At 70.4% G+C, this 228,017-nt stretch carries 200 protein-coding genes, 2 tRNA genes, 4 pseudogenes and 1 riboswitch (1 of these 207 running past the window's edge); of the genes and pseudogenes, 84 read left to right on the forward strand and 122 right to left on the reverse strand.

Annotation, left to right across the window (positions count from 1 at the left end):
• Positions 1-198, reverse strand: a 198-nt coding sequence (locus tag AB0I69_RS34835) for a hypothetical protein (RefSeq protein WP_363099939.1), incomplete at its 3' end; no start/stop codon positions are given.
• Here AB0I69_RS34835 and AB0I69_RS34840 point away from each other — a divergent pair.
• Positions 146-437: pseudogene (locus AB0I69_RS34840) on the forward strand (barstar family protein); the annotation flags it as partial. The gene AB0I69_RS34835 and the pseudogene AB0I69_RS34840 sit on opposite strands and share 53 nt — an antisense overlap.
• 77 nt (positions 438-514) lie before the next feature.
• Here AB0I69_RS34840 and AB0I69_RS34845 read toward each other — a convergent pair.
• The gene (locus AB0I69_RS34845) at positions 515-667 is read right to left on the reverse strand and encodes a DUF397 domain-containing protein (protein WP_363099728.1); all 153 of its coding nucleotides are present in this window, start codon (positions 665-667) and stop codon (positions 515-517) included.
• Complete coding sequence (locus AB0I69_RS34850) at positions 636-1,487, reverse strand: helix-turn-helix transcriptional regulator (RefSeq protein WP_363099729.1); 852 nt, start codon at positions 1,485-1,487, stop codon at positions 636-638. Before AB0I69_RS34850 ends, AB0I69_RS34845 begins: the two co-directional genes overlap by 32 nt.
• Before the next feature lie 109 nt (positions 1,488-1,596).
• On the opposite strand from AB0I69_RS34850, the gene AB0I69_RS34855 reads away from it, so the two are divergent.
• Together AB0I69_RS34855 and AB0I69_RS34860 are read left to right on the forward strand one after the other, a co-directional pair.
• Positions 1,597-1,806, forward strand: coding sequence for a hypothetical protein (locus tag AB0I69_RS34855; protein WP_363099730.1), 210 nt, complete (start codon positions 1,597-1,599; stop codon positions 1,804-1,806).
• Positions 1,803-2,231, forward strand: a complete 429-nt coding sequence (locus tag AB0I69_RS34860; protein ID WP_363099731.1) for an ATP-binding protein — start codon at positions 1,803-1,805, stop codon at positions 2,229-2,231. Before AB0I69_RS34855 ends, AB0I69_RS34860 begins: the two co-directional genes overlap by 4 nt.
• On the opposite strand, the gene purH is transcribed toward AB0I69_RS34860, so the two are convergent.
• Both purH and purN read right to left on the reverse strand, forming a co-directional pair.
• Positions 2,203-3,777, reverse strand: coding sequence for a bifunctional phosphoribosylaminoimidazolecarboxamide formyltransferase/IMP cyclohydrolase (gene purH, locus AB0I69_RS34865; protein ID WP_363099732.1), 1,575 nt, complete (start codon positions 3,775-3,777; stop codon positions 2,203-2,205). The genes AB0I69_RS34860 and purH overlap by 29 nt on opposite strands.
• Positions 3,774-4,403 (reverse strand): phosphoribosylglycinamide formyltransferase, encoded by a 630-nt coding sequence (purN, locus tag AB0I69_RS34870; RefSeq protein WP_363099922.1) that lies wholly within the window; start codon positions 4,401-4,403, stop codon positions 3,774-3,776. The genes purH and purN overlap by 4 nt, the downstream gene beginning before the upstream one ends.
• Before the next feature lie 317 nt (positions 4,404-4,720).
• On the opposite strand from purN, the gene AB0I69_RS34875 reads away from it, so the two are divergent.
• Positions 4,721-5,527 carry a hypothetical protein gene (locus AB0I69_RS34875; RefSeq protein ID WP_363099733.1) on the forward strand — a complete coding sequence of 269 codons (807 nt, stop codon included), beginning with the start codon at positions 4,721-4,723 and terminating at the stop codon, positions 5,525-5,527.
• A 13-nt stretch (positions 5,528-5,540) separates the two neighbouring features.
• Here AB0I69_RS34875 and AB0I69_RS34880 read toward each other — a convergent pair whose 3' ends face one another.
• A complete protein-coding gene (locus AB0I69_RS34880; protein WP_363099734.1) occupies positions 5,541-7,331 on the reverse strand; it encodes a DUF6350 family protein in 1,791 nt (596 codons plus the stop codon).
• A gap of 96 nt (positions 7,332-7,427) precedes the next feature.
• Here AB0I69_RS34880 and AB0I69_RS34885 point away from each other — a divergent pair, with 96 nt between their 5' ends.
• Positions 7,428-8,525, forward strand: coding sequence for a sigma factor-like helix-turn-helix DNA-binding protein (locus AB0I69_RS34885; protein ID WP_363099735.1), 1,098 nt, complete (start codon positions 7,428-7,430; stop codon positions 8,523-8,525).
• Positions 8,526-8,788: 263 nt separating this feature from the next.
• On the opposite strand, the gene sucD is transcribed toward AB0I69_RS34885, so the two are convergent.
• The 4 genes from sucD to AB0I69_RS34905 all read right to left on the reverse strand — a co-directional run bounded on the left by sucD (position 8,789) and on the right by AB0I69_RS34905 (position 12,012).
• Positions 8,789-9,673, reverse strand: a complete 885-nt coding sequence (gene sucD / locus AB0I69_RS34890; RefSeq protein WP_019055633.1) for a succinate--CoA ligase subunit alpha — start codon at positions 9,671-9,673, stop codon at positions 8,789-8,791.
• Positions 9,674-9,695: 22 nt separating this feature from the next.
• Complete coding sequence (gene sucC, locus AB0I69_RS34895; protein ID WP_328679935.1) at positions 9,696-10,874, reverse strand: ADP-forming succinate--CoA ligase subunit beta; 1,179 nt, start codon at positions 10,872-10,874, stop codon at positions 9,696-9,698.
• 431 nt (positions 10,875-11,305) lie between these two features.
• Positions 11,306-11,473: a hypothetical protein gene (locus AB0I69_RS34900; protein ID WP_363099736.1), complete on the reverse strand. Its 168-nt coding sequence runs from the start codon at positions 11,471-11,473 to the stop codon at positions 11,306-11,308.
• A gap of 140 nt (positions 11,474-11,613) precedes the next feature.
• The gene (locus AB0I69_RS34905) at positions 11,614-12,012 is read right to left on the reverse strand and encodes a hypothetical protein (RefSeq protein ID WP_363099737.1); all 399 of its coding nucleotides are present in this window, start codon (positions 12,010-12,012) and stop codon (positions 11,614-11,616) included.
• A gap of 480 nt (positions 12,013-12,492) precedes the next feature.
• On the opposite strand from AB0I69_RS34905, the gene AB0I69_RS34910 reads away from it, so the two are divergent.
• On the forward strand, positions 12,493-12,630 hold the full coding sequence (locus AB0I69_RS34910; protein WP_363099738.1) for a hypothetical protein: 138 nt from the start codon (positions 12,493-12,495) through the stop codon (positions 12,628-12,630).
• A 74-nt stretch (positions 12,631-12,704) separates the two neighbouring features.
• Here AB0I69_RS34910 and AB0I69_RS34915 read toward each other — a convergent pair whose 3' ends face one another.
• The 3 genes from AB0I69_RS34915 to AB0I69_RS34925 form a co-directional block, all read right to left on the reverse strand.
• Positions 12,705-13,895, reverse strand: a complete 1,191-nt coding sequence (locus tag AB0I69_RS34915; protein WP_363099739.1) for a VWA domain-containing protein — start codon at positions 13,893-13,895, stop codon at positions 12,705-12,707.
• 142 nt (positions 13,896-14,037) lie between these two features.
• Complete coding sequence (locus AB0I69_RS34920) at positions 14,038-16,422, reverse strand: DUF5682 family protein (protein WP_363099740.1); 2,385 nt, start codon at positions 16,420-16,422, stop codon at positions 14,038-14,040.
• A gap of 93 nt (positions 16,423-16,515) precedes the next feature.
• Complete coding sequence (locus AB0I69_RS34925) at positions 16,516-17,655, reverse strand: AAA family ATPase (RefSeq protein ID WP_363099741.1); 1,140 nt, start codon at positions 17,653-17,655, stop codon at positions 16,516-16,518.
• Positions 17,656-17,811: 156 nt separating this feature from the next.
• Between AB0I69_RS34925 and AB0I69_RS34930 the strand changes: the two genes are divergently transcribed.
• Together AB0I69_RS34930 and AB0I69_RS34935 are read left to right on the forward strand one after the other, a co-directional pair.
• Entirely contained in the window at positions 17,812-19,164 is a 1,353-nt protein-coding gene (locus AB0I69_RS34930; protein WP_363099742.1) for an SWIM zinc finger family protein, read from the forward strand.
• A gap of 257 nt (positions 19,165-19,421) precedes the next feature.
• Positions 19,422-21,038 (forward strand): DUF5691 domain-containing protein, encoded by a 1,617-nt coding sequence (locus AB0I69_RS34935; protein WP_363099743.1) that lies wholly within the window; start codon positions 19,422-19,424, stop codon positions 21,036-21,038.
• Between the two features lie 144 nt (positions 21,039-21,182).
• Here the strand turns inward: AB0I69_RS34935 and AB0I69_RS34940 are convergent, their stop codons facing one another.
• A complete protein-coding gene (locus AB0I69_RS34940) occupies positions 21,183-21,599 on the reverse strand; it encodes a cobalamin B12-binding domain-containing protein (RefSeq protein WP_363099744.1) in 417 nt (138 codons plus the stop codon).
• A gap of 377 nt (positions 21,600-21,976) precedes the next feature.
• Here AB0I69_RS34940 and AB0I69_RS34945 point away from each other — a divergent pair, with 377 nt between their 5' ends.
• Both AB0I69_RS34945 and AB0I69_RS34950 read left to right on the forward strand, forming a co-directional pair.
• A complete protein-coding gene (locus tag AB0I69_RS34945; RefSeq protein ID WP_363099745.1) occupies positions 21,977-22,843 on the forward strand; it encodes an alpha/beta fold hydrolase in 867 nt (288 codons plus the stop codon).
• A gap of 238 nt (positions 22,844-23,081) precedes the next feature.
• Complete coding sequence (locus AB0I69_RS34950; protein ID WP_363099923.1) at positions 23,082-24,629, forward strand: M23 family metallopeptidase; 1,548 nt, start codon at positions 23,082-23,084, stop codon at positions 24,627-24,629.
• 12 nt (positions 24,630-24,641) lie between these two features.
• On the opposite strand, the gene pcrA is transcribed toward AB0I69_RS34950, so the two are convergent.
• Positions 24,642-27,143, reverse strand: coding sequence for a DNA helicase PcrA (gene pcrA / locus AB0I69_RS34955; RefSeq protein WP_363099746.1), 2,502 nt, complete (start codon positions 27,141-27,143; stop codon positions 24,642-24,644).
• 285 nt (positions 27,144-27,428) lie between these two features.
• On the opposite strand from pcrA, the gene AB0I69_RS34960 reads away from it, so the two are divergent.
• Both AB0I69_RS34960 and AB0I69_RS34965 read left to right on the forward strand, forming a co-directional pair.
• Positions 27,429-28,298, forward strand: coding sequence for a C40 family peptidase (locus AB0I69_RS34960; RefSeq protein ID WP_363099747.1), 870 nt, complete (start codon positions 27,429-27,431; stop codon positions 28,296-28,298).
• Positions 28,299-28,395: 97 nt separating this feature from the next.
• Positions 28,396-29,385, forward strand: a complete 990-nt coding sequence (locus AB0I69_RS34965; RefSeq protein WP_363099748.1) for a tellurite resistance/C4-dicarboxylate transporter family protein — start codon at positions 28,396-28,398, stop codon at positions 29,383-29,385.
• Here AB0I69_RS34965 and AB0I69_RS34970 read toward each other — a convergent pair.
• Positions 29,363-29,716, reverse strand: coding sequence for a hypothetical protein (locus AB0I69_RS34970; RefSeq protein WP_363099749.1), 354 nt, complete (start codon positions 29,714-29,716; stop codon positions 29,363-29,365). The two genes, AB0I69_RS34965 and AB0I69_RS34970, sit on opposite strands and share 23 nt — an antisense overlap.
• A gap of 414 nt (positions 29,717-30,130) precedes the next feature.
• Between AB0I69_RS34970 and AB0I69_RS34975 the strand changes: the two genes are divergently transcribed.
• Entirely contained in the window at positions 30,131-31,210 is a 1,080-nt protein-coding gene (locus tag AB0I69_RS34975; protein ID WP_363099750.1) for a C40 family peptidase, read from the forward strand.
• 20 nt (positions 31,211-31,230) lie between these two features.
• Here the strand turns inward: AB0I69_RS34975 and AB0I69_RS34980 are convergent, their stop codons facing one another.
• Together AB0I69_RS34980 and AB0I69_RS34985 are read right to left on the reverse strand one after the other, a co-directional pair.
• On the reverse strand, positions 31,231-31,950 hold the full coding sequence (locus AB0I69_RS34980; RefSeq protein WP_363099751.1) for a response regulator transcription factor: 720 nt from the start codon (positions 31,948-31,950) through the stop codon (positions 31,231-31,233).
• Positions 31,947-33,275 carry a PspC domain-containing protein gene (locus tag AB0I69_RS34985; protein ID WP_363099752.1) on the reverse strand — a complete coding sequence of 443 codons (1,329 nt, stop codon included), beginning with the start codon at positions 33,273-33,275 and terminating at the stop codon, positions 31,947-31,949. Before AB0I69_RS34985 ends, AB0I69_RS34980 begins: the two co-directional genes overlap by 4 nt.
• Positions 33,276-33,448: 173 nt before the next feature.
• Between AB0I69_RS34985 and AB0I69_RS34990 the strand changes: the two genes are divergently transcribed.
• Both AB0I69_RS34990 and AB0I69_RS34995 read left to right on the forward strand, forming a co-directional pair.
• Complete coding sequence (locus tag AB0I69_RS34990) at positions 33,449-34,870, forward strand: PspC domain-containing protein (RefSeq protein WP_363099753.1); 1,422 nt, start codon at positions 33,449-33,451, stop codon at positions 34,868-34,870.
• A complete protein-coding gene (locus AB0I69_RS34995) occupies positions 34,857-35,099 on the forward strand; it encodes a hypothetical protein (RefSeq protein WP_363099754.1) in 243 nt (80 codons plus the stop codon). Before AB0I69_RS34990 ends, AB0I69_RS34995 begins: the two co-directional genes overlap by 14 nt.
• A gap of 80 nt (positions 35,100-35,179) precedes the next feature.
• Here AB0I69_RS34995 and AB0I69_RS35000 read toward each other — a convergent pair whose 3' ends face one another.
• Together AB0I69_RS35000 and AB0I69_RS35005 are read right to left on the reverse strand one after the other, a co-directional pair.
• Positions 35,180-35,710 carry a DoxX family protein gene (locus AB0I69_RS35000; RefSeq protein WP_363099755.1) on the reverse strand — a complete coding sequence of 177 codons (531 nt, stop codon included), beginning with the start codon at positions 35,708-35,710 and terminating at the stop codon, positions 35,180-35,182.
• 170 nt (positions 35,711-35,880) lie between these two features.
• Complete coding sequence (locus AB0I69_RS35005) at positions 35,881-37,161, reverse strand: hypothetical protein (RefSeq protein WP_363099756.1); 1,281 nt, start codon at positions 37,159-37,161, stop codon at positions 35,881-35,883.
• A 209-nt stretch (positions 37,162-37,370) separates the two neighbouring features.
• Here AB0I69_RS35005 and AB0I69_RS35010 point away from each other — a divergent pair, with 209 nt between their 5' ends.
• The gene (locus tag AB0I69_RS35010) at positions 37,371-38,258 is read left to right on the forward strand and encodes a DUF4429 domain-containing protein (RefSeq protein ID WP_363099757.1); all 888 of its coding nucleotides are present in this window, start codon (positions 37,371-37,373) and stop codon (positions 38,256-38,258) included.
• 40 nt (positions 38,259-38,298) lie between these two features.
• Here AB0I69_RS35010 and AB0I69_RS35015 read toward each other — a convergent pair whose 3' ends face one another.
• A complete protein-coding gene (locus AB0I69_RS35015) occupies positions 38,299-39,093 on the reverse strand; it encodes a class II aldolase/adducin family protein (protein ID WP_363099758.1) in 795 nt (264 codons plus the stop codon).
• 144 nt (positions 39,094-39,237) lie between these two features.
• On the opposite strand from AB0I69_RS35015, the gene AB0I69_RS35020 reads away from it, so the two are divergent.
• On the forward strand, positions 39,238-39,708 hold the full coding sequence (locus AB0I69_RS35020; RefSeq protein WP_363099759.1) for a pyridoxamine 5'-phosphate oxidase family protein: 471 nt from the start codon (positions 39,238-39,240) through the stop codon (positions 39,706-39,708).
• A 14-nt stretch (positions 39,709-39,722) separates the two neighbouring features.
• Here AB0I69_RS35020 and guaA read toward each other — a convergent pair whose 3' ends face one another.
• Positions 39,723-41,294: a glutamine-hydrolyzing GMP synthase gene (gene guaA, locus AB0I69_RS35025; RefSeq protein WP_363099760.1), complete on the reverse strand. Its 1,572-nt coding sequence runs from the start codon at positions 41,292-41,294 to the stop codon at positions 39,723-39,725.
• 368 nt (positions 41,295-41,662) lie between these two features.
• On the opposite strand from guaA, the gene AB0I69_RS35030 reads away from it, so the two are divergent.
• On the forward strand, positions 41,663-41,920 hold the full coding sequence (locus tag AB0I69_RS35030) for a chorismate mutase (RefSeq protein WP_363099761.1): 258 nt from the start codon (positions 41,663-41,665) through the stop codon (positions 41,918-41,920).
• A 559-nt stretch (positions 41,921-42,479) separates the two neighbouring features.
• Here AB0I69_RS35030 and AB0I69_RS35035 read toward each other — a convergent pair.
• The gene (locus AB0I69_RS35035; RefSeq protein WP_363099762.1) at positions 42,480-43,595 is read right to left on the reverse strand and encodes a hypothetical protein; all 1,116 of its coding nucleotides are present in this window, start codon (positions 43,593-43,595) and stop codon (positions 42,480-42,482) included.
• A 210-nt stretch (positions 43,596-43,805) separates the two neighbouring features.
• Between AB0I69_RS35035 and AB0I69_RS35040 the strand changes: the two genes are divergently transcribed.
• A complete protein-coding gene (locus AB0I69_RS35040) occupies positions 43,806-44,870 on the forward strand; it encodes a hypothetical protein (protein ID WP_363099763.1) in 1,065 nt (354 codons plus the stop codon).
• Between the two features lie 94 nt (positions 44,871-44,964).
• Here the strand turns inward: AB0I69_RS35040 and AB0I69_RS35045 are convergent, their stop codons facing one another.
• The 8 genes from AB0I69_RS35045 to AB0I69_RS35080 all read right to left on the reverse strand — a co-directional run bounded on the left by AB0I69_RS35045 (position 44,965) and on the right by AB0I69_RS35080 (position 59,557).
• Positions 44,965-46,743: a GMC family oxidoreductase gene (locus tag AB0I69_RS35045; protein ID WP_363099764.1), complete on the reverse strand. Its 1,779-nt coding sequence runs from the start codon at positions 46,741-46,743 to the stop codon at positions 44,965-44,967.
• 61 nt (positions 46,744-46,804) lie between these two features.
• Positions 46,805-48,436, reverse strand: a complete 1,632-nt coding sequence (locus AB0I69_RS35050) for a succinic semialdehyde dehydrogenase (protein WP_363099765.1) — start codon at positions 48,434-48,436, stop codon at positions 46,805-46,807.
• A gap of 137 nt (positions 48,437-48,573) precedes the next feature.
• A complete protein-coding gene (locus tag AB0I69_RS35055; RefSeq protein WP_363099766.1) occupies positions 48,574-50,070 on the reverse strand; it encodes a serine/threonine-protein kinase in 1,497 nt (498 codons plus the stop codon).
• 71 nt (positions 50,071-50,141) lie between these two features.
• Positions 50,142-50,489, reverse strand: coding sequence for a hypothetical protein (locus tag AB0I69_RS35060; RefSeq protein ID WP_363099767.1), 348 nt, complete (start codon positions 50,487-50,489; stop codon positions 50,142-50,144).
• Between the two features lie 240 nt (positions 50,490-50,729).
• The gene (locus AB0I69_RS35065) at positions 50,730-52,394 is read right to left on the reverse strand and encodes a serine/threonine-protein kinase (protein ID WP_363099768.1); all 1,665 of its coding nucleotides are present in this window, start codon (positions 52,392-52,394) and stop codon (positions 50,730-50,732) included.
• A gap of 29 nt (positions 52,395-52,423) precedes the next feature.
• A complete protein-coding gene (locus AB0I69_RS35070) occupies positions 52,424-54,082 on the reverse strand; it encodes a serine/threonine-protein kinase (RefSeq protein ID WP_363099924.1) in 1,659 nt (552 codons plus the stop codon).
• A gap of 157 nt (positions 54,083-54,239) precedes the next feature.
• Complete coding sequence (locus tag AB0I69_RS35075; RefSeq protein WP_363099769.1) at positions 54,240-57,020, reverse strand: protein kinase; 2,781 nt, start codon at positions 57,018-57,020, stop codon at positions 54,240-54,242.
• A gap of 134 nt (positions 57,021-57,154) precedes the next feature.
• A complete protein-coding gene (locus AB0I69_RS35080) occupies positions 57,155-59,557 on the reverse strand; it encodes a serine/threonine-protein kinase (protein WP_363099925.1) in 2,403 nt (800 codons plus the stop codon).
• Positions 59,558-59,727: 170 nt separating this feature from the next.
• Here AB0I69_RS35080 and AB0I69_RS35085 point away from each other — a divergent pair, with 170 nt between their 5' ends.
• Entirely contained in the window at positions 59,728-60,834 is a 1,107-nt protein-coding gene (locus AB0I69_RS35085) for a serine hydrolase domain-containing protein (protein ID WP_363099770.1), read from the forward strand.
• Positions 60,835-60,921: 87 nt separating this feature from the next.
• Here the strand turns inward: AB0I69_RS35085 and AB0I69_RS35090 are convergent, their stop codons facing one another.
• Positions 60,922-62,628, reverse strand: coding sequence for a glycerol-3-phosphate dehydrogenase/oxidase (locus tag AB0I69_RS35090; protein WP_363099771.1), 1,707 nt, complete (start codon positions 62,626-62,628; stop codon positions 60,922-60,924).
• 271 nt (positions 62,629-62,899) lie between these two features.
• Between AB0I69_RS35090 and AB0I69_RS35095 the strand changes: the two genes are divergently transcribed.
• Positions 62,900-64,108 carry a nucleotide sugar dehydrogenase gene (locus AB0I69_RS35095; RefSeq protein WP_363099772.1) on the forward strand — a complete coding sequence of 403 codons (1,209 nt, stop codon included), beginning with the start codon at positions 62,900-62,902 and terminating at the stop codon, positions 64,106-64,108.
• Positions 64,109-64,244: 136 nt separating this feature from the next.
• Positions 64,245-64,775, forward strand: a complete 531-nt coding sequence (locus AB0I69_RS35100) for a hypothetical protein (protein ID WP_363099773.1) — start codon at positions 64,245-64,247, stop codon at positions 64,773-64,775.
• 680 nt (positions 64,776-65,455) lie between these two features.
• On the opposite strand, the gene AB0I69_RS35105 is transcribed toward AB0I69_RS35100, so the two are convergent.
• From AB0I69_RS35105 to AB0I69_RS35120, 4 genes are all read right to left on the reverse strand, one after another.
• The gene (locus AB0I69_RS35105) at positions 65,456-66,580 is read right to left on the reverse strand and encodes a GuaB3 family IMP dehydrogenase-related protein (RefSeq protein ID WP_363099774.1); all 1,125 of its coding nucleotides are present in this window, start codon (positions 66,578-66,580) and stop codon (positions 65,456-65,458) included.
• A 115-nt stretch (positions 66,581-66,695) separates the two neighbouring features.
• The gene (gene guaB / locus AB0I69_RS35110; protein ID WP_363099775.1) at positions 66,696-68,201 is read right to left on the reverse strand and encodes an IMP dehydrogenase; all 1,506 of its coding nucleotides are present in this window, start codon (positions 68,199-68,201) and stop codon (positions 66,696-66,698) included.
• A 162-nt stretch (positions 68,202-68,363) separates the two neighbouring features.
• Complete coding sequence (locus AB0I69_RS35115; RefSeq protein WP_328680015.1) at positions 68,364-68,951, reverse strand: sigma-70 family RNA polymerase sigma factor; 588 nt, start codon at positions 68,949-68,951, stop codon at positions 68,364-68,366.
• Positions 68,952-69,217: 266 nt separating this feature from the next.
• On the reverse strand, positions 69,218-69,829 hold the full coding sequence (locus AB0I69_RS35120) for a response regulator transcription factor (protein ID WP_003948568.1): 612 nt from the start codon (positions 69,827-69,829) through the stop codon (positions 69,218-69,220).
• A 380-nt stretch (positions 69,830-70,209) separates the two neighbouring features.
• Between AB0I69_RS35120 and AB0I69_RS35125 the strand changes: the two genes are divergently transcribed.
• On the forward strand, positions 70,210-70,536 hold the full coding sequence (locus AB0I69_RS35125) for a WhiB family transcriptional regulator (protein ID WP_019066760.1): 327 nt from the start codon (positions 70,210-70,212) through the stop codon (positions 70,534-70,536).
• 80 nt (positions 70,537-70,616) lie between these two features.
• Here AB0I69_RS35125 and AB0I69_RS35130 read toward each other — a convergent pair whose 3' ends face one another.
• Positions 70,617-71,516 carry a LysR family transcriptional regulator gene (locus tag AB0I69_RS35130; RefSeq protein WP_363099776.1) on the reverse strand — a complete coding sequence of 300 codons (900 nt, stop codon included), beginning with the start codon at positions 71,514-71,516 and terminating at the stop codon, positions 70,617-70,619.
• An 80-nt stretch (positions 71,517-71,596) separates the two neighbouring features.
• On the opposite strand from AB0I69_RS35130, the gene AB0I69_RS35135 reads away from it, so the two are divergent.
• Together AB0I69_RS35135 and AB0I69_RS35140 are read left to right on the forward strand one after the other, a co-directional pair.
• Entirely contained in the window at positions 71,597-72,265 is a 669-nt protein-coding gene (locus AB0I69_RS35135) for an MOSC domain-containing protein (RefSeq protein ID WP_363099777.1), read from the forward strand.
• A gap of 108 nt (positions 72,266-72,373) precedes the next feature.
• Positions 72,374-73,147, forward strand: coding sequence for an SDR family oxidoreductase (locus tag AB0I69_RS35140; protein ID WP_363099778.1), 774 nt, complete (start codon positions 72,374-72,376; stop codon positions 73,145-73,147).
• A 122-nt stretch (positions 73,148-73,269) separates the two neighbouring features.
• Here the strand turns inward: AB0I69_RS35140 and groL are convergent, their stop codons facing one another.
• The 6 genes from groL to AB0I69_RS35170 all read right to left on the reverse strand — a co-directional run bounded on the left by groL (position 73,270) and on the right by AB0I69_RS35170 (position 77,839).
• Positions 73,270-74,895 (reverse strand): chaperonin GroEL, encoded by a 1,626-nt coding sequence (groL, locus tag AB0I69_RS35145; RefSeq protein ID WP_363099779.1) that lies wholly within the window; start codon positions 74,893-74,895, stop codon positions 73,270-73,272.
• Positions 74,896-75,007: 112 nt separating this feature from the next.
• Positions 75,008-75,316 carry a co-chaperone GroES gene (gene groES, locus AB0I69_RS35150; RefSeq protein WP_019066754.1) on the reverse strand — a complete coding sequence of 103 codons (309 nt, stop codon included), beginning with the start codon at positions 75,314-75,316 and terminating at the stop codon, positions 75,008-75,010.
• A gap of 343 nt (positions 75,317-75,659) precedes the next feature.
• On the reverse strand, positions 75,660-75,824 hold the full coding sequence (locus AB0I69_RS35155) for a hypothetical protein (RefSeq protein ID WP_363099780.1): 165 nt from the start codon (positions 75,822-75,824) through the stop codon (positions 75,660-75,662).
• Positions 75,825-76,082 (reverse strand): hypothetical protein, encoded by a 258-nt coding sequence (locus AB0I69_RS35160; protein WP_363099781.1) that lies wholly within the window; start codon positions 76,080-76,082, stop codon positions 75,825-75,827.
• 78 nt (positions 76,083-76,160) lie between these two features.
• A complete protein-coding gene (locus AB0I69_RS35165; protein WP_363099782.1) occupies positions 76,161-76,859 on the reverse strand; it encodes a hypothetical protein in 699 nt (232 codons plus the stop codon).
• Positions 76,856-77,839, reverse strand: coding sequence for a polysaccharide deacetylase family protein (locus tag AB0I69_RS35170; RefSeq protein WP_363099783.1), 984 nt, complete (start codon positions 77,837-77,839; stop codon positions 76,856-76,858). The genes AB0I69_RS35165 and AB0I69_RS35170 overlap by 4 nt, the downstream gene beginning before the upstream one ends.
• Before the next feature lie 101 nt (positions 77,840-77,940).
• On the opposite strand from AB0I69_RS35170, the gene AB0I69_RS35175 reads away from it, so the two are divergent.
• Positions 77,941-79,122, forward strand: a complete 1,182-nt coding sequence (locus AB0I69_RS35175; protein WP_363099784.1) for a methyltransferase domain-containing protein — start codon at positions 77,941-77,943, stop codon at positions 79,120-79,122.
• Here AB0I69_RS35175 and AB0I69_RS35180 read toward each other — a convergent pair.
• The 5 genes from AB0I69_RS35180 to AB0I69_RS35200 all read right to left on the reverse strand — a co-directional run bounded on the left by AB0I69_RS35180 (position 79,119) and on the right by AB0I69_RS35200 (position 84,582).
• On the reverse strand, positions 79,119-80,363 hold the full coding sequence (locus tag AB0I69_RS35180) for a sigma-70 family RNA polymerase sigma factor (protein ID WP_363099785.1): 1,245 nt from the start codon (positions 80,361-80,363) through the stop codon (positions 79,119-79,121). The two genes, AB0I69_RS35175 and AB0I69_RS35180, sit on opposite strands and share 4 nt — an antisense overlap.
• A 77-nt stretch (positions 80,364-80,440) precedes the next feature.
• Positions 80,441-80,797: a YciI family protein gene (locus AB0I69_RS35185; RefSeq protein ID WP_019055574.1), complete on the reverse strand. Its 357-nt coding sequence runs from the start codon at positions 80,795-80,797 to the stop codon at positions 80,441-80,443.
• A gap of 131 nt (positions 80,798-80,928) precedes the next feature.
• The gene (locus AB0I69_RS35190) at positions 80,929-81,945 is read right to left on the reverse strand and encodes an LCP family protein (RefSeq protein WP_363099926.1); all 1,017 of its coding nucleotides are present in this window, start codon (positions 81,943-81,945) and stop codon (positions 80,929-80,931) included.
• Between the two features lie 148 nt (positions 81,946-82,093).
• Positions 82,094-83,428: an endo-1,4-beta-xylanase gene (locus tag AB0I69_RS35195; RefSeq protein WP_363099786.1), complete on the reverse strand. Its 1,335-nt coding sequence runs from the start codon at positions 83,426-83,428 to the stop codon at positions 82,094-82,096.
• 101 nt (positions 83,429-83,529) lie between these two features.
• Positions 83,530-84,582, reverse strand: a complete 1,053-nt coding sequence (locus AB0I69_RS35200; RefSeq protein ID WP_363099787.1) for a LacI family DNA-binding transcriptional regulator — start codon at positions 84,580-84,582, stop codon at positions 83,530-83,532.
• 108 nt (positions 84,583-84,690) lie between these two features.
• Here AB0I69_RS35200 and AB0I69_RS35205 point away from each other — a divergent pair, with 108 nt between their 5' ends.
• Genes AB0I69_RS35205 through AB0I69_RS35225 form a run of 5 tightly spaced genes read left to right on the forward strand, consistent with a single transcriptional unit; the run spans position 84,691 to position 90,743 of the window.
• Positions 84,691-86,019: an extracellular solute-binding protein gene (locus AB0I69_RS35205; RefSeq protein WP_363099788.1), complete on the forward strand. Its 1,329-nt coding sequence runs from the start codon at positions 84,691-84,693 to the stop codon at positions 86,017-86,019.
• 50 nt (positions 86,020-86,069) lie between these two features.
• The gene (locus AB0I69_RS35210; protein ID WP_363099789.1) at positions 86,070-86,942 is read left to right on the forward strand and encodes a sugar ABC transporter permease; all 873 of its coding nucleotides are present in this window, start codon (positions 86,070-86,072) and stop codon (positions 86,940-86,942) included.
• Positions 86,943-86,994: 52 nt separating this feature from the next.
• Positions 86,995-87,846 (forward strand): carbohydrate ABC transporter permease, encoded by an 852-nt coding sequence (locus AB0I69_RS35215; RefSeq protein ID WP_363099927.1) that lies wholly within the window; start codon positions 86,995-86,997, stop codon positions 87,844-87,846.
• A gap of 37 nt (positions 87,847-87,883) precedes the next feature.
• Complete coding sequence (locus AB0I69_RS35220) at positions 87,884-90,190, forward strand: glycoside hydrolase family 3 N-terminal domain-containing protein (RefSeq protein WP_363099790.1); 2,307 nt, start codon at positions 87,884-87,886, stop codon at positions 90,188-90,190.
• Positions 90,191-90,221: 31 nt separating this feature from the next.
• Positions 90,222-90,743, forward strand: coding sequence for a hypothetical protein (locus AB0I69_RS35225; RefSeq protein WP_363099791.1), 522 nt, complete (start codon positions 90,222-90,224; stop codon positions 90,741-90,743).
• Here the strand turns inward: AB0I69_RS35225 and AB0I69_RS35230 are convergent.
• From AB0I69_RS35230 to tsaB, 4 genes are read right to left on the reverse strand one after another with little or no spacing between them, the layout of a single operon-like run.
• Positions 90,694-90,951, reverse strand: coding sequence for a hypothetical protein (locus AB0I69_RS35230; protein ID WP_363099792.1), 258 nt, complete (start codon positions 90,949-90,951; stop codon positions 90,694-90,696). The genes AB0I69_RS35225 and AB0I69_RS35230 overlap by 50 nt on opposite strands.
• Positions 90,948-92,051 carry a tRNA (adenosine(37)-N6)-threonylcarbamoyltransferase complex transferase subunit TsaD gene (tsaD, locus tag AB0I69_RS35235; protein ID WP_363099793.1) on the reverse strand — a complete coding sequence of 368 codons (1,104 nt, stop codon included), beginning with the start codon at positions 92,049-92,051 and terminating at the stop codon, positions 90,948-90,950. The genes AB0I69_RS35230 and tsaD overlap by 4 nt, the downstream gene beginning before the upstream one ends.
• Positions 92,044-92,598, reverse strand: a complete 555-nt coding sequence (gene rimI / locus AB0I69_RS35240) for a ribosomal protein S18-alanine N-acetyltransferase (RefSeq protein WP_363099794.1) — start codon at positions 92,596-92,598, stop codon at positions 92,044-92,046. The genes tsaD and rimI overlap by 8 nt, the downstream gene beginning before the upstream one ends.
• A complete protein-coding gene (gene tsaB / locus AB0I69_RS35245; protein WP_363099795.1) occupies positions 92,595-93,248 on the reverse strand; it encodes a tRNA (adenosine(37)-N6)-threonylcarbamoyltransferase complex dimerization subunit type 1 TsaB in 654 nt (217 codons plus the stop codon). Before tsaB ends, rimI begins: the two co-directional genes overlap by 4 nt.
• Before the next feature lie 120 nt (positions 93,249-93,368).
• On the opposite strand from tsaB, the gene AB0I69_RS35250 reads away from it, so the two are divergent.
• Entirely contained in the window at positions 93,369-93,926 is a 558-nt protein-coding gene (locus AB0I69_RS35250) for a hypothetical protein (RefSeq protein ID WP_363099796.1), read from the forward strand.
• A 395-nt stretch (positions 93,927-94,321) separates the two neighbouring features.
• On the opposite strand, the gene tsaE is transcribed toward AB0I69_RS35250, so the two are convergent.
• The 6 genes from tsaE to AB0I69_RS35280 all read right to left on the reverse strand — a co-directional run bounded on the left by tsaE (position 94,322) and on the right by AB0I69_RS35280 (position 100,248).
• Positions 94,322-94,843 (reverse strand): tRNA (adenosine(37)-N6)-threonylcarbamoyltransferase complex ATPase subunit type 1 TsaE, encoded by a 522-nt coding sequence (gene tsaE, locus AB0I69_RS35255; protein ID WP_363099797.1) that lies wholly within the window; start codon positions 94,841-94,843, stop codon positions 94,322-94,324.
• Positions 94,809-96,047: an alpha/beta hydrolase gene (locus AB0I69_RS35260; protein ID WP_363099798.1), complete on the reverse strand. Its 1,239-nt coding sequence runs from the start codon at positions 96,045-96,047 to the stop codon at positions 94,809-94,811. The genes tsaE and AB0I69_RS35260 overlap by 35 nt, the downstream gene beginning before the upstream one ends.
• Positions 96,044-97,309 (reverse strand): alanine racemase, encoded by a 1,266-nt coding sequence (gene alr, locus AB0I69_RS35265; protein WP_363099799.1) that lies wholly within the window; start codon positions 97,307-97,309, stop codon positions 96,044-96,046. Before alr ends, AB0I69_RS35260 begins: the two co-directional genes overlap by 4 nt.
• Positions 97,310-97,355: 46 nt before the next feature.
• A complete protein-coding gene (locus AB0I69_RS35270; protein ID WP_363099800.1) occupies positions 97,356-98,252 on the reverse strand; it encodes a L,D-transpeptidase family protein in 897 nt (298 codons plus the stop codon).
• A 96-nt stretch (positions 98,253-98,348) separates the two neighbouring features.
• Positions 98,349-99,794 (reverse strand): NAD(P)H-hydrate dehydratase, encoded by a 1,446-nt coding sequence (locus AB0I69_RS35275; RefSeq protein WP_363099801.1) that lies wholly within the window; start codon positions 99,792-99,794, stop codon positions 98,349-98,351.
• Between the two features lie 82 nt (positions 99,795-99,876).
• Complete coding sequence (locus tag AB0I69_RS35280; protein ID WP_363099802.1) at positions 99,877-100,248, reverse strand: holo-ACP synthase; 372 nt, start codon at positions 100,246-100,248, stop codon at positions 99,877-99,879.
• A 193-nt stretch (positions 100,249-100,441) separates the two neighbouring features.
• Between AB0I69_RS35280 and AB0I69_RS35285 the strand changes: the two genes are divergently transcribed.
• Positions 100,442-100,636 (forward strand): hypothetical protein, encoded by a 195-nt coding sequence (locus AB0I69_RS35285; protein WP_363099803.1) that lies wholly within the window; start codon positions 100,442-100,444, stop codon positions 100,634-100,636.
• On the opposite strand, the gene AB0I69_RS35290 is transcribed toward AB0I69_RS35285, so the two are convergent.
• The 6 genes from AB0I69_RS35290 to hutU all read right to left on the reverse strand — a co-directional run bounded on the left by AB0I69_RS35290 (position 100,611) and on the right by hutU (position 106,991).
• On the reverse strand, positions 100,611-101,018 hold the full coding sequence (locus AB0I69_RS35290; RefSeq protein WP_363099804.1) for a hypothetical protein: 408 nt from the start codon (positions 101,016-101,018) through the stop codon (positions 100,611-100,613). The two genes, AB0I69_RS35285 and AB0I69_RS35290, sit on opposite strands and share 26 nt — an antisense overlap.
• Positions 101,019-101,106: 88 nt before the next feature.
• The gene (locus tag AB0I69_RS35295; RefSeq protein ID WP_363099805.1) at positions 101,107-101,586 is read right to left on the reverse strand and encodes a hypothetical protein; all 480 of its coding nucleotides are present in this window, start codon (positions 101,584-101,586) and stop codon (positions 101,107-101,109) included.
• The gene (gene hutI / locus AB0I69_RS35300; protein ID WP_363099806.1) at positions 101,559-102,734 is read right to left on the reverse strand and encodes an imidazolonepropionase; all 1,176 of its coding nucleotides are present in this window, start codon (positions 102,732-102,734) and stop codon (positions 101,559-101,561) included. The genes AB0I69_RS35295 and hutI overlap by 28 nt, the downstream gene beginning before the upstream one ends.
• A gap of 35 nt (positions 102,735-102,769) precedes the next feature.
• On the reverse strand, positions 102,770-104,116 hold the full coding sequence (locus AB0I69_RS35305) for a formimidoylglutamate deiminase (RefSeq protein WP_363099807.1): 1,347 nt from the start codon (positions 104,114-104,116) through the stop codon (positions 102,770-102,772).
• On the reverse strand, positions 104,113-105,330 hold the full coding sequence (locus AB0I69_RS35310) for an allantoate amidohydrolase (RefSeq protein WP_363099808.1): 1,218 nt from the start codon (positions 105,328-105,330) through the stop codon (positions 104,113-104,115). Before AB0I69_RS35310 ends, AB0I69_RS35305 begins: the two co-directional genes overlap by 4 nt.
• On the reverse strand, positions 105,327-106,991 hold the full coding sequence (gene hutU / locus AB0I69_RS35315) for a urocanate hydratase (RefSeq protein WP_363099809.1): 1,665 nt from the start codon (positions 106,989-106,991) through the stop codon (positions 105,327-105,329). The genes AB0I69_RS35310 and hutU overlap by 4 nt, the downstream gene beginning before the upstream one ends.
• 164 nt (positions 106,992-107,155) lie before the next feature.
• On the opposite strand from hutU, the gene AB0I69_RS35320 reads away from it, so the two are divergent.
• From AB0I69_RS35320 to AB0I69_RS35340, 5 genes are all read left to right on the forward strand, one after another.
• The gene (locus AB0I69_RS35320; protein WP_363099810.1) at positions 107,156-108,559 is read left to right on the forward strand and encodes a diaminopimelate decarboxylase; all 1,404 of its coding nucleotides are present in this window, start codon (positions 107,156-107,158) and stop codon (positions 108,557-108,559) included.
• A 169-nt stretch (positions 108,560-108,728) separates the two neighbouring features.
• On the forward strand, positions 108,729-109,127 hold the full coding sequence (locus AB0I69_RS35325) for a hypothetical protein (protein WP_363099811.1): 399 nt from the start codon (positions 108,729-108,731) through the stop codon (positions 109,125-109,127).
• Entirely contained in the window at positions 109,124-109,942 is an 819-nt protein-coding gene (locus AB0I69_RS35330) for a transcriptional regulator (RefSeq protein ID WP_363099812.1), read from the forward strand. The genes AB0I69_RS35325 and AB0I69_RS35330 overlap by 4 nt, the downstream gene beginning before the upstream one ends.
• Before the next feature lie 34 nt (positions 109,943-109,976).
• Positions 109,977-110,501 (forward strand): roadblock/LC7 domain-containing protein, encoded by a 525-nt coding sequence (locus tag AB0I69_RS35335; protein ID WP_363099813.1) that lies wholly within the window; start codon positions 109,977-109,979, stop codon positions 110,499-110,501.
• Between the two features lie 22 nt (positions 110,502-110,523).
• A complete protein-coding gene (locus tag AB0I69_RS35340; protein WP_363099814.1) occupies positions 110,524-110,898 on the forward strand; it encodes a hypothetical protein in 375 nt (124 codons plus the stop codon).
• 8 nt (positions 110,899-110,906) lie between these two features.
• Here the strand turns inward: AB0I69_RS35340 and AB0I69_RS35345 are convergent, their stop codons facing one another.
• A complete protein-coding gene (locus AB0I69_RS35345) occupies positions 110,907-111,500 on the reverse strand; it encodes a hypothetical protein (RefSeq protein ID WP_363099815.1) in 594 nt (197 codons plus the stop codon).
• Between the two features lie 116 nt (positions 111,501-111,616).
• Positions 111,617-112,150 carry a PadR family transcriptional regulator gene (locus AB0I69_RS35350; RefSeq protein ID WP_363099816.1) on the reverse strand — a complete coding sequence of 178 codons (534 nt, stop codon included), beginning with the start codon at positions 112,148-112,150 and terminating at the stop codon, positions 111,617-111,619.
• Between the two features lie 126 nt (positions 112,151-112,276).
• On the opposite strand from AB0I69_RS35350, the gene AB0I69_RS35355 reads away from it, so the two are divergent.
• Positions 112,277-112,828 (forward strand): hypothetical protein, encoded by a 552-nt coding sequence (locus tag AB0I69_RS35355; protein WP_363099817.1) that lies wholly within the window; start codon positions 112,277-112,279, stop codon positions 112,826-112,828.
• Positions 112,825-113,466, forward strand: a complete 642-nt coding sequence (locus tag AB0I69_RS35360) for a TMEM175 family protein (protein ID WP_363099818.1) — start codon at positions 112,825-112,827, stop codon at positions 113,464-113,466. Before AB0I69_RS35355 ends, AB0I69_RS35360 begins: the two co-directional genes overlap by 4 nt.
• Before the next feature lie 81 nt (positions 113,467-113,547).
• On the opposite strand, the gene AB0I69_RS35365 is transcribed toward AB0I69_RS35360, so the two are convergent.
• Positions 113,548-114,390 carry a MurR/RpiR family transcriptional regulator gene (locus AB0I69_RS35365; protein WP_363099928.1) on the reverse strand — a complete coding sequence of 281 codons (843 nt, stop codon included), beginning with the start codon at positions 114,388-114,390 and terminating at the stop codon, positions 113,548-113,550.
• 38 nt (positions 114,391-114,428) lie between these two features.
• Positions 114,429-116,363, reverse strand: a complete 1,935-nt coding sequence (locus tag AB0I69_RS35370) for an aromatic amino acid lyase (protein WP_363099819.1) — start codon at positions 116,361-116,363, stop codon at positions 114,429-114,431.
• A 157-nt stretch (positions 116,364-116,520) separates the two neighbouring features.
• Between AB0I69_RS35370 and AB0I69_RS35375 the strand changes: the two genes are divergently transcribed.
• From AB0I69_RS35375 to AB0I69_RS35405, 7 genes are all read left to right on the forward strand, one after another.
• The gene (locus tag AB0I69_RS35375; RefSeq protein ID WP_363099820.1) at positions 116,521-117,564 is read left to right on the forward strand and encodes an ATP-binding cassette domain-containing protein; all 1,044 of its coding nucleotides are present in this window, start codon (positions 116,521-116,523) and stop codon (positions 117,562-117,564) included.
• Complete coding sequence (locus tag AB0I69_RS35380) at positions 117,561-118,202, forward strand: ABC transporter permease (protein WP_317885650.1); 642 nt, start codon at positions 117,561-117,563, stop codon at positions 118,200-118,202. Before AB0I69_RS35375 ends, AB0I69_RS35380 begins: the two co-directional genes overlap by 4 nt.
• The gene (locus tag AB0I69_RS35385; protein ID WP_363099929.1) at positions 118,202-118,864 is read left to right on the forward strand and encodes an ABC transporter permease; all 663 of its coding nucleotides are present in this window, start codon (positions 118,202-118,204) and stop codon (positions 118,862-118,864) included. Before AB0I69_RS35380 ends, AB0I69_RS35385 begins: the two co-directional genes overlap by 1 nt.
• 19 nt (positions 118,865-118,883) lie before the next feature.
• Positions 118,884-119,819, forward strand: coding sequence for an ABC transporter substrate-binding protein (locus tag AB0I69_RS35390; protein WP_363099821.1), 936 nt, complete (start codon positions 118,884-118,886; stop codon positions 119,817-119,819).
• A 109-nt stretch (positions 119,820-119,928) separates the two neighbouring features.
• On the forward strand, positions 119,929-120,597 hold the full coding sequence (locus tag AB0I69_RS35395) for a carbonic anhydrase (protein ID WP_363099822.1): 669 nt from the start codon (positions 119,929-119,931) through the stop codon (positions 120,595-120,597).
• Between the two features lie 68 nt (positions 120,598-120,665).
• Entirely contained in the window at positions 120,666-122,267 is a 1,602-nt protein-coding gene (locus tag AB0I69_RS35400) for a SulP family inorganic anion transporter (RefSeq protein WP_363099823.1), read from the forward strand.
• A 19-nt stretch (positions 122,268-122,286) separates the two neighbouring features.
• Positions 122,287-122,715 (forward strand): hypothetical protein, encoded by a 429-nt coding sequence (locus AB0I69_RS35405; RefSeq protein WP_363099930.1) that lies wholly within the window; start codon positions 122,287-122,289, stop codon positions 122,713-122,715.
• A gap of 9 nt (positions 122,716-122,724) precedes the next feature.
• On the opposite strand, the pseudogene AB0I69_RS35410 reads toward AB0I69_RS35405, so the two are convergent.
• Positions 122,725-122,832: pseudogene (locus AB0I69_RS35410) on the reverse strand (short-chain dehydrogenase); the annotation flags it as partial.
• On the opposite strand from AB0I69_RS35410, the pseudogene AB0I69_RS35415 reads away from it, so the two are divergent.
• Positions 122,833-123,170, forward strand: a pseudogene (locus AB0I69_RS35415) (transcriptional regulator); the annotation flags it as partial.
• Positions 123,171-123,513: 343 nt separating this feature from the next.
• Here the strand turns inward: AB0I69_RS35415 and AB0I69_RS35420 are convergent.
• The gene (locus tag AB0I69_RS35420; RefSeq protein ID WP_363099824.1) at positions 123,514-124,905 is read right to left on the reverse strand and encodes a cystathionine beta-synthase; all 1,392 of its coding nucleotides are present in this window, start codon (positions 124,903-124,905) and stop codon (positions 123,514-123,516) included.
• A gap of 148 nt (positions 124,906-125,053) precedes the next feature.
• Here AB0I69_RS35420 and AB0I69_RS35425 point away from each other — a divergent pair, with 148 nt between their 5' ends.
• The 3 genes from AB0I69_RS35425 (at position 125,054) to AB0I69_RS35435 (ending at position 128,577) form a co-directional block, all read left to right on the forward strand.
• Positions 125,054-126,124, forward strand: coding sequence for an SGNH/GDSL hydrolase family protein (locus AB0I69_RS35425; RefSeq protein WP_363099825.1), 1,071 nt, complete (start codon positions 125,054-125,056; stop codon positions 126,122-126,124).
• 169 nt (positions 126,125-126,293) lie between these two features.
• Entirely contained in the window at positions 126,294-127,514 is a 1,221-nt protein-coding gene (locus tag AB0I69_RS35430) for an acetyl-CoA C-acetyltransferase (protein ID WP_363099826.1), read from the forward strand.
• A 283-nt stretch (positions 127,515-127,797) separates the two neighbouring features.
• Positions 127,798-128,577, forward strand: a complete 780-nt coding sequence (locus tag AB0I69_RS35435) for a hypothetical protein (protein WP_363099931.1) — start codon at positions 127,798-127,800, stop codon at positions 128,575-128,577.
• Between the two features lie 256 nt (positions 128,578-128,833).
• On the opposite strand, the gene AB0I69_RS35440 is transcribed toward AB0I69_RS35435, so the two are convergent.
• Positions 128,834-129,145: a hypothetical protein gene (locus AB0I69_RS35440; protein WP_363099827.1), complete on the reverse strand. Its 312-nt coding sequence runs from the start codon at positions 129,143-129,145 to the stop codon at positions 128,834-128,836.
• A gap of 102 nt (positions 129,146-129,247) precedes the next feature.
• Here AB0I69_RS35440 and AB0I69_RS35445 point away from each other — a divergent pair, with 102 nt between their 5' ends.
• Positions 129,248-129,478 (forward strand): DUF4287 domain-containing protein, encoded by a 231-nt coding sequence (locus tag AB0I69_RS35445; protein ID WP_026151524.1) that lies wholly within the window; start codon positions 129,248-129,250, stop codon positions 129,476-129,478.
• A 95-nt stretch (positions 129,479-129,573) separates the two neighbouring features.
• Here AB0I69_RS35445 and AB0I69_RS35450 read toward each other — a convergent pair whose 3' ends face one another.
• The 3 genes from AB0I69_RS35450 to AB0I69_RS35460 all read right to left on the reverse strand — a co-directional run bounded on the left by AB0I69_RS35450 (position 129,574) and on the right by AB0I69_RS35460 (position 132,116).
• Positions 129,574-130,461, reverse strand: coding sequence for a Bax inhibitor-1/YccA family protein (locus tag AB0I69_RS35450; protein ID WP_363099828.1), 888 nt, complete (start codon positions 130,459-130,461; stop codon positions 129,574-129,576).
• 171 nt (positions 130,462-130,632) lie between these two features.
• Entirely contained in the window at positions 130,633-131,814 is a 1,182-nt protein-coding gene (locus AB0I69_RS35455; protein WP_363099829.1) for a 4-hydroxybenzoate 3-monooxygenase, read from the reverse strand.
• A gap of 218 nt (positions 131,815-132,032) precedes the next feature.
• Positions 132,033-132,116: transfer RNA gene (locus AB0I69_RS35460), tRNA-Leu, on the reverse strand.
• Between the two features lie 391 nt (positions 132,117-132,507).
• Between AB0I69_RS35460 and AB0I69_RS35465 the strand changes: the two genes are divergently transcribed.
• Together AB0I69_RS35465 and AB0I69_RS35470 are read left to right on the forward strand one after the other, a co-directional pair.
• Positions 132,508-133,278, forward strand: a complete 771-nt coding sequence (locus AB0I69_RS35465; RefSeq protein ID WP_363099830.1) for an ABC transporter ATP-binding protein — start codon at positions 132,508-132,510, stop codon at positions 133,276-133,278.
• Positions 133,279-133,338: 60 nt separating this feature from the next.
• Positions 133,339-135,867 (forward strand): FtsX-like permease family protein, encoded by a 2,529-nt coding sequence (locus AB0I69_RS35470; protein ID WP_363099831.1) that lies wholly within the window; start codon positions 133,339-133,341, stop codon positions 135,865-135,867.
• A 61-nt stretch (positions 135,868-135,928) separates the two neighbouring features.
• Here the strand turns inward: AB0I69_RS35470 and AB0I69_RS35475 are convergent, their stop codons facing one another.
• Together AB0I69_RS35475 and AB0I69_RS35480 are read right to left on the reverse strand one after the other, a co-directional pair.
• A complete protein-coding gene (locus AB0I69_RS35475; protein ID WP_363099832.1) occupies positions 135,929-137,221 on the reverse strand; it encodes a class I SAM-dependent methyltransferase in 1,293 nt (430 codons plus the stop codon).
• Positions 137,222-137,430: 209 nt separating this feature from the next.
• Entirely contained in the window at positions 137,431-138,816 is a 1,386-nt protein-coding gene (locus AB0I69_RS35480) for an NAD(P)/FAD-dependent oxidoreductase (RefSeq protein ID WP_327403499.1), read from the reverse strand.
• Positions 138,817-139,358: 542 nt separating this feature from the next.
• Between AB0I69_RS35480 and AB0I69_RS35485 the strand changes: the two genes are divergently transcribed.
• The 3 genes from AB0I69_RS35485 to AB0I69_RS35495 all read left to right on the forward strand — a co-directional run bounded on the left by AB0I69_RS35485 (position 139,359) and on the right by AB0I69_RS35495 (position 140,967).
• Entirely contained in the window at positions 139,359-140,360 is a 1,002-nt protein-coding gene (locus AB0I69_RS35485) for a zinc-binding dehydrogenase (RefSeq protein ID WP_363099833.1), read from the forward strand.
• A 68-nt stretch (positions 140,361-140,428) separates the two neighbouring features.
• A complete protein-coding gene (locus tag AB0I69_RS35490; protein WP_363099834.1) occupies positions 140,429-140,701 on the forward strand; it encodes a type II toxin-antitoxin system Phd/YefM family antitoxin in 273 nt (90 codons plus the stop codon).
• Positions 140,698-140,967 carry a type II toxin-antitoxin system RelE/ParE family toxin gene (locus AB0I69_RS35495; protein WP_363099835.1) on the forward strand — a complete coding sequence of 90 codons (270 nt, stop codon included), beginning with the start codon at positions 140,698-140,700 and terminating at the stop codon, positions 140,965-140,967. Before AB0I69_RS35490 ends, AB0I69_RS35495 begins: the two co-directional genes overlap by 4 nt.
• A 38-nt stretch (positions 140,968-141,005) precedes the next feature.
• Here AB0I69_RS35495 and AB0I69_RS35500 read toward each other — a convergent pair whose 3' ends face one another.
• The 7 genes and pseudogenes from AB0I69_RS35500 to AB0I69_RS35530 all read right to left on the reverse strand — a co-directional run bounded on the left by AB0I69_RS35500 (position 141,006) and on the right by AB0I69_RS35530 (position 148,926).
• A complete protein-coding gene (locus AB0I69_RS35500; RefSeq protein WP_363099932.1) occupies positions 141,006-141,968 on the reverse strand; it encodes a Ppx/GppA phosphatase family protein in 963 nt (320 codons plus the stop codon).
• A 150-nt stretch (positions 141,969-142,118) separates the two neighbouring features.
• Positions 142,119-142,568 (reverse strand): annotated as a pseudogene (locus AB0I69_RS35505) (DUF501 domain-containing protein); the annotation flags it as partial.
• Between the two features lie 41 nt (positions 142,569-142,609).
• The gene (locus AB0I69_RS35510; protein ID WP_019064035.1) at positions 142,610-143,086 is read right to left on the reverse strand and encodes a septum formation initiator family protein; all 477 of its coding nucleotides are present in this window, start codon (positions 143,084-143,086) and stop codon (positions 142,610-142,612) included.
• Between the two features lie 99 nt (positions 143,087-143,185).
• A complete protein-coding gene (gene eno, locus AB0I69_RS35515; protein ID WP_363099836.1) occupies positions 143,186-144,472 on the reverse strand; it encodes a phosphopyruvate hydratase in 1,287 nt (428 codons plus the stop codon).
• A gap of 320 nt (positions 144,473-144,792) precedes the next feature.
• Positions 144,793-145,479 carry a transglycosylase family protein gene (locus AB0I69_RS35520; RefSeq protein WP_363099837.1) on the reverse strand — a complete coding sequence of 229 codons (687 nt, stop codon included), beginning with the start codon at positions 145,477-145,479 and terminating at the stop codon, positions 144,793-144,795.
• A gap of 9 nt (positions 145,480-145,488) precedes the next feature.
• Positions 145,489-145,670, reverse strand: a riboswitch (cyclic di-AMP (ydaO/yuaA leader).
• A 193-nt stretch (positions 145,671-145,863) separates the two neighbouring features.
• Positions 145,864-146,811: a transglycosylase family protein gene (locus AB0I69_RS35525; RefSeq protein ID WP_363099838.1), complete on the reverse strand. Its 948-nt coding sequence runs from the start codon at positions 146,809-146,811 to the stop codon at positions 145,864-145,866.
• Between the two features lie 126 nt (positions 146,812-146,937).
• The gene (locus tag AB0I69_RS35530; protein ID WP_363099839.1) at positions 146,938-148,926 is read right to left on the reverse strand and encodes a recombinase family protein; all 1,989 of its coding nucleotides are present in this window, start codon (positions 148,924-148,926) and stop codon (positions 146,938-146,940) included.
• A 197-nt stretch (positions 148,927-149,123) separates the two neighbouring features.
• Here AB0I69_RS35530 and AB0I69_RS35535 point away from each other — a divergent pair, with 197 nt between their 5' ends.
• Positions 149,124-150,380: a cytochrome P450 gene (locus tag AB0I69_RS35535; RefSeq protein ID WP_363099840.1), complete on the forward strand. Its 1,257-nt coding sequence runs from the start codon at positions 149,124-149,126 to the stop codon at positions 150,378-150,380.
• A 58-nt stretch (positions 150,381-150,438) separates the two neighbouring features.
• Here the strand turns inward: AB0I69_RS35535 and AB0I69_RS35540 are convergent, their stop codons facing one another.
• The 6 genes from AB0I69_RS35540 to AB0I69_RS35565 all read right to left on the reverse strand — a co-directional run bounded on the left by AB0I69_RS35540 (position 150,439) and on the right by AB0I69_RS35565 (position 157,720).
• The gene (locus tag AB0I69_RS35540; RefSeq protein WP_363099841.1) at positions 150,439-151,467 is read right to left on the reverse strand and encodes a nucleoside triphosphate pyrophosphohydrolase; all 1,029 of its coding nucleotides are present in this window, start codon (positions 151,465-151,467) and stop codon (positions 150,439-150,441) included.
• Between the two features lie 94 nt (positions 151,468-151,561).
• On the reverse strand, positions 151,562-152,209 hold the full coding sequence (locus tag AB0I69_RS35545) for a SurA N-terminal domain-containing protein (protein WP_363099842.1): 648 nt from the start codon (positions 152,207-152,209) through the stop codon (positions 151,562-151,564).
• 141 nt (positions 152,210-152,350) lie between these two features.
• A complete protein-coding gene (locus AB0I69_RS35550) occupies positions 152,351-153,175 on the reverse strand; it encodes a glycoside hydrolase domain-containing protein (protein ID WP_363099843.1) in 825 nt (274 codons plus the stop codon).
• 82 nt (positions 153,176-153,257) lie between these two features.
• Positions 153,258-154,745 (reverse strand): protein kinase, encoded by a 1,488-nt coding sequence (locus AB0I69_RS35555; protein ID WP_363099933.1) that lies wholly within the window; start codon positions 154,743-154,745, stop codon positions 153,258-153,260.
• Between the two features lie 38 nt (positions 154,746-154,783).
• Positions 154,784-155,383: a hypothetical protein gene (locus tag AB0I69_RS35560; protein WP_363099844.1), complete on the reverse strand. Its 600-nt coding sequence runs from the start codon at positions 155,381-155,383 to the stop codon at positions 154,784-154,786.
• Between the two features lie 99 nt (positions 155,384-155,482).
• On the reverse strand, positions 155,483-157,720 hold the full coding sequence (locus tag AB0I69_RS35565) for an N-6 DNA methylase (protein ID WP_363099845.1): 2,238 nt from the start codon (positions 157,718-157,720) through the stop codon (positions 155,483-155,485).
• A gap of 202 nt (positions 157,721-157,922) precedes the next feature.
• Between AB0I69_RS35565 and AB0I69_RS35570 the strand changes: the two genes are divergently transcribed.
• Both AB0I69_RS35570 and AB0I69_RS35575 read left to right on the forward strand, forming a co-directional pair.
• Positions 157,923-158,615 carry a hypothetical protein gene (locus AB0I69_RS35570; RefSeq protein WP_363099846.1) on the forward strand — a complete coding sequence of 231 codons (693 nt, stop codon included), beginning with the start codon at positions 157,923-157,925 and terminating at the stop codon, positions 158,613-158,615.
• 147 nt (positions 158,616-158,762) lie between these two features.
• Entirely contained in the window at positions 158,763-159,512 is a 750-nt protein-coding gene (locus AB0I69_RS35575) for a hypothetical protein (RefSeq protein ID WP_363099847.1), read from the forward strand.
• A 32-nt stretch (positions 159,513-159,544) separates the two neighbouring features.
• Here the strand turns inward: AB0I69_RS35575 and AB0I69_RS35580 are convergent, their stop codons facing one another.
• From AB0I69_RS35580 to AB0I69_RS35590, 3 genes are all read right to left on the reverse strand, one after another.
• The gene (locus AB0I69_RS35580) at positions 159,545-160,288 is read right to left on the reverse strand and encodes an N-acetyltransferase (RefSeq protein ID WP_363099848.1); all 744 of its coding nucleotides are present in this window, start codon (positions 160,286-160,288) and stop codon (positions 159,545-159,547) included.
• 98 nt (positions 160,289-160,386) lie between these two features.
• Complete coding sequence (locus AB0I69_RS35585; protein WP_363099934.1) at positions 160,387-161,112, reverse strand: HNH endonuclease family protein; 726 nt, start codon at positions 161,110-161,112, stop codon at positions 160,387-160,389.
• 218 nt (positions 161,113-161,330) lie between these two features.
• On the reverse strand, positions 161,331-162,251 hold the full coding sequence (locus tag AB0I69_RS35590; protein ID WP_363099849.1) for a hypothetical protein: 921 nt from the start codon (positions 162,249-162,251) through the stop codon (positions 161,331-161,333).
• Positions 162,252-162,357: 106 nt separating this feature from the next.
• On the opposite strand from AB0I69_RS35590, the gene AB0I69_RS35595 reads away from it, so the two are divergent.
• On the forward strand, positions 162,358-162,951 hold the full coding sequence (locus AB0I69_RS35595) for a TetR/AcrR family transcriptional regulator (RefSeq protein ID WP_363099850.1): 594 nt from the start codon (positions 162,358-162,360) through the stop codon (positions 162,949-162,951).
• 112 nt (positions 162,952-163,063) lie between these two features.
• Here AB0I69_RS35595 and mfd read toward each other — a convergent pair whose 3' ends face one another.
• The 3 genes from mfd to AB0I69_RS35610 form a co-directional block, all read right to left on the reverse strand.
• On the reverse strand, positions 163,064-166,618 hold the full coding sequence (gene mfd, locus AB0I69_RS35600; RefSeq protein WP_363099851.1) for a transcription-repair coupling factor: 3,555 nt from the start codon (positions 166,616-166,618) through the stop codon (positions 163,064-163,066).
• A gap of 304 nt (positions 166,619-166,922) precedes the next feature.
• Positions 166,923-169,496, reverse strand: a complete 2,574-nt coding sequence (locus tag AB0I69_RS35605; protein WP_363099852.1) for an FtsX-like permease family protein — start codon at positions 169,494-169,496, stop codon at positions 166,923-166,925.
• On the reverse strand, positions 169,493-170,281 hold the full coding sequence (locus AB0I69_RS35610) for an ABC transporter ATP-binding protein (protein WP_363099853.1): 789 nt from the start codon (positions 170,279-170,281) through the stop codon (positions 169,493-169,495). The genes AB0I69_RS35605 and AB0I69_RS35610 overlap by 4 nt, the downstream gene beginning before the upstream one ends.
• A 401-nt stretch (positions 170,282-170,682) precedes the next feature.
• Here AB0I69_RS35610 and AB0I69_RS35615 point away from each other — a divergent pair, with 401 nt between their 5' ends.
• Positions 170,683-172,212: an MFS transporter gene (locus AB0I69_RS35615; RefSeq protein WP_363099854.1), complete on the forward strand. Its 1,530-nt coding sequence runs from the start codon at positions 170,683-170,685 to the stop codon at positions 172,210-172,212.
• Between the two features lie 12 nt (positions 172,213-172,224).
• On the opposite strand, the gene AB0I69_RS35620 is transcribed toward AB0I69_RS35615, so the two are convergent.
• From AB0I69_RS35620 to AB0I69_RS35650, 7 genes are all read right to left on the reverse strand, one after another.
• Entirely contained in the window at positions 172,225-173,385 is a 1,161-nt protein-coding gene (locus AB0I69_RS35620) for an oxygenase MpaB family protein (RefSeq protein ID WP_363099855.1), read from the reverse strand.
• 31 nt (positions 173,386-173,416) lie between these two features.
• Complete coding sequence (locus tag AB0I69_RS35625) at positions 173,417-174,472, reverse strand: polyprenyl synthetase family protein (protein WP_363099856.1); 1,056 nt, start codon at positions 174,470-174,472, stop codon at positions 173,417-173,419.
• Complete coding sequence (locus tag AB0I69_RS35630; protein ID WP_363099857.1) at positions 174,462-174,764, reverse strand: polyprenyl synthetase; 303 nt, start codon at positions 174,762-174,764, stop codon at positions 174,462-174,464. The genes AB0I69_RS35625 and AB0I69_RS35630 overlap by 11 nt, the downstream gene beginning before the upstream one ends.
• Before the next feature lie 152 nt (positions 174,765-174,916).
• Positions 174,917-178,696, reverse strand: coding sequence for a TIR-like protein FxsC (locus AB0I69_RS35635; protein ID WP_363099858.1), 3,780 nt, complete (start codon positions 178,694-178,696; stop codon positions 174,917-174,919).
• 7 nt (positions 178,697-178,703) lie between these two features.
• Positions 178,704-179,738 (reverse strand): MoxR family ATPase, encoded by a 1,035-nt coding sequence (locus AB0I69_RS35640; RefSeq protein WP_363099859.1) that lies wholly within the window; start codon positions 179,736-179,738, stop codon positions 178,704-178,706.
• Complete coding sequence (locus AB0I69_RS35645; RefSeq protein WP_363099860.1) at positions 179,735-181,348, reverse strand: hypothetical protein; 1,614 nt, start codon at positions 181,346-181,348, stop codon at positions 179,735-179,737. Before AB0I69_RS35645 ends, AB0I69_RS35640 begins: the two co-directional genes overlap by 4 nt.
• Before the next feature lie 93 nt (positions 181,349-181,441).
• A complete protein-coding gene (locus tag AB0I69_RS35650; protein ID WP_363099861.1) occupies positions 181,442-182,389 on the reverse strand; it encodes a TIR domain-containing protein in 948 nt (315 codons plus the stop codon).
• 297 nt (positions 182,390-182,686) lie between these two features.
• On the opposite strand from AB0I69_RS35650, the gene AB0I69_RS35655 reads away from it, so the two are divergent.
• The 4 genes from AB0I69_RS35655 (at position 182,687) to AB0I69_RS35670 (ending at position 187,330) form a co-directional block, all read left to right on the forward strand.
• Complete coding sequence (locus AB0I69_RS35655; RefSeq protein ID WP_363099862.1) at positions 182,687-183,163, forward strand: DUF485 domain-containing protein; 477 nt, start codon at positions 182,687-182,689, stop codon at positions 183,161-183,163.
• Between the two features lie 32 nt (positions 183,164-183,195).
• Positions 183,196-184,854 (forward strand): cation acetate symporter, encoded by a 1,659-nt coding sequence (locus AB0I69_RS35660; RefSeq protein ID WP_363099935.1) that lies wholly within the window; start codon positions 183,196-183,198, stop codon positions 184,852-184,854.
• 170 nt (positions 184,855-185,024) lie between these two features.
• On the forward strand, positions 185,025-186,740 hold the full coding sequence (locus AB0I69_RS35665; RefSeq protein WP_363099863.1) for a PHP domain-containing protein: 1,716 nt from the start codon (positions 185,025-185,027) through the stop codon (positions 186,738-186,740).
• The gene (locus tag AB0I69_RS35670; RefSeq protein ID WP_363099864.1) at positions 186,737-187,330 is read left to right on the forward strand and encodes a hypothetical protein; all 594 of its coding nucleotides are present in this window, start codon (positions 186,737-186,739) and stop codon (positions 187,328-187,330) included. The genes AB0I69_RS35665 and AB0I69_RS35670 overlap by 4 nt, the downstream gene beginning before the upstream one ends.
• A gap of 96 nt (positions 187,331-187,426) precedes the next feature.
• On the opposite strand, the gene AB0I69_RS35675 is transcribed toward AB0I69_RS35670, so the two are convergent.
• The 3 genes from AB0I69_RS35675 to AB0I69_RS35685 form a co-directional block, all read right to left on the reverse strand.
• The gene (locus AB0I69_RS35675; protein ID WP_363099865.1) at positions 187,427-188,314 is read right to left on the reverse strand and encodes a cellulose-binding protein; all 888 of its coding nucleotides are present in this window, start codon (positions 188,312-188,314) and stop codon (positions 187,427-187,429) included.
• 197 nt (positions 188,315-188,511) lie between these two features.
• Positions 188,512-191,391 carry an SUKH-4 family immunity protein gene (locus tag AB0I69_RS35680; protein WP_363099936.1) on the reverse strand — a complete coding sequence of 960 codons (2,880 nt, stop codon included), beginning with the start codon at positions 191,389-191,391 and terminating at the stop codon, positions 188,512-188,514.
• Between the two features lie 8 nt (positions 191,392-191,399).
• On the reverse strand, positions 191,400-192,398 hold the full coding sequence (locus AB0I69_RS35685) for an SMI1/KNR4 family protein (protein ID WP_363099866.1): 999 nt from the start codon (positions 192,396-192,398) through the stop codon (positions 191,400-191,402).
• A gap of 299 nt (positions 192,399-192,697) precedes the next feature.
• Between AB0I69_RS35685 and AB0I69_RS35690 the strand changes: the two genes are divergently transcribed.
• Positions 192,698-193,237: a YwqJ-related putative deaminase gene (locus AB0I69_RS35690; protein WP_363099867.1), complete on the forward strand. Its 540-nt coding sequence runs from the start codon at positions 192,698-192,700 to the stop codon at positions 193,235-193,237.
• Between the two features lie 81 nt (positions 193,238-193,318).
• Positions 193,319-193,813 (forward strand): SUKH-3 domain-containing protein, encoded by a 495-nt coding sequence (locus AB0I69_RS35695; RefSeq protein ID WP_363099868.1) that lies wholly within the window; start codon positions 193,319-193,321, stop codon positions 193,811-193,813.
• Between the two features lie 224 nt (positions 193,814-194,037).
• Here the strand turns inward: AB0I69_RS35695 and AB0I69_RS35700 are convergent, their stop codons facing one another.
• Complete coding sequence (locus AB0I69_RS35700; protein WP_363099869.1) at positions 194,038-195,357, reverse strand: histidine kinase; 1,320 nt, start codon at positions 195,355-195,357, stop codon at positions 194,038-194,040.
• A 194-nt stretch (positions 195,358-195,551) separates the two neighbouring features.
• Here AB0I69_RS35700 and AB0I69_RS35705 point away from each other — a divergent pair.
• From AB0I69_RS35705 to AB0I69_RS35730, 6 genes are all read left to right on the forward strand, one after another.
• A tRNA-Gln gene (locus tag AB0I69_RS35705) sits at positions 195,552-195,623 on the forward strand.
• A gap of 131 nt (positions 195,624-195,754) precedes the next feature.
• Positions 195,755-197,200 carry a bifunctional UDP-N-acetylglucosamine diphosphorylase/glucosamine-1-phosphate N-acetyltransferase GlmU gene (glmU, locus tag AB0I69_RS35710; protein WP_363099870.1) on the forward strand — a complete coding sequence of 482 codons (1,446 nt, stop codon included), beginning with the start codon at positions 195,755-195,757 and terminating at the stop codon, positions 197,198-197,200.
• A 77-nt stretch (positions 197,201-197,277) separates the two neighbouring features.
• On the forward strand, positions 197,278-198,258 hold the full coding sequence (locus tag AB0I69_RS35715) for a ribose-phosphate diphosphokinase (protein ID WP_363099871.1): 981 nt from the start codon (positions 197,278-197,280) through the stop codon (positions 198,256-198,258).
• 199 nt (positions 198,259-198,457) lie between these two features.
• The gene (locus AB0I69_RS35720) at positions 198,458-199,042 is read left to right on the forward strand and encodes a 50S ribosomal protein L25/general stress protein Ctc (protein ID WP_363099872.1); all 585 of its coding nucleotides are present in this window, start codon (positions 198,458-198,460) and stop codon (positions 199,040-199,042) included.
• Between the two features lie 101 nt (positions 199,043-199,143).
• Complete coding sequence (pth, locus tag AB0I69_RS35725) at positions 199,144-199,746, forward strand: aminoacyl-tRNA hydrolase (protein ID WP_200714917.1); 603 nt, start codon at positions 199,144-199,146, stop codon at positions 199,744-199,746.
• 51 nt (positions 199,747-199,797) lie between these two features.
• Positions 199,798-200,298, forward strand: a complete 501-nt coding sequence (locus AB0I69_RS35730) for a hypothetical protein (RefSeq protein WP_363099873.1) — start codon at positions 199,798-199,800, stop codon at positions 200,296-200,298.
• A gap of 62 nt (positions 200,299-200,360) precedes the next feature.
• Here the strand turns inward: AB0I69_RS35730 and ppc are convergent, their stop codons facing one another.
• On the reverse strand, positions 200,361-203,093 hold the full coding sequence (gene ppc, locus AB0I69_RS35735; RefSeq protein ID WP_363099874.1) for a phosphoenolpyruvate carboxylase: 2,733 nt from the start codon (positions 203,091-203,093) through the stop codon (positions 200,361-200,363).
• A 307-nt stretch (positions 203,094-203,400) separates the two neighbouring features.
• Between ppc and AB0I69_RS35740 the strand changes: the two genes are divergently transcribed.
• Positions 203,401-204,417, forward strand: a complete 1,017-nt coding sequence (locus AB0I69_RS35740; RefSeq protein ID WP_363099875.1) for a fatty acid desaturase — start codon at positions 203,401-203,403, stop codon at positions 204,415-204,417.
• Complete coding sequence (locus AB0I69_RS35745) at positions 204,414-205,091, forward strand: TetR/AcrR family transcriptional regulator (RefSeq protein ID WP_363099876.1); 678 nt, start codon at positions 204,414-204,416, stop codon at positions 205,089-205,091. The genes AB0I69_RS35740 and AB0I69_RS35745 overlap by 4 nt, the downstream gene beginning before the upstream one ends.
• Positions 205,092-205,245: 154 nt before the next feature.
• Here AB0I69_RS35745 and AB0I69_RS35750 read toward each other — a convergent pair whose 3' ends face one another.
• Positions 205,246-205,629: a VOC family protein gene (locus AB0I69_RS35750; protein ID WP_363099877.1), complete on the reverse strand. Its 384-nt coding sequence runs from the start codon at positions 205,627-205,629 to the stop codon at positions 205,246-205,248.
• 3 nt (positions 205,630-205,632) lie between these two features.
• Entirely contained in the window at positions 205,633-206,436 is an 804-nt protein-coding gene (locus AB0I69_RS35755) for a trans-aconitate 2-methyltransferase (protein WP_363099878.1), read from the reverse strand.
• A 103-nt stretch (positions 206,437-206,539) separates the two neighbouring features.
• On the opposite strand from AB0I69_RS35755, the gene AB0I69_RS35760 reads away from it, so the two are divergent.
• On the forward strand, positions 206,540-207,037 hold the full coding sequence (locus tag AB0I69_RS35760) for a MarR family transcriptional regulator (RefSeq protein WP_019064646.1): 498 nt from the start codon (positions 206,540-206,542) through the stop codon (positions 207,035-207,037).
• A gap of 174 nt (positions 207,038-207,211) precedes the next feature.
• Here AB0I69_RS35760 and AB0I69_RS35765 read toward each other — a convergent pair whose 3' ends face one another.
• Positions 207,212-207,985 (reverse strand): response regulator transcription factor, encoded by a 774-nt coding sequence (locus AB0I69_RS35765; RefSeq protein WP_363099879.1) that lies wholly within the window; start codon positions 207,983-207,985, stop codon positions 207,212-207,214.
• 261 nt (positions 207,986-208,246) lie between these two features.
• Between AB0I69_RS35765 and AB0I69_RS35770 the strand changes: the two genes are divergently transcribed.
• The 3 genes from AB0I69_RS35770 to AB0I69_RS35780 are packed head-to-tail and all read left to right on the forward strand — an operon-like array spanning position 208,247 to position 210,356.
• Positions 208,247-208,702 (forward strand): GNAT family N-acetyltransferase, encoded by a 456-nt coding sequence (locus AB0I69_RS35770; protein WP_363099880.1) that lies wholly within the window; start codon positions 208,247-208,249, stop codon positions 208,700-208,702.
• A 19-nt stretch (positions 208,703-208,721) separates the two neighbouring features.
• Complete coding sequence (locus tag AB0I69_RS35775; protein ID WP_363099881.1) at positions 208,722-209,975, forward strand: MFS transporter; 1,254 nt, start codon at positions 208,722-208,724, stop codon at positions 209,973-209,975.
• 24 nt (positions 209,976-209,999) lie between these two features.
• Positions 210,000-210,356 carry a hypothetical protein gene (locus tag AB0I69_RS35780; RefSeq protein ID WP_363099882.1) on the forward strand — a complete coding sequence of 119 codons (357 nt, stop codon included), beginning with the start codon at positions 210,000-210,002 and terminating at the stop codon, positions 210,354-210,356.
• A 43-nt stretch (positions 210,357-210,399) separates the two neighbouring features.
• Here the strand turns inward: AB0I69_RS35780 and galK are convergent, their stop codons facing one another.
• The 3 genes from galK to galT are packed head-to-tail and all read right to left on the reverse strand — an operon-like array spanning position 210,400 to position 213,593.
• Positions 210,400-211,551 carry a galactokinase gene (gene galK / locus AB0I69_RS35785; RefSeq protein WP_363099883.1) on the reverse strand — a complete coding sequence of 384 codons (1,152 nt, stop codon included), beginning with the start codon at positions 211,549-211,551 and terminating at the stop codon, positions 210,400-210,402.
• Positions 211,552-211,572: 21 nt separating this feature from the next.
• On the reverse strand, positions 211,573-212,535 hold the full coding sequence (gene galE, locus AB0I69_RS35790) for a UDP-glucose 4-epimerase GalE (protein ID WP_363099884.1): 963 nt from the start codon (positions 212,533-212,535) through the stop codon (positions 211,573-211,575).
• Positions 212,535-213,593, reverse strand: coding sequence for a galactose-1-phosphate uridylyltransferase (gene galT / locus AB0I69_RS35795; protein ID WP_363099885.1), 1,059 nt, complete (start codon positions 213,591-213,593; stop codon positions 212,535-212,537). Before galT ends, galE begins: the two co-directional genes overlap by 1 nt.
• Before the next feature lie 118 nt (positions 213,594-213,711).
• On the opposite strand from galT, the gene AB0I69_RS35800 reads away from it, so the two are divergent.
• Positions 213,712-215,391, forward strand: coding sequence for a sodium:solute symporter family protein (locus AB0I69_RS35800; protein ID WP_363099886.1), 1,680 nt, complete (start codon positions 213,712-213,714; stop codon positions 215,389-215,391).
• Positions 215,392-215,412: 21 nt separating this feature from the next.
• Positions 215,413-215,733 carry a hypothetical protein gene (locus AB0I69_RS35805; protein WP_363099887.1) on the forward strand — a complete coding sequence of 107 codons (321 nt, stop codon included), beginning with the start codon at positions 215,413-215,415 and terminating at the stop codon, positions 215,731-215,733.
• A 189-nt stretch (positions 215,734-215,922) separates the two neighbouring features.
• On the opposite strand, the gene AB0I69_RS35810 is transcribed toward AB0I69_RS35805, so the two are convergent.
• Together AB0I69_RS35810 and AB0I69_RS35815 are read right to left on the reverse strand one after the other, a co-directional pair.
• On the reverse strand, positions 215,923-217,005 hold the full coding sequence (locus tag AB0I69_RS35810) for a MerR family transcriptional regulator (protein WP_363099937.1): 1,083 nt from the start codon (positions 217,003-217,005) through the stop codon (positions 215,923-215,925).
• A gap of 103 nt (positions 217,006-217,108) precedes the next feature.
• The gene (locus AB0I69_RS35815; RefSeq protein WP_363099888.1) at positions 217,109-217,522 is read right to left on the reverse strand and encodes an ATP-binding protein; all 414 of its coding nucleotides are present in this window, start codon (positions 217,520-217,522) and stop codon (positions 217,109-217,111) included.
• A 225-nt stretch (positions 217,523-217,747) separates the two neighbouring features.
• Between AB0I69_RS35815 and AB0I69_RS35820 the strand changes: the two genes are divergently transcribed.
• Complete coding sequence (locus tag AB0I69_RS35820) at positions 217,748-218,599, forward strand: helix-turn-helix transcriptional regulator (protein WP_363099889.1); 852 nt, start codon at positions 217,748-217,750, stop codon at positions 218,597-218,599.
• 8 nt (positions 218,600-218,607) lie between these two features.
• Complete coding sequence (locus tag AB0I69_RS35825) at positions 218,608-218,889, forward strand: DUF397 domain-containing protein (protein ID WP_363099890.1); 282 nt, start codon at positions 218,608-218,610, stop codon at positions 218,887-218,889.
• Here the strand turns inward: AB0I69_RS35825 and AB0I69_RS35830 are convergent.
• The 7 genes from AB0I69_RS35830 to AB0I69_RS35860 form a co-directional block, all read right to left on the reverse strand.
• Positions 218,880-219,236 (reverse strand): hypothetical protein, encoded by a 357-nt coding sequence (locus AB0I69_RS35830; RefSeq protein ID WP_363099891.1) that lies wholly within the window; start codon positions 219,234-219,236, stop codon positions 218,880-218,882. The two genes, AB0I69_RS35825 and AB0I69_RS35830, sit on opposite strands and share 10 nt — an antisense overlap.
• 10 nt (positions 219,237-219,246) lie before the next feature.
• Positions 219,247-219,939, reverse strand: a complete 693-nt coding sequence (locus tag AB0I69_RS35835) for a response regulator transcription factor (RefSeq protein WP_363099892.1) — start codon at positions 219,937-219,939, stop codon at positions 219,247-219,249.
• A gap of 223 nt (positions 219,940-220,162) precedes the next feature.
• Positions 220,163-221,932, reverse strand: coding sequence for a PQQ-binding-like beta-propeller repeat protein (locus tag AB0I69_RS35840; RefSeq protein WP_363099893.1), 1,770 nt, complete (start codon positions 221,930-221,932; stop codon positions 220,163-220,165).
• Positions 221,933-221,984: 52 nt separating this feature from the next.
• Complete coding sequence (locus tag AB0I69_RS35845; RefSeq protein WP_363099894.1) at positions 221,985-223,691, reverse strand: PQQ-binding-like beta-propeller repeat protein; 1,707 nt, start codon at positions 223,689-223,691, stop codon at positions 221,985-221,987.
• Between the two features lie 191 nt (positions 223,692-223,882).
• Complete coding sequence (locus AB0I69_RS35850) at positions 223,883-225,685, reverse strand: ABC-F family ATP-binding cassette domain-containing protein (RefSeq protein WP_363099895.1); 1,803 nt, start codon at positions 225,683-225,685, stop codon at positions 223,883-223,885.
• A gap of 71 nt (positions 225,686-225,756) precedes the next feature.
• The gene (locus AB0I69_RS35855) at positions 225,757-226,776 is read right to left on the reverse strand and encodes an N-acetylmuramoyl-L-alanine amidase (RefSeq protein ID WP_363099938.1); all 1,020 of its coding nucleotides are present in this window, start codon (positions 226,774-226,776) and stop codon (positions 225,757-225,759) included.
• A gap of 274 nt (positions 226,777-227,050) precedes the next feature.
• On the reverse strand, positions 227,051-228,017 hold the 3' portion of the coding sequence (locus AB0I69_RS35860) for a nitrate- and nitrite sensing domain-containing protein (RefSeq protein ID WP_363099896.1). Its footprint extends 1,031 nt past the window's final position; 967 of the gene's 1,998 nt are visible here — the last part of the coding sequence; its start codon lies beyond the right edge, outside the window — the gene reads right to left on this strand; the stop codon is at positions 227,051-227,053.

The following is a 228,017-nucleotide window of genomic DNA, read 5'->3' on the forward strand; positions in this document are numbered from 1 at the left end:
CGCGCACCTCGCGGCGACCGGCTCCCGGCCGCGGATCTTCCTGGCCGCGCTCGGCCCGGCCGCCGCGCACACCGCCCGCCTCACCTTCGCGTCGGCCCCGGGGGCGTTTCGGTCGCGGCACTTCATCGAAGTGGGGCAGTACGAGATGGTGAAGACGGAACCGGAGTTGGTGGTCGACCTGAGGGGCCGGCCGATCATGACGCTCGACGACTTCTGGGACGCCGTCACCGAACCCTGCCGGACTGCCGCAGTGGTTCGGCCGGAACACGGACGCCTGGGCGGACACGATCCAGAACCGAGGCATCTCCGAGGTCATCGACAGCTACGACATCCTGGTCATCCACGTGGACAAACAGGGAATCTTCGCCGCCCGGAACCACGACGCCCGCGCCCTGCGCCGCACGTTCGCGGGGCACCAGTCGAGACTGGTCGTACACGAGCCGACCCAGCCGACGAAGGACGCCCAGGCGGAGGCGGGGACGAGCAGCGCCGAGCCGTCGGGGTAGACGGACAGCTATGCAGTACCGGCCCAGTCGACGAACGGCGCCCACACGGAGGCCGGGATGAGGAGGGCCGAGCCGTCCGGGACCTTGGAGTCACGGACGGGGACGATGCCGGGGAGGTCGTCGCGGACGTCAGGCCCTGTGCTTGCCGTTCCGGTAGTCATCCGCCGCTTGTTCGACCATGTCCAAGGACATCTCTGGCGATAGTGCCACGGCCCGGAGCAGGTCGTACGACCTGCGGTAGTCCGTCACGAGCGTCGGGCAGTCGATCAGCTGGCCAGTGTGAAGGCCCTCCGTGTACACCACGGGCGGTGCGTCCGTGAAGGTCATCACCTTGACCATGCCCATCATGAACGGATGGGCGGCCAGCGTTTCCGGGAGGATCTGCAGAACGCCCCGCGTGGAACGGATCACGTGCGCGACGTGCTCCAACTGGACGGCCATCTCCTCCGACGGCAACAGTGGCCTGCGGATCAGGCTCTCGTGCACGATCGTCCAGATCTCCGGCCGATCTTCCGCTCGCCAGACCTTGGCCCGGTCCATGCGAGCCTTGACCTGCTTCTCGACGGCTTCGGGCCGCAACCAGGGGCTGCCGATCGTCACGACCTTCCGGGCGAACGCCTCGGTCTGCAACAGCCCTGGAAGCAGCATCGGCCCCCAGTCCTCGATCGAGGCCGCGTGCTTCTCGATCGCCGCGGCATCCGCGAAGTACTCCGCGTGCCCGGACTGCTTCGCCTTCTGTACGTCTGCACAACGCCGCTCGAAAAAACCGTCGGTCTCCAGCACCTTGTCCACGTGCCGGGCCAGATCCAGCGGCATCCGCCGCTCACCGCGCTCGACCTGGCTCAGGAGCGAGATGCCCCGGTAGCTTCCCTCCACCAACTCCTTGAGCGTGAGCCCCGCTTCTTCCCTCTTGAAGCGCAACTCGGCGCCATAGAAAGAGGGAATGTCCGCGGACGCATTGGGTTCTTTGCGTACAGGCACGAATCACCACCGTCATTTCCCAGTTCCCGTGTGCAACCCAAACCACTGTCACGGTACGAGATTCCACGTCACTCTGTGAGCAATTCGTCACAGAGAAAGGCGTACGGGCATGACCAGCCCCTTCAGCCACGAGGCCACCACCGAAGTGGCCGAACTCCAGGCCGCGTTGAAGGCACACGGGATCACCCTGCCGTCCCTCGGGCTCGACCTGCCCTCCGTCGTCCAGACCTACGGCGCCCCGCTCGTCGAACTCGGGAACTGCAACCTCGACACCGCCAGGGCCCTCACCGCCGCCCTCCGCAAGGCGGCCGGCCGGTGACTCCGCTCGTCCTCGAACTCCTCGCCGTACCCAAGGTGGTGCCGGAGGCCCGCCGTGCCGTACGCAAACACCTCGGCATCCCGTGTCCCGAAGTCCAGCTCTGCGTAAGCGAGTTACTGACCAACGTGATCCGGCACCTCGGCGAGGGCACCCCGGTGACCCTGCGGGTGGCCCACACCGACGGGCGTACCCGTGTCTCCGTCACCGACCCGGAGCCGTACGCCTGGCTCGTCGTACGCGCGGCCGGGCCCGACGACGAGAACGGGCGCGGGCTCGTGCTGCTCGACGCGCTCGCCACGCGGTGGGGCGTGGAACAGGGGCCGGAGGGCAAGACGGTGTGGTGCGAACTGCCACCGTCCGAGCCGCCTCCGGCCCCTGTTTCAGCTTCCGCTGATGTCAGTGGAAGAAGTGCCGCGTTCCCGTGAAGTACATCGTGACGCCCGCCTTCTTCGCGGCCTCGACCACCAGCTCGTCACGGACCGAACCGCCGGGCTGGACAACGGCCTTGACGCCGGCCGCGGTCAGGATCTCCAGTCCGTCCGGGAACGGGAAGAACGCGTCCGAGGCCGCGAACGAACCCCGCGCCCGCTCCTCCCCCGCCCGCTCGACGGCCAGCTTCGCCGAGTCGACACGGTTGACCTGCCCCATGCCGACGCCGACCGAGGCGCCGTCCTTGGCGAGCAGGATCGCGTTGGACTTCACCGCGCGGCACGCCTTCCAGGCGAAGGCGAGGTCGGCGAGGTCGGACGCGGAGAGCGCCTCGCCCGTCGCCAGCGTCCAGTTGGCCGGGTCGTCGCCGTCGGCCTGGAGGCGGTCGGTGACCTGGAGCAGGGCGCCACCGTCGATGGGCTTGACCTCGGCCGGGTGGGAGGGCGCGCCCGGGGTCTTCAGGACCCGGATGTTCTTCTTCTTGGCGAGGGCTTCGAGGGCGCCGTCCTCGTAGTCCGGCGCGACGATGACCTCGGTGAAGATCTCCGCGACCTGCTCCGCCAGCTCCTTGCTGACCGGCCGGTTGACGGCGATCACGCCGCCGAACGCCGACAGCGGGTCACACGCGTGCGCCTTGCGGTGCGCCTCGGCGACGTCCGAACCGACCGCGATACCGCACGGGTTGGCGTGCTTGATGATCGCGACACAGGGCTCGTCGTGGTCGTACGCGGCACGACGGGCGGCGTCCGTGTCCGTGTAGTTGTTGAACGACATCTCCTTGCCGTGCAGCTGCTCGGCCTCGGCGAGACCGGTGCCCGTGCCGTCGACGTAGAGCGCGGCGGGCTGGTGCGGGTTCTCGCCGTACCGCAGCGTGCTCTTGCGCTCCAGGGTGGCGCCCAGGAAGTCCGGGAACATCGAGTCGTCCACGGGCGCGTAGGAGCTCGCGAACCAGCCGGCGACGGCGATGTCGTACGACGCCGTGTGCTGGAACGCCTCCGCAGCGAGCCGCTTGCGGGTGTTGAGGTCGAACCCGCCGTTCTGTACGGCGTTCAGGACGTCGGCGTAGCGCGCGGGGCTGGTGACGATCGCGACCGACGGATGGTTCTTGGCGGCGGCGCGGACCATCGACGGGCCGCCGATGTCGATCTGCTCGACGCACTCGTCCTCGGACGCGCCCGAGGCGACGGTCTCCCGGAACGGGTAGAGGTTGCTGACCACCAGGTCGAAGGGGGCCACGCCCAGCTCGTCGAGCTGCTGCCGGTGGCTCTCCAGGCGCAGGTCGGCGAGGATGCCGGCGTGGATCTTGGGGTGCAGGGTCTTGACCCGGCCGTCCAGGCACTCGGGGAAGCCGGTCAGCTCCTCGACCTTGGTGACGGGGACACCGGCGGCGGCGATACGGGCGGCGGTGGAGCCCGTGGAGACGAGCTCCACGCCCGCCTCGTGCAGGCCGCGGGCCAGCTCCTCCAGGCCGGTCTTGTCGTAGACGCTGACGAGCGCGCGACGGATGGCCCGCTTGCCGCTCTCGATGTTCTCGGCGGTCACTGGATAACTACCTTTCGTCCCTCAATGCGATAGCCGTTGCGGGCGAGCCGCCCCACGACATCGACGAGCAGCGTTCGCTCGACTTCTTTGATGCGCTCGTGCAGAGCGCTCTCGTCGTCCTCGTCCCGGATCTCCACCACGCCCTGAGCGATGATCGGTCCGGTGTCGACGCCGTCGTCGACGAAGTGGACGGTGCAGCCGGTGACCCGGGCGCCGTACGCGAGTGCGTCCCGTACGCCGTGGGCCCCCGGAAAACTGGGCAGCAGGGCGGGGTGCGTGTTCACGACCCGGCCGCCGAAGAGGGCCAGGAACTCCTTGCCCACGATCTTCATGAACCCGGCGGACACGACCAGGTCGGGCTCGTAGGTCGCGGTCGCCTCGGCGAGAGCCGCGTCCCACTCCTGGCGGGTGCCGAAGTCCTTCACCTTGCGGACGAAGGTGGGCAGCCCTGCGCGCTCGGCACGGGCGAGCCCCTCGATGCCCTCCCGGTCCGCTCCGACGGCCACGATCTCGGCTCCGTACGCCTCGGTGCCGACGGCCGCGATGCCGTCGAGGAGCGCCTGCAGATTCGTACCGGATCCGGAGACCAGCACGACGAGGCGCTTGGCCACGGGCTTGGCGGCCACGGCGGGGCCCTTTCTCGGGGGAACGTCGTCTTGTACGGCCGGCTCGCGCATCCGTACGTCTCGTGCGTTCATACGAATGCTTCGCGCCCCGGGATACGGGGAAGTCTACGAAGCGGCCGACCGTCAGCAACGATACCGGCACACCGGACGGCCCCCACGGGACGGGGGCGTGGCCGGAAGGTAGCGTCTGGGGAGAGCGGGTTCGGGAACGCGGTTGTCGTGCGACGCGTTCACGAAGTGACAGCTCGTGAAGTAACAGCTCATGAAGCGACACTTCATGTCGGAGACGTATCCACCAAGGGGAAGACGCTCATTTGATGCCGGACCGCAGTCTGCGACTTCTCACGTTCCCCCCGCAGCCGGCGCTGGGAGGGGAGCGCCGCACCGTGCTGCTCCGGGAGCGGCCCGCGTCGCCGCCCGACGCGCCCTCGGAACAGGGTGGCAAGACCCCGGACGACAATCCCTTCGCGCCGCCGCCCGAGGGCACCCCCGACCGGCCGTGGCAGCCCCGGCGCCGTGAGGGCGGCAAGGGTTCCGACGACTCCTCGGGCTCGTCGGGTGACAGCGGTGGCGGCGGTGGCGGTCGTTCGCCGTGGGGCACCCAGTGGAGCGACCAGCAGCCGGGACGTTCCCAGGGCGGCTTCGGCGACCGGCCCGGTGGGCCGACCGGACAGGGCGGACCCGAGGGCCCTGGCGGCGGCGGTCCCGGTCAGGGCATGCGCTGGGACCCGACGGACCCGGCCCAGCGCCACGCCCGTTACTCCCTGCTGAGCGGCATGTGGGCCTTCTTCTTCGCCCTCTTCAGCTGGCCGTACGTGGCCCTGCTGCTCGGCGCCCTGGCCATCTACTGGGGCGGCAGCGCCCTGCGCGCCAAGTCCCGCCCCGCCGACCCGGACACCCCCGCGGTGCCCGAGGCGCAGGCCCGCCCGCAGACGACGGCGGCGGTGAGCGGCCTGGTCACCGCGTCCCTGGCCATCGCCCTGGTCGCCGCGATGTTCGTCGCGCAGCTGGCCTACAGCGACTTCTACACGTGCACCAATGACGCCCTCACGAACGAGGCCAAGCAGTCCTGCAACCAGCTCCTGCCGAAGGACCTGCGGGGGCTGCTGGGGACCGCCAACTGACCCACCCCACCGGTCACTTGACCTCTGGTGGATCCGGGGATTCCTCCGGTTCCGGCGGAGTGGACGCCTCCCTCAAGGCCGCCCAGCGGGCCTCGCGGGGGGCGTTGTCGTACCAGGGGGTGGGCGAGGGCTCCGACGGCAGGTCGACGGGCAGGAAGTCGTACGGGTCGAACGTGGGGTCGTGGTCGTAGGCGATGTACGGCTGGTCGACGGGAGCCTGGGCCGGTACGGGTACCTGGACCGGCGTCCCCTTCGGCTTGCGCGCGAACCAACTCCGGCAGGCGGCGAACGGCCTCCGGAACCAGCGCCCCGAATCACCCTCGACGGGGACGGGGACGGGGACGGGGGTGGGGGTGACCTCACTCTCCCGCGGCTTCCCGATCGTCGGCGTCGGCACCCGGCGTTCCCGCAGCCGCCACGCCCGCAACCCCAGCGCCGTAGGAACCGCCACCGCCGCGATCCACCCCAGCGCCGCACCCCCCGTCTGCCACCACACCGGCCCGAACCGGGCGAGCGCGGCACCCCCGAGCGGACCGCCGGACAACTCCGCGAGCAGAGCGAGCGCTACGGCACACAGGGCCGCGGCGAACAGTGCGGTGGCGGCGGTGCGGCGTTGCGCCCAGGGGGCCGACGTCGACTGTTGGCGGAGCCCGGCACCGGCCGCCCGCCGCTTCCTCTCCTCCGTCAACTCGCCCCCGCCGCCGTCCCGTTGGCCCGCCGCGACCCGTGCGACGAACCATCCGACCGTGAGCCCGGCGACCACGGGCAGCAGCCCGGCGAGCCAGTTCAGCGGGGTTCCGGTGCCCGCGTCCGGGACCGCGGCGAGGAGCGGGAACGGCGGGAGGAGAGGGGCCGGGGCCGAGGAGAGCGGGGCCACCGTGTGGTGCACGCCGAGCGCGAAACCGGGGCCGAGGGCGTAGGACGCGGACCACACGGCCGCGTTGGGGATCAGCGCGAGGCAGAGCAACAGGACGGCGAACCGGCCCGACAGACCCTCCGTCAACTGGAGGAAGGAGGTCCGGGCGGCGCCGCCGTGCCAGACCAGCGACGCCCCGAGCAGCAGCGCACCGCCCCCGACGAGCACCGCCGTGCCGAGGCCTGCGGCGCGTGCGGCGGTGCCGATGCGGGCCCGGGACTCGCGGGCCTCCGGGCCGAGGACGAGCCGTCGCAGCCCGGCCGGCAGCAGGATCAGCAGGCTCAACACGGGTTCGCGCGGGCGCCCGTACGCCTTCCACACCCCCGAACCGGCCGCGCCCGCCGCGAGCAGCGGCAGACACACCGCCGTCCAGCTCCAGGAGGGGGAGAGTTCGCCGCCGGACGCGTAGAGCGCGGCGGCGGTGCCGACGGCGAGGTAGCCGAGGGCGACGCCGGTCCAAGCCGTGCGCACGGCGACGAGGGGCGGGGCCTCGGCGTCGTCGGCCCCGCCCTCCGAGGCGTCTTCGCCGAGTGCCGCGTCCCGGGCCGCCCGGTGCAGCAGCCACACCGGCAGCACGAGGAGGAGCAGCGGGGTGACGCCCACGGGTGCGGGGACTCCGGAGAGCGTGTCGGCGCGGACCAGTTCGACGCCGTGCGCGAGGAGCCACAGCGCGGCGGCCATGTGCAGGGCGCCGCCGGGCCCGCTGTCGGGGTAGGGCGAGCTGATCCACAGCACCATCACGAGCACGGCGAACGAGCCGAGCCCGAGCCCCGCCGCGACCGCACCACCCAAGAGGCTGGCGGCCAGTCCGGGGGATCGGTCACGCATCCGGGTGAGCAGGGGCGACAACAGCGCTCGGCGGTGGGTCATCGGCATCACGACCGCCATGCTCCCAACGACACGCGCTTTCTCGTCGTAACAGGCGAACCTCGGAAGTGTCGCTCAATATACGTTTATGTACTTTTTCGTGCGGAGGGGCGTCCGGTGACGCAGAGCCCTGCAACCCCGCTCCCTCCGCCCAAGGAACGCCGACGCCTGCGCGAGGCGGGGTCGCTGACGCAGGCTCAGGTCGCGACAGAGGTGGGCGTCAGCCGCGAGACGGTGCGCTCGTGGGAGACCGGCCGTACGACACCACGTGGCCGGAAACGGGAGGCGTACGCGAAATTGCTCAACAGCCTGAGCGAAGAAGAGACCGTGACGGAGCCTCAGCAGCCCGAGGCGGGCGACACCGCTGTGCTCGAACCCGTCCTCGTCCCCGTACCGATCGAGGCACCACCCCGCCCACCCCTGACGCCCGCTCAGGCCTTCGACGCGCTCTACGCGTTCTGCGCACCCGCCCTCGTACGGCAGGCCTATCTGCTGACCGGGCGGCGCGAACTGGCGCGGGAGTCCGTGGAGCGGGCCTTCCAGGTCGCCTGGCAGCGCTGGCCGGAGGTGGCGGTCGACCGCGACCCGGCCGGCTGGGTGCGCTCGGCGGCGTACGAGCACGCCCTCTCCCCCTGGCACCGGTTCCGCCCCAGATACCGCCACCCGGAACCCCCGCCCCCCGACGCCTCCGACCGCGCCCTGCTGACCGCCCTCCTGAAACTCCCGCCGTCGTACCGCCGCACCCTCCTCCTCTACGACGGTGTCGGGCTCGGTCTCGCGGAGACCGCGGCGGAGACGGAGGCGAGCACGCCGGCGGCGGCGAACCGGCTGCTGCACGCGCGCGATGCGCTCGCCGCGCAGCTCCCTGACCTGTCCGACCCCACCGAGCTGCACCGGCGGATGACCGAACTGGCCTCCACGGAGCGGCTGCGCGCGGCCAAGCCACCGACGGTCCGCTTCGCCGGCGAACGGCGGACCGTGTTCTGGACCCGGGCGGCGATCGCGTTCACGGTGGCGATCATCGGGGCGACGACGTTGACGGTGAGGACCGCTCCGACGCACTACGAACCGCCGGTGCCGTTGGGGCAGCGGGTGGAGGGGGTGCCGCCGCGGGTGGTGCAGGGTTCCCTGTCCGAGGAGGAGGTGGCGCTACGGGACCGTCTGCGGAGCGGGATGACGAACGGTCCGGAGAGGCTGGCACCGCTGGGTCGGTAGTTCGTCGGCTGCGGGCCGGTGGGGGCTGGTCGCGCAGTTCCCCGCGCCCCTTAAAAACGCAGGCCGGCCCATGTTTTTAGGGGCGCGGGGAAGCGCGCGCCTAAAAACGCAGGCCGCCGCACGTCTTTTAGGGGCGCGGGGAACTGCGCGACCAGCCACGACGCACCCGCAGCCGCCGAACAACCGAACCCGGCACCCCATGACGCGTGATGGGCCCGCCCCAACCCACGGAGCGAGCCCATCAACGTTCAGCTAAATACCGTTCAGCCGGCGAGGATCTCCCGCGCCAGCTTCGCCGTCTCGGTCGGCGTCTTGCCGACCTTGACGCCGGCGGCCTCAAGGGCCTCCTTCTTCGCGGCAGCCGTACCGGAGGAACCGGAGACGATGGCACCGGCGTGGCCCATCGTCTTGCCCTCGGGCGCGGTGAAGCCCGCGACGTAACCGACGACCGGCTTCGTGACGTTCTTCGCGATGAAGTCCGCCGCACGCTCCTCCGCGTCGCCACCGATCTCACCGATCATCACGATCAGGTCGGTGTCGGGGTCGGCCTCGAAGGCGGCCAGCGCGTCGATGTGGGTGGTGCCGATGACCGGGTCGCCACCGATGCCGACGGCCGACGAGAAGCCGAGGTCACGCAGCTCGTACATCATCTGGTACGTCAGCGTGCCGGACTTCGAGACCAGGCCGATACGGCCCGGCTTCGTGATGTCGCCCGGGATGATGCCGGCGTTCGACTGACCGGGGGTGATCAGACCCGGGCAGTTCGGACCGATGATGCGCGTCTTGTTGCCCTTCGCGACCGCGTACGCGTAGAACGCGGCCGAGTCGTGGACGGCGATGCCCTCGGTGATGACGACCGCGAGCGGGATCTCGGCGTCGATCGCCTCGACGACGGCGGCCTTGGAGAAGGCCGGCGGTACGAAGAGGACGGATACGTTCGCGCCCGTCTTCTCGATCGCCTCGGCGACCGTGCCGAAGACCGGGATCTCGGTGCCGTCGACGTCGACGGACGTGCCGGCCTTACGGGGGTTGACGCCACCGACGATGTTGGTGCCGTCGGCCAGCATGAGCTTGGTGTGCTTCATGCCCGTGGAGCCGGTCATGCCCTGGACGATGACCTTGCTGTCCTTGGTGAGGAAGATAGCCATGGCTGTGTCTGTCCCTCTTCCCTTACTTCGCAGCCGCGAGCTCGGCGGCCTTGTCGGCCGCGCCGTCCATGGTGTCCACGCGCTGGACCAGCGGGTGGTTGGCGTCGGAGAGGATCTTGCGACCCAGCTCGGCGTTGTTGCCGTCGAGGCGGACGACGAGGGGCTTGGTGACTTCCTCGCCCTTGTCCGCGAGCAGCTGCAGCGCCTGCACGATGCCGTTGGCGACCTCGTCGCACGCGGTGATGCCGCCGAAGACGTTGACGAAGACCGACTTGACGTCGGGGTCGCCCAGGATGATCTCCAGGCCGTTCGCCATCACGGCCGCGGACGCGCCGCCGCCGATGTCGAGGAAGTTGGCCGGCTTCACGCCGCCGTGGTTCTCACCGGCGTACGCGACGACGTCCAGGGTGCTCATGACGAGACCCGCGCCGTTGCCGATGATGCCGACCTCGCCGTCGAGCTTGACGTAGTTGAGGTTCTTCTCCTTGGCGGCCGCCTCAAGGGGGTTCGCCGAGTCCTTGTCCTCAAGCGCCGCGTGGTCCGCCTGGCGGAACTCGGCGTTCTCGTCGAGGGAGACCTTGCCGTCGAGCGCGATGACGCGGCCGTCGGCGACCTTCGCGAGGGGGTTGACCTCGACGAGGAGGGCGTCCTCCTTGACGAAGGTGTCCCACAGCGTCACGAGGATCTCGGCGACCTGCTCCGCGACGTCGGCCGGGAACTTCGCCTGCGCGACGATCTCGCGGGCCTTCTCGATGGAGACGCCCTCGTTGGCGTTGACCGGGACCTTCGCGAGGGCCTCGGGGTTCTCCTCCGCGACGACCTCGATCTCCACGCCGCCCTGGACGGACGCCATGGCGAGGAAGGTGCGGTTGGTGCGGTCGAGGAGGTACGAGACGTAGTACTCCTCGACGATCTCGGGCGCGGTCTCGGCGATCATCACCTTGTGGACCGTGTGGCCCTTGATGTCCATGCCGAGGATGTCCGTCGCACGCGCGACGGCCTCGTCCGGGGTGGCGGCGAGCTTCACGCCACCGGCCTTGCCACGGCCGCCGACCTTCACCTGGGCCTTGACGACGGACTTGCCACCGAGCCGCTCGGTGGCTGCGCGGGCCGCCTCAGGCGTGTCGATGACTTCACCGGCCAGCACCGGTACATCGTGCTTGGCGAAGAGGTCCCTCGCCTGATACTCGAACAGGTCCACGCGCTTCCGTCCTCAGTGATATCGCGGTTCGTTGGATGCGTGGGCGTGCCGCGAAGGGCAACGTGACGTCCGCTGTCACAAGGGAGGCGCACACGGTGACCGAGCGCGCGGCATGTCCGTCTCGCAGGTTATCGCTGGTTGCAGAGGGCCTCTAAATCGAGGGTCACACCTGAGCGGTGATACCTGTCACATGATGCCGGAATTCGTGACACGGAGTGCCGCACAGAAGGCGCTCAGACAGCTTGGGGCGGGGCCCCACCGGGCTGGGGTTGACCCGATGAGGCCCCTTGAACAGCCCCTCAGGGCCGCAGGGGCGTCGATCCCCACCCCAATGGGGACCAGCTCACCCCATCCGTGAAGTTCCGCCCGGACAGACCGACGGCTTTCGGCCGTCCGGGGCTTACCACCTCACGAATTCGTACGTCCGTCGATCACGACGGAGGCAGATGGCGAGCGACGGCGATCGGCTCGACGGCCGCGGCCTTCGCGGCACAGGCGGCACGGGCCGCGCGGGCGGCCTGGATTCCCCTGATGGCCCCGGCACCCCTGACCTGGGACGCGATGGACGTGGCCGGGGATGTGGATACAGATACAGACATGGATGCGGATGCGGGCATGTTCGTGCCCTTGCTTGCGTGCATGTTTGCGTCAGGTCCTTAGGGATTCCGAGACGTGGCAAGCCCGGTGCCTCGCACCACGGGGCTTGTACGACAGGTCTGCTGCGGGGGAACGGTCTTCCCTAGCCGGGGAAGACCGGAATGTCCCGGTACCTGTCCTTCGTCTCGGTCATGTCCGTACGCACGGCGACGCCGGGTACGAGCCGCAACGGCGCCCGGGGGTCCGGGCTCACCGCGTGCACGTCGACGTGACGCGACCCACCGTTGTCCACGGCCGGCTGGTTGCCCAGGGCCCCGCCGGAGCCGGAGTCATCGCCGGGCGCCTGACGCGCGGGTGCTTGTCCTACGGCCCCGACGACGTGACCGACCGCGCCCCTCGCGGCCCCCTCACCCGTGACACCGGCGCCGACGCGCGGCCCGTAGGCGACGGCTGCCGACGCGTCCACGGTCTCCCGGGTACCCCGATCGGTCGCCGTCCCGCTGGACACGGTCCCCTGCGCGGCACCCGAAGGCTGCACCACGGGCCCACCCGACGCCGGAACCGTTGAAGGCGGCGAGGAGGGGATCGTCGGGAGCGTGGGAAGCGACGGCAGGGAGGGCAACGCGGGGAGAGAAGGGAGAACGGGGAGAGCAGGCAGCGACCCAAGCTGCGGCAACTGCGCTTCGACCTCGGCCAGCCCATCAACCAGCCCATCAGCCAGCCCGTCGACCAACCCTTTCACGGGATGACGATGCGAATGAGGATGAGGACGAAGCAGCGGTAGGGGCAGCGGATCGGAGGAGGCGGAGGCGACGGGCGGAGGCTTGGCGGGTCCCGTGTGCGACGGCCCCGCTCCCGGCGGTCGCGACGGCCCCACCGGATGTACGACGGTGTCGACCGACGAACGTACGACGGCCCTGACCCCCGCGAGCACCGAACTCCCGCTCACGGTCGGCGTCTTGCCCGGCGTGGACGGCGGTATCAGTCCGGCCACCGTCGCCGTCGGGCCGCCCTCCGCCGCATGCGCCTGCTCCCCACAGAGGAAGCCGAGCGCGAACAACCCGCCTACCAGCAGCGTCAGTTGCAGGGCCACACGCAGCGCACGCCGCCCGGCCGCCGTACGCATCACGCGCAGGGCGGCACCGAGCGGTGCGGCTGACCAGATCATGAGGCGTCGATCCTTGCACGGGCCTCCCGAGGATGCGCAAGCCCCCTATGGGCCAAGCCAGTTCGTCACGCCGTGTCCGGTATCGGCAACGGCCGCTTCTCGATCGCCGCCGCCATCACCTCCGGGAACAGGTCGGGCGTACAGGCGAAGGCCGGCGCCCCCAACGCGGCCAGCGCGGCGGCGTGTTCGCGGTCGTAGGCGGGCGCGCCCTCGTCGGACAGCGCGAGCAGTGTCACGAACTGCACCCCCGACGCCTTCATCGCCGCGACCCGCTTGAGCATCTCGTTCCGTATCCCGCCTTCGTAGAGGTCGCTGATCAGCACGACCACCGTCTCGGCGGGCCGGGTGATCTGCGACTGGCAGTACGCGAGCGCCCTGTTGATGTCCGTACCGCCGCCGAGTTGCGTCCCGAAGAGCACGTCCACCGGGTCGTCGAGCTGGTCGGTGAGGTCGACGACCGCCGTGTCGAAGACGACGAGCCGGGTGTTGATCGACCGCATGGACGCCAGCACCGCCCCGAACACGGAGGCGTAGACGACGGACGCCGCCATCGACCCGGACTGGTCGATACAGAGGATGACCTCCTTCTTCACGGACTGGGACGCACGGCCGTATCCGATCAGCCGCTCCGGCACGATCGTCCTGTACTCGGGCAGGTAGTTCTTGAGGTTGGCCGCGATCGTGCGGTTCCAGTCGATGTCGTGGTGGCGCGGCCGGTTGATGCGGGCGCTGCGGTCGAGGGCGCCGGTGAGGGTGGCCCGGGTGCGGGTGGCGAGCCGCTTCTCCAGGTCCTGGACGACCTTGCGCACCACCGCCCGCGCCGTCTCCTTCGTGGTCTCCGGCATCGCCTTGTTGAGGGAGAGCAGCGTGCCGACGAGGTGCACGTCGGCCTCGACCGCCTCCAGCATCTCCGGTTCGAGGAGCAGCGCGGACAGCCCGAGCCGGTCGATGGCGTCGCGCTGCATGACCTGCACGACGGAGGACGGGAAGTACGTCCGGATGTCCCCGAGCCAGCGCGCGACGGACGGCGCCGACGCCCCGAGCCCCGCCGAACGGTCCTTCGCCGCCTGCCCCTTGTCCCCTCTGCCGTAGAGCGCGGCGAGCGCCCCGTCCATCGCGGCGTCCTGCCCGGAGAGCTCGCACCCGGTGCCGTCGGCCGCGTCGCCGCCGAGCACCAGCCGCCAGCGCCGCAACCGCTCCTGGCCGCGCTGCCCGGGATCCGCGACCCCGCCGACCGCGACCGCCTCGGTCGTCATCCGCGCACCCCCGTACGCAGGCCTTCCCACAGCGGCACGACCCGCACGGCCGTCACCGGGCGGTCCACGCCCCCACCAGCACGCGCCAGTTGAACCCTCTCCCCTGGCCCTCTCGCGCCCTGCCTGCCGTTGCTGCTGCTCGTCATCCCGCCACCCCCACAAGCTCGTTGTCGTCCAGCCCCAACAGCAGCCGCAGCACCGGCACCACCGCGTCCGCGCGCCTCGCGTCCAACTCCGCGGCGAACCCGGGTATCCCGGCCGCCGTCGCCGCCGTGCCCACCTGCTTCCCCGGCCCGCGCCGCACCAGCTCGCCGAGTGTTCGGCGCACTCCGGGCTCGTACGACGAGAACGTTCGCCTCAGCAAAGGCAGTACGTCCGTGAACGCCTCCGCCGACACCCCGGTCAGCCATGCGTCCACCAACCCGAGCAACCGCTCGTCGTGGACCAGGAGCAGCCCGCCGCCACCGCCGACGAAGCCCTCGATCCACGCCGCCGCGTCCGCCGGCGGTGTCCCGGGCGAGAGCACCAGCCCCATCAGGCGAGCCGCCTCGTCCGGTCCCAACTCCCCCTCGTCCAGCAGGAGTCGTAGGGCACGCCCCCGAATCACACCCGGCACGGTGTCCCGCGCGGAGAGCGTCCGCAGCACAGCGCGCCAACGGTTCCTCAGGTCACCGTGCCCGGATCCTGGTCCAGTTCCCGAGGCGTCGCCCAACAGCGCCACCGCCCCCTGCACCGCGTCCACATGGCGCCGCATCTCCTCCGCGGCGTCCGTGTCGAGGGCCGTGCAGGCCGGGGGCAGGCCGACGAAGACCCGCTCGGCGAGCCCCGCCGCGACCTCCGTCAGCGCGCCGGTGTCGGTGCCGCGCACGTCGCCGTAGCGCAGCGAACGGACCAACGCGGGCAGCGCCTGGGCGAGATGGCCGACGTCCGTGTCGAGGGCCGCGCGGTCGGCGAGGACCTTCATCACCACCGGGAGCGCGTCCGGCAGTTCGGCCAGCAGGCAGCGCTCGGCGAGGGCGGTGACGTCGGCGAGGCTCTGTGCCCCTACGGCGTCCGCCTCCGCCTTGGCGGTCGCCGCGGCGAACACGGTGGTGCCCCACACCCCCGCCTCGGCGACCCGCACCGCCAACTCCGGCTCCCAGCGCAGCCGCCACGCCTCCCGGAACGTACCCGTGCTCCCCCGCGCGGCGACCGGCTCGCCCCATTCGACACGCAGCAGCCGCAGCCGGTGCAGGAGCCTGCTGCGCCCGGCGTCGGTCTCCTTGCGCAGGTCGAGCTCCAACTCCCGCTCCAGCGCCTCCGGTTTGATCCGCAGCCTGCGCTGCAGCCGGTCGAGGTCGCGCTGCAACGGCACGGCGGGCGCGCCCGGCGGCACCTCACCCAGCACATCCCCGACGACCAGCCGGTCGTGCACCAGCGACAGCGGCACGTCCGAGCCCTCGCACATCACCGCGCGCACGGCGTCGGTGGTCTCCCCGAGCCCCGGCAGCGGACGGCCGCGCATCACCGCAAGTGTCTCCGCCAGCCGTACGGCCTCGATGACATGGGCCGGGGAGACGATCCGGTCCTCCTCCCGGAACAGTCCCGCGACCTTGGTCATCCACCGCTCGACCGGCCGGTCCGGCGCGCCGAACAGATGGCCGTACCAGCCCGGCGAGTCGATACCCGCGCCGTACCCGCTGGCCCGCGACAGCCGGCGATGCGTCCACGGCACCCAGGTCAGATCGGCCTTGACCTTGGGCAGCCCCTTCAGCAGCGCGCGGTCCGCTGCGACGGCGGTCCGCTGCCGCAGCGCGGGCACATGCCAGGCCCCGCACACCACGGCCACGTCGTCCCCGAACTCCCGCTGTGCGGCCCGTACTTGGAGCCGCATGTACGCCTCCCGGACGAGGTCCCTGTCGTGCCCGCCGACCCCGTACGTCTCGCGCAGCGCCCCCATGGCCTCCTCCAGCGCGGTGAACGGCGCGAACACGTCCCGCTCCCCCACACCCCGGTGTTCGACCACGTCCTCCCACCAGCGCTCGGGGTCGTCGTACCCCGCGGCCTCGGCGAGCACGGCGAGGGGATCGACGCGGAGGTCGGGGCCGGAGGGAGTATCAGGGTCCGACGGGTCCGGCTGCTCCTCCTCACCCGTGGGCGCCTCCTCTCCCGTTGGCTCTTCCGCGCCCTCCGTGCCCCTCCCCCACGCGAGCGTGTGCGTGGCCGGGAGGTCGATGAAGCGGGCCGGGACCTCGTGCTCCAGCGCCCAGCGGATCGCGACCCATTCCGGGGAGAACTCGGCCAGCGGCCAGAAGGCCGAGCGGCCCGGCTCGTCCACGGCGTGGGCCAGGAGCGCGACCGGTGGCCGCATGTCCTCGTCGGCGGCCAGCGGGATCAACGCGTCGGCCTCGGGCGGCCCTTCGATCAGTACGACCCTCGGCCGGGCCGCCTCCAGCGCCGCCCGTACGGCCCGCGCCGAACCGGGCCCGTGATGCCGCACCCCGAGGAGCAGCAGGCCGGCGCCCCGGCCCCCCTCAGTTCCCGCCACGTCGTCCCCCTCCCTTGCGGATCCCACTCCCACCCCAACTCCCGCTCCAGCAGCCCCGACTGGAGTCCTCGTCGACCCGCCCCCTGGAGTCGCTCACGCGCTCACCTCCCGGCAGGCCCGGTAGAAGTCCTTCCAGCCGTCGCGCTCGCGGACGACCGCCTCCAGGTACTCCTGCCAGATGACCCGGTCGGCCGCCGGGTCGCGGACGACGGCGCCGAGGATGCCCGCGGCGACATCGCTGGGCCGCAGCAGTCCGTCGCCGAAGTGGGCCGCCAGGGCAAGCCCGTTGGTGACGACGGAGATCGCCTCGGCCGTCGACAGGGTGCCGCTGGGTGACTTGAGCTTCGTCCGCCCGTCGGCCGTGATCCCGTCGCGCAGCTCGCGGAAGACGGTCACCACCCGGCGGATCTCGTCGACGCCCTCGGGCACGGTCGGCAGGTCGAGGGAGCGGCCGATCTGGTCGACGCGGCGCGCGACGATCTCGACCTCGGCGTCCGCGCTCTCCGGCAGCGGCAGCACCACCGTGTTGAAACGGCGGCGCAGGGCGCTGGAGAGATCGTTGACGCCACGGTCGCGGTCGTTGGCCGTGGCGATCAGGTTGAAGCCGCGGACCGCCTGCGCCTCCTGTCCCAACTCCGGTATCGGCAGCGTCTTTTCCGACAGGATCGTGATCAGCGAGTCCTGTACGTCGGCCGGGATACGGGTCAACTCCTCGACGCGCGCCGTCATCCCCTCCGCCATGGCCCGCATGACGGGGCTGGGCACGAGGGCGTCGCGGCTCGGGCCGTTGGCGAGCAGCTGCGCGTAGTTCCAGCCGTAGCGGATCGCCTCCTCCGGTGTGCCGGCGGTGCCCTGCACGAGGAGGGTCGAGTCGCCGCTGACCGCCGCCGCCAGGTGCTCGGACACCCAGGTCTTCGCGGTGCCGGGCACGCCGAGCAGGAGCAGGGCGCGGTCGGTGGCGAGGGTGGTGACGGCGACCTCGACGATGCGGCGCGGGCCCACGTACTTCGGTGTGATCACCGTGCCGTCCGGCAGGGTGCCGCCGAGCAGATAGGTGGCGACCGCCCACGGCGACATCTTCCAGCGGACCGGGCGCGGCCGGTCGTCCTGCGCGGCCAGCGCGGCGAGTTCGTCGGCGAAGGCGTCCTCGGCGTGCGGGCGCAGTGCCTCGGTCGACGGCTCCCCGCTCGCCGCCGCGGACGTGGATCGTGTGGGTTCTGCGGACACAGTCATGGCTGAGGCCCCCTCCAGCTCGGCCGGTTCGGATCTGGTGTCCACCGTGCACCACGCCACTGACAACGCGATCTGACCTGCGGAAATGCGCTGGCGAAGCCGATAACCGAATCGCTGACGGACCGATTGTCAGTGCCGGGATCTACCTTCGATGACATGACTCAGCAGGGGGTGCGCTGGACGGCTGATCAGGTGCTGGCACTGGCGCCTGACGCAGCGTCACGCAAAGCGGGAAGCAAGCTCGGGACGGCGGGGCCGTGGTCCGAGTCGGGCAGTTCGGACGAGGGGACGGTGTGGGGGCTGTGCAAGGGCAGTGGCAGCAAGCCGTATCAGACGGTCGTCGACATCGCGGACGCCGCGGGGCCGGCGTACAAGTGCAGTTGTCCGAGCCGTAAGTTCCCGTGCAAACACGCGCTGGGGCTGCTGCTGTTGTGGGCGGGCGAGGACGGTGCGGTGCCGTCGGGGCAGGCGCCGGACTGGGCCGAGGAGTGGCTGGCGGGGCGGCGGAAGCGGACGGAGGAGAAGCGGGCGGCGGGGGCGGCCGGTTCCCCGGCCGCCGCTGATCCGGAGGCGGCGCGGCGCCGGGCGGAGCGCCGAGCCGAGCGGATCACCGCGGGTGCGGCCGAGTTGGAGCAGCGGCTGACGGATCTGCTGCGCGCCGGCCTGGCCTCGGCGGAGCAGGCGGGGTACGGGCTGTGGGAGGAGACCGCGGCCCGCATGGTCGACGCACAGGCACCCGGACTGGCCGCGCGGGCAAGGGAGTTGGGGGCGATACCGGCCTCGGGACCCGGCTGGCCGGTGCGGCTGCTGGAGGAGTGCGCCCTGCTCCACCTCCTCGACCAGGCCTGGCTGCGCCGTGAGCGGCTGCCCGACGGTCTGGCGGCGACGGTCCGATCCCGCATCGGCCTGCCCGGCTCGGCGGACGGCCCGTCACTGCGCGACAGTTGGCTGGTCCTCGCCCAGTACGACACGACGGACACGAAACTGACGACGCGCAGAATATGGCTGTACGGCACGGAGTCGGACCGCACGAGCCTGCTCCTCTCCTACGGCGCCGCGGGCCGCGCCCCCGAACTCGCCCTGCCAGTGGGGCTGGCCCTGGAGGCGGAGGTGTCCGCGTTTCCGGGCGCCGGGCAGCTCCGGGCGGCCCTTGGCGAGCAGTTCGCACCGCCCTCTCCTACGGCGGCTCGGCCGCGAGGGGTGACGACTGCGCAGGCCGCCGCCCGCTACGGGGAAGCGCTACGGCACGACCCGTGGCTGGAGGCGGTCCCGGTGACGCTGGAGCGGGTCGTACCGGCCCCGGACGGCGACTCCTGGCAACTGGCGGACGCCGACGCGGACTCGGCGCTCCCCCTCACCCCCACCGCCCGCTCCCGTCCCGGCCTGTGGCGGCTCGTCGCCCTCTCCGGCGGCGCCCCGGTCAAGGTGTTCGGCGAGCTGGGCCACCGGGGCTTCACCCCGCTGACGGCCTGGCCGGAGGGGGCGGGAGAGCCGGTGTCCCTGTGCTGAGCCCCCTAGGCCCTGTCGTCACATTCCCGTCTGCCTCGCGACGCCATGCACGCACTCTCGCCGCACCGGGCACAGACCCACGTACAACCAGTACGAGGGCCTACGCCCGGCACGCCGAGAGCACGCACCTGACGCCGCGAGGCCGCCCTCCGGGCGACGACGGGAATGTGACGACAGGACCTAGCCGACCGACCCCGAACCCGGCCGCACCCTCGCCCTCGCCCTCGCCCTCCACGATCCCGACGGAAAGGCACCGCATGAACACCACCCCCGCACCGGCGCCCCCGGCGGCCGACTGGGAAGAGCTCGTCACCACGGCGCTCCTCGGCACCGACCGGCGTACGCCTCCGGGGTGCGCGCCGGGTCAGGACGCACCCGTGGCCCTGCTGGACGCGGCGGCCGTGGAGACCGTACGACGACGAGCGGGGCTGTGTCCGGCGCGGGCGGCGGAGCGTCCGGAGCCGGCCGCACCCGATCCGCGCCCGGCGTTGCCCGCAGCGGCGGCCCGCAGGCTGGTGATGCTGCTGGCCGACCGTCCCGGTACGGGCGGCGGGGGCCGTAGGGGCACCTCGTCGGATCTCATGGAGTTGCTGCCCCAGTGGCTCACCGCGGCGAACGCGCGTGGTTTCGGCGCGCCCGTTCAGGTGCTGCCCGCGCTGCTGGACGCGGCGCGGGGGCGGACCGATCTGCGGCCGGCGGCGCTGGAGTTCGCGGGCCCGCGCGCGTTGTGGCTGGCCCGGCTGAACCCGGGCTGGCGGTTCGCCCTGCGCGCGACCCCGGGCGGCGGCGCGGCCCTGCCGGACCTCGACGACCCCGACCGGGTCCAACAGCTGTGGCAGGAAGGGCTGTTCGCCGAGCGTGTCGCTCTGCTCGCGACGATCCGCGCGCACCGGCCCACGGCAGCACGCGAGTTGCTCGCCACGACCTGGGGGACGGAGCGGGCGGAGGACCGGCTGATGTTCCTCGACTCGCTGCGGACGGGTCTCGTGGCCGAGGACGAGCCGTTCCTGGAACAGGCGTTGGCCGACCGGAGCCGCAACGTACGGTCCACGGCGGCGGAGTTGCTGTCGGCGCTCCCGGACTCGGCGCTCGCCGGACGGATGGCGGTCCGGGCCGCGGCCTGCGTGGCTGTCGACCGTACGCGCGAGGAACCGGGCCTGGTCGTCGAGGCGCCGCACGAGTGCGACTCGGGCATGGAGCGGGACGGTGTGGTGCCCAAGGCGCCGGCGGGACGCGGTGAACGCTCGTGGTGGTTCGGCCAGTTGGTGGAGGCGACACCGCTCGCGACCTGGGAACGGCGGCTCGGCGGCCGTACGCCCCGGGAGATCGTGGCGCTTGCGGTGGCGGACGACTGGCGGAGCGAGCTGCACGCCGCGTGGTGCCGGGCGGCGGTGCGGCAGCGGAACGCCGAGTGGTCCCGGGCGCTGCTCGGGGCGCCGTCGGCCCCCGAGGCGGGCGGGCCGGGGGCGGTGTCCCTGGCCGAGCGCGCCAAGCTGCTCGGCACGCTGGGCGGGGGCGAACGGGCCGAGTGGGTGGCCGGGTTCATCGCGGCACAGGGGCTGTCCGAGGCGTTTCAGCTGCTCGGGGTGTGTGCGGTGCCGTGGGCTGCGCCGCTTGGGCGGGCTGTCGTGGACGCGCTCAACATCGCCCGGGACGCGGGGAGTTATCCGTGGAGTTTCAGTGGGGTGATGGGGCTGGCCGAGCGGTGTCTCGATCCGGGCGAGGCGAGTCGGCTGGACGGGTTGCTGGCGGTGCCGGACGAGTCGGAGGACGCGGCGCCGGGAGCGGGGGGTTATTGGGCGGAGGCGTTTCAGCGGCTGGTCACTACGTTGCGGTTGCGCGCGGCGATGGCGGAGGAGTTGGGGGCGCCGTAAGAGCGGCTGGAGTTGGAGGCGCCGTAGAAGTTTGGGGGCTGCGCCCCCAAACCCCCCTTCGGCCTGGACGGCCTCGTCCTCAAACGCCGGACGGGCTGAGAGTGCCGACCCGCGCTGAACAGCGAACCCCGATCGCCGCAGGCCCTACGCCCCAGCCGGCTGTCGTACGTTCTCCCGCACCCAGTCCACGATCGACTGCGTCGTCGCCCCGGGCGTGAAGATCTCCGCGACGCCCTTCTCCTTCAGGGGCGCGATGTCCGCCTCGGGGATGATGCCGCCGCCGAAGACGAGGATGTCCGCCGCCTCGCGCTGCCGCAGCAGGTCGATCACCGCGGCGAAGAGGGTGTTGTGGGCGCCGGAGAGGATGGAGAGGCCGATCGCGTCGGCGTCCTCCTGGATCGCGGTGTCGACGATCTGCTCGGGGGTCTGGTGGAGGCCGGTGTAGATGACCTCCATTCCGGCGTCGCGCAGCGCACGCGCGATCACCTTGGCCCCGCGATCGTGGCCGTCGAGCCCCGGCTTGGCCACCACGACGCGGATCGGACCGGCTGCCACACCCATCACTGCCTCCATGAAGCGACTGCGTTCATCCCTACCGACGGGTACCGCGGCATCCGCTCCGGCGCGGGGAGTGAACGAACGTTATCTCCAGCATCCCGCAACCGGCAGTTTCGCGGCGGATACCGAGGGGGAAATCACACGTTGGGACACGTTCACCGCGCAGCGTTCCAGCGGGAACAAGCGCAACGGGAGCCGCAACGAGGTCGCCGTACCACCGCGCCGCAGGCCGCGCGCCGTGGAGGCGCGGCGCATCGGCACTGGCATGAAGGGCACGCCCCGCGTACCCCTCGCGCACCGTCGGTGATCCTCGCCGTGGCCTCCCACGAGGGCACACGGGGGACGGAGCTGTCGTTCCGTGTGCCGACAGGAGGTCGGCCATGAAGGTCACCAGGGCTGCACTGCCCTTTCTCCCCCTCTGCCAGCGCCTCTTGCCCAGCAGGCTGGCGGGCCTCTCCCTGACCCTCCTGAAAGCGACCGCGCTGGAGATCGTGATCCTCGCGGGCCACCTTCTCCTCTATCCCTCCGGCATCACCCAGGAGCGCCGGGAACCCCTGCCCGAGCTGGCCGCACGGGAGGACGCGACGCAGTTGCCGACCGAGGCGAAACCCCCGGTCGTGCTGCTGCACGGGTTCATCGACAACCGCTCGGTCTTCGTGCTGCTGCGCCGTTCCCTGGCCCAGCACGGCCGCCGGCCGGTCGAGTCGCTCAACTACTCGCCGCTGACCTGCGACATCCGCACCGCGGCCGAGCTGCTGGGCCGGCACATCGAGGAGATCTGCGAGCGCACGGGCAGCAGGGAGGTGGACATCGTCGGGCACAGCCTCGGTGGGCTGATCGCCCGTTATTACGTGCAGCGGCTCGGCGGCGACCTGCGGGTCCGCACCCTCGTGACGCTCGGCACCCCGCACTCCGGTACCGCCGTCGTCCCGCTGGCCAACGCCCACCCGATCGTCCGCCAGATGCGGCCCGGCTCGGCGGTGATCGAGGAACTGGCCCTGCCCGCGCCCGGCTGCCGCACGCACTTCGTCAGTTTCTGGAGCGATCTCGACCACCTGATGGACCCGCTGGAGACCGCCCGCATCGACCACCCCGACCTGATCGCCCAGAACGTCCAGGTCAGCGGCATCGGCCATCTCGCCCTGCCGGTACACCCCGCCGTGGCGACGGGCATACACCAGGCTCTCGACACCCCACGGACGGAAGCCCCGGCCGCCACCCGCACCGGCGGGCTGACCGTGGCCTGACCGGGCACCGACAGCGGGCGAACAGCCCCCTGACCTCGAACGCTATTCGAACGCAAGGCCAAACCCGTGCCCGTCGTCCCCCGAAAGACGGCCGAATGCCCGTTTCCGGCTGACGCGAAACCCGACGAAGATTGTCGTGCCCGCATACTGCCGGGTACAGTCCACCGCACTGCTCTGGCAGCCCCTGTTGTCGAGGCGAATAGAGAAGTTGGTGAACGATCGTCACCCGTCGGGGACCATGACCACCCCGGCTCCGGCTTCCTCCGATGCCACTGCGGCGCACTACGCGTCGTACGGCGGACAGGACGCTCAGTACGGTGACTTCACCACGTACGGCGACCACACCGCCACGGGTTTCCACCCGAGCGCGGACGGCGCCCACGCCACCGCCAGCTTCGCCACCGACCCCCTCTTCGGCGACATGCCGGGCAACGGCTACAGCCACGACACCGGCTCGCACGCCACCGGCGCCTACGACTCCTCGGCCTGGTCCACGGGTGCCCAACAGACCCTGAACTACGACCCGTACGCGGCCCAGCACCACGCCGCGTACGACACGGGCGCCTACGAGACCACCGCCTGGTCGGCCGACTACCAGCAGCTGTCCGCCATCCCGCCGCAGACCGCCGCCCCCGACATCAGCCGTCAGTGGGACGCGAACGCCTGGCTCCAGCCCGATCCGTCGACCGGTTCCGCCGCCCCCGCCGACCAGACCCAGCAGTGGCAGTGGGGCACGCAGGGCTTCGAGACGGGCACGTACGACGCCACGCAGTGGAACGCCGACGGCACCGCCGCCGACGCGACCAGCGTCTTCCAGCAGGTGTCGCACGACGAGACCTACGGCGAGACGTACCACGAGGCGTACGACGAGCCGCATGACGAACCGGCCCCGGAACACGGCGAGTTGACCGCCACCGGCGAGATGCCCGCCCTGGACGACTCCGAGCCGGAGCCGGCCGGGTCCCAGCCTCACCCCGAACTCCTTGAGGACCAGGAGGAGTTCACCCCGGCGTCGGCCCCGGCCGGTTCGCGTGCCGCGTCCCGCAACGGGAGCCGGTCCCGCCGTCGTACGCCCCCGAAGCGGTCCGCGCTGATGACCATCGCCGTGCCGTCCGCGTGTGTGATGGGGGTCGCCGGGATCGCCGCCGCGTCCGTCGGCACGCTGACCGGCGGCAGCGACACGACGGCCTCCGCGTCCGACGCGACCTCGGTGAAGCCGTCCGTCGCGAACAACAAGCTGGACGCCCAGATCAAGAGCCTCTCGGCCGGTGCCGACGACTTCGCCGACCGGGCCAGCCGTACGCAGGAACGCATCGACCTCAAGGCCCAGCAGGAGGCCGACAAGAAGAAGGCGGCGGCGGAGGCGGCCCGCAAGGAGCGGCTGCGCCCCAAGTACGTGCTGCCGGTCACGCAGAAGGGCCTCAGCGCCTACTTCGGCCAGGCCGGCGTCAACTGGATGTCCGTGCACACGGGCATCGACTTCCCCGTCTCGTACGGCACGACGGTGATGGCCGCGACCGACGGCGTCGTCAGCACGAAGTGGAACAGCGCCTACGGCAACATGCTGATCCTCACGGAGAAGGACGGTACGCAGACCTGGTACTGCCACCTCTCCAGCTACCGTGTCGCCTCCGGTACGACGGTGAAGGCCGGCGACCCGATCGCGTACTCCGGGAACTCGGGCAACTCCACCGGTCCGCACCTCCACTTCGAGGTGCGGCCCGCGGGCGGAGCGGCGATCGACCCGCTCCCGTGGCTTCGCAGCCACGGGCTCGACCCGACGTAACTCCCCCTCGAACTACAGCTTTTCCACCGGCGCGTACCGCAGCAGCAGCCGCTTCGGCTTCGGCTCCCCGAAGTCGACCGTCGCCTCCGCGTTCGCCCCCGTGCCCTTCACGCCGACCACCGTGCCGAGTCCGAACTGGTCGTGCGTGACCCGGTCACCGACGGCCAGTGCCACGACCGGCTTCTCCGAGGTCCTGCGGGTGGCGAAGCCCGAGGCACCCGACGCCGACGAGCGCGAACGGGACGAGGACAGCGAGGCCGCGATACCCGAGGCCGGACCCGTCGACGGCGGAGCCGCCATCGCGCCGGTCCGCTTCCACTCCACGTGCGCCGCCGGGATCTCCTCCAGGAAGCGGGAGGGCGGGTTGTACGACGGCTGCCCCCAGGCGCTGCGCAGCGACGAGCGTGTCAGATACAGGCGTTCACGCGCGCGCGTGATGCCCACGTACGCGAGGCGTCGCTCCTCCTCCAGCTCCTTGGCCTGGCCGAGGGCGCGCATGTGCGGGAAGACGCCGTCCTCCATGCCGGTGAGGAAGACGACCGGGAATTCGAGGCCCTTGGCGGTGTGCAGGGTCATCAGCGTGATGACTCCGGAGCCGTCCTCGTCCTCGTCGGGGATCTGGTCGGAGTCGGCGACGAGCGCCACCCGCTCCAGGAAGGCGGCGAGCCCGACCGGAGTCTCGCTCTCGCCCTCTCCGCCACTGTTCTCCTGTTCGAACTCCAGGGCCACGGCGGCGAGTTCCTGAAGGTTCTCGATGCGGGTCTCGTCCTGCGGGTCGGTCGATGCCTGCAACTCGGCGAGATAGCCGGTGCGTTCGAGGATGGCCTCCAGGACGGTCGCCGGGCCCGCGCCGGACTCGACGATCGTACGGAGGTCCTCCATCAGCGTGTTGAACTTCCTGACCGCGTTCGTCGACCGCGCGGCCATGCCGTAGGCCTCGTCGACGCGCTTCAACGCCTGCGGGAAGCTGATCTTCTCGCGCTGCGAGAGGGCGTCGATCATCGCCTCGGCGCGCTCGCCGATGCCCCGCTTGGGGACGTTGAGGATGCGGCGCAGCGGGACCGTGTCCTCCGGGTTGGCCAGCACACGGAGGTAGGCCAGGACGTCCCGGACCTCCTTGCGCTCGTAGAAGCGGACTCCGCCGACGACCTTGTAGGGCAGGCCGACGCGGATGAAGATCTCTTCGAAGACACGGGACTGGGCGTTCGTCCGGTAGAAGACGGCGACGTCCGAGGCCTTCGCCTCGCCCGCGTCGGTGAGACGGTCTATCTCCTCGGCGACGAACTGCGCCTCGTCGTGCTCCGTGTCCGCGACATAGCCGGTGATCTGGGCGCCCGCGCCCGCATTGGTCCACAGGTTCTTGGGGCGGCGGGACTCGTTGCGCTCGATGACCGCGTTGGCGGCGGAGAGGATCGTCTGTGTGGAGCGGTAGTTCTGCTCCAGGAGGATCGTCGTCGCGTTCGGGTAGTCCTCCTCGAACTGGAGGATGTTGCGGATCGTCGCGCCGCGGAAGGCGTAGATCGACTGGTCGGCGTCACCCACGACGCACAACTCGGCGGGCGGCAGGTCGTGTTCACTGGGCGGGACGTCGACCGGGTGCTCCGAGGTGCCGACCAGCTCGCGCACCAGCGCGTACTGCGCGTGGTTGGTGTCCTGGTACTCGTCGACCATGACGTGGCGGAAGCGGCGGCGGTAGTGCTCGGCGACGTCCGGGAAGGCGCGCAGCAGATTGACCGTCGTCATGATCAGGTCGTCGAAGTCGAGGGCGTTGGCCTCGCGCAGCCGCGACTGGTACATCGCGTAGGCCTGGGCGACGGTCTTCTCGAAACCGTCGGCAGCCTGGGCGGCGAAGTCCTCCTCGTCGATCAGCTCGTTCTTCAGGTTCGAGATCTTGGCGCTGAAGGACTTCGGGGGGAAGCGCTTCGGGTCGAGGTCCAGGTCGCGGCAGACCAGAGCCATGAGGCGCTTGGAGTCGGCGGCGTCGTAGATCGAGAACGAGGACGTGAAGCCGAGCTTCTTCGACTCGCGGCGCAGGATGCGGACGCACGCGCTGTGGAAGGTCATCACCCACATCGCGTTGGCGCGCGGGCCGACGAGTTGCTCGACGCGCTCCTTCATCTCGCCCGCGGCCTTGTTGGTGAAGGTGATCGCGAGGATCTGGCCCGGGTGCACATGGCGCTCGCCGAGGAGGTAGGCGATGCGGTGGGTGAGCACGCGGGTCTTGCCGGAGCCGGCGCCGGCCACGATGAGCAGCGGGGTGTCGGAGTGGACGACGGCCGCGCGCTGGTTCTCGTTCAGCCCGTCCAGGAGCGCCGCCGGGTCGACCACCGGGCGTGGGGCGCCGTCCCGGTAGTGGGCGTCTCTGCTCGCGGGCACGTCGAATTTCCCGCCGAACAGGTCGTCCGGAATCGGCTCCGGTCCGTGCTCGTCCTCGGGCGGTGGCGGGGGCTCTCCCTCGTGGGCCCGAGGGCCCTGGAGATCCGCCAGGAAGCTGTCGTCAAAGAGGCTGCTCATCGCTCTCCGAGTTTAGGGCGCCCCACTGACAACCGACCGCCACCCCGAGAACTCGGGGAAATTCACGGTCCAGAACCGGTCGATCACGATCGGCGACGGCCGATCTCGCGTGCGATCAAGACCACGGAGACATGTCGGGCATTTCGAACATCAACCTTCACACAAGCCACACGAATTGGTTAGCGTGCGTTCAAGCCGTACGCCCCCACCGACCTGGGGTGAACCGGTCCAACTCCCTTTCGGGGCACGGACCGTAGGGCAACCATCTGGAAGGAGTCGCCTCCTTTGGCGTCGTCGCACCGCAAGCCGCGTTCCGCGGGCTCGCGCATCGCAGGCATATGGACCCCCGCCGCCGACGACGGCGATCGGAGCCTCGGAGAGGTCGAGAAGAAGGTCGACGACCTCTACCGGCGGGCGGAGTCGGCGACCGAGCAGTACAACGCGCCCAAGCTCGCGCGGAAGCTCAACTCCGCGCGGGAGCGGCTGGGTTCGTTCACCGCCGCGCAGTACCGCACCGGGGCCTCCGCACCGGACGCCTCGACGTTCCTGCTCCCGGACACCCCGCAGGACTACTTCGAGCAGGCCCAGCTGATGAGCCGGCTGACCGGCCGCCAGAAGAACGCTGTGCGTCATGAGACGACCGAGAGCCTCCAGACCCCCAACGACACGCAGGGCGACCTGAGGACGGCCAAGGCCACCGTCCAGAAGAAACTCTCCACCGCGCGCGAGCTGCTGTCACAGCCGACCACACAGAGCGCCCCTTCCGGCCCCTCGCCCGCCGCCGACTCCTCGTACGCCACCAAGGCCGCCAAGGCCATCGCCTTCGCCCGCGCCCAGGTCGGCAAGCCGTACGTCTGGGGCGCCGCCGGTCCCGGCTCGTACGACTGCTCGGGGCTCACCCAGGCCGCCTGGAAGGCCGCCGGGTTCACCCTCCCGCGCGCCACCACCGACCAGGCCGACGCCGGCACGACGGTCTCCCTGGCCGACGCGCAACCCGGTGACCTGGTCTTCTTCCACGACGACAGCAGCCACGTCGGCGTCTACATCGGCAACGGCACGATGATCCACGCCCCCAGGCCCGGCGCCTACGTCCGCGAGGAATCGATCCACCACGACGGCGCGGCAACCGTCCACCGCGTGGTGCGGCCGGCCTGAGCGGAACCTTCGGACGCACGCACGCGTGCAGGTGTTTTTGAGCTCCACGCGCGCGTGGCCCGTCGTCGGCACCGGGGCGGCTCCCTAGCATCGGACCATGTCCGGTACCGGTGTCTCCCGCTTCCGCGCCTGGTGGGCGCAGCGTCCGCCGGCGGCCGGGGCCGTCGTGATGGCGACCGCGATCGTGTCGGTCGGCCTGCACGTCACGGGCTACGAGGTGCTGTCCCGTATCGCCTTCGCGGTGGCCTGCGCCTTCTGGCTGGGGCTGGCCGCGGACTTCGTCGTACGGCTGCTGTGGGACCGGCGGCGGTGGCTCGCGGAGGCGGGGACGCCCGGCGCGCTGACCGCCTCGGCCGCGACCGCCGTACTGGGGACGCGGTTCTCGGCGGCGGGCCGGCAGACGGTGGCCGAGGCGCTGCTGGCACTGGCCGCGGTGCTGTGGCCATGGCTCCTCGTGCGGGTCGTACGGAACTGGCAGGGGCGGATGCCCGGCACCGTGTTCCTCGGCAGTGTGGCCACCCAGTCGCTGGCCGTCCTCGGGGCGACGATCGCCGGGGCCGAGTCCGTGGCCTGGCTCGCACACACGGCACTGGTGCTGTTCTGGTTCGGGCTGGTCCTCTACGGCTTCGCACTCGCCCGTTTCGAATGGCGCCAGGTGATCACCGGGGCGGGCGACCACTGGATCGTCGGCGGCGCGCTCGCCGTCTCGGCGCTGGCCGGGTCGAAACTGATCGCCGCGAACAGCGCGCGCCTGTACCTGTGGAACTCCGACGACCGGGGCGTCCTGCGGGCCGTGACCATGGCGCTGCTGGTGCTCGACGTGGCCTGGTGCGTCGTCCTGGTGGCCGCCGAGGTCGCCCGGCCGCGGCTGCGCTACGACGTGCGCCGCTGGTCGACGGTGTTCCCGCTCGGGATGACGGCGGCGACCGCGCTGTCCGTGGGCACCGCCGTGGACGTCTCGTGGCTGCGGACGCCCGGAGAGGTGATGCTGTGGATCGCGGTGGCCGCCTGGCTGGTGGTCGCCGCGGGGACGGTCCGGTTCTACCTGGCCGCCACGTCCGGGGTCACGTCCACAGGACCGCGATGAAGATGTTCACCATGGTGAGCCCGCCGACCAGCGCGAACTGGTTCTTGTCGACCGTCTCCTCGTCCCGCTTCACGTAGACGAGTCCGAGGATCACGATCAGCAGCGCGAGCTTGATGCCGATCTTGATGTTGTTGACGTGCTGATCGTCGGCCTGGTTGAGGCCGACCAGGATCGCGCCGGTGACCAGCATGGTCAGCGCGCCGTGCAGCATGCCGGGGACGAAGCGGGCCGTGCCCTGGCCCATCGCCTTCATCTGGGTGAGGAAACCGCCGAGCAGCGCCGCGATGCCGATGATGTGCAGGCCGACGAAGAGATGGATGAGTACGTCCATGGGGTCGGAGCCTAATCAGGGGCTCGGGGACCGGCCGACACCGCCCCTCTGTAGCGGCCCGCATGACCTTGCATATATGCGGCCATAGCATCGGGCCACCCCGCCCCACGCCGGAACCGCCGCATCGGTCAGCGCGCCGCGCGAAGGCGGCGACCCCGGACCGGGATCACAGTCACTCATGGTCAATTCCTGATCACCTCATGTCAGTTCCGTACATGCGTTACCGGGCCGTCACCGTCAGGTTTAGCGTCCTCCACCAGGTGACCGGCTCCCCACCGCCGCCCGGACCAGGGGCGGCAGTCGGACACCACCGCCGAAAAGGTCCGGCGGCGGCCCGCTCCCCCTGTGTGAGCCGCCGCCGGACGCGCAACCGCCCGCTCCCCCGGCGGTCGTACGAAAGGACGTGCAGTCCACGTGGCAGCGCACCGCAAGCCCCGACAGCGCTCGCTCAGCGGCAATACAGCCCGTACGGCAGCCACGATCGCCCTCGCGGGCGCGGCGACGGCGACGGGCTTCGACGGGACCTCACACGCCGAGCCACAGCTGACACCGACGCAGGTCAAGGCCAAGGTGGACAAGCTGTACCAGGAGGCGGAGGTCGCCACCGAGAAGTACGACGGCGCCAAGGAGAAGGCGGACGCGGCCGAGAAGCAGCTGAAGACCCTGCGGGACGAGGCGGCACGCAAGGCGGAGAAGCTCAACTCGGCCCGGGACTCGCTGGGTTACGTCGCCGCCGCCCAGTACCGCAGCGGCGGCATCGACCCCGCGGTGCAGCTCATGCTCTCCGACAACCCCGAACGGTATCTGGACAGCGCCGAGTTCGCCGACCGGGTGGGTCACCGCCAGACGACGGCCGTCGCCCTCGTACGGCAACAGCTGCGGGAGATCGAGCAGTTGCGCGGCGCCGCGCACATCGAACTGACCTCGCTGAAGTCCCGGCAGGCGGAGCTCGGCAGGCAGAAGAAGACGATCAACGGGAAGCTGGACCAGGCGCGCCGGCTGCTGTCCGGACTGACTCCGCAGCAGCGGGCTCAGGTCGGGGACGGCACGACCGGCGGCACGGGACGCGCGTCACGGTCCGCTACGACGGCCCGGGGCGCGCTGGACGCGCCCGGCTCCTCCGCCGCTACGGCCGACGCCCCCAACTCCCGTGCGGCGGCGGCCGTTTCCTACGCCTACCAGAAGCTCGGCAGCCCCTACGTCTGGGGCGCGACGGGCCCGAACGCCTTCGACTGCTCGGGCCTCGTCCAGGCCGCCTACAGCTCCGCCGGTGTCTCGCTGCCCCGCACGACCTACGCCCAGATCAACGCCGGCCAGCGGGTCTCCCGGTCCGAACTGCGCCCCGGCGACCTGGTGTTCTTCTACTCGGGCATCAGTCACGTCGGCATCTACGTCGGCGACGGCCAGATGATCCACGCCCCGAACCCGACGGCTCCGGTGCGGCTGGCGCCGATCGACCAGATGCCGTTCGCGGGGGCCACGCGGGTGGTGTGAGCGCCTGCGCAGGGCTCGGGTCACACCAGTCGGCGTGCCGTCGCCCACCGGGTCAGCTCGTGCCGGTTCGACAGCTGGAGCTTCCTCAGCACCGCCGAGACATGGGACTCGACCGTCTTCACCGAGATGAACAGCTGCTTGGCGATCTCCTTGTAGGCATAGCCGCGCGCGATGAGGCGGAGCACCTCGCGCTCGCGCTGGGTGAGGCGGTCGAGGTCCTCGTCGACCGGCGGGGCGTCGGTCGACGCGAAGGCGTCGAGGACGAAGCCGGCCAGGCGGGGCGAGAAGACCGCGTCGCCCTCCTGGACCCGGAAGATGGAGTTGACGAGGTCCGCGCCGGTGATCGTCTTGGTGACGTAGCCGCGCGCACCGCCGCGGATCACCCCGATCACGTCCTCCGCCGCGTCCGACACGGACAGGGCGAGGAAGCGGACGGGCTGCTCGGCGTCGCTCATCAACGGGGCGCAGCGGCGCAGGACTTCGACGCCGCCGCCGCCCGGGAGGTGGACGTCGAGGAGGACCACCTCGGGGCGGGTCGCGGTGATGACCGTGACCGCCTGGTCGACGTCGGCTGCCTCGCCGACCACCTCGACTCCGGTCTCCTCGGTGCGGCCGATCTCGGCCTGGACCCCCGTACGGAACATGCGGTGGTCGTCGACGAGGACCACGCGCACGTGACGCCCGCCCGCGCTCCCGCCGGTCGGCTCCGCCGGTTCGTTCGTCTCGGTCGCGTCGCTCATGACGTCTTCTCCGCCCTCTCCATCTCCAGCTCGACCTCGGTGCCGCCGTCCGGCACGGCGCGCAGCCGTGCCGTGCCGCCGTGGCGCTCCATACGGCCGATGATCGATTCTCTGACGCCCATGCGGTCGGTGGGTATCGAGTCGAGGTCGAAGCCCGGTCCGCGGTCACGGACGGACACGAAGACCGTCTTCCCCTCCACCTCGGCGTAGACCTGTACGGCGCCGCCCTCGCCACCGTACTTGGCCGCGTTCACCATCGCCTCGCGCGCGGCCTGCATCTGGGCGCTGATTCTGTCGTCGAGTGGGCAGTCGCCGACGACGACGACCTCGATGGGCACGCCGTGTTTGTCCTCGACCTCGGCCGCGCTGCGCCGCACCGCCTCGGCGAGGGTGTCGGGTTCGTCGGCCTCGTCTCTGCCGGTGCCCTCCGGTTTGTAGAGCCAGGCGCGCAGGTCGCGCTCCTGGGCGCGGGCCAGGCGGCGCACTTCGCTCGGGCTCTCCGCGTTGCGCTGGATCAGGGTCAGGGTGTGCAGCACGGAGTCGTGGACATGGGCGGCGACCTCGGCGCGCTCCTGGGCGCGGATGCGCATCAGGCGCTCCTCGGAGAGGTCCTGGGTCATGCGCACGAGGTACGGGCCGGCGAGCAGCGTGATGCCGACGAGGACCGCGAGGGCGGCCTGGAGGACCGAGCCGAGGTGGCTGGCGGAGCCCTGGAGGACGAAGATCGCGGTGGCACCGGCGGTGACGAGCAGGACCCCGCCGCCCGCGCGCAGCAGGCTGAGCGTGCGGCGGCGGCTGCCGACCTCGGCCCAGCGGGCCCGGCGGGCGTTGTCCGCCTGCCGCCAGACGAGGGCGACGCCCGCGCCGACGAGGACGGTCGGGAAGAGATAGGCCTTGGCGCCGTTGCCCAGATTCACATTGCCGACGAAGACCAGCGCCACGACGACCATGAGGAGCAGGGCGACGATCTGGCCCTTGTCGGGCTTGCGGGCGACGAGTCTGCGGCGGCCGTCCGGTGAGGTCTCGGTGGAGACGAGGGACGGGGGCCGCTGACCGGCGACACCGCCGACGCCGAGCGGCACGAAGAACCAGAACGAGGCGTACAGCAGCGCGCCGAGTCCGTCCGCGAGGAACAGGCCCACGAACACGAGGCGCACCCAGATCACCGGCAGGCCGAGATGCCCGGCGAGCCCCCGCGCCACACCACCGAGCCAGCGTCCGTCACTGCTGCGGTAGAGCTTGCGCGGCGGCCGCGGTTCCTCGACTGGCACTGCTGCGGCTTCCGGCATGCCACCGATGTTCACACGCCCCGCCGTCCGGAGCATCAGGGTCGACCCCCGATACTCCCCTGATCTTCGAAAACGGCGTGCCGCAGGGGCCTTTCACGGGGTCGGGGTCGTTGTCGAACACTCCCCCGGTCCGGGTCAGGGCGGATTTCAGGGTTCGGCCAGGGTCGTCCCGACTGCCATCGGCGGCCCGCGGCGGGCAGCATGGACGCATGACAGATCACGAGCGCGCCGCGACGGGTCCTGGACCCGGCTCCGGCCCACGTCCGCGAGCGGGCGGCGGGCCGCAGGACGCCGTGCCCGGCGCGGGTGCCGCCTCTTCGCCGGGTGCCGTGCCCGGCGGCAGCACCGCGTCCGCGGCTCCGCACCGGTTCCGGCGGGACCGGCGGTCCAAGGTGCTCGCGGGGGTGTGCGCGGGGCTCGGACGGCAGTGCGACATGGACCCGGTGATCTTCCGGATCACGCTCGCGGTGCTCTCGGCGACGGGCGGCATCGGCCTCATCTTCTACGGCTTCGCCTGGCTCTTCGTCCCGTACGACGACGAGGAGGAGAACGAGGTCCGCAAGCTCTTCACCGGCCGAGTCGACGGCCAGGCCCTGGCGGCCGTGCTGTTCGCTCTGGTCGGCTGCGGTGTGTTCCTGTCGATGCTGAGCAACGGCAGCGTGCTCACCTTCGCCGTCGTCCTCTCCCTCCTGCTGGCGGGCGCGGGGTACTGGTCGCAGCAGCGCGGCGCCCCGGACCCCGACCCGCTGGCCGCGCAGGCCGTCGCCGACGCCCCGCCGGAGGCCCAGGCACCGCCGGTGCCCGCCGCCTATCCCTCCTGGTGGCGCGACCCGATCGTCAAGGACGGCACCCACGTCGGGGGCACCGGCTATCTCTGGGGCCCCGGCGACTCCCGTGACCGTGACATCGCGGACGCGGTCAACATCAGCCTCGGCCCCTCCTACCCGCACTGGCGCGAGGATCAGCGGACCCCGCGCCCAGCACCTCCGAAGGCGCGCGGCCCGCGCTGGATCGGCGGCTGGGTGTTCCTGCTCGCCCTGCTCGCGGGCGGCCTCGGCACCGCGGCGAACTGGCACGACCAGGCGCTCGGCACCAGCCTGCAGACGGGCCTGGCCTGTGCGCTCGTCGTCTTCGGCCTGGGGATCGCGGTCAGCGCGTTCGCCGGTCGTACGGGGGCGGGCTCGGTGTTCCTCGCGATCGTCACGGCCGGCCTGCTCGCCGCCTCGGCCGCCCTGCCCAAGGACCTCACCACCCACTGGGAACACCTCACCTGGCAGCCCGCGGCGGTGGCCGACGTACAGCAGAAGTACGACCTCGGGAACGGCGTGGGCACGCTCGACCTGACCCGGCTGCGGCCGGCCAAGGGGCAGACGGTCACGACGGACGCCGAGGTGGGTGTCGGGCAGCTGAAGGTGATCGTGCCGTCGGACGTGACGGTGAAGCTGAGGGTGGACGTGGGCGTCGGGGACATCCAGTTGCCCGGTGACGACAAGAAGGACGTGGACGTGGAGCCGGACAAGCATCAGCAGGTCACCCTGACTCCGGCGACGGGCGTCAAGAGCACCGGCACGCTGGACCTGGACCTCAAGGTCGGCGTCGGACAGGCGGAGGTCAGCCGTGCTGCGTCATGAGTTCCAGCCCGGGAAGCTGGTCGCCGGTCTCTTCCTCGTCACCGCGGGCGTCGTCTACGCCGGGGACGCGGGCGGGCTGTGGGTGACCGAATGGTTCGCGGTGATCCCTCTGGTCACGGTCGGCCTGTTCCTGGCCGGTGTGGTGGCGGGTGTCAACGGGGCGATCCGCAGACGGCGCAGGGTCGGCCGTACGAGCACGGCCGACCCCGGTCCGGACATATCCGGCTGACGATCGTCTACGAAGGGGACTGACGGCACGCCCGGGAAGAACCCGGCGGCTCCAGCACCGGCGGCTCCCCTGATCGGGAGCTACCGGTAGCCGCCCGTCCGTTGCCTTCGCCTGGCTCGGATCGCGGCGTCGAGGGAGAACACGGAGGCGCCTGCGAGGACGAGGGGCAGCCAGGCCATCAGGTAGGCGAGGTCGTTGCCGTAGTAGTAGGGGTCATTGGCCCAGCTGATGGTCAGCCAGAGACTGAGTGAGATCAGTGCGCCACCGAGTGCGGCGAGGCGGGCCAGCAGGCCGATCAGGGTGCCGATGCCGACAGCGAGTTCACCGAAGGCGATGGCGTAGCCGAAGCCGACGGGGTTCTTCAGGGACAGGTCGACCAGGGCCGGGATCGCCGACGAGTCGCGGACCGCGCGCATCGTCTCGCCGATCGAGCCTGCGCCGGATGACTTCATGAAGGCACTGTCGGTGAGTTTGTCCAGGCCGGCATAGATGAAGGTGACGCCGAGGAAGACGCGCAAGGGGAGCAGGGCGTAACGGGTGGCGGTGTCCCGCCAACTCCGATCGCCGTCGAGATAGGGGGTTTGCGTATCCATTCGAGTGCCGTGAGTCATCGCCCTTAGCCGCCTCTCGCCCGCCGTGCCGTGACCCCTCAACAGACCATACGTACGAATAGGGGGACCCGCTCAACCATGCTTCAGCCAGTTTTTCCGACTTCGGCCGGACGCGGGCGCCTGTTGTCCGTCTTCTGTGGATATTCAGTCGAGGACGTCGTCACTCACGGTCAGTCCGTCACTTCGACCACGCAGGCGTTGGTCTCCACGCCCGCCGCGGTCACCACCTGTACCTCCACGCGTCCGGGCTCCACGTCGACCGGGACGGGCACGGTCAGGAGGGTGTCCGTCGGGTTGGAGAAGCCGCCGGCGACCGGGACCAGGGGGACGTGGACGTTGACCGGGCCGATGCGGACGACCATCCGGGAGAGGCGGTCCGCGCCCTGGGCACCCGGAGGGACGAAGCCCGCGCCGCGGATCTCGATGTCGTCGCCGGTGCGGATGGGGGCATCGAGGTCGCCCGCCTCCCTCGACCGCACCACCGACAGGATGACCGGACGGCCGCCCTCCGCGTACTTGCCGGCCAGGTATGTCGCGGCGGAGATCAACACGACCACCGCCAAGCCCCAGGGCAGGTCGGGCAGTTGGTCGGGGCGTCGGGCCAGGCGTACGGCCACGAAGACGAGGGCGACGGCGCTGATCGCGACGTACTGGATGTCGGCGAAGGTGCCGCGGCCCGCGTCGTCGGTGAGGAGGTCGGCCGCGCGGGGGCGGTCCGCGGGGAGTTTCTGGAGGCGCTGGCCCAGCACGCGCAGGCCCACGACCCGGCGGACGAGCACGGCGATCGCGCAGACCACGGCGAGGACGGTCACCACACCGGCGCCGCGGGCGAGTTCGAGGCCGGAGATGAGGGCGTCGCGTTCGGCATGGTCGGAGGCCGCGGCGAGGCGGCCGGCCAGGACCAGCACCGCGTACGCCACGAACAGCACCCAGGAGACGGCCACGGCACGGGAGGTCGACAGCCGGTTGTCCTCACCGATGACGGGGGCGAGTGCCCCGCCGCGCGCCCGGTGGAACCAGGAGGCCGCCGTCACCGCACCGGCGACCACGAGCGCGGCCAGCAGTCCGGCGGTGCGGGCCGCCGTCCACCCCGCGCCGATCGCGGTGAGCGACTGCACCAGGAGCAGCACGACGAAGGCGCCCCACACCGCGAAGGCCGTGCGGTGCCACAGGCGGGCCAGCCAGGCGCCGCCCTCGGCGCGACCGCGTTCGGCGACGACGTCGGCGGACTGGGTCAGTTCGTCCGAGACCCACTGCCGGGAGGCGGACGCCGAGTGCGCCACCGCCGCGGGCAGGCCCTCGCCGGCCGCGAAGCCGTCCCGCTTGACGAGGAACGCGGCGACCGCGCGCCGATGCCCCTCGCGTGCTCCGTGCGGGCAGTCCCCGCAGGCACAGCCGCCTCCGTGGGCACCGACGTGCTCGCCGCCCTGTCTCGCCTCCTGCACCGCCACGCCCGACGCCTGCCTTCCCCATGACCCTCGGCCCGCGACCCCGGGCCCTCACGTTCGGCGACCGGCTCCGAAGCCTTTGGCCACCGCCTTGCAACTCCCGTACGACAACAGCGGATTGTGCCCTACGGGACACGGCCCGCGTCCGGCAGGTCTGGTCAGCGCGGGTGAAGTGACGGCTGCCGTGTTGACCCGGCTGCGAGAATTTCTCTATGGCCGAGATCATCCAGCGCGACGGGACCTGGGCCTTCGACGGCACAACGGTCCGTATCACGCCGGGACTTCACCGCTCCGTGCCACTGTTCCGGCAGACGTACGGCGAGATCGCGGTGCCTCTCGAAGCCGTCGCGGGCGTCGTCTACGAACCCGAGCGCAAGCGTGGCCGACTGCGCCTGAGACTGCGCGAGGGCGCCGACCCGCTGCTGCAGGCGACCGGCGGGCGGCTGCCGGACCCGGCGGATCCGTACCGGCTGATCGTGGACATCGACCGGTCCGGGGTCGCCGAGTACGTGGCGGAGGAGATCCGGCACGCGCTGCTCCTGGACCAGATCCCCAAGGAACCCACCAAGGCCTATCTCCTCCCCGGCCCGCCGGTCCCGGTCTCCGTCCGGTCCTCCGACGGCACGGTGTCCTTCGACGGCGCCCAGGTGCGGATCGACTGGGCCGACACCTCCGAGCGCGTCAAGCGGGCCACCGGTCCGCGCATAGTCGCCGTGGGAGACCTCGTCCAGGTGGAGTGGCTGCCCAACTCCGGTTACGAGGACGGGTTCATGCGGTTCGTGACCCGCGAGACGGTGTTCTCCAAACTGCCGCCGGAGAAGGACCCGTACGCCCTGGACCTGTGGGGCAGCACCCGCCGTGATCTGCTCACCGCGCTGGTCGCGACGGCGGTGACCGCGCGGCTGCCGCATCCGTCGGCCCGGGGCGACGGCGAGTTCGAGGACCGTCCGCCGCGGACGGCCACCGTCCCGCCCCCGGCCGACCATCACGACGTACTCCTGCGCAGGCTGCGGGAGTTGGGGGAGCTGCACCGGGAGGGGGTGCTCACAGACGAGGAGTTCACGATGACCAAGAAGGCGGTGCTCAGAGGCTTCAACTGAACGGGCTTCGACCGGACAGGCCTCAGCTACCGCACAGGCCTCAACTGAGGAGGTCCGGTTCGCTGCGGCTGATGTCCTGCCACAGGGGCTGGTAGTTGATCCACGCGACCAGGTCGCCGCCGGTCTGTTCGCGGGTGGCGACGGCGAGTTTGTGGTCGATGAGGAGGGGGCGGCCGGCCGCTTTCGCGAGGAGCTGGACCTGGCAGGAGCGTTCCATGGACAGGAACCACCAGGCCGCCGCGTCCACCGAGTCGCCCACGGTGAGCAGTCCGTGGTTGCGCAGGACGAGCGCCTTGCGCGAGCCCAGTCCGGCGGCGATCCGCTTGCCCTCCTCGGCGTCGACGGAGACGCCGCTGTAGGCGTCGTAGAGCGCGTGGTCCTCGTAGAAGGCGCAGCTCTCCTGGCTGATCGGGTCGAGGAAGTCGCCGAGGGCGGAGAGCGCGCGGCCGTGCACGGAGTGGCAGTGGGCGACCGCGACGACGTCCGGGCGGGCGGCGTGGACCTGGGAGTGCACGGTGAAGGCGGCCTGGTTCACATGGTGGCCGCCCTGGAGCACCTGGCCCTCGGAGTTGGAGAGCACCAGGTCGCTGACGGTGACGTGCCGGAAGGGCATCCCGAAGGGGTTGACCCAGAAGCAGTCGCTGAACTCGGGGTCGCGGGCGGTGATGTGCCCCGAGACCCCGTCCTCGAAGCCGAGGCGGCCGAAGAGGCGCAGGGCGCCCGCGAGCCGTTCCTTGCGGTGCAGGCGTTCGTCCTCGACCGATTCGTGCATCGGCGGCATGGCGAACTGCAGCCGGTCGGTGGGCAGGGGGGAGGGCGGCGTCGGCCCGTGCATCGGTCCTCCAGCACTGGGTTCCTTGTTACCGGCGGAAGTTACCGTCAGTGAGGCGAAAAGGGCAGTGGTGTTCTGTAAAGATGCGGCACCAAGCGTGCCGGAATCACGACAGCAGGTGTCGGGTATCGGCGGGACAGTGGTCGTATGACAGCGAACTGGGCGGTATTCGTCGCCGCGGAACCCGACCTCGCCGCGACCGTGGAGAAGCGCTTCGGTGCCTTCACGCACCACATCCTCGCGACCCTGCGCAAGGACGGGTCGCCGCGTACCACCGGGATCGAAGTGCGGTTCCTGGACGGTGAGTTGTGGCTCGGGATGATGCCCGACTCGCTGAAGGCGTTGGACCTACGGCGTGATCCGCGGTTCGCGCTGCAGGCGAACCCGGGGGCGGGTACGGAGATGGGAGGGGATGTGCGGGTCGGCGGGCGGGCGGTGGAGGTGACGGATGCCGGGGTGAAGGGGGCGTACAGCAAAGAGGTGGAACCGCCGGAGCCGTTCCACCTCTTCCGCACCGAGGTGACGGAGGTCGTGCGGACCTACGTCGAGGACGAGAAGTACCTGATCGTCCAGATCTGGACGCCTGGGGCGCCGGTGCGCACCGTCAGGCGGACCTGAGCCTCAAGAAAGGCTTACTCCCACTCGATGGTGCCTGGGGGCTTCGAGGTGATGTCGAGGACGACGCGGTTGACGTCGGCGACCTCGTTCGTGATGCGGGTGGAGATCTTCGCGAGGACGTCGTACGGCAGACGCGACCAGTCGGCGGTCATGGCGTCCTCGCTCGACACCGGGCGCAGGACGATCGGGTGGCCGTAGGTGCGGCCGTCGCCCTGGACGCCGACGCTGCGGACGTCCGCGAGGAGGACCACCGGGCACTGCCAGATGTCGCGGTCGAGGCCGGCCGCGGTCAGTTCCTCGCGGGCGATGGCGTCGGCCTCGCGGAGGAGGTCGAGGCGGTCCTTGGTGACCTCGCCGACGATCCGGATGCCGAGGCCGGGGCCGGGGAAGGGCTGGCGCTGGACGATCTCGTCCGGGAGGCCGAGCTCCTGGCCGACCATGCGGACCTCGTCCTTGAACAGCTTGCGCAGCGGTTCGATGAGCTGGAATTCGAGGTCTTCGGGGAGGCCGCCCACGTTGTGGTGGGACTTGATGTTGGCCGTGCCGGTGCCGCCGCCGGACTCGACGACGTCCGGGTAGAGCGTGCCCTGCACCAGGAACGCGACCTCGGGGCCCGCGTCCGCGATGATCTCGGCCTGCGCCTGCTCGAAGACGCGGATGAACTCGCGGCCGATGATCTTCCGCTTCTGCTCGGGGTCGGAGACCCCGGCGAGCGCGGTGAGGAAGCGCTCCTCCGCGTCCACGACGACGAGCTTGACGCCGGTCGCGGCCACGAAGTCCTTCTCGACCTGCTCGGTCTCGCCCTTGCGCATCAGACCGTGGTCGACGTAGACGCAGGTCAGCTGGTCGCCGATGGCGCGGGCGACGAGCGCGGCGGCCACGGCGGAGTCGACGCCGCCGGACAGGCCGCAGATGGCGCGCTTGTCGCCGACCTGCTCGCGGATCAGGGCGACCTGTTCGTCGATGACGTTGCCGGTCGTCCAGTTCGGGGTGAGGCCCGCGCCGCGGTACAGGAAGTGCTCCAGGACCTGCTGGCCGTGCGTGGAGTGCATGACCTCGGGGTGGTACTGGACGCCGTAGAGCTTCTTCTCGTCGTTCTCGAAGGCGGCGACCGGGACGACGTCCGTGGACGCGGTGACCGTGAAGCCCTCGGGGGCGGCGGAGCAGGCGTCGCCGTGGGACATCCACACCGACTGCTCGTCCGGGGTGCCCTCGAAGAGGGTGGAGGACGACCGGGAGACATGCAGTTCCGTACGGCCGTACTCGCGGGCGCCCGTGTTGTCGACGGTGCCGCCGAGGGTCGTGGCCATCAGCTGGAAGCCGTAGCACATGCCGAAGACCGGGACGCCGGCCTCGAAGAGCTCGCGGTCCAGGCGCGGGGCGCCCTCCGCGTACACCGACGAGGGGCCGCCGGAGAGGATGATCGCCGCGGGGTTCTTGGCGAGCATCTCCGCTACCGGCATGGTGCTCGGCACGATCTCGCTGTAGACCCGGGCCTCGCGGACGCGGCGGGCGATGAGCTGGGCGTACTGCGCGCCGAAGTCGACGACCAGGACGGTGTCGGGGGCGGGGGTCGCTGCTGACACGGGGGCCTTCCGGCGGTTGGGCGGGGGTCTTGGGTACCGATTCTAACGGGGCTCGGGTGGGACACCTGGTCGTCCTGGGGGCTCCGCCCCCAGACCCCCGAGGCCTATGCCCACCCACAGCCCGTCTCGGTGGGCTCGATGGGCACCGTCAAAAAGACAAAAAGACTCTGTGGCATACTCGCCCCCATGCTCACGCACCCGACCTTCCTCTTTACCTATGGCAACCGGCCCGCCGGCTGCCATGGTCGAGCTGCTTGAGTTACTGACAAGCGACTTTCCAGGCGCCCCGGGCCGACAAGGCCCGGGGCGCCTGTCGTTCTCCGGGTCGTGTCGCTCCGGGGTGGCCGTTCCCCGACGAGGAGCCTCTTATGACCGCCATCACGCCCGAGCAGACCATCGCCGACGCCCGCGAGCGCATCGACTCTCTGGACGACCGGATCATCGGGCTGATCCAGGAACGGGTCGCCGTGTCCGCCGTGGTCCAGCAGACACGGATCGCGTCCGGCGGGCGACGGGTGAACCTGACCCGTGAGAACGAGATCCTCAGCCACTACAGCGACGCGCTGGGCAGGCCCGGCACCACCCTCGCGATGACGCTGCTCGAACTGTCCCGGGGTCGTATCTGAGTTCGGGCGCGCTCTCACCCGTACGGCGCGTGACCGCCCCGCGAACCGCTTCGTTGGGGGTGGTGTCCGTGCCAGCCAGGGGCGGGCCCGAAAGAACCACGCGTGGCTCGGCTGGGGCGATGAGACGTACGGAACGTGCCGTGCGTCGTGGGACCTCGCTCCAGGGTCGTGACCGGACGGCAGGGGACAGCAGCCCGGTCACCCAAGAGAACGGTCGGCTCCGGGGACGCCCGGGGCCGCCCGGCGGAAACTGCAAAAATGCACAAAGCCGGATCGAACGGTTGCGGACGCCGCGTCCATCCAGCACGATGCGTAGAAGGCTCCCGAGCCTCCCGAGCCCCCAAGTCCCAACGCGGACAACCGCATTGCAGTGCACCGTCCCATCGCCAAAGGTCGAGACCAAGCGTGCGCCCCGTGTGCACCGGGGCGCCGACCCAGGGCACTTGAGACAAGCGGCGCAACCCCCCGGCGCCGCTCCCAGGCACCGGCGCCGCCCTGACGTCGGTGCTGACGGAGAAGGGCCCCGCGGCTCCGTCCCGCGGGGCCCTTCGCTTGCCCGTCAGGTCCGGGTGGCCGTGCCGCAGGTGCCCTTGCCCTTGCCGAGGTCGCGGCTCCGGTCGTACGGGTCCTCCGTCGGGCCGGTGGGCGCGGCGCCCGTCGGGGACGCGGAGCCGAACTCCGGGTGCAGGTAGCCGTCGTAGACCCCGCAGGCCGAGTTGCCGAAGTCCGCGTTGTTCTGCCCGAGTGTCAGCAGGCCGGGAGTGGCCTGGTAGCGGGTGGGGTCGAGGACGTCCAGGTCGATCACGCGACGGACGATGGTGCGGGCGACCGTGGTGGAGCCGTCGGTGCGGACCAGCGGGTAGACGAAGGTGTAGTCGGCGTGCACGGTGACGCCCCCGTCGTCGCTCGCCCCGAAGGTGATCCGTCCGCGCGTCTTCACGACGTCGCCGACCAGTCGTACGTCCTTGGGGTCGAAGCGGCTGAAGAGCAGCGTGGGGTCCTGTGCCTTGGACGGGGTGGTCAGGGACGCGTTCAGCCGGTCGAAGGTCTTGGTCTGTTTCGGGTCGAGGACGGCGAGGGCGGCGGCCGGGCGGTCGCCGCGGATCGTCTTCGGGTCGAGGTTGGCGCCGACGAGCAGGATCTTCGTCTGCTGGAGGGCCAGTTCGACCTGGTCCTTCGAGAACTTTCCCACGGCCGTCGCCTTCGGCAGGACGATGCCGGCCGCGCCGTCCGCCCAGTTCAGGGCCGGGGAGCCGGCGAACGGCCGGTCCAGGGTGGGGACTTCGGGATCCGCGACGGAGGGCGGGGCGGTGGGGGCGGCGGTCTCCGGGGGGAGCGTGGAGGCCGCCGCGGGGTTCCCTTCCGCCTTGCCGCCGAAGGGGTCGCCGGGCAGCAGCGACGGTTTCATCGCGACCACGGCGACGGCGGCGGCGAGCAGCAGACCCAGGACCGGCAACAGGCGTCGGCGCCTGGGCGCCTTCGTGGTGGGTGCGGCACGCCAGCCCGCGGGCTGTTCGCCCGCTTTCAGCCGTTCGCTCACCATGCGGGCGCGGGCGGACGGTTCTTTCGCGGCGGAGGCCCGGATGTCCCGTTCCGTGTCCTGGGCGAACTTCTCCCAGACGTCATCGGGGATCTCCGGAGTCGAGGACGGCTCCTCGGACGGTTTATCTGACACCAGGTAGTTGTAGGCGCACGAAAGCGTGTTCACAAGAAGAACCCAGGTGTGACACAGCCCACATAAGAATCTGGTGAGGATGGGCACAACCGTTCACAGGTTTCCCGGGTCTCACCTGCATAACCAAGGGCCACACCCGCGCCCCACACGCGGAGCCCTCCGCCCAGTGTGCTTGCGCTGCCGCAGCACACCGGACTTCTTGAGGACTTCATGAAGCTTCGCCGTGCCATGGCCGCGGCCGCCGCGACGGCCGTCATCGCTCCGCTCGCTCTGCTGTCCGCACCGGCCGCGTTCGCGGACGACGGGTCTCCCGACACGTCGTCCAGCAGCCCGGCGGCCGAGGACAGTACCCCCGCCGCGGACGACAGCACCCCGGCGGCCGAGGACAGCACTCCGGCCGCGGACGACAGCACCCCTGCGGCGGACGAAAGCACTCCGGCCGCGGACGACAGTTCCCCGGCCGCGACGGGCACCCCGACCGGGTCCTCGTCGCCCAGCGCCTCCTCGTCGCCCACCGTCTCCGCGTCGCCGACCAAGCCCGCGGGCGACTTCGACCCGTACGCGGACTGCAAGACCTTCGACCTGGACGAGAAGCTCACCGCGTCGATCACCGGGCTGCCGAACAAGATCGTCGCCGGTTCCGGCTGGCACACCTTCAAGTTCGCGGTGAAGAACGGCTCGGACAAGGACCTCAGCAACGTCTGGATCAACGCGCTCACCGAGTACAGCGACGACGTGAACGCGGACTCCTCGCTGATGCTGGACCTTGCCGAGATCCAGCTGAAGCAGGACGGCAAGTGGACCGACTCCTACCAGCAGACGGTCGGGTCCGGCAGCGACAAGACCACGCTGTCCGGGAGCATCGTCGCGGTTCTTCCCACTCTGGAGAAGAAGTCGTCGACCACGCTCGACCTCCGCGTGAAGATCAAGCGCACGGCCCCCGCGGGCTCGTCGTTCGCGCTGAGCCAGGCGATCTACGCGGGCGACGGTGACTCCTGCTACGGCAACGGCGACTTCTACGAGTTCTCCGTCCTCGCCGCCGGCAGCAGCGACCCGGGCGACGTCGGCGACGCCAAGCCGAACGGCAAGAAGCCCACTGGGACCGACGAGGACCTGAAGCCGCAGGGCTCGGTCAACGAGGCCACCGGCAGCCTCGCCTCGACCGGCTCCAGCTCCGCCCTGCCGGTGATCGGCCTCGTCGGCGGGGCCGCGGTCGTCGCGGGTGCCGCCGCGGTGGTCATGGTGCGCCGGCGCAAGACCGGAGAGAGCGCGTAACACGTAGCTCGCTCGACGAAGAAGGACCTGCGCTCGGAGGGGGGCGCAGGTCCTTCTTGGTTGTACGGCATGTACGGCAAGTACCGCTTGTCGCCTACGACTTCGGCGGCACCGTAGGTATCCCCAGGAACGGCAGCCTCAGCGCGCCGAACGCGTCCTCGGGGACCGCCGGTCGATGCGGCTCCACCGGCTGCAGGCGTTCGTACGACGCCCCCTGGCGCGGACGCGGGTCCGGCTCGCCCTTGTTGGGCCAGTACGACATCGCGCGCTCGGCCTGCGCGGTGATGGTGAGGGACGGGTTGACGCCGAGGTTCGCCGAGACCGCCGAGCCGTCGACGACGGAGATGCCGTCGTGGCCGTAGAGGCGGTGGTACGGGTCGATCACGCCCGTCTCGCGGGAGGCGCCGATGGGGCAGCCGCCGAGGAAGTGGGCGGTGAGCGGGGTGCCCATCAACTCGCCGACGTTCGAGCCCGCGAAGCCGTTGATCTCGGCGGCGATGGCCGCCGCGCCCTCCGAAGCCGCCCTGATCTGCTTGGGGTTGGGGGCGCCGTGTCCCTGACGGGCAGTCAGCAGCCCTTTCCCCACGCCGTCCGGTTTCAGGTACGTCGTCAGGGAGTTGTCCAGCGACTGCATCACCAGGCCGATGATGGTCCGCTCCGACCAGCGACGGTTGGAGAGCGAACGCAGGACCAGGAGGGGGTGCCTGGCCGCGTTCGCCAGCCAGGCCAGCGCCCTCGACGAGCCCTCCGCGTACGGGACTTGGAGGATGGAGAGGCCGCCCATCGAGTTGGATCCCTTGCCGTAGCGGACCGGTTCGATGTGGGTGTTCTCGTCGGGGTGGATCGAGGACGTGATGGCGACTCCGCGCGTGAAGTCGACCTGCCGGGTGCCGGTCGCCTTGCGGTAGCGGCGGTTGTTCGTCTGCGCGCCGACCAGCGCCTCGGAGTTGGTGCGGGTCAGCTCGCCCAACTTCTCGGAGAGGTACGGCAGTTGGCCGCCCGCCTTCATGCGGTGCAGCAGGGTCTGGGTGCCGTAGGTGCCGGCGGCGAGGACGACTTGGCGGGCCTTGAAGGTGCGGCCCTCGGACGTGCGGCGCTCGTCGGTCGGCAGGGTGGCAATCGCGTAGCCGCCCTGCGAGTCGTCGGTGACCGACACGACCGTCGTCATCGGGTGGACCGTCGCGCCCGCCTTCTCGGCGAGGTAGAGGTAGTTCTCGTTGAGGGTGTTCTTGGCGCCGTGCCGGCAGCCCGTCATGCACTCGCCGCACTCGGTACAGGCCTTGCGGTCCGGGCCGGCGCCGCCGAAGTACGGGTCGGCGGCCTGCTCGCCGGGGCGCGCCTTCACGGTTCCCTCGGCGTCCTGGCCGTCGCCGAAGAAGACGCCGACGGGGGCCATGTGGAAGGTGTCGCCCACGCCCATCCGCTGGGCCGCCGCCTTCAGGTGGACGTCGGACGGGGTCATCGTCGGGTTGAGGCGTACGCCGAGCATGCGGCGGGCCTGGTCGTAGTACGGGCTCAACTCCTCCTCCCAGTCGGTGATTTCGCGCCACTGGGGGTCTTCGAAGAACGGCTTCGGCGGGACGTAGAGGGTGTTGGCGTAGTTGAGGGAGCCGCCGCCCACGCCTGCGCCGGCGAGGACCATGACGTTGCCGAGCAGGTGGATTCGCTGGATGCCGTACATCTTGAGCTTGGGGGCCCAGAGGTAGTTCTTGAGGTCCCAGGAGTTCTTGGGAAGCGTCGACGGGGTGAAGCGGCGGCCTGCTTCCAACACGCCGACGCGGTAGCCCTTTTCGGTCAGGCGGAGGGCGGTTACTGAACCACCGAAGCCTGAGCCGACGACGAGGACGTCATAGTCGTAGGCATCTTGCGACAACGTGTTCTCCTCATTGAGATTCGCTGCGGATCGTGTGTGGCTGGTCGCACCCCTGGGTAATTCAGCGCAGCCGGAATGCCTTCATCACCCGGAGGCTGGTGCTCATGAACTTCGCGTAGCCCTCGTCGTCCATCCCCAGCGAAGGCGCCATCGGCAACAACCGCTGCTGCGCGACCGTTTGGGCCTCCGTGTACTTGAGGATGCCCTCGGAGCCGTGGCGGCGGCCGAGGCCGGAGTCCTTCATGCCGCCCATGGGGGACTGGACGCTGCCGTAGGCGGGGGCGTAGCCCTCGTTGACGTTGACCGTGCCGGTGCGGAGGCGGGCGGCGACTGCCCGGCCGCGGCGGCCGTCCTTCGTCCAGACCGACGAATTCAGGCCGTACGACGTGGAGTTGACCTCCTCCACCGCCTCGTCCTCCGTCTTGAAGCGGTAGATGGAGACGACCGGGCCGAAGGTCTCCTCGGCACAGACGGACATGGGGGCCTCTACGCCGTCGAGGATGGTCGGCTCGAAGAAGTACGGGCCGATGTCGGGGCGGGCGACTCCGCCCGCGACGAGCTTCGCGCCCTTCGCGACGGCCTCCTCCACGTGTCGCGTCACCGTCTCCAACTGGCGCTCCCCCACCAGCGATCCCATGTCCGCGCCGTACGCGAGGGACGTGCCGAGGCGCATCGCCTTGGTGCGGGCGGCGAAGCGGTCCAGGAAGGCGTCCGCGATCGACTCGTGGACGTACAACCGCTCGATGGAGATGCAGAGTTGGCCGGCGGAGGAGAAGCAGGCGCGGACCGCGCCCGCCGCCGCCTTCTCGATGTCGGCGTCCTCCAGGACCACCATGGCGTTCTTGCCGCCGAGTTCGAGGGAGACACCGATCAGGCGGGCCGCCGCGCCTTGGGCGACCTCGCGGCCCGTGCGGGTCGAGCCGGTGAAGGAGACGTAGTCGGCGTGCTTGACGACCTCGGGGCCGACGACGGGGCCCTCGCCGAGGACGACCTGGAAGACGTCGGCGGGCAGGCCGGCCTCGATGAGGAGGTCGCGGGCCCAGAGCGCGGTCAGGCAGGTCTCCGTGTCCGGCTTCATGACGACCGCGTTGCCCGCCACGAACGCCGGGAGCGCGTCGCCGACGGAGAGTTCGAGCGGGTAGTTCCAGGGGGCGATCTGGCCGACCACCCCGCGCGCGTGGCGGAGTTCGGTGACCTTGGTGAGGGTCGGGACGGCGCCGGTGTGCCGCTTCGGCTTGAGGTAGGCGGGGGCCTTGCGGCCGTAGTGGCGGGCCGCGACGACGACGGCCTGCACCTCCTCGTGCGCGTGCAGCCGCGCCTTGCCGGTCTCCAGCTGGATCAGGTCGAGGACCTCGGCCTGGCGGGCGAGGACCAGGTCGTGGAAACGGAGCAGGACGGCCGCGCGCTGCCGTACCGGTGTCTGCGCCCAGAGGGCCTGCGCGGCGCGGGCGGCGTCGAAGGCCTTCGCCACGTCCTCGGGGGTGGACTCGGGCAGGTCGGCGAGCTTCTCACCGGTGAACGGCGTGTGGTTGGCGGTCCGGCCGGAGCCGACCACACCCTTCGTGAGCTGGGCGACCAGCTCCGGGGTGACCACATCGGCGGCGGTACGGGCGCCTGTGGGGGCCGGCGCGAGGGGGTTCGTGCCGGTCGTCGTTTCCGTACCGGTCTTTTCCGGGGCCTGCGAGTCCGTCATGTGCGGCAGGGTATGCCGGAGCGGAGGGTTTGGGTACCCGTCGGTAATCGGGATTCACCGAGTACACACACGACGCCAGTGATCACTGGCAACGAATGCGCTGATCAGGGTGTTGTGCGGCGATGATCAGTGCTGGTTCAGTTTTCCACGAGCGCGAGGCGGGCGCGGGCGCCCTTGAAGAGTGCGGTGCCCTTCTTCTCCGCCGGTGTGCCCTTGGGCATGTCCACGCGGAGCTGGTACATACGGTGGTCCGCGGTCCGGAAGATCAGGGCCATGATGCGGGTGCGGACGCCGGACTGTCCGTAGGTGGCGTCGGCCAGGATCGCGTCCTTGTTCCCGCGGAAGCTGGTGCGGATGTACCGCGGGTTCGCCATGCCCTGGCCCAGGGCGTGCGCTTCGGCGAGGGGCGAGCCGGCGGCTTCGTCCCATTCGGTGAGGCGGACGCGGAGGGCGCCGGTGCCGTAGATGACGGTACGGCTGCCGGCCTCCGCATCCGTCTGCAGAAGCTGGTACTGGGGCGGGAGGAAGAGGACCGCTTTCATACCCTCCCGTTGGCGAGCCGTCCAGGAGTCCTTGCCGAGGACGCTCCCCAGGACGGTGCCGAAGACCAGACCCGCCAGGAGGAGTACCCCGAGGCTGATGAGAAGGGCGCGGCGGGGGCGGCGGGACCCGGGCCCGGGCGTGGGGGCGGGACCAGGTTCCAACTCGGCTTGCGGTACGGCCTCGTTGACGGTGGCGGCTCCTCCGGGCTCCACGTCGGCCACCGCGTCCTGGACGGTGACCGCCGGTTCCGGTAAGGCCCTGCCCTCGGCCACCGCCTCCAGTGCCGCGCCGACCTCCGCCACCCCCGGCCGTTCCTCCGGGTCCCGCGCCAACATCCGTACGACCAGCGGCCCGAGGGGTCCCGCCCGGGTCGGCTCGGGCAGTTCGCCGGACAGGATCGCGCCGAGCGTGGACTCCATGGTCGTACGACGGAAGGGGGACGTGCCTTCGACGGCCGCGTACAGGAGGACGCCCAGGGACCACAGGTCGGAGGCGGGTCCGGCGCCGGTGCCCGACATGCGCTCGGGGGCGATGAATTCGAGCGAGCCGACGAACTCCCCGCTGACGGTGAGGGATTCCTCGCCCTGGATGTGCGCGATGCCGAAGTCCGTGAGGACGACACGAGCGTGCGGGCCGAGCAGGACGTTGGCGGGCTTCACGTCCCGGTGCACGATCCCCACGGCGTGGGCGGCGCGCAGGGCGCCGAGGACGGCGAGGCCGATGCGTGCGGCGTCGGCGGGGGCGAGGGGGCCGCGTCCGAGCAGTTCGTGCAGGGACTCTCCGCGCACCAACTCCATGACAATCCACGGGAGTTCACCCTCGATGACGACATCGTGGATGGCCACGGCGGAGGGGTGGTCGACCCGGGCGGCGGCACGGGCCTCGCGGTAGAGCCGGTGGGCGGCGCGCTGGAACTGCTCGTCCTCCGGGTCGCCGGGCAACCGCGGTTGTTTTACGGCGACTTCGCGGTCCACGAGTTCGTCGAAGGCCCGCCATACGGTGCCCATGCCGCCGGAGCCGATCCGTTCGAGCAGCCGGTAGCGACCGCCGACCAGACGTCCGTCGCGCACCCGTTCGCCGACTTCACTCATGCCCCATCAGTACCGTGCGGGGTACGGCCTTGTCGACGCGCGTCCTGCTTCCCGAGCACCAACCAGTCGCCCTAGGGCTCCGGATCGTCGTCGTACTCCTCGGCGAGCCTCAGCCCCAGGTCGGACTCCCAGTCCAAGGCCCACTGCCTCAACTCCCTGATCTCCTCGACGTCGAGTCCGTGGGCCGCGAACTCCTCGTCGCTCACCCAGACGACGTTCTCCAGCCGGTCGCGCAGATCGAAGAGGTCGAAGTCCGTCCCGGCGTCCCCGAGTGCCAACTGCTCCAGCTCGATCACGGAGTGGTGGCGGCAGGCCGCGCGCACGCCAATCACGTCCTGCGGCAGACCACGGTCACTGAGCGCGCGCACGCTCAGGAGCGCCAAGTCCGCCTGCGACGTCGCTGTTTCCTGCGAGCTCACCGCCACCTCCCCTGCTTCCGGAACCCGGTCAGACGTCCGTGCCGCCCCCGCTCAGCATCGCGAGCCTCGACTGGTCCAGGACTCCGGCGTAGGTGTGGATCTCGTCGATCCCACCGGCCAGGTAGTCCGTACCGGCGTTCGCCGTGACGCTCCGGCCGACCTGGAGTTCGCCGGTGGGCGTCCAGGTGTCCTTGCCGGTGACGCTCGCGGTGTCGGCGGCGCACAGTCACACACACCCTTTTACGCCGGTACGAACGTGTCCAGCGCGACGTCGAAGTACTCCTTCGCCTCCCGCACCTTCCCGACCGGCGCCGACACCCACACGTCGTACATCCGGCCGTTCTGCTCCCAGCACATGTCGTAGGTGTGCCGGGGTCCCTCCGCCGTGCTGAAGCCGTTCCAGCTGAACTCCCAGAGTGCGGCGGGGTGTCCGTAGTGGGTGGTGTCGGTGACCTTGCCGTCGTGGTAACCGGGGTTCGTGTCCGCCCCCTTGGCCGCCGCGCTCTTCATCACCGCGAGCGGGCCGCCCGTTTCGGGGTCGGACATCTTGATGCCGAGGCGGAACGTCTCCCCCGGCGACATGTAGAAGATCCGCTCGCCCTGCGGTACGCGCACGAAGTCGTCCGGTACGGCGAGCGAGAAGCCGTCGGGGTCGTGGGCGACGCGGTAACCGGAGGGCGCAGTGGGCGTGTTGACGGTCGCCGAAGCCGAAGCCGAGACCGTAGGTGAAGCTGAAGTCGACGGTGACCGTGACGGCGTACCGGCACTCGTGGACGTCAGCGGCGCCGAACTCACCGGCGAGGCGCCCCCCGCGCCCCCGTCCCCGTCTCCCCGCATCAGGAGCGCCGCCGCCGACACCCCCGCTCCCGCCATCGCCGCGACCAGCAGCGCGGCCACGAGCACCCCGCGCGTCGAACGGCGAGGGGCCGGCACGGCCGTGGCAGCAGGCGTGGGTGGCGGTATCGGGGCCGGCAACTCCGGCCGCGGAACGTCCCGTTGAGTCGGCGTGTACGCGGGCGTCGGCCTCCCCGTACGGCCGGACGTGTCCTTCGGCGTACGCCCGGTGTCCAGGAACGCTCGCAGCATCCGCTCGGCCTCCGCCGCCTCCAGCCGCCGTTCCGGATCGCGTTCGAGCAGTCCCAGTACGACGGGAAGCAGCGGCCGGGCCTGCTCGGGTGGCCTGATCTCGTCGAAGACGACCGCGTGCAGGATGCCGCCCAACGAGTCGCGGCGGAACGGCGATTCACCGCTCAGCACCGTGCACAGCAGCGCGCCCAACGACCACAGGTCGGACGCGGGACCGGTACGCACGCCCGACATCCGTTCCGGCGCGGTGTACTCGGGCGAGCCGACGAACGCGCCGTCCTCGGTGAGCGTCGTGGCACCCGCGACCTGCGCGATACCGAAGTCGGTCAGCACGACACGGTCGGGGTCGGCCTCGTCGGCGGCCGTCTCCAGCAGCACGTTCGCCGGTTTGATGTCACGGTGCAGGACGCCCGCCGCATGCGCCGTGCGCAACGCGCCGAGCAGGGCGACACCGATCCGGGCGGCCTCGGTGGCGTCGACCGGGCCGCGGCTGGAGATCCGGTCGGCGAGCGAGCCGCCGTCGATCAACTCCATGACGATGTACGGCCGTTCGTCCTGCTCCACGACATCGTGCACGACGATGATGTGCGGATGCCGCAACTGCGCGACCGCCCGCGCCTCGCGCAGCGTACGGTCCCGCTGCTGGCGGGCCTCCTCCTCGGAGAGCGAGTCGTCCTGGGCGATCTCCTTGACGGCGACCTGCCGCCCCAGCAGTTGGTCGGTCGCCCGCCACACGACGCCCATGCCGCCGCGCCCGAGCCGCTTCTCCAGTCGGTAACGCCCGGCGATCACCCGGACGTTGTCCCCCTCGGTCCCCATGCGCACCATCATGACGCAACCGGAAGCCGTCAGCCCGAGTTCGGACTCCAGCCCTGCAGGACCGACTTGAACTGTTTGCTCGTCGTCGCCCAGTCCGCGGCCGGTGTGGACATGTAGATCGCGTACTCGATCCCGTCACGGGACGTGTACGTCTCCTCGATGGCGCGCCGCGGCCCCGGGTAGGGCGTGTCCTTGGCCTGCGCGGTCCAGGTGTAGTCCCACAGGGAGCCCGGACGGTCGCGGTAGGTGTTCGCCTCCAGGGTCACCCGCTTGTAGTCGACCAGCCGTTGGAGCTGCACCTCCAGGTCCAGCTGGTGGGCGTACGCGGTGGGGAAGTCCGGTGAGGTGTCGATGGCTATGCGGACGAAGTGCTCCCCGTTGTCGGGCGTGTAGTCGACCTGCTTGATGTCGCCGCTGACGCCGTAGACCTTCCGCGTCCAGCCCTTGGGGAGGGAGAGGTCGAAGCCCCAGGGGTCGTGGTAGACCTTCCACGCGCTCTGCGCCGGGGGCGACGTGGTGCCGGTTCCCGTGGGGCTCTGCGAGACGGACGCGGCCGGGCTGCCGCCGTTCTCGTCGCGGTCCTGATTCCACTTCTGCAGCCCCAGCGCCGTACCGCCGCCGACGAGCGCGGCGAGGACGACCACCAGGACGACCGAACGGAACCGGCGGCGCTTCGGCGGGGCGGACGGTATCGCTGTACCGCCGACGAGCGGCGTGTGGTGGGTCGGCCCGGTCGCCGACGGGTACGGCGTCGCGCCCCCGGTCGCCGACGGGTAGGGCGTCGCGCCCGAACCCGAGCTGAAGTCGTCCGCGAACCCGCCCTGTCGCGAGCCCACTTGCTGCGTCGGCAGCCATTCCTGGGCCGCCCGCGGGCGCCGCCCCTCGGCCGCCTCCGCGAGCATCTGCTCGGTCTGATCCGCGTCGGGCCGCAGCGCGGGGTCCTTGTTCAGCAGCGCGGCGATGACGGGCGCGAGCGGACCGGCGTACCGCAGTTCACCGGCGTCCTCCTCGACGACGGCCTGCATGGTGGACAGCGGCGAGGTGCGGCGGAACGGCGAGCGGCCCTCAACTGCCGTGTAGAGCGTGGCACCCAGCGCCCACAGGTCGGAGGACGGTCCCGGGTCGGCGCCGCGGACGCGCTCGGGGGCGAGGTAGTCGACGGAGCCCACGACCTCTCCGGTGCGTGTGATGGTCGAGTCGCCCTCGATCTGCGCGATACCGAAGTCGGTGAGCAGCACCCGCCCGTCCTGCCCGAGCAGCACGTTGCCGGGCTTGACGTCACGGTGCAGGACACCGGCGGCGTGCGCGGCGCGCAGTGCGCGCACCACCCACACGCCGATGCGCGCGGCCTCGGCCGGTTCGATGCGGCCCTGCTCCTTGACCTCGTCGGCAAGGGAGTTGCCCTCGACCAGCTCCATGACGATCCACGGGCGGCCGTCGTGTTCGAGTACGTCGTGCACGGTGACGACGGCGGAGTGGTTGATCCGCGCGGCGGCGCGCGCCTCGGCGCGGGTGCGCGCCAGCAGTCTCGGCTGGTCGCTCTCGGACACGTAGAGCGCGGCCGTCAACTCCTTGATGGCGACGGCCCGGTGCAGCACCTCGTCGTGCGCACGCCACACCCGGCCCATACCGCCGCTGCCGATCGACTCGGCCAGCCGATAGCGCCCCGCGAGGAGCAGGCCCTGCATCTGATTCACGTTTCCCCGCAATGCTCTTGACAGGCTCAGCGTAAGGACAGGCCCTCGTCCAGGGAACCAGCGGGGTACCACGGAGACCGCACTGTGACGGTTGTCGCTTCTGGGCCCGAACGGGAACCATCGGGCTCCGGCGCGCCGCCTGGGCAGGTCAGCCGGTGTACTGGTAGGTCGACGACGCCTGCTCGTACAGCCGTGTCACCTCGTCCCGTTGGGCCTCCGGGCCGCGTATCTGCACGATGTGGTACCGGCCGTCGATGAGGAACGCCATGTTGCGCACGAAGAGGTCGCCGCCCTGGCTGTCCGTCCAGGTGAACTGCCCCTCGGCCATGGTCTTTCCGCCCACCGTGATGGTCCGCAGCCCGGTCGCCGTGGCCCAACTGGAGTCGCGGTACGGCTGCAACTCGCGTTCCGTGTCCCGCTGATAGACCATCGGATCGCTGCCGTACTTCGAGGCGCTGTCCCGTCCCGGCACGACGATCAGCTCGAAGTCGCCGTGCGAGTAGACGACTTGGCCACTCCCGTTCTTGGGCGTACGGGTCCACCCCTTGGCTACGGCGACCCGGAACCCGGCGGAGTCGTCGCGCAGCACGAACCCGGCGGCGACGTTCGGGTCGGTCTGCGTCTCCGTCGAACCGGCGGACTTGGAGGGGGTGTTGTGGGCGCTGGGCGAGGTCTGATCGGGCTGCGGCTGGCTGCTCGCCCCGGCCGACGACTGCGAGGGCGCGGGACTCACCTCCCCCGCCGCACCGGTGTTGTCCCCCGACCCGGTGTTCTCCCCGGACTTGGGCATGAACAGCATGGCGTACGCGACCGCGCCGGCCAGCAGAAGGAAGATGAGGATCAGCAGGGTCCGGCCCAGCCGCCGCGGCGACCCGGTGACCTCCTGCTTGGCCCGCTTGTGCCGCCCGTGCGGGCTGGTCGCGGGCAGCCCGGCCCGCCGTCTGCGCACCAACTCGCCCCGGCGCCGCACGATCGGCAGCCGCCGCGGATCGGTCGGCGGGGTGGCGACGACATACGTACCGGCCTCGGGCTCGGGCGCCGAGCGCACCAACGACCGCAGCCAGCCCCGCAGTTCCTCGAAGTCGAGCCGCTCGGTGGGGTCCTGCCGCAGCAGCGACTCCACGACCGGCCGCAGCGGCCCGCACTCCTCCGCGAAGGCGGGCGGCTCCGCGCACACGAGCTGCACCAGCTCGGCGGTCGTCTCCTCCGGGTAGGGCGCATGCCCCTGTACGGCCCTGAAGAGCAGCGCGCCGAGCGCCCACAGGTCGGTGGCGGGCCCGATCGGCGCGGCCAACTGCCAGTTCTCGTGCACCGGTACGGCCTGCTCCGGCGACCACCGCTCGGTGACCGGCCCCACCACCGTCATCCGCACCTGCCGCGCCCGCTCGGCCGCCAAGGCGGTGGCGGGGCCACGGCGCGCGGGAGCCCCGGCGGCGGCCAACTCGTCCCAACGGGCGGGAGTCTGCGCGGAGTTACCGGGAGCGGGCGGTACGGGTCCGTCGAGGCCGGGGGGACGGGGGGTGCCGGTGGGAGCCGCGCCGGGCAGATCGGCGGCCGGGAGCGCGCCGTAGCCCGCGGTGTCCGCACCGTGGGGGCGGGCGTCTCCGCCGTAGTCCGGGGTGTCCGCGCCGGGGAACGTGTCCGTCGGCGACGGTGCACCGGGACGCGGCGCGGCACCGTGCCAGGCGGTGGCGGTGTTGCGGACGCCGTAGGGGTCGGCTATCTGGCCCGGAGGCGTGGTGCCGGGCGTGTGCTCCACGCCGTTGCCGTACGGCAGTTGGGCCGAACCGTCCGCCTGCGCGGCGCCGTTCTCGCCCTCGCCGGCGGGCCGGGCACCGGGCAGCGCCGGCTGCTGGGTCTCCTGCACCCGGGCAGCGGCTCGCGCTCCCGCCCGGTACGCGGCGATGGCCCCGGCCCGCGCGGCCCGGACATCACCGCCGGTGTCCACTTCCCTTTCCCTGCGCGCCAACGCGGCGGACGTCCCGCTTCCGCCACCGCCCTCCACGCCGACTCCGGGCAGCCCTCCGGCGGCCCGCGCCTCGATGGCGGCCCGCCGAGCGGCCTCGGGGTCCACACCACCGGGGCCCACGGCAGGGGCCGCGGCACCGGCACCGGGTCCGCCACCCGCGCCCCCGAAGCCGATCGCCCCACCACCTGCCCTGCCACCTGCGCCACCGGCTCCGGTTCCGCCTCCGCCTCCGCCTCCGCGGGAGTCACCTGAAATCGCAGGGGCCGTAGAAGCCGCGGGGCGCGCTGCGGCGCCGCCGTCCTCGCCGTCCTGGACCGGCACCGGGTCGTAGCCGCACAGTGCCTCCTCCGCCGCTCCCACCGCGAGGCCGGTCAGCATCACCCGGCCGTCGTCGCAGACCAGTACCGTGCGCGCGGTGATGTTCCGGTGCACCCAGCCGTGCGCGTGCAGCACCCGCAGCGCCATCAGCACGTCGGCGGCGACCTCGGCCGCCCGGTACGGCGACAACGGCTTCTCGACGAGCAGCGTGGCCAACGTCTGGGCGGACACCAGTTCGCTCACTATCCACAGCGAACCGCCCTCGGCGAACACGTCGAAGACCTGGTCGAGCCGGGGATGGTCGGGAATCCGCGCCGCGGCCTGCGCGGCCTCGACCGCCCGCCGTACCGCCGGATCGCTCGGCCGCCGGGTGGCCGTCCGTGCCGCGGTCGGCCGGCGCGGCCCGCGGTCACGCGGGGTGAACCCGTCCGGCAGCCCGTCCTCGCCGAGCACCTCGGCCTCGACCACCTCCGGCAACGGCACCTGCCGTACCAGGACTTCCTGGCCGCTGTAGGTGTCGAAGGCGCGGGTCTCGGTGAGTTCGTACTCGTCGGAGGGCGGCAGCGGCAGGCGGTAGCGGTCGGCGAGTACCCGACCCGCATAGTCGTCCACGTTGCCTCCCCCGGCCGCCCGGTTGGTCAATTCCGTTCGCCTTGCGCCCCGTTCCGCCTACATACCTGGATGCGTACGGTCCGCAACCACTCACGATACGTGCCGGAGGCAACCTACAAAGAGGGGTTGACGTATCTGGCGCGCCAAACCCTGACCCACCCGCCTCACGACTTCGGTTCGAACGTCTTCGTCAGGGTCGTCCAGGTGTCCTTACGCAGTTCGGTACCCCAATTGGCGGCTTTCGCGGTGTACATGAGCGCATAACCGAGATGGCTGTTGACGACGAACCCGCGGTCGATGGTCCGGTACTTCGTCCCGCCGTCGTCGTAGGTGAACTCCCAGTCGGCCGTGTTCCAGCTCCGGTAGTCCACCTTCTCTATTCGGATCCGCGTGTACCCGGAGCGCGTCATGTACTGCTCCTGGTTCGTCCAGTCCGCCACCGGATTCCCCTTCGGCGTACTGGTCCAGGCGACGAGCAGCTTCTGCCCGTCCGGCCCGGTGAACCGGGCACCGGCGGAGTCGGTCGACTGGTACGACCATCCGGCGGGCAGGCCGATCGAGAACCCCTGGCTCCCGTGGTACGTCTTCACGACCGCGGCGCCGCCCGCTTCGCCACTGGTCCCGCCGGACGCGTTCGTACCCGAACTCGCCGTGTTCCCCGCGGCCGGTGCCGTCGCCGTGGAGTCGGTCTGGGTGCCGCCCGAGCTCTTGGTGTCGCCGCTGTCCTTCTTGGTGTTGTCACCCGCACTCGCGCTCGCGCTGGCACTACTGCCCGCCTTGGCACCGCTGTTGTGCTTCGACCCCTTCGAGCCGCTGTCGTCGCCGCCACCGAGCGTGAAGGCCAGCACGACACCGAGCACCGCGAGCACGATGACGACCGCGATGATCACCAACGTGCGCTTCGGCACCACATCGGTGAGCGGCGCCCTCGGCACGGACCGCGGTGGCAGATCCGGCGGCGTCATCACGGGCCACCCGGAACTCCGCCCGCCGGAAGCCGAGTTGGCCCCCCGCGCACCCACCTCGTGCGTCGCGCCCAGATCCCTGGTCCCGGAGTCCCGCAGCCCCGACTCCCGCAGTCCCGACGCCTGCACACCCAGGTCGCGCGTGCCCGGGTCGGGCGTACCCGAGTCCGACGCACCGGCCTTCGCCGCCGAGCCGGCCGCAGCTCCCGCGCCGGCCGACGTCCCGGAAGGGGTCGCCGACCGAGCCGAAGGCACCCCGGGCGTCCGAGGCCCGGCAGCCACAGGCTTCGAACTCCCGCCGGCAGCCGTGCCCTTCGCCCCACTGGAGCCGGCGGTCCCCGCAGCACCGGAGCCGCTCTTGCCCGAAGTACCGACGACGCCGGCCGAACCAGCCCCGGCGGCCGCCGCACCCGCACCCGAGCCACCCGGCTTATCCGCAACAGGAGTTGAAGCCGCACCAGAACCCGAACCCGCAGCCGGACTCGCATCCGGACCCGGACTCGTAGCAGAACCGGCAGCCGCCGCAGACGTGGCGGCCCCGGCCCCCGCCGAACCCCCGGCAGCCTTCCGCATGGACCGCAACGCCCCACGCAACCGCTCGGCCCCCGCCGAAGAACCCGAACTCCCGCTCCCGCCACCGCTCTTCTTACCGCCGGACTCCGCGGGCCCCGGCTGCACAGGCAGCGGCACCACCCTCGTCGCGTCGGCCGCCGGCTCCGGCTCGGCCGCCTTGGGCTCGGGCGCGTGGATCACCGCGTTGAGCATGGCACGGGCACCCGCGTCGTCGAGGCGCTGGGCGGGGTCCTTGTTCAGCAGGCCGTAGATGACGTCCCGCAACGGCCCGGCGTTCTTCGGCTCCTCCAGCGGCTCGGTCATCACCGCGGTGAGCGTGGCGATCGCGGAACCCTTGTCGTACGGCGGTGCGCCCTCGACCGCCGCGTACAGCAACCCGCCGAGCGACCACAGGTCGGCCGCCGGACCCGGCTTGTGCCCGCGGGCCCGCTCCGGGGAGATGTAGGAGGGCGCGCCGACGAGCATGCCGGTGGAGGTGATCGACGGGTCGCCCTCGACCTGCGCGATACCGAAGTCGGTGAGCACGACCCGGCCGTCCTCGGCGATCAGCACGTTCGACGGCTTCACGTCACGGTGCAGGATGCCCTCACGGTGCGCGGACCGCAGGACGTCGAGTATCGCAAGCCCGACCTCCGCCGCCCGGCGCGGTGCGAGCAGGCCGTCCTCCCGGATGGCCTCGGCGAGCGACTTGCCCTCGACCAACTCCATGACGATCCACGGCCGGTCGTCCTCGTCGACGACGTCGTAGACCGTCACCGCGCTGGTGTTGCGGATCCGCGCGATGGCCTTGGCCTCGCGCAACGTCCGCGTGATCAGCCGCCGTTTCTCGTCCTCGTCGATGCTGGACGGGAACCGCAGCTCCTTGACGGCGACCGTCCGGCCCAGGGTTTCGTCCTCGGCACGCCACACCGTGCCCATGCCTCCGCGGCCGAGCACTTCTCCCAACCGGTACCGCCCGGCGAGAAGACGCTCGTTCTTGTCCCGACGAGTGTCCTGACGGGATGTCCCCGCCCGCTCCGCCTCCGACATGCGTCCCCTCATGCAACCCGCCCTGACAGAGCCTCCATTGTCCCCCACCGAACAAGTGCCCAACGCCCAGGGGGCCTCTCCCCGCGCACCGAAGGCACATCCGGTCGGACATCCGACGCAGGTCACACAGCCAAGCCCGGCAAGATGTCCGGTGAGAACGGAGGATCGCGATGCCCACACCTCGGACGCTGCTGGCCATTCCGGTGTCCCTGGCCCTCCTCTGCCTGTCCCCGGCCGCCTCCCAGGCCCACTCGGCACCGGACACGAACGCCCTGGTCAGACTGCTGGTCGCCCGAGGCAGAGCCCCCGCCGCAGCACTACTGGCCCACGACAGCACGGGCTTTGGCAACGAGCCGACCGGGACGGACCACGCACAGGCCGCGACGGACTACGCGCTCGGCACGACGGAGTACGCACAAGCCGGAACAGGCGTCAGCCGCGCCGACCACTTCCGCGCCGGCAGCATCACGAAGACCTTCATCGCGACCGTGATCCTCCAACTGGCCGCCGAACACCGGCTGTCCCTGTCCGACACGGTGGAGCAGCACCTGCCCGGTCTGGTACACGGAGCGGGCAACGACGGGCGCGCGCTGACCCTCCGTTCCCTGCTCACCCACACCAGCGGCCTGTACGACTTCACCGCGGTCACCGGCGGCACGATACCCGTCTCCCCGACTGAGGCCGTCCGTATGGCCCTCACCCACCCTCCGGCCGATCGCGGCCTCTTCTCCTACTCGAACACCAACTACGTGCTGCTCGGCCTGGTGATCCGGCAGGTCACCGGCCACTCGTACGCCGCCGAGGCCGAGCGCCGCATCATCGCTCCGCTGCGTCTGACGGGCACCTCCTTCCCGGGCTCCCGCACCACACTTCCCTCACCCCACGGCCGCGCCTACGCCGCCGACGGTTCCGACGTCACCGATCTCGACCCGCGGGTGGCCGGTGCCGCGGGCGAGTTGGTGACCACGCTCGCCGACCTGGACCGCTTCTACTCGGCCCTGCTCGGCGGTCAGTTGCTGCCCCCGCACTGGCTGCGCGAGATGCTCGACACCCGCACCGCACACGGCTCGTACGGCATGGGTCTGTTCCCGGTGAAGCTCCCGTGCGGCATCACGGTGTGGGGGCACAACGGCCGGATCTCGGGCAGCTACGTGCGCACCGCAGCCACCGTCGACGGCCGTCATGTCCTCACCTTCCGTGTGAACACGAGCGAGATCGCAGACCCCGGTCTCGAACCGGCCCTGCTCGCCGCCGAGTTCTGCCCCCGCACCTCGTAGAACGGTCGGGTTCCGGACAAAGATCCCAGTTCACGACACTCGTTCGAGTGAAGCGGGCCCGGGCCGGACCGACCGCACCCGGCGTCGCTACAGCGGCGCGATGTCCGGCGCCCCCAACCGCGCCGCGTCCGCCGTCAGGTCGTCGGGCTGGCGTTGCGACTCCCGCTCGGCCTCCACCCGCTTCTCGTAGTGCTCGACCTCGCGCTCGATCTGGTCCTTGTCCCAGCCGAGCACCGGTGCCATCAGCTCGGCGGCCTCACGGGCGCTGCGCGTGCCCCGGTCGAAGGTCTCGATCGAGATGCGGGTGCGGCGGGTGAGGACGTCGTCCAGGTGCCGCGCGCCCTCGTGCGAGGCGGCGTAGACGACCTCGGCGCGCAGATAGTCGTCGGCGGCCTGGAGGGGTTCGCCCAGCGTGGGGTCCTTGGCGATGAGGTCGAGGACCTCCTCCGCCATCGACCCGAAGCGGTTCAACAGGTGCTCCACGCGCACCACATGGATGCCGGTCTTCGAGGCGATCCGCGCCCGCGCGTTCCACAACGCCCGATACCCCTCCGCGCCGAGCAGCGGCACGTCTTCGGTGACGCACTCGGCGACCCGCATGTCGAGCCCGTGCACCGCCTCGTCCACGGCGTCCTTGGCCATCACCCGGTACGTCGTGTACTTGCCGCCCGCCACGACGACGAGCCCCGGCACCGGATGCGCCACGGTGTGCTCGCGCGACAGCTTGCTGGTGGCGTCCGACTCGCCGGCCAGCAGCGGTCGTAGTCCCGCGTACACGCCCTGGACGTCGTCTCTGGTCAGCGGCACCGCGAGCACCGAGTTCACGTGCTCAAGGAGGTAGTCGATGTCGGCGCTGGAAGCGGCCGGGTGGGCCTTGTCGAGATCCCAGTCGGTGTCGGTGGTCCCGACGATCCAGTGCCGGCCCCACGGAATGACGAACAGCACGGACTTCTCGGTGCGCAGGATCAACCCGCTGGTGGAGTTGATGCGGTCCTTGGGAACGACCAGGTGGATGCCCTTGGAGGCCCGGACGTGGAACTGCCCGCGCTCCCCGACCATCGCCTGGGTGTCGTCGGTCCACACACCCGTGGCGTTCACGATCTGCTTCGCGCGGATCTCGTACTCCCCGCCCGCCTCGACGTCCTGCACCCGGGCGCCGACCACGCGCTCGCCCTCGCGCAGGAAGCCGGTCACCCGCGCGCGGTTGGCGACTTTCGCGCCATACGACGAGGCCGTGCGCACCAGGGTGGCCACATAGCGGGCGTCGTCCATCTGGGCGTCGTAGTACTGAAGGGCGCCGACCAGGGCGTCCTTCTTCAAGGCGGGGGCCACGCGCAGGGCGTGACGGCGGCTCAGGTGGCGGTGCGTGGGCAGGCCTCGGCCATGCGCGCGGGCCATGGACATCGCGTCGTAGAGCGCGACGCCCGAGCCCGCGTAGAGGCGCTCCCAGCCCTTGTGCTGGAGCGGGTACAGGAACGCCACGGGCTTCACCAGGTGCGGGGCCAGCCGCTCCAGCAGCAGTCCGCGTTCCTTGAGCGCCTCGCGGACGAGGGCGAAGTCGAGCATCTCCAGATAGCGCAGACCTCCGTGGATGAGCTTGCTGGACCTGCTCGACGTGCCGGAGGCCCAGTCGCGCGCCTCGACCAGTCCCGTGGACAGGCCGCGTGTCACGGCGTCCAGGGCGGTGCCCGCGCCGACCACACCTCCGCCCACGACGAGCACATCCAGTTCGCGCTCGGCCATTCCCGCCAGTGCCTCGGCTCGCTGCGCCGGACCCAGTGTCGCTGTCCTCACCGCTGCCTCCCGCTATCGGTAGCGCCGGCCGCACCCGTTCGGCGAAGCCCGGTTCGTTTCCCCCATGCCCAAATTCTGACCGGGTTGCCCGACTTCAGCCACCACTCGCCCCCAGCCTGTGGACAACAATCACGGGACCGCCGAAAAACACAACCGTCCAATCCCGCATAACGGTCATATTTACTCCTAGTCTGACATTGCGCTCGCTCGTTCTGTCCACAGGGCTTGCGCACCTGTCCCGCTTCGGTTACTGGGAAGGACGGCCCACACCATGCCCGCAGATCTCGCCGTCATCGGACTCGGTCCTCTCGGCCTGCCCCTGGCCCAGGCCGCTGTCGCCGCCGGCATCGCCACGGCCGGCTTCAAGACCGGTCCCGAGGCCGGCTCCCTCAGCCCCGCCGAACTGCGCCGGATGCTCTCGGGGGGCTTCCGGCCGGCCACCAACCCCGCCGAGCTCGGCCGCGTACGCACCGCCGTGATCTGCGCGCCGACCCCCCGGGACACCGACGGCGGCCTCGACCTCAGCCAGGTGGAGACGGCCGCCCGCACCCTCGCCGCGCACCTGCGCCCGCACACCACGGTGATCCTGGAGTCACCGGTGCACCCCGGCACCACCGAGAACTTCCTACGCCCCCTCCTCGAAGAGGGCTCGGGCCTCCGCGCGGGACGCGACTTCCACCTCGCCTACTCGCCCAGCCGCATCGACCCCGGCAACCGCGACTTCACCCCGGCCAACACCCCCAAGGTGATCGGCGGCCTCACCCCGGCCTGCACCGAGTCGGCCGCCGCCTTCTACGGCCGCCTCACCGACAAGGTGGTACGCGCGCGTGGCCTGCGAGAAGCGGAAACCGTGCAGCTCCTGGAGACCAACTTCCGGCACGTCAACATCGCCCTCGTCAACGAAATGGCCGTCCTGTGCCACGACTTGGGCGTCGACCTCTGGGACGTCATCCGCTGCGCCGAGACCAAGCCGTTCGGCTACCAGGCCTTCCGCCCCGGCCCCGGCGTCGGCGGCCACGCCGTCCCCCAGGACCTCACCGGCCACGGCCCCCGCCCCCTCCGCATGGTCGAACTCGCCCAGCAGGTCAACAACCAGATGCCCCGCTACGTCATCCAGCGCGCCGCCACGCTCCTCAACGAGCACGGCAAGTCCGCGCGCGGGGCCCGCGTCCTCCTCCTCGGCGTCACCTACAAGGCCGACCTCGCCGACCAACAGGGCACCCCCGCCCAGGAGATCGCGATCCGCCTGATGGAACTCGGCGCCTCCGTCAGCTACCACGACCCCCACATCCCGTCCTGGAGCGTCCTGGACCGCCCGGTCCCCCGCGCGGACTCCCTGTACGAGGCGGCGGCCGACGCCGACCTGACGATCCTGCTCCAGCAGCACCGCACGTACGACCTCCAAGGCCTGTCGGTGAAGGCGCAGTTGCTCCTGGACACGCGAGGGGCCACACCGACCGGGGCCGCACACCGGCTCTGAGCACGAAAACGACTGGTCACAGGGTTACGTCGACCTGCTAATCTCCCCACACTCGTCGCACGGCTGTCGCATATCCGCGCGCACGCGACTCCGCTTCACCTTTCCTGTCTTCACATCCCGTGGGGGGATCTCTGTCATGAGCCAGTCAGCCACGCCACCGCAGCCACCTGCCCAGCCGCAGCCGGTCGACGGCAACCCGTACGCCGAGCAGCCCGGTGCCGTACCGCCGCCGCCCCCGGCTCCGTACGCCCCGCCCGCGCCCCCGAAGAACAACATCGCGCTCGGCCTGGTGACCGCCGTCGTCGCCGCGCTGGTCGCCGCCGGCATCTACGGCGTCGTCATCGGTACCACCAAGCACGAGATCGGCTGGGCGGCGGTCGGCGTCGGCTTCGTGATCGGCCTGGCTGCGGGCAAGCTCGGCGGGCGCAACCCCGCGCTTCCCGTGGTCAGCGCCGTCCTGGCCCTGGGCGCGGTCTACCTCGGCCAGCTGGTCGGCGAGGCGATGATCAGCGCGGACCTGCTCGGCGTGAGCTTCAGCCAGCTGTTCTTCGACCACTTCGACGCGGTCCAGGAAGGCTGGAAGGGCGACGCCGACCCGCTCACCTTCCTCTTCTTCGCCATCGCGGCGTTCGCCGCGTTCTCCGGCACCAAGAAGGCGGCGCTCTGACCCCGGCGCGCGGGTAGTGCACGGGGGCGCATGGGGTGGGGTGTGCGTCGGGGGCTGGTGGCGTGTGAGGCTTGGCGCCGGTAGCGTAAGGAACAGGTGGAACCCGCCGTAGTGGGCAATGCGGCAGGCTCTTGAAAAGTGAACGGAGTGTCCACCCCTAGTTCTTGTAGGGATGGCCGCTGATCTTCCACCAACAAGGTGGAGCCCACCGCAGCGGGCGCTGCGGCGGGCTCCTGAAAAGTGAACGGAGTGTCCACCCCTAGTTCATGTAGGGGTGGCCGCTCACTTTCCGCCGTGAATCCACAAGATCCACCTCCTCCGTTGCTTCACCATCCGAAGACGGATCCGGTCCCAGCGGGTGGGCTTGCGGTGACGACCCATGGGTGCGCCCCCTTCCGCGACGCCACCCATTGGCCCGGTAGGCGGCTCGTCGGAACTCGGGCCGGGCCCCGAGAGCCCGGGTCCGGAACCATGTCCCTGGAAGGGGGCGACCCAAAAGAACAGGGCCGCCGATCAAGGACACTAGCCGCCCGACACGGCCAAACGGCTCACAATCACCCCGAACGCAACCGTGCGCCCCCTACTCCCAACACGCGCCCCACCAGCCCCACTTGGGCACGCGAAAGGGCCCGGACCACCCAGGTCCAGGCCCTTCGAAGCGTCGTAGAACCGCCTACCGCCTACCGCTTGTGCTGCGAGTCGGCCACCGTGACCTCGACCCGCTGGAACTCCTTCAGCTCGCTGTATCCGGTCGTCGCCATCGCGCGCCGCAGCGCCCCGAAGATGTTCATCGAGCCGTCGGGGATGTGGGACGGGCCGGTGAGGATCTCCTCGACCGTGCCGACCGTGCCGAGGTCGACCTTCTTGCCGCGCGGGAGTTCCTCGTTCACCGCCTCCATGCCCCAGTGGTGGCCCTTGCCCGGCGCGTCCGTGGCGCGGGCGAGCGGGGAGCCCATCATGACCGCGTCCGCGCCGCAGGCGATCGCCTTGGGGAGGTCGCCGGACCAGCCGACGCCGCCGTCGGCGATGACGTGGACGTACCGGCCGCCGGACTCGTCCATGTAGTCGCGGCGGGCGGCGGCCACGTCGGCGACCGCCGTGGCCATCGGGACCTGGATGCCCAGGACGTTGCGCGTGGTGTGCGCCGCGCCGCCGCCGAAGCCGACGAGGACACCGGCCGCGCCGGTGCGCATCAGGTGCAGGGCCGCGGTGTACGTGGCGCAGCCGCCGACGATCACCGGGACGTCCAGCTCGTAGATGAACTGCTTCAGGTTCAGCGGCTCGTGCGAACCCGACACGTGCTCCGCCGAGACCGTCGTACCGCGGATGACGAAGATGTCCACGCCCGCGTCAACGACGGCCTTGGAGAACTGGGCCGTGCGCTGCGGGGAGAGCGCGGCGGCGGTGACCACGCCCGAGTCGCGCACCTCCTTGATGCGCTGCCCGATCAGCTCCTCCTTGATGGGCGCCGCGTAGATCTCCTGGAGGCGGCGGGTCGCGGCGTCCGCGTCCAGCTCGGTGATCTCGTCGAGCAACGGCTGCGGGTCCTCGTACCGCGTCCAGAGGCCTTCGAGGTTCAGCACGCCGAGGCCGCCGAGCTCGCCGATGCGGATCGCGGTGGCCGGGGAGACGACCGAGTCCATGGGGGCGGCCAGGAAGGGCAGTTCGAAGCGGTAGGCGTCGATCTGCCAGGCGATCGAGACCTCCTTCGGGTCCCGCGTACGGCGGCTGGGGACGACGGCGATGTCGTCGAAGGCGTACGCCCGGCGGCCGCGCTTGCCGCGCCCGATCTCGATCTCAGTCACGTGTGTGGCCTTTCCTTCTGCGTCTCAGCGTCTTCCAGTATCGCCGACGGGCACGACAAGGGCGGCCCCGGATGCTCCGGAGCCGCCCTCGGGAAGCCTGGCGACTACTGGCCGACTACTTGCTGCGGCTGTAGTTCGGTGCCTCGACCGTCATCTGGATGTCGTGCGGGTGGCTCTCCTTGAGGCCCGCCGACGTGATGCGGACGAAGCGGCCCTTGGTCTCCATCTCCTCGATGGTGGCCGCGCCCACATAGCCCATGGTCTGGCGCAGACCGCCGACGAGCTGGTGCAGCACGTTGGCCAGCGGGCCGCGGTAGGGCACCTGGCCCTCGATGCCCTCGGGCACGAGCTTGTCGTCGGAGGCGACCTCGGCCTGGAAGTAGCGGTCCTTCGAGTACGACCGGCCCTGGCCGCGGGACTGCATCGCGCCGAGCGAGCCCATGCCGCGGTACGACTTGAACTGCTTGCCGTTGATGAACTGGAGCTCGCCGGGCGACTCCTCGCAGCCCGCGAGGAGGCTGCCCAGCATCACCGTGTCGGCGCCGGCGGCGAGCGCCTTGCCGATGTCGCCGGAGTACTGGAGGCCGCCGTCGCCGATGAGCGGGACACCGGCCGCGCGGGCGGCGAGGGACGCTTCGTAGATGGCGGTGACCTGCGGGACGCCGATGCCGGCGACGACACGGGTCGTGCAGATCGAGCCGGGGCCCACGCCGACCTTGATGCCGTCGACACCGGCGTCGACCAGGGCCTGGGCGCCGTCGCGGGTGGCGACGTTGCCGCCGATCACGTCCACGCCGACGCTCGACTTGATCTTCGACATCCAGCTCAGGGCGTTGCTGTTGTGGCCGTGCGAGGTGTCGACGACCAGGAAGTCCACACCGGCCTCGGCGAGGGCCTGCGCGCGCTCCAGCGCCTCGGGGCTGGCGCCCACGGCGGCGCCGACGATCAGGCGGCCCTCGGAGTCCTTGGCCGCGTTCGGGTACTGCTCGGCCTTGACGAAGTCCTTGACCGTGATGAGGCCCTTGAGGATGCCGGCCTCGTCGACGAGGGGCAGCTTCTCGATCTTGTGGCGGCGCAGCAGCTGCATGGCGTCGGCGCCGGTGATGCCGACCTTGCCGGTGACCAGGGGCATCGGGGTCATGACCTCGCGCACCTGACGGGAGCGGTCGGTCTCGAAGGCCATGTCGCGGTTGGTGACGATGCCGAGCAGCTTCTTGTTGCCGTCGGTCACCGGGACGCCGCTGATGCGGAACTTGGCGCACAGCGCGTCGGCCTCGGCGAGCGTGGCGTCAGGGTGCACGGTGATCGGGTCGGTGACCATGCCGGACTCGGAGCGCTTCACGAGGTCGACCTGGTTGACCTGGTCCTCGACCGAGAGGTTGCGGTGCAGGACACCGACGCCGCCCTGGCGGGCCATCGCGATGGCCATCCGGGACTCGGTCACCTTGTCCATCGCCGCGGAGAGCAGCGGGATGTTGACCCGGACGTTGCGCGAGATGCGGGACGAGGTGTCGACCGCGTTCGGGAGCACCTCGGATGCGCCCGGCAGCAGCAGCACGTCGTCGTAGGTCAGCCCTAGTGTCGCGAATTTGGCGGGCACTCCGTCGACGTTGGCAGTCATGACACCTTCCCCAAATGGCCTTGATCGGTGCGGATGTCCATGCTAACGGGAAGCACGGTCCCCAAATTCCACGATTCCACGGCTACGCCCGACCCCGGGCTTCGTATGTTCGTACGTGACCGGGTACCCGGCTGTTCAAGAAAGGCGCCGCCCGCACCGGTGTTACTGCTCGGCGAGCGCCCGCAACCGGCTCAGCGCACGGTGCTGCGCGACCCGGACGGCGCCGGGTGACATTCCCAACATCTGGCCGGTCTCCTCGGCGGTGAGGCCGACGGCGATACGCAGCAGAAGCAGTTCGCGCTGGTTCTCCGGCAGGTTGGCCAGGAGTTTCTTGGCCCATTCGGCGTCGCTGCTGAGCAGGGCGCGCTCCTCGGGGCCGAGGGAGTCGTCCGGGCGCTCCGGCATCTCGTCGGAGGGGACGGCCGTGGAACCGGGGTGACGCATCGCGGCCCGCTGGAGGTCGGCGACCTTGTGGGCGGCGATGGCGAAGACGAAGGCCTCGAAGGGGCGGCCGGTGTCCTTGTAGCGCGGCAGTGCGAGGAGGACGGCGACGCAGACCTCCTGGGCGAGGTCCTCCACGAAGTGCCGTGCGTCGCCCGGGAGTCGGGACAGCCGGGTGCGGCAGTAGCGCAGCGCCAGTGGGTGGACGTGGGCGAGCAGATCGTGGGTGGCCTGCTCGTCTCCGTCGACCGCGCGAAGGACGAGTCCACCAATCGCCCCTGGGGCTCTGGCCGCCTCGTCGTCACGCATCGGTCCATGGTGCCTTGTGGCCGAAGGGTCCGTGGCACCGCGTCCGTTGTTGTGCACCGAAGCGTTATGAGCAGGTGCGCCGGAACTCATCTCCTGCGCCCTCCCCTCCCGCTCGACCGACTCGTCCCCGAGGAACTCCACACCTCAAGGATGCGGCATCCGCGGCGAAACGAGCAGCGGGCACCCGGTGGGCCCCGTCACCGTCCCCGCCCACCCTGCGGCAGGCGGGGATTCTCGCACCCCCGCTACGACCCACTGACCTGGTCCTAACGGACCAGACCCCACCGGAAACCGAGCGCCACGGCGTGTGCCCGGTCCGAGGCGCCGAGTTTCTTGAAGAGCCGCCGGGCGTGGGTCTTGACGGTGTCCTCGGAGAGGAACAGTTCACGGCCGATCTCCGCGTTCGAGCGGCCGTGGCTCATGCCCTCCAGGACCTGGATCTCGCGTGCGGTGAGCGTCGGCGCGGCGCCCATCTCGGCGGACCGAAGTCGGCGTGGCGCCAGTCGCCAGGTCGGGTCGGCGAGGGCCTGGGTGACCGTGGCCCGCAGTTCGGCGCGCGAGGCGTCCTTGTGCAGATAGCCGCGGGCGCCGGCCGCGACCGCGAGGGCCACGCCGTCCAGGTCTTCGGCGACGGTGAGCATGATGATGCGTGCGCCCGGGTCGGCGGACAGCAGCCGCCGCACGGTCTCGACACCGCCGAGTCCGGGCATGCGTACGTCCATCAGAATGAGGTCCGAGCGGTCGGCACCCCACCGGCGGAGGACTTCCTCGCCGTTGGCCGCCGTCGTCACGCGCTCGACACCGGGCACGGTCGCGACCGCGCGGCGGAGCGCCTCTCGGGCAAGCGGGGAGTCGTCACAGACGAGGACGGATGTCATGGCCGCCCTCCGCAACTGATGCGCGTCACCTTGAGCCTCCAGGCTGGTACGAAATCGTCACCTGTGCGGTCGACCGACTCGGACGCCTGCCCGAGCACTTGTTGTTTTCAACCGCCTCGCACTCTCAACGACGGTCACTCGAAAGAGTTACGGGGCCGTGTGCCATCTTCGGCACTCTACGTGAGGGGGCGGACACGGTGGAGGTGTCGCGACCGACCCACAAGCTTTCATCACAACCGGTGCCCCATTCAGACCTATTTCTTCCCTTTTGCTGGTGTCTGAGGCTAGATTCGCAATGAGTCATATTTTCATCTCCTTAGATCGTAGTTGTACGGTCGTGGACACCGTATCCGCCCATAACGGCTACAAGGGGTCACGCAATGGCAGATTTCTCCCGCCTTCCCGGACCGAACGCGGACCTGTGGGACTGGCAGCTCCTGGCTGCCTGCCGAGGGGTCGACAGCTCGCTCTTCTTTCATCCCGAGGGCGAGCGCGGTGCGGCACGAAGCGCTCGTGAGAACTCGGCCAAAGAGGTCTGCATGAGGTGCCCGGTCCGCGCACAGTGCGCGGCGCACGCGCTGGCGGTGCGCGAGCCGTACGGCGTCTGGGGCGGACTGACCGAGGACGAGCGCGAAGAGCTCATGGGGCGTGCCCGCAACCGGCTGGTATCGGCTTCGACCGCCGGGGACATGGCTTCGAACAACTGAAGGAACGTTTCTCCAACAAGGTCTCCAGCAAGGTCTCCGACAGGGGCACGCGGACGCGTGCCCCTCTATTTTTCGCGGGCCTATTTTTCGCGGGCCGCCCGCGCCAGCTGGTCGAGGGTCGCCGCCACGGCGGGCACCTGGGCCAGGTCGGGCAGCGTCAGCGCGACGATCTCCCGCCGCACCGCCGGTTCCAGGGTCACCGTCCGCGCGCCCCGGGGCCGTACGGACTCGATGGCGAGCTGGGGCAGGACGGCGACGCCCAGGCCCGCGCTCACCAGGCCGACGACCGCCGGATAGTCGTCGGTCGCGAAATCGATGCGCGGGGTGAAGCCCGCGCTCTCGCACGCCTCGACCAACTGCCCACGGCAGCGCGGGCAGCCGGCGATCCAGGGTTCGCCCGCGAGTTCGCCGATGGCGACCGACTCCGCGCGCGCGAGCCGGTGTTTTTCCGGGACCAGGGCGACCAGACGGTCGCTGAGGAGGGGGCGTACGACCAGGTCGGACCAGTCCTCCGCGCCCGCCGCCGCCTCGTAGCGGAAGGCGAGTGCGATGTCGCAGTCGCCCTCGCGGAGGAGGTCGACGGAGTTCGGCGGCTCGGCCTCCTCCAGGGAGACGCGGGTGCCGGGGTGGGCGGCGCGCAGGGCGGCCAGTGCAGTGGGGACGAGCGTCGAGCTGCCGCTGGGGAAGGAGACCAGACGGACCCGGCCGGCGCGCAGGCCCGCGATCGCGGCGACCTCCTCCTCGGCCGCCGTCAGACCGGCGAGGATGCCTGCCCCGTGCCGGACCAGGGCCTCGCCCGCCTGGGTCAGGCGCATCTCGCGGCCGGTGCGGATCAGGAGCGGGGTGCCGACCGAGGCCTCCAGGGCCTTCATCTGCTGACTTACGGCGGGCTGGGTGCAGCCCAGTTCACGCCCGGCCGCCGAGAAGGAGCCGGTGGCGGCGACGGCACGCAGCACACGGAGATGTCGGGCCTCGATCATGCGTCGAGCATAAGTGATTCTTGGGTAGGAGGGAGAATAATGCGGCACGCCTTTGGGGCACTCTCGTCTACCGTGCCGTCATGAAGCTTCTCTCGCTGAATCTGGGCCGGGCCACGGCCGTGCCGTACACGGACCAGCCCGAGGGTGTGACCGGCATCGACAAGCGCCCGACCGACGCGCCCGTGCGGGTGAGCGCGCCCGGGCCCAAGGGGGTCGCCGGGAGCGGGCTCGCCGGGGACGCGGTGTGTCATCGGCGGCACCACGGGGGTGACGACCAGGCGGTGTACGCGGTCGCGCGCGAGGATCTCGACGACTGGGAGCGGGAGTTGGGGCGCCCGCTGGCCAGTGGTTCCTTCGGGGAGAACCTGACGACCCTGGGGCTCGACGTGTCCGGCGCGCGGATCGGCGAGCGGTGGCGCATCGGGTCCGACGTGGTTCTGGAGGTCACCTGTGGGCGGATCCCGTGCCGTACGTTCCAGGACCATCTGGGCGAGCGCGGGTGGGTGAAACGGTTCACCGTGAAGGGTGCGCCGGGGGCCTATCTGCGGGTGATCGAGCCCGGTGAGATCCGGGCGGGGGACGCGATCGAGATCGTGCACCGGCCCGACCACGACGTGACGGTGGCCCTGCAGTTCCGGGCCGTGACGACCGAGCGGGAGCTGCTGCCGCAGTTGCTCCCGGCGGGCGAGGCGCTGCATCCGGAGGCGCTGGCGCAGGCCCGGAAGTATGTCGCGGAGGACGCGGGCTGACCTGGTGTCGCGGCGGGTTCGACGGGCTGTTCGACACGTGTTCGTCACGGATCGGGAGGGCCTGTGCAGAGATCGGACCGGCTTGCTCCGGGTCACTAACCTTGCGCCATGACAACGGCATTGATTACGGGATCGACCGCGGGGATCGGTGCCGCGTTCGCGCGGCGGCTCGCGGCGGACGGACACAACCTCGTGCTGGTGGCGCGGAACACCGAGCGGCTCGGCGAGCAGGCGACCGAACTGCACGACCGGCACGGCATCGAGGCGGAGGTGCTGACCGCCGACCTGGCCACGGACGAGGGCATCGAAGCGGTGGCCGCCCGGCTCGCGGACCGCAAGAACCCCGTCGACCTGCTGGTCAACAACGCGGGCTTCGGCAACAAGGGCCGCTATCTCGACGTACCGATGGCCGACGAGCTGAAGATGCTCAAGGTGCACTGCGAGGCGGTGCTGCGGTTGACCAGCGCGGCGACCGAGGCGATGCGGGAGCGCGGGCGCGGCGGTGTCGTCAACGTGGCGTCGGTGGCGGCCTTCGTGCCGCGCGGGACGTACGGCGCGTCGAAGGCGTGGGTCGTGCAGTTCACGCAGGGGGCGGCCAAGGACCTGGCCGGCACCGGCGTACGGCTGATGGCGCTGGCGCCCGGGTTCGTGCGGACCGAGTTCCATGAGCGGGCCGGGATGGGCACGGACAACATCCCGAACTGGATGTGGCTCGACGCGGACAAGCTGGTCGCGGCGGCGCTCGCGGATCTGGCGCGCGGCAAGACGCTGTCGATCCCGGACCCGCGCTACAAGGCGCTGATGGGCCTGGTGAAGATCACCCCGCAGGCGGTGCTGGGCGGGGTCACCTCGAAGACCGGGCGGAAGTACGGGCCGCAGTGACGGCAGCCGCCTCGATGACGGCGGCCCCGGTGACGAAGGCGACGGCAGAACGCGAAGGCCCGGCTCCCCCAGAGGGGCGCCGGGCCTTCGACGTACACGTCCTACGGGTTCACCGACTGGCGTCAGTGGGAGTGGCCGTGGCCGTGACCACCGGCGGCCGGCTCCTCCTCTTCCTTCTTCTCGACGACCAGGGTCTCGGTCGTGAGGAGCAGGGAGGCGATGGAGGCGGCGTTCTCCAGGGCGGAGCGGGTGACCTTGACCGGGTCGATGACGCCGGCCTTTACCAGGTCGCCGTACTCGCCGGTCGCGGCGTTGAAGCCCTGGCCCTTTTCGAGTTCGGCGACCTTGGCGGTGATGACGTAGCCCTCAAGGCCCGCGTTCTCGGCGATCCAGCGCAGCGGCTCGACGACCGCGCGGCGCACGACCGCGACACCGGTGGCCTCGTCGCCGGTCTTGCCGAGGTTGCCCTCAAGGACCTTGGCGGCGTGGACCAGAGCGGAGCCACCACCGGAGACGATGCCCTCCTCGACCGCGGCGCGGGTCGCGGAGATGGCGTCCTCCAGACGGTGCTTCTTCTCCTTCAGCTCCACCTCGGTGGCGGCGCCGACCTTGATCACGCACACGCCGCCGGCCAGCTTCGCGAGGCGCTCCTGGAGCTTCTCGCGGTCCCAGTCGGAGTCGGTGTTCTCGATCTCGGCCTTGATCTGGTTGACGCGGCCCGCGACCTCGGAGGAGTCGCCGGCACCGTCGACGACGGTCGTGTCGTCCTTGGTGACCGTCACGCGGCGGGCGGAGCCCAGCACGTCCAGGCCGACCTGGTCGAGCTTGAGGCCGACCTCCTCGGCGATGACCTGACCGCCGGTGAGGGTGGCGAGGTCGCCGAGCATCGCCTTGCGGCGGTCGCCGAAGCCGGGGGCCTTGACCGCGACCGCGTTGAACGTGCCGCGGATCTTGTTCACGACCAGGGTCGACAGGGCCTCGCCCTCGACGTCCTCGGCGATGATCAGCAGCGGCTTGGAGGCGTTGGCCTGGATGACCTTCTCCAGCAGCGGCAGCAGGTCCTGGATGGAGCTGATCTTGCCCTGGTGGATGAGGATGTACGGGTCTTCGAGGACCGCTTCCATGCGCTCCTGGTCCGTCACGAAGTACGGCGACAGGTAGCCCTTGTCGAAGGCCATGCCCTCGGTGAAGTCCAGCTCCAGACCGAAGGTGTTGGACTCCTCGACGGTGATGACACCGTCCTTGCCGACCTTGTCCATCGCCTCGGCGATGAGCTCGCCGACCTGGCTGTCCTGCGCGGACAGACCGGCCACGGCGGCGATGTCGGCCTTGTCGTCGATGGGCCGCGCGGTGGCGAGCAGCTCGTCGGAGACGGCCTTGACGGCGGCGTCGATGCCCTTCTTCAGGGAAGCCGGGGAGGCACCCGCGGCGACGTTGCGCAGGCCCTCGCGCACGAGCGCCTGGGCGAGCACGGTGGCGGTGGTGGTGCCGTCACCCGCGATGTCGTTGGTCTTGGTCGCCACCTCCTTCACCAGCTGGGCACCGAGGTTCTCGTACGGGTCGTCGAGCTCGACCTCGCGGGCGATGGTGACACCGTCGTTGGTGATGGTGGGGGCGCCGAACTTCTTGTCGATGACGACGTTGCGGCCCTTGGGGCCGATCGTCACCTTCACCGTGTCGGCAAGCTTGTTGACGCCGCGCTCGAGGGCGCGACGGGCGTCCTCGTCGAACTTCAGGATCTTCGCCATGGGAGCGGTTCAGCCCTCTCGGAAAACGTGGGTGAAACGAACTACGCCCCTGACGCCCGGCTTCATAAGGTCGCGGGGGCCAGGGGCGCAGCTCACTGCAAAACTGGGTGAATTACTTCTCGATGATCGCGAGCACGTCGCGGGCCGAGAGGACGAGGTACTCCTCGCCGCTGTACTTCACTTCGGTGCCGCCGTACTTGCTGTACAGCACGATGTCGCCGGTCTTCACGTCGAGCGGAAGACGCTCGCCGTTCTCGAAGCGGCCCGGGCCCACGGCCAGGACGACGCCCTCCTGGGGCTTCTCCTTGGCCGTGTCCGGGATGACCAGGCCAGAGGCCGTGGTCTGCTCGGCGTCGAGCGGCTGGACCACAATGCGGTCCTCAAGCGGCTTGATGGCAACCTTGGAGCTGGTGGTCGTCACGATCCGACCTCCCCCTTCGGAGATCTCACGGGGTTAACTGTCTGAGGTGGCGACCAGGTGGATCCGTCGTCGCGGGTGCCGGACCTGCCCGTCGCTATTGGCACTCTCCAGGGGGGAGTGCCAGACCTGAGACTATGACTGCGATTAGCACTCGGTCAAGCGGAGTGCCAATGCCCGCGGCGCTTGAGCCGAATTTTGAAGTTGCCCTGGGCTCTGTGGCGGGCGGTGTTGGTGTTGCCGTCCCTGGGGGCTGCGCCCCCAGACCCCCGCTTCGGCCTGGACGGCCTCGTCCTCAAGCGCCGGACGGGCTGGATCTGCCGACCGGCGTTGGGGAGTTCCCGCGCTAGTCCGCCGTGCATCCCCAGTAGCCGATCTCCGCCGGCTCGCCGTCGCGATAGAGGATCGTGCAACGGCCGGTCCCACGGCCCGGGAAGGACGCGGCCCCGCTGCGGAGCGCGGCGGTCCAGCGCTCGCGGGTGGGTCTGCCCTCCGGCGCCCAGTCGCGCACCTAGTCCTCGGTCAGTGGGCGCATCATGGCGAAGTCGTCTCCGGACGCGGCGTCGATGAGGGTGTGGAAGTCGAGCACGGAGGACGTGCCGCCCGTCAGGATGTACTCGCGCCGGCCGTCGTCCTCCCACAGATCGACGATGTCCCGCCCGGGGAACCCGTGGTCGTTCTTGGCCGGTTCCTGTTCCTGCGCCTGCCGGAACGCCGACTCCGGATCCCTCTGGTACGGCCCGGTGGAGGTCCACTCGTTGCCACGCATCGCAAGGCCCTTTCCGCTCACCGCCGTTCGACGTGCGCGGCAGGCTGTCCGGGCCGACCGACACCCACGGGACCGGCCCTAGAGGTAGTCCTCCAGGCGGCCCACCGTCAGGCCCTGTCCCTGGATGCCTCGCAGCAGTCGGGCCGTGCTGTCGGTCGGGCCCACCTCCACGATGTCGCCGGGGGTGAGGTGGTGGTCGCCCCGGGCGTAGGTCAGGGTTCCGGTTGTCGTGGAGGCTCGCCAGAGGACCAGGGCGGAGATGCCGCAGTCGGCCGCGGCACGGCGGGTCGTCGTGTCGTACGTGCCGTAGGGGGGCCGGAGCAGGCGGGACGCGGGCCGGGGGTGGCCGCCGCAGATCTCGGTGCGTTGGGCGTCGTAGGGCAGGCCCGCGAAGTGGCGGCGCTGGGGTGGCGTGCCGAACTCGGTTACCGGGAGCCGGAGTTCGCGGACCATGTCGGCGAACCTCGGGTCGCGGCGCGCGCCCGTGTCGTGGTCGTAGGTCAGGAAGACGACCCTGTCGTGGGTGCGGACGTGGTCCACGACCGGCGGGAGGCCCGGGCCGGCCGAGCGGGCCGCGGGTCGGGGGGCCGGTTTCGGGGCGGGGGCCAGGGGGGCCGTCAAACCCCAGTGGCGGTACGACTGTTCGCGGGACGGGCCGTGCGGGTGGACGCGTTGGGCAGCCTTCTTGCCCAGCCGTTCGATGGGGTCGACGGACTGGGCGCAGCCGGTGAGGAGGGTGGCCGCCAGGGCGACGGCCACCGGTACCCGGACCCTCACAGGTAGTCCTCCAGGCGCGCCACCGCATAGCCCTCGGCCGTGACCTTGCCGAGAAAGCGGCGCATGTCGTCGACCATCGTGCCCTTCCAGTCCTTACGGCCCCGGAAGTGGGTCAGGACGATGTCGCCGGGGTGCAGGGAGCGGTCGTCCTCGCGGTACTCCCAGTGGTCGACGTACACCTCCTCGTCCCAGATCGGGGCGTACTTGATGCCGCAGGACTTGGCGGCGACGAGGGTGTCGTGGTTGTAGTTGCCGTACGGCGGCCGGAAGACGGTCGGGGCCTTGCCGAACTGCTTCTTCATGATGTCCTGCATGCCGCAGATCTCGCGCTTCTGCTCGGCGTAGGACAGGCCGGGCAGGTACGGATGCGTGAGGGTGTGGTTGTTGATCGTGTGGCCCTGGGACTGCATCTTCCTGAAGTAGCCGTAGTCGTCCTTCACCAGGTAGTTGCTGAGGAAGGCCGTGTACGGAATCTTCAGGTCGCTCATCATCCGCAGGAACGCGGGGTCCTTCTCCTCGCCGTCGTCGATGGTGAGGAAGACGATCTTCTGTTTCGTGGGGACGGTGGTGAAGACCGGCGGGAGGTTCAACTCCTCCTGGTCGTCGACCTCGAAGCCCTTGCGTGCGGTGATCTCCGGCTTGTGCGCGGGGGCCGGTGGGGCCACGAGGGGGACCTTCGCCAGTCCCCAGCGCTTCGCGGCTGCCACCCGGGCGGCGTACGCGGCCCGCAGCTTGGTGGCGTAGGAGTCCAGCGCGCGGGCCGGGGGCGCCTGCAGGGGCTGCGCGCCGTGGGCCGGGTGGACGGCCGCGCCGGAGCCGGGCTGGGTGCAGCCGGAGACGAGGGCGGCGAGCGCGAGGGCGGCGAGCGCGCCACGGGTGCCCGCCCTCCGGCCCCGGATCCCCCGGTTCCCGTACGACCCATTCCCGTACGACTCATTCTCATACGCCCGATTGATGTCATTTTGTACGACTACTCGCATGGGGTCGGATCCTTTCAGGTCATGGCCCCGATCCCGCGCCGACACCGCCAACACACCACCACCGGAGGCGCACCGTCCACCGACTGGCCCACAATGACTCGGTGAACGACCCCGTACTCGCCTTCGCCGCCCTGCTCGCCCCCGAGGGCCTCGCCCTCCTCGACGAGGTCCGCGGCACCGACCCGGCCAAGGAACTCGCCGTCGCCACCCGGCTGCGCCGCGAGCACCCCGCCGACCTCGTCTCGGCGGCCCTCGGCCAGGCGCGGCTGCGGCAGCGGGCGGCGGTGGCGAAGTTCCCGGCCGAGGACGCCGAGCGGATGTTCTTCACCCCGAACGGCTTCGAGCAGTCGACCCGGGCGAGTGTCGCCACGTATCGCGCGGGCCGGATGCGGGACATGGGCGTGACCTCCGTCGCCGACCTGTGCTGCGGAATCGGCGGCGACGCGATCGCGCTGGCGCGGGCGGGGGTGCGCGTGCTGGCCGTCGACCGCGATCCGCTGACGGTCGCGGTGGCGCGGGCCAACGCAGCGGCACTGGGACTGGCCGAGCTGATCGAGGTGCGCGAGGCGGATGTGACGGAGGTGGACACGTCCGGGTACGACGCCGTGTTCGTCGATCCCGCGCGGCGCGGTGGGCGGGGGCGCATCTTCGATCCCGAGGCGTACTCGCCGCCGTTGTCCTGGGCCGTGGGGGCGGCTACGACGGCTCGTGTCGCCGCGCTGAAGATCGCGCCCGGGGTGCCGCACGAGGCGGTCCCGGCGGCGGCCGAGGCGGAGTGGATCTCGGACGGCGGGGATGTGAAGGAGGCAGTGCTGTGGTTCGGGACCGGGGCACGGCCGGGAGCGGTACGGGCAACTCTCCTGCCCGGCCCACGAGTTCTGCACGGGCGCGGGCTGCCCGACCCTGAAGTCCGGCCCGTGGGGCGGTACTTGTACGAGCCCGACGGTGCCGTCATCCGGGCGCATCTCGTCGCCGAGGTGGCCGAGGAGGTCGGGGGCGGACTTGTCGACGAGACGATCGCGTATGTGACTGCCGATGAGCTACGGCCGACTCCGTACGCCTCCGCCTATGAGATCACCGATCAACTGCCCTTCGGCGTGAAGAAGTTGAAGGCACTGCTGCGGGAGCGCGAGGTCGGCGTGCTCACCGTGAAGAAGCGGGGGTCGGCCGTCGAACCGGAGGAACTGCGGCGGAAGGTGAAGCCTCAGGGGCCCAACTCGGCGACCGTGTTCCTCACTCGGGTGGCGGGGGCACCGGCCATGTTGATCGGGCGGCCGGTCTAGCTCGCCTCTTCGGCTCTGCGCAGCAGGAGTTGGCGTTCGCGTTCGTTGCGGGCCAGGGCGGCGGCTCGGGTGAACTCCGCCCTTGCCTCCGCCGTACGGCCCAGGCGGAGGAGCAGGTCGCCGCGGACGCTGGGCAGCAAGTGGTAGTCGCGCAGGGCGGGTTCGGTGGCGAGGGTGTCGACGATCTCCAGTGCCGGGGCCGGGCCCTCCGCCATCGAGACCGCCACCGCTCGGTTCAACTCGACCACCGGGGAAGGGGATCGGGTGGCGAGGAGGCCGTACAGGGTCGCGATCGTCGGCCAGTCGGTCTCGTCGTAGGTGTACGCGTGGGCGTGGCAGGCGGCGATGGCGGCCTGGAGGGCGTAGGGGCCGGGGGCGCCGGTGGACACGGCGTCGGCGCGGCCGAGGGCGGTGATGCCGCGGGCGATGAGGAGGCGGTTCCAGCGGCGGCGGTTCTGGTCCTTGAGGAGGACGGGGTCGCCGTTCGGGGCGGTGCGGGCGGCCGAGCGGGAGGCCTGGAACTCCAACAGGGAGGCCAGGGCGTGCACTTCGGGTTCCTTCGGCATCAGGCCGGAGAGGAGGCGGGCCAGGCGCAGGGCGTCCTCGCAGAGGCTCGGGCGGAGCCAGTCGTCGCCCGCTGTCGCCGCGTAACCCTCGTTGAAGATGAGGTAGATGACGTCCAGGACCGAGCCGAGGCGGGCCTCGCGGTCGGGGCCGTAGGGGACCTCGAAGGCGACGTTCTTGGTGGCCAGGGTGCGTTTGGCGCGGACGATGCGCTGGGCGATCGTCGGCTCGGGGGCGAGGAAGGCGCGGGCGATCTCGGGGGTGGTCAGGCCGCCGAGGAGGCGGAGGGTGAGGGCGGTGCGGGCCTCCGGGGACAGGACCGGGTGGCAGGTCGTGAAGACCAGGCGGAGCAGGTCGTCGTCAATGTCGTCGGGGGCCGGGGGTTCCTCGGGCGGGGCCGTCGTCTCCAGGGTGCGGCCGATCTCCTGGAGCTTGCGGGCGTAGTTCTCCCGGCGCCGGATCAGGTCGACGGCGCGGTGTCTGGCGGTGGCCATGAGCCAGGCGCCCGGATTGTCGGGCACGCCGTCCCTCGGCCACTGCTCAAGGGCGGCGACCAGCGCGTCCTGGGCGAGTTCCTCGGCGATGCCTACGTCGCGGACCAGGCGGGCCACGGCGGCGATGATGCGGGGGGACTCGATGCGGAAGACGGTCTCCAGAGCGGTTTCCAGGGCGGACACGGGCGAGGCGGTGGGTTGTGCTTCCGGTTCCACAACCCACCATCGAACACCTCTGGTGCCCTCAAGCCAAGGAAGGCTCAGCCCTCCGCGATCTCCCGCACCTCGCACGTCACCGTCCAGAACTCCTCGTGCACCTTCAGGAACCGCTTCGTCCACTCGATCGCCTCGGCCATGTCCTTGCACTGCATGAGCGCGTACCCGCCGACGACCTCCTTGGACTCGGTGAAGGGGCCATCGGTGACGGAGATCTTGCCGCCCTCCCAGTGGACGCGGGCGCCCTGCGCGGTCGGGGTGAGGCCGGCGGTGTCGAGCATGACGCCGGCCTTGGTGATCTCCTCGATCAGCTCGCCCATGCGCTGCATCAGCTCGGCGCTGGGACCCTCGGCGGGGGCGGTCTTCTCGTCGATCTGCACGAGGGAGAGGTAGCGGGGCATGGTGACTCCTCGGGTGGGATTTCGGCCGGGCTCTTCCCGGCCTTTCAACCATGCGTCGAACGAGGGGCGGGCGGATCGACACACTCGCCGGAATTCCCCGAAGAATTTTTCCGCCTACTTGTTTCCGCAGGTCAGCGCAGCGACTCCCACAGATCGCTCGCCGCCGGTTCCTTCGCCACCACCCGGTTCGGGTCGGACGGTGCCGTGGCGTTCGGCATCGTCACCGTCTTCACCGCGTCCGTCGACAGGCCCTTCAGGCTCTGGCCGAGGCCGATCAGTTCGCTCAGGGAGTCGAGGCCGGTGTCGGTGGTGAGGCTGTCGGTGACCGCGTCGGTGACCTCGTAGAGCTTGGTGGGGTCGGTGAGGAGGTCGTGGGTGGAGATCTGGGTCAACAGGGCCTTCACCAGCATCTGTTGGAGACCTATTCGGCCGAGGTCGCTGCCGTCGCCTATGCCGTGCCGGGTGCGGGCCAGGGCCAGGGCCTGCTTGCCGTTGAGGTGGTGGGTGCCCTTCTTCAGGTGCAGGTGGCTGTCGTCGTCGTCGATGTCCTGGGTGGTGGTGACCGTGACGCCGCCCAGTGCGTTGACGAGCTTCGCGAAGCCTGCGAAGTCGATCTCTATGTAGTGGTCCATGCGGACGCCCGTGATCGACTCGACCGTCTTGACCGCGCAGACCGGGCCGCCCACCGAGTACGCGGTGTTGAACATCGCGTTGTACGCCACCGACGTGGAACCGCCCGACGACAGCGGGCAGGACGGGCGGGTGACGAGGGTGTCGCGCGGGATGCTGACGATCGTGGCCTTCTTACGGCCCGCGTCGATGTGCACGACCATCGCGGTGTCGGAGCGGGCGCCTGAGCTGTCGCCGCCGCCGAGCGCCTTGTTCTCCTTGCCGCTGCGCGAGTCGGAGCCGAGGACCAGGATGTTCAGGGAGCCGGTCGGCACGGGGGAGGCGGACGCGGACGCGGCGGAGGAGGGGGTGGTCACCGCCTTCGCGGGGCGGTTCGCGCCGAGCGCGCTGTCGATGTCGACGCTCTTGATGTTGCTGTTGAGGTGCCAGTAGGCCCAGCCTGCCGTGGCGACACCCAGGACGAGGGCACCGGCCAGAGTGAGGCCGGCGATCTTCAGCACTCTCGACCGCCGGCCCATGCGTCTGTCCTCGTCAACGTTCTCTTTGTCCGTCACGGGGAGGAACGTAAGTCCGAATTATTAGGAGAAAGTTAGGGGAGGCGTCCCGAGATGGTTTTCTGTGGAAAATTTCACGGTTCTCAGTCCCGTCTCACGCCCCCTGCCTCCCTCATCCCAGGGTCACCACCGGTACCGGGTTGCTTCCGCTCCAGGACGCGTTGAACCCGAACGTCACCGAACCGCCGTCCGGGACCGTGCCGTTGTAGGTCGCGTTCGCACAGGTCACGGCGGCCCCCGACTGGGTGCAGGTGGCGTTCCAGGCCTGGGTGAGCTGCTGGCCGGCGCCGTACGTCCAACTCGCCCTCCACGACGACAGCGAGGCCCCGGAGCAGGCGATGGTCACCTGTCCGGTGAATCCGGCGTTCCACTGGCTCGTCACGCTGTATGTCGCCGAGCAGCCATCCGTGGACCGGATGCCGCCCAGCGCCTCCGAGAGGCCGTAATACGCCGGTTTCGGCGCGTAGTTCTCGTCGTACGGCGTCGCCGCCCCGTAGCCCGGGAAGGTGCCCGGCACCCAGGAGTCGGAGTCGGTGAAGCCCCACACGGTGACGTTCACGCAGCGGGTCACGGCCACGCAGGCGGCCATGACGCTCTTGAAGTCGGCTTTCTGCTGGGCGAGTTCGGTGCTGTCGGACGGCAGTGCCATCCGTACGTCGAGTTCCGTGATGGCCACGTCCACGCCCAGGTCGGCGAAGCGCTGGATGTTCTGCTGGAGGGTGGCCGGGACCTGGCCGAGGACGAGGTGGGCCTGGAGGCCGACGCCGTCGATCGGAACGCCCGCCGCCTTAAGGGACTTGACCAGGTCGTAGAGGGCGGTGGACTTCGCGTTGACGCCCTCGACGTTGTAGTCGTTGATGTAGAGCTTGGCCGCCGGGTCGGCCGCGTGGGCCCAAGTCAGCGCCTGCGCTATGTAGTTGGCGCCGAGGCCGTTGTACCAGAGCGTCGAGCGGTAGGTGCCGTCCTCGTTGAAGGGTTCGTTGACCACGTCCCAGGCGGTGATCTCGCCCTTGTAGCGGCCGACTTCAGTGCTGATGTGGTTCTGGAGCAGGCTGCTGAGTTGGGCCGAGGTCCACGTCCCGTTCGTCAGCCAGCTCGGGTTCTGGCTGTGCCAGACCAGGGTGTGGCCGCGCACCTGCTGGTTGTGGGCCTGCGCGAAGGCGACGATCTGGTCCGCCTCCGACCAGTTGAAGCTGCCCTGCGTCGGCTCGACCGTCCCCCACTTCATGGCGTTGCCGGGGGTGAGCGAGCTGAACTGGGCGCCCGCGATGTCGCCGTAGGTGCCGGTGAGCTTGGAGCCGGTGACCGCGGTGCCGATGACTTTGCCCTTCGCGGCGGCGAGGTCGCGCAGCGGGGTGTCGGCGGCGTGCGCGGCGGGTGCCGTGAACAGCATGACGGCGCCGGTGAGCAGCGCCGCGAGGGACAAGCCGGTTCTCAGAGATCTCATGCGGGTGCCTCCGAAAGTTTCGGTTGTGCAACCGATTGGCTTCGGAGGAGTGTGGGGCGGCTCACCCCACTCGTCAATACGTCATCTTCCGGCCACCGGCGTCACTCCGCGGCTGGCGGAGCCGTACTGCTGCGCACCACCAGGCTCGTCGCCAGTTCCACCCGCCGCGCCGCCGAGGACTCCGGCTCGCGCCCGAGGTCGAGCACCAGCCTCGCCGCCGCCTCGGCCATCTCCGTGAGGGGCTGTCGTACGGTCGTCAGCGGCGGGCCCACCCAACGCGCCACCGGCAGGTCGTCGAAGCCGACCACGCTCAAGTCCTCCGGGATGCGCAGCCCCAGTTCGCGCGCGGCCTCGTACAGGCCGAGCGCCTGGAGGTCGTTGCCGGCGAAGACGGCGGTGGGCCGGTCCGGGCGGCGCAGCAGCTCAAGCCCGAGCCGGTAGCCGGCCTCGTGATGGAAGTCGCCGGTACTGATCAGCGAGGTGTCGACCGGCAGCCCGGCCGTCTCCAGCGCGGCCCGGTACCCGTCGACCCGGGCGCGGCTGCACATCATCCGGGACGGTCCGCTGATCGCGCCGATCCTGGTGTGGCCGAGTTCGACCAGGTGACGGGTGGCGGCGAGTCCGCCCTGCCAGTTGGTGGCGCCGATCGACGGCACGTCGGCGCCCGGGTCGCCGGCCGGGTCCATCACCACGAACGGGATGGAACGGCTGGTCAGCAGCGCCCGCTGGGACTCGTCGAGCCCCGAGAGGACGAGGACCACGCCGTGCGGGCGGCGGGCGGCGACCTGGTCGGCCCAGGTCCGGCCGGGCGTCAGCCGCCCCGCGCTCTCGCTCAGCACCACGCTCAGCCCGGCGTCCCGCGCCACGTTCTCCACGCCCCGGATGACCTCCAGCGCCCAGGCGCTCTCCAGTTCGTGGAAGACCAGGTCGATCAGCGGGGAGCGGGTCGCCTCGGCGCGGCGGCGCCGGTAGCCGTAGACGCGGAGCAGGTCCTCGACGCGGGTGCGGGTCGCGGGGGCGACGTCGGCGCGGCCGTTGAGGACCTTCGAAACAGTCGGAGCCGACACTCCGGCCTCGCGGGCGATCTCGGCGAGCGTCGCGGTCTGCGTCGGTCGACCTGTCCTCTGGGTTTCAGCGGATTCCGGGGCTGTCATGGCGGCGATCGTATCCCTGCGCGACCTCTTGACGAACCCTTTCGCGCGCCTTACGTTCCCGGAACATTCGTAGAACGGCTCGAAACATTCGCACGAGAGGTGCTGTCCATGGAGCCCAACACGTCCAACGGCGGGCGTACGTTCAGCAGGCGCTGGGTGCTCGGCGCCGGTGCCACCACCCTGCTCACCACCGGCCTCACGGCCTGCGGCTCCAGTGACAGCACCGGCAGCAGCGGCACGGTCACCGCCTTCGTCTACGGCGACGACGCGGTGAAGGTGCAGGTGAAGGCGGTGACGCGGTTCAACGCGTCGGCGGCGGCCAAGACCGCCAAGGGCAAGGTCAAGCTGGAGAAGGTGCCCGGTACCGACTACCCGGCCAAGCTGCGCACCGCGATGGGCTCACCGAACGCGCCGGACGTCTTCTTCAACTGGGGCGGCGGCTCGATCAAGGCGTACCAGGAGGCGAACCAGCTGGTCGACCTCACCGACACCATCCAGAGCGACCCGGTCCTCAAGGACGGCTTCCTGCCCTCGGTGCTCGCGGCAGGCGCGCTCAAGGGCAAGAACTACGGCATACCGATGCGCGGCATGCAGCCCGTGATCCTCTTCTACAACAAGACCGTCTTCGCCGCGCACAAGCTCCAACCGCCCACCACCTGGGCCGAGTTGCTCGACATCAACAAGAAGCTGAAGGCGGCGAACATCACGCCGTTCGCGCTCGGCGGTGCGGACATCTGGCCCGAGTTGATGTGGCTGGAGTACCTGGTGGACCGGATCGGCGGGCCCGAGGTCTTCGACAAGATCAAGAACGGGGATGCGTCCGGTTGGGGGGACCCCGCTGTTCTCAAGGCCGCCGAGACGGTCAAGGAGCTCATCGACGACGGTGCCTTCGGCAAGGGCTTCAGTTCGGTGTCGTACGTCAACGGTGGGGCGCCTGCCGTGTTCGCCAAGGGCAAGGCGGCGATGCATCTGATGGGGTCGTGGGAGTACTCGACGCAGCTCGGGAAGTTCCCCGACTTCGCCAAGAAGAACCTGGGGTGGGTCGCCTTTCCGAAGTACGAGGGGGGCGCCGGTGATATCCGTAACGTGGTCGGGAACCCCACCAACTACTGGTCCGTGAACGCCCGTACGGGCAACAAGGACGCGGCGATCGCGTTCCTGCGGGACTGTGCGTCGGAGGCGTATGCGAAGGATCTCGTTGCCAACGGGGACATTCCGACTACGTCGAACGCGGAGAAGCTTCTCGACTCCTCACCCAACCCGGAGTTCGCGAAGTTCCAGTACCAAATGGTGCAGCAGGCACCGGCGTTCACGTTGAGTTGGGATCAGGCGGTGGATCCGGATGTGTCCACGCCGATGCTTACCGAGATCAACAAGCTGTTTGTGGGGAAGAGTTCGCCGGCGGAGTTCGTGTCGGCGCTCAAGGGGTTGAAGTGAGCGAGCGCTCCGCGGGTGGGGTGGTTCGTCGGGTGCAGGTGCGTCGTGGCTTGTCGCGCAGTTCCCCGCGCTCCTATGGGGGCGCTGTGCCCCACGGTGTTTGGGCTGTACCCGGGGTTCTCTTTTTCGTCTTCTTCGCCGTCGCCCCCATGGTCCTCGCCGTGTATCTCTCCTTCACCAAGTGGAATGGGCTCGGGGATCCGAAGCCTGTCGGGCTCGCCAACTGGCAGAAACTTCTGAACGACGATCGACTCACCCAATCCCTCACCGTCACCGTCCTGTTGACTGTGACGAGCTGGGCTTTCCAGACGGTCGTGTCTCTGCTCCTGGGCGTCTGGGCCGCCGGCCGTCAGCGCAACCGAGCCGTCCTCTCCGCGATCTTCTTCGTGCCGTTTCTGCTCTCCTCGACCGCCATCGCGCTGCTCTTCTACGCCCTGCTCGACCCGAACTTCGGCGTCATCCACCAGGACACGCTCGGCTCGACGAGCGGTGCGTTTCTCGCGATCGTGTTTGTCGGGGGCTGGCAGTTCATCCCCTTCCACACCCTGATCTATCAGGGCGGGGCCCGGCAGATCCCCGAAGTCCTCTACCAGGCGGCGGCAATTGACGGTGCCGGTCGCTACCGGCAGTTCTTCTCGATCACGCTGCCACAACTCCGGAACACGGCAACCACCTCCAGCGTGCTGATGATCGTCGGCTCGCTCACCTACTTCGAGACCGTCCTGATCCTCACCCAGGGCGGCCCCGGCACGGACACGGCGATCCTGCCGTACCTGATGTACGAAGCCGGCTTCAAGAGCTACGACTTCGGCTACGCGAGCGCGATCGCGACCTTCCTGGTCGTCATCGCCACCGCGCTCTCCCTCGTCCTGGTCCGGCTCACCGGTTTCGGCGCCATGCGCAGTACCCGCGAAGGGATGTGACGGAGTGTCACACGACACGTTGCCGCGTCCGGTGAAGACGGCGGAGGAGCCCGTGGAACCCCCGCACACCCGTAGGCGCCGACACTGGAGCAGGCGCCCCAACCCCGTCGCCGGGCTCGGTTCTCTCCTCTGGCTCGCGGTCGTCATCGTCCCGATCTACGCGATGATCTCGGCTTCGCTCACCCGCCAGGACAAGGCCCTCGGCAACAACGCCCTGAAGCCGCCCACCGATCCGACCTTCGCCAACTACAACACCGTCCTGCACAACGGCTTCGGCCACTTCCTCGCGAACACTGCGCTGGTCGCGGGGGCGGTCGTAGGAATCGTGCTCGTGCTGTGCGTGCCGCTCGCCTACGTGGCCGTGCGCACGAGGACGGTCTGGTCGGGCGCGGCCTTCCGCCTGTTTCTGCTGGGCGTTGCCATCCCGGCCCAGGCAGTCGTGGTCCCCCTCTACCTGATGATCGCCAAACTCGACCTCTACGACAGCCTGTTGGCGGTCATCCTCCCGACCGCGGCCTTCGCGATGCCGGTCTCCGTGCTGATCCTGACCGGCACGCTGCGGGACATCTCGGAGGACCTGTACGAGGCGATGGCGCTCGACGGCGCCTCGGCGACCCGGATGCTGTTCCAACTGGTCATCCCGCTGACCAAGGGCGGTATCAGCACGGTCGTCATCTACGCGGCGCTCCAGGCCTGGAACGGCTTCCTCTTCCCGCTGATCTTCACCCAGTCCGACGGCCCCCGCGTCCTCACCCTCGGACTCTTCAACTACGTCAGCCAGTTCGGCGTGAACATCCCGGCCCTGCTCGCCTCGGTCGTCCTCTCCGGCATCCCGATCTTCGCCGTCTACCTGGTGGCCCGGCGCGCCCTGGTCGGCGGCCTGATGGGCGTAGGCGGCAAGTGAGCTGCCTCGCCAACTCACCTTTCCCGACAGGAGTTTCATGACCACCGCCCCCTGGCGCGACCCCGCCCTGCCCGCCGCCGCCCGCGTCGACGACCTGCTCGCCCGGATGACCCTGGAGGAGAAGACCGCCCAGCTCTACGGCGTCTGGGTGGGCGCCGACACGGACGGCGACGGCGTCGCCCCGCTCCAGCGCGAGATGACCTCGGACTACGACTGGGACGAGCTGATCACCCGGGGACTGGGGCAGCTCACCCGTTCCTTCGGTACGGCGCCCGTGGACCCGGAGTTGGGCGCGCAGGCGCTGGCCCGTGCACAACGGCGTATCGCGGCGGCGGGTCGCTTCGGTATCCCGGCGGTCGCCCATGAGGAGTGCCTGGCGGGGTTCACCGCGTGGGGTGCGACGGCGTACCCGGTGCCGTTGGCGTGGGGCGCGAGCTTCGATCCGTCGTTGGTCGAGGAGATGGCCCGGCACATCGGCGCCGACCTGCGGGCGGCCGGCGTCCACCAGGGTCTCGCCCCGGTCCTGGACGTCGTACGGGATCCGCGGTGGGGCCGGGTGGAGGAGACGATCGGCGAGGACCCGTACCTGGTGGGGACCATCGGTGCCGCGTATGTGCGGGGGCTGGAGTCGGCCGGGGTCGTCGCGACGCTGAAGCACTTCGCCGGGTACGCGTCCTCGGTGGGGGCGCGGAACCTGGCGCCGGTGCGGGCCGGGGTGCGGGAGTTCGCGGACGTGGTGCTGCCGCCGTTCGAAATGGCGCTGCGGGAGGGCGGCGCGCGCTCGGTGATGGCGGCGTACAACGAGACGGACGGCGTCCCGGCGTCGGCGGATCCTGAGCTGCTGACCCAACTCCTTCGTGAGGACTGGGGGTTCACCGGAACCGTGGTCGCCGACTACTTCGGCATCGGCTTCCTGGAGACGCTTCACCGGGTGGCGGGCAGCCCGGCGCAGGCCGCGCATGCGGCGCTGGCGGCGGGGATCGACGTGGAGCTGCCGACGTTGAAGTGCTACGGGAAGCCGCTGGTGGAGGCGGTGCGGGCGGGTGAGGTACCGGAGTCGCTGGTCGAGCGGGCGGCGCGTCGAGTGCTGTTGCAGAAGGCGGAGTTGGGGCTCCTGGACGAGGACTGGTCGCCGGAGCCGGCCGGGCGGATCGACCTCGACTCGGCGGCGAACCGCGCCCTCGCCCGCCAACTGGCCGAAGAGTCAGTGGTGTTGTTGGACAACCCGGACGGTGTGCTCCCCTTGTCTCCGGAGGCGCGTATCGCGGTGGTGGGACCGAGGGCGGCGGACGCTCTCGCGATGCTCGGCTGCTACTCCTTCCCGTCCCACGTGGGCGTCCACCACCCCGAGGTGCCGATGGGCATCGACATCCCCACGGTGCTGGAGTCCCTGCGCGCCGAACTCCCGGACGCCAAGGTGACGTTCGCGGAGGGGTGTGACGTCTCCGACCCGGACACCTCCGGTTTCGAGGAGGCGGTGGCGCGGACGGCGGAGGCGGATGTGTGCGTGGCGGTGCTCGGCGACCGCGCGGGCCTGTTCGGGCGCGGCACGTCGGGCGAGGGCTGCGATGTGGCCGACCTCCAACTGCCGGGCGTGCAGGCCGACTTGCTGGACGCGCTGGTGTCGACGGGCGTCCCGGTGGTCCTGGTCCTGCTGACCGGTCGCCCCTACGCGCTGGGGCGTTGGCACGGACGCCTGGGCGCGGTGGTCCAGGCGTTCTTCCCAGGGGAGGAGGGCGGCCCGGCGGTGGCGGGAGCACTGTCGGGCCGCCTCAACCCGTCGGGCCGCCTCCCGGTGAGCGTCCCGCACGTGCCGGGCGGCCAGCCCTGGACGTATCTGCAGCCCCCGTTGGGCCTCGCCGACGAGGTCAGCAGCCTCGACCCGACCCCGCTGTACGCCTTCGGCCACGGCCGCTCGTACACGACGTTCGCGTGGGAGGCGGCGGAGCCGGTGGATCGGGCCATCGACACGGACGGCTCCTACGACCTGACGGTCACCGTCACCAACACCGGTGACCGGGCGGGGGCGGAGGTCGTCCAGCTGTACCTGCACGACCCGGTCGCCTCGGTGACCCGCCCGGACGTCCGCCTGATCGGTTACCGGCGGCTGGAGTTGGGCCCCGGCGAGGCGACACGCGTGACCTTCCGCTTCCACGCGGACCTGTCGGCGTTCACCGACCGTTCGGGGCGCCGTGTGGTCGAACCGGGCACCCTGGAACTACGGTTGTCCGCATCGAGCACGGACGTACGGCACACCGCACGGCTGAACCTCACAGGACCGGTGAGGGTACTCGGCACCGACCGGCGACTGCTGTGCGAGACAGAGGTGTCGGGGGTGGGGTGAGCGACCCCCGCACGGAGACACGGGGGATGCGATGGTCAGGTACGTACACAGTGAACTGACGGCCGCTCTGGCGCTGTTGGCCGGCACCGGGATGGGGGCGGCGGTTGCGGTCGGCGTGCACGACGGGTCGGTACTGCGGGCCGGCTCGGTGGGGAGGGCGGCCGTCTTCGCGGTCGTGTTCTTCACGCTCGTGACGTTGGTGCGGGGAACACGGCTCAAGTGGGTCGGCGAGGTGGCGGACTTCGAGGCCGCGGTCCCGCTGCCGGGCCCCGAACCGGCCCCGACCCAACGCCCGTTCGGCCTCGGCAGGCTCCTGCTGTTCCTGCTGCCGAACCTGGTCGTGGGCGTGCTCGGGTTCACCTGGGTGCTCCTGGTCCCCCTGGCGATGGCGATGGACTGGCTGGCCAAGGCCGCGGTCGGCGCCCGCTGGGAGCGCGCGAACGGGCGGCTGCTGTGGCTGGGCCAGGACAAGGAGGAGCCGATGAGGCTGTCGTACTCCCCCGTCAGTCCGCCGCCACCGACTCGAACCGCCACCGATGCACCGCCCGCATGACCAACTCCCCGTCCGGCTCGGGAAGTTCGGGCAGCTCGGCGTCGTACTCCGCGTCCCACCACGTGAGGACGAGGACCCGGTCCTGGGGTGCGCGCAGCACTTCCCGGCGCAGCGGCTCGGCCGGAAGCCGCTGCTCCCGTACCCAGGCGAGCAGTTCGTCCCCTCGCCCCGCGACCGCCCGTGCCTCCCACATCAACGCGACCGTCACGAGTACAGGTTCTCCTTGCTGACCTCGTGCACGTGGTCGTGATGGTGATGCCCCGGCACATGCGGGTCCGTCACCGGAAGCGATGAGTCGGCCGACAGGTCCCAGTCCGAGGGGGTGCGGTTGCGGGCCACCATCTCCGCGCCCAGCGCGGCGACCATCGCGCCGTTGTCCGTGCACAGCTTCGGGCGCGGGACGCGGAGGCGGATACCGGCGGCCTCGCAGCGCTCCGCCGCCAGCGCGCGCAGGCGCGTGTTGGCGGCGACACCGCCGCCGATCATCAGGTGGTCGACGCCCTCGTCCTTGCAGGCCCGTACGGCCTTGCGGGTCAGGACGTCGACGACGGCCTCCTGGAAGGACGCCGACACATCACGCACCGGCACGTCCTCCCCCGCCGCCCGCTTCGCCTCGATCCAGCGGGCCACGGACGTCTTCAGCCCGGAGAAGGAGAAGTCGTACGCCGGGTCGCGCGGCCCGGTCAGTCCGCGCGGGAACGTGATCGCCGTGGGGTCGCCCTCCTTCGCGTACCGGTCGATGACCGGGCCGCCCGGGAAGCCGAGGTTCAGCACCCGGGCGATCTTGTCGAAGGCCTCGCCCGCCGCGTCGTCGATCGTCGCGCCCAGCGGCCGTACGTCCGAGGTGATGTCCGAGGAGAGGAGGAGGGACGAGTGGCCGCCGGACACCAGCAGCGCCATCGTCGGCTCGGGCAGCGGGCCGTGTTCCAGCTGGTCGACGCAGATGTGGGAGGCGAGGTGGTTGACGCCGTAGAGGGGCTTGCCGAGCGCGTAGGCGTAGGCCTTGGCGGCGGAGACGCCGACGAGCAGTGCCCCCGCGAGCCCGGGCCCGGCCGTGACCGCGATGCCGTCGAGGTCACGGGCGCTCACCCCCGCGTCCTTCAGCGCGCGCTGGATCGTCGGGACCATCGCCTCCAGGTGGGCGCGGGACGCCACCTCCGGTACGACCCCGCCGAAGCGGGCGTGCTCGTCGACGCTGGACGCGACCGCGTCGGCCAGCAGGGTGGTGCCGCGGACGATGCCGACACCGGTCTCGTCGCAGGAGGTCTCGATGCCCAGGACGAGAGGCTCGTCGCGTGAGTCAGTCATGGATCTCGGTTCCTTGTACGGAAGGTGCCCCCGCAGCGGAGCTGCTGTCGGGATCTGTGGTCAGGCGCATCACCAGGGCGTCGACGTTGCCCGGCTGGTAGTAGCCGCGCCGGAAACCGATGGGGGCGAAGCCGAAGCGCTCGTACAGCTTCTGCGCGCGGACGTTGTCGACGCGGCATTCGAGCATGACCTCGGCGCACTCGAACTCGCTTGCCGCGCCGAGGAGTTCGGTCAGCAGGGTGGAGCCGAGGCCGGTGCCCCAGTGGTCGCGGGCGACGGCGATGGTCTGGATGTCGGCCTGGTCTCCGGTGGTGGCGAGACCCGCGTAGCCGATGACCCGGACGCCGCTCTCGGACATCTCCTCATCGGCGGCCTCGGCCACCAGGTACCGCCGGGTCGCCTCCGCCCCCCGCGCGTGCGCCAGCTCGGACCAGAACATGCCCCGGGACCAGGCGTCCTCGGGGAAGAGTTCCTTCTCCAGCTCCAGCACGGGATCGATGTCCCACCAGCGCATCTCGCGCAGTCGAGGACTCACGGACTCCGTCACTTGGGGGTGACCACCTTGTAGTTCTTGGGCACCTGGGCGTCGGGACGGCGCAGGTACAGCGGCCGGGGCTCGGGGAGTACGACGCCCGCCGCCAGTCTCTCGACGGCCAGAGAGGCGAGCGCGGCGGCGGACACGTGCTCGGGCTCGTGCGCGGACGGGAAGGTGTCGGGGTAGAGCAGCGCGCCGGCTCCGACGGCGGGCAGCCCCGCCACCTCGTCGGCGATGTCGGCGGGCCGGTCCACGGCCGGGTCGGTGACGCGGGTGCGGGAGTCGGCGTAGCGCGCCCAGTAGACCTCCTTGCGCCGCGCGTCGGTGGCCACGACGAAGGGGACGTCGAGGTCGGCGGCGTAGGCGAGGCCGTCCAGCGTGCACACACCGTGCACGGGGACACCGAGCGCGAGCCCGAAGGTGTCGGCGGTCATCAGCCCGACGCGCAGCCCGGTGTAGGGGCCGGGGCCGATGCCCACGACGATTCCCGTGACGGCGTCGATCTTGAGCCCCGCGTCGGCGAGGACGCGGTCGACGGCCGGGAGCAGCAGCTCACCGTGGCGGCGCGCGTCCACCTGACTCGACGAGGCGATGACGGCCTCGCCGTCGTGCAGGGCGACGGTGACGGCGGGGGTGGCGGTATCCAGAGCGAGCAAGAGCACGCAAACAGCCTACGGCTCCGGCGCCGCGAGCACGGCCGCCCCGGTCGGCCCGGCCCGGCTGCTACCGTCACCTAGGGTCACCGCACTTACAGGACATACAAGACACGGAGGTGGGCGCCGATGGCCGGCAGCAGCTCGGGAATCGTGGCCGGGCTCACCGTGGCGGCCGTCGCCACGGTCGGTTTCCTCGCCTATCAGGCGTCGGCGAGCGTCCCGGCCGGACTGGGGAGTACGGCCCGTGCGAGCGCCCCGCCCGCGGTCGCCACCTCGAAGGCACCCCGCGACAGGAAGAACCCCGCCGCACTGCCCGCCGGCTCCGGCAGGGGGGAGCGGGTCGTGTACTCGGTGGACGACGACCGGGTGTGGCTGGTCGCCGAGAACAACAAGGTCAACCACACGTTCAAGGTCACCCCCGGCACGGTGGACCCGGCCATGGGTTCCTACTTCGTCACGTCCCGCTCGAACGCGATCACCGGCACCGACGGCACCCCCATCCAGCACGTCGTCCGCTTCACCAGCACGAACGGCATCGCGATCGGCTTCAGCGCGGCGGTGAGCGGCGCGACGGCGGAACCCGACCCCACGGTGAAATCGGGCGGCATCCGCGAGTCGATCGAGGACGGCGCGGCGATGTGGGAGTTCGCGACGATCGGCCAGAGCATCGTCGTAATCCACTGAGCGAGGTCGTGCCCCAAAGGGGCGCGGGGCTGTATCGATATGCGGCTCCGCCGCGGGGCGCGACCAGCCCCCACCGACCCGCAGCCGAACGACTACGCCGCTTTACGCTGCTCAACCGGCGGAGCCTCCGGTGGCGTGGAAATCGCCTTCGCCGCATCCCCCGCCGCCAACAACTCCCGCATCGACACCCCGGCGAACACACGCGGCTGCGGACGGTCCTGATTCTCTGAAGCCGACGAAGCCGACATGGACGCCTCCCGGGGCCTGGGGCAGACGTAGTTAGGTAGACCTAACTACGTACTGGATACCATGTGACCACGCGCGAGACCCCGAACGCAACATCTTGCCGACACCTTGTCGGAACCCACACGCCCCGCACCACCCGCACCGCCCGGTCAGGCGCCGAGCACGCCCAGTTCAACCGCGGCCCACCGCTCACCGAGCCCGGTGACGGTCACGTGCCGAACCTCGTCGGTCGTGTCGCCCACGGCCCGGTGGATGACGAGCGACAGCCGGTCGTCCGTCAGCTCCTCGACCTTGCCCTCGCCCCACTCCACGACGATCACGGACTCGGGCAGCGAGACGTCGAGGTCCAGGTCCTCCATGTCGTCGAGCCCGCCGCTCAGGCGATACGCGTCGACGTGGACCAGCGGCGGCCCCTCACCGAGCGAGGGGTGCACGCGCGCGATGACGAACGTCGGCGAGGTGACCGCGCCGCGGACCCCGAGCCCCTCCCCCAGTCCCCGGGTCAGTGTCGTCTTGCCGGCGCCCAGCTCACCCGTGAGCATCACGAGGTCGCCCGCGCGCAGCAGTTTGGCGAGGCGGCGGCCCAACTCCCGCATCTGCTCGGGGGAGTTGACGGTGAGGGAGACGGACAGGGGCTCAGCCGCGTTGTGCGGTGCTGCTGGTGCTTCCATAGCCGCTTACGGTAGCTCCTGCGGGCACGGCACCCGCGCGCGTGAGCAGGTCGGCGAGGCGGTCGGTGACCACTTCCGGGTGCTCCAGCATGACCAGGTGTCCGGCGTCCGGCACGAGCACCAGTTCGGCGTCCGGCAGCAGGTCGGCGATGGCCTCGCTGTGCTCACTGGGTGTGACGAGATCGCCGATCCCGGCCAGCACGAGCACCGGCATGTCCTTGAAGTGGGCGAGGGCCGCGGTCTTGTCGTGGTCGGTGAACGCCGGATAGAACTCGGCGACGACATCGATGGGCGTGCCCTCGATCATCCGCTCGGCGAACCGCGCGACCGCCGGATCTACGTCCCGGGAAGCGAACGAGTACCGCTTGATGATCCCGGCGAACAGATCGGCGGTGGCCCGCCGCCCCCGCTCCACCAGCGCCGCCTGCTGCCCGAGCGCCTTCAGCACACCGGGCAGCACCCGCCGGACCGCGTTGACCCCGGCGACGGGCAGCCCGAAGTTGACCTCGCCTAGCCGCCCGGAGGACGTACCGACGAAGGCGGTGGCGACGACCCGGTCGCGGATCAGGTCGGGGTACTGGTCGGCGAGTGCCATCACCGTCATGCCGCCCATGGAGTGGCCGACGAGCACGATCGGCCCCTCGGGCACGGCCGCGTCGAGCACGGCCTTCAGGTCGCGGCCCAACTGGTCGATGGTGAGCGGCATGTCGTCTTCGAGCTGCGCGACCCCGCGCGCGGAGCGGCCGTGGCTGCGCTGGTCCCAGTGCACGGTCCGTACGACCCCGCGCAGGGCCGCCCGCTGGAAGTGCCAGGAGTCCTGGTTGAGGCAGTAGCCGTGGCTGAAGACGACGGTGACGGGGGCAGGGGCCTTGCGTCCGAAGAGGCGGCGGCGCTTGGGCGTGACGGCGAGGTCCGGCTCGATGTCGTCGACCTCGTAGTACAGCTCGGTGCCGTCGTCGGCTTGTGCCGTGCCGGGGGTGCCGCGCAGGGAGCCGTACGGTCCCGTGGAGTCGAGCGCCAGCCGGGCCCGCTCGCGCATGCCGCGTCCGACGGTCATCCGCTCTATGGCGACACCGGCCGCCGCACCGGCGGCGATCACACCTATCGCGGCACCCGCGATGCCGGTCGCCTTGCGCCAGTTGCCCGCCGCCCCCGTGGCGGCGGAGGCGACCGCGGCGACCGCCTCCGCACTGCTCTCGCTCACGTGCCGCTCCTCTTCGCGTCTCGGCCCTGCGCTACGTCGTCTTCCTCATACCCGGGGACGACCTCCGGGACGACCTCGGGCACGAACCCGGGGACGACCTCATTGACGTAGACGCGTGGAACGCGCGATCCGATGCGGGTCACGATCTCGTAGGCGATGGTGCCCGCGGCCTGTGCCCAGTCCTCGGCGGTGGGCTCGCCGCGGTCGCCGGGGCCGAAGAGGATCGCCTCCGTGCCCGCCTCTGGCTCGTCCCCGCCCAGATCAACGACGAACTGGTCCATCGCGACCCGCCCCGCGACCGTCCGCCACTTGCCGCCGACCAGCACCGGGCCGGTGCCGGAGGCGTGCCGGGGGATGCCGTCCGCGTAGCCGACGGGGACGAGGCCGAGGGTGGTCGTGCCCGGGGTGACGTAGTGATGTCCGTAACTGACACCGTGGCCGCCCGGGACCTGTTTCACCAGGGCGACGGACGCCTTCAGGGTCATCACCGGCCGCAGTCCGAAGTCGGCGGAGGAGCCCAGCTCGGGGCTGGGCGAGATGCCGTAGACGGCGATGCCGGTGCGGACGAGGTCGAAGTGGGAGTCGGGACGGGTGAGCGTGGCGGGCGAGTTGGCGATGTGCCGCACCTCGGGCCGTACGCCGCGCTGTTCCGCGTGCGCCAGCATCTCGTGGAACAGGGCGAGTTGGGCGTCGACGGAGGGATGGCCCGGTTCATCGGCGCAGGCGAGGTGCGACCAGAGGCCGGTGATGCGGACGAGTCCGTCGGCCTCCGCGCGCAGGGCCGCGCCGACCAGCTCGGCCCAGTCGTCGCCGGGCTGGCACCCGTTGCGCCCGAGCCCGGTGTCGGCCTTGAGCTGCACGCGCGCGGGGAGCCCCGCCGCACGAGCCGCCGCGACGACCTCCTCCAGGGCCCACATCCCGCTGAGGGAGACGTCGAGATCGGCCTCGATGGCCTCCCGCCAGGGACCGCCCGGGGTCCACAGCCAGCACATGATCCGCACGCCGTCCGGCAGTCCGGCGCGGGCCCGCAGGTCGAGGGCCTCCTCGGGGGTGGCCGTACCGAGCCAGGTGGCCCCCGCCTCGACGGCCGCGCGGGCGCACGGCACGGCCCCGTGGCCGTAGGCGTCGGACTTCACGACGGCCATGAGGGCCGCGCCCGGCGCGAGGGCGCGCAGGGCCCGCACGTTGGCCCGCAGGGCGCCCAGGTCGATCTCGGCGCGGGCGCGCAGCGGGGCGGTCGGCTGAAGTGCTGTCTCGTTCATGACGTCCCCAGTGTCTCAGAGGGGACTGACACCCCTGGAAGCCCGCCTAGTTTCCGGGCCGGTGCCCCCAGACGTACACGCGGTCGCCCTTCTTGAGGACGTTCCACAGCTTGCGGGCGTCGGCCAGCCGCAGGTTGACGCAGCCCCAGGAGCCGGTGGTGGTGTAGATGCTGCCGTAGACGGCGTGGAAGGCGATGCCGCCGTCGAAGAACTGGGCATACGGCATAGGGCTGTTGTAGAGCGTGGACCAGTGGTTCTTGTGCTTCCAGTAGATCTTGTGCCAGCCGCCCCGGGTCACGTGCCCGGTGCGCCCGCTGCGCATCGGAACCGGCCCGAAGACGACCTTCTTCCCCTTCTGCACCCAGGTGAGCTGCCGGTCGAGATCGACGCAGGCGACGCGGTACGAGCGGACGGGGCACTTCCCGGCGGCGTTCGGGTTCTTCTTCGCCGCGAGCAACTGCATGCGCGCCCAGGTGACGGGTCCCGCGAAGCCGATCGCGGGCTTGATGCCCTGCTTCTTTTGAAAGGCCCGGATGGCCTTGCAGTCGGCGCCCGACTGCTTTCCGTCCACCTTCAGTCGGAGCCACCGCTCCACGCCCCGCTGATACGGCCCGGTCTGCTTGCTGCACGTCACCTTCGCGACGGCGTCCCCGATCGGCACGTACTCGACGAGCGCGTACGTCCCCATCGCGGCGTCCCGCGGTTCGACCCGGTCCTCCTCGGCGGTCGGCGTGTACACCTTCGGTGCGAGGGCCTGGTCGGGCGTGTCGATCTGCCAGGGCTGATACGGCCCCGGCGGCACCCCCGGCACGAGTTCGGTCTCCGCGGGCCCCGGCGCCGGCGGCACCGGCTCTGCCCAGGCGTTCCCGGTCCCGACGGGGAGGGTGATCAACGCGGTGAGCAGCACCGCGATGCTTCTGTGCGCGATTCGTGTACTGATCATGCGATCAGAGAAACGCGACGGTACGACAGCGGACGGGTGCCGCGCGGAGGGGTCACCCTTATTGACGAGCGGGCCCGCCCTCAGCGCGCGGACCGGTCAGTCCCGCACATCCCGCACATCCCGCCAGGCGACCCGCACCGCCTCCGCCACGTCATGCGCCCCCACTGGCGCCCCGTCCGCCGCCAGCCGCCCCGCCAGGCCGTGCAGATACGCCCCGACGCTCCCCGCGTCGAACGCCGACAGCCCCGCCGCCAGCAACGACCCCGCGAGGCCCGACAACACGTCCCCGCTCCCCGCCGTGGCCAGCCAGCCCGTGCCCGTCGGATTCACCCGCACCGCCCCTCCCCCCGAGTCGGCGACGAGCGTGGTCGACCCCTTGAGCAGCACGGTCGCCCCGTACCGCCCCGCCAACTCCCGTACGGACGTCAGCCGGGCCCTCTCGACCTCCTCCCGCGGCACCCCTAGCAGCGCGGCGGCCTCCCCCGCGTGCGGAGTCATCAGCGTCGGCGCCCTGCGGGCCCGTACGGCATCGGGATCGGCCAGCCGCAGCCCGTCCGCGTCGATGAGCACCGGCACATCAGCGGTCACCACCTCCGCCACGGTCGCGGCGTCGTCGCCCGCCCCCGGCCCGACGACCCACGCCTGCACCCGCCCCGCCTTCCGTGGCCCCCGGTCCGACACCAGGGCCTCCGGGAAACGGGCGATCACGGCATCCGCGGCCGGCCCGACGTACCGTACGGCCCCCGCCCCGCCCCTCAGCGCCCCCGCGACGGCGAGCACGGCCGCGCCCGGATACCGTCCGGACCCGGCGGCGATGCCCACGACTCCGCGCCGGTACTTGTCGCTCTCGGCCCCCGGCACGGGCAACAACCGCGCCACGTCCGCGTGTTGCAGGGCCTCCAGCGCGGGCTCGTCGGGCAGTTCGGCCCCGAGCCCGATGTCGACGAGGCGTACGGAACCGGCGTACTCGCGCGCGGGATCGATCAGCAGCCCCGGCTTGTGGGTCCCGAAGGTGACGGTGACATCGGCCCGCACGGCCGCCCCCCGCACCTCCCCGGTGTCCGCCTCGACCCCGCTCGGCAGGTCGACGGCGACGACGACACCCCGGGAGTCCCCGGCGAGGGCCGCCAACCGCGCGGCATCCGGACGCAACCCGCCCTTCCCCCCGATCCCGACGATCCCGTCCAGGACGAGATCGGCGCGCAGGACCGGCCCCTCGGCGTCCTGCGGCGCGACGGTACGACCGCCCGCCCGCAGCAGCGCCGCGAGACCGCCGGCGTGGGTGCGGTCGGGCGCGAGCAGCACCGCCGTGACGCCCGCCCCGCGCCGCGCCAGCCGCGCCCCCGCGTACAGGGCGTCGCCGCCGTTGTCCCCGCTCCCCACCAGCAGCACGACCCGGCTGCCGTAGACCCGCCCGAGCAACTGGGCGCAGGCGACGGCCAGTCCGGCCGCGGCGCGCTGCATGAGCGTGCCCTCGGGAAGCCGCGCCATCAGCCCCTGTTCGGCCGCTCTTACCGTCTCCACGCTGTACGCAGTACGCATGCCGTCGAGTCTGCCCCGGAAGGGACGGGCACCGCACCCGGGCGCCGGACGGAACCCGCAGCCGTCGCAGTCCCGGCCCCCGTCACCCCTCCGCGATCACCACCGCCGAAGCCACCCCCGCGTCGTGGCTCAACGAGACGTGCCACGACCGGACGCCCAGTTCGGCGGCCCGTGCCGCGACCGTCCCCGTCACCCGCAGCCGCGGCTGCCCACTGTCCTCGACGTACACCTCGGCATCCGTCCAGTGCAGCCCGGCCGGGGCGCCCAACGCCTTCGCCAGGGCCTCCTTCGCGGCGAAGCGAGCAGCGAGGGAGGCGGACCCCCGGCGCTCGCCACTCGGCAGCAGCAACTCGCTGTCCAGGAACAGGCGTCGGGCCATCCCCGGCGTACGCGCCAGGGACGCCGCGAACCGGTCGATCTCGGCCACGTCGATACCAACCCCGATGATGCTCATGCCGAGCACCCTACGACCGTGTCCTCCCCTGTCCCGACCGCCACAGAGGGCTGCCGGCCTGCGGCGACACCAGCGGTGGCCAGTCGTACGCCGCCCGGCGCCGTCCCATCGGCTCGGGGCCGGTCGTAGGGGTGGGGGTTCGGGCCTTCGTCGAGGGGCTACGGTCCCCAACACCCCTTGCCCTTATGGGCAGATGGCGCGCGTCTCCGGCGCGGAGTCGCTGCCCCGCCTCTCCGGCGAACTGCCGCTGGACCGGCAGCCCATCAAGCCCTTGTTCCCGCTCGCTCTGGGCCTGGAGCATCGACAACACCGGCTGGGCCGCGACCCGGCGGGCGGGAGATCCGGCCGGGTCGCGGGCCCGGTCAGGCGGCGTCGAGGGCTCCGGTGATCTTGCGGGTCATCTCGGCCAGGGCGGGGCCGGACCCGTTCTTGTCGGCCCGGGCGCCTGCTTCGATCGCGACCAGGACGGTGCTGCGGAAGTTGTCGGCCTCGGCCGGATCCTGCTTCCTGAGCAGGCCCATCGCCGCGGTCAGGGCCGGCAGCACGTGGTCGGCGATCTCGGCCACGGACTTGCCGTTCAGGCCCGCGATCTTCGATTTCTCGGCGAGCACGTACCCGACCGGACCGGTCGCGGAGGCCAGCGCGATGCTTCCGTGGGTGGCGATCCGGTGCGGCGAGCCTGCGGCACCGGCGGCGGCCATGAGCGAGACGGCGCCGTACGCGGCGGTCCGCAGGGCGAGCTTGTCCTGGTCGGTGAGGGTGATGGCCATGGTGGGGTGCTCCTCGGTTCGGGCGTGGCCCCCGGGCCGGGGGCTCGTATCGCCTTCGTTCTGGAACAGACCCTGCGCGCACCCGGTTTCACGCCGCCTTCACCACGCTTTCAGCGGACCGGCGAACAGCGGTCTCCGCAGGCCAGAGCGCCGGAATCGCGACGTCGGACTCCTGTCGGGGCTGTCGGTCCGATGTCGGCGGCTTGTCGGCGGGGGCTGGAACCTTGCGACTCACGTGCTTCTTCACGCACCGCACGTTTTGACGCACCGCGCGTTCCATGACGATCGGAGAGACCATGCCCGCCAGGCCCACCGCGCTCCCGGTACCCGTCGCCACCCGGACGCGCAGATGTCCCTCGGCACCGTCGAGGTGGACAGCCGTACCGACATCACCTACGCGACCGTCGAACTGCCCGGCGGGGAGCAGCGCGACCTGAAGGGCGCCCACCACGGCGACGTCGCGTTCCTCGGACGCCCGAACACCGGACGGCGGCGCCGTACGGACGTACCTGCTGGTGCGGGCGCGGGCGGCGGTGCCGGTCAGACCGTCCGCGTTCCCCGCCGCCACACCCCGCTGACCAACGGCACCCCCGGCCGGTACGCCAGGTGCACATGGCTGGGCGCGTCCAGCAGGATCAGGTCGGCGCGGGACCCCGGCGCGAGCCGCCCCACGTCGTCGCGCCGCAGCGCCGCCGCACCGCCCGCCGTGGCCGCCCACACCGCCTCGTCCGGAGTCATCCCCATGTCCCGCACCGCGAGCGCGATGCAGAAGGGCACGGAGGACGTGAAGGACGAACCCGGATTGCAGTCCGTCGACAACGCGACGGTGACGCCCGCGTCCAGGAGCCGCCGTGCGTCCGGCCACTGGGCCCGCGTCGAGAACTCGGCACCGGGAAGCAGCGTCGCGACCGTACGACCACTCGCGAGCGCGTCCACGTCCGCGTCCGTGAGATGCGTGCAGTGGTCCGCGCTCGCCGCGTCCAGTTCTACGGCGAGTTGGACGCCGGGGCCGTAGGAGAGCTGGTTGGCGTGGATGCGCGGGTGCAGGCCCTTCGCCCTGCCCGCCGTGAGGATCGCGCGGGCCTGGTCGCCGTCGAAGGCGCCCTTCTCGCAGAACACGTCGATCCAACGGGCGTGCGGGGCGCAGGCGTCGAGCATCTCGCCGGTGACCAGGGACACGTATGCGGCCGGGTCGTCGGCGTAGTCCGGCGAGACGATGTGCGCGCCGAGGTACGTCACCTCGTCCGTGTGCGCGGCGGCGATGCGCAGGGCGCGGGACTCGTCGGCGACCGTCAGGCCGTAGCCGGACTTCGTCTCGAACGTCGTCGTGCCCTGGCGCAGGGCCTCGTCCAGGTAACGGGTGAGGTTCGCCTCCAGTTCCGCGTCGCTCGCCGCGCGCGTCGCCGCGACCGTCGTACGGATGCCGCCCGCGCTGTAAGCACGCCCGGACATCCGGGCGTTGAACTCCTGCGTGCGGTCGCCCGCGAAGACGAGGTGCGAGTGGGAGTCCACGAAGCCGGGCAGGACCGCCCTCCCACCGGCGTCGACCCGATTGTCAGTGGCGGGTGCTTTGCTTGATTCACCGGTCCACGCGATGCGGTCGCCGTCGATGACGACGGCCGCGTCCTGGATCAGACCGAGGGGAGATCCGTCACCGAGGGAGGGGTCGTTGGTGACCAGCGTGGCGATGTTGGTGATGACAGTGCTGCTGCTCATCGTGTCCTCGTGGATGCGGGGGTCGGCGATCGGTTCTACGCGCGCAAGGCTTCGACGGCTGCGGCGAGCGTCTGCGGCACATCCGGCACGAGCGCGTGCGCCCCGTCGCGTACGACGTGCCGCCCGCCCACGACCGTGTGCCGTACGTCCGCTGCCGTCGCCGCGAATACGGCCGTCTCGGCGCCGAGCCTGGGCACCGGGCCCGCTGTCCTGACCGAGTCGAGCGCGATCGTCGTGAAGTCGGCGAGGGCACCTGCCACGATGCTGCCCGCTTCGTCCCAGCCCAGGGCCGCGTGGCCGTCGGCGGAAGCCGCGCGGAGCAGGGCCGCGGCCGTCCAGTGACCCCGGGTGCGGGTGCGCAGGCGCTCGTTCAGCTCCATCGCCCGGGCCTCTTCGAGCAGGTCGATGACGGCGTGGCTGTCGGAGCCGAGGGAGAGCGGTGAGCCCGCTCGCTGGAGGGCTACGGCGGGGCCGATGCCGTCGGCCAGGTCGCGTTCGGTGGTGGGGCACATGCAGGTGCCCGTCCCGGTCGAGCCCAGTAGCGCGATGTCCTCGTCCGTGAGGTGCGTGTTGTGCACGCCCGTGGTGCGCGGGCCCAACACTCCGTGATCGGCGAGGAGTCGGGTCGGCGTGCAGTCGTGGGCGGTCCGGCAGGCGTCGTTCTCGGCGGTCTGCTCGGACAGGTGGACGTGGAGCGGGGCCCGCCGCTCCTCGGACCAGCGGGCCACCGTCGCCAACTCCCGTGCGGGCACGGCCCGTACGGAGTGGATGGCGGCACCGATCCTCGCGTGATCCCGTTCCTTGAGAAGTGAACAGCGTTCCGCCCAGGCGTCCGCGCTTCCGTCGGAGAAGCGGAGCTGGTGGTGGTTGGGGGGCTGTCCGAAGCCGGAGGAGAGGTAGGCGGTGTCGAGGAGGGTGATGCGGACACCGGCTTCGGAGGCGGCGGCGATGAGGGCCTCGCCCATGGCGTTGGGGTCGGCGTACGGGGTGCCGCCGTGCGCGTGGTGCACGTAGTGGAACTCGCCGACCGCCGTGATCCCGGCCAGCGCCATCTCGGCGTACACCGCGCGGGCCAGTGCGTGATAGGTGTCCGGGGTCAGCTGGTCGGCGAAGGAGTACATGAGCTCCCGCCAGGTCCAGAAGGTGCCGGAGCCCACCTGGACGGTGCCGCGCAGGGCGCGGTGGAAGGCGTGGCTGTGGGCGTTGGCGAGCCCGGGGAGGGTGAGTCCGCGCAGGATCTCGGCGCCGGGGGGTGGGGTGGCGACTCCGGTGCGGACGGCGGTGATACGGCCGTCCGCTACGTCCAGGGCCACGCCCGGCTCGACGTTGGTGTCGAGCCAGGCGTGTTCCAGCCAGTACGTCCGCGTGGTGGGGTGCGTCACCTGCAGGCCAGCCCTTCCAGTACGTCGGCGAGTGCGGTCACCCCGGCCACGCAGTCGTCCTCGGCCGCGAACTCGGCCGGTGAGTGCGAGACGCCCGTGGGGTTGCGCACGAACAGCATGGCGGTCGGGATGCTCCCGGAGAGGATTCCGGCGTCGTGTCCTGCACCGGTGCCGAGGACGGGGACGGTCAGCTCCGTCTCCTTCCCCAGGACGCGGGCGAGTTCATCACGCAGGGTGTGGTCGAACTCGACGACGGGGGTGAAGGACTCCCGGACGACGTCGAGGTCGACGCCGTGCGCCTCCGCGTACTCGCGGGCCGCCTTCTCGACGCCGGTGACCACCGTGTCCAGGGTGTCCTGGTCGGCGGCGCGGGAGTCGAGCCAGCCGCGCACCAGGGAGGGGATGGCGTTGACGCCGTTCGGTTCGACGGCGATCTTCCCGAACGTGGCGACGGCACCCGCGAGTTGGGCCTCGCGGCGGGCGGCGAGCACGGTCTCGGCGTACGACAGCATGGGGTCCCGCCGGTCCACCAGCCTCGTCGTACCGGCGTGGTTGGCCTCGCCCCGGAAGTCGAACCGCCACCGCCCGTGCGGCCAGATGGCGCTGGCGATGCCGACCCGGTCGCCGGACAGGTCGAGGGCACGGCCCTGTTCGACGTGCAGCTCGACGAACGCGCCGATGCGGGCGAGTCGTTCGGGATCGGGGCCGATGGCGTCGGCGTCGTACCCGGCGGCTGCCATGGCCTGCGGCAGCGTGACCCCGTCGCCGTCGGTGAGCCGGTGCGCCTGCTCGACGGTGAGCTGCCCGGCGGTCAACCGCGACCCGACACAGGCGAGCCCGAAGCGGGCGCCCTCCTCGTCACCGAAGTTCACGATGGCGAGCGGCCTGGTGAACTGCGCTCCCCTGCCCCGCAGTTCGTCGAGCGCGGCGAAGGACGACACGACTCCGAGGGGACCGTCGAAGGCCCCACCGTCGGGTACCGAGTCGAGGTGCGACCCGGTGACGACGGCGTCCCCGGCGGCGGGATCACCCAGCCAGGCCCACTGGTTGCCGTTGCGGTCGAGCTCGTAGCTCAGCCCGCGCGCCTTGGCCTGCTCCTCGAACCAGGCCCGGCATTCGGCTTCGGCACCGGTCCAGGCGTAGCGGCGGTAGCCGCCGGAGGCGGAGTCACGGCCGATCGGCAGCAACTCCGCCCACATGCTGTGGAAGGTCACGCGTCTCCACCCTCGCGCATCGGCACCCGCACACCCCGCTCGTCCGCGACCCGCTCCGCGATGTCGTACCCGGCGTCGACGTGCCGGATGACGCCCATGCCGGGGTCGTTGGTCAGTACCCGGCGGATCTTCTCGCCGGCGAGAGCCGTGCCGTCGGCCACCGTCACCTGGCCCGCGTGGATGGAGCGGCCCATGCCGACGCCGCCGCCGTGGTGGATGGAGACCCAGGACGCACCGGAGGCGACGTTCACCATCGCGTTCAGGAGGGGCCAGTCGGCGATCGCGTCGGAGCCGTCGAGCATGGCCTCGGTCTCGCGGTACGGGGAGGCGACGGAGCCGGAGTCCAGGTGGTCGCGGCCGATGACCAGCGGGGCGGCCAGCTCGCCGGAGGCCACCATGTCGTTGAAGCGCTCGCCGGCCTTGTCGCGTTCGCCGTAGCCGAGCCAGCAGATGCGGGCGGGCAGGCCCTGGAAGTGGACGCGTTCGCCCGCCATCTTGATCCAGCGGTGCAGGGACTCGTTCTCCGGGAAGAGGTCGAGGATCGCCTTGTCCGTCTTGTGGATGTCGGAGGCCTCGCCGGACAGGGCGGCCCAGCGGAAGGGGCCCTTACCTTCGGAGAACAGGGGGCGGATGTAGGCGGGGACGAAGCCGGGGAAGGCGAACGCCCGCTCGTACCCGGCGAGTTGGGCCTCGCCGCGGATCGAGTTGCCGTAGTCGAAGACCTCGGCGCCGGCGTCCATGAAGCCGACCATCGCCTCGACGTGCTTGGCCATGGACTCGCGGGCGCGGGCGGTGAAGCCCGCCGGGTCCTTGGTCGCGGCGTCGGCCATGTCGTCGAAGTCGATGCCGATCGGCAGGTAGGCGAGGGGGTCGTGGGCCGAGGTCTGGTCGGTCACGATGTCGATGGGGGCGCCCTCGGCGAGCATCTGCGGGAACAGTTCGGCGGCGTTGCCGAGGAGGCCGATGGAGAGCGGGCGGCGGGCGTCGCGGGCCTCGACGGCGAGCTGGAGGGCGTGCGCGAGCGAGTCCGCGCGGACGTCGAGGTAGCGGTGCTCGATGCGGCGTTCGATGGCGCGCGGGTCTACGTCGATGCAGATCGCGACGCCGTCGTTCATGGTCACGGCGAGGGGCTGGGCGCCGCCCATGCCGCCGAGGCCGGCGGTGAGGGTGATGGTCCCGGCGAGGGTGCCGTTGAACTTCTTCGCGGCGACGGCGGAGAAGGTCTCGTAGGTGCCCTGGAGGATGCCCTGGGTGCCGATGTAGATCCAGGAACCGGCGGTCATCTGGCCGTACATGGTGAGTCCGAGGGCCTCCAGGCGCCGGAACTCCTCCCAGTTCGCCCAGTCGCCGACGAGGTTGGAGTTGGCGATGAGGACGCGCGGCGCCCACTCGTGGGTCTGCATCACGCCGACGGGGCGGCCGGACTGGACGAGCATCGTCTCGTCCTGCTTGAGGGTGCGCAGGGTGCGGACCATGGCGTCGAAGGAGCGCCAGTCGCGGGCGGCCTTGCCGGTGCCGCCGTAGACGACGAGCTTGTCGGGGTGTTCGGCGACCTCGGGGTCCAGGTTGTTCTGCAGCATCCGCAGGGCGGCTTCCTGCTGCCATCCCAGGGCGCTCAGTTCCGTACCGCGCGGTGCTCGTACGGGGCGGGGTCCTGACATGGTCTGCCTCCTAGCGGACTGCTCTCAGCGGATTTCCTACTACAGCTATTCACATCCTGGCTTCGTGAATAGAACTAGTCAATACATGGCGGCGTCCTTGTGGGCAGGCTCTGAGTGTTTGGCTGGATGTAACGACCACGGGCAACGACATGACGGGGGCTGCAGTGAACGACGAAAACCAGGGTCACACGGACGGCACCGATCCCGACATCCGTCCCGGCGCCGAGCGCACCGCCCGCCGGGACCAAGCCGTACGAGCCGCCGTGGAGCAGGGGCTGCTGGGGCCGGGCTCCCCGATCGTCGCGTTGCTGGACGTCACCGGCATCCGGGAGTCGGCGGCGACGCTGCGCGCGGCGTTCGACGCGGTGACGGCGCCGGGGACGCCGGTGCTGCACGCGTTCGCGGTGAAGGCGTGCCCGCTCGTGCCGGTGCTGCGGCTGCTGCACGAGGAGGGCATCGGCGCGGAGGTGGCGAGCCCCGGTGAGCTGGCCCTCGCGCGGGCGGCGGGCGTACGGCCGGAGCGGACGGTGCTGGACGCGCCCGCGAAGACTCCGGCGGAGCTGCGGGAGGCGCTGGCGCTGGGGATCGCGGTGAACGCCGACAATCCGCAGGAGTTGGACAGGATCGACGGGCTGATGCGGTCGGCCGGCAGTCGTTCCCCGCTCGGGATCCGGGTCAATCCGCAGATCGGCGGCGGGTCGATCGCCGCGCTCTCCACGGCTACGGCTACCTCGAAGTTCGGGGTGCCGTTGCGGGACGAGGGGGCGCGCGAGTGGGTGGTGCGGGCGTATGCGGAGCGGCCGTGGCTGAGCCGGCTGCACGCGCACATCGGGTCGCAGGGCATCCCGCTGGAGCTGCTGGCGCGGGGCGTCGCGGAGACGTACCGGCTGGCGGAGGAGATCAACGCGCGGCTCGGGCGGCGGCAGATCGACACGCTCGACATCGGCGGCGGCCTCTCGGTGAACTTCGGTTCGGACGCGACGGCCCCGACGTACGCGCGGTACGCGCGGCTGCTGAAGGAGGCGGTGCCGGGGCTGTTCGACGGGCGGTACGGGCTGGTGACCGAGTTCGGGCGGTCGCTGCTGGCCAAGCAGGGGACGGTGGTGGCCCGGGTCGAGTACGCGAAGAGCGCGGGCGGGCGGCCGATCGCGATCACGCACGCGGGCGTGCAGGTGGCGACGCGGACGGTGTACGCGCCGCAGTCGTGGCCGCTGCGGATCGCCGCCTACGACGGGAAGGGGCGGCCCAAGTCGGGGGCGGACGTGGTGCAGGACGTCGCCGGGCCCGCGTGCTTCGCGGGGGATCTGCTGGCCGAGGGGCAGGCGTTGCCCCTGCTGGAGCAGGGGGACTACGCGGCGGCGCTGGACACCGGGGCGTACTACTTCGCGGCGCACTACGCCTACAACTCCCTTGCCAGGCCCGGGGTTTACGGCTTCGTGCCGGACGGATCGGGGGGTGTGGCGTTCGCGACCGTGCGGAAGCCGCAGACGGTGGCGGAGATCGTGGCCGAATCCGGCGGGGCGCACGCAGCCTCGCTCACCACCCTGCGCGCACCCGGGCGCCGTTGACGCACCCCTACGGGTATGCGGTTGAACTGGTGTGAAAACGGGGTCAGTTGACCCACCTTAGTCACTCGGGGCATGTTCCACTGGAAAATGCCAGATCCCTCACTCCTCGGCCACACGGTGCGTAGCTTCGTCGTCACTCAGCCGAACCGCAGGCGGGAGGGGAGCCACGGTGCCCGGAATCGACGAGTGCTTACTGGAGGCCATGCGACTGCCCGGTGCCCGGGGCGCCGCGCTGGTCGACTGGACGAGCGGGCTGGCCCTGGGCGTCGTAGGAGAGTCGCCCGGGGGTGACCAGGAGGCCAGTGCGGCCGAGGCCGCGGAGCTGGCGCGGCTGGCGGCCGAGCACCGGGCGTTCGCGTCCGTCGGGGAGGACGGTGAGGCGGCCGACGATCCTCCGCTGGAGGATCTGATCGTCAGCAACCGGGACAGCTATCACGTGCTGCGGTTCGTGCGGACGTCGTTCGACAGCAGTGTGTTCCTGCATCTGTGGCTGGCGCGCACGGAGGGCAATCTCGCGCTGGCCCGTATCCGGCTCGGCGAGATGGCCGGACGGCTGGTGCTGGGATGACCGCGGTCAGGACCACGCACACCACCCCGCCGCCGCGGCTGCCCGTGCGGGACAAGGCCGCCGCCGGTGACCGGGCCTGGGGCGGGGTCTCGCCGATGCTGACGAGGCTGGCCGCCGAGGAGGCCACCGGTGTCCTCGTCCGGGAGCGGGGCAGCCTCCATCTCGTCGACGGCCGGGTGGTGCACGCCGAGAGCCCCTCCGCCCCCGGCCTGGACCTGCTCCTCACCGCGCACGGCACCCTGCGCGCCGAGGCGTGGGAGGCCGCCGCGAGAGCGACCGACGACCGGCATGCCACCACCCGACTCCTGCTGGACGGCGGCCTGTTGAGCTCGGGCGCGCTGGAACTGTGCCATCTCGGGGCGCTGTACGACGCGGCGTACTTCGTGCTGGCGCCGAGCAGCACCCCGGGCCGTTTCCGGTACGGGGTCAGGCATCAGCTCGGCTCGGTGCGGCCGGTTCCGGTGGCCGCACTGGAGCGCGAGACGCTGCGCCGCCGCGATCTGCTGCACCGCGTCTGGCCGGACGCGGCGACGGACGGCGCGTCGCTGGTGCGGGCCGACCCCGTCGCGCCCCCGCCGATCACGTCCCGGCAGGCCGCGGTGCTGGCCATGGTGGACGGCGTCCGCACGGCGACGGACATCGCGCGGGCGCTGGGCCGGCGGGCGTTCCCCACCCTGGTGGACGTCCGGCGGCTGGTGTCGGCGGGCCTCGTGTCGCCCCGGCCGCCCGCGCCCGCCACCGAGGCCCTGCCCGACGTCACCGATCCCGACATCACATTGCTGAAGAGGCTCAGGGATGCGCTGGAGGCCCTTTGAGTGGCAGCGAGCACGCGCCGAGAGGAGAGAGCCGATGGCCTCCGAGGCAGAGATCCTCGACGAGCTGCGCCGGTTGAGAGCCCGTGTGCCCCAGCTGACCGGGGCGCTGGCGGCGGGCGTCGACGGTCTCGTCCTGGCTCAGGACACCCCGGGCGTCGAGCCGGAGCGGGTGGCCGCGCTCACCGTGACGGCGCTGGGCGTGGCCGTACGGATGGCGGACGCGACCGGGCAGGGGGACTTCCGCGAGCTGATCGTGCGCGGGGTCTACGGCTATGTCGCGACCTACGCGGCGGGCCGCGGTGCCGTGCTGACCGTGCTCGCCCAGGACCGCGTCAACGTCGGCCGGCTGCTGCTGGAGGGCCGCCGCGCGGGGGCCCGGATCGGAGAGCTGGTCGATGCCGAGGCGGCGGTCACGGTCGAGGCCGCCGCCGTGACCGAGGAGCAGGCCGACGCGGTGCCCGCCAAGGCGCCCACCAAGACCACCACGGCACGAACGAGAACAGCGCGCGCACCACGCACCACCGCAACCACCAACGCGCGCACCACCACGGAAAGTTGAACGGAACCAAAGGAGCACTGTCATGGCCAACACCGAAACCTCGCTCAAAGAGGCGCTGACCTCCATCGAGGGAGCGACCGGCGTCGCGCTCGTCGACTACACCAGCGGTATGGCGCTCGGCACGATGGGCGGCAGCAAGACCTTCGACCTCGGGGTCGCCGCCGCCGGGAACACCGATGTCGTGCGCTCGAAGATGCGCACGATGGAGCACCTCGGCCTGAAGGGCGACATCGAGGACATCCTGATCACGCTGTCGAACCAGTACCACCTGATCCGCCTGATCAAGGGACGCGGCGGCAACGGCCTCTTCCTGTACCTGGTCCTGGACTCCAGCCGGGCCAACCTGGCGATGGCCCGTCACCAGTTGAAGAAGATCGAGGCGGATCTGGAGGTGTAAGTACGCGGCTACGCGAAGACGTCGCTGCGGCGGCGCGCCCCGCCCGGGGTCGCGTCGCCCGCGGCGATGCCGGTGGAGCGGTAGCCATTGACCGGCTTGCCGGCGGGGGCGCCGTGCCGCTTGTCCAGCCAGTCGACCCGGATCCACAGCAGTACGTCGTCGTCCCGCTCGCGGCGACCCAGCCAGGCGGCCTTCAGGCGCAGCCCCGCACCGGCCCCGGCGAGCAGCATGCCGCCCGCCGCCGGCACGGCGAACCCGCTGCCCAGCGCGAGCGCGAAGGCGAGGACGAGCCACCAGCGGTGCGCGCGGCGCCAGTTCCGTACGCTCACCGCGCGGTCCTGGAGCACGTCGTGCTTGCCGGCCCGGGCCGCACCGCGCGCGAGGGCGGTGTAGCGCTTGCGGCGCGCGTACGACACCACGATCGCCGCGATGATGAACAGGGCGGCCCCGGCCATCACCCCGATCCGGCGCCCGGTGATGCCGGGCAGCAGTACTCCGACTCCCGCCGCCAGCACCCCGAACCACCACAGCGGGGCGGCTCCGGCCCGTACGACGACTGCCACTCGGGCCAGCCCCTGGACTCTGCGATCTCCGCGTGCCACGTTCTGCCTCCTGGTCGTCCCGGCACAGTTCCGTCGGGCCGGGAGACTAGTGAGCGAACGTGAGACGAGTCTGAGAACGGGCTTTTTCGCCCTTGCCCCGGTTCAGGAGGGGCGGTTCAGGAGGGGGTGTCCAGGCGCTCGGTCAGCTCTCCGGCGGCCCAGCGGGCCCACTGCTCGGCGGTGTCGGAGCCTCGCAGGCCGTATTCGAGCATGAGCCAGCCGCAGACCTGGACGGGGTCGCCCACCCACTCCGCGTTGTCGCGGATGGCCTCCATCGCCGTGAGCCGCGCGTGGTTGTGGTCGGCGAACTTCTCCAGGTACGCGGCACCCTCGCCACGCTTCAGGGTCCACAGGAAGAAGACGCGAAGCAGTGCGGCGCTGCGGAAGGCGAGGTCGAGGTCGGGTTCGGTGAGCCAGCGGCGCAGTTCGGCGCGTCCGGCGTCGGTGATGCCGTACTCGCGGCGCTGGCGGGCGCCGGTGCCGGTGATCTCGATCAGACCGTTCTCGTCGAGCTTGGCCAGCTCGCTGTAGACCTGGCTCTTCTGGGCGGGCCACACGGCCGACAGCCCCTCGTCGAACCGCTTGAGCAGGTCGTATCCACTGGCGGGCTGCTCGGACAGGAGCCCGAGGAGGGCGTGGGGCAGGCTCATGGCCTCACCCTACCGTCCGGACTTTCACTAATCATGGTTGGACGGTCGAGAGTTAGACGGTCATACTTCGACCGTCCAATATTGGACTCCCCGGTTTGGCTCTTTGACTCGTGGAGGAAAACACCGGTGAACTACGTCCGCGGTTTCGCACCCTGGCTGTGTTACGCGGCCCTGAGCCCGGTCGACTGGCGACTGGGCACGGGCGCCGCCGCACTGGCCGCGCTCTGGCTGCTCGCCGGACAGCTCCGCGCCCGCAGTGTCGACCTGTTAGGCGCTGCCACCTGCGCCTTCTTCGTGGTCATGGCCGTCGTCGCGGCGGCGGACCCGGCGTCGGGGCTGCGGAACTGGATCTGCGCGCTGGCGAACGCCACCCTGGCGGCCACGGCTCTCGCCTCCCTCGCCGTGCGCCGCCCCTTCACCCTGGCCTTCGCCCGGGCCGAGGTGGCGCCGGAGTTCTGGCACGCGCCCCGGTTCATCCGGGTCAACATGGTCCTGACGGCGATATGGGCAGCCGCGTTCACCCTCGGCGCGCTCGCCTGCGCCTTCGTGGTCCGCTTCGCGAACTCCGCGACCGCGCCGCTGGTCACCGTCCAAGTCCTGGCGTTCGTCGTCCCGTTCGCCCTCTCCGGCCGCTACGCCGCCCGAGCAAAGGCCTCGGCCGGACAGGCGATGGCATGAGCACGCACGACGGAACGACCGAGCCGGCCGAGAGGATCGAACCGGCGAGTCCGGAGCGGCTGATCTACTTCTCGGACGCGGTGGTGGCCATCGCCATCACACTGCTGGCCCTGGAACTGCCGGTCCCGGGCGCGGACGTGCACGGCGACTCGGGCGTGCAGCACTTCCTGCGCGAGCACCTGACGGAGTACTTCGCGTTCCTCGTCAGCTTCGCGGCGATCGCCATGCAGTGGATGCTCCACCAGCGCCTCTTCCGGTACGTGACCGGCCTGTCCGGCGGGGCCATCCGCTGGAACCTGCTGTGGCTGCTGCTGATCGTCGTCACGCCGTTCACGACGAAACTGCTGACCAGCGAGGCGGACGCGTTCCGGATCCAGTTCATCGTGTACGCGGCCGGCCAGGCCCTGACCAGCCTGTCCTTCAGGCTGGCCTTCGCCGACCTGCGCAGGTCGGGGATGCTGCGCCCGGACGCCCCACGCGGGGTGATCACGGACACCCTGGCATGGGTGGACGCGACGATCGTGACCTTCACCGTCTCGATCCCCGTCGCACTGGTCACGCACTGGGCATCCCTGTGCTGGGCACTGCTGCCGGTGACACAGAAGGTGACCCAGAAGATCCTGCGCCGCGTCACCTGACGGGAAGGGGCCGCCCGGAAACCACAACCCGGGCGGCCCCGACGTAGAAGCACACACGCATACGCGGGACCGGACGCCCCGTCATTCCACGAACAGCCCCCGCGCCGCCGCCCGCGCGTCGAACTGCTCCAGCCTGGCCTGCGCGTCCGGCAGGTCGTCGCACATCGCCTCCAGCAGCACCCGCCCGAGCAGCATCGGCGCGCACGCCGTGTCGAAGGCGAGCCCGGTGCCCACGGCGGCCGGGATCAGCAGGTCGGACACCTTGGCGACGGGCGCGAACGCCGAGTCCGCGACGGTGACGACGGTCAGGCCCGCCTCCCTCGCGTAGGCCAACGTGTCCACGACCTCGCGCGGGTGCCGGGGCAGCGCGAAGCACAGCAGGGCGGTGGCACCGGCCCGTACCGCCGCGTCGATCCGGTCGTGGATCATCGTGCCGCCCTCGTTGAGCAGCCGTACGTCCGGATGGACCTTCGCGGCGAAGTACGCGAAGCCGTACGCCTGGGAGGCCGCCGCGCGCAGCCCGAGGACGGGCAGCGGACGCGAGGCGGCGAGCAGGCGACCGGCCTTCGCGACCGGCCGGGGATCGGCCAGTATCTCCGCGAGGTGCTTGAGATTCTCGATCTCGGCCTCTACGGCCTGCTGGTACTCGTTGTACGACGCCGTGTCCGGGGCCGACTCGGCGGGCGTGACCTCGCGGAGGTGTTTGCGCAGCGCCGGGTAGCCGTCGAAGCCGAGGGCGACCGCGAAGCGGGTCACGGAGGGCTGGCTGACGCCGGCCAGTTCGGCGAGTTCGACGCTGGAGAGGAACGGTACGTCGGCGGCGCGCCGCACCATGCTGTGCGCGATGCGCCGCTGGGTCGGCGTGAGCCGGTGCCCCTCGAAGAGCGCCTGCAGCCGGGCGGCCGGGCTGTCGGTCACACCCATACTCCTGTCCACGCTCCCCTCCACAATCCCGTCCGCGCTCATGACGTGCTCCCCCTCCAGATCTCGGTGAACCGGTCCAGCAGTCCGGCAGCCGCCGCCACATCGTCCGTGAGCGGCCGGTCCGCCGTCTCGTCGTCGAGCACCGATTCGGCCAGCTCCAGCGCGCGGCCGACCGGAAGTTCCGGGTCGGGCCGCAGGTCGCGCTGACGCAACGCCCGTACGGCGGCGACCAGTTCGCAGCCGACGACGAGACGGTACGCGCGGCAGGCGCGCAGTGTCTGACGTGCGGCGAGCGAGGCGAAGCTGGCCTGTTCCTCGACGCCCCGGGAGAGTACAGCGTGCCCGAGCGAGGCGGGAGCCGAGAACGCGCGCAGGTCGCCGAGGGCGGCTGCGGCGGCGTACTCCAGGATCATGATGCCGGAGGAGGCGGGTTCCTGGTCGGCGAGGAAGGGCTTGAGGCGGGTGAACGCGGGCTCGTTGAGCGAGGAGAGCCGTGATGTCGACAGGCGGGCCACCTGGGTGAGCGCGAGCCTGAAGTGGTCCAGGGCGAGGACGAGTTGGGCCTGGTAGAAGCCGCCGTGGTGGTAGGCGGCCATGTCCTCGACGGAGATGAAGGGGTTCTCGGCAGCCGCGTTGATCTCGATCGCGAGCACCTCCTCCAGCGCGTCCGCCGCGTCGTGCGCGGGCCCATGGATCTGCGGCAGACACCGGAAGCCGTACGGGTCCTGAATCCGCCCTAGCGGAGGAGTGGGCCGGTCGGCGGCCCCGATCAACTCCCGCATCCGCCGGGCGACTTCACTAGACCCCTGGTGCGGCCGAGCGGCGTGCACGGGCGCGGCGAACGGCTCGTGCGAACCGTCGACGGCGAGCAGCGAGAGCGCACCGACGACCTGCGTGGCCCCGATGAGCCCGCGCAACTCGTGCAGGGCGAGGGCGGATTGGCCAAGGGTGAGCGCGTTGCTGCTGATGAGCGCCAACGCGTCGTTGTTGTCGAGGGGTTGGGGCTCGGGAACTCCAGCGAGGACTCGGAACCCGGGAACTCCGTTGAGGGGAAGGGCACTTGAGGCCGGCGCGCTTCGGCTGCCAAAGCCCTCGGCGTCATCACGGCCCAGCCCCTCAGCGCCACGGCGACCGAGGCCTTCGGCATCGCGGCCGACGGAACCCCCGGCATCACGGCCGCCGGAAACCCTCGCGCCAAGGCCACCAGGCCCCTCAGCGTCATACCCCCCGAAGCCCTGCGAATCGCCGTCGCCGGGGCCTCCGGCGTCGCGCCCCCCGGAATCCCCGGCGGCGCGATCCCCGGCGTCACGGCTGCTGGACTCCCCGGCACCAGAGCCGCCGAAAGTCCCCGGGACCCGCCCGCCAGAACCCGCCCTACCCGGGCCGCCGCGACCCTCGGCATCCCGCCCGCCGAAAACCGCCCCTCCCGGCGGCCCGCCCGCATCCCCCGCGACCCGCCACGGATGCTCCCCCACCAACGCCAGCCCCACCTGAGCCAGCGCGGCGATGTCCCCCGTCCCCACCGAGCCGAACTCGTTGACGACCGGATACACCCCGTTCTCCAGCGCCTCGCACAGCGCCGTGACGACCGTCGGCCGTAGCCCGGCACCGCCCGCCAGCAGCTGGTTGGCTCGGACGGCGAGCATGGCCCGGACCTCCCGGGCCGGGAGTTCGTCGCCGATCGCGCCGGCGTGGCTGCGGAGCAGGCGCAGCCCGTGCTCGGCGGCGGCCTCCGTGGGTACGTCCTCGTTCCGGTTGGCGCCGACGCCGGTCGAGCGGCCGTAGACGCGGCCGGTCGCGGCGATCTGGCGGGCCGCGTCCCAGGAGTCGGTCGCGCGCTTCATCGCGTCGGTGCCGGGGACCGGGCGGGCGTCCCCGTCGGCGAGCCGTACGACATCGGCGACCCCGAAGCCGACGCCGTCGAGGACGACGAGGTCGGAGCTCCCGGACACCATCGCATCGGCGGTGTCCATGATCCGAGACGACATACAGCCTCAAACTCCCCTCAATCAGGACACTCGATCTTGCCTGCCGGGCATCCGTTACCTCGGATTAACGCGGAGACATTGACAAACTATTCAGACACCGAGAACTCTGCATGACGTTATACAGCCGGGCAAGGGACAACTCATGATCCAGTTCGACGCGGTCCACAAGCGCTTCCCCAACGGCACGACAGCAGTTCACGACCTCTCCCTGGAGATGCCGGAAGGCGGGGTCACCGTACTGGTCGGATCCTCCGGTTGCGGCAAGACGACCACCCTTCGGATGATCAACCGGATGATCGACCCGACCTCGGGCGTCATCAAGGTCGGCGGCAAGGACGTCACCCAGCAGGACGCGGCCGAACTGCGCCGCTCCATCGGGTACGTCATCCAGCAGTCGGGGCTCTTCCCGCACCGCACGGTGCTGGACAACATCGCCACCGTGCCGCTCCTGCTCGGCCACGGGAGGAAGAAGGCGCGGGCCCGCGCCGCCGAACTCCTGGAGACCGTCGGCCTCGCCGCCGACGCCGGGAAGCGCTACCCGCACCAGCTCTCCGGCGGCCAGCAGCAGCGCGTCGGCGTGGCCCGCGCGCTAGCCGCCGACCCGCCGGTGCTGCTGATGGACGAGCCCTTCGGCGCCGTGGACCCGGTGGTCCGCACCCAGCTCCAGGACGAACTGCTCAGGCTCCAGAAGGAGTTGAACAAGACCATCGTCTTCGTCACGCACGACATCGACGAGGCCGTACGGCTCGGCGACCGCATCGCGATCTTCCGCACCGGCGGTCACCTCGTCCAGTGCGCGGCCCCCGCCGAACTCCTCGCCCGCCCGGCCGACGACTTCGTCGCCGACTTCCTCGGCGCCGAGCGCGGCCTCAAGCTGCTCTCGCTGAAGACCCTCGCCGAGGTCCCGCAGGGCCCGGCCCCCGAGGGCGGCACCTGGACCCTGGTCGTGGACGAGGCGCGCAAGCCCCTCCACTGGGCGGCCAAAGCCACGGACGGCGCCGAGATCCCCGTACGACCGCTCCGCGACGGCGACTCCCTCCTCGCTGCCCTCAACGAGTCCGTCGCCTCCCCGAACGGCCTGATCGCCCGCGTCGACGCGGCCGGTGTCCTCACCGGCGTCTCGTCCCGCGACGACATCCACATCCACGCGGGCCAGGCGCACGCCGAGGCAAGGGTCGCGGCATGACGATCGACTGGTCGTGGATAGGCGACCACACCGACGACCTCACCAGCCTCACGCTCTCGCACCTCCAGGCCGCGATGAGCGCCGTCTTCTTCGGCCTGCTGATCTCGCTCCCGCTGGCGGTAGTGGCCCACCGGGTCCGCCCGCTCCGCGGCTTCCTGCTCGGCCTGTCGAACGTCCTCTTCACGATCCCGTCGATCGCGATCTTCGTCCTTCTCCTCCCGATCAGCGGCCTCACCCGCACCACGACCGTGATCGGTCTGACGGTCTACACGCTGGTCGTGCTGCTGCGGAACACGGTCGAGGGTCTGGACTCCGTCCCCGCGAAGACGAAGGAGGCCGCGAAGGCGATGGGCACGCGCCCCCTGCGCACGCTCCTCACCGTCGAACTCCCCCTCGCGCTCCCGGTGATCATGGCCGGCGTCCGTATCGCGACCGTCATGTCGATCTCGCTCGTCTCGGTCGCGACCTACATCGGCGACGGCGGCCTCGGCCAGCTCTTCACCGACGGCTTCCAGCGCGACTTCCCGACACCGGTGATCGTGGGCGTGGTCCTCACCCTGCTGCTCGCCGTGGTCGCGGACGCGGCCCTGGTCGCCCTCCAGTACGTACTCACCCCGTGGACGAGGCGGCGAGCCTGATGTTCGAACTCTTCAAGAACCTCGGCAAGTGGCTGACCAGCGGCTCCCAGTGGGCCGGTACGGACGGCATCGCGCACCGCCTCGCCGAGCACCTCCAGTACTCGCTCCTCGCGACCCTCATCGCCGCCGCGATCGGCCTCCCGCTGGGCCTGCTGATCGGGCACACCGGCAAGGGCGCGTTCCTCGCGATCAACCTCGCGTCCTTCGGCCGCGCGCTGCCGACCGTGGGCCTGGTCGTCCTCGTCTTCCTGGCCAGCGGCCTGTCGATGTGGCCGGTGTACATCGCGCTGGTCGCCCTCGCGGTCCCGTCGATCGTGACGAACACCTACGCCGGGATGACGGCCGTGGATCCGGATGTGAAGGACGCGGCGCGCGGGCAGGGCATGCGCGGCCACCAGGTGCTGTTCCAGGTCGAGTTGCCCCTCGCGCTCCCCCTGATCATGACCGGCCTGCGCCTCGCACTGATCCAGGTGGTCTCCACGGCCACCGTCGCCGCGTACGTCTCCTTCGGGGGCCTCGGCCGCTTCGTCTTCGACGGACTCGCCCAGCGCGACCTCGTGCAGGTGCTCGGCGGGGCGGTGCTCGTCGCCGTCGTGGCCATCGTCCTGGACCTGGGCCTGTCCGCCCTCCAGCGCTTCCTCTTCCGTCACCGCACCGCCTAGGGAAACCGGGAACTCCGAAATGAACCGTCGCACCCTCCTCGGCGCCCTCGCCGGAACGGCCGTCGCCGTCCCCGTCCTGTCCTCCTGCGCGAGCGGCGTCACCTCACTCGACGGCGGGGGCTCCGCCGGCGGTGGCAGCGCCTCCAGCAAGAACGGCGTCACCATCGGCACCGCCAACTTCACCGAGAACCAGGTCCTCGGCTACCTCTACGCCGCCGCCCTCGAAGCGGCCGGCGTGAAGGTCAAGGTCCGCCCCAACCTCGGCACCCGCGAGATCGTCTTCCCCGCCCTCAAGAGCGGCGACATCGACCTCCTCCCCGAGTACCAGGGCTCCCTGCTCACCTACCTCCAGCCCAAGTCCAAGGTCGCGGAGGCGGGCGAGATGCAGAACGCCCTCACCCTCGCCCTCCCCTCCGGCCTCCAGGTCCTGCCCTACGGCATCGCCGAGGACGCGGACTGCTTCGTCGTCACCCGCGAGACCGCCAGGAAGTACGGCCTGACCTCGCTGGCCGACCTGGCGAAGCACAACGGCAAGCTGACGCTCGGCGCCTCCGCCGAGGTGAAGACCCGTCAGGTGGGCGTCGTAGGGCTGAAGGACGTGTACGGCGTGGAGTTCAAGGAGTTCAAGTCCCTTGATTCCGATGGGCCGTTGGTGAAGGGCGCGCTGAAGAAGGGCGATGTGGACGTGGCGAACCTGTTCACCACCGACACCGACATCAAGGCCAACGACTGGGTCGTCCTGACCGACCCCAAGACCCTGATCCCCAGCCAGCACATCGTCCCGCTCATCGCCGACCGAGTGGCCGACCCCACGGTCCGCAAGGCCCTCGCGAGCCTCGGCAACCTGCTCACCACGGCCCAGCTCACCGAGCTGAACCGCCAGGTGGACAAGGACAAGAAGGACCCCGAGGACGTGGCGAACACGTACGCGAAGCAGCACGGCATCACGAAGTAATGACGTGTCGATGATCTGACGAGGAATCAGCCAAGTGTCGTTAAACAGACACTTAGGGTAACGAAACACATGCGTAGGGTGACTGGACGCTCACCACCTGAGGAAACGCATGGCCTCGAACCGCAGGGCCTTCCTGACGGCCACCGCCGTCGGCGCGCTGGCCGCCGCCCCTACGACCGCCACCGCCGCCGTCGGCCCACGGCCCCACCCGACCGCCGCCCCCGCCGCACTCGCCGAACTCCTGGACGGCAACCGCCGCTACGCCACCGACCACTCCCGCCACCCGGACGAGAGCCGTCGGCTGCGCCACCAACTGGCCACCGCACAGCACCCGTTCGCGGTGATCGTCGGCTGCATCGACTCCCGGGTGCCGCCCGAGCTGATCTTCGACCAGGGCCTCGGCGACCTGTTGTGCATAAGGACGGCCGGCGAGGTCCTGGACGAGGCGGTGCTCGCGTCCATCCAGTACGGGGTGGAGGAACTGCGCATCCCCCTGGTGCTGGTGCTCGGTCACGAGCGCTGCGGCGCGGTGGCGGCGACCCTCGCACACCTGGAGACCGGCGCCCCCGTCCCCGGCCATCTCGCCCTCCTGGTGGACGAGATCGCCCCGGCCGCGCGCCGCACCCGCGCCCTGCCCGGCGACTGGGCCGAGCACACCATGAGGGCCCACACGGCCTGGGTCAGGGACGCGATCCGCGCCGACCCCGCCTTCACCTCCGCGCATGTCGTCGCCGCGCGCTTCGACCTCGACACGGGGCTCGTGTCCCTGCTGCCGTAGCCCAACTCCCCACTGCCGTAAGCCCATTGCCCTCACGCTCCCCCACGCTCCCCCACGCGAAGAAGCTCATGAACATGAACGGCGTGCTCTCCGTCCTGCCCTCCCCCGCCGACTTCCGCACCATGACCCGCGCCCCGCGCCGCGACCTCCTGTGCGGCCTCACGGTCGCGGTCGTGGCCCTCCCCCTGGCCCTCGGTTTCGGGGTGACGTCCGGTCTCGGCGCGGCCTCCGGCCTGATCACCGCGATCGTGGCGGGCTCGCTCGCCGCCCTGTTCGGCGGCTCCGCACGCCAGGTCAGCGGGCCGACCGGCGCGATGACGGTGGTCCTCGTCCCGATCGTCCACGAGTACGGCGCGAACGGCGTCCTGACGGTCGGTCTGATCTCCGGCTTCATGCTCCTGGTGCTCGCCTTCGCCCGCGCGGGGGCGGCGATGGCCTACGTCCCCGCGCCCGTGATCGCCGGTTTCACCATCGGCATCGCATGCGTGATCGGACTCCAGCAGGTGCCGTCCGCGCTCGGCGTGCCCACCCCTAGCGGTGACCAGGTCGCGGTGGTCGCGGCCCGGGCGGCCGAGGAGTTCGACGCGACCCCGCACTGGGCCGCCCTCCTGCTCGCCCTCGGCTCGGCGGCGCTGATGCTGGCCGGGGCGCGCTGGAAGCCGACGGTTCCCTTCTCCCTGGCGGCAGTTGGCGTGGCGACGGTCGTGGCCGAGGCCCTGCACCTGCACGTCACCCGCCTCGGCAGCCTCCCGTCCTCGCTCCCCGCACCCTCCCTCGCCTTCCTGGACGTCTCCCGCGTCCCGTCCCTCCTGCTCCCCGCAGCAGCGGTAGCGGCACTAGCCGCCCTGGAGTCCTTGTTGTCCGCCTCCGTCGCGGACGCGATGCGTCCCGGCGAGCGCCACGACCCCGGCAAGGAACTCTTCGGCCAGGGCATCGCCAACCTCGCGGCCCCCCTCTTCGGCGGTGTCCCGGCGACGGGCGCCATCGCCCGCACCGCCGTCAACGTCCGCACCGGCGCCACCTCCCGCCTGGCCGCGCTCGCACACGCCGTGATCCTCGCCGGGATCGTCGCCGTGGCCGCGCCGCTGGTGGGCCGTATCCCGCTGGCCGCGCTGGCCGGAGTGCTGCTCGCGACGGCGATCCGCATGGTGGAGACGGACGCGGTCCGCGCGATGGCCCGCTCGACGCACGGCGACGCCCTGGTCCTGGTCCTCACCGCGGCCGGCACCCTCGCCCTCGACCTGGTGCGCGCGGTACTGATCGGCCTCGGTGTCTCGGTCCTGCTGGCCCTGCGCGCGGCGATGCGCGGCACCCGCCTGACCCCGGCCACGACCGACGAACTCCCGGCCGCAGCGGGCACGGTGACCTACCGCTTCGACGGCCCGCTCCTCTTCGCCGCCGCCCACCGCTTCCGCCGCAGCCTCGCCGACGTCCAGGACGTGACGGCCGTGGACCTACGGCTGTCGGGGCTGACGGCGGTGGACGCGACGGGCGCGCTCGCGCTGAAGGACGCGGTGGGTGAGCTGCGCGACCGGGGTATCGAGGTCCGGATCTCCGACGTGGAGCAAGGGCATCACCGCAGGGTGCTGGAGTCGCTCGGAGTGCTCCCGGCGAACCCGACGTCCAACAGGGGGGCTATCCCCAGTGCGGCGGGCGCGGCGGCTCCCTAATCTGAGTCGCATGACGGGAATGGACGCGAACGACGTCGAACTCAAGAAGGAACTCAACGCCACCCTGCAGGCCCGCAGGGAACTCGGCGACGAGTACGAGTCGGCGCTGGTCGACTCGTTCCTGGAGAAGGTGGACCAGCGCATCGACGGCGCGGTGGAGCGCCGGGTGCGCCGGCAGATGGCCGAGCAGCAGATGGTGGTCGCACGCGGCTCGCGCGGGCCGAAGGCCACCGACTCCTGGGGCGAACGCTTCGGTTTCGGCATCGTCTCGATGGTGCTGGCGATCCCGCTGTCCGCGATCGGCGGCGGCATCGCCCATCTTCCCGGCTTCCTGGTGGCCTGGGCCGGCATCGTCGGCATCAACGCCGTCCAGGCCGCCCGCACCAACCCGGGGCTCTTCGGCGGCCGGCGCCGCAAGTCCTCCCAGGACAGCGAGTGGGAGGACTGACCGTCCCGGTCACGCCTGGCGGGTGGGCAGCACCGTGATCTGCCGCAGGTTGACGCGCCGGGCGCGGCTCGCCGCGTAGGCCACGACGTCGGCGACCTCCTCGGCGGACAGTCCGCCGCGCTGAGCGGCTTCAGCGCCATGACCGCGGCCGTCCGTAACATCCCGCGCCAGGTGTTCCTCGACCCGGCCGCACGCGACCTCTATCCCGACTGGGCCGCCGTCGCCGCCCAGGCCGTCGCGAACCTGCGGGTGAGTTCCGGCCGGCACGGTGGGCCGACCACGAGGTCAAGGAGTGCGCCTACGGTGTGAAGCGCGTCCGGCATCCCGTCACGGGCGTGCTGACCCTGCCGTACGAAACGCTGGCGGTACCGGGGGAGTCGGAGCAGACGCTGGTGGTCCACACGCCGGAGCGCCTTGCGCTGCTGGGGAGTTGGGCTTCCACGCAGGTCGGGTGACCGGGAGCCGGAAAGGGTTGTGCGCGGGGACCGCCGCACCCCCCGTTGCCGGGAGGGCGGGACGACGGCGGTCCCCGCGAGGGACGCGTGCCGGGTCAGGGCCGGGCGTGCGCGTCCAAGGCGTCGGTGGAGGTCCGGGAGCCGCTCCGGAGGTCCGTGACGCCGTTTTTGTGTCGGCGAGGCGGGGAGCCGCTCCCGCCCTGCCGACATCCACTAATCTGCCGTACCCGTGTTAAGCGGGTGCTGCGTGGACGTGACGCGCTCGTACCACTTCCACGAAGTCCACCGTTTCGATGGGCAACCGCAAAGTCGCCGCCGGCACGGCCCGTTCACCGGACGTTTCCTACTGCTTCCCGCCCTTGGCGAGGAAGGACAGCAGGTCCTGCCGGCTGATCACACCGGTCGGCTTGCCCTCGACCAGGACGATCGCCGCGTCGGCGGCACCCAGCACGGTCATCAGGTCGCCCACCGGCTCGCCGGAGCCGACCTGCGGCAGCGGGGCCGACATGTGCTTCTCCAGCGGGTCGGAGAGGGAGGCACGCTGGGTGAACAGGGCGTCCAGCAGCTCCCGTTCGACGACCGAGCCCACGACCTCCGCCGCCATGACGTCGGGGTGACCGGCACCGGGCTTCACGATCGGCATCTGCGAGACGCCGTACTCGCGCAGCACCTCGATGGCCTCGCCGACCGACTCTTCCGGGTGCATGTGCACGAGGGACGGGATGGCGCCGTGCACCTTGTCGTTGAGGACGTCGGCGACGCGGGCGCTGGGACCCTCGTCCTCCAGGAAGCCATAGTCGGCCATCCACTCGTCGTTGAAGATCTTGGAGAGGTACCCGCGCCCGCTGTCGGGCAGCAGGACGACCACGACGTCGTCCGGCCCGAGCCGCTCGGCGACCCGCAGAGCAGCCACGACAGCCATGCCACAGGAGCCACCCACCAGCAGCCCCTCCTCCTTGGCGAGCCGGCGGGTCATCTGGAAGGAGTCCTTGTCGGACACGGCGACGATCTCGTCCGCGACGGTCCGGTCGTAGGCGGTCGGCCAGAAGTCCTCACCGACGCCCTCGACGAGGTACGGCCGCCCGGAGCCGCCGGAGTAGACGGAGCCCTCGGGGTCGGCGCCGATGACCTGGACGGCACCGTCGCTGGCGTCCTTGAGGTAGCGGCCCGTGCCGGAGATGGTCCCTCCCGTCCCCACACCCGCCACGAAGTGGGTGATCTTCCCCTCGGTCTGCTGCCACAGCTCGGGGCCGGTCGAGTGGTAGTGGGAGAGCGGGTTGTTGGGGTTGGAGTACTGGTCGGGCTTCCAGGCGCCCGGCGTCTCACGGACCAGCCGGTCGGAGACGTTGTAGTACGAGTCCGGGTGCTCGGGGTCCACGGCGGTCGGGCACACGACCACCTCGGCGCCGTACGCGCGCAGCACGTTGATCTTGTCGGTGGACACCTTGTCGGGGCACACGAAGATGCAGTGGTACCCCTTCTGCTGGGCGACGATGGCCAGGCCGACGCCGGTGTTGCCGCTGGTCGGCTCGACGATGGTGCCGCCGGGCTGGAGTTCCCCGCTCTTCTCGGCCGCCTCGATCATGCGCAGCGCGATGCGGTCCTTCACGGATCCGCCGGGGTTGAAGTACTCCACCTTGGCCAGGACGGTCGCCTGGATGCCCGCGGTCACGCTGTTGAGCCTCAGCAGCGGGGTGTTGCCGACGAGGCTGATCATCGAGTCGTGGAATTGCACCGTTGTCTCCGGTTGCTGCAAAAGAAGTGGTCGTTATGGGTCATGCCAGCCTAAGGCCCGGAAATGACGTTCACCGCCTGTTGAGATTGGGCGACGGGCTGTTCGGGGCAAGGAGTGGATGACAGCTCAGAGGAGGTGGCGGCGGCGTATGACGAAGATGTCGAGGGCGCGGGTGGCCCGACGGATCGCGGCCGGTGCGGCGTACGGCGGTGGCGGGGTCGGACTGGTGGGCGCGGCGGCCGTCGGCCTGGTGCTGGCCGAGGTCCGCTTCGTGAAACGGCATGTGGGCAACGGCCATGCGCCGGGCGGCAACCATGTGCCGAGCGCCGACGGCCGGTACGGCAATTCCTACGACACCCCGGGTGAACCGCCCCTCCGCCTGACCATGCTCGGCGACTCCACGGCGGCCGGGCAGGGCGTGCACCGCGCGGCGCAGACACCGGGTGCGCTCCTGGCGTCCGGCCTCGCGGCGGTCGCGGAACGCCCGGTGGAGCTGCACAACGTGGCCCTCCCGGGCGCCCAGTCCGACGACCTGGACCGCCAGGTGGCGCTGGCCCTCGCGGACACAACCCGGGTGCCCGACGTCTGCGTGATCATGATCGGCGCGAACGACGTCACCCACCGCATGCACCCGACCAGATCGGTCCGCCACCTTTCAGCCACGGTACGACGGCTGCGTACGGCCGGCGCCGAGGTGGTCGTCGGTACCTGTCCCGACCTGGGGACGGTGGAGCAGGTCCAGCAGCCGCTGCGCTGGCTGGCCCGCCGGGCCTCCCGACAGCTGGCGGCGGCCCAGACGATCGGCACGGTCGAGCAGGGGGGCCGCACGGTGTCGCTGGGCGACCTACTGGGCCCCGAGTTCGCGGCGAACCCGCGGGAGCTCTTCGGCCCGGACAACTTCCACCCCTCGGCGGAGGGCTACGCGACGGCCGCGATGGCGGTCCTGCCGACCGTCTGCGCGGCCCTGGGCCTCTGGCCGGCCGAAGAGGACCGCCCGGACGCGTCCCGCCGCGAGGGCTTCCTGCCGGTGGCACGAGCGGCGGCGGAGGCGGCTTCGGAACCGGGGACGGAGGTCACGGCGGCGATGCCGACCGGGCCACGGGGTCCGTGGGCGTTGCTGAAGCGGCGGAAGAGGAGGCGGGTGCAGGAGGCGTCGCCGGTTCACTCGTCCGTTTCGTCGGCTTCTCGACCCACCGAGTCGGGTGGTCGGTGGGCATAGGTCCGGGGGTCCAGGGGGCGGAGCCCCCTGGGACGGCCACCGAGCCAAGCAAGCGCTTAGACAATTGCGGTCAGGGTCACACCGCCCATGCCGTGACCGAGGCCATACGTACGGGTAACTTCCCAAGGAGCCCTGCACATCACACCGTACGAACGCCAATGGAGCCGTGATGCCCGAAGCCGTCATCGTCTCGACCGCCCGCTCCCCCATCGGCCGCGCCTTCAAGGGCTCCCTCAAGGACCTGCGCCCCGACGACCTCACCGCCACGATCATCCAGGCCGCCCTCGCCAAGGTCCCCGAGCTGGACCCGAAGCTCATCGAGGACCTGATGCTCGGCTGCGGCCTCCCCGGCGGTGAGCAGGGCTACAACCTGGGCCGGATCGTCGCCGTGGAGATGGGCATGGACCACCTGCCGGGCTGCACGATCACCCGTTACTGTTCCTCGTCCCTCCAGACCAGCCGCATGGCCCTGCACGCCATCAAGGCCGGCGAGGGCGACGTCTTCATCTCGGCCGGTGTCGAGATGGTCTCCCGGTTCGTGAAGGGCAACTCCGACAGCCTCCCGGACACGCGCAACCCCCTCTTCGCCGAGGCCGAGGCCCGCACCGCCGAGGTCGCCGCGAGCGAGGGCGCGAGCTGGCACGACCCGCGCGAGGACGGCCTGGTCCCCGACCCGTACATCGCGATGGGCCAGACCGCGGAGAACCTCGCCCGGATCAAGGGCGTCACCCGCCAGGACATGGACGAGTTCGGTGTCCGCTCGCAGAACCTCGCCGAGGAAGCCATCAAGAACGGCTTCTGGGAGCGCGAGATCACCCCGGTCACGCTGCCCGACGGCACGGTCGTGTCGAAGGACGACGGCCCGCGCGCCGGCGTCACCCTGGAGGCCGTCTCCGGCCTCAAGCCGGTCTTCCGCCCCGACGGCCTGGTCACGGCCGGCAACTGCTGCCCGCTGAACGACGGCGCCGCCGCGGTCGTCATCATGAGCGACACCAAGGCCCGCGAGCTGGGTCTGACCCCGCTGGCCCGGATCGTGTCGACCGGCGTCTCCGGTCTCTCCCCCGAGATCATGGGCCTCGGCCCGGTGGAGGCGTCGCAGCAGGCCCTGCGCCGCGCGGGGCTCACCATCGACGACATCGACCTGGTCGAGATCAACGAGGCGTTCGCCGCCCAGGTGATCCCGTCCTACCGCGACCTGAACATCCCGCTGGAGAAGCTGAACGTGAACGGCGGCGCCATCGCCGTCGGCCACCCCTTCGGCATGACCGGCGCCCGCATCACGGGCACGCTGATCAACTCCCTCCAGTTCCACGACAAGCAGTTCGGTCTGGAGACGATGTGCGTCGGCGGCGGCCAGGGCATGGCGATGGTCATCGAGCGCCTCAGCTGACCAACTCCCCGTAATCGCGCGGGAACTTTGCGTCACCTCTTGGCCCGGAACCCAGTAACCACCTGGGTTCTGGGCCGATTTGTGATCCAATCTCCCCCAGGATGTGACCTATCTCCCTTCGAAGAGGGATTTCCCCAGGTCAGGACCGTTTCACCACCAAACATCGGGCCCAAAGTCCTGCCCGTTTCGTGACGTTACGCACTGACAGCTGGTTAGTCCGCCCTTCAAGCTGATGTAGGAAGTCGGGGGTCGACTTTGAACCGGGAGTACGTCAGTGAGCGCCATGCCGATCGCTTTGCTGCTCACCACGGCCGCCACAGGCGCCGTGGGCGTCGCCGTCCTGCGCACCCTCTTGGTGCTCCGTCGACAGGTGGCGGACCTGCACACCGAACTGGCCGAGGGCCGGGCCGCCGCCGTGCGCGCGCTCGTGCCCGCCGCCCGCAGCCACACCGACGCGGATGAGATACGCGCCGCCGTGGCCGAGGCGCTGGCCGAGGAGCGGGAGCGGGAGCTGGCCGAGGCGCGGGCCTTCTGGGCCGCGCAGGAAGCCCGCGACACCGAGGTGCCGACTCTGCTGGGTCTGCCGGACAGCGAGCTGTTCCTGCCCCGCCAGAGCGACTTCGTGGGCCTCGAACCGCTGGAGCCGGTCACCGAGCTGTCCGCGGACGCCGACGAGTTCGCCGGCGAGTCCCCCGAACTGGCCGCGGCCCGCCGCCGCCACCCGTCCCACCCGGACTTCGTCCCGGCCCAGTCACCGGTGGCGAACGACCACGAACGCACGGTGGCAACGCTGGAGGAGCTGGCCGAGTCCGCGGTCGAACTGGCCGACGTCCGCCCCGGCCCCCTCGGCACCCTCGACGTCTACGTCTTCGTCGACGGCACCACCCTCTGCATGACCCCGGGCCACCGCGAAACCGCGGAACGCCTGGCGGCGGCCCTCCGAGCGGGCGAAACCCCGTTCCTCTTGGGCGGCTCCGGAATCTCGGGCGCCTACACGCTCACGTTCGCGTGCGGCGAGGAGAACGTCTACATCCTGGCGGACAGGGTCATAGCGTCACTTTGATTTTCAGGGGTGCGCCGGTTCGTTGTCGGGTGCGGGCGAGTGGGGGCTGGTCGCGCAGTTCCCCGCGCCCCTAAAAACGTACGCTCGCCGTGTGTTTTAGGGGCCCAGCGAGTCGCGCGCCTAAAAACGCAGGCCAGCCGTGTTCTTTTAGCGGCGCGGGGAGTCGCGCGCCTAAAAACGCAGGCCAGCCGTGTTCTTTTAGGGGCGCGGGGAACTGCGCGACCAGCCACGGCGCACCCGCAGCCGCCGACGCGCCTCAGACCCCCGCCCTCTTCTGCGCCTCCGCGACCAACCCCACCGCCTGCTCGACCTCGGCGTCATTCACCAGCACAACCGCCAAGTCATGCACAGCAACGGTGATTTGATCCGCCGCGGCGAACATCCCCGCATCCGGCATCTCCCGAGGCACCCCCGAGGGATCCTCAACCCGCTGCGCCCACAGGGCAAACTCCCTGGCCAACCCCAAAGCCTCAGCGGCAGCGCCCCGCTGCAAACGGCTCTGCGGCGCAGCCCGAAGCCGGTCCGCGAAGTGATCCACCGCTTGAGTCAACCGCGTCGTATCCACCACGCCGCGAGACTACGCGCCGTACCGGGACTGTTGCCAACGGGCGAACGCTCAGGCACGGTGACTTGAAGGACCGGCTTACACCCCATGCGTCCGGAGGCGCCGATGTCCCAAGTGTTCTCCCAGGAGACCCATCGCAACATGCTCGCCCGCATCCCCCATTGCACCGGTCGTGAAGTATCCGACTGGCTGCGCACCGTCGACGAAGGCCCCGCCCTCTTCCGCTTCGAGGAGAAGGTCAGCTGGCTCCGCGCCGAGCACGACCTCGCGTACGGCCACGCCAAGGCGATCATTCACGAGTACGACCTGAGGAGGGCCGCGCGCAAACTGCTCTAGGCGCGCACCACAGACCGACCCATCACGGACACGGACATGACGAAGGGCCCCGGGAACGAACCCGGGGCCCTTTCGCGCGGACCGCTTGCTGTTGGCTAGTTGTTGCTGTTGAGGATCGAGATGAGTCGCAGGAACTCCATGTAGATCCACACCAGCGTCAGTGTGAGCCCGAAGGCGGCGAGCCAGGCCTCTTCCTTGGGCGCACCGTAGGCGATGCCGTCCTCGACCTGCTTGAAGTCGAGGGCGAGGAAGCACGCGCCGAGGATGATGCCGACGACGCCGAAGAAGATGCCGAGCGGGCCGCTGCGGAAGCCGAGGCCGTCACCGCCGCCGAACACGGCGAACAGCAGGTTCACGACCATCAGCAGCACGAAGCCGAGCGCGGCGGCCATCACGAAGCCGTAGAACCGGCGGTTCACGCGGATCCAGCCCGCGCGGTACGCGATGAGCACGCCGGCGAAGACCGCCATCGTGCCGATCACGGCCTGCATGGCCGCGCCGCTCGCGATGCGGTTGTCGACGACGCTGGAGACGACGCCGAGGAAGACGCCTTCCAGGGCGGCGTACGACAGGATCAGCGCCGGGACGGGCTTGCGCTTGAAGGACTGGACGAACGCCAGGACCATCGCGACCAGCGCGGCGCCGATACCGATGCCGTACGAACGGCCGATGTTGGCGTCGTCGACCGGGAGCAGCGCCCAGGCGATTGCGGCCGTCACGATCAGCGTGCCGAGGGTGGTGCCGGTGCGCAGGACGACGTCGTCCATGGTCATCCGGCCGGTGGTGGCCGGGGCCTGGGGCGGTGCGCCCTGCTGCAGGTCCTGCTGGGCGTACGGGTTCTGCGCGTAGGGGTTGCCCCCCGCGTACGGGTTGCCCTGCGTACCTACGGCGGGGCCCCCGGCCTGCGGCGCGGTGTTGAAGCCCGCGTAGCCGTTGTCACGGCTGAAGCCCCGTCGCGAGAAGACCGGGTTTCTGCTCCTCATTTCACTCCTCCATGGCCGCCTCGCGCGGCCTTGGGCTCAAGAGTAATAGGTAGGCAAAGGATTGACCCTACCTCTTGGGGAGGATCTTCCCCTCGTCCTGCCACGGTACGCGGTGGAGCGCATGCCCTGCGCACACTGGTACCAAGCCGTGACGCCCCTCTTAGAAGGCCCTTATCCCTGCTCCTCCAGGGGGAACCCGGTGTACGCCTCCGCGAGATCCGTCTCGGCCGCCCGCGACGACGCGATCCGCTCCAGCCGGGCCAGTTGGAGCCGCCCCTCGAAGGGCGTCGCGTCGGGCGCGCGGTGCAGGAGGCTCGTCATGTCGTAGGAGAACCGCTCGGCCTGCCACACCCGCCGCAGACAGGTGTCGGAGTACGCGTCGAGCCGGTCGTCACTGCCCGTCTCCTTCTTGTACGCAAGTGCCCTCGCGAAGGTGACGACGTCCCCGACGGCGAGGTTGAGCCCCTTCGCTCCGGTCGGCGGCACGATGTGCGCGGCGTCGCCGGCGAGGAAGAGCCGCCCGTGCCGCATGGGCTCGTGGACGTAGGAGCGCATGGGGGTGACGGACTTCTGGGTGATGGGGCCGCGGTTGAGCACCCAGTCGTCGGTCTCGAACCGGCGCTCCAGTTCGTCCCAGATGTCGGCGTCGCTCCACGCCTCCGCGTCCGCGCCTTCCTCCACCTGGAGGTAGAGGCGGGAGACGGACGAGGAGCGCATGGAGAGGAGGGCGAAGCCGCGGTCGTGGCGGGCGTAGACGAGTTCGTCGTGGGAGGGGGCGACGTCGGCGAGGATGCCGAGCCAGGCGTAGGGGTACGACCGTTCGAATACGCGGGTGAGTTCGGCGGGGATCGCGTTGCGGGCGACGCCCCAGAAGCCGTCGCAGCCGACGACGTAGTCGCAGTCCAGGACCTCCTCGTGGCCCTGATGCCGGAAGCGGATGCGCGGGTGGTCGGTGTCCGCGCCCTCCACCGCCGACGCCTCGGCCTCGAACAGCAACGGCCCGCCCTTCTCGATCTGAAGGGCGATCAGGTCCTTGCAGACCTCGGTCTGGGCGTACACCGTGACGCTACGACCGCCGGTGAGCGCCGGAAAGTCCACCCGGTGCCGCTTCCGGTCGAACCGCAGCTCGATCCCGTCGTGCCGCAGCCCCTCCCGGTCCATGCGCCCGCCCGCCCCGGCCGCCCGCAGCACGTCGACGGTGCCCTGCTCCAGGATCCCGGCGCGCTGCCGGTGCTCGACGTAGGTACGGTCGCGGCTCTCCAGGACGACCGAGTCGATACCGGCGTTGTGCAGCAGCCGGGCGAGGAGGAGTCCGGCGGGGCCGGCTCCGATGATGCCGACGGTGGTGCGCATCGGGCGTTCCCTTCGAGCGTGTGCTGTTCGTTGCTTGATGTTCCGCGCTTGCGTTCGCCTGGTGAACTTTTCTTCACGTTCTGGTGAGTCTTAAGCCTCCAACCAGACGGGTCACCTGTCAACGGTCGCGGACTCCGAGAAATCGACACCACATACGGGGAAATCGAGTACGCCTGCAACACACCGTTCCCGCGGGTCACGCACAGTGACCGCGGTAGTGCCCGGAGCCGGACTTGAACCGGCACGCCCGCGAAGGGGCAGCGAGGTTTAAGCTCGCCGTGTCTGCATTCCACCATCCGGGCAGGCCGTGGGCTCCGCATCGAGGTTCCGAGCCTATCGGGGCGCGTCTGCCCAACAGCGGGCGGGCGGACCGATGTTGTCTTATTTTATTGATGTCTGAGGGTTCATCAGACCATGGAAAGAGCCATCAGCACTTGCCAATAGCCTTGCGTGCGGTCTGGGGGCGCGTGTGCGGAATGACGGAATTTCACCGCCCGAACGAGGGTGCTCCACCGGTTCTTGACGTGAGCGGGCCTCAGGGGCGGTCCTCATCCCCAGGTATGACACCGCCGAGCGCAGTCCGACTGGAGGCTGTACCCGGAACCGGAACAGCGGCTGACTACACGGCGCGAGGGAGCCGAGAGGATGGGACACGTCCTCAGCAGTACCGTCGTCCCGACAGGAGCGCCCTCCGTGACCACCACCCCCATCGCCGACCGGACCACCTCCGTGGCCGCGCGTGCCACGGATCTTTCCAAGATCTACGGACAGGGCGAGACCCAGGTGGTCGCTCTCGACCGGGTCTCGATCGCCTTCCGGCAGGCCGAGTTCACGGCGATCATGGGCCCCTCCGGGTCCGGCAAGTCCACGCTGATGCACTGCGTGGCCGGCCTGGACACGTTCTCGTCCGGTTCCGTGCGCATCGGTGACACCGAGCTGGGCTCCCTGAAGGACAAGCAGCTCACCAGGTTGCGCCGGGACAAGATCGGTTTCATCTTCCAGGCGTTCAACCTGCTGCCGACGCTGACGGCCCTGGAGAACATCACGCTCCCGATGGACATCGCGGGCCGCAAGCCGGACAAGCAGTGGCTGGACTCGGTGATCACGATGATCGGCCTCGCCGACCGGCTGAAGCACCGGCCCTCCCAGCTCTCCGGCGGTCAGCAGCAACGCGTCGCTGTGGCAAGGGCGTTGGCCTCCCGCCCCGACATCATCTTCGGCGACGAGCCGACCGGAAACCTCGACTCGCGCTCCGGCGCCGAGGTGCTGGGCTTTCTCCGCAACTCCGTACGGGAGTTGGGGCAGACGGTGGTCATGGTGACCCACGACCCGGTGGCGGCGGCGTACGCGGACCGGGTGGTGTTCCTCGCGGACGGCCGCATCGTCGACGAGGTCTACGAGCCGACGGCGGACTCGGTGCTCGACCGCATGAAGCGCTTCGACGCCAAGGGCCGCACCAGCTGAGCCCGAGCCCGAGTCTCCTGACGCTCCCTCACCTCTCGTACACCTGGACTGAGTAGACCCATGTTCCGTACCGCCTTGCGCAACGTACTCGCGCACAAGGCCCGGCTCCTCATGACCGTGCTCGCCGTGATGCTCGGCGTCGCGTTCGTGTCGGGGACCCTGGTCTTCACCAACACCATCTCGAACGCCTTCCAGAACAGCTCGGCCAAGGGCTTCGACCAGGTCGACGTCGCCGTCCAGGCCAAGTCCCAGGAGGACAAGGGCGACACGGTCGGCAAGACGCCCGAGCTGACCCAGGCCATGCTCGACACCAGCGCGAAGGTGCCGGGCGCCGCGTCCGCGACCGGTGTCGTGAACGGCTTCACCGCCATAGCCGACAAGAAGGGCAAGCTCATCGGCGGCGGCTTCCAGTCGGAGGGCGGCAACTACTGGGGGGACAAGGACGCCCGCTATCCCCTCAAGTCCGGTGCGGCGCCGCATGGTTCGGGTGAGGTCGCGATCGACTCCGAGACCGCGAAGCGCGCCGGTTACAAGGTCGGCGACACCGTGCGCATCTCGGTCGACGGCCCGGTGCTGACCCCGAGGATCACCGGCATCTTCACCACCGACGACGGCAATGTCGCCGCCGGCGGCAGCCTCGCGCTCTTCGACACGGCGACCGCGCAGAAGCTGTTCGGCAAGGCGGGGACGTACGACGAGATCGACGTGAAGGCCGCGGCCGGGACGAGTCAGGCCGCCCTCAAGTCCGCCCTGGACAGCGCGCTTCCCAAGGGGCAGACGGAGACCACCACCGCCAAGCAGCTCGCCGACGACCAGGCCGAGACGATCGCCTCCTCGATGAGCGGGCTGAAGTCGGGGCTGTTGGTCTTCGCGGGCATCGCGCTCTTCGTCGGCACGTTCATCATCGCCAACACCTTCACCATGCTGGTCGCCCAACGCACCAAGGAACTGGCCCTGTTGCGCGCGGTCGGCGCCTCGCGCCGGCAGGTCACGCGGTCGGTGCTGCTTGAGGCGTTCGTGGTCGGCGCGGTCGCCGCGGTGGCCGGGCTGGTCGCCGGTATCGGCATCGGCGCCGGGCTGCGCGCCCTGATGGGCACGATCGGCGCGACCGTCCCGGACGGCCCGCTGATCATCACGTCGGGCACGGTGCTCAGCGCCCTCGCGGTCGGCATCCTCATCACCATGCTCGCCGCCTGGCTGCCCGGCCGCCGGGCCGCGAAGATCCCGCCGGTCGCCGCGATGAGCAGCCTGTACGCGGCTGCCACCACCAAGTCGCTGGTGCTGCGCAACACGCTGGGCGCGCTGTTCTCCGGCGCGGGCGTCGCCGTCGTCATCGCGGCCACGTCGATGAGCGGTTCGGACGGTCAGGCGCCCATGGGGATCGGCGCCGTACTCCTCATCATCGGCGTGTTCATCCTGACCCCGCTGCTGTCCCGCCCGCTGATCGCGGCGGCGGCTCCGGTGCTGCGGATCTTCGGGATCTCCGGCAAGCTGGCCCGCCAGAACTCGGTGCGCAACCCGCGCCGTACGGCCGCCACCGCCTCCGCGCTGATGATCGGCCTCACCCTCATCACCGGCATGACGGTGATGGCGGGCAGCCTCCAGCAGGCGATCGACAAGATGGCCTCGTCCGCGATCAGCGCCGACTACATCGTCTCGATGGCGAACGGCAACCAGCTCTCCCCGGACGTCGACAAGACGCTCACCACCACCTCCGGCGTCACCGCCAGCAGCCCGCTGCGCAACGCCGCTTCGCGCATCGACGGCCAGTCCGAGTTCCTGACGGGCGTCAACGGCTCCGCCATCGGCAAGCTCACCGACCTCAAGGTCGACAGCGGCACCTTCAAGGTCGTCGGCACACAGGTGGTCGTGGACGACGACACCGCCAAGTCCCATGGCTGGAAGGCCGGTTCGACCTTCACCACGCACTACGAGGACGGCAAGGCGCAGCAGCTCACCGTCTCCGCGGTCTACGAGGGCAACGCGCTGATCCGCGGCATCATGCTCGACAACGCGACGCTCTCCCCGCACCAGACCGACCCGGCCGACATGCAGATCCTCGTCAAGACCGCTGACGGGGCGTCGAGTTCGACGAAGGACAAGCTGGAGAAGGCCCTCGGCTCCAACCCGGCGGTCAAGGTCCAGGACAAGAAGGACCTCTCGAACAGCATCGCGCAGGTCTTCACCCTGATCCTCAACATGGTCTACGGCCTGCTCGCCATGGCGGTGATCGTCGCGGTCCTCGGTGTCATCAACACCCTTGCCATGTCGGTCTTCGAGCGCTCGCAGGAGATCGGGATGCTGCGCGCGATCGGCCTGGACCGCAAGGGCATCAAGCGGATGGTCCGCCTGGAGTCCCTGGTGATCTCGCTCTTCGGCGGGGTGCTCGGCATCGGTCTGGGCGTGTTCTTCGGCTGGGCGGCCGGTGAGCTGATCGGCTCGAAGATGGCGACCTACGCACTGGTCATCCCCTGGGCCCGGATGGCGCTCTTCCTGCTCCTGGCGGGCACGGTCGGCGTCCTGGCGGCGCTGTGGCCGGCCCGGCGCGCGGCGAAGCTGAACATGCTGTCGGCCATCAAGTCCGAGTAGCGGTAAGCGAGTTGGGGCCCCGTTCCGATCCGGAACGGGGCCCCTTTTCCTGTCTCCGCGCTCAGTTCCAGGTACGGGCGCGCAACGGCACCCCGGAATCACCGGAGTCCGGGGTGCGGACGGCCAGTACCTGGTTGACGCCGATGCGGTTGCGCTCGAAGGCGAGCGCGGAGGCCGCCATGTACAGGCGCCAGACGCGGGCCCGGCCGGCCCCGGCGAGCTTGGCCGCGCGGGCCCACTCGGCCTCCAGGTTGGCGACCCAGCGGCGCAGGGTGAGCGCGTAGTGCTCGCGGATCACCTCGACGTCGCGCACCTCAAGGCCGGCGCGCTCCAGTTGGGTCACCGTGGTACCGATCGGGGCGAGTTCACCGTCGGGGAAGACATAGGAGTCGATGAACTCGTCGATGTGGTACGAGGATTCGTCGCGGTGCGGGCGGCGGGCGATCTGGTGGTTCAGGAGCCGCCCGCCGGGCTTGAGCAGCGAGTGGAGGACCCCCGCGTACTCCAAGTACCGCTCGGCGCCCACGTGTTCGGCCATACCGACGGAGGAGATGGCGTCGTAGGGCCCGTCGGCGACGTCCCGGTAGTCCTGCACCCGGATCTCCACCTTGTCGGTGAGTCCCTCGCCCGCGACACGCTTACGGGCGTAGGCCGCCTGTTCCTGCGAGAGGGTCACGCCGACCACGCTCACGCCGTACTCGCGGGCCGCGTGGATCGCCATCGAACCCCAGCCGCAGCCGACGTCGAGGAGTCGTTGGCCCGGCTTCAACTCCAGCTTGCGGCAGATGAGTTCGAGCTTGTCGCGCTGGGCGTCCTCCAACGTGCCGTCCGGGGACTCCCAGTAGGCGCACGAGTAGACCATCGAGGGGCCGAGGACGATCTCGTAGAAGTCGTTGCCGACGTCGTAGTGGTGGCTGATGGCGCGTTTGTCGGTGCGTTTGGTGTGGAGGTGGGCGCGGCTGCGGCGGACCTCCTCCGGGGGCGGGGCGGGCGGCAGCGGGAGCCCGCCGAGCTTGACCAGTCCGCGTACGGCGGACCGCACCTCGGGGTCGCGCAGGGCCTGGGCGAGGGTGCGGCCGTCGTCGCCGCGCTCCCACACCAGCTCGGACATCGCGTCGAGGGCCGCGTACAGGTCGCCCTCGATGCCCAGGTCGCCCGAGACCCAGGCGCGTGCCATGCCCAGTTCGCCGGGCTTCCACAGGAGTCGGCGCAGGGCACGGCGATTGCGTACGACCAAGGTCGGCGCATCGGGCGGTCCTGCCTCGGAACCGTCCCAGGCGCGGATGCGCACCCGGACAGGGGTTCCCAGTAGCTGTTCGAAGAGGGATTTGAGCCGCAGCGCGGCATCAGCCATGGCGCACACCTCCGTGACGCGGATCCCGGAATTGTCCAACACTACGTAAACACCGGCCAGGCCCGATCGCAGTCCTGCTTGAGCGTTACGAGTAGGCAAAACAGGTGTAGCAGCCATGTAGACGGGGCGTGTCGGGGAACGCCGAAGGGGCCGCCCGCACCACGGATGGCGGGCGGCCCCTTCGGGCGTACTTCAGAGGCGACCGGGGGTCAGGAGGCCTTGGCCTTCTCCTCGGTCTTCGCAGCGGCGGCCGGAGCGGGCGCCGGCTTGGCGGCCTCGTAGAACTCCTCGCGGGGGTTCTCCATGGCGCCGAGCGAGACGACCTCGCGCTTGAGGAACATCGCGAGCGTCCAGTCGGCGAAGACGCGGATCTTGCGGTTCCAGGTCGGCATGGCCAGACCGTGGTAGCCGCGGTGCATGTACCAGGCGAGACGGCCCTTGACCTTGATCTTCACCTTGCCCATGACGATCATCGCGACGCCCTTGTGGAGGCCGAGACCCGCCACCGCACCCTTGTTGGCGTGCGAGTACTCCTTCTGCGGGAAGCCCCGCATACCGGAGATCACGTTGTCGCCGAGGACCTTCGCCTGGCGCAGCGCGTGCTGGGCGTTCGGCGGGCACCAGGCGTTCTCGACGCCGGCCTTGCGGCTGGCGATGTCGGGCACCTGGGCGTTGTCGCCGGCGGCCCAGACGTAGTCGGTGCCGGTGACCTGGAGGGTCGGCTGCGCGTCGACGTGACCGCGCGGGCCCAGCGGGAGGCCGAAGCGGGAGAGAACGGGGTTCGGCTTGACGCCGGCCGTCCACACGATCGTGTTGGAGTCGACCTCAAGGCCGTTCTTCAGCACGACGTGGCCGTCGACGCAGGAGTCCATGGAGGTCGAGAGGTAGATCTCGATCCCGCGGCTCTCCAGGTGCTCCTTGCCGTACTGGCCGAGCTTGGGGCCGACCTCGGGAAGGATCTTGTCGGCGGCGTCGACGAGGACGAAGCGCATGTCCTCGCGGGAGACGTTGGTGTAGTACTTGGCCGCGTCCCGGGCCATGTCCTCGACCTCACCGATGGTCTCCGCGCCGGCGAAACCGCCGCCGATGAAGACGAAGGTGAGCGCCTTGCGGCGGATCTCCTCGTCGGTGGTGGAGTCGGCCTTGTCGAGCTGCTCAAGGACGTGGTTGCGCAGGCCGATGGACTCCTCGATGCCCTTCATACCGATGCCCTGTTCGGCGAGGCCGGGGATCGGGAAGGTGCGGGAGACCGCGCCCATCGCGATGACGAGGTAGTCGAAAGGCAGCTCGTACGCCTCGCCCACGAGGGGGGCGATCGTGGCGACCTTGCGGTCCTGGTCGATGGTGGTGACCCGGCCGGTGAGGACCTCCGCCTTCGGCAGCACGCGTCGCAACGGGACGACGACGTGCCGAGGGGAGATGCTGCCGGCGGCGGCTTCGGGGAGGAAGGGCTGGTAGGTCATGTACGACCGGGGGTCGACGACCGTGACGGTCGCCTCGCCGTAGCGCATCTTCTTGAGAATGCGCCGAGCTGCGTACAGGCCTACGTACCCACCGCCTACTACGAGGATCCTGGGACGCTCCGTGGTGCTCATGCCATCGAGTATCCACCTGCCCCTGGGGGGTCGCTCGTGCGCCCCTTCACAAGCTTGCACGGGGGCTGTGTTATCCTCCGCGACTCGCATGATCCAGGTCACTCCGCGGGTGGCGGACCACGGTGCGGTTCGCCCCGTTGTCAAGGCCGCGTGAGCTGCCGCTCTACCCCTTCGGACCCCCTGGACCACACCTCCACGACACCCTCCCGAAACTCCCCCGAATCACTCCCGCACCACCCCGCGGAACACGCTCCCAGGCCTGCCGAGACCCCGGAAGGGCCAACCGGGGCAGTCTCGTCGCCCAACAGGACAGAATTCCTTGTGAAGAACTTCACGAACTTTCTTACGGACGCGTTCCGGAGGGGGTCTGCGAGCGCCCCTGCTTCCGCTCATACGTTATATGGGCTGCTCAGGAGTTTACTACCGGCCAGTAATAATTCAGGGTTCCGAGGGGCCGGCACAGTCGGGAATGAAGCCGCAGCGACCGCATGTTGAGCACCCCCGACCGGCTCTCCCCCTCCCTCCGGGAAGAAGGCACGCCTATGACGTCCTCGCCGACCACCATGCGCGCCGTCCAGCTCTCCGCCCCCGGCCCCGTCGAGAACCTGCGGCCGGCCACGCTTCCGCTGCCGCCCGAGCGGGACGGCTGGGTGCGTATCCGCGTCGAGGCGTTCGGGCTCAACCGGTCGGAGCTGAAACTCCGGCAGGGAGTGAGCGAGGGCGTCAGCTTCCCGCGGGTGCCGGGCATCGAGGCCGCCGGCACCGTCGACGCGGCCCCGGCCGGCAGCGGGCTGGTCCCCGGGCAGAAGGTCGTCGCGATGATGGGCGACATGGGCCGCACCTACGACGGCGGGTACGCCGAGTACACGTCGGTGCCGCTGTCCCAGGTGATCCCCGTCGACACGGACCTGCCCTGGGAGGTGCTGGGCGCCCTGCCGGAGATGGTGCAGACCGCCTACGGCTCGCTCACCGTCGGCCTGGACCTGCAGCCCGGCCAGACCGTGCTGATCCGCGGCGGCACCTCCTCGGTGGGCCTGGCGGCAGCGGCACTGGCGACCTGGCGCGGAGCGACGGTGCTGTCCACGACTCGCCGCCCCGATCGCCTGGCTCTGCTGAAGGAGCGGGGCATCGACCACCCTCTCCTCGACACCGGCGAAGTAGCGCCCGCCGTACGGGAGTTGTACCCGTCCGGCGTCGACGCCGCCCTCGACCTCGTCGGCACCCCGACCCTCCCCGACACCCTGCGCGCGGTACGCGTCCACGGCACGGCCTGCTTCGGCGGCAGCCTCTCCAACCAGTGGACGGTGCGGGACTTCTCCCCGAACGAGTACCTGCCGAGGGGAGTTCGCCTGGCGGGCTACTTCGGCGACGCGTCCGACCTGTCTCCGGCGGCGTTCCAGGAAATCCTCGACGCGGTCGCCGCCGGCCAACTCGCCTTCCCTGTCGACCGCGTGTACGACGGGCTGGAGCAAGTACCGCAGGCCCACGACGACATGGAGCACGACCGGGCCACGGGGAAGTTGGTGGTCCGGGTCCGGCACTAGGCCGTGTCCGGCTCGCTGCTTCCTGCCGCTCCCGGCCGCGTGTACACACATGCGCGTACACTGGCGTCATGACCGAGGAGACCGTGACCATACGGGAAGCCCGCGCCCATCTGGCGGACCGCATCAACCTGGCCGAGGAAGGCACCCCGACGGTAATCACCCGAAACGGCACTCCCGTGGCGGCCGTGGTACCGATCGCGGATTTCGAAGCCCTGGAAGAGGCGGCCGACGTCATGTTGGCCAGAGAGGCCGAAGCGGTCCTGGCCGAGGACGGCCCCACCGTGACCATGGCCGAGCTGCTGGCAGATCTGTTCACCGAGCGCGGTGAAGGCGCCGCGTGAAGTACGCGTTCCGGTTCACCGCGGCGGCGCAGCGGCAGCTGAGGGACATCGCTCGGCTCGACGCCATGCGCATTCTGACCGCGCTGACCGCGCTCGGCGACGACCCGTACCGTGAGGATGCCGACGTCAAGAAACTCACTGGCACATCGGGGCTCTACCGGCTCCGGGTCGGCAACTACCGGGTCGCCTACCAGGTGAACGACGGTGAGCTGGTCATCCTCGTCGTCAAGGTGGGCAACCGGCGCGACATCTACCGCAACCTGTGAGCCCCCGACTCCACCGGGGAACGCCACTTACCGCAGCATCACGACTTGAGTGCCGTACGGAACGCGATCCCGTCCAGAATGTCGTGCTCGCTCACCACGACCTCCGTCGCCCCGACCCGCTCCATGATCGAGAGCAGTACGAGGGCGCCCGCGCCGATGACGTCGACGCGGCCCGGGTGCATGGAGGGGATCGCGGCGCGTTCGGCGTGGGTGGAGCGGAGGAGGGACTCCGTGATCTCGCGGACGCGGTCGTAGGAGACGCGGGAGTGGTGGATGGCGTCCGTGTCGTACTCGGGGAGGTTCTGGGCGATCGCCGAGACCGTGGTGACCGAGCCGGCCAGGCCGACCAGGGTGCGGGCCTCGCGCAGCGGGACCGTCTTCTCGGCGAGGTCGAGGGCAGCCTCGATGTCGGCGCGCATCGCGGTGATCTGGTCCGGGGTCGGCGGGTCGGTGACCTTGCCGTCGCGGACCAGGTGACGCTCGGTCATGCGGACGCAGCCGATGTCCACGGAGCGGGCGGCGCGGACCTGGTCGTCGCCGACGACGAACTCCGTGGAGCCGCCGCCGATGTCCACTACCAGGTAGGGCTTGGCCAGGTCGTCTCGGCCCGTCAGTTCCTTGGTCGCGCCGGTGAAGGAGAGTTCCGCCTCCTCGTCGCCGGTGATCACCTCGGGCTCGACACCCAGGATGTCCACGACGCCACGGACGAAGTCGTCGCGGTTCGAGGCGTCACGGGAGGCCGAGGTGGCCACGAAACGGACCTTGTCGGCGCCCTTCTCCCGGATCACCTCCGCGTACTCACGGCAGGCCGCGAACGTCCGCTCCAGCGCTTCGGGGGCCAGCTCGCCGGTCTTGTCCACGCCCTGGCCGAGCCGCACGATCGTCATCCGCCGGTCCAGCTCCCGCAGTTCACCCGTGGCCGGGTTCACGTCCGCGACGAGCAGCCGGATGGAGTTCGTACCGCAGTCGACCGCCGCGACGCGGCTGAAGCCCTCCTCCAGCAGCGGGACGTAGGAGAAGTACGTGCTGCGGATCGCGGCGGGGTCGGCGTTCTCGGCGGGCAGTTCGTCGGCCGGGTCCGGGGCCGCGAGCGGCTGTACGCACGCGCCCTTCGCCCACCACTCCGGCAGCATCGCGATCGCCTCGTCGCCGAGCGGGTTGACGCCCGGGCCCGCGGCCAGGGAGTGGCCCACCAGGACGTGCAGGCACTTCACGCGGTCCGGCATGCCGCCCGCGCTCGGGAAGCCCTCCAGGACCTCGATGGCGTCGCGGCGTGCGAGGTAGTCCTCGTGGGCGGCGCGGTACGCGGCGGCGAGTTCGGGGTCGGTCCCCAGTCGCTCCGTCATCTCCTTCATGACGCCGTTCGCCTCCAGCGTGCCGATCGCCGAAGCGGCCTTCGGGCACGTCAGGTAGTACGTCGTCGGGAAGGGGGTGCCGTCGGGGAGACGGGGGGCCGTCTCCACCACGTCCGGCTGTCCGCACGGGCAGCGGTGGGCGATCGCGCGCAGGCCGCGCGGCGGACGCCCGAGCTGCTGCTTGAAGGCCTCGACATCGGCGTCGGTGGGCTCGGTGCGCGGAGTGGGCGGCGGGGGCGTTTCCATGCCTGTACGAGAGTCTCTCTGGAGTGTCTGTCAGTTCGGTGTCACTGGTCGGAGGCGTCGGACTTGTCCACGCCGTCCCAGACGTTCGAGTACCACGGGCGGTCGGCCGCCCCCAGTTCCGCGCGCGACTGCTTCGCCGCGTCCGGGTCGATCACGATGTAACCCGTCTCCCCGGGCATCACGTAGTGCAGCCGCTGCCGGATCTGCTGCTCCGCGTACGAGTCGTCCTGCCAGCGTGCCTTGAGGTCGCGCAGCTGCTCGACGCGCTGCCGCGCCTGCTCCTGCTGCCGTTGGAGATCGGAGATCTCGGCGCGCTGGGAGACGTACTGCCTTATCGGGTACGCCAGCGCCACGATCAGCGAGCACAGCACCAGGGCGAGGAGGGCCGCCCGGCCGGTGAGCCGGGAGCGGCGGGCCTGCCGTTTGGTCTGGGAGCGGTAGACACGGGCCGCCGTCTGCTCGCCGAGCAGCTTGAGCCTGGTCGCGGTGGAGAACCGGTCCCGGTCCTTCACGGCCATGTCCCGCCTCCCCTTCACACGCGCGTACGTCCCCGCACACGGTACGGGACCGGGTGCGGGGACGTACGTACGACTGGCTAAGGCTTAGCCCTGTACGGCTCAGCCCTTGAAGCGCGGGAAGGCGCTGCGGCCGGCGTACTCCGCCGCGTCGTCGAGGATCTCCTCGATGCGGAGCAGCTGGTTGTACTTGGCGACGCGGTCCGAGCGGGCCGGGGCGCCGGTCTTGATCTGGCCGCAGTTCACCGCGACGGCGAGGTCGGCGATGGTGGTGTCCTCGGTCTCGCCGGAGCGGTGGGACATCATGCACTTGAAGCCGTTGCGCTGGGCCATCTCGACGGCGTCCAGGGTCTCGGTCAGCGAGCCGATCTGGTTCACCTTGACGAGCAGGGCGTTGGCGGTGCCCTCCTCGATGCCGCGGGCGAGGCGCTCGGGGTTGGTGACGAAGAGGTCGTCGCCGACGATCTGGACCTTGTCGCCGATGCGGTCGGTGATGACCTTCCAGCCGGCCCAGTCGTCCTCGTACAGCGGGTCCTCGATGGAGACGAGCGGGTAGGCCGCCACGAGCTCCTCGTAGTACTCGGTCATCTCGGCGGCCGAGCGGGACTTGCCCTCGAACTCGTACTTGCCGTCCTTGTAGAACTCGGACGCGGCGACGTCGAGCGCGAGCCCGATCTGCTCGCCGGGGACGTAACCGGCCTGCTTGATGGCCTCGATGATGAGGTCGAGGGCGGCGCGGTTGGACTCCAGGTTCGGGGCGAAGCCGCCCTCGTCGCCGAGGCCGGTGGACAGGCCCTTGGTCTTCAGCACCTTCTTGAGGGTGTGGTAGACCTCGGCGCCCCAGCGCAGCGCCTCGGAGAAGGACTCCGCGCCGATCGGGGCGATCATGAACTCCTGGATGTCCACGTTCGAGTCGGCGTGCGAGCCGCCGTTCAGGATGTTCATCATCGGAACGGGCAGCAAGTGCGCGTTCGGACCGCCGAGGTAGCGGAAGAGGGGGAGGTCGCTGGCCTCGGACGCGGCGTGCGCGACGGCAAGGGAGACGCCGAGGATGGCGTTGGCGCCGAGCGAGCCCTTGTTGTCGGTGGCGTCCAGGTCGAACATCGCCTGGTCGATCAGGCGCTGCTCGGTGGCGTCGTAGCCGACGAGCTCCGGGCCGATCTGCTCGATGACGGCGAGGACGGCCTTCTCGACACCCTTGCCGCCGTAGCGGTTGGGGTCACCGTCACGCAGCTCGATGGCCTCGAAGGCACCCGTGGAGGCGCCGGACGGAACGGCGGCACGACCCGTGCTGCCGTCGTCGAGGCCGACCTCGACCTCGACCGTGGGGTTGCCTCGGGAGTCCAGGATTTCCCGGGCTACGACGACGTCGATGGACGGCACGAGCATCTCCTTCTTGGGATCTGACGCGGCTACGGCAACACCGCAGCGGCTCTGCGAGACGAGCCTAACCGGCTCCGGGCGATTGGCCATCCGGTCGGCCGTCTGTTGGACAGAACCGAGAGTAAATTGTTTCCGAACGGAACAAAGAGTCCCGTGGAAGAACACGGGGACACAAAAAGCCCCGCCCCGGTGCGTACGGGGGAACACGCACCGGAGCGGGGAGCCCGTGGGGGACGGGGGTGACCCTCACGAGGTCTCCATGATGGACACCACGGATGTGAGGGCGCTGTGGTTCAGCTGAGAGACCTGTATGTCACTTCAGGCTGTCACTTCAGGTGAAGCTGCTGGCCCGGGAAGATGACGTCGGCGTCGTCGATGATGTCCTTGTTCAGCTTGAACAGCTGCTGCCAGCCGCCCTTCACCTTGTGCTTCTCGGCGATGGAGCTGAGGCTGTCGCCCTTGACGACCTTGTACTCGCCGTCACCCTTCTTGACCTTCTTGCCGGTCGGGGTGGTGACGGTCTTCTTGGCGGCCGGGCGCTCGGCGGAGCGGGAGGCGGTGGTGTCGGTCGTGGAGCGCTCGGTGGTGCTCTTGGAGGAGCTGGAGCTGCTCGACGAGCTGGAGCTGCCGCCGGAGTAGGTGGCGCTGGAGAGGCCGGTGCCACAGGTGGGCCAGGCACCCTTGCCCTGGGCTGCGAGAACCTTCTCGGCTACGGCGATCTGCTGGGACTTGGAGGCCTGGTTCGCGGTGGAGGCGTAGGCGGTGCCGCCGTACGCGGCCCACGTCGAGGCGGAGAACTGCAGGCCGCCGTAGTAGCCGTTACCGGTGTTGATGGACCAGTTGCCGCCGGACTCGCAGCTGGCGACCGTGTCCCACTCCGAGGCCGTGGCGGCGGAGGCGCTGCCGGTGGCCATCAGCGGGGCGGCTATCGCGACACCGGTGACACCGGCGAGCGTGGCGACGCGGGTGGCCTTGGACGGACGGCGGTGCTTGCCCTTGCTGGAAAACAGCATGGAAAATCCCAATCCCCTCACCGACGCCTGCGAGGTGAGCTGTCGGGTTCGGGCCGTGTGAGTTGCCCGGCCGTGCTCGTACGTCTCGTACGAGGCACGACTTCACCCCAAGCCGGTTCCGGTCGTCTCTCAACTCCCGGGCCCGGCGCTTACCTTGGGTCCCCCGCTCCTGCCTACGGCGCTTGACGCGACGACTGTTCCCGGAGGCCGCTGGCAGGACTCGGCGTGTGCGGCAGCCGGGGCTCGTGGTGACGAGCGGCCTTGACCGTAGACACGGAATCGGCGGAATTTCAAAGACGATCAGGGCTTCTGAGACTCATCCCACACTTTGATCAAACCGGACATTCGACTCGAAGCGTGACGTGAACTCCCGCTGTTCGCTTGCTACTTTTCGTCCGCTTCCGTACCGACGTCCAAGGTCTGACCGGCGGCGATCTGGGTCGGATCAGCGCCTATCACCTTTTTGTTCTCGGCGTAGAGCGCACGCCATCCGCCGTCGAAGCCAAGGGAGTCGGCGATGGACGCGAGGGAGTCGCCGGCGCGGACGGTGTACGTCTGCGGCGACACGCTCTCCTCGGCACTGGCACCGCGATGCTTCCCGGCACTCTGCTCACTCACGCCACCATCGAGCGCGCCGGTGTCGACGAGGCTCCACTTGCCCACCGCCTGCTCCGAGTTGTCCGATTCATCGAGTTTCGGGGATGCGGTCGCCGAGTCGTCGGCCGCGAAAGGAATGGTGGACTTGTCGGACTTGGTGGAGTCTGTGGACTTTTCCGTCGCGGTGGGCGAGGGACTGCTCGACGGGTCGCCGGTGGAGGAGTCGGACGAAGTCGAGTCCGTGGTGCCGGAGTCGGACAATCCAGATGAAGCGGACGAGTCGGAGGAGCCCGAGGAGTCCGTCGCGCCGGCCGACGGCGAGTCGCTCGCGACTCCCGTGTCGACGCCCGTCGAACCCGAGGTCGCGGTGAGGCCGGAGATCAACGCGCAGGTCATCCACGCGGAGGTCCCCTTGGCGTCGAGGATCTTCTCGGCGACGGCTATCTGTTGGGAGCGGCTGGCCAGGTCGGCGCTCGGCGCGTAGTCGAGGCCGCCGTACTTGTCCCATTCGTCCTGGGACATCTGTAGTCCGCCGTAGTAGCCGTTGCCGCTGTTCTCACTCCAGGAGCCGCCGGTCTCACACTCGGCCACCTTGTCCCAGGTGGTGCCGTCGGCGGCGTTCGCGGCGGCGGCGCCGAGGAGCGGGATGGCGATGGCGGAGCCGGTCACGCCGGCCGCGACAAGGAGTGCCGGAGCCTGACGGGGGCGACGGTGACGACCGTTCCCGGAGAGCATGCGGAGGCCTTTCGCGTGACGGCGGGGGAACCGCGCGGCGGATGGTTCGGGGCGCCGCGCTGGTACGTGAACGTACCCACAGTCGATCACTTGTCACAAGTTAATGCCACGGAGATCACGTGAAGATCACAGAGTTGAAGATCTGTCACTTTCAGGTTTACGGGGCGAGATGGCCTGCCCGGGTTCGGATTGCGGGGTGGCCCTGAACTGAGCGGTCACCGCGAGCGGCGGCAGGGACGGGCGCCTGTAGGCGTCCACTCCCGTGGCGTCGCCGTCCAGGCTCCTCATGACCTCCGGCCATGCACCCTTTTGCCACCAGGAGAGCTGCCGTACACGAATCGGGTCGACAGGCCCCCAGGTAAGGGGCATGTCGCCCCAAGTGAGGCCGTGCCGAAGCCGGTGGAGCATCCCCTCGAACTGGAGACGGATGTCGTACCTGCTGGTGAAGTGACGCTTCGTGAAGAACGGCTGCAGTACTTCCAGGACCTTCCCCCACTGCTCGTCGTCAGGGTTAGGGGGCACCTTCGCACCAGTCGTCCAGTGCCACTCACTGACCGCACATCTCACGCCCGGCTTCCCGAGGATGGTCGCATCGCCGAGGACGACCCTGACGTCGAACATGTCGACGACCTCCTTACGCCCTTCCAACGTCAGACTCTTCAGCCGCTCCACGGTGTTGGCTGCGAAGTCGACCAGATTCCCCGCCCGACGCTCATGCTCGGCGTACGACTCCAGCCACTGCTGGGCGAACCTGCGCTGCTCCCGCAATTCCGTCAGTTCGGTCTCAAGTGCCGTGACGGAGGCCTTGAGTACGGCTGGATCGACCCCTGCGCGTACGTACTCGGGAATGCGCACCTCGATCAGGTACTCCTGGTCGGCGATCCTGGTCGTGAACTCGGCGACGCGCTTCTCGTACTGCTCCTTGTCGCCGGGAGGGCTGCCCACTCGTTCAGCGGTCAGGTCCCGTGGCCGGCCTTCCTCTTCGAGAAGCCTGGCCAGTTCCTTCCAGACGGCGTCTTCGATGGTCTCGGCCTCGAAGTCGGGCTCTCGACACGAAGGGTCCTTGAGACCTCCCTTGCAACGGTACGACCGGCCGGTGGCCCTTCCGGCTCCCGTGTACACCTCTCCGCACTTGCCATGGATCCGTCCGGTGAAGGGGTAAATACCATTGCCTCGCCGACCGTTCTGGAAGCCGAGCTTCTGCAGAGCAGCCATGAGCTGTGCGGCCCGTTCCTCCGAGAAGACAGGCGGAACGCCGATTTTGACTTGGTCACCGTGTACGGGGGTGCCGTCCACGCCGCGGCGGGTGTGGTTCTTTCCGTTACCGCGATCGGTCTTTCGGTACACCACGTAGCCGTTGTGAATGGTTTCGCCGTGGAGACGGTTACGGAGGTTGGCGACGCTCCAGGGGACCCCGCTGCGGGCGAAGAGCTTGCGACTTTTGAGTTCCTCGCAAGCCTCTGTGAGGGTCATGCCATCGTCGACGACCAGTCCCGCGGCGACGGCGAGGACCATGGATTCGTGGGCGTCGGTGACCAGGACGGAGAAGCGTTTCCGGCGTCCGCCGACCTCCTTGACGTCCTTTTCGATCCGGTAGCCATAGGGAGCCGGGCCACCAGGCCACCCGCCATAGCTGATCTTCAGCTCTCGGCCGGCGGCGGTGCGTTCCTTGATACGTCGCCACTCCATCTCGGAGAGGGTGACGTACTGCATGAACCGCTGCCAGCCCTCTTCGGTGCTGGTGTCGATGCCTTCCGTGACCGAGATGAAGTGGATGCCGAGGTCGGCCATGTTCCAGGCCCACAGGTAGGCGGCCCGGGCCGTGCGCCCGATGCGGTCGACCTTGGGGACGAGGATGCGGTTGAAGCGCTGTTGGTGTGCGTCGGCTACGAGGCGGTCCATCTCGGGGCGGCGTTCCAAGGCCCCGGACACGGCTTCGTCCACGTAGGAGCCGTGGACCGCGACCTCAGGATGCCGCGCGAGCCATGCGTCCGAGACCCTGTCCTGGTCTTCGAGCCCGAAGCCATCGAGTTGGTCGAGGGTGGAGACGCGCGCGTACTTGGCGACCACAACGGACGCCGGGGCGGCAAGGCAGGGGCGTGCCACAATGGGCATGTTCAGTCCTCCGAGACTGTTCCGTCCCCGGGGTGTTAGCGCACCGCCAGGAAGGTTCCGGCTCCTTTGCGCTGCTGCAAGCGCTCTGGGGCCGGTGCCGTTTGGGGGAACATTACTTGCCACTCTGTGCAGTTGAAGGGGAATTGCACAATTCGGCGATCTCACTCCTGCAACGCGGCTCCCGGTACCGTCTCCTCGTGAACGCCCCGCATATCGAACCCGAACTCTTCACCTGGGAGTTCGCCACCGACCCCTATCCCGCCTACTCATGGCTCCGCGAGCATTCGCCCGTGCACCGCACCACGCTCCCCAGCGGGGTGGAGGCCTGGCTGGTCACCCGATACACAGACGCCAAGCTGGCCCTCGCCGACCAGCGCCTCTCCAAGGACCCCGTACACCACTCGGAAGACGCCCACGGCAAGAGCAGGACGGGCATCCCCGGCGAGCGCAGCGCCAACCTCATGACGCATCTGCTCAACATCGACCCGCCGGACCACACACGGCTCCGTCGGCTCGTCTCCAAGGCGTTCACACCCCGTCGAGTGGCCGAATTCGCGCCCAGGGTCCAAGAGTTGACCGACCAGCTCATCGATCAGTTCGCGCGTACCGGAAGCGCCGACCTCATCCACGAGTTCGCGTTCCCCCTCCCCATCTACGCCATCTGCGACCTGCTCGGCGTCCCCCGCGAGGATCAGGACGACTTCCGGGACTGGGCAGGCATGATGATCCGGCACCAGGGCGGCCCCAGGGGCGGGGTCGCACGGTCCGTGAAGAAGATGCGCGCCTATCTCGCCGAACTGATCCACCGAAAGCGGCAGGCGCTCGCGGACACCCCCAGCCCCGGCGAAGACCTCATCTCCGGGCTCATCCGCGCCTCCGACCACGGCGAGCACCTCACCGAGAACGAAGCCGCGGCCATGTGCTTCGTACTGCTCTTCGCCGGTTTTGAGACCGTCATCAACTTGATCGGCAACGGCACCTACGCCCTGCTGCGCAACCCTAAGCAGCGGGCGCAGCTACAGAAGTCGATCGAGCGTGGCGAAGAGGAACTGCTCGACACCGCCGTCGAGGAGTTGCTCCGCTACGACGGCCCGGTCGAACTGGCCACCTGGCGCTACGCGACCGAACACCTCGAAATCGGCGGACAACACATCGGCTCCGGTGATCCCGTGCTCGTGGTCCTCGCCGCCGCCGACCGTGATCCCGCCCGTTTCGACGAACCGGACACGCTCGATCTCTCCCGCAGGGACAACCAGCACCTCGGCTACGGACACGGCATCCACTACTGCATCGGCGCCCCGCTCGCCCGTCTCGAAGGGCGCACCGCGCTGGCCGCCTTGCTGCGCCGTCTACCGGATCTTCAACTCGCCATCGATCCAGGGGACTTGCGCTGGCGAGGTGGACTGATCATGCGGGGGCTCCGGAACCTCCCCGTGAAGTTCACCGCCGGCTGAGGGGCGTGGATCACCAGGGCGGTCCTCGCTCCGAACACGGATGCTGCAACGAACCGAGTCAATCCTCGTTCCCAGCCCTGCTGCCGCTCTCCCCCTCCTCCCTTGCCCTGATCGCATCCCGATAAGCCCGCCCCGCCGCCCGCAACGCCGCCTCCGGATCCACGCCCTCCGCCTCCGCCCGCACGGCCAGCGCCAGCAGCTCGTACCCGATGCCGTCGTCCCCCTTCGGCAGAGGCAACGGCACCTCAAGTCCCGCCGTACGCACGCGTGATGCCAGCTTCGATGCGAGGGCCAGGGCGGGCTGGCCCATCGGGATGCCCTCGGTGACGGAGGTGCGCTGTTTCTCGACCGCCTTCGTGCGCAGCCAATGCGCCTTCACCTCCTCGGGAGTTGACGCCGTCTCGTCGCCGAAGACGTGCGGGTGGCGGTGGATCAGCTTGGTGACGATGCCGGCGGCCACGTCGTCGACGGAGAAGGGGGTGTCGGGGTCCTCCTCGGCGATGCGGGCGTGGAAGACGACCTGGAGGAGGACGTCGCCCAACTCCTCGCGGAGTTCGTCGCGGTCGCCCTCCTCGATCGCCTCGACGAGTTCGTACGCCTCCTCGATGCCGTACTTCGCCAGGCCCTTGTGGGTCTGTTGCGAGGACCACGGGCACTCGGCGCGGATGCGGTCCATGACCTGGACGAGGTCGAGGAGGCGGGCGCCCGGGAGGTCGTAGGAGGCGGGGAGCAGTTCCAGCTCGGGCATGTCGACGCGGCCGGAGCCGGCGAGGCGGGCCAGGCCGTCGGTCAGCGCCGGCTCGCCCTCGCCCGACGCGATCACGACCATCGTGTGGCCGCCCGCGCAGGCCGCCACCAGTTCCTCGGCGGTCGGGGACGCCTCAACGACCGTTATGCCGGCCTCGCTCAGATACGGCAGCTGCGGATGCGCGCCGTCCGCGCACAGCACGCGGTCGGCGGTGCGCAGCGCCTGCCAGGCCGGCCAGGACAGCAGGCCGGGGGCGACGCGGTGGCTGGTGGTGAGCAGGACGATGCGGCCGGGGGTGGGGGCGAGGCTGCCCTCGGGGGCGGGACTGGTTGCGTTCACCCTCCGAACGTAACCCACGGCGCCGACAGTCCCGGAGTTGTCCGCAGGCCCGGCTGGCTTCCCCGCACCGGCCTGCGGCGGCGCCGCCGTACCGTTACGCCGACTGCTGCGTCTGCGTCGCGGTGACCTCGCGTACCCACGGGGTCTTGGCGTCGACCCGGCTGCTCTTCTCGACGTCCCAGGTGCCGTAGCGCGGGTTGAGGTCGACGTGGAGTTCCTTGGAGGCCGTGGAGAGGGCCTTCCAGAAGGCGGGCTGGGTGGTGTCGGTGCCGAGTTTCGCGGCGAGTTTGTGGCCCTCGACCTGGAGGCGGAGGTTCTCGTCGAGGCGCTGCGGGGGGACGCCGTACTGTGCCAGCCAGGTCGCCTCCAGGGCCTTGGAGCCGCCCGCCTGCTGGGCGAGGCCGCCCCGCATGTCCTGGATGTCCTTGCGGGTGACCGTGACTCCGGCGTCCTGTGCGGCGCGGTGCACCACCTGGTCGAAGACCATGCCGTAGAGCGTCTCGCGGGTGAGGCCGCCGGTGGTGGCGATGGCCCGCACGTACTGTGCCTCGTTCTGGACGGCCGCCCGCTGGGCCGTGCGCACCTCGTTGACCCTGCTCTGGAGTTGTGCGACGGAGATGCGCTGCCCGCCCACGACGGCGGCCGCGCCTGGATGCGCGTCGTTTCCGCAGGCGGTCAGGGCGGGGGCCGCGGCGGCGATCACGGCGGTAAGGACGAGCGCGGAGCGACGGCGGCGGTGCAAGGGAACCTCCCGTTGGAGATTGTGCGACGGTGCACAAAGTCTTGCGGTGATCGATGTTAGGCAGTGGGTCGGCTGTGGCCAACCCATTCGACCAACGATTCATCAGGACTTCGGGCACCGGCGCGCACGCACGCGTGGAGCTCAGCCCGTGATGGCCACCGGGGCGTCCCACGCGTCGCGGTCCACGGTGATCGTGTAACCGCCGCGGGTCTCCTTGCTGTTGACCAGGTACTGGTGGGCCCGACTGTGGTCGGTGAACTGGGTGGAGCCCCACGGCCAGTCCGTGGTCGTGGTGTTCGTCTTGTCCCACAGCGCGTACCAGAGGTTGCCCGGCAGGTCCGTCTTGTCGGTGGCGGTCGCTATCGCCTTGGCGCTGGAGCTGGTGAAGCCGTAGTAGCCGGAGCGGTACGTCTTGGCGCGCAGCTCCTTGTCGAAGGCGCGCACGTACGTCAACACGGCGTTGTTGCAGGACGTGTTCGTCGTGTCGTACGACTCCATGTCCAGGTAGACCGGGCTGCCCGCCTTGAAGCCGAGCGCGGCGGACTTGGCCACCGCGTCGTCCGCCTCGGACTTGCCGACGGACGCGGCGGTGGTGGCGCTGATCTTCACCGAGCCGCCGGAGCCGCAGGACGGCTGCGAGCCGACGTAGAGCGGGATGAACTTCCAGCCGACCGTGGTGAGGGACTTGACCCAGGACGCGGTGAGGTTGGGCTGGCTGCAGCCGCGGTTCTTGCCGCCGATGTAGACGGCGGCGGCGCCGTAGAGGCCGCCGTGCCAGGCCTTCATCGCGGCCAGGGAGGGCGCGGCGCAGGTGTCGAAGGCGCGGCCGGTGTAGGTCTTCTGCGCGGGCCAGGTGGTGGCGGCCATGGAGGTCTGCGCGGCGATACCGCCTCCGGCGACGACGGCGACACCGGCGACGCCCCAGGTGATGTATCTGCGCTTCTTCGACTGCCGGTGTTCGGACATGAAAGACCCCACCCCTGGTGTGTATGTGCCTGGTGCCGCGCGTGATGCGGGCGTGCTGGGCAAAATGTAACTGCCGGTCGCGCTAGCCCCGCACCTGCCCCAGCCACTGCAACGTGCGCCGGATGTCCGTCGCGAGGGGGTGTCCGGGGCCGTGTCGGCGTTCGACGTCGACCAGGAGGCGCGCGAGGGTCTCGTGGGCCGCGCCGCGGTCGCCGAGCGCGAGCAGCAGGTGGCCGATGCGGCGGCGGACCTCGTGGGCGAGCTCGGGGTCGCCTGCCACGTACTGGTTCTCGTAGTACGGCAGCAGCGCGCGGTACTCCGCGAGGGCCGCCACCGGGTCGCCGAGCGACTCCAGGCACTGGGCGGCCTCGTAGCGGTAGCGCAGGGACTGCGGGTCGGACGGGCCGGCCTCGGCGGCGCGTTCGTCGGCGAGGCGGCGCAGTTCGGGCAGCGCGCGCCGGTACTGGCCGTCGTCCATGAGGGTGGCCGCGTACTGCTTGCGCAGGGTGCGGACGACCGGGGACTGCGCGCCGTGCTGTTCGGCGGCCGTGGGCAGGATCGCGCCGAGGATGTCGACGGCCTGCGTGATACGGCCCTCGCCGAGCAGTCGCTTGACCTCGTCGACGGCGGCGGCGACATCGGGTTTCCCGGCGGCGGGCGGCGCGAGCGGGGCGGGCTGCGGCGCGGGCGTGCGGGCGCGGTCCGGCCAGGGGGCGTGCGGGCGCAGGAACGGGCGCATGGGGTCGAGCGGCGCCCCGCTGGGCATCCCGCGCGCGGGCAGCAGCAGCGCCAGGCCCTCGTACACCTCCTGTGCGGAGGCGGGCCGGTGCTGCGGGTCCTTGGCGAGCAGGTGCAGGACGAGCGCTTCGAGTGTCTCGGGGACTTCGGGGCGGATACGGCGGACGGGCACCGGCGGCTCGTACAGGTGCCGGTGCAGCACGCCGAGCGCCGTCGAGCCCGCGAACGGCACGTCCCCGCTGAGGAGTTCGTGCAGCAGCACACCGAGTGCGTACAGGTCGGTGTACGGGCCGACCGCGCCGCCCATCGCCTGCTCGGGCGCCATGTAGGCGGGCGAGCCGATGGGGGTGCCGGTGTGGGTGAGGCGGGTGGTGTCGGCGTCCATGACGGAGGCGACGCCGAGGTCGAGGACGGTGACCGTGCCGTCCTGTTTCACCATCACGTTGCGCGGCTTCAGGTCGCGGTGGACGATCGGCACGGCGTGCACGGCGCTCAGCACGGCGCACAGTTGCGCGGCGACCGCGACCGCCCACTGCCACGGGTACGGGGTGTGCTCGGCGAGGTGGTCGGAGAGGTCGGCGCCGTCGATGTACTGCATGACGAGGAACAGCTCCTCGCCCTCGCTGCCCGCGTCGTGCACGGTGACCAGGCCGGGGTGGTCGACCTGCGCGGTCACCCGGCACTCGCGCACGAAGCGGCGGCGCAGCTCGTCGGCCTCCTGGCCGGCCACCTTGTCGGGGCGCAGCAGCTTCACCGCCACGCGCCGGTCCAGCCGTTGGTCGTACGCCGTCCAGACCTGGCCCATGCCGCCCTGCCCGATGAGCGTGGACAGCGCGTAGCGGGACGCGACGACCCGGCCTTCCGCCGCGGTCACCTTCCGCCCTCGTCGTGCTTGCGCAGATAGTCACTCAGCTCGTCGAGTTCGGCCCGCACCTGGTCGATCCGGGCGGGCGCGGGGCGCTGGGGCGGGGGCGGCGGCACCGGGGTGTGGGGCTGAGGCGGGGTGTAGGGCTGGGGCGGCTGCGGCATCTGGGTCTGGTGCAGGGGCGGTTGGGACACGGGCGTCGCGCTGAACGGCGTCACGGGCTGCGGATAGCCGTACCCGGACGGCACGTTGGGGCCCTGGGGCGGGTAGCCGGCGAACTGCCGCTGCTGCTGGAAGCGGATGTCCACCACCAGGAAGTAGACGCTGCTGAACACACCCAGGAGCATCACCGTCGCCATCGCGATGTCGGTCCTGTGGTCGCTCTCCGGCAGCGCGCCGACCACGGCGAAACAGCCGACGGACACCGGCAGGCTCCCCCAGGCCAGCGCCCAGTCGATCTTCCGCCCGCGCAGGAAGGCCACCCGGAACAGCGGAACGCAGGCGAGCATCCCGCAGCAGAGGGTGCCGATCGCGGCGAACAGCACGCGCAGGATGACGACGTTGCTGTCGCTGCGGGCGGGCGGCACCGCGCCGTGGCCGTACATGACTGCTCCCGGGCCCGTAATCGATGTGGGGTTCGAGCGTATAGGCCCACACCGACATGCGGTCCCGGGTTGTACCGAACCGTTGTCGTGCTGATCAGTTCAGTTGTCGTCCGGCGTGACCGTGCCGTCCGTGAGGCCGTCGTACATGCCGCGCACGAGCTGCTCGCCGAGCCGGCCCGCCTGCCGCAGCGCCCGCTCGAAGTCCTCCAGGGCGCGGAACCGGGCGCCGTAGCGCCGCTGTTCGTCCAGGGGGAGGCGCGGCAACTGGAGCCTGCGTACGTCGAGTCGGGTCGCCGTGGACGCGTAGCTGCTGGCCTGGCGGTTGTTGGCGGTACCGCGCAGGAACCCGGCGAGGAACCACGGGTCCAGCGCCGCCGGATCGGGCCGCAGCAGCACGAGGCTGCGGCCCAGCGCGGCGCCCGCGGTGACCTCGTCGATCACGCGCGCCATCGAACCGCCGCCGAGCACCGGGACGACGACATCGCCCGGCTCCGTGAGGACGGCTTCCTCGTCGCTCTCGGGGAGCATCCCGGAAGGGGCCGTTCCGGCGAGCACGTCGTGGTCGGTGAGAACGGGCACGCGCGCGTGGCCGCCGTTTCCGCCGGTACGCATCACCAGGGCGCCCCCGCGCGCGAGTTCACCGATCGTGGTGAGCGGCCAGCGGGCGGGCTGCGCGGCGGCCGGGTTCGCGACGGGCGGCGGAGTGAGGTCGGCGGTCAGCCGGAGCGTCTCGCCCAGCCGCTCGCGCACCGCCGTGAGCTGGTCGGCGCCGTCGGCCGCGGTCGCGGGCGGGAGGTGACGGGCGGGGGCCAGGTCGACGTCGTCGTCGAGGAGTTCGATGACCGGCACCGAACGCGCCAGCCCCGGCTCGTCGTCCAGCCGTCCCGCGCGGTCGAACGCCTGCCAGGCATCGAGCACCGCACCCCGCACGGCCTGCCAGTCCGGCCCGCCCCGCCCCTCCGTGGCGAACCGCCCGGTGTCCACCAGCAGCACCTCCGGCTGCGCGGGCGCCCGCTCCGGCCGCCGCAACACCCACAGGTGCAAGGGGATGTTGTACGGCGGCGCCGCCCCGATCGGCAGCGCTACGACCGCCTTCAGCGCCCCGCGCCGCAACAGGTCGGCGCGGATACGGCGGCCCGAGCGCCGAGAGGCCGCGGCGGGTGGCATCAACAACACGGCCGTACCGCCGTCCTTGAGCCGGGCGAGCGCGTGCTGCACCCAGGCCAGCTCGGACTCGTTGCGCGCCGGGAAGCCGTACTCCCAGCGGGGGTCGTAGGCGAGTTCGTCGTGCCCCCAGTTCCGCTCGTTGAACGGCGGATGGCACAGGACGGCGTCGGCCCGCAGCGCCGGGTAGGCGTCGGCGCGCAGCGTGTCCCCGGCGGTGCCGCGCACGGTGACCCGCGCGTGCAGGGCGAGCCGGAGCGCGGTGAGAGCGGCGAGTTCGGGGGCGTTGTCCTGGGCGTACAGCTCCTGGTCGGGCCGGGGGGTGACGGCGCGCAACAGGGCGCCGGTGCCGCAGGCCGGGTCGAGGGCGGTACGGGCCGGGCCGGCCAACTCGGCCATGAGGCGGGCGAGTTCGGCCGGGGTGAGCGTGTACTGGCGCGGGTTGGCATCGAGGTGCCGCCCGAGCAGGAACTCGAACGTCTGCCGCGCGCCCATCTCCGCGGCGAGTTCGGCGACGCCGCGGAGGAGGGGGGCGGAGGGGAGGAGCTGGGGGCCGGTGGGGGTGTGGACGGCGGGGGTGGGGTTCACAGCCGGTGCGGTGGGTGCCGTGTTCACAGCCGGTGGCGTGGGCGCCGTGTTCACAGAGAGCGGCGGTGTTGTCGCGTCGGCCGGAGTGTTCACAGCGTTCACAGCAGACGAGGTGTGCGTGGAGGCCGGCGGGTTCACAGCCGTAGCCGCGCTCACGCTCCGCCCCCTGTGAACACCGCGTCCGCGCACCGCGCCGAAGCGGGGCACGATCACCTGCTCCAGCTCGCCGGGCAGCTTCGCGGCGAGGCGCTCGTCCGAACCGGCGCTCACGTCCAGCCAGACGGTGGGGCGTTCATGGATGAGCAGGAGGGCGCAACCGGCGTACACCAGGGCGGTGACCGGGCCTTCGGGGTGGCCGACGAGTTGCTGCCAGACCCGTTCCCGCAACGGGACTTCGGCGAGTTTCCCCTGCTTGCGCAGCCAGGACTCGACTTCGGCGAGGGCGAAGGAGGGGCTGGTCTCGGTGCCGCCGACCGGCTTGGGGAAGTCGGCGTGGCGGCGGCGCCAGTTGCTGACGGCTGCACGGCCGACGCCGGCGAGCCGTGCGATACCGGCGGCGGTCACCTCTGTCGCGTTGTCCTGCACCCGCCCCACTCCCCTCGTTCAGCCTGCCGTCCCGTCTGTGACGCCGAGCATACCGACGTACGCAAGATCTACCCATTCACGGCCGTGTACACATGCTGTCTCGTGAACCGTGTTGACTCGGTTCACAGCCTCTGCTCTTATTGACCCAGCGAACGAGCGACCGCCAGAGGGAGGCGGTCGCCGCATCGGGGAGGGGACAGCCATGGGCATGAAGGGCAAGGTCGCGCTGGGCGCCGTCGTGGGGGTCGTCGTCATCGGGGTCGTGTCGGCGAACGCCGGCGGCAATGGCGGGGACGGCGGTTCGGGCAGCAGCGGCAAGGGCTCTTCGGCGTCCGCGGAACACCGGGCCGCCGGTAAGAAGGGCTCGGGCACGAGCGAGGCCGCCGAGAAGAAGAAGGCCGCGTTCGACGGGGACGGCGACTTCCAGGTCGGCTCGGACATCAAGCCCGGCACCTATCGCACCACCGGCAACACCAACGACATGTGCTACTGGGAGCGGGCCAAGAACGCCTCGGGCGACACGGACTCGCTGCTGGCCAACGACAATGTGAGCGGCACCAGTTACGTCACCGTCAAGGCCACCGACAAGATCTTCAAGTCCAGCGGCTGCAAGGACTGGGAGGCCGTCGACGCGAAGGCGCAGGGCTCCCCCGCCACGAAGATGGCCGGCAACGGCGGCATGTTCCGCGTCGGCGTCGACATCGCCCCGGGCACCTACAAGTCCACCGGCAACAAGGACGACATGTGCTACTGGGAGCGCACCAAGGACGCCGAGCACGGGCTGGACTCGATCCTCGCGAACGACAACGTGACCGGCACGGCCGTCGTCACGATCAGTGCCAAGGACGCCTACTTCAAGACGACCGGCTGCAAGGACTGGAAGAAGACGGGCTGACGCCCTCCGCTCGCGGCGGATCGTCCCCACCCGGGCGACGCCCCGCGCCGGCGGACCACCTCACCAGACCCGACTTCGGCGGACCGCCTCCCCTCCCCCCCCACCTCATCAGTGCTTCACCTTTCGCCTCCTCACCAAGGAACTGCCATGCGTCGTACCGCACTTGCCGCCCTCTGCCTCACCACCGTGGCCGCCGCGGGCCTCACCGGGTGCCTGCCCGGTGAGGACAAGGCGGCCAGCAAGCCGAAGGGCCCGTTCGCCGGGCTGACCGGCGGCGAGATCGCCGACCGGTCCCTGACCGCCACCACCGGCGCCTCGTCGCTGCGACTGAAGGGCGACATACCCGACGACGAGAGCGGCGGCACGATCGTGATCGACATGGCGCTGAACAAGAAGGGCGAGTGCGCCGGCACGCTCGGCCTGGGCGGCAAAGGCAAGGCCGACATGATCAAGACCGGCGACACCATCTACATGAAGTACGACGAGGCGTTCCTGCGCGCGCAGAGCGACGGCGAGTCCAAGGCGGACACCCAGGCGGTCGTGGACATGATGGCCGGGAAGTGGACCAAGATGTCCGCGAAGGGCAAGGACGCCAAGGACATCGCGAGCTTCTGCGACCTCAACTCGGTGCTCGGCGGCGCCGAGGACGGCAACTCGGACGCGACGCGCGGGAAGACGACCACCCTCGACGGCACTCCGGCGATCGTCCTGCACGAGAAGGACGGCAAGGACAGCTACACGCTGTATGTGGCGACCGAGGGCAAGCCCTATGTGCTGCGCATCGACAGCGTCTCCGCCAAAGACCCGGGGACGCTCACGTTCGGCGAGTACGAGAAGCCGGTGGCGGCGAAGAAGCCCGCCGGCAAGATCCTGGACCTGGACGCCCTGAGCAGCTGAGCCACCCCGACAGGCCTGCGGCTACGGCACGTTCACAGCGCGTGCCGCACCCACACGTTGGGCTCGACGTAGACGGCGTAGTCGTGTTCCGGTTCGCAGCGCACCGGCACCAGTCCGCCGGGTACGTCGATGTCGCCCGCGGTGTCGAAGGGCAGCCCCGTCCAGCGGCGCCACTCCTCCAGCGAGGCGGCCACGGTCATCGACGCCGGTGCGACGGAGCCGACCACGCCACCGGCCCGGACGTGGACGCGCAGCCAGGGGTCGTGCGGCAGCCCGTCGGGGCGCAGTCGTCGCACGTACTCCTCGATCGGGGTGTGCGGTTCCAGGTGTTTGGCGCTGGGGCGGAGCGGGGCCACGACCTCTACGAAGCCGTGGGCACGCGCGTTGTCCCGCATCGCCGCGAGCATCCGGCCGGAGAGCCCGCTGCCCTGGACCTGGGGGGCGACGCTGATGGAGATCGCGCTGACGGTGTCGGGGCGGATACCGCGGCGCAGGTCGGCGAAGGCCCAGGCGAGTACCTGGTCCCAGCCGCGCGCGGGAAGTGTGCCGCGCCCCTCGGCGTGGAGGGCGAAGGGCACGCTGTAGGCCTGCGCGACGATTTCGCCCCGCTCGTCCTCGGCGAACAGTGCGTACTCGGGGAGTTCGGTGCGGATCCTGCCGAAGTGGGCGTTGCCCACCAGGTCGTTCGTCACGAACTCCGGCCAGGTGTCGGGCATCCCGACGACCTGCTCCAGCTTGTCGGGCCGTTCGGCGAGGCTCGACACCTTCAGTTCCATACCGGTCACCGTAGGCGGCGGCGCGAGAACCGAGAACCGGTTTTCACGTCGCCGCCGGTCGCGTCGGCGCCACGCCGTCAAGTCGCGGCTGCGTCGGCTCAGTTCGCGTGGAACCTCGCCGGCGCGTTCGTCGGGTTGCCCCCGGTCGGGAGGGCCTGCCCCGAGCAGGTGGAGAGGACCTTCACCATCGCGGCCTTCTCCGCCGAGGTGACCCACAGCCCGTACTTCTTCTTCACGGCGACCTGAGCGGCGACATACGTGCATCGGTACGCCTTGGGCGGCACCCAGGTCGCCGTGTCGCCGTCGCCCTTGCTGCGGTTGGGGCTGGCGCCGACGGTCAGGAGGTTGAGGGGGTCGTTGGCGAGGGCTATGCGCTTGCTGGCGTCCCAGTACTTGGCGCCCTTCTGCCAGGCGTCGGAGAGGGCGACGAGGTGGTCTATGTCGACGAGGCTGGCGCCGCGCTTGTAGACGACTTCCTTGCCGGAGTACGGATCGGATGCGAGGACGCCGTACGAGACCTTGCAGTCGCCGCCGGTGAACTTCACCTGCTTCAGGTCCCGTTTGAGGATGTCGTCCCTGGTGTCACAGCTGTTGGAGTCCGTGTCGGCCCAGGCGGTGCCGAACCGTTCGCGGGAGTACCCGGTCTTCGGCGCCCGGCCCTTCACGGTCAGCGACTCGGCGGCGGTGAGGGCCGCGCCCCCGCCGGAGTTCCCGCCGGTCGTCGCCTCGGGCCCGGAGTCGCCCGTACCCGTCGTGTCCGTCTTGCATCCGGCGACCGACAACATGACCAAGGCGGCGATTGCCGCCCCACCCCTCAGACGCATCACGTGCGCCCCTCCCCTTGCTCACCCGGCCCCCGCCCCTGCAGGGGCGGATAGTGACCTGGTGCCCACGTTAGCGGCGGAGATGTCGCTCACATACGGGGCCCGGAGGCATATGGCGCACAACTAGGGCGTACAGCCGCGACCTTGTCGACGAAGGCGCCCCCACCTCGCACTCCCTCCGCACACTCTCCCCTCACGCTCCCCTCAGACCTTGCCGATCAGACCTTGCCGATGCCCAACGTCGACTCCGAGGGCAGCAGCCCGGAACCGAGTACGGCGACCCAGAACTCCCCCAGCAGGTCGGCGAGTCGGTCACTGTCGGCCCGGCCGAGGAACTGCCAGGGTGCGGCGGCCAGTCGGTCGGTGCGGTGTTCGACCTCCTGGCGCAGATCGCGGCCCGCCCTCGTCGCCGTACCCCTGTCGTCTATCAGTCCGCGCGCGACCAGCCGTTCGCGTGCCGCCGTCCATTCCTCCGGGCTCCAGCCCCGGCTTTCGAAGCGCTCGACGGAGGCGGCTCCGATCGCGGCGAAGGAGACCAGGGACTCGACCGGGTCGAGGCCGGCGACGAGGAGGGCCGCGAGGTGGCCGTCGCCGCGGTGTTCGCGCAGGATCGTCGCCGCCTGCCACAACTGGAGGTGGGGCTCCTCGGGCCAGTCCAACTCGGCGTTGGCCGCGGCGAGGGGGCGGCCCGCGGTGTCCACCGCCTCGGCGGCACGGCGGGCGAGGGCGGCGGCCTCCGCCAGCTCGGGGCTGTCGACGCGGTCCCCGAATATCGCGCGGTAGGCCCGGTCCATGCCGCGCAGCCTCGCCTTCAGTACGGCGGCCGGGCTCGCGATGCTCCACGCCGGGTCGATGTGCTCGGCGACCATGCGGGGGTTGAAGCTGTAGAAGGCGGAGGTCACGCGCTCGCCGCCGACCGGGCCCAACAGGGCGGCGCGCAACGGGAAGTAGCTCGGCCAGCGCTCCTCGGTGTCGTAGCCGAGCGCGGCGGCCTCCTCGAAGACCTCCGGCGCGTAGTACAGCACCGCGTGCAGGGGTTCGAGCAGGTGCCAGAGCCTGCGCACGCGGCTCAGCTCCACGGTGGTGAGGCTTTCCGCGGTCTCCACTCCACGCAGGTCTCCCCGCACGATTTCCGACATGGCACAACTCCTCGTCGCGTCCCAGCCGTTCGACAACTTGACACTGACAAGATTGCCCGAGCCGCCCGAACTTGTCAATGCCTAGATTCGGCGTAGGCTGCTGACCATGAGCACAGCCGAGACTTCCGAGGGCACCCGGCGCCCGTACCACCACGGCGATCTGCGCCGCGCCATCCTCACCGCCGCGCTCGACGTCATCGCCGCCGACGGCCCGTCCGCGCTGAGCCTGCGCGATCTCGCCCGCCGTGCCGGGGTCTCGCACGCGGCGCCCGCGCATCACTTCAAGGACCGCACCGGGCTGCTGACGGCCATCGCGGCGGAGGGGTTCGGGCTGCTGGCCGCCACGATCGGCGAGGCGGCGGACCTGAAGGACGCGGGCGTGCGCTATGTACGCTTCGCGCGCGAACACCCGGCGCACTTCCAGGTGATGTTCGCGCCCGAGCTGCTGCGCGACGGCGACCTCGAACTCACCACGGCCCGCGCCCTCGCCATCGACGCCCTGCGCCACGCGGTCTCCGCGGTACCGCCCGAGGGCCGCGGCCCCGACGCCCGGCTCGCCGGAGTCGCCGCGTGGTCCCTGGCCCACGGCTTCGCGACACTGCTGCTCGGGCACAACCTGGACGGCGCGGTGGGCGAGCGGGACCCGGAGGAGGTCTTCCGGACGCTGGCGTCGATGCTGTTCCGCCCGACGTTCGACTGACACGACCGACCGGCGAGCGCGCTACGCCCCCGGCCGACCGACCGTCCCCCTTCTCCGCCGCCCTAAGACTCCCTACGACTCTCCAAGTCTTCCTACGTCTCTCTGCGACTCGCTACGACCCCAGGATCGACGCCAGGAACTCGCCCACCCATCCCAGCAACTCCCGCCCGACCAGCGGCTTTCCGCCCACCCTGGCCGTCTTCGGGCGGGGTACCAGCACCTGGTGGGCGGCCGGCTTGATGACGGTGCCGGGGTAGAGGCGCTTGAGGCGCAGTTCCTGGGACTCGCGCAACTCCACAGGGGCGAAGCGGATGTTGGTGCCCTGGAGGACGATGTCGCCGACGCCGCACGCGCGGGCGAGCATGCGCAGGCCGGCCACCAGGAGGAGGTTCTCGACGGGCTCGGGCAACTTGCCGTAGCGGTCGACGAGTTCCTCGCGTACGGCCTTGATGTCCTCCTCCGTGTTGGCGGAGGCGATGGACCGGTAGGCCGCGAGGCGCAGGCGCTCGCCGGGGGCGTAGTCGTGCGGGACGTGGGCGTCGACCGGGAGCTCGATCTTGACCTCCAGGGGCGGCTCCTCCTCGACACCGCCCTCCAGGGCCGCGCGATAGTCCGCGACGGCCTCGCCGACCATGCGGACGTACAGGTCGAAGCCGACGCCCGCGATGTGGCCGGACTGTTCGCCGCCCAACAGGTTGCCCGCGCCCCGGATTTCGAGGTCCTTCATGGCCACGTACATACCCGCGCCCATCTCCGTGTGCTGAGCGATGGTCGCGAGCCGCTCGTGGGCCGTCTCCGTCAGCGGCTTCTCCGGGGGGTACAGGAAGTACGCGTAACCGCGTTCGCGGCCACGGCCCACGCGGCCCCGGAGCTGGTGGAGTTGGGACAGACCGAAGTTGTCGCCGCGCTCCACGATGAGCGTGTTCGCGTTGGAGATGTCGATGCCCGACTCGACGATCGTCGTCGACACCAGGACGTCGAACTTCTTCTCCCAGAAGTCGACGACCACCTGCTCCAGCGACTGCTCCGACATCTGGCCGTGGGCGGTCGCGATGCGCGCCTCCGGGACGATCTCGCGCAGCCTCGCCGCCGCGCGGTCGATCGACTCGACGCGGTTGTGGATGTAGAAGACCTGGCCCTCGCGCAGGAGTTCGCGGCGGATCGCGGCGCCGATCTGCTTCTCCTCGTAGGGGCCGACGAACGTCAGCACCGGGTGACGCTCCTCCGGGGGCGTCGTGATCGTGGACATCTCGCGGATGCCGGTCACCGCCATCTCCAGGGTTCTGGGAATCGGGGTGGCCGACATGGTGAGCACGTCGACATTCGCGCGCAGCTTCTTCAGCTGCTCCTTGTGCTCGACGCCGAAGCGCTGCTCCTCGTCGACGATGACCAGGCCGAGGTCCTTGAACTTGGTCTCGGAGGAGAACAGGCGGTGGGTGCCGATGACGACGTCCACGGAGCCCTCCCGCAGGCCCTCCAGGGTCGCCTTCGCCTCCGTGTCCGTCTGGAAGCGGCTCAACGCCCGTACGTTGACCGGGAACTGCGAGTACCGCTCGCTGAACGTCCCGAAGTGCTGCTGCACCAGCAGCGTGGTCGGCACGAGGACCGCCACCTGCTTGCCGTCCTGGACGGCCTTGAAGGCGGCCCGGACCGCGATCTCCGTCTTGCCGTAGCCGACGTCGCCGCAGATCAGGCGGTCCATGGGGACCGACTTCTCCATGTCGTCCTTGACCTCGGCGATCGTGGTCAACTGGTCGGGCGTCTCCACGTACGGGAAGGCGTCCTCCAGCTCGCGCTGCCACGGGGTGTCCGGGCCGAAGGTGTGTCCGGGCGCCGCCATCCGCGCGCTGTACAGCTTGATGAGGTCGGCCGCGATCTCCTTGACGGCCTTCTTGGCGCGCGCCTTGGTCTTCGTCCAGTCGGCGCCGCCCAGACGGTGCAGGGTGGGGGCCTCGCCGCCGACGTACTTGGTGATCTGCTCCAGCTGGTCGGTGGGGATGTAGAGCCGGTCGCCGGGCTGGCCGCGCTTGGCGGGGGCGTACTCGACGACCAGGTACTCGCGCGTGGCGCCCTGCACCGTGCGCTGCACCATCTCGATGTAGCGGCCCACGCCGTGCTGCTCGTGGACGATGTAGTCGCCCGCCTCCAGGGTGAGCGGGTCGATGGTCTTGCGGCGGCGGGCCGGCATCCGGGCGCCGTCCTTGCCTGCGGCCTTCTGCCCGGAGATGTCGGTCTCGGTGAGGACGGCGAGCTTCAACGCCGTATCGACGAAGCCGTAGTCGATCGAACCGGTCGCCACATGCACGACGGACGGGGCGATCTCCCCGAGGTCGGTCTCCAGGCGGGCCGCCACGCCTTCGGTACCGAGGACCTCGACCGTGCGGGCGGCGGGGCCGTGGGCCTCGGTCACGAAGACCGTGCGCCAGCCGTCGGCGAGCCAGCCCTTGGTGTCGGCGAGGGCCTTCGCGGTGTCGCCGCGGTAGGTCTCGGGGGCGTGCATGCCGAGCTTGAGGGTGTCCCCCGCCGCGTCAGCGGCAAATGTATCCGTGAGCTCTTCATCGGCGGCGAAGGGCGAGACGGACCACCACATCATGTCCAGCTCGCGCGCCCGGTCCCGTACGTCCGCGATGGCCCACAGGGAGGCCGCGCCGACGTCGATGGGCGCCTCGCCGCCACCCGCGGTGGCCGCCCAGGAGGCCTGCAGGAACTCCTGCGAGGTCGCGACGAGATCGGACGCACGCGTGCGTACCCGCTCCGGATCGCATACGACGGTCATCGCGCCCTTGGGGAGCACGTCGAGCAGCAGCTCCATGTCGTCGACGAGCACGGGGGCGAGGGACTCCATGCCCTCGACCGCGATGCCCTCGGCGATCTTGCCGAGCAGCTCGCCCAGTTCGGGGTGCTGTTCGGCGAGGGTACGCGCACGCGTGCGGACGTCTTCCGTCAACAGGAGTTCACGGCAAGGGGGTGCCCACAGGCCGTGTTCGGCGACCTCCAGGGAGCGCTGGTCGGCGACCTTGAAGTAGCGGATCTCCTCGACGTCGTCGCCCCAGAACTCGATGCGCAGGGGGTGTTCCTCGGTGGGCGGGAACACGTCCAGGATGCCGCCGCGTACGGCGAACTCGCCGCGCTTCTCTACGAGCTCCACGCGCGCGTAGGCGGCGGCGCCGAGCTTGTCCACGATCGCGTTCAGGTCGGCGGTCTGTCCCGTCTTCAGGGCGACCGGCTCCAGGTCTCCGAGCCCCTTGACCTGCGGTTGCAGCACGGACCGCACGGGCGCCACGACGACGGAGACCGTGCCCGTCTCCGGGTCGTCCGGCCTCGGGTGCGCCAGGCGGCGCAGGACGGCGAGGCGACGGCCCACGGTGTCGCTGCGCGGGCTCAGGCGCTCGTGCGGGAGGGTCTCCCAGGACGGGTAGTCCACGACACCGTCCGGCGGGAGCAGCGAGCGGAGGGCTGCCGCCAGGTCCTCGGCCTCCCTGCCCGTCGCGGTCACCGCGAGGACGGTGCGGCCGGTCTCTCGGGCCAGCGCTGCCACGGCGAACGGGCGGGTCGCCGGGGGGCCGACCAGGTCGACGTGCATGCGGTTGCCGTCGGCCGCCGCCCTGGTCGCTTCCGCGAGGGCGGGGTCCTTGACTACGGCGTCGAGCAGACCGTGCAGGCTCATGGAGGGCTTTCCGTCTGGGGGTGGGCAACACGAAGGGCCCGACGCGGGTGGTGGGCCGGGGGGTCTCCAGCGTACGTCGGTGCGCTGGCTGGCGCCGGGGCTGTGGATAACCCCGCTTTCTCGGCACCCTGTGCTGGTGCTGACGTGCCAGGGGGCTCCGCCCCCTGGACCCCCGGGCCTATGCCCACCCAGCCGCCCGTTTGCTGGTAACAGAGAAGTGAGCCTCAAAGACAACAGACAAACAAACCCGGCGCCAAGAAGTCCCCCGTGACTTCTCGGCGCCGGGCTCCCCCGTAGGTGTTGGCTATTCGGTGGCGATTGCGTTCAGGACGTTCATCCGGCCCGCCCGGAACGCCGGGATCAAGGCCGCGAACAGGCCCACGAACGCGGAGCCGATGAAGACCGCGATGATCGTGCCCCAGGGGATCTCCAGGACCTTCAGGCCCTCCAGGGCGAGCAGTTGCTGGGCCGTGGCGCCCCAGCCCATGCCCAATCCCAGGCCGAGCAGCGCTCCGAAGAGGGCGATCACGACCGACTCCATGCGGATCATCCGGCGGAGCTGGCGGCGGGACATGCCGATCGCTCGCATGAGGCCGATCTCCCGGGTGCGTTCGACGACCGACAGGGCCAGCGTGTTCACCACGCCCAGGACCGCCACGATGATCGCCAGGGCGAGAAGGCCGTAGACCATGTTCAGGAGCTGGCCGATCTGGTCCTTCAGTTCCTGCTTGTAGTCGGTCTGGTCGCGTACCTGGTACTGCGGGTACGGGGCCATGGCCTTCTTCAGGGCGGCGTACGCCTGCTTCTCCTGGCCGTCCTTGGCCTTGGCGAACATGATCTCGTTCGGCGGGATCTTGTTCGCGGGGAGGTACTTCTGCATCGTCGCGATGCTGGTGTAGCGGGCGCCGTGGTCGATGGCCACGTCGTCGTCCGTGATGGCCGCGACCTTGAGCTTGGCCGTCTCGCCGCCCTTGAAGGCGACGTTGATCGTGTCGCCGACGTGGACGCCGTGCTTCTTGGCGTACTTGGAGCCGACCGACATCGCGTTGGTGCCGTAGGCGGCGGACAGGTCGCCGGCCGTGGTGGCGCGGCGCAGGTCCTGAGCGTAGGACGGGTCGGCGGCGGTGATGCCGTCGGTGTCCTTCTGGCCGTCGGGCGAGGTGAGGGTGGCGTCGAGGTCCTTGTAGCGGGTGACGTGGACGAGGTCCGGCGACTGTTCCATCGCCTTCTCGGCCTGCGGCACGATCCGCTGGTTGCCCTGGACGATGAAGTCGGCGCCGACGGACTTGTCGAGCTCGCTCGTCGCCGAGGCGACCATCGAGGAGCCGACCACCGACAGGCAGGCGACCAGCGCGAGGCCGATCATCAGGGCCGCACCCGTAGCACCCGTACGCCTGGGGTTGCGGAGCGCGTTGCGTTCGGCCAGGCGCCCCACCGGTCCGAAGGCCCGCAGGAGTACGACGCTGATGACCCGTACGACCCCGTTGGCCAGCAGCGGGCCGATGATGACGAAGCCGATCAGGGACAGTACGACACCCGCCCCCAGTACCAGCGAACCGTCCGTCGCCTTCTTGGCCGTCGCCGCCGCGAACAGGGCCGCGACACCGGCACCCGTCAGGACCAGGCCGATCAGTCCGCGCACCCAGCCCGCCTTGCCGTCGGCCGGTGTGCCGGCGTCGCGCAGTGCGGCCATCGGGGAGACCTTGCCGGCGCGGCGGGCCGGGAGGTAGGCGGCGAGGATGGTGACGATCACGCCGAGGAGCATGCCGATCAGCGGGGTCGTCCACTTCACCGTCAGGTCCCGCGTCGACAGGTCCATGCCCGCCGCGCTCATGAGCTTCATCAGGCCTACGGCGATGCCGACACCGGCGCCGACACCGAGGATCGAGCCGACGATCCCGAGCAGGGTCGCCTCGACCAGCACCGAGCGGTTGACCTGGCCGCGGGAGGAGCCGACCGCCCTCATCAGGCCTATTTCGCGGGTCCGTTGGGCGACCAGCATCGAGAAGGTGTTGATGATGAGGAAGATGCCCACCAGGAACGCGATACCGGCGAAGCCGAGCATGGCGTACTTGATGACGTTCATGAACTGGCCGACGCCCTTGCGGTTCTCGTCGGCGTTCTCCTTGGCGGTCTGGATCTTGTACGTCCCCGTCGAGGCGAGGGTCTGTGCCACGTTCTGCTTGAGCTGACTGTCCGTCACACCGCTTGCGGCGGTGACGCCGATCTGGGTGAACCGGCCGGTGGCGCCGAGGAGTTCACGCTGCGCGGTGGCGGTGTCGAAGTAGACGACGGCCGCACCGGGGTTGGTCACCTTGAAGGTGGCGATGCCGACGATCCGCGCGGTGAAGTCACCGGTCTGCGAGATCGTGCGCAGCGAGTCGCCCATCTTCAGGTGGTGCTTGTCGGCGGTGTCGGCGTCGACCATCACCTCGGTCGGGCCGCGCGGGGCGTGTCCGGAGGTGATCTCCATCGAACGCAGGTCGTTCTTCGTCCAGTTGCCCGCGATGGTGGGCGCTCCGGTCGACGAGCCCATGTTCTTGTTGGCGCTGTTGACGACGGTCACGTTCATCGAACTGACCGCGCCTTCAACGGACTTGACGCCCTGGGCCTTCGCCGCCTGCGCCAATGTGGAGGCCGGCAGCGACTCGGGCAGTCCGTTCTGCGGGGTGCTGCCGTCGCTCTTGGCCGCCTTCGGCATGACCGTCACGTCGGACGCGGTGGCCGCGAAGAGCTTGTCGAACGTCGTGTTCATCGTGTCCGTGAACACCAGCGTGCCGCACACGAACGCCACCGACAGCAGCACGGCTGTCGCGGAGAGCGCCATCCGCCCTTTGTGCGCGAAGAAGTTGCGCATCGAGGTCTTCATGACAGTCATGACGTGCGCCCCCGCGCGTCGAAGTCCTTCATGCGGTCGAGGACGGCGTCCGCGGTCGGCTTGAACATCTCGTCGACGATCCGGCCGTCCGCGAGATACAGCACACGGTCCGCGTACGAGGCGGCCACCGGGTCGTGGGTGACGATCACAATGGTCTGGCCCAGGTCGTCCACGGACCGGCGCAGGAAGCCCAACACCTCAGCTCCCGCACGGGAGTCGAGGTTTCCGGTCGGCTCGTCACCGAAGATGATCTCGGGGCGGGCCGCCAACGCCCTTGCCACGGCGACGCGTTGCTGCTGGCCGCCGGAGAGCTGGTTGGGCCGGTGCTTGAGCCGGCCGGCGAGCCCCACCGTCTCCACGACCTGCGCCAGCCAGCCCTTGTCGGGCTTGCGGCCGGCTATGTCCATGGGGAGGGTGATGTTCTCCAGCGCGTTCAGCGTCGGCAGCAGGTTGTACGCCTGGAAGATGAAGCCGATCCGGTCCCGGCGCAGCTGCGTGAGCTTCTTGTCCTTGAGGCCGGTGATCTCGGTCTCGTCCAGGTAGATCTGCCCGGACGTCACGGTGTCGAGCCCGGCGAGGCAGTGCATGAGCGTGGACTTGCCGGACCCCGAGGGGCCCATGATCGCGGTGAACTGGCCGCGGGCGATGTCCACGTCGACATGGTCGAGGGCGACGACGCGGGTCTCCCCGGCCCCGTACGCCTTGACGACCTGCCGCGCTCGCGCGGCAACGGCCGTACGCCCTCCAGTGCCCCCGTGCCTGGGAATGGTCACAGCCGATGTCACGGTATGTCTCCTAAGTCGGTCGGCAGCAGAGCGTGCCGGTGCCCGGTCGATGCGTTTCAACTGGTTACGTCGATGAGTCTGGCGGCGGAAGGGGGTCCGGCGCGCTGGTGCTCAGCGCAGTCTTTCCCGGGGGAAAACCCCACCCTCCTGGGTTCGGCCTGCCGCCCCCCAGCGGCATAAAGCCAGGTTAAGGACGGCCTCTCCCCCTTCTCCTCCTCCGTCGGTACGAACCGTCCCCGGGCCGTAGTACGGAGAGACCCCTAGGGGCTCTCCACCGCCGGGTGGAGTCGATCTCGGGGTCCGGTCCACCCAGTGACCCGGCCAGGTTCCGCCCTGCCGCTACGTGAGGGTCAAGTGAGAAGCTGGTGCGCGGCAGATAGATGCAAGGGGAAAGGATTCCTGTGGACCAGGGGGACAGCGACACCGACGCCGACACCGAGATACGAACCGAGGCGGCCGAGCAGCCCACGCCGGCCCCTCCCGACCGGCGCAAGCGGGCGGTCGTCGCGGCACTCATGCTCGCGATGGCCCTAGCCGCCCTCGACTCCACCATCGTCTCGACCGCCGTACCGCAGATCGTCGGTGACCTCGGCGGCTTCTCCGTCTTCTCCTGGCTGTTCTCCGGCTATCTGCTGGCCGTGACGGTCACGCTGCCCGTCTACGGCAAGCTCTCCGACACCTTCGGCCGTAAGCCGGTGCTGATCGTCGGGGCGGCGGTCTTCCTCGCCGGTTCGCTGCTGTGCGCGGTGGCATGGAACATGGGCGCGCTGATCGCGTTCCGCGTCGTACAGGGCCTGGGCGGCGGGGCGTTGCAGGGCACGGTACAGACGCTCGCCGCCGACCTGTACCCGCTCAAGGAACGCCCGAAGATCCAGTCGAAGCTGTCCACGGTGTGGGCGGTGTCGGCCGTCGCGGGCCCCGGTGTGGGCGGACTGCTCGCCGCGTACGCGGGCTGGCGCTGGATCTTTCTCGTCAACCTCCCTGTCGGGGCAGTGGCGTTGTGGCTGATCGTCCGCCACCTCCACGAACCGGAACGCACCCGCGACTCCCGCCCCCGCATCGACTGGGCGGGCGCGCTGGCCGTGTTCGCGTGCGGGGGTGTGCTGATCACCGCGCTGGTGCAGGGCGGGGTGGCGTGGGACTGGCTGTCGGCACCCTCGATCGCCCTCTTCGCTACGGGACTTGGGCTCGCCGGAGTGGTCGTGGTGATCGAACGCCGGGCGGCCGAGCCCATCATCCCCGGGTGGGTGTGGCGGCGCCGTACGATCGCGGCCGTCAACCTGGCGCTCGGGGCACTGGGGTTGCTGATGGTGGCGCCGAGCGTGTTCCTGCCGACGTACGCGCAGTCGGTGCTCGGCCTGGCACCCGTGGCGGCCGGATTCGTGCTGTCCGTCTGGACGTTGAGCTGGCCGGTGTCGGCCGCGCTGAGCCAGCACGTGTACCGGCGGATCGGCTTCCGCAACACCGCGATGATCGGGATCGGGACGGCGACGCTGATCCTGTTCGCGTTCCCGTTCCTGCCGTATCCGGGCGCGGCCTGGCAGCCGATGGTGCTGATGCTGCTGCTCGGCGCGACCCTCGGGCTCTTCCAACTGCCGTTGATCGTCGGGGTGCAGTCGACGGTCGGGTGGGAGGAACGGGGTGTGACGACCGCGTCCGTCCTGTTCTGCCGCCAGACCGGGCAGACGATCGGCGCGTCCGTCTTCGGGGCCGTGGCCAACGGGGTGCTGGCGTCCCGGCTCGGTGGCGCGAGCGACCTGGACTCGGTGACGCGGGGGCTGGACGGGGGTGCGGTGCCGGAGGGGACGCGGCGGGCGATCGCGGACGCGGTGCACGCGGTGTACATCGGCGCGGGGTGCGCTGCCGCCGTGGCCTTCCTGGTGCTGCTGTTCCTGGCGCCGCGACGGTTCCCGGTCCTCAAGGAGCAGTGAGAGGCGCGTGGTTCAGGAGACGGTGGCGGCCGGCGGGGTCCAACGGCGCGTGCGCGGCACCGAGTTGGCGACGCCGTAGTCCGGCTTGAGCTGTTCGGGGATGGCGTAGTGCATGACGCGTCCGCGGGTCAGGGAGGACAGTTCCAGGACGGTGGTGAGGTGGCCGAGGCGGTCCAACGCCCAGGCGCCGAGCGGGGAGTGGTCCTCGATGGTCTCCAGGACGCCGAGGAGATGGGGCACGGCCTTGACGACCGTGTCCCAGGGGGTGCGCGGCACCTGGAGCCAGTCGGCGCAGGTGTCGCCGACGAGGTGGCGGATGAGGGCGGAGACGATCGGGTCGAAGAAGGTCCCGGGGACGACCTCCTCGTAGAGGTCGATGAGCTGTCGGGTCAGGTGCGCGCCCTCCTCGGACGGCCCCATGTGCCGGATCATGTACAGGTCGAGGAACTGGCGTGCTTCCTCAAGGGACTTGGGTACGGCGTCCTGGTCGACGCCGAGCATGGCGCCGACCACGCGCCAGGCGTAGTAGTAGGCCTCCGCGCCCTCCGCCGACATGTGGATGCCGAGGCGGTGCAGGCTGTCCAGGACGAGCATCGAGAAGAACATCTGCCCGCCGATCATGTCCTCTTGGCAGATCGGTGTCCCCAACTCGGCCGTGTCCCAACGGTTTTCGCGGACGAGGTGGTGGCGGATGGCGGCGTGCAGGAGGCGGACCTTCTGTACGGCGGGGATGAAGCGGCTGCCGGCCTCGAAGGCGTCGGGCTGCATCAGATAGACGGTGAACTGGCCTGTCTCCGCCATCCGTTTGGAGGGGTACTGCAACCCGTGGCTGGCCGACAGGAGTTTCGCCACCGGCGGGACGACGTAGCAGGCGGGCATGGAGGCGAAGGACAGGGCGGTCGAGATGTGCACGTTGTTGTCGATGAAGAACAGCCGGGCCTTCTCCATCTCACCCCAGTCGACCCAACTCGGGGGCGCGCTGGTGGCGTTGAGGTACTCCCGGGCCACATCGGGCAGGCCGTCCGGCAGCGGGGCGCCCGCTACGGAGACGTAGCGCATGAGCGTGTTGAACTTGCCCACCTCCCCGCGGTCGAAGAGTGCGGCGACGGTGGCGTCGGCGAGTTCGTCACCGGCTTCGCGCAGGCCGTTCATCGAGGTCTCGGTGTAAGTCACGGAGTGCTCCTGGAAGTTCGGGGATCGCGGGTCAGGAGAGGCGGACCGCCGCCGAGTGCGCCAGCGCGGTCAGCGCGGCTTCGGCGGGGGCGGGAACATCCAGCTCGTGGAGGGCGTCGAGCGCCTCCTCGACCCGGGCGGTGATCATGCCCTCGACGCGGTCGGGTGCCTTCAGCCGGCGCATCAGCTCGCGCACCGCGTGCAACCCCGCCCCGTCCAGGCCGCGTTGACCCATCAGCGCGCGGAGCCGCTCCCGGTCCTCGGCACCGGCGCTGCGCCAGGTCTCCGCGAGGAGGGCCGTGGGCCGGTGGCCGCGTACGTCGTCGGCGTTGGCCTTGCCGGTGTGTTCCGGGTTCCCGAACAGCCCGAGGACGTCGTCCCGCAACTGGAACGCCTCGCCCAGCGGCAGCCCGTACGCCGAGTAGCCCTCGCGCAGCCGCCCGCCGGCCCCGGCGAGGGCGCCGCCGATCAACAGGGGCTGTTCCACGGTGTACTTGGCGGTCTTGTACCGGATCACCTTCAGGGACGCGGCGGTGTCCGGCTCGGCCCCGGTCCGCAGGATCTCCAGACACTCCCCCGCGATCAACTCCCTTGCCAGCACGGCCCACAGCGGTCGGGCCCGGGCGAGATACGCGGCCGGCAGACCGCTGGTGGTGAACAACTGCCCTGCCATGCCCATCAGCAGGTCCCCCACCAGCATCGCGAGGGACCTGGCGGCCGCGACGGCCCGCGGCCGACGGCGCACTGCGGAACGCAGCGCGATGTGGGCGGTGGGGCGACCGTGCCGCAGCGGGCTGTCGTCGATGAGATCGTCGTGCACGACCGCGGCGGCGTGCACCAGTTCCATCGAGGCCGCCGCCCGCACCAGCGCGTCGCTGTCGGGCTGCCCCACCGCGCGCCAGCCCCAGTAACAGAACGCCGCCCGCAGCCGTTTGCCGTCCGCGACGGCGGCCTCCAACTGCCCGGCGACCGGCTGCAGCGCCGGGTCGATCTCCGCGAAGCGCTCGGCCTCCTCGGCCACGAACCGCTGCAGCACCCGGTCGACGCGGCCCTTGAAAGCGGCGGGCTCCCAGCACTCAGACGTCATCGGCGGCGGCCTGCCGGGCGAGGGCGTGCCGGGCGAGGGTCTCCAGATGGGCTGGGGGCAGGGCCGTGTACCGGTCGAGCATCAGGCGTCCGCGCGCCGCCAGTTCGTGCTCGGCGTCCGCCGCCAGCTCGACGGCGTCCGAACGGCGCAGCAGCCCCCGTAAGCCCCGTACGACCCCCAGGGTCGAGCCCACCACCGACCCCACCGTGCTCACCGCCAGCTCTGCCAACCCGGCCGCCAACAGGACCGCCCGCTCGTCCAGGCCCTCGTGTCGCTCCGCCGCTCGCGTCATGCCACTCCCCACCCACAGCACGTCCGGGCGGCACCGGTCATCCGCCCTCATGTCAGGATCGCGACAGATCGGGCAGGCGAGGGGCGGAACTCACGATCGAGTGATCACTTCGGTCGGTAGTGCGGATCATGACCGCGGGCGGTGCTGCCTGTTCAGGGTTCCCTGTCGGGGTAATCCCTGGTCGCGGCCACGATCCGGTGCGCGATCCTGCGGACCGCGCGGTGGTACCTGTCCTCGTCCCCGGACTCCATCAGGCCCCGCAGGCCCTGTTCGACATATCCGCCGACGAGGTCATCGTGTGCGGATACGTCGAACAGCGACTGCAGCGGCAGCTGCTCGCGCGGGGTGGGGGTCCACAGCACGGGCACGATCGCCGGCGCAACGTCGCCGAGCCCCTCCCCCACCGCCCGCTGCCGCGACCGGAACATGACCCACTCGCTGCCGCCGGAGAGGCTCGTGAAGTACTCGGGTGAGTAGAGCGGCACGAGGACCTTGGCACGCGCCATTGCCTCGTTCACCTGCTCCCGCCAATCCGCACCGGGAGGGATGCCTAGGTCGATGAAGCCGACGTCCTCTCCCCTGCGGCGGGTCAACTCCCTTACATGCTTGCTCAGTTCGGTGAAGAAGCGCTGCTCAGGGCTGCCTGTCCCCGCACTGGCGGTGGCCTCTGTACGGGCGTAGCTCAAGAAGAAGAGCGGCGACGGTGTGTCCGGGAGCCCGATGTCCCGTCCCCGCTCACGGACTTGGCCGATCTGTCCGATCGGCGGCGACACCACGTTCTCGATCAGCGGCCGTGGCACATGGACCCGCGCCGTGCCGCCCTCGGCCGTGCGTACGACCACGGAACACAGCCTGCCCTCCGCGTCGATCAGTGCCGCGCCCGGCGGAAGCATGTGCTCCTCTGACTCGGCCGGGCTCAGCCGGACCTTGGGCGCGCTCGCACCCCGCACCGGCCGCGCGTGCCAGGCCGCGGCGACCGCATCGCTGTCGGAGGGCGCCGTGGGCACCGTCCAGAGAAGGTTCTCCCGGAGCCGCGCCAGGGTCACCCCAGGAGCGGCGCTCGGCTCGGTCGTATGCGCCACGCGGGCTCTCCCGCCGCCCAGTTGATGGACTTCCAGCTCACCATGGGAAGGGGGAAGGCGAGTGGTGAGTACGACGTCGGGTCGTACGGCGACCCCCGTACCGACGAAGTCGTCGCCCTCGGTGAACCAGACGAGGGAGCGCAGGCTCCTGCCGATGGCCGGGCGGCTCGCCAGTTCCTCCTGGACATGGTGGACGACCGGTACCCGGCTCGCCGTGAGCGACGACACGAGGTGGGTCAGCGCGAGCGGGTTGGTCCCGGTGACCTCGATGAGATCGGCCAGTTCTGTGCGGCGGTCCCAGAGGGTTCCGCGGTGGGGGTCGAGTGCGAGGTGGAGGTAGTCCATGGCGTGGGCGTGGGTGAAATCGCCCAGTCCCACCTTCGTCTGGGACGTGACCGGCGCGCTTACCCCCTCCGCGTGGGTCAACAGCAGGCTGCCGTAGCCCTCGGGTGGCAGGCACAGCCTGTTCGCTCCCGCCGGTTCGCCGGGCGACGGCGTGAAGGTGTCGGCGGTGACGCCGTCGTAGACCAGCAGCCAACCGGGGTGACTGCGCAGGTAGGCATGGAGATCGTTCAGGAGGGATGTGGGGAAGCCGCTTTCCGGCTCAGCGGGGATGCCGAGGTCCGCCGCGAGCCGGGTCAGGCCGGCCAGGAGGGTCTCCCGGCGGTGCGCGTGGATCCACCGGATCATGGTGAAGACCTCGGCCACCGCATGTGCGCAGTGGATGGCCAGTGTCGTCTTGCCCACGCCCCGGGGGCCCTCGATGACGCAGGTCGCCGGTGGTGTCGGAGGGCCGACGAGTGGATCTGTGCGCAGCGCGGTCATGACGCCGGCGCACTCGCCACGATGCACGAACGCCGACGGCAACGGCGGTATCCCGTGCGGTACTTGGCCCCTGACACCACCGCCCCCGCGCGCGGCCCCACGTCTGTCCACGTCCGAGTCCACGCCCCCGTCCGTCTCCGCTTCCGCTTCCGCCCTCCGCCTCCCTCGTCGCCACAGGGACGGCAGTGACAGACGCTCCCGCGTCGCCTCCCTGGGCCGCTCTGTCCGCTCTGTCCGCTCCGTCTCCTCGGTCTCCCCCGGCGCCTCCGCGCGCACCCAGTCCCGCGTCAGCCGCCCGGCCACCTCCGCGTAGTCGCCGCCGACGCCTCGGATGACCGCCACCGCCACCTCGGCGAACGCCCGGCTTTCTTCGGGGAGTTGGAGGCCGGACAGTCCCCCTTGGCTGCCCAGCGCGGTCACCCATGCCGCGAAGTCGTTCACCCCGCCCAGCGTCGCCGCGACCCGCTCGCTGACCTCGTCCATCACCTCACGCAGCACGCGCAGCGACTCCGTGCGGGTCAGCCGGTCCAGGAGTGCGTCGCGGACGCCGTCGCGGAAGTCGTAGAGGACGCTGTCGGGGTCTTCTCCGGGTTCCGGCGGAGTGCGGCGGACGAGGAGGCCGGAGAGGAAGATCTCGGCCAGGTGCATGGGGGTGGAGGCGGGCAGCATCGTGCGCTGGACCAGCCGCATGACCGGGAGGCTGAGCGGTGCCGCGGCGAGCAGCCTCAGCAGGCGGAACGCGTCCGGTGAGTAGCCCTCTTCGAAGCGCTCGATCCAGCCCGCGGGGTCCGTCGGTTCGGCGGCCCGGGTGGACAGGGCGGGCCGGTCGACGACGGTGAGCGGGGCGGCCTGCAACGGTGTCCACTCGGTGGTGCAGCCCGAGACGAGCCGGGCCCACGGGGTGAGCCAGTCGTCGGAGACCTCCAGCACCGGCAGCCAGCGGATCCGGGCCCGGTCGGCGGCGCCCGCGCTACTACGGTCGATGCCGGGCAGCGGACCGGAGGAACGCACCTCGATCCGGCCGTCGGCGGCGGGCGTGCGGCGGGCCCGGACGAGGGACGTGCGCAGCGCCGTACGGTGCCACAGCCGGCTGGGCAGCACCTGGAGCGCGGCGACGGGGCGGGTCCGGGACCAGTCGGCGAGGGTGGCGGGGAGTTCGTCGCCGTACCAGGACTCGCCCACGCCGTCGGTCAGGACCAGGACGGCCCGGCGGCCGGTGGGGTCGGCCAGTGTCTGCCGCCAGCGGCGGGTGGGTGACGCCGCCTGCGCACCCCGCCGGAAGGGTGCCACCGTCGGCTCCGGGCCTTCGGTGTGCAGGGCCCACACGCGTACGTCGGCGAAGGCTCCGTGCCGGGAGACGAGGGTGCGCAGCTCGTCGGCCAGACGGTGCCAGACGGTCATGGTCGAACCGGTGTCGATCAACAGGTCGACGGAGAACCGGCGTTCGCGGGCCGGGCTCAGGACCGGGAGGAGCAGGCCGGTGTCCCCGGAGGCCGCCGCCGTGGCCGCCACGTCCAGGGTGCGGGACCTGGCGGAGGGGACCGTCTGGCGCAGGGGGCGTAACGCCCGGGTCAGCGCGAGGGTGTCGGGCAGTGCTCGCGGTCGGGCGACGCGTACGGCGTGCGCGCCACCGGGACCGATCGCGGCGGTGCCGGGGAGGTGGAGGCCGGCCGCCGGGGGCTCGGGGCCGATGTCCTGGGCGGAGTGCTCCAGCGGTGACGGGGGCTGCCGGTCGGGGGCCGAAGTGTCCGTGCCGGACGGGCCGTTGGCGAGGAGCAGCGGGTCCACGGGGTCGAGTCCGCCGAGCCGGGCGATCCACAGCACGTCGAGCGCGTCGGCCGCGTCCGGTCGTCCGTCGCCCGCGTCCAGGAGGCGGGCGAGCTCCGTGCGCAGGGTGTCACCCGGCGCCCCCTCGGCCCCCAACACGGCCCGTGCCACGGACGGTTCGGCCCTATCCGCGAACCGCCCGGTCGCCGACGCGAACGGCCCGGTCCCCAGCGAACTGATCCAGTAGCGGCCCGCCACGACCGGCTCAGCCCCGGTCCAGCGGCCGTAGCAGATGCTCGTCGAGCAGGGTGCTCGCCGTCCGGTCGCCCCACACGCCGCGTTCCGCCATGAGTAGCGCGTTGAGCAGCTGGTCGTTGGCCAGTGCGCCCTTCTCCCGTTGTTTGGCGAGGAATTGGGCGATGAGTACGGCCCGTGCGTCGGCGGATCCGTTCGGTGGTCCGAGGTGGGCGGCGACCATGCCCGCGAGCCGCTCCTCGTCCGCCGGTCCGATCTCCAGCCGGATGCAGCGGCGCAGGAAGGCCATCGGGAACTCACGTTCCTCGTTGCTGGTCAGCACCACGAACGGGAACTCGGCGCAGGCCACCTCACCCCCGTCGACCTCCACGCTGTCGTGGTCGGCGGTCGTCACGGTCTGCGGGGCGTCGAGCCGGGCCAGTTCACGGATGCCGAACTCGCCCTCCTCGAAGACGTTCAGCAGGTCATTGGGGAAGTCCATGTCGCTCTTGTCGATCTCGTCGATGAGCAGGACCCGCGGGCGGCGCCAGGGCAACAGCGCCGTACCGAGCGGCCCCAGCCACATGTACTTGCCGATCTCCGGCGGTTCGGCCGATTCCCCGCCCTGCCGCGTGAGCGCGCCGGCGTTGCGCAGCCCGGCGTCGTAGAGGCGGCCGACCGCGTCGTACTCGTACAGCCCCTCCTTGAGGGTGGAGCGGCTGGTGATGGGCCAGCGCAGGACCGGCCCCAGTTTCAGTTCGTGGGCGACGGCGTAGGCGAGCGTGGACTTGCCGGTGCCGGGCTTGCCGGTGAGCAGCAGGGGGCGGCGCAGGTGCAGGGCCAGGTTGACGAGGTGGATCTCGCGCTCGCCCGCCTGGTAGGCGACGCCCTGGCCGACCCGGCCGAGATGGCGCTGGACGGCCTCGTTGTCGGGTGCCCGCGGGGTGTCGAGGGTTCCGGTGCCGTGCCGGAACGCCCGCCACGGGGGCGCCTCGGGCAGGCGGTCGATGCCGTCGTGCGGGGTGCCGGTCCCCTCGTAGACCCACCAGTCCGGCTTCGTCGTCATGCTGCTCCTTCGCCGGCCACGCGGGTGCCGGCCATCGGCTGGTCCTGGCCGCTGAAGACGCACGTCGGGTCGTCCCACAGCAGGGTGATCTGGTTGTGCACGCCGTGCGGATCCGTCCGTCCGCGCATGCGCGCCTCGTACACGCTGCGCGGCAAGTCGGCGAGCAGAAGCGGCGGTTGACAGTCCTTCAGCACGTCCAGCAACGGACCGGGGTCGCCCTCGTCGCGCCGCCAGACCATGACGGGTATGCCGTCCTCCAGCAGGGCGGCCCGTACGGCGTCCCGCATCAGGTCGTCGTCGTGGTCGTACGGGACGGCCAGCCCCAGCCAGGAGAGGTCGGCGTGTTTCGCCAGCCAGTCCGCGACGTCCGCGGGGTCGGTCAGCCGCAGGGGCGGATACCTGCTCTCGGGACCCTGCCACGGCTCTCCGCCGATGTTGTCGCCGCCGGCGTCCCCGCCCCGCGCACCCGGGCCCATCCAGCCGATGCCGTGCAGCGCGTCGACGAGCGTGCAGCCCTGGTCCAGCGCCTCCCACCGGCGCAGCCACGCGTCGTGGATCATGCTGTCCTTGTACCGGGTCAGAGACCGTACGACGACCTGGCAGGTGAGGCTCAGCGGCACGTCGGAAGGACCGCCCGGACACGCCTCCGCGGGGTGGCCCAGCAGCGAGTGCGGCAGCAGGAACTCCACCCGCTTGGTCAGGCCCCGGCCCGCCATAGCCGGATCCTGCCAGGCGGTGAAGAACCCGTGTACGCGCCGCTCCAGTTCGTCCCCGGTGAACTGCTCGGGCACGGACTCCGTGCCCAGGAACACCGGTCGGCGGTTCCCGACGCGCTCGTAGTAGTAACCGCGCAGGGAGTAGTGGCGCCGGGTGTACGGCAGGTCGCTGGGGGCGCCTTCCTCCTCGACCCGTATCTGGATGATGACCTGACGTTCGGTGTCGTCGTCCGGATCCGCGGCGCACCCCTGGTCCCGCACGGGGGCGAGCAGGTCGGCGAGCCCCGGCCCCATCGGCTCCTTCGCCAACACGCGCAGGAAATCGCCGAGTTGGCCGGCCGGGGCGCCGGAGGCGGTGGTGGCCACCCGGGCGTCGCAGAGCTTCTCCAGCAGCTGCGGGAGGTTACTGACGTCGTCCACCGGGCGTCCGGCCTTCCGGCGGTCGAAGAGGTACCGCTGCACCGCGTAATACCCGAACTCCGGTGGCTCGGCCTGCAGTTCACGAATGAGGTGCAGCATGAAGTCGCGGTGCTCCGAGTCGAGCCGGCCGGTCAAGAGCTTGAAGGCGAGCTCGAACCACTGGGTGCCGATGTCGTCCGAGTGAACGCGCTTCAGCGCCAGCAGCAGCGACTCCAGCTTCGTGGTACGCCGGGCCGTGGCGACGATCGCGCGCAGATGGTCGCCGGCCTGCCCGGACTCGTCGGCGGACTCCGCCAGCCGGATGTCGGCCTGCCCCAACAGCTCGTGGCGACCGGCGAGTTGCCGCAACCGCGGAATGCGGACCAGGATCTCGACGAGCGTCCGCTCCTTCTCCCGCTCCCTCTCCGTCTCCCTCTCCCTCTCCCGCTGCTTCTCCCCCTCCACGTCCGAGACGGCCGCAGGCTCCGCGCTCAACCCTGCACTCGGCTCCGCACTCGGCTCCGCGCCCGTCCGGCCCGTGGGCACACTCCGACCCCAGGACAACCTGCGGTTGATACGGCGGAACACTCACGCCTCCCCGAACACAAGTCCGCACGAGACGAGCAGGTCCCGCACCGTCTTGGTGCCGATGTCGTCCGGCGCGATCTGCTCCAGGGCGAAGTACATCGCCTTCAGCGCCGCGTCGGGCGTCTGCGTCGTCCGTCTGATACGGCTGTCCAGTGCGCGCAGATGCGTCCGGGCGTCGCTGTCCTCCGGCACCTGGAAGGGATGCCCGAGCCCGAGGAACTCTCCCATCTGAAAGAGGAGTTCATGGCGGCGGGCGAGCTGGTGCAGGGCCGGGCAGCCCATGAGGGCGTCGAGGAGGGACTTCTGGTCGGGCATCCGGAAGGCCGGGGGCGGCTGGGAAGCGGTGGCCGACTGCACGACCGGCGGTGACTGCGGCACCGGGGGCGGCGACTGCGTCAACGGCCGCCCCGCCGTGGCCGGTTCGCGTGGCGGCAGCACCGGGACCTGCCCCAGATCCGGCACCGTCTCGTACGGCTGGTCGGTCAGCAGTCGCAGCAGCTTCAGCGCACCGATCTGGGTGAACTCCTCGACGGTGTAATAGGTGTGGGTGCTGCCGCCCAGCCACGACGGCAGATCGGCCGAGGAAGAACCGGGCAGGACGACCGGCACGATCCGGTCCAGGGCGCCTTCGGGATCCTCGTAGACGAGATTGCGCAACAGCCGCGCCTCCCACTGCACTCCGGCACCCTCACCGGCCCCGGCGTCGCCGTCCGCGCGCCGCCGGTACTGCGGTGAGGCCACGACGATCACGCGCCGGCTGTCGCGAATGCCGCGCAGCATCCACAGCGACCAGTCCTGACGGGCCTCTCCGGCGGGCAGGTCCAGCGTGGCGTCGATCCCGTTCGCCCGCAGGAACCGCCAGAACTCCCGGACCCGGTCGACGTGTTCGTCGTCGTCATGGGCGTACGAGATGAACACCCGCCCCGGAGACAGCGCTGTCCCGCTCATGTGGCCTCCCCCTTGCCTGACGCACACCACATCGAGTGGGTACATGATGGCTCAACGGCGACTTCTTGGGGCCCTGTTCGACGATGTGCCGCCGACTTGCGCTTGGTCACCGGGAAACCCGGTTCAACTCGGGTAACACCCGAGGTCAGCGCCCGGTTGACGGGGTAAGCGCATACCGACCGCCCAGTTCGGCGAAAAGCACCCACATCCCCCAACCGGCGAGTAACATGCGTGGCCCGCTCCGCCCAACTCCCTGCGGTCCGCCGCCACGGACCCGAGCCACGCAAGGAGCACGGGATGTCCTACGACCCGTACCCTCCGCATGATTCATCCGCCCCACGCCCACGCCCACGCCCACACCCACGCCCACACCCACACCCACACGAATCGCCCCCGCCCCACCTGACCTACCCCTGGCAACCACCCCCGCCCCCACCCGAACGCCGCCGCCTGCCCCGTCGCCCCGCCCTCGGCAACCACAGCGACCTGCGCATCCTGCGCGGCGCGTACCGGCGTCAGCGTCGGGTGTCGACGCTCACCGCGCTCGGCTACTTCTGCCTCTTCCTCGGTCTCTCCGCGTTCGCGCCCTCGCTGATGTCGAGCACCGTCACCGGCGGTGTGCCCACCGGGCTGCTGCTCGCGCTGGTCCAACTGCCCGTCACCTGGCTGGCGATAGCGCTCTACGAGCGCACGGCCCGGCGGCGCGTCGACCCCCTCGCGGACCGCATCCGCAAGCAGGCCGAACTGGACGCCAGACGGGAGGCGGCACGATGACCGGGGCTACCGCGACGGCCGCGACGATCGCGATGACCGGTCTCAGGGACTCCTCGCAGACCATGTCGCTGGTGGCCTTCACAACGGTCGCGACGATCACGCTGCTGCTGTGCGTGATGACGGGGCCCGACCGCGACGACCTCGACGAGTTCTACACGGGCTACGGCTCCCTCTCCCCGCTCCGCAACGGCCTTGCCATAGCCGGTGACTACATCTCCGCGGCGAGCGTGCTGGGCACGGGCGGGGTGATCGCCCTGTACGGCTACGACGGCATGGTGCTCGCGCTGAGTACGGCCCTGTCGTTGATGCTGCTGATGTTCCTGCTGGCCGAACCGCTGCGCAACGCGGGCCGGTTCACGATGGGCGACGCGCTCGCCCGCCGTATGCCGGGGCGGTCCGTGCGGATCGTCGCGTGCGCGGTGACCATCACGGCGCTGATGCCGTTGATGCTGGTCCAACTCGCGGGCGCGGGCCAGCTGTTGGCGTTCATCCTCGGGTTCTCCAGCGAGTGGTTCCAGACCGGCTGCATCATCGGCCTGGGCGCGCTGATGATCAGCTACGCGGCGATCGGCGGCATGAAGGGCACCGCCCTCATCCAGATCCTGAAGATCGTGATGCTGCTCGGGTCGGGAATCGTGATCGCCGTCCTCGTACTGAACCGTTTCCACTGGGACTTGGGTGCGTTCTTCGACACGGCGGCGGAGCGCAGCGGCGCCGGACCGGCCTTCCTGCACTCGGGACTTGAGTTCGCCGGAGGCCCAAGTCCCCGCCTCGACATGATCAGTTCGCAGATGACAGTCGTCCTCGGCGGCGCCTGCCTCCCGCACATCACGATGCGCATGTACACCGCGTCGAGCGCCCGGCAGGTGCGGCGGTCGATGTCGTGGGCGGTGTCGAGCGTGGCGCTGTTCGTGGTGATCGTGACGGTCGTCGGGTTCGGCGCGACGGCGCTGGTCGGGCGGGCGACGATCGCGCGGGCCGACCCGCAGGGCAACACGGCCTATCTGCTGGGCTCGCGGGCGGTGTTCGGCGCGGACGTGTCGACGACGGAGACCCTCCTCTTCACCACCGTCACCACCGCCGTCTTCCTCACCCTGCTCGCCTCGGTCGCCGGGATGATCCTCGCGTGCGCCAACTCCCTTGCCCACGACGTCTTCGCGACCCGCGTCCAGGAGATGCCGGTCCGCCGCGAGATGACGCTGGCCCGCTACTCGGCGCTGGCGGTGGGCGTCCCGGCGATCCTGCTCGCGACGCTGGTCCAGCACCGGGGCCTGCAACCCCTGGTGACCCTGTCCTTCTGCCTGGGCGCCTCGGCCATAGCGCCCGCCCTGATCTACAGCCTCTTCTGGCGCCGCTACACCCGAACAGGCCTGCTCAGCACGCTCATTGGGGGCACCCTCTCCGTCCTGCTGCTGATGCCGGGCACGAACCTGGTCTCCGGCTCCCCCACCGCCGCCTTCCCGGACGCCGACTTCAACTGGTTCCCGTTCACGACGACGGGCCTGGTCACGATCCCGCTCGGCTTCGCCTTCGGCTGGCTGGGCACGGTCGCCTCGGGCCGGAAGAAGGAAGAGGAACAGCGGCGGCAGTACGAGGCGATGGAGGGGTGGATTCTGGCCGGGGCGGTACGGAGGGACAGCGGCGGGACACACGCAGAGACTGCTCACGACCGACGCAAAAGCCCCGCATGACCGACGTTGCAGCCCGACATGACCGACGTTGTAGCCGTGCATGACCGATGTTGTAGCCGTGCATGACTCGTTCTTTGCCACACCACCACCTCGACTCCCGCTGTTCACCGCTCCTTTCCAGACTCTGCACGTCCGAGCGTGAAGGTCCCTGCATTCAGCGGGAGTTGAACATGAGCCACGGCCACAGTCACGGCGACCACGGTCACCACCACCATCACCACCACGGAAGCGGGGACGGGCACGGTACCTCGCTGCCTCCCGCCCTCGACACGTCCGTACCGGACGAGGAGTTGACGCCCAGTCAGCTGTCCCGGAGAGGCATGCTGCGCCGAACAGGCCTGCTGGGCGCGGGACTCGCGGCGGGCAGTGTGCTCGCCGGCGCGGGGGAGGCAGCCGCGTCGGTACAGGAGCAGTCGGCCAAGTCGTCGAAGGGCAGCGGCCGTTACCTGTGGCTGGCCGGTGACCACCACATCCACACCCAGTACAGCAGCGACGCGAAGTACCGGGTCATCGACCACGTGCGCCAGGCCAACGCGCACGGCCTGGACTGGATGGTCATCACCGACCACGGCAGCGTCGCGCACGCCAAGATCGGTGTGGAGAAGGTCAATCCGGACATCGTCGCCGCCCGCGACCAGACCGACGACACCCTCGTCTTCCAGGGCCTGGAGTGGAACATCCCGGGCGCCGAGCACGGCACGGTCTTCGTGCACCCCGGCTCCAACGAGGTAGCCGTACTCAAGGAGTTCGAGAACTCCTTCGACGGCAGCGTCAACAACGCGAGCGGCAACTCGCCCGCCAACGAGGCCCTCGCCATCGCGGGCGTCAACTTCCTCGCCGACCAGGTCCGCCGCCGCAAGGTCAAGGACGCCCTCTTCCTCGCCAACCACCCCGCCCGCAAGGGCATCGACTCCCCGCACGAGATCCGCGGCTGGCGCGACGCACAGCCCACGATCGCCGTAGGCATGGAGGGCGCCCCCGGCCACCAGGCGGGCGGCATCCCCAAGCCGAACGGCCCGGGCAGCGGGCGCGGCATCTACGACAACAGCCCCAGCGCCGACTCCTTCCCCGGTTACCCGCTGGAGAGTTACCGCACCTGGGGCGGCTTCGACTGGATGACGTCGACGGTCGGCGGCCTGTGGGACAGCCTCCTCGCCGAGGGCAAGCCGTGGTGGATCACCGCCAACTCCGACTCCCACAACGTCTACGCGGACACCGCCGTACGTGGCCCGGGCGGCGACTTCAACGCCAACGGCCGCTACAACGACCCCGTTTACGGCACCGGCATCAGCCTCACCGACACCGACTTCTGGCCCGGCCAGTACTCCCGCACCCACGTCGGCGCGGCCTCCTTCGCGTACAAGGCGGTCATGGACGGCATCCGCGCGGGCCGCGTCTGGGTCGACCACGGCGGCCTGATCAGCGGCCTCGACGCCCGCCTGTCCTACGGCGGCCGGGAGGTCACCCTCGGCGGCGCACTGCACGTCCGCCGCGGCGCCCAGGTCGACCTGGTCATCCGCATCAGCCTGTCCAACGGCCCCAACTGGGCCCAGTTCCAGCCCTCGTTGGCCCGCGTGGACGTCATCCAGGGCGATGTCACAGGACCGGTCGCGGACAAGGACACCTTCTCCACCCCCACCACGAAGGTCGTCAAGTCCTTCGAGGTCGACAAGTCCACCGGCACCGTCCGCCTCACGTACTCCCTCGGCCGCCTCGACAAGCCGGTCTACGTCCGCCTCCGCGGCACCGACGGCAACCGCTCCGCCGTGGGCATCAACGGCGCGGCCGTAGACCCCGTAGGCCCCGCGATGGACGTCCTCGGCGACGCCGACCCGTGGAAGGACCTCTGGTTCTACTCCAACCCGATGTGGGTCCTCCCCGCATGACCGCTGTCTACGACCCGTCCGGCGTCCACCCCGTCATAGGGGTGGACGCCGGCACGGCGACCCTCCGCGAGGCGGACCACCTGATCCGCGACCTGACGACCACCCTCGCGCTACCGCCGGGGACGGTGGCCTGCACCCACCTGATCCGCACGGATACGCGCAGGGGGACGGCGGTTTCGCTTGCCCTGCCGGAGGAGGGTTCAGCAGAAGAGGCTTGGCAACGGCTCACGGCGACGGAGATGAGCACGGCGCTGGGCGACCGTAGACACGGCCCTTCCGAAGCCGCGGCCCTGGCAGCGACCGAGCACACCGCCCGCCGATCCGGCCGGGCGGTGCTCTACGCCGGCGTAGAACGCCTCACCGGAACAGTCACCGTGGCCGACCTACTGGAGACGGCGATCGACCAACTGACGGTAGTGGGCGCCCCGTTGACCACCCCGGACCCCACGACACCGGTCCTCACCCAGGACCACGTACGCCCGGAATGGCGCGAGGGCCACCTGGTCCTGGCCCTGGTCCCGGCAGTGGGCAACACCCTGGCCCCCTTCGAGGTCCCCAACCCGACACCGTGCTGCGCCGATCACGTCTGACGCCGGACAATCGCGGTCTACCCAGGGGCGCGGGGCTGTGTCGATATGCGGCTCCGCCGCGTGGGCGCGACCAGCCCCCACCGGCCCGCAGCCAAATCACTCAGCCGCAGCCCGCCCAGTAAGCGCGGTCAAACTACTCCGCACGTGATCCATATGCGCCTGCACGTCATCCCAAGTCTCCCCATGCTCGCGCAGCACCCGTTCCGTATCCCGAGCAACCCGCTCCGCCCGCACCCGAGCCTCCGCCACCACCTCAGCCGCCCGCTCCCCCGCCTCCTCCTGCCGCCGCCGATCCGACAACTCGGCGTCGGCGAAGGCCTGTTGAGCTTCGGAGAGCGCCGCCTCGGCGCGAGCCATCCGTTCGGCGTGCTGCGCGTCCAACGCAGCTGCACGCTCCTCAACCTCCCGCTCAGCCGCGGCCCAGCACCCCTCATGCTCCTTGGCCTGCTCCTCCAGCATCCCGGCGGTACGTTGCCGCACCTCACGCAACGCGGACAGCGCCTCCGTACGCCCCTCCTTCACCTCGCGCCGGGCGCCGATCCGGATGTCGTCGGCTTCGGCGCGGGCCGCGAGAAGCCGCTGACGGGCACGTTCCTCGACCTCGGCGCGGAGCGCGTCCGCGTCGTCGCGCGCCGCTTCGAGCACGCCGGCGGCGCGCGCCTCGGCCTGCGCGACCTGTTCCCGCGCCGCGAGCCGCGCCGACTCCCGCACAGCCGCGGCTTCCTCCACCCCCAACTGGAACAACCGCTGAGCCCGCTCACCCAGCGTCTCGTACGTCTGCGGAGCGAGCCGGGAAACGGCCTCCCGCAGCCGCTCGGCCTCCGCGTCCATGTCCTTGGCCAGTACGGTCAGCCGCGCGGCCCGTTCCCAGGCCGCGTCCCGGTGCCGCGAGATCGCCGCCGCGTACGCGTCCACCTGGTCGGGGCGGTAGCCGCGCCCCCGTACTGCCACGAAGCCACGTGGCGACACCGATGCGCTGCTCATCCTGGAACCCCTCTCCACCCGACGGACACGACATGATGATTTGCCGCATATCTTGATGGATCGGGCGTAAGTGTTCATAACGCGACACTCCGCAGACAGGTCACGGGCATCACGCGACGCAAAAGGGCCGGACCCGATCACACGACCGGGTCCGGCCCTTCAATACAGCTCAATACAGCCTGTTCAGCGGATCGGGGTCACAACAACCCGTCCCACATCTGCTCCAGCAGCACCGACCACCAGCTCTCCGGCGACCCGAGCGCCGCCGGATCCAGCGAAGCGAGCTGCGCCTGGAAGTCGACGGTCCAGCGGCCCGCCTGCTCCTGGTTGAGCCCGTACCGCAGCCGCCACATCCGGCCGAGCAGTGCCAGGCAGCGCGCGAACTCGGGCAGCCCCGTGTTCACGAACTGCGGCGGTACGGGCGCACCGCCCGGCCCCGCCTCCACGGGCACCGCGACGATGTTCGCCGTGCCGTACTGGACGCAGATCGCCCGGCCGAAGTCGCTGCCCATGACGAGGTACGAGCCCGCGTCGGCGGACGGCCGTACCCCGCGCTCCTGCGCGAGTTCGGCCAACGTCGGTACCGGGCGCCCCGGTTGGGCCTGCGCCCAGAAGAACGGGCCCATGTCCATCGGCAGCCCCGCCGCGACCAGCGTGTGCGCCACGACCGGCGGCACGCCCTGCCGGGACACCGCCGCCTGCTCGAACCGGAACACTCCCGGCCCGAACGCGCCCGCCAGTTCCTGCGCGATCGCCTCCGGCGGGATCGGCGGCGTCGGCTGCACCGGCGGCAACGGCGCCCGCACCGGGGCGAGTCGGGCCGGCCCGTCTGCAACCTGGTGCAACTCGCCCTGGTGGGCGAGGAGTTGCCGCATCCCCTGCTGCCGACTCGCGTGATCCGTGCCGTACGGCGCGATGCTCGTGATCCGTGCCTGCGGCCACTGCTCGCGGATCATCCGGGCGCAGTACGCGCCCGGCAGCTCACAGGACTCCAACTCCGTGTGCAGTTCCAGTACTTGGTCCGGCGGGATGTTCATGCCGCGCAGCTCGTGGAAGATCTGCCACTCCGGGTGCGGCGTCCCCGGCGCGGACCGCCGGATCAACTGCTGCTCGGAACCGTCCGGCGCGCGGTACCGCAACACGGCCTGATAACCCGGCCCTACGGTCGGCTGCCCCTGCGGCGGATAGCCGTAGGCAGGCTGCTGCTGACCCGGGAAGGGCTGCCCAGGCATCGGCTGCCCAGGGGGCGGCATCGCGCCGGGAGGCATGGCACCAGGAGGCATAGCACCGGGAGGTACCGCCCCCGGCGGCATCGCCTGCGGCGGAGCACCCGGCGGGAACCCCGGGGCGCCCAACGCACCGGGTGCGCCTGGGAATTGGGGCGGCGGAGGCGCACCGGGCCCACCCATCGGGGGACCGGCCAGCATCGTCTCCGCATGGTGCACGGCACCGTGGACACCGCCCTGCGAACCGGGCATCCCGGGAGCGTTCGGCGGCTGAGGCGCGCCGGGCATGCCCGGAGCACCCGGCCCCGCGGGCCCACTCTGACCGGGGTCGGCAAACATCGTCGCGGCGTGGTGAACCCCACCCGGAGGCGGCCCCCCTGGAGTGTTCGGCACACCAGGCGCACCGGGCATCCCAGGCGGCTGCGGCACACCAGGCCCCGCCGGACCGCCGGGACCGGCCAGCCCCTCCGCCCCCTCCGGACCGAGCGACGAAACCATCTGCGTCGGCACATACCCGCCCGGCGGCGGAGGAGGAGGCGCGGCAGGCGTACCGCCCGACCGCGCACCCGGCGTCCCCGGGGCACCCGGCGGAGGCGGTGTGATCGCACCACCGCCCCGAGCCCGGCGCGGCGGAGGCGCCGCCTTGCTGGTGGCGGCATCGGCGATGTCCCCGGCGTTGGGCGCGAGGGCCCGCCCGGGCGCACCGGGACCGCCGGGCGGAGGCGGCACATTGCCGACCCCGTCCGGGCCCTGCGGATACCCGTAGGCGGACGGCCCCGGCGAAGGCGCACCCTGCGGACCACCCGGAGGCGGCGGGTTACCCGGCGCCCCGGACCCTTGCGGATAGCCGTACGACGACGGAGCGGGCGGACCGGCGGGAGGCTGCGGGGTACCCGGCCCCCCGGGCCCCTGCGGATAGCCGTACGACGACGGAGCGGGCGCCCCCTGCGGAGCACCCGGAGCCGGAGCACCGGGCCCCTGCGGATAGGCATACGAAGACGGCGGCGGAGGCGGAGGCGGCGTATTGCCCTGCGGCGCACCGAGCGCACCACCAGGTCCGCCAAGTCCCCCCGGCCCCTGCGAACTCCCCACCCCACCACCGGCGTTGGCGTTACCACCGGCATTGGCGTTGGCATTGGCGTCATCCAGCGCCGGTGACGGTGACGGTGACAGTGCTGTGCGCGGGAGTTGGCTGCCGCCGGACATCAGGGCGGTCTTGGCGTCGGCCGGAGTTTCGTCGTCGGGCTCGCTCAACGGTGGCGCGAACACGGTCGCGGGCAGCGGTACCGAACGGTCCTCGCCGGCATCCGCGTTGGTGTCGGTCCCCGCCCAGGGCGTGGCCCCGGCAGGCACCCCGGAACCTCCGGCGTCCGGCCACGACGAAGCACCAGGAACACCCGCCTGCGTCTCCGGAAGCGCGGCCCTGGCCGCAACTCCCGCGTCCGCGGCGGGCGTTCCCGCACTCCGCCGATCCGGAATCCCGAGCTTGTCCGCCGCCTCCTGCAACCACTCCGGCGGACTCAGCAGGAACGACGTCTGGTTCAGGTCCACGCGGGCGGGAGCCGCCGGCACCGCGTCCGCGACCTCGTCGGGGCGGCCGTACTCCTCCTCGTAGCGGCGGATGACCTCACCCACCGGCAGGGCGGGCCACAGCGTCGCCTCGCCGCTGTCCCGGGCGAGCACCAGCCGCTGCGAGCCGCCGTCCGAGCGCGGCCCGTCGGCGCGGTCCTCGGCCCAGGCCACGAAGCCGAGTTCGAACTCCCGCACCCGCACCTCGCGATGCTGGTACGAGGGCACATCCCCGTTGATCCATTCCTCGGCGCGTTCCTGCGCCTGTGCGAAGGTCACCATCGTGTCGCTCACTCCCCCACCGCTGCTGCCGAAGGCACCGGCACCGACCGCGCGAACCCGCCGTCCACCATCAGATTCGCCACCGTCTCCAACTCCGGCGGATTGCCCGCGAGTCGGCCCAGGAACTGGTCGAAGTCGTCCCCGGCGGGCAGCAGCAGCCGCTCCACGCGGGCGGCCGGCGCCCAGGACGGGTCGACGTCCCGGGCGTCGTCGTAGGCGCAGAACCACACCGAACCGATTCCCTGGCCCTTCACCTTGACGGCGAGCAGCCCGCCCTGGACGAAGCCGACGGCCAGGTAGTCCTTGGTGAGGTGGTCGCGCAGGCACTTGTTGACGTAGACGAGGTCGTTGACCGCCGCCTCGTCGCGCACCGTGAAGAACGGCTGGTCGATCAGCAGCCCCAACTCGGCGTCCAGGGCGGTGCCGATGGGCGCGCAGCCGCCGGCCGCCTTCAGGAACGACCGATAGGCGCCCGGGAGTCGGTAGCCGAGGTCCTCCTCGACGCCCTGCACCTGCGCCTCGGTCACCGCGACCGCCGCCTTCGGCAGTCCGAAGTGCGCGGGGCGGGTCTCCTGGAGCGGGCGGGTGCCGCGCTTGTCGTGGTCGACGGCCGCCGTGGCGATGCCGCCGTGGTGCCGCAGCAGCGCCTTCACGTCGACGGGGACGAGTTCGAGGCGCCGGGTGCCGACCACGTGGTGCCAGGTCCAGCCGTGCGGGGTGGCCACCGCGGGCACGGTGTCCCACAGTTCGTGCCGGGTCGCGGCCAGTGCCGCGTTCGCCGACACGTAGTCCGTCAGGCGCAGTTCGTCGACGCCGAAGCCCTCCGGGGGCTCGGCGATCTCCGCGACCGCGCGCGCGTACGGCGAGAAGTCGGGGTAGCCGCGCTCGTCCATCCGCACCCCTCTCGGGTGACGGGCCGCCCGGACCGGGTCCGGGAAGTGCACGACCTGCCCGGCGTAGGCCGCGTTCGGTGGCGCGGCTTGTTGCCCGAGCCGACCTGTCGTCATGGCGGTTGCCCCCTGCGGCATTCAGTACGATTCACAGCGACCAATTGTCCAACTTGGTCCACTGCGCCCCGTATCGACTGTCTCCACGCGTGGATCGCGGTGCGGACAGCCTATGCGGTACGGCGACACGGGTCACCGGCAGCGGTCGTCGGCACCCGTCACCGAACCTCCACTTCCGTGACCTGCCGTCACCCTGCCGTGACAGCCCGCCGAAGCCCTGGCGTGTCGCGGTGCCCCAGCTTCCGCACCAGCCACGGCATTTGGCACTCTGTGACCCGCCGGGGGATGCTCGGGAGGGGATGACGATCATGAACGCGACACAGACGGGACCGCACACCGGGGCGCACACCGGGCCGTCCGGCGACCCCCGGGTCGGCTGGAGCGCCACCGAGGCGGCGCACGCGCCCGCCCTCAACCACCGCCGGGACGGCATACTTCCGACCGTCGCCGCCGCCCTCTCCGTGCGCGGCGCCACCACCCTCACCGGCACGGCCGCCCGCGGCGACCAGGCGCCCGCGCTGCACCCGCTCGTGCAGGACTTCCTCGACACCCTCACCAGCGCGCAGCGCGACCGGTTCACCGGCCGCTGCGCCGAGGCGATCCTCATCTCCCGCCACATCGCCGCCGCCGACGCCGAGCGCAGCAGGCGCGCCGCGCGCAAGCCGATGACCAACGGCGAGGCCCGCAAGACCCTCAAGCAGGCCAAGCTCACCGCCCGCCACATCCGCGAGGACGGCGACCCCCTGCACGGCAGCTTCGCGACCCCCTGCCGGGCCTGCACAGCCCTGAGCGCCCACTTCGGCGTCCGAGTAGTGGACCCCGCGACGGAAACGGGCTGACACCCACCCCCGTAGACCACACCACCGCACAACAGGCACCACCACGCACCACCGTCCCTGACGCCGACGATCGAAGGGCAGATGCACGCCGACCGCCACTCCAGCACGCGCTTCTCCGTACCCGTGGACGCCGCCCTGCGCGCCGCCGGCTGGCAGCCCGGCCGCTGGGACATAAAACAGGCCGAGATCTGGGCGGACACCCTGCGCGAACACACCTCGCCCGCGGGACACCAGCACGCCGTGTTCCCGGCGGCGGTGGAGGTCTGGGCCGAGTTCGGCGGCCTGCACATCACGCCGCCCGGCCCCGGCCGCCAGATCGCCCCCGTAACGCTCAGCCTGGACCCTCTGCACGGCCTCCACATGGCCCGCACCCTCGGCGACCTCGGCCGCGCCCTGGACACCGACGTCAGCCCCCTGGGCGAGGAGCCCGACTCCCAGTCCCTCCTCGCCATCGACGCCGAGGGCCGCGTCTACACCCTCGACCACACCGGCGACTGGTACCTGGGCCCCGACATCGACCAGGCCCTGGCCGCCCTGATCTCAGGCATAGAACCGGTACGACTCACAGCGGGCTGACGGCGGGCCCGCGCAGCAGATGAGCGGACCGCCACCCGCGTACGGCGCGAAGGTGACGTGTCGGGGGGTGTCCGCCCGCAGCGGTTGGCGCGTCAACACCGCCACATTCTTGAGTGACCGATTCCGCGCCGTTCCGAGGACGGACACCCCCCGGCGCGGCACCGACCCACGACGACGAACCGGCGAACCACCCACACACCCGCACCCGGCCGAATCCCCCGACCTCAAGCCGCCGGAATAACCGCAGACACCCGGAACCCACCCGCATCCGTAGGCCCCGAAACAAACACCCCGCCCAACGCGAGCACCCGCTCCCGCATCCCCACCAGCCCGTTCCCCCCGGAGGGAAGCCGCGCAGCCGAAGCAGACGCCAGCTCGGGCGGCGGTTCGTTCTCGACCTGCATCGCGATCTCCGACACCCGGTGCGCAAGCCGCACATGCGTCTTCGCACCCGCCGCGTGCTTGTGGACGTTCGTCAACGCCTCCTGCACCACCCGGTACGCGGTCTGCTCGATCTCCGACGCGTACGACCGCGTCTCGCCCTCCACGGACAGGTCCACGGCCATCCCGGCCGCCGCGGACTGCCCGAGCAGCTCGTCCACGTCCGACAGACAGGGCCCGTCACCCGCGCCTTCGTCGTCGACGGCCCGCGAAGCCGCCGCGGCAGCCGCCACCCCCACCGCGACCAGCGGTACGACGGCCGCCCGCTCCCGCGCGCCCAGCCCGTCCCCGCTCCGCAGCACCCCGAGCATCTCCCGCAACTCGGTCAGCGCCTGCCGCCCCATGTCCCCCACAAGAGCCGCGTTCTTGACCGCCTTCTCCGGATCCTTCCGAGCAACGGCCTGCAGCGCCGCCGCATGCACGACCATCAGACTCACCCGATGCGCGACGACGTCGTGCATCTCCCGCGCGATCCGGGTCCGTTCCTCGTTGCGCGCCCACTCGGCCCGCTCCTCGGCCCGCTCCGCGAGGAGTTGCAGCTCCCGCTCCAGGCTGTCCGCACGTTCCCGAAGACTCTCCATCAACCGGCGCCGGGCGCCCACGTACATGCCGAGCAGCACGGGCGGCGCGGTCATCCCGACCGCGGTGGTGATCGAGGCGAACGGGACGAACCAGTCCCCGAGTTCCCAGGTCCCCCGCTGCATGTCCTGCCGTACCCGCACGAACATGACGATGAGCATGCCGAGGAACGACATCCCGGCCAGCGACCCGATGATCCGGCGCGGCAGTTCGGAAGCGGCGAGGGTGTACAGCCCCACGATGCCCATCAGGTAGCCCATCTGGGCCGGGGTGATGGCGATGGACACCAGCACAACAGCGATCGGCCACTTCCGCCGGACGATCAGCGCCGAGCCGGCCAGCACCCCGAAGACGACTCCCACGGCGGCCGGAATCCCCGCGTCGTGCGCGAACCGGATCCCCTCCGCCCCGCACTCCGCGGCGGACCCCGCCGCGAGCCCCGTGTCCAATACCGCACTGCGCCACCTGGTCCACCACCACGGCCCTCCCCGGGCCGTGGCATGGTCTTCCCCCGTCGTGGTCATGCCTCCAGCCTACGGGCGTTCAGGCCCGCTTTTCCGGCGAGTTTCCGCGACTGGCCTACACCACAGCGCGTAATCGAACAGCCACGAAACCGATCAGCCGGAACAAGTCCCGTCGCACGGAGGGCATCACGTACGGCATAGTGTTCTGTGCCCACTCGGCGACCAGGCTAAATGTCCGGTTCAAACGAGTTTGATCCCCCGTGGTGTAATTGGCAGCACCGTGGCTTTTGGTGCCATTTGTCCGGGTTCGAGTCCTGGCGGGGGAGCAACACCCTTCTCCGGTACCCCACTTCGGGCCCTGACAGCACTGTCAGGGCCCACTCTCATGTCCCCCATGAAACGCCCCGGTATCCTGCGAATGTCCACCCCCAGCATTCCGAAGCCGAAGGGCAAACCCGTGAGCGCCATTCGCCCGGCAGCCGTCGTCGTACTCGCAGCGGGTGAGGGCACCCGTATGAAGTCGGCCACACCCAAGGTCCTGCACGAGATCTGCGGCCGGACCCTGGTCGGTCATGTGCTGGCCGCCGCCCGCGAGTTGGAGCCGGAGAACCTGGTCGTCGTCGTGGGCCACGCCCGCGAGCAGGTGACCGCCCACCTCGGCGAGACCGACCCCGGCGTACGGACCGCGGTCCAGGCCGAGCAGAACGGCACCGGGCACGCCGTACGCATGGCGCTCGAAGAACTCGGCACCGTCGACGGCACCGTGGTCGTCGTCTGCGGCGACACCCCTCTTCTCCGCGGCGAGACCCTTCGCGCCCTCGCCGCCAACCACACCGCCGACGGCAACGCGGTGACCGTCCTGACCGCCGAGGTCCCGGACGCCACCGGCTACGGCCGTATCGTCCGCGACGGCGCCTCCGGCGCGGTGACCGAGATCGTCGAGCACAAGGACGCCTCCGACTCGCAGCGGGCGATCCGGGAGATCAACTCCGGAGTCTTCGCGTTCGACGGGCAGTTGCTCGCCGACGCGCTCGGCAAGGTCAGGACGGACAACAGCCAGGGCGAGGAGTACCTCACCGACGTCCTCGGCATCCTGCGCGAGGCCGGGCACCGGGTGGGCGCCTCCGTCGCGGGCGACCACCGCGAGATCGCCGGCATCAACAACCGTGTGCAGCTGTCCGAGGCACGCCGCATCCTGAACGACCGGCTGCTGACCGAGGCCATGCTCGCCGGCGTCACCGTCATCGACCCGGCGACGACCTGGATCGACGTCGCCGTCACCTTCGGCCAGGATGCGATCGTCCACCCCGGCACCCAGCTGCACGGCACCACGCACCTCGGCGAGGGCGCCGAGGTCGGCCCCAACACCCGCCTGACGGACACCGTCGTCGAGGCCGGCGCCCGCGTCGACAACACCGTCGCCTTCAGCTCGCACATCGGCCCGCAGGCGTCCGTCGGCCCGTTCGCCTACCTCCGTCCCGGCACCCGCCTGGGCACGAAGGGCAAGATCGGCACGTACGTAGAGACGAAGAACGCCACCATCGGCGAGGGCACCAAGATCCCGCACCTCTCCTACGTCGGTGACGCGACGATCGGCGACTACACCAACATCGGTGCCGCGAGCGTGTTCGTGAACTACGACGGGGAGCACAAGCACCACACCACCGTCGGCTCGCACTGCAAGACCGGTTCGGACAATATGTTTGTGGCACCCGTCACGGTCGGGGACGGCGCGTACACCGCCGCCGGCTCCGTGATCACCAAGGACGTACCGCCCGGTTCGCTGGCCGTGGCCCGTGGCCAGCAGCGGAATATCGAGGGCTGGGTGGCCCGCAAGCGTCCGGGAAGCGCGGCGGCGAAGGCCGCGGAAACCGCTTCCCGCCAGGGCGAGGGCGAACACTGACCGGAAACAGTCACGTCGAACACCGCGTACCGTGATAAACGCACACCCAGTTGAATGACCTCTGAGGAGACAGTGCTGTGACCGGGATCAAGACGACCGGCGAGAAGAAGATGATGTTCTTCTCCGGCCGCGCCCACCCCGAGCTTGCCAAGGAGGTCGCCCAGCAGCTGGGTGTCGGGGTAGTCCCGACGAAGGCCTTCGACTTCGCGAACGGCGAGATCTACGTCCGCTTCGAGGAATCGGTGCGCGGCGCGGACTGTTTCGTGATCCAGAGCCACACGGCTCCCATCAACCAGTGGGTCATGGAGCAGCTCATCATGATCGACGCGCTCAAGCGCGCGTCGGCCCGCTCCATCACCGTCATCGTGCCGTTCTACGGCTATGCCCGGCAGGACAAGAAGCACCGCGGCCGTGAGCCGATCTCGGCCCGCCTCATCGCGGACCTGATGAAGACGGCGGGTGCGCACCGCATCCTCACCGTCGACCTGCACACCGACCAGATCCAGGGCTTCTTCGACGGGCCCGTGGATCATCTCTTCGCCCTCCCCCTCCTCGCGGACTACGTGGGCTCCAAGGTCGACCGCAGCAAGCTGACCGTCGTCTCCCCGGACGCCGGCCGCGTGCGCGTCGCCGACCGCTGGTGCGACCGCCTCGGCGCGCCCCTCGCGATCGTGCACAAGCGGCGCGACAAGGACGTGGCGAACCAGGTGACCGTCCACGAGGTCGTCGGCGAGGTCGAGGGCCGCGTCTGCGTCCTGGTCGACGACATGATCGACACCGGCGGCACGATCTGCGCCGCCGCGGACGCCCTGTTCGCGCACGGCGCGGAGGACGTCATCGTGACGGCCACGCACGGTGTGCTCTCCGGCCCCGCCGCGGACCGCCTGAAGGCCTCCCGCGTCAGCGAGTTCGTCCTCACCGACACCCTCCCCACCCCGGGCGAGGTCGGCGCCGACCTCGACAAGATCACGGTCCTGTCGATCGCCCCGACCATCGCGAGCGCGGTCCGAGAGGTCTTCGAGGACGGCTCGGTGACAAGCCTCTTCGACGAGCACTGACCCGCACGTCGTAGGTCGATCCGTAGATCGATTTCTGGTACGGCCTCCCCACCGAGTAAGCTGCCACAGTTGCTCGGCGAGGGAGGCCGTACCGCTTCGCAAGAAGTTCGTACGGCGGTCCGTTATCGACGCGCTCTTCGTAGCAGGCCGATGTTCGGCCGGGTGACCACCTTCCCCGACTGTTCTACGAGGAGTGACCATGGCCGACGTCAAGCTCGCCGCCGAGACCCGCACCGAGTTCGGCAAGGGCGCCGCCCGCCGTATCCGCCGTGACAAGAAGGTCCCCGCCGTGGTCTACGGCCACGGTGTCGACCCGCTGCACATCACCCTGCCGGGCCACGAGCTGCAGCTCGCCCTGCGTACCCCGAACGTCCTGCTCACCCTGGACATCGAGGGCAAGACCCAGCTCGCGATCCCGAAGGCCGTCCAGCGTGACGCCATCAAGGGCTACCTGGAGCACGTCGACCTGCTCACCGTGAAGAGCGGCGAGAAGGTCACCGTCGAGGTCTACGTCCACACCGAGGGCGAGCTGGCCCCGGGCTCCTTCCTGCTGGAGCACGTGCTGAGCACGATCACCGTCGAGGCCGAGGCCACGCACATTCCCGAGTCGGTCACCGTGTCCATCGCGGGCCTGGAGGCCGGTGCCGCCATCGCCGCCAAGGACATCCCGCTCCCGGCCGGCACCACCCTGGCGATCGACGAGGACGCGGTCGTCCTCCAGGTCCTGGCCGCCCAGGCGGAGGAGGCGTCCGCCGACGCCGACGCCGAGAGCACCGAGGCCTGATCCTCACCGCTCACCGTTTCGTCAGCCGCTGTTCCCACCGGGAGCAGCGGCTGGCTGCCGGGGGTCCGGGGGTGTCCCCCGAAAAACACAGCAATGGAGACATGGACGTGACGACCGACGCCAATGCCCCCTGGCTGATCGTGGGACTCGGCAATCCGGGCCCCGAGTACGCGAACAACCGGCACAACGTGGGCTTCATGGTGGCCGACCTGCTGGCCGAGCGGATCGGCGGCAAGTTCAAGCGGGCCGGGAAGGCGCAGGCGCAGGTCCTGGAGGGCCGGCTCGGCGCACCGGGTCCGGCGAGCCGCCGGGTCGTCCTGGTGAAGCCGACGTCGTACATGAACCTCTCGGGCGGCCCGGTCAACGCGCTGCGCGACTTCTACAAGGTGCCGCTCGCGAACATCGTCGCCGTGCACGACGAACTCGACATCGACTACGGCACCCTCCGTCTCAAGCTCGGCGGCGGCGACAACGGCCACAACGGGCTGAAGTCGATGACGAAGGCGATGGGCCCGGACTACCACCGGGTGCGGTTCGGGATCGGGCGTCCGCCTGGCCGTATGCAGGTCGCCGACTTCGTGCTGAAGGACTTCTCGTCGACGGAGCGCAAGGAACTCGACTTCCTCGTGGACCGCGCCACCGACTCGGTGGAGTGCCTGGTGAGCGAGGGCCTGGAGCGGGCGCAGAGCGCGTACAACTCCTGACTTGACCGACTTGTCAGTCACCGGAGTTGACCGCGTGTACGGGTATGGCCAATGATCCCCGCCATGTCACCCGCAGCCTCCGCCTCCCCCGGCGCCTTCGCCGCCCTGAACTTCGGACGGCTCGCGGCGATGGGCACGGTCGCCGCGCTGATCCTGATCGCCGGGGTGTGGGGCTCCTGGCCGACCGCGCACAACGTGATGCTGACCAAGGGCCGCGAGAGCGGCACGATCGAGGTCATCGCGTGCGGCGCCGACACCTGCACGGGTCCGTACACACCGGTCTCGACGGGGTCGAAGGCCCGCGCCAAGGTCGTCATCGAGCACACGGTCGCGGTGAAGAAGGGCCAGACGTACACCGTGGTCGTGAAGCCGGGCACCGACGAGGTCATGCGCTCGGGCCCCGCCGGCGTCCTCTACGCCTGGGTCCCCCTCGGCGGCGCCCTGTTGCTCGCCTCGGTGGTGGTCGCGGGAGGGCTGCGGCTGACCCGGATCGCATGGGTGCTGGCCGGGTCGGGGTTCGTACTGCTGACGGCTGCGTTCCTGGCGCTCTGAGCGGTCGTAGGACATGAGGATGCCCCCGTGCGCACACGTGCACGGGGGCATCTCCCTGTGGGTCAGCCGGTGTTGCGCAGGCCCGCCGCCACACCGTTCACCGTGAGGAGCAGGGCTCGCGAGAGCAGCGGGTCTGGGTCCGCCCCGGCCGCCGCCTCGTCGCGCTGGCGCTTCAGCAAGGTCACCTGGAGGTAGGAGATCGGGTCGAGGTAGGCGTCGCGGATGGTGAAGGTCTGCTTCAACACCGGGGTGGCGTCGAGGAGTTCGGCCTCACCGGTGACGCGGAGCACCTCGGCGACGGTCAGGTCGTGCTCGGCCCTGATCGTGTCGAAGACGTGCTTCAGCTCGTCCGGGACGAGGGTGTCGACGTAGTGCTGGGCGATCCGCAGGTCCGTCTTCGCGAGGGTCATCTCGACGTTGGAGATGAAGTTGCGGAAGAAGTGCCACTGTTCGTGCATCTCGTCGAGCACGGTGTCGAGACCGGCTTCGCGCAGCGCCTTCAACCCTGAACCCACGCCGTACCAGCCGGGCACGATCTGCCGGGACTGGGTCCAGCCGAACACCCACGGGATCGCGCGCAGTCCGTCGAGCGAGACGCCCGAGCCGGGGCGGCGGGAGGGCCGTGAGCCCAGGTGCAGATCGGCGAGCTGGTCCACCGGCGTGGAGGCGAGGAAGTACGTCGGAAGGTCCGGGTCCTCGACCAGCCTGCGGTAGGCGGCGTGGGCGGCGTCGCTGACCAGGTCCATGGCCGCGTCCCAGCGGGCGAGGGCCTCGTCGGACTGGCGGGGCGAGGTGTGCAGGGCGGAGGCCTGGAGGGTGGCCGCGACGGTCAGCTCCAGGTTCTCCCGCGCCAGTGACGGCACGAGGTACTTGTCGGAGATGACCTCGCCCTGCTCGGTCACCTTGATCTCGCCCTCCAGCGTCCCCCAGGGCTGGGCGAGGATCGCGTCGTGGGACGGACCGCCACCGCGGCCGACGGTTCCGCCACGACCGTGGAACAACCGCAGCCGCACCCCGTACCGGTGGGCCACGTCCCGCAGGCGCCGCTGCGCCCGGTGGATCTCCCACTGCGACGTCGTAATACCACCGAACTTCGAGGAGTCCGAGTACCCGAGCATGACCTCCTGGACATCGCCCCGCAGCGCCACGAGCCGCCGGTAGGACGGGTCGGAGAGCATGTCCTCAAGGATGGTGTCGGCGGCCTTCAGCTCGTCCGTGGTCTCCAGCAGCGGGACGATGCCGACCTTCGCCCACCCGGCGTGCAGGTCGATCAGCCCGGCCTCGCGGGCCAGTACGGCGGCGGCGAACACGTCGTCGGCGCCCTGGCACATCGAGATGATGTACGACTCGATGACCTCGGGCCCGAAGACCGCGAGCGCCTTCTTGATGGTCTCGAACACGCCGAGGGTCTTCTCACCGGCCGCGTCGACGGGCGCCGGGGTCGGAGCCAAAGGCCTCCTGGACCTGAGCTCCTTGGCGAGCAGCTTGGCGCGGTACTCGCGGGGCATGTCGGAGTACCGCCAGGACTCCTCGCCGAGCCGGTCGAAGAGCTGGCCGAGCGCGTGGTGGTGGGCGTCCGCGTGCTCGCGTACGTCCATGGTGGCGAGCTGGAGGCCGAACGCGCCGAGCGTGCGGATCGTACGGTCCATGCGGCCGTCGGCGAAGAGGCCGCCGCGGTGGGCGCGCAGCGAGGTCTGGATCAGGGTGAGGTCGTGCAGCAGCTCGGCGGTGCCGAGGTAATCGCGGCCGTCCTGGTGCGGAGTGCCCTTGGCGAGGCGGCTCTTGGTGTTCTCCAGCTTCTGCCGGATGCAGGTGGCCTTGAGGCGGTAGGGCTCCTCGGCGTTGAGGCGCTTGTAGCGGGGGCTGATCTCCGGCAGCCGCTCCAGGTCGGCCTGGAGGGACTCCAGGAGTTCCTCCGTCGCACCCGTGTAGCGGATGGAGTTGGAGAGGAAGCCGCGCAGCTCGTCGATCGTCTCCAGGGCGTCGTTGATGCCGTGCTCGTGCTGGAGGATCAGGACGTCCCAGGTGACCTGGGGCGTCACGTTCGGGTTGCCGTCGCGGTCGCCGCCGATCCAGGTGCCGAAGGTGAGCGGGCGGGTGTCGTCGGGGAGCTTGACGCCGACGCGCTCCAGCTCGGCGGTGAGGTCTTCGAGGACGTCGCCGACGGCGCCCGCGTGCAGCTCGTCGAGGTAGTAGATGGCGTTACGGGCCTCGTCTGCGGGCTCCGGGCGTACGACGCGCAGCTCGTCCGTCTGCCACACCAGGTCGATGTTCTCGGCCAGCCGGGTGTCGTGGCGACGGCGGTCGGACTCGATGACCGGGGTCTCCAGGAGCGCGGCGATGCGCCGGAGCTTGTTGAGGACCGACCGGCGCGCGGCCTCGGTCGGGTGCGCGGTGAAGACCGGGCGGACGTTCAGGTTCTTGACCGTCTCGCGCAGGTGGTCGGGGTCGGCGTCCTTGAGGCGGTCGGCCGTACGGGCGAGGAGTCCGCCCTCGGCGGCGCGGCGGGCGCGCAGCTCGCGGCCTCGGTGCACCTGCTCGGTGACGTTGGCCAGGTGGAAGTAGGTGGAGAAGGCGCGGACCAGCTTGGCGGCGGTCTCCAGCTCGGTGCCGCGCAGCAGCTCGGCGGCGGCCTCGCCGTCCTCCCGGGTGAGGCGGCGGACCTTCTCGACCAGTTCGAGCAGTTCGGGGCCCTCCTGGCGGACGAGGGTCTCGCCGAGCAGGTCGCCCAGTCGCCGGATGTCGGCGCGCAGCTCATTGTTGGTCGTGGTGGCCTGGTCGTCGGCACTGCTCACAGGTGCGGCTCCTTGCAGTGTTTGAAGCTCGTCTGGAGGGAACCCGGACGGCGGTCCCACGGCGGCTGCCGCATACAGGACGGACATCCGGGAAGAAAACAGAGCGGACCGCGCTGTCCGACCGACACCAAGGATAGGTGTCCACTCTGACGCGCGGTCTCACGGGCTTCGTCCACCGGTCGACGCGCTGCCATACTTACGTTGCCGTAGGTTACGGAACCGTAGGGATGTCCATGCTGAACTGTTGCTGTCCGGCTTCCGCCGTCCGACGCTCCGCCTCCACCTTCGAACCCCACAGGGGACGCCCATGACCACGAGCTCCGATGTGATCGACGACGCCCCGCGGGCGAACGACGACGGCACTCCGCTCCCCGCCGCCACACTGGGCGGCGAGAAAAAGGGGTCGCTGGAACAGCTGACACTCCTCCTCTTCATCACCGTCCCGTTCCTGGCCCTGCTCGCGGCGGTGCCGCTGGCGTGGAGCTGGGGCGGGGTGAGCTGGCTGGACCTCGGCCTGCTGGTGTTCTTCTACTACCTGGGCTGCCACGGCGTGACGATCGGCTACCACCGATACTTCACGCACGGCTCCTTCAAGGCGAAGCGCCCGCTGCGGATCGCCATCGCGATCGCCGGGTCGATGGCGGTCGAGGGACCGCTGGTGCGCTGGGTCGCCGACCACCGCAAGCACCACAAGTTCTCCGACGCCGAGGGCGACCCGCATTCGCCGTGGCGCTACGGCGAGACGGTGCCGGCACTGATCAAGGGCCTGTGGTGGGCGCACATCGCCTGGATGTTCGACGAGGAGCGCACCCCGCAGGAGAAGTACGCGCCGGATCTGATCAGGGACAAGGCGATCCGGACGATCTCCCGCCACTTCATCTACTGGACGATGCTGTCGCTCGCGCTGCCGCCGCTGATCGGCGGACTGGCCACGATGTCCTGGTGGGGCGCGTTCACCGGCTTCTTCTGGGGCTCTCTCGTCCGCGTGGCCCTGCTGCACCACGTCACCTGGTCGATCAACTCGATCTGCCACGCGGTCGGCAAGCGCCCCTTCAAGTCCCGTGACCGTTCCGGGAACGTGTGGTGGCTGGCGATCCTGTCCTGCGGCGAGTCCTGGCACAACCTGCACCATGCCGACCCGACGTCCGCACGGCACGGTGTGATGCGCGGCCAGCTGGACTCCTCGGCGCGGATCATCCGCTGGTGTGAGCAGCTCGGCTGGGCCTATGACGTGCGCTGGCCGTCACGCTCGCGTATCGATTCGCGCCGTATCTCCGGTACGGAAGGCTCTCAGCCCCGGAAGGAGTCGGCGGAGGCGGCATGATTGACGCCGTGGCGACCGATCCCAGCAGCACCCCGAGCAACGAGAAGCCCCGACGCGCGCGCCGCACCCGGATGACGGGAGCAGAACGCAGGGCCCAGCTGCTGGAAGTCGGTCGCACGCTCTTCGCGGCGAAAGGTTTCGAGGCCACGTCGGTGGAGGAGATCGCGGCGAAGGCCGGGGTCTCCAAGCCGGTGGTGTACGAGCACTTCGGCGGCAAGGAGGGCCTGTACGCGGTGGTCGTGGACCGCGAGATGCGCCGCCTCCTGGACATGGTGACCAGCTCTCTCACGGCCGGCCACCCCCGCGAACTCTGCGAACAGGCCGCCTTCGCCCTCCTCGACTACATCGAGGAGTACACGGACGGCTTCCGCATCCTGGTCCGCGACTCCCCCATCCCCCAGTCCACAGGCTCCTTCGCCTCGCTCATCTCGGACATCGCGACCCAGGTCGAGGACATCCTGGGCCGCGAGTTCAAGAGCCGCGGCTTCGACGCGAAGCTCGCCCCGCTCTACGCCCAGGCCCTGGTCGGCATGGTCGCCCTGACCGGCCAGTGGTGGCTGGACGTCCGCCGCCCGAAGAAGGCGGAGGTGGCGGCCCATCTGGTGAACCTGGCGTGGCACGGGCTGGACGGCCTGGAGGCGAAGCCGCATTTGATAGGGCGCCGAAAGACCTGAATCAAGTGCCGGGGATCCCCCACGCCGAGGTCCGCCGGATTCTGGGGCTGCGGTAACCGGATTCCAGGGCTGCGGTAAGTGACCTGCGGGACCACCTGAGCACCGCGCGCCATCACCTCGGCCCGCCGATTCCTCAAGGCCAACCCCGCCCTCGTCACCCACCCGGGCCAGACACCGTGGCCACCGGCTCCAGGAACTCCAGCCGGTTCCCCACCGGATCCTCCGAGTAGAAGCGCCGGTACCCAGGCAGGTCCTCGTCCCAAGTGACGGACGCCCCAAGGGACTTCAGCCGGGCCGCGTACGCCTCGATGTCGGTGACCCGGAGTCCCGGGTGGGCCTTCTTCGCCGGGCGGAAGTCGGCCTCGATCCCCAGATGAAGCTGCACCGCCCCCGCCCCGAACCAGCACCCGCCCCGCGCCGCCAGCACAGGCGGCTTCGGAATCTCGGTCATCCCGAGGGTGTCGACGTAGTACGACCTCAGCGCGTCCTCCGACCCCACCGGAGCCGCCAACTGCACGTGGTCCACGGCCGTGAGCATCCCTCACGCCTCCTTGCGGGCCACCGCGAACAAGCGCCGGAACGGGAGCACCGTGCCGTACTCCGCCGTCGGGTACGCCTCGCGGAGCAGGTCGCGGTACTCCGTCACGAACGCGTCCCTCGCCTCCGGGTCGTCCGCCAGGGCCGTGAGGGCGGGGCGCAGGCCTGTGCCCTTGACCCAGTCGAGGACGGGGTCCTCGCCGGGCAGGACGTGTTGGTACGTGGTCTGCCAGACGTCCGTCGAGCAGCCCAGGCGGGCCAGGCGGTCGAGGTAGACGCCGGGTGTGTGGACCGAGTCCTCGCGGCGCAGGATCTCGCCCAGCCGGCCCTTCCAGCGGGCGGTCGCGGCGAGTTCGCGCATCAGGGCGTGCAGGGGTGCGTCGATGTTGTCCGGCACCTGGAAGGCGAAGGTGCCGCCGGGGGTCAGCGCGGCCAGCCAGTCGCCGAACCGGTCCAGGTGCCCCGGCACCCACTGCAGCGCCGCGTTCGAGACGATCAGGTCGTACGGCTCCGTCGGCGCCCAGCTCGCCGCGTCCGCGTGGGCGAAGTCGAGGCTGCCGCCGCCGGGCGTGGGGCCCGCGTAGGGGGCGGTCTGCGCAAGCATCTCGGGTGAGTTGTCGTAGCCGGTGATGTGCGCGGTGGGCCAGCGGTCGGCGAGGACGGTGGTCACGTTGCCGGGGCCGCAGCCGAGGTCGGCGATGCGGGGCGGGGTGCCCGGCACGTCGGTGACGCGGGCGAGGAGGTCGGTGAACGGGCGGGCGCGGTGGTCGGCGTGGCGCAGGTACTGCGCGGGGTCCCAAGTCGTCATGCCTCTACTTTCCCCGCCCATATCTCTTGATGTCAAGAGACTTTGAATCAAGAGGCTTGATATCAAGAGACTTCATGTCGACACAACCACTACACTGATCGTCATGGAGGACGAGGTCGATCGGCTTGTCGCAGCGTGGCGCCGGGAGCGCCCCGACCTCGACGTGGAGCCACTTGAGGTGCTCAGCCGGGTGAGCAGACTGGCCCGGCACCTGGACCGGGCCCGCCGGCTGGCGTTCGCCGAGCACAGCCTGGAACCCTGGGAGTTCGACGTGCTGACGGCGCTGCGGCGCGCGGGCAGCCCCTACCAGCTCTCCCCCGGCCAGCTGCTGACGCAGACCCTGGTCACGTCCGGCACGATGACGAACCGTATCGACCGCCTGGCGCAGAAGGGCCTGGTCGAGCGGCTCCCCGACCCCAGCGACCGCCGGGGCGTGCTGGTCCGCCTCACCGAGGAGGGCCAGGACCGCGCGGACCAGGCCCTGGCCGGCCTGCTGGCGCAGGAGCGCGCGATCCTCGCGGAACTCTCCCGCGCCCAGCGGGGCGAACTGGCAGGCCTGCTACGCCAGTTGACCGCCCCGTTCGACAACATCCCCGGCTAAGGGCCTGCCGGGCGGATCCTGCCGAAGACGCGGGGTGTGGCACGCACTCCCCCACTGCCTTAAAGGCGTGGGGGGACCCCCAGCCGCGTTGTCGTCGGTTGCCAACTCCCCCATCGCGTTGACGCCCTCCTCCGCCTTGCAGCTGCACGCACCACACCCCGCTCACGGCGCTGATCAGGCACTGCTGCTTTCCTCCGGCATGATCCGCCCGGCAGGCCCTAGGTCGACAGGTCCGACGCCCGCACGCCGGGCGAGAGCCACCGCGGCCAGGGTCGAGTGGACGCCCAGCTTGCCGAGCACGTTTTGCATATGCGTGCGGACGGTGTGCGGGGAGAGGAAGAGCCGCTCGGCGACCGCCTTGCGCCCCAGCCCGGCCACCATGCAGCGCAGCACCTCACGCTCCCGCGGAGTCAGCGACTCCACCAGGCGCTCGCTCTCGGTGCGGTGCTTGCGCGCGGCCGTCAACTCCCGCAGGACGCCGGTCAGCAGGGCGGGTGGCAGGTGCGTCTCGTCGCGAAGCACCCCTCGGATGACGGTTAAAAGCCGCGACAGCGAGCAGTCCTTGGCGACCCAGCCGGACGCCCCGGCCTGCAGGGCCAGCGCGGCCCGGCGCGGATCGTCCTTCTCGGCCAGCACGACCATCCGTACGCTCGGCTGCGCGGAACGGACCCCGGCGACCAGGGAGATCCCGTCCACCAGCCCGTCCTCGTTGCCCGCCTGTACGGGTACGGCGGGCCGGACGCCCGGCACGTTACCGCCCAGATCGGCGTCCACGAGCAGGACGTCGAACCTGCGGCCCTCGGCGGACGCGCGGTCCATGCAGCGCAGCGCGGCGGGACCACTGCCGGCCGCGGACACGTCGACATCGGGCTCGGCCGCCAGTGCCGCGGCGAGCGACTCGGCGAAGATGCGATGGTCATCGACGACCAGCACTCGGATGCGAACCACGAAACCCCCTTCCCCAGGCTCCTCAAGGAGCAGGGGATACCTCATCGTCGGGAGACGAAGCGATGGTTGCGGGTACGACGCCCGGGAGCGGCCGAAGCCGCACGGCCGCCGCCGTGCAGAGACTGCTACCCCCACATCGGGCGTCGTACCCGACTTGTCTCGCCCCCTGATCAGCACCGGCCCCCACCGGTGCTGCTCACAGCGTACGGCTGGGGCGCAGCAGCGGAAGCTAATTTGCAGAACTGACTGTCCGGCCCGTTTATGGTGAGCCGCATGTTTCGTATTGAGACGGAAGTCGACAGAGAGCGACGCGATCTGCTCCGCGCCCGGCTGCTCGAAACCAACACCGCCGCGTCCCCGGTGCTGCGCGCCCTGCGCGGAACCCCTCGCGAACGTGAAGTTCCGCTCCACGTCTGGGCGTTGGACGCCACGGGCGAGCTGGCGGGCGGAGCGGTCTGCCACACCTGGGCGGACTGGCTCCACGTGACGTACCTGTGGGTGGACGGCCGTCACCGAGGTACGGGACTCGGCGCCCGGCTGCTCGCGGAGGCGGAGCGCATCGCCCGCGAGGAGCGCGCGTGCGGCGCGGCCCGGGTGGAGACCTGGGACTTCCAGGCGCCGGACTTCTACAAGAAGCAGGGGTACGACGTGGTGTGCGTGATCCCGGACTATCCGCCGGGGGTCACGGAGTACACCCTTACCAAGAACCTCGGGTGACCCTCTAAAGTCCCTGGCCGTGACACTTACTTCGACGCAGGGCACCGGAAAATCCTCGCTGTGGCGTGAGCGGCCGTTCGTGCTGCTCGCCGCCGCCCGCACCGTCTCCGTACTCGGCAACGGATTCGCCCGAGTGGCCCTCGCCTTCGCCGTGTTGGCGCTGCCCGGCGCCGGACCGGGCCGGCTCTCCCTGGTCCTGGCCTGCCAGGCGCTGCCGCAACTGGTGTTCATCCTGGCGGGCGGGGTCATCGCGGACCGGATGTCACGCGCCCGCCTGATGGCGCTGGCGGATGTGCTGGGGGCTGGGGCGTACACGGCTCTGGCCGCGATGGTCCTGACCCGGCACGCCCCGCTCCCGGCGATGTGTCTGCTGGCAGTGGCGGCCGGTACGGCATCGGCCCTGTTCGGACCGGCGATGAACGGCATCATGCCGCTGGTGGTCCCCACGGACCGGTTGCAGCAGGCGAACGCCCTTCTACGGGTGGGCACCAACAGCGCGCTGCTCCTGGGCCTGGCGCTCTCGGGCGTGACGGTCGCGCTGGTCGGCCCCGGCTGGGCCCTGGCCCTGAACGCCGCGTCGTTCGCGGTCAGCGCGGCCCTCACCGCCCGTCTCCCGGTCCCTGCACGCCCGCCCAGGAAGTCCTCCGGCTGGGCCGATCTCCGGGAGGGCTGGCGGGAGTTCGCGTCCCGGCAGTGGCTGTGGGTCGTGGTGGCGCAGTGGTCGATCGTGGTGGCGGCGCTCAACGCGAACGTGGGAGTCCTCGGCCCCCTGACCGCCGACCGTTACCTCGGCGGAGCCCGCGCCTGGTCGGTCATCGTCGCCGCACAGGCACTGGGCACGATCGCCGGCGCGGGCCTGGCCGCCCGCGTCCGGGTCCGCCGCCCGATCCTGGTGGCGGTCCTGGCCACGTTCCCGACGGCGGCACCGGTCGCCCTGCTCGCCGTGCGCGCCCCCGTCTGGCTGATCGTCACCGCGATGTTCACGGCGGGAGTCTCCAGCGACGTCTTCGGCGTCCTGTGGTCCACCACCATCCACCGCGAGATCCCGGAGGAAGCCCTCTCCCGAGTCAGCTCCTACGACTATTTCGGCTCCCTGACCTTCGCCCCACTGGGCCTGCTCATCGCGGGCCCGCTGGCGGCGACCGTGGGCCTGGGGCACACGCTTGCGGGGTGCGCGGGGTTGGTGGTGCTGGCGACCGGGGCGGCACTGTTGGCTCCGGGGGTGCGGAACCTGCGTAGCTCCGGGGATCGTGAACCGGTGACAGCTCCCTGACGAAAGCGATGCGAGGACTGGTGGGTGCACCCGGACTCGGCCGCGGTGGTGGTGCGGACGCTGCTCGCGTTGAGCATCCACTCCCTCGTGCTGGACGCCGTGGCCCAAGGGCAGCCGTACGCACCGGAGATGATCGGGCGAATCCGGCTGGCCGACATGGCGGACGTGGTGACCAAGCGGCCCGATCACGAACTGCCGGCCGGTCTCCCCGCTCTCGGCGAGGTCGACCAACTGCGTGTCGACGTGGTGCGGATCCTCACCTACGACAGCGCGTCCACGCTGACCGCGGCGCGTCTTCGCGCACTGGTTCACAGTGCTCTGCACCAGCTGGCCAAGGCTGTCTCCGCCGAGCATCCCGTCTGCGACGACATACCCGGGTGAGCGGGACGCCCCGGTCGGCCCGGGGCGTCTTCGCCAGGACCGTTCACTCCACCCGCCGCGCCCCCGCCGAAGGCACCGCCGGGAACACGCGCGGGGCGGTGTAACCCGCCGCCGCGAACGCCTCCTCCACCGCCTTCGTGACCGTCTCCGCGTCCGAGGCCTCCACGAGGACGACCGCCGAGCCGCCGAAGCCGCCGCCCGTCATCCGGGCGCCGAGCGCACCCGCGCCGACCGCCGTGTCGACCACGAGGTCCAACTCCGGGCAGGAGATGCGGAGATCGTCGCGGAGGGAGGCGTGGCCCTCGGTGAGGACCGGGCCGATCGCGCGGACCTCGCCCGCGTCCAGCAGGCTGATCACCTGGTCGACCCGGTGGTCGTCCGACACGACATGGCGGACGTAACGCCGGATCCGCTCGTCCGACAGGCGTGCCAGTGACGACTCCAGGTCCTCGTACGCCACATCCCGCAGGAAGGGGACGCCCAACTGCCGCGCGCCCTCCTCGCAGCCCTCGCGGCGTTCCGCGTACGCGCCGTCGCCGAGGGCGTGCTTCACGCGGCTGTCGACGACCAGCAGCGCGAGGCCCTCCGACGCCAGGTCGAAGGGGATCTGCCGGATCGACAGGTCCCGGCAGTCGAGGTGGAGCGCGTGGCCCTCCTCGCAGCAGGCCGAGGCCGTCTGGTCCATGATGCCGCACGGGACGCCGACGAAGTCGTTCTCCGCGCGCTGCGAGAAGCGCGCCAACTCCGGTCCGGACAGGCCGAGTTCGAAGAGGTCGTTCAGGGCAAGGGCCGTGACCACCTCAAGTGCCGCCGACGACGACAGGCCCGCGCCCGTCGGAACCGTCGAGGAGAGGTGGATGTCCGCGCCGGTCACCTCGTGGCCCGCCTCGCGCAACACCCAGACCACACCCGCCGGGTATGCCGCCCAGCTGGTGTTCGTGCGCGGGGCCAGTTCCTCGACGTGCAGTTCCACCACCGGGCCCTCGATGTCCGCCGAGTGCAGGCGCAGGACGCCGTCCGTACGGCGGGACGCCGCCGCCACCGCTGTGTGCGGCAGGGCGAGCGGCATCACGAAGCCCTCGTTGAAGTCGGTGTACTCGCCGATCAGGTTGACCCGGCCCGGCGCGGCCCAGACGCCCTCGGGAGCGGTCCCGTACAGCTCCTCGAAGCCCTCACGTACACCCCGTACACCCACGTGTGATCCCTAGCCCTTCGATCAGTTCGATACGTTCTGCGCGAACGCCCACGCGTCCGCGACGATGCCCGCGAGATCCGCGCGGGACGGGTTCCAGCCGAGGCGCTCCTTGGCGCGGGCCGCCGAGGCCACCAGGGTCGCCGGGTCGCCGCCGCGGCGCGGGGCGACGACCTCGGGGATCGGGTGCCCGGTGACCTGGCGCACCGTCTCGATGACCTGGCGGACGGAGAAGCCCTCGCCGTTGCCGAGGTTGCAGATCAGGTGCTCGCCGGGCGTGGCCGCCTTCAGCGCCAGCAGGTGCGCGTCGGCCAGGTCCGCGACGTGGATGTAGTCACGGACGCAGGTGCCGTCCGGCGTCGGGTAGTCGTCGCCGTAGACGGAGATCGCGTCCCGCTTGCCCTGAGCGACCTGGAGGACGAGGGGGATGAGGTGCGACTCGGGGTCGTGGCGCTCGCCGCAACTGCCGTACGCGCCCGCCACGTTGAAGTAGCGGAGCGAGACCGCGCCCAGTCCGTGGGCCGCCGCCTCGCTGGTGATCATGAAGTCGACCGACAGCTTCGACGCGCCGTAGGGGTTGGTCGGGGAGGTGCGGGCCGTCTCGACGATCGGGACCTCCTCCGGCTCGCCGTACGTGGCCGCCGTGGAGGAGAAGACGAGCTTGCGGACGCCGGCCTCGCGCATCGCGGCGAGGAGGGCCATGGAGCCGCCGACGTTGTTCTCCCAGTACTTCTCGGGCTTGACGACGGACTCGCCGACCTGGGAGAACGCGGCGAAGTGGAGGACGGCTTCGTAGGAGGAGTCCAGCCACTTGGCGGCGTCACGGATGTCGCCCTCCACGAACGTGGCACCCGCCGGGACGCCCTCGCGGAAACCCGTCGAGAGGTTGTCCAGGACGGTGACCTCGTGGCCCGCCTCCAGCAGGTGCTGGGCGACCACACTGCCGACGTAACCCGCCCCGCCCGTGACCAGGTACTTACCGCTCATCAACTCGCTACCTCTCGCAGTCGCTCGGCCGCGCGCTCCGGCGGCACGTCGTTGATGAACACGCTCATGCCGGACTCGGAACCCGCGAGAAACTTCAGCTTGCCGGAAGTGCGGCGAATGGTGAAAAGCTCAAGGTGGAGCGCGAAGTCGTCCCTGCTCACACCGTCGAACTCCTCCAGTGTGCCGAACGGCGCCTGGTGCCAGGCGGAGATGTACGGCGTCGGAGGCTCGCCCTCACCGAAGATCCGGTCGAAGCGCCTCAAGAGTTCCAGATAGACCTTGGGGAACTCTGTGCGGGCCCCCTCGTCCAGACCCAGCAGATCGGGCACCCGGCGCTTGGGATACAGGTGGACCTCGTAGGGCCAGTGCGCCGCGTACGGCACGAAGGCCGCCCAGTGTTCACCCTCAAGGACGACCCGCTCACCGGCGAGTTCACGCTCCAGGACGGCGTCGAAGAGGTTCTCCCCGCCGGTCGCCTCCTTATGAGTCGCCAGTGAACGCAGCATCAGGGCGGTGCGCGGGGTGGTGAAGGGGTAGGCGTAGATCTGGCCGTGGGGATGACCGAGGGTCACACCGATCTCTTCGCCGCGGTTCTCGAAACAGAAAACCTGCTCGACGGAGGGTAGATGCGACAGCTCCGACGTCCGGTCCGTCCACGCGTCGAGGACGAGGGCCGCCTGCTCCTCGGTCAGCGAGGCGAAGGACGCGTCGTGGTCGGAGGTGAAGCAGACCACCTCACAGCGACCGGAGTCCCCGGCCAGCGAGGGGAAGCGGTTCTCGAACACGGCGACGTCGTACGACGAGTCCGGGATCTCGCTCAGCCGGTCGCCCTTCGTCGGGCAGAGCGGGCACTGGTCGACCGGCGGGTGGTAAATGCGGCCCTGGCGGTGCGAGGCGATGGCCACCGAGTCGCCGAGCAGCACGTCCCGCCGTACCTCCGAAGTGGTGACCGTGCGCTCCAGCGGGCGGCGGTCCACCGCGTCGCGCACGGTGTCGTCCCGCAGGTCGTAGTAGATGAGCTCACGACCGTCGGCCAACCGGGTCGAGGTCTTCTTCACGCCGGGCTCTCCATCCGTACGTCCACGCTTCGAACAGAACCAAACACATCAAACCACTAATCCCCCCAGTCGTCACCATCAAAATCAAACAAAGAACACCAAACAAGGTGAGCGCTTGATGCAAACCCCCACCTCTCTCGCCGCCGGGCTCCGACTCCCCACCAATGGGCTGGACTACACGATCCTGGCGATCTACTTCGTCGTCGTCCTGGGCATCGGTTTCGCCGCCCGCAGATCGGTGAAGACGAGCCTCGACTTCTTCCTCTCCGGGCGTTCCCTGCCCGCCTGGATCACCGGTCTCGCCTTCATCTCGGCCAACCTCGCCGCCACCGAGATCCTGGGCATGGCCGCCAACAGCGCGCAGTACGGCGCGTACACCGTGCACTGGTACTGGATCGGCGCCATCCCCGCCATGGTCTTCCTCGGCCTGGTGATGATGCCCTTCTACTACGGCTCCAAGGTCCGCTCGGTCCCCGAGTTCCTGCTGCTGCGCTTCGACAAGTGGGCGCACCTGCTGAGTTCGATCCTGTTCGCCTTCGCCGCCATCCTGATCGCGGGCGTGAACCTGTACGCCCTCGCGATCGTCGTCGAGGCGCTGCTGGGCTGGCCGCAGTGGGTGGCGATCGTGGTCGCCGGTGCGTTCGTGCTGGCGTACATCACCCTCGGCGGTCTGTCGTCCGCGATCTACAACGAAGTGCTCCAGTTCTTCGTGATCCTCGCGGCCCTCATCCCGATCTCCTACCTCGGCCTGAAGAAGGTCGGCGGCTGGGACGGCCTGACCGACAAGCTCGACGCGGCCCACGGCCACAACTTCACCACCGCGTGGGGCGGCACCGGCATCGGCAGCGTCAACCCGCTCGGCGCGAACTGGCTGACCATCGTGCTGGGCCTCGGCTTCGTGCTGTCCTTCGGCTACTGGACGACCAACTTCGCCGAGGTGCAGCGCGCCCTCTCCGCGAAGAACCTCTCGGCCGCCCAGCGCACGCCGCTCATCGCCGCGTACCCGAAGGTCTTCATCGTCTTCCTGGTGATGATCCCGGGCCTTGTCGCCGCCGCGCTCGTCCCGAAGATCGGCACGAGTGGCTCGGATCTGCAGTACAACGACGCGATCCCGTACCTGATGCAGGAGTTGCTGCCCAACGGCGTGCTGGGTATCGCGGTGACGGGTCTGCTGGCGGCGTTCATGGCGGGTATGGCGGCCAACGTGTCGTCCTTCAACACGGTGTTCACGAACGACATCTGGGCCAAGTACGTGGTAACCGACCGCGAGGACTCGTACTACGTGCGCTTCGGCCGCCTCATCACGGTGATCGGCGTAGCGGCGTCGGTGGGCACGGCCTTCCTGGCCTCGTCCTTCTCGAACATCATGAGCTACCTCCAAACACTCTTCTCCTTCTTCAACGTCCCGATGTTCGTCGTCTTCATCGTCGGCATGTTCTGGAAGCGCGCCACCCCGAAGTCCGGCTTCTGGGGCCTGCTCGCGGGCACGGTCACCGCGATGGTGAACTACTTCTGGATCTACAAGCAGGGGATCATCTCCATCCCCTCCGACCAGGGCGCCAACTTCGTCTCCGCGATCGCCGGCTTCGTCGCCGGAGCGGTGGTCATGTTCATCGTGTCCCTGTTCACCCAGCCGAAGTCGGCGGAACAGCTCCAGGGCCTCGTCTACGGCACGACCAGCCCCGGCATGACCGAGGCACCGGCCGCGGGCGACGACGCGTGGTACCGGCGTCCCGCACTGCTCGGTTGGGGCGCGGTGATCCTGGCCGCCCTCTGCTACATCCCGTTCTCGTTCTAGTCGCGGGAGGATTGAGAGACCATGTCTGAACACTCAGAGCACTCGGGGCAGGACGTCCAGCGTGAGGTCAGTGAGCTGGAGGGCAAGTCCACGACGGCGTCCCGCCTGTTCGATCTGCGGCTGATCATCGGGGGGTTGTTCGTCGTCTACGGCGTGATCGTCACGATCGCCGGGATCAGTCCGTCACAGGCGACGCTGGACAAGGCCGAGGGCGTCAACATCAATCTGTGGACCGGGATCGCGATGTTGTTGCTCGGGATCTTCTTTCTGGGGTGGGTGAAGCTTCGGCCCACTCCACCGGCGCCGGTGCCGGTGCCTTCGGCAGAAGAGACCGAGGAGTAACAGGTCGTATTTCGGCTGCAGGGGCGCGGGGGCTGGTCGCGCAGTTCCCCGCGCCCCTTTGGGTGTCGGTGCTCGCGGTGTCGATCAGTGGGCCCGCCTCGGTCGCGCCCCTAGGACATCCGTGCTCGCCGAGTTGCCCAGTGGTCGGCTCCGGGAGTCAGCCCTCGAAGGACTTCCGAAGCCGACCGGTTAATTTTCCAGGCGGACAGGCATCAGTATCGAAAAGGTGTCCTCGGTGTCGGTTCGGCGGATCGCCAGGGGCGCTGTAGGGGCGCCGAACTCCAGAATCAGTTGGTCCCGGGCTCCGGCGGCGAGGGCATGCAGCAGGAACTCGCGATTGACGGCGATGTTGTCCTGGCCGTCGTCACCGTCTTCACAGACGCACACCGTGCCGTCGCCCGCCACCTTGAGCATGCTGAGGTCACAGGACATGCCGTCCTGCTCGCGCACCTCGCTGACGCGGACGGAGCCGGTTTCCACCGCCGCCCGGAAAGCCGGGACATCGACGAGGGCACGGTGCCCTGCCGGCAGGCGGACAAGGCGACGGTAATCAGGAAAGTCGTGCTGGAGACGCTGCCCAGCGGCCTGACGGTCCCCTGCCTCCAAGGCCACGCGGTCACCGGCCACAGTGAGCTGGACGGATGCGTCGTCACTCAGCAGCGCTCGCATCGCGTCGGCGAGTGGGGACGGCACGATGATCTGCACACGGGGCCCGCCATGCCCGGTGGTACCGGCTTGTGCAACTGCCATCCGGTACCGGTCGGTGGCCACGACACGGAGCTCGTCGCCCTCGATGTCGAACAGGACACCGCCGAGCATCGGCAGCTCCGGGTCGGTACTGGCGGCGAAGCGGACCGCGTCCAACGCCGCGGCCAACTCAGGCGCGGAGACAGCCAACCGGACGGTGGCGGTGCGGAGCGAAGCCATGGGATTCTCCCTGCGTTCGAGTAGCGCTCGGACCGTGGAGAACTCAATGCGGGCATCGGACAGCCCCAGTTCAAGACGACACAGATGCGCCTGAAGCAGCTTCCGCACCAGGTCGGTGTTCTCACTGGACCAGCCGGCCAGCACCAGCCGAATGTCCGCCAAGGGCATACCAGCCCGGCGCAGCCGGGCCAGCAACCGGGCCTCTTCAAGCTGCTCGGGGCCGTACCAGCGGTAGCCGCTCACCGGATCCACCCAGGCCGGGACCAGCACGCCGGCACCGTCGTAGAACCGCAGGGCGCTCACGCTCAGTCCACTGTCCCGAGCCATCTCACCAATACTGCGCATCTCGCTCTCCACACCCGGAACTCTGAGCCCTCCACCAAGTCGAGGGTCAACCCCGAAGGACTTCCGGAGCCGACCACTTAGTTGGTCAGGGACGAACTGGTCGCTACGCCACCCCCAGTTCGCACCACACGTACTTGCCGCGCTGTCCGTTCCTCGACAGCGGCTGCCAGCCCCAGAGGTCGGCGCAGGCCCGCACCAACGCGAGGCCTCTCCCCGCCTCGGCGTCCAACAGATCCGCCAACTGGCCTGGCGGTTCGGGAGGTTCGGGGTCCGCGTCCCACGCACCAACTCGCAGCACCCCCGCCGACCAGCTCACGCGGAGCATCACCGGCCCCTTCGTGTGCAGTACGGCATTGGCCACCAACTCCGTCGCGACGAGTTCGGCCGTGTCTGCGACCCGGATGAGTCCGTGCACGGTGAGCACCAGGCGCAGGGTGCGGCGAGAGACGGTGACGGCACGGCGATCGTGCGGCACGGAGAGGGAGTACTCCCAGGGTTCGGGCTCGGTTTCAGGCATGCGTGAACTCCATTGGTGGCGTGGGGAGTTGATGCGGTTCACGGGCGGTGGCCTGCCACGCCGTCATGGCAGGACGGGGTGGTGCGCTTCCGGGGGTCCGGGGTTCCGCAGGGTGTGCGTCGCGTCACCAACAGTAGAGACCAAGATTGGACTCTCGCAACCCGCTGACATAATCTGCCCTCGAACGAGGCGCCATTCCAAGGCCTTTGAGACGAGGAGGAACCCATGGCACGGAGGCTGCAACCGACCGCACGCCAGATGCGCCTCGGCTCCGAGTTGCAGAAACTGCGCGAGGCAGCGGGACTAAAGGGACGTGAGGCCGCAGCGGCCCTGGGAACGGACCCGGCGCGACTGAGTCAGATCGAGTCCGGGGTCGTGGGCATGAGCGAGAGCACGGTTCGCCGACTCGCTGCCAATTACGCTTGCATGGACCAAGAGTTGACCGAGGCGTTGGTAGCGATGGCGACCGACCGGACACATGGCTGGTGGGAGAAGTACCAGGGCTTGCTGCCAGTTTCGTTCCTGGACATCGCCGAGTTGGAGCACCACGCTACGTACCGGTTCGACCTTGAGTTCCTGCACATCCCTGGCCTCTTCCAGACTGAGGACTACGCCCGCGGCGTCTTCTCGTACCGCGTCCCCGAACTCCCTGACAGCGATCTGACATTGCGGGTCAATCACCGCATGGAGCGCAAGGTGATCATCACGGGCCCCGCCTCCATCCCGTACGAAGCGGTGATCCATGAGGCGGCCCTGCGCATCAGAGTCGGCAACCGAACCGCCACACGAACTCAACTCACTCGCATCCTGGAACTCTCCGAGGCGAATCACATCACCGTGCGCGTCATCCCCTTCGACCTGGACGACTTCGGAGGAGCCTGGAGCGCCATGACATACGCGGCTGGCCCCGTAACCAAGCTGGATACGGCGCTTCGCGACACAGCCCACGGCACGGCGTTCATCGACTCCGAAACCCAACTCGGTGCCTTTCGAACGCTCTTCCATAAGGTGGAGGCTGTATCACTCGAACCCACACGTTCGCGTGACTTCATCCACCGGCTGGCGAAAGAACTGTGAGGCGCACCGTGACCACCCCCGACAACTGGCAGAAGTCGTCCTTCTCCGGCGGCGCCGACGGCAACAACTGCCTCGAACTCGCCAGTACCTGGCAGAAGTCGTCCTTCTCCGGCAGCGGCGACGGTAACGCCTGCCTCGAACTCGCCACCACCCCCACCGCCTTCCACCTCCGCGAAAGTGACGCCCCCGCCACGCACCTCACCACCACAGCCACGGCCCTCGCCGCCCTCCTCCACGGCATACGGTCCGGGAGGCAGGCCTCCGTCGGCCGTGCCGGTCGTCACATCTGACCCGTTTCCACGCCCAGGGACTCCAGGAACGGCAGGTACGCCGCCTCGACCCGCCGGGCGTCGCGGCGGACGTACGTGCGGGCATCGTTCCGCGGGGTGCCGTCGTAGATGTCGGTGAGGAAAGCGGTGGGCCTGACATCGAGGAAGGTGTCCTTCCAGGGGTAGCGCCTGCGTGCACCGGGCGGCCCGATGACAGCCCAGGCCCAGTGCAGTGCGAGCAGCGCGGTCGCGGGGTCCCGTGTCGGTTCGCCCTTGCGGACGGCTCGGACGACGGCCGCGTGTTCGCTCCTGTTCATGGCCTCCCACTCGACGCGGGACTTCTCCCGCACCCACCGCTGGTCCGCCACCAGAACTCGCCTACGCGTCCGGCCCCGCCGAATGGTTCACCGGCCCCGCCCTGTCGAGCAGCCCCGTCCGCGCCGCCAGTGCCGCCGCCTCCAGCCTCGAACCCACCCCCAGTTTCATCAGCACTCGCTGCACGTGGGTGCGGGCCGTGGACGGGGCGATGCCCATGCCCGCCGCGATGAGGCGGGTGTCCTCGCCGTCTGCAACCCGGACCAGGACCTCGACCTCCCTCGGCGTCAGCATCTGCAACAACCGCTGGCCCTCGTCGTCGGGTTGGGCCGCCGGGTTCAACAGTTCGCTGAAGGCTCCCTGCAGCAACTGCGGGGCTACGGCCGCCTCCCCCGCCCTTGCCTTCATGATCGCGCGCTCCACGCCCTCGATGCGCTCGTCGTGGCGGACGTAGCCGGACGCGCCTGCGGCGAACGCCGCCGCGATGCCTCGTGGGCTCGGTACCGGGCCCAGCACCAGGACCGCCACCTGCGGGCGTTCCCGTTTGATCTTCACCACCGGGTCGAAGATGCCCGGTTCGGCCGGTGTCGCCGTGCCCAGCAGGCACACCTCGGGTGCGCGGCTGATCACCAGCTCCGCCGCGCCCGCCGCGGGCGCCGCCGCCGCGAGCACCCGGTGTCCCCGCAGCTTCAGCGCCGAAGCCAGTGCCTCGGCGAGCAATCGGTGGTCATCGACCACCATCAGCCGCACTCCCATCGAGCAACCCCCCAGTCCCCCCAATGGATGCCCACTATGGATGCCCACCGGTCCCCAAGAACAGAGGGCCCCCAGCACCCCCGCTCTTCATGCCCCCGGAAGCTACACGCTTGTTCGACGTTGCGCTGCCCCTACAGGTGAGAAGTGCCCCGGATCGATGGACTTTTTCGCATTCCTGGCATTCGGGAGCGGTGGGGGTGACGGGGGTGCTGAGGAGGGTGGTTCAGCTGCCGGTGCCGAAGGCGATCGCCAGGTCCTTGTCGCCGGTGGAGGACGACGAGGCCTTGTCCGCGTAGACCGCCGACATGTAGAGGTGGCCCTCCGAGAAGAGGATCTCCGCGTAGTCCGGGAGGAAGGTCGTCTCCGTGCTCCGTACCGTCTCCGTGCTCGGGTTCTCCAGCAGCTTGGTCTCCTTGAAGGAGGTGCCGTCGATGCTGACGATCTGGCCGCCCTTGTTGTACGGCGGGGACTTGTAGGCGATGACGTTGCTACCGTCCATGCGCAGCGGGGTGATCGTGTAGCCGTCGCCGGCGTCGGCGCGCTGGCCGGTCTGCTTGCCGGTGGCGAGGTCGAAGGCGACGATCTCATTGGTCTGGCTGTAGGAGTCGCCGGAACCGTCGTGTTGTTCGGTGGGCACGTACAACCGGTCGTTCCCTACGGCCAGTTCGGTGCAGTACTCGACACGCGTGATGCCGTCGCAGCGGGCCGCGTACTGCTTGCCCGGCGCCAGGATGTGGGAGCGCAGGGCGCCCGTCTTGTTGTCGATGGAGAAGAAGTCCGAGATGCCGCTGCCGTCGCCCGCGCTGTCGCCGACGTCGGCCGCGACGACCAGCGGGTCGGTCGACACGATGCTCGCGTACTCGATGCCCTGGGCCATCTTGTAGTCCGAGAGCACCTTCCCGGAGACCGGGTCGATGGTCTGGATGTGGAGGACGGGCGAGTCGTACGTTCCGCACCTGCGCACCGCCACCAGCTTGGCGCCGCCGCCGTAACCGGCGTCGTAGCAGTCGGCGACCTTCGGGCTCCACAGGACCTTGCCGGTGGAGATGTCGAAGGCGGCGCCGCCGTCGGTGCTGCCCACGGCGACCGTGTTCGCGCTGACGGTGACGTTCTCGAAACTGATCGGCTGGTCACCGGAGTCGGCGGTCTTCGTCCACAGCTTGGTGCCCGTGTTCAGGTCGATCGCCGCGATCTGGCTGCAGCCGTGCGAGGGCTTGTCCTTGGTCGGCATGGCGGGCTCGTAGAGGATGGCTGTTTTGCCGTCCGTAGTGGTGTGCTTCGTTGCCTGGCAGACCGGACCCGGGAGTTTGATCGTCCACTGCTGGGCGCCCGTGTCACGGTTGTAGCCGACGACCTCGGCGCTGCCGCTCTTGGCGTACACCTTGTCGGTGAGCCAGGAGCCGGAGGTCACCATGGTGTCGCTGACCTTGGGCATCGGGACCTGGAAGAGGACCTTGGCGGCGGAGTCGGCGGGCACCTTCTCCTTGCCGCCGGACGTCGTGCCGCCCTTGTCGTTCGTGCCGCCCGTGGTGCCGCCGGCGGTCGCGGTCCTCTTCGTGTCGTCGTTCTTCTTGCCGGACGAGGACGCGTACCAGATCCCGCCGCCGACGATCAGCGCGATCGCCACGACAGCGGCGGTGATGATCACCGCCGGTGCCCCCAACTTCCGCCCGCCGCCGCCCGGTTGGCCCGGCTGCGGGTGCAACGGCATGGTCGGCTGCCCCGGGTAGCCGTAACCCGGCTGCTGGCCATAGGGGTTGGGCGGCTGCGGCTGGCCGTACGGCTGCTGCGGTTGCTGCTGCGGCTGGGCGTACGGGTTCGGCTGCTGCTGGCCGGGATAGCCGTAGCCGGGCTGCTGGGGCGGGGGCGGCGCCTGCGGATAGCCGTAGCCCGGCGGAGGCTGTGGCGGCTGCTGCGGGGGCTGGTTCTGGGGTGGGCCGAAGCCGCCCTGCTGCGGGGGCTGGTTGGGCGGTGGCGGCGGGGGCGTGGTCATGACGAGTACCTCGGGGACGGGTCGACGGAAGCGAAGGAGACGGGGGAAGGCATCACTTGCCGTAGGCGAGCATCAACTTCTCCTTCGTGTCGTCATTGCCGGTCAGCCGGGTCGACGAGATGTAGAAGCGCCCGTCGACGTAGTCGATGTCCCGCGAGAAGAAGCTCGACTCGATCTGCGCGGTGGCCGCCGGCATCTGCAGCAGCTTCGTCGTCGAGTGCGAGGAGCCGGTCGTGGGGACGGACACGACCTGGCCGCCCGCGGTGTAGGAGGCCCCGACATAGGCGAGGAGCTTGCCGCCCTCGATCTTGATCGGCACCATCGACACGGACGCGGGCGACTTGACGCGCCACTTCTCCTTGCCGGTGGCCAGGTTGATCGCCACGATCTGGTTGGCGCCGGTCGTCGCGCCCGTCGGCAGGTACAGGGTGTTCGCGTCGACCGCGACGCCCTGGCAGCCCTGGAGATCCCGGTCGAGGATCGTCAGACCGCAGGACGGCGCGAAGGCGGCCTTGGAGTCGACCTGCGAGAGCACCGAACCGTCGCTCTTCAGCGTCGAGATGTTCCAGTGCTTGTTGTCCGAGTCGGTCATGTAGAGGACGACCGGGTCCACGGAGTAGACATGGCCGACCGTCCAGCCCTTGGGGATCGACTTGGTCCACTTGGCCTTGCCGGTCGCCGGGTCCAGCTCCTGCACCTCGTCGTGCTCGGTCGAGGAGCCCGCCCCGCAGGACGCGACCGAGATCAGCTTGGCGCCGCCCGCGAACGCGCCCGGGAAGCAGGCCGCGCCGTACTTCTTCTTCTCGTAGAGCTTCTTGCCGCTGTCGATGTCGTACGCGATCCCGGACTCCGAGCGGCCCACCATCAGCGTCCTGCCGGTGATGGACAGCCCGATGCTGATCGCGCTGTCGAAGAGGTCGCCGTCCGGGACGGCCCCGCTCCAGCCCTTCGTCCCGGTGTTCAGGTCGAGCTGCTGGAGGTGGTTGCACTTGGCGTTGTCGCTGACACCGCTCTCGTACGCCACGACGATCTTGTCGTCGGCCGACTTCTGCGCGGTGACCGCGCAGATCTTCTGCGGGAAGGTGATCGTGGGCCAGGTCGGGTTGCCGTTGCCGACGTTGTAGGCGACGAGTTCCTTGTACGCCGCCTTCACCGCCGTCTTCCCGGTGATCCACATGCCGGGGGCGTCCGCGCCGGAACCGGGCGCGTCCGGCGCCTCCTTGTACCAGAGGACCTTCGCCTCGCCGGACTTACGGCCCTCGTTGAGGTTCTCGGGATCCGTCGCCCCGTCGCCGCTGCCGTCGCCGGGGTTGGCGGGGTCGTCGACGGCACTGCTGCCGGAGGGCGTGGGGCTGTCGCTCTTCTCCGCCACCGGCTTCTTGTCGCCGCCGCCGCTCGTCACGGCCCACACCGTGCCGCCGACGACGAGCAGTCCGGCGACGGCGGCCGCGATCACCAGCGCGGGCTTCCCCTTGAAGGGGCCGCGGCCGGAGGGTGGCGGCGGCGCGAACTGCGGTGGGGGCGGCGGGTAGCCGTAACCGGGCTGCTGACCGTACGGCCCCGGCTGCTGCGGATAGCCGTAGGGACCGGGCTGTTGTTGAGGCGGCTGCTGCGGCTGCTGTTGCGGGTAGCCGTAGCCCGGCGTCGGCATCGGCATCGGCGGAACAGGCGCCCCGAAGCCGCCGGACGGTGGCTGAGGCGGTTGGTTCGGCGGCGCTCCGTAACCGCCGGACGGCGGCTGGTCGGGCGGCTGAGTCATCAGCGCGTTCCCCCTCGTTCACTGATTTTTAGCCACGCCCTGAGGTTCACGATGGGACCCAGAGTCGTATTCAGACAGTCTCAGACTGCTCTTTCTATCACTCGGCTGTCCACGAACAACGGGCCGGTTCACCCCTGTTCCCAAGGGAGGACCGGCCCGTGATGACCCCGTTATATGCCTTCACTCACCCTTCACGCGTCCTCGGCGAGTTCCAGCCACCGCATCTCCAGCTCGTCCCGCTCGCCGCTCAAGTCCCGCAGTTTCGCGTCCAGTTCGGCCACCTTCGCGAAGTCCGTGGCGTTCTCGGCGATCTGGGTGTGCAGCTTGGCCTCCTTCTCGGAGACCTTGTCCAACTGCCGCTCGATCTTCTGCAGTTCCTTCTTCGCGGCCCGCTGGTCGGCGGCGCTCACGGCGGACACGGCCTTCTCCACGACGGGAGCGGCGGCGGCTGCCGCCTCCTCCATACGGTGGCGCCGCTCCAGGTACTCGTCGATGCCGCGCGGCAGCATCCGCAGGGTCGCGTCGCCGAGGAGGGCGTACACCTTGTCGGTGGTGCGCTCGACGAAGAACCGGTCGTGGGAGATGACGATCATCGAACCGGGCCAGCCGTCGAGGACGTCCTCCAACTGCGTCAGGGTCTCGATGTCGAGGTCGTTCGTGGGCTCGTCGAGGAAGAGGACGTTGGGCTCGTCCATGAGGAGACGGAGGAGTTGCAGCCGCCGCCGCTCACCACCGGACAGGTCCCCGACCGGCGTCCACTGCTTCTCCTTGTTGAAGCCGAACGTCTCGCACAGCTGCCCGGCGGTCATCTCCCGCCCCTTGCCGAGATCGACGCGCTCCCGCACCTGCTGCACGGCCTCCAACACCCGCAGCGTGGGCTTGAGTTCGGCCACTTCCTGGGAGAGGTAGGCGAGCTTGACCGTCTTTCCCACGACGACCTTGCCGGCCGCGGGCTGGGTCTCGCCGTCGCTGCGGGCGGCCTCGGCCATGGCGCGCAGCAGGGAGGTCTTGCCGGCGCCGTTGACGCCGACCAGGCCGACGCGGTCGCCCGGGCCGAGGTGCCAAGTGATGTGCTTCAGAAGGACTTTGGGCCCGGCCTGGACGGTCACGTCCTCCAGGTCGAAGACGGTCCGGCCCAGACGCGAGGAGGCGAACTTCATCAGCTCGCTGGTGTCGCGCGGCGGCGGCACGTCGGCGATCAGTTCGTTGGCGGCCTCGACGCGGAAGCGCGGCTTGGACGTACGGGCGGGGGCGCCGCGGCGCAGCCAGGCCAGCTCCTTGCGGACCAGGTTCTGCCGCTTGGTCTCCTCGGTGGCGGCGATGCGCTCACGCTCGGCGCGGGCGAAGACGTAATCGGTGTAGCCGCCCTCGTACTCGTAGACGTCGCCCTTCTGCACGTCCCACATCTGGGTGCAGACCTGGTCGAGGAACCACCGGTCGTGGGTCACGCAGACGAGCGCGGAACGCCGCTCGCGCAGATGCCCGGCGAGCCAGGCGATGCCCTCGACGTCGAGGTGGTTCGTCGGCTCGTCCAGGACGACCAGGTCCTGGTCCTCGATGAGCAGCTTGGCGAGCGCGATACGGCGCCGCTCGCCACCGGAGAGGGGACCGATGACGGTGTCGAGCCCCTGCGGGAAGCCCGGCATGTCGAGCCCGCCGAAGAGTCCGGTCAGTACGTCGCGGATCTTGGCGTTGCCCGCCCACTCGTGGTCGGCCATGTCCCGGATGACCTCGTGGCGGACGGTCGCCTCGGGGTCGAGTGAATCGTGCTGGGTGAGGACGCCGAGGCGCAGTCCGCCGGAGTGGGTGACGCGTCCGGTGTCGGACTCCTCCAGCTTGGCGAGCATCCGGATCAGGGTGGTCTTGCCGTCTCCGTTGCGGCCCACGACCCCGATCCGGTCCCCTTCGGAGACACCGAGCGAGACACCGTCGAGCAGGGCACGGGTGCCGTACACCTTGCTGACGTTCTCGACATTGACCAGGTTGACGGCCATTTCTCTCCTGACAGGGGGGACGGTCAGCCTCCCAGGGTAATGCGCGGTGGGAGGCTGACGATCCGCCCAGGTCAGCGGGGCGCTGCTGCCGCCCTGACCTCTCCCAGCAAGTCGTACATCGTCTGCCCCGGGCAGTCCGTCTGGAGCCAGTCGCGGTGGCCGCTGATCGTCTCGTTGTCCTTCTTCACGCCGTTGACCGGGTTCGTGTACGTGATCTTCGCCTGGGGGTCGAGGCCCTTGAAGCGGGCGATTACCTTGATCAGGCGGATCAGTGAAGCCTTTGCCGCATCCGTCGGAGGCTGGTCTACGAGGTTGCCGATCAGGGCGATGCCCAGGTTGCCGGAGTTGAAGCCCGCCGTGTGGAAGGCGGTGACGAGGTTGCCGTTCTTGTCGAAGGCCGGGATCAGGTCGTCGCCGGAGTAGCGGCCCTCGTAGACGACGCCTGCCTCGTCGATGAGGAAGTGGTAGCCGATGTCGCCCCAGTCGAGGGTGATCGCGTGGTACTCGTAGATCCCGCGGACGGTCGCGGCCGGGTCCGGGTCGGCGTTCGGGGTGTCCGTGTGGTGGACCGTGATCGACTGCAACGGGTAGTACGCCTCAGGCGTGTTGACCTTGCCGTCCTTGTACCGCTTCGACTCGTCGGCGCCCCAGGCCGGGCGCGAGAGGTAGCGGACGCCGCGGACGCGGGTCGCCTCGGACGGCACGTGGAAGGTGCGGTCGGGGCCGCGGGTGCAGTCGATGGCGATGGAGCGTACGTCCGTCGCGCCTGCCGGTGCCTTGACCTCGTAGCTCGTGGCCTCGTCGGCCGCGATCAGGGCCGTACCGCCGTTGTCCACGGTCGCGCAACCGGTGCCCGTCTGCTGCCAGTTGCCGTCCGCGAGGCGGATGCCGGCGCCGTCCTGGGCGCCGGTCCAGCGCAGGCCGACGTAGGACGCGGCGAAGGCGGTGGTGGCCGGGGCGGTGCCGGTGGCGGCGGCGGAGCGGGTGGCCGGGAACGTCTCCGGCTTGGTGCCGGTGGGGGTGGCGTCGGTGTTCGCGGCATCGGAGCCGGATCCGGAGTCCGAGCCTGAGTCGGTGGCCGCGAACACCATCGGGGTGAGGGCGGCCCCGGCGGCGACGGCTCCGGCGGTCCCTATCGCGCCGCGACGCGAGAGGGACCGCTTCCTGCGGTGGGACGGTGTGGGGGACGACGACGTGGGGGTTTCGGACACGGAAGTGGCCCTTCCAGCTGTGCACTTGACAGTTGACACTTGACGGCGCACGCCCCAAGGGGCGTTTGAAGTATCAAGCGACCCTATCCGTCCCATCCGCCCCACCTGTACCTCGATTGCGGTACATCTGTGTGGAGATGACGCGAAGAGTGCCTCAGGCACCGGCCCCGCGCAGTCGCTGCTGCGGGATCAGGGCCGACGCGGGCGCCAACCCCCGCCCGCCGGAGGCGCGTTGTTGTTCGCCGACCGGCATGTCGTCGCGCATCAGGCCCTCGGGGATGAGCACCGCGGCCGTGACGCCGCCGCTCGACGAGTGCCGTACCTCCACGCGCAGGCCCTGCCGTTCGCGCAGCCGGTTCACCACGAACAGGCCGATCTGCTTGGCGTCGAGCAGGTCGACCTTCTCCGACTGGATCTTGCGGTTGGCGTCGGCCATCGCGTCGTCCTTCATGCCGAAGCCGCTGTCCTCGATCTCGATGAGGACGCCCTCCCGCATCCGGGCCGCGCGCAGCTGTACTTGGGTGCTGGGCGGGGAGAACGCCGTTGCGTTCTCGACGAGTTCGGCGAGCAGATGGATCACGTCGGCGACGGAACCGCCGGTCAGTGACACCTTCGGTACGGCCCAGATCTGTACCCGGGCCGAGTTCTCGATCTCGGCTACGGCCGCGCGCAGGATGTCGGACAGCGGGATCGGGTCCCGCCAGCCGCGGCCGGGCGCGATGCCGGACAGGATCAGCAGGCTCTCGGAGTGCCGACGCATGCGGGTGGCCAGGTAGTCGACGCGGTAGAGCTCCTGGAGTTCGGCCGGGTCGCGCTGTCGGCGCACCAGCGCGTCGAGCAGGTCGAGTTGGCGGTGCAGCAGGACCTGGCTGCGGCGGGCGAGGCTGACGTAGACGCCGGAGATGCCGCTGAGGAGTTCGGCGCGTTCGGAGGCGGCCTTGAGGGCGGCGCGCTGGACGGCGGTCAACGCGGTGCCGACCTGGGCCAGTTCGTCACCGGCGAGGCGGCGCATGGGGGCCTCGGCGTCGATGTCGACGCCCTGGCCGGCGTGCAGCCTGCGCATGGCCTGCGGGAGGCGGCGGCCGGCCACTTCGAGGGCGGAGTTGCGCAGGTCGAGGAGT

The sequence above is a fragment of the Streptomyces sp. NPDC050508 genome (assembly GCF_040655155.1).
In the GTDB taxonomy this organism is placed as follows: Bacteria; Actinomycetota; Actinomycetes; order Streptomycetales; family Streptomycetaceae; genus Streptomyces.

What these genes read in the sequence shown, in the direction of transcription:
- AB0I69_RS34915 (WP_363099739.1), bottom strand. Translation starts at nt 13,895, where the DNA reads ATGACGACCGAGGCGGTCGCGGTCGGCGGGGTCGCGGATCCCGGGCAG.
- AB0I69_RS35120 (WP_003948568.1), bottom strand. Translation starts at nt 69,829, where the DNA reads ATGACATCCGTCCTCGTCTGTGACGACTCCCCGCTTGCCCGAGAGGCG.
- AB0I69_RS35750 (WP_363099877.1), bottom strand. Translation starts at nt 205,629, where the DNA reads ATGCTCACGGCCGTGGACCACGTGCAGTTGGCGGCTCCGGTGGGGTCG.
- hutU (WP_363099809.1), bottom strand. Translation starts at nt 106,991, where the DNA reads ATGTCAGGACCCCGCCCCGTACGAGCACCGCGCGGTACGGAACTGAGC.
- AB0I69_RS35650 (WP_363099861.1), bottom strand. Translation starts at nt 182,389, where the DNA reads ATGAGCGGGACAGCGCTGTCTCCGGGGCGGGTGTTCATCTCGTACGCC.
- AB0I69_RS35685 (WP_363099866.1), bottom strand. Translation starts at nt 192,398, where the DNA reads ATGACGACAGGTCGGCTCGGGCAACAAGCCGCGCCACCGAACGCGGCC.
- AB0I69_RS35475 (WP_363099832.1), bottom strand. Translation starts at nt 137,221, where the DNA reads ATGGCTGATGCCGCGCTGCGGCTCAAATCCCTCTTCGAACAGCTACTG.
- AB0I69_RS34950 (WP_363099923.1), top strand. Translation starts at nt 23,082, where the DNA reads ATGACCACCCCGGCTCCGGCTTCCTCCGATGCCACTGCGGCGCACTAC.
- AB0I69_RS35425 (WP_363099825.1), top strand. Translation starts at nt 125,054, where the DNA reads ATGACGAAGATGTCGAGGGCGCGGGTGGCCCGACGGATCGCGGCCGGT.
- AB0I69_RS35085 (WP_363099770.1), top strand. Translation starts at nt 59,728, where the DNA reads ATGCCCACACCTCGGACGCTGCTGGCCATTCCGGTGTCCCTGGCCCTC.
- AB0I69_RS35140 (WP_363099778.1), top strand. Translation starts at nt 72,374, where the DNA reads ATGACAACGGCATTGATTACGGGATCGACCGCGGGGATCGGTGCCGCG.
- AB0I69_RS35675 (WP_363099865.1), bottom strand. Translation starts at nt 188,314, where the DNA reads ATGAGCAGCGCATCGGTGTCGCCACGTGGCTTCGTGGCAGTACGGGGG.
- AB0I69_RS35340 (WP_363099814.1), top strand. Translation starts at nt 110,524, where the DNA reads ATGGCCAACACCGAAACCTCGCTCAAAGAGGCGCTGACCTCCATCGAG.
- AB0I69_RS34880 (WP_363099734.1), bottom strand. Translation starts at nt 7,331, where the DNA reads ATGGCGGTCGTGATGCCGATGACCCACCGCCGAGCGCTGTTGTCGCCC.
- AB0I69_RS35020 (WP_363099759.1), top strand. Translation starts at nt 39,238, where the DNA reads ATGACAGCGAACTGGGCGGTATTCGTCGCCGCGGAACCCGACCTCGCC.
- AB0I69_RS35810 (WP_363099937.1), bottom strand. Translation starts at nt 217,005, where the DNA reads ATGCGCAGTATTGGTGAGATGGCTCGGGACAGTGGACTGAGCGTGAGC.
- AB0I69_RS35800 (WP_363099886.1), top strand. Translation starts at nt 213,712, where the DNA reads ATGCAAACCCCCACCTCTCTCGCCGCCGGGCTCCGACTCCCCACCAAT.
- AB0I69_RS35380 (WP_317885650.1), top strand. Translation starts at nt 117,561, where the DNA reads ATGACGATCGACTGGTCGTGGATAGGCGACCACACCGACGACCTCACC.
- AB0I69_RS35570 (WP_363099846.1), top strand. Translation starts at nt 157,923, where the DNA reads ATGGGCATGAAGGGCAAGGTCGCGCTGGGCGCCGTCGTGGGGGTCGTC.
- AB0I69_RS35755 (WP_363099878.1), bottom strand. Translation starts at nt 206,436, where the DNA reads ATGACGACTTGGGACCCCGCGCAGTACCTGCGCCACGCCGACCACCGC.
- AB0I69_RS34965 (WP_363099748.1), top strand. Translation starts at nt 28,396, where the DNA reads ATGTCCGGTACCGGTGTCTCCCGCTTCCGCGCCTGGTGGGCGCAGCGT.
- AB0I69_RS34900 (WP_363099736.1), bottom strand. Translation starts at nt 11,473, where the DNA reads ATGTCTGTATCTGTATCCACATCCCCGGCCACGTCCATCGCGTCCCAG.
- AB0I69_RS35760 (WP_019064646.1), top strand. Translation starts at nt 206,540, where the DNA reads ATGGAGGACGAGGTCGATCGGCTTGTCGCAGCGTGGCGCCGGGAGCGC.
- sucD (WP_019055633.1), bottom strand. Translation starts at nt 9,673, where the DNA reads ATGGCTATCTTCCTCACCAAGGACAGCAAGGTCATCGTCCAGGGCATG.
- AB0I69_RS35010 (WP_363099757.1), top strand. Translation starts at nt 37,371, where the DNA reads ATGGCCGAGATCATCCAGCGCGACGGGACCTGGGCCTTCGACGGCACA.
- AB0I69_RS35720 (WP_363099872.1), top strand. Translation starts at nt 198,458, where the DNA reads ATGGCCGACGTCAAGCTCGCCGCCGAGACCCGCACCGAGTTCGGCAAG.
- pcrA (WP_363099746.1), bottom strand. Translation starts at nt 27,143, where the DNA reads ATGAGCAGCCTCTTTGACGACAGCTTCCTGGCGGATCTCCAGGGCCCT.
- AB0I69_RS35015 (WP_363099758.1), bottom strand. Translation starts at nt 39,093, where the DNA reads ATGCACGGGCCGACGCCGCCCTCCCCCCTGCCCACCGACCGGCTGCAG.
- AB0I69_RS35405 (WP_363099930.1), top strand. Translation starts at nt 122,287, where the DNA reads ATGGACGCGAACGACGTCGAACTCAAGAAGGAACTCAACGCCACCCTG.
- AB0I69_RS35595 (WP_363099850.1), top strand. Translation starts at nt 162,358, where the DNA reads ATGAGCACAGCCGAGACTTCCGAGGGCACCCGGCGCCCGTACCACCAC.
- AB0I69_RS35695 (WP_363099868.1), top strand. Translation starts at nt 193,319, where the DNA reads ATGCACGCCGACCGCCACTCCAGCACGCGCTTCTCCGTACCCGTGGAC.
- AB0I69_RS35050 (WP_363099765.1), bottom strand. Translation starts at nt 48,436, where the DNA reads ATGACGGACTCGCAGGCCCCGGAAAAGACCGGTACGGAAACGACGACC.
- pth (WP_200714917.1), top strand. Translation starts at nt 199,144, where the DNA reads ATGGACGTGACGACCGACGCCAATGCCCCCTGGCTGATCGTGGGACTC.
- AB0I69_RS34910 (WP_363099738.1), top strand. Translation starts at nt 12,493, where the DNA reads ATGCGCCTGCTCCCCACAGAGGAAGCCGAGCGCGAACAACCCGCCTAC.
- AB0I69_RS35740 (WP_363099875.1), top strand. Translation starts at nt 203,401, where the DNA reads ATGACCACGAGCTCCGATGTGATCGACGACGCCCCGCGGGCGAACGAC.
- AB0I69_RS35360 (WP_363099818.1), top strand. Translation starts at nt 112,825, where the DNA reads ATGAGCACGCACGACGGAACGACCGAGCCGGCCGAGAGGATCGAACCG.
- AB0I69_RS35845 (WP_363099894.1), bottom strand. Translation starts at nt 223,691, where the DNA reads ATGACTCAGCCGCCCGACCAGCCGCCGTCCGGCGGTTACGGAGCGCCG.
- AB0I69_RS35055 (WP_363099766.1), bottom strand. Translation starts at nt 50,070, where the DNA reads ATGAGTGAAGTCGGCGAACGGGTGCGCGACGGACGTCTGGTCGGCGGT.
- hutI (WP_363099806.1), bottom strand. Translation starts at nt 102,734, where the DNA reads ATGAGCAGCAGCACTGTCATCACCAACATCGCCACGCTGGTCACCAAC.
- AB0I69_RS35125 (WP_019066760.1), top strand. Translation starts at nt 70,210, where the DNA reads ATGGCAGATTTCTCCCGCCTTCCCGGACCGAACGCGGACCTGTGGGAC.
- AB0I69_RS35070 (WP_363099924.1), bottom strand. Translation starts at nt 54,082, where the DNA reads ATGCAGGGCCTGCTCCTCGCGGGGCGCTATCGGCTGGCCGAGTCGATC.
- AB0I69_RS35745 (WP_363099876.1), top strand. Translation starts at nt 204,414, where the DNA reads ATGATTGACGCCGTGGCGACCGATCCCAGCAGCACCCCGAGCAACGAG.
- AB0I69_RS35065 (WP_363099768.1), bottom strand. Translation starts at nt 52,394, where the DNA reads ATGGGGACCGAGGGGGACAACGTCCGGGTGATCGCCGGGCGTTACCGA.
- AB0I69_RS35450 (WP_363099828.1), bottom strand. Translation starts at nt 130,461, where the DNA reads ATGAGGAGCAGAAACCCGGTCTTCTCGCGACGGGGCTTCAGCCGTGAC.
- AB0I69_RS34985 (WP_363099752.1), bottom strand. Translation starts at nt 33,275, where the DNA reads ATGCTCCGGACGGCGGGGCGTGTGAACATCGGTGGCATGCCGGAAGCC.
- AB0I69_RS34980 (WP_363099751.1), bottom strand. Translation starts at nt 31,950, where the DNA reads ATGAGCGACGCGACCGAGACGAACGAACCGGCGGAGCCGACCGGCGGG.
- AB0I69_RS35275 (WP_363099801.1), bottom strand. Translation starts at nt 99,794, where the DNA reads ATGCGTACTGCGTACAGCGTGGAGACGGTAAGAGCGGCCGAACAGGGG.
- AB0I69_RS35270 (WP_363099800.1), bottom strand. Translation starts at nt 98,252, where the DNA reads ATGATCAGTACACGAATCGCGCACAGAAGCATCGCGGTGCTGCTCACC.
- AB0I69_RS34925 (WP_363099741.1), bottom strand. Translation starts at nt 17,655, where the DNA reads ATGACTGTGTCCGCAGAACCCACACGATCCACGTCCGCGGCGGCGAGC.
- AB0I69_RS35680 (WP_363099936.1), bottom strand. Translation starts at nt 191,391, where the DNA reads ATGGTGACCTTCGCACAGGCGCAGGAACGCGCCGAGGAATGGATCAAC.
- AB0I69_RS35290 (WP_363099804.1), bottom strand. Translation starts at nt 101,018, where the DNA reads ATGGCCATCACCCTCACCGACCAGGACAAGCTCGCCCTGCGGACCGCC.
- AB0I69_RS35335 (WP_363099813.1), top strand. Translation starts at nt 109,977, where the DNA reads ATGGCCTCCGAGGCAGAGATCCTCGACGAGCTGCGCCGGTTGAGAGCC.
- AB0I69_RS35135 (WP_363099777.1), top strand. Translation starts at nt 71,597, where the DNA reads ATGAAGCTTCTCTCGCTGAATCTGGGCCGGGCCACGGCCGTGCCGTAC.
- guaB (WP_363099775.1), bottom strand. Translation starts at nt 68,201, where the DNA reads ATGACTGCCAACGTCGACGGAGTGCCCGCCAAATTCGCGACACTAGGG.
- AB0I69_RS35445 (WP_026151524.1), top strand. Translation starts at nt 129,248, where the DNA reads ATGTCCCAAGTGTTCTCCCAGGAGACCCATCGCAACATGCTCGCCCGC.
- AB0I69_RS35805 (WP_363099887.1), top strand. Translation starts at nt 215,413, where the DNA reads ATGTCTGAACACTCAGAGCACTCGGGGCAGGACGTCCAGCGTGAGGTC.
- AB0I69_RS35855 (WP_363099938.1), bottom strand. Translation starts at nt 226,776, where the DNA reads ATGGTGTTCGCGGCCACCGACTCAGGCTCGGACTCCGGATCCGGCTCC.
- AB0I69_RS34855 (WP_363099730.1), top strand. Translation starts at nt 1,597, where the DNA reads ATGACCAGCCCCTTCAGCCACGAGGCCACCACCGAAGTGGCCGAACTC.
- AB0I69_RS35250 (WP_363099796.1), top strand. Translation starts at nt 93,369, where the DNA reads ATGGCCGGCAGCAGCTCGGGAATCGTGGCCGGGCTCACCGTGGCGGCC.
- groL (WP_363099779.1), bottom strand. Translation starts at nt 74,895, where the DNA reads ATGGCGAAGATCCTGAAGTTCGACGAGGACGCCCGTCGCGCCCTCGAG.
- AB0I69_RS35080 (WP_363099925.1), bottom strand. Translation starts at nt 59,557, where the DNA reads ATGTCGGAGGCGGAGCGGGCGGGGACATCCCGTCAGGACACTCGTCGG.
- AB0I69_RS35700 (WP_363099869.1), bottom strand. Translation starts at nt 195,357, where the DNA reads ATGACCACGACGGGGGAAGACCATGCCACGGCCCGGGGAGGGCCGTGG.
- AB0I69_RS35000 (WP_363099755.1), bottom strand. Translation starts at nt 35,710, where the DNA reads ATGACTCACGGCACTCGAATGGATACGCAAACCCCCTATCTCGACGGC.
- AB0I69_RS35490 (WP_363099834.1), top strand. Translation starts at nt 140,429, where the DNA reads ATGACCGAGGAGACCGTGACCATACGGGAAGCCCGCGCCCATCTGGCG.
- AB0I69_RS35665 (WP_363099863.1), top strand. Translation starts at nt 185,025, where the DNA reads ATGAGCCACGGCCACAGTCACGGCGACCACGGTCACCACCACCATCAC.
- AB0I69_RS34845 (WP_363099728.1), bottom strand. Translation starts at nt 667, where the DNA reads ATGACTACCGGAACGGCAAGCACAGGGCCTGACGTCCGCGACGACCTC.
- AB0I69_RS35400 (WP_363099823.1), top strand. Translation starts at nt 120,666, where the DNA reads ATGAACATGAACGGCGTGCTCTCCGTCCTGCCCTCCCCCGCCGACTTC.
- AB0I69_RS35390 (WP_363099821.1), top strand. Translation starts at nt 118,884, where the DNA reads ATGAACCGTCGCACCCTCCTCGGCGCCCTCGCCGGAACGGCCGTCGCC.
- alr (WP_363099799.1), bottom strand. Translation starts at nt 97,309, where the DNA reads ATGAACGAGACAGCACTTCAGCCGACCGCCCCGCTGCGCGCCCGCGCC.
- AB0I69_RS35280 (WP_363099802.1), bottom strand. Translation starts at nt 100,248, where the DNA reads ATGAGCATCATCGGGGTTGGTATCGACGTGGCCGAGATCGACCGGTTC.
- AB0I69_RS35200 (WP_363099787.1), bottom strand. Translation starts at nt 84,582, where the DNA reads ATGACAGCCCCGGAATCCGCTGAAACCCAGAGGACAGGTCGACCGACG.
- AB0I69_RS35190 (WP_363099926.1), bottom strand. Translation starts at nt 81,945, where the DNA reads ATGGGCCGGCGGTCGAGAGTGCTGAAGATCGCCGGCCTCACTCTGGCC.
- AB0I69_RS35130 (WP_363099776.1), bottom strand. Translation starts at nt 71,516, where the DNA reads ATGATCGAGGCCCGACATCTCCGTGTGCTGCGTGCCGTCGCCGCCACC.
- AB0I69_RS35525 (WP_363099838.1), bottom strand. Translation starts at nt 146,811, where the DNA reads ATGCTCTCCGGGAACGGTCGTCACCGTCGCCCCCGTCAGGCTCCGGCA.
- AB0I69_RS35115 (WP_328680015.1), bottom strand. Translation starts at nt 68,951, where the DNA reads ATGCGTGACGACGAGGCGGCCAGAGCCCCAGGGGCGATTGGTGGACTC.
- AB0I69_RS35485 (WP_363099833.1), top strand. Translation starts at nt 139,359, where the DNA reads ATGACGTCCTCGCCGACCACCATGCGCGCCGTCCAGCTCTCCGCCCCC.
- AB0I69_RS35820 (WP_363099889.1), top strand. Translation starts at nt 217,748, where the DNA reads ATGGCACGGAGGCTGCAACCGACCGCACGCCAGATGCGCCTCGGCTCC.
- AB0I69_RS35520 (WP_363099837.1), bottom strand. Translation starts at nt 145,479, where the DNA reads ATGCTGTTTTCCAGCAAGGGCAAGCACCGCCGTCCGTCCAAGGCCACC.
- AB0I69_RS35630 (WP_363099857.1), bottom strand. Translation starts at nt 174,764, where the DNA reads ATGACGCGAGCGGCGGAGCGACACGAGGGCCTGGACGAGCGGGCGGTC.
- AB0I69_RS35350 (WP_363099816.1), bottom strand. Translation starts at nt 112,150, where the DNA reads ATGAGCCTGCCCCACGCCCTCCTCGGGCTCCTGTCCGAGCAGCCCGCC.
- AB0I69_RS35375 (WP_363099820.1), top strand. Translation starts at nt 116,521, where the DNA reads ATGATCCAGTTCGACGCGGTCCACAAGCGCTTCCCCAACGGCACGACA.
- AB0I69_RS34930 (WP_363099742.1), top strand. Translation starts at nt 17,812, where the DNA reads ATGACTCAGCAGGGGGTGCGCTGGACGGCTGATCAGGTGCTGGCACTG.
- AB0I69_RS35560 (WP_363099844.1), bottom strand. Translation starts at nt 155,383, where the DNA reads ATGTACGGCCACGGCGCGGTGCCGCCCGCCCGCAGCGACAGCAACGTC.
- AB0I69_RS35550 (WP_363099843.1), bottom strand. Translation starts at nt 153,175, where the DNA reads ATGTCCGAACACCGGCAGTCGAAGAAGCGCAGATACATCACCTGGGGC.
- AB0I69_RS35285 (WP_363099803.1), top strand. Translation starts at nt 100,442, where the DNA reads ATGGCGCGCGTCTCCGGCGCGGAGTCGCTGCCCCGCCTCTCCGGCGAA.
- AB0I69_RS34935 (WP_363099743.1), top strand. Translation starts at nt 19,422, where the DNA reads ATGAACACCACCCCCGCACCGGCGCCCCCGGCGGCCGACTGGGAAGAG.
- AB0I69_RS35395 (WP_363099822.1), top strand. Translation starts at nt 119,929, where the DNA reads ATGGCCTCGAACCGCAGGGCCTTCCTGACGGCCACCGCCGTCGGCGCG.
- AB0I69_RS34990 (WP_363099753.1), top strand. Translation starts at nt 33,449, where the DNA reads ATGACAGATCACGAGCGCGCCGCGACGGGTCCTGGACCCGGCTCCGGC.
- AB0I69_RS35510 (WP_019064035.1), bottom strand. Translation starts at nt 143,086, where the DNA reads ATGGCCGTGAAGGACCGGGACCGGTTCTCCACCGCGACCAGGCTCAAG.
- AB0I69_RS35455 (WP_363099829.1), bottom strand. Translation starts at nt 131,814, where the DNA reads ATGCGCACCACCGTCGGCATCATCGGAGCCGGCCCCGCCGGACTCCTC.
- AB0I69_RS35835 (WP_363099892.1), bottom strand. Translation starts at nt 219,939, where the DNA reads ATGGGAGTGCGGCTGATGGTGGTCGATGACCACCGATTGCTCGCCGAG.
- AB0I69_RS34875 (WP_363099733.1), top strand. Translation starts at nt 4,721, where the DNA reads ATGCCGGACCGCAGTCTGCGACTTCTCACGTTCCCCCCGCAGCCGGCG.
- AB0I69_RS35850 (WP_363099895.1), bottom strand. Translation starts at nt 225,685, where the DNA reads ATGGCCGTCAACCTGGTCAATGTCGAGAACGTCAGCAAGGTGTACGGC.
- AB0I69_RS35195 (WP_363099786.1), bottom strand. Translation starts at nt 83,428, where the DNA reads ATGAGATCTCTGAGAACCGGCTTGTCCCTCGCGGCGCTGCTCACCGGC.
- AB0I69_RS34945 (WP_363099745.1), top strand. Translation starts at nt 21,977, where the DNA reads ATGAAGGTCACCAGGGCTGCACTGCCCTTTCTCCCCCTCTGCCAGCGC.
- AB0I69_RS35435 (WP_363099931.1), top strand. Translation starts at nt 127,798, where the DNA reads ATGCCGATCGCTTTGCTGCTCACCACGGCCGCCACAGGCGCCGTGGGC.
- AB0I69_RS35580 (WP_363099848.1), bottom strand. Translation starts at nt 160,288, where the DNA reads ATGGAACTGAAGGTGTCGAGCCTCGCCGAACGGCCCGACAAGCTGGAG.
- AB0I69_RS35770 (WP_363099880.1), top strand. Translation starts at nt 208,247, where the DNA reads ATGGTGAGCCGCATGTTTCGTATTGAGACGGAAGTCGACAGAGAGCGA.
- eno (WP_363099836.1), bottom strand. Translation starts at nt 144,472, where the DNA reads ATGCTCGTGCCGTCCATCGACGTCGTCGTAGCCCGGGAAATCCTGGAC.
- AB0I69_RS35625 (WP_363099856.1), bottom strand. Translation starts at nt 174,472, where the DNA reads ATGACGTCTGAGTGCTGGGAGCCCGCCGCTTTCAAGGGCCGCGTCGAC.
- galE (WP_363099884.1), bottom strand. Translation starts at nt 212,535, where the DNA reads ATGAGCGGTAAGTACCTGGTCACGGGCGGGGCGGGTTACGTCGGCAGT.
- AB0I69_RS35480 (WP_327403499.1), bottom strand. Translation starts at nt 138,816, where the DNA reads ATGAGCACCACGGAGCGTCCCAGGATCCTCGTAGTAGGCGGTGGGTAC.
- mfd (WP_363099851.1), bottom strand. Translation starts at nt 166,618, where the DNA reads ATGAGCCTGCACGGTCTGCTCGACGCCGTAGTCAAGGACCCCGCCCTC.
- AB0I69_RS35815 (WP_363099888.1), bottom strand. Translation starts at nt 217,522, where the DNA reads ATGCCTGAAACCGAGCCCGAACCCTGGGAGTACTCCCTCTCCGTGCCG.
- AB0I69_RS35575 (WP_363099847.1), top strand. Translation starts at nt 158,763, where the DNA reads ATGCGTCGTACCGCACTTGCCGCCCTCTGCCTCACCACCGTGGCCGCC.
- AB0I69_RS34940 (WP_363099744.1), bottom strand. Translation starts at nt 21,599, where the DNA reads ATGGGTGTGGCAGCCGGTCCGATCCGCGTCGTGGTGGCCAAGCCGGGG.
- AB0I69_RS35840 (WP_363099893.1), bottom strand. Translation starts at nt 221,932, where the DNA reads ATGACCACGCCCCCGCCGCCACCGCCCAACCAGCCCCCGCAGCAGGGC.
- AB0I69_RS35365 (WP_363099928.1), bottom strand. Translation starts at nt 114,390, where the DNA reads ATGGGTGTGACCGACAGCCCGGCCGCCCGGCTGCAGGCGCTCTTCGAG.
- AB0I69_RS35160 (WP_363099781.1), bottom strand. Translation starts at nt 76,082, where the DNA reads ATGCGTGGCAACGAGTGGACCTCCACCGGGCCGTACCAGAGGGATCCG.
- AB0I69_RS35095 (WP_363099772.1), top strand. Translation starts at nt 62,900, where the DNA reads ATGCCCGCAGATCTCGCCGTCATCGGACTCGGTCCTCTCGGCCTGCCC.
- AB0I69_RS35370 (WP_363099819.1), bottom strand. Translation starts at nt 116,363, where the DNA reads ATGGACACCGCCGATGCGATGGTGTCCGGGAGCTCCGACCTCGTCGTC.
- AB0I69_RS35585 (WP_363099934.1), bottom strand. Translation starts at nt 161,112, where the DNA reads ATGCGTCTGAGGGGTGGGGCGGCAATCGCCGCCTTGGTCATGTTGTCG.
- AB0I69_RS35605 (WP_363099852.1), bottom strand. Translation starts at nt 169,496, where the DNA reads ATGACTGTCATGAAGACCTCGATGCGCAACTTCTTCGCGCACAAAGGG.
- AB0I69_RS35225 (WP_363099791.1), top strand. Translation starts at nt 90,222, where the DNA reads ATGGTCAGGTACGTACACAGTGAACTGACGGCCGCTCTGGCGCTGTTG.
- AB0I69_RS35030 (WP_363099761.1), top strand. Translation starts at nt 41,663, where the DNA reads ATGACCGCCATCACGCCCGAGCAGACCATCGCCGACGCCCGCGAGCGC.
- AB0I69_RS35660 (WP_363099935.1), top strand. Translation starts at nt 183,196, where the DNA reads ATGACCGGTCTCAGGGACTCCTCGCAGACCATGTCGCTGGTGGCCTTC.
- AB0I69_RS35330 (WP_363099812.1), top strand. Translation starts at nt 109,124, where the DNA reads ATGACCGCGGTCAGGACCACGCACACCACCCCGCCGCCGCGGCTGCCC.
- AB0I69_RS35100 (WP_363099773.1), top strand. Translation starts at nt 64,245, where the DNA reads ATGAGCCAGTCAGCCACGCCACCGCAGCCACCTGCCCAGCCGCAGCCG.
- AB0I69_RS35220 (WP_363099790.1), top strand. Translation starts at nt 87,884, where the DNA reads ATGACCACCGCCCCCTGGCGCGACCCCGCCCTGCCCGCCGCCGCCCGC.
- AB0I69_RS35530 (WP_363099839.1), bottom strand. Translation starts at nt 148,926, where the DNA reads ATGCCCATTGTGGCACGCCCCTGCCTTGCCGCCCCGGCGTCCGTTGTG.
- tsaE (WP_363099797.1), bottom strand. Translation starts at nt 94,843, where the DNA reads ATGGAAGCACCAGCAGCACCGCACAACGCGGCTGAGCCCCTGTCCGTC.
- AB0I69_RS35185 (WP_019055574.1), bottom strand. Translation starts at nt 80,797, where the DNA reads ATGCCCCGCTACCTCTCCCTCGTGCAGATCGACGAGAAGACCGCCCCC.
- AB0I69_RS35470 (WP_363099831.1), top strand. Translation starts at nt 133,339, where the DNA reads ATGTTCCGTACCGCCTTGCGCAACGTACTCGCGCACAAGGCCCGGCTC.
- AB0I69_RS35040 (WP_363099763.1), top strand. Translation starts at nt 43,806, where the DNA reads ATGAAGCTTCGCCGTGCCATGGCCGCGGCCGCCGCGACGGCCGTCATC.
- AB0I69_RS35730 (WP_363099873.1), top strand. Translation starts at nt 199,798, where the DNA reads ATGATCCCCGCCATGTCACCCGCAGCCTCCGCCTCCCCCGGCGCCTTC.
- AB0I69_RS35690 (WP_363099867.1), top strand. Translation starts at nt 192,698, where the DNA reads ATGACGATCATGAACGCGACACAGACGGGACCGCACACCGGGGCGCAC.
- AB0I69_RS35430 (WP_363099826.1), top strand. Translation starts at nt 126,294, where the DNA reads ATGCCCGAAGCCGTCATCGTCTCGACCGCCCGCTCCCCCATCGGCCGC.
- AB0I69_RS35640 (WP_363099859.1), bottom strand. Translation starts at nt 179,738, where the DNA reads ATGACGACGAAGCCGGACTGGTGGGTCTACGAGGGGACCGGCACCCCG.
- AB0I69_RS35670 (WP_363099864.1), top strand. Translation starts at nt 186,737, where the DNA reads ATGACCGCTGTCTACGACCCGTCCGGCGTCCACCCCGTCATAGGGGTG.
- AB0I69_RS35385 (WP_363099929.1), top strand. Translation starts at nt 118,202, where the DNA reads ATGTTCGAACTCTTCAAGAACCTCGGCAAGTGGCTGACCAGCGGCTCC.
- AB0I69_RS35170 (WP_363099783.1), bottom strand. Translation starts at nt 77,839, where the DNA reads ATGCGAGTAGTCGTACAAAATGACATCAATCGGGCGTATGAGAATGAG.
- AB0I69_RS35655 (WP_363099862.1), top strand. Translation starts at nt 182,687, where the DNA reads ATGTCCTACGACCCGTACCCTCCGCATGATTCATCCGCCCCACGCCCA.
- tsaD (WP_363099793.1), bottom strand. Translation starts at nt 92,051, where the DNA reads ATGACTGACTCACGCGACGAGCCTCTCGTCCTGGGCATCGAGACCTCC.
- AB0I69_RS35205 (WP_363099788.1), top strand. Translation starts at nt 84,691, where the DNA reads ATGGAGCCCAACACGTCCAACGGCGGGCGTACGTTCAGCAGGCGCTGG.
- AB0I69_RS34970 (WP_363099749.1), bottom strand. Translation starts at nt 29,716, where the DNA reads ATGGACGTACTCATCCATCTCTTCGTCGGCCTGCACATCATCGGCATC.
- AB0I69_RS35590 (WP_363099849.1), bottom strand. Translation starts at nt 162,251, where the DNA reads ATGTCGGAAATCGTGCGGGGAGACCTGCGTGGAGTGGAGACCGCGGAA.